The organism is Planococcus rifietoensis, assembly GCF_001465795.2.
GTDB lineage: Bacteria > Bacillota > Bacilli > Bacillales_A > Planococcaceae > Planococcus > Planococcus rifietoensis.
Window position 1 is genome coordinate 1911299 of the sequence record NZ_CP013659.2, and the last position, 230686, is coordinate 2141984.

The 230686-nt window shown below is 48.2% G+C and carries 223 protein-coding genes, 1 tRNA gene, 1 riboswitch and 1 other annotated feature (2 of these 226 cut by a window edge); of the genes, 56 read left to right on the forward strand and 168 right to left on the reverse strand.

All coding sequences use genetic code 11. The features are described 5' to 3' along the window. Together AUC31_RS09560 and AUC31_RS09565 are read right to left on the reverse strand one after the other, a co-directional pair. A protein-coding gene (locus tag AUC31_RS09560) for a UDP-N-acetylmuramoyl-L-alanyl-D-glutamate--2,6-diaminopimelate ligase (RefSeq protein ID WP_058383427.1) crosses the window boundary here: on the reverse strand, window positions 1–1395 show its 5' portion. 69 nt of this gene lie to the left of the window's left edge; only the first 1395 of its 1464 coding nucleotides appear in the window; it begins with the start codon at window positions 1393–1395; the stop codon falls past the left edge of the window. A gap of 17 nt (window positions 1396–1412) precedes the next feature. Continuing rightward, entirely contained in the window at window positions 1413–2462 is a 1050-nt protein-coding gene (locus AUC31_RS09565; protein WP_058383426.1) for a M42 family metallopeptidase, read from the reverse strand. A 103-nt stretch (window positions 2463–2565) separates the two neighbouring features. Between AUC31_RS09565 and AUC31_RS09570 the strand changes: the two genes are divergently transcribed. Continuing rightward, window positions 2566–4137 (forward strand): ATP-binding protein, encoded by a 1572-nt coding sequence (locus tag AUC31_RS09570; RefSeq protein ID WP_058383425.1) that lies wholly within the window; start codon window positions 2566–2568, stop codon window positions 4135–4137. Between the two features lie 56 nt (window positions 4138–4193). Here AUC31_RS09570 and AUC31_RS09575 read toward each other — a convergent pair whose 3' ends face one another. The 6 genes from AUC31_RS09575 to AUC31_RS09600 all read right to left on the reverse strand — a co-directional run bounded on the left by AUC31_RS09575 (window position 4194) and on the right by AUC31_RS09600 (window position 10031). Beyond that, entirely contained in the window at window positions 4194–4679 is a 486-nt protein-coding gene (locus tag AUC31_RS09575) for a PepSY domain-containing protein (RefSeq protein ID WP_058383424.1), read from the reverse strand. 192 nt (window positions 4680–4871) lie between these two features. Next, on the reverse strand, window positions 4872–5588 hold the full coding sequence (locus tag AUC31_RS09580; RefSeq protein ID WP_058383423.1) for a PepSY domain-containing protein: 717 nt from the start codon (window positions 5586–5588) through the stop codon (window positions 4872–4874). 2 nt (window positions 5589–5590) lie between these two features. Then, window positions 5591–6958, reverse strand: coding sequence for a sensor histidine kinase (locus AUC31_RS09585; protein ID WP_058383422.1), 1368 nt, complete (start codon window positions 6956–6958; stop codon window positions 5591–5593). Then, window positions 6942–7637, reverse strand: coding sequence for a response regulator transcription factor (locus AUC31_RS09590; protein ID WP_058383421.1), 696 nt, complete (start codon window positions 7635–7637; stop codon window positions 6942–6944). Before AUC31_RS09590 ends, AUC31_RS09585 begins: the two co-directional genes overlap by 17 nt. A 65-nt stretch (window positions 7638–7702) precedes the next feature. Then, complete coding sequence (locus tag AUC31_RS09595) at window positions 7703–9091, reverse strand: aldehyde dehydrogenase (protein WP_058383420.1); 1389 nt, start codon at window positions 9089–9091, stop codon at window positions 7703–7705. A 19-nt stretch (window positions 9092–9110) separates the two neighbouring features. Continuing rightward, window positions 9111–10031: a Gfo/Idh/MocA family protein gene (locus AUC31_RS09600; RefSeq protein WP_058383419.1), complete on the reverse strand. Its 921-nt coding sequence runs from the start codon at window positions 10029–10031 to the stop codon at window positions 9111–9113. A gap of 98 nt (window positions 10032–10129) precedes the next feature. Between AUC31_RS09600 and AUC31_RS17860 the strand changes: the two genes are divergently transcribed. From AUC31_RS17860 to AUC31_RS09615, 4 genes are all read left to right on the forward strand, one after another. Further along, window positions 10130–10267 (forward strand): hypothetical protein, encoded by a 138-nt coding sequence (locus tag AUC31_RS17860; protein ID WP_167549935.1) that lies wholly within the window; start codon window positions 10130–10132, stop codon window positions 10265–10267. 141 nt (window positions 10268–10408) lie between these two features. Next, window positions 10409–11125, forward strand: a complete 717-nt coding sequence (locus tag AUC31_RS09605; RefSeq protein WP_058383418.1) for a thermonuclease family protein — start codon at window positions 10409–10411, stop codon at window positions 11123–11125. A 17-nt stretch (window positions 11126–11142) separates the two neighbouring features. Beyond that, window positions 11143–11649, forward strand: coding sequence for a hypothetical protein (locus AUC31_RS09610; protein WP_058383417.1), 507 nt, complete (start codon window positions 11143–11145; stop codon window positions 11647–11649). A 97-nt stretch (window positions 11650–11746) separates the two neighbouring features. Beyond that, window positions 11747–11819: transfer RNA gene (locus AUC31_RS09615), tRNA-Val, on the forward strand. Window positions 11820–11931: 112 nt separating this feature from the next. On the opposite strand, the gene AUC31_RS09620 is transcribed toward AUC31_RS09615, so the two are convergent. The 4 genes from AUC31_RS09620 to AUC31_RS09635 form a co-directional block, all read right to left on the reverse strand. Then, entirely contained in the window at window positions 11932–13965 is a 2034-nt protein-coding gene (locus AUC31_RS09620) for a TRAP transporter permease (RefSeq protein WP_058383416.1), read from the reverse strand. Beyond that, window positions 13958–14479 carry a DUF1850 domain-containing protein gene (locus AUC31_RS09625; RefSeq protein WP_058383415.1) on the reverse strand — a complete coding sequence of 174 codons (522 nt, stop codon included), beginning with the start codon at window positions 14477–14479 and terminating at the stop codon, window positions 13958–13960. The genes AUC31_RS09620 and AUC31_RS09625 overlap by 8 nt, the downstream gene beginning before the upstream one ends. A gap of 76 nt (window positions 14480–14555) precedes the next feature. Then, the gene (locus AUC31_RS09630; RefSeq protein WP_058383414.1) at window positions 14556–15533 is read right to left on the reverse strand and encodes a TAXI family TRAP transporter solute-binding subunit; all 978 of its coding nucleotides are present in this window, start codon (window positions 15531–15533) and stop codon (window positions 14556–14558) included. A 129-nt stretch (window positions 15534–15662) separates the two neighbouring features. After that, window positions 15663–16247, reverse strand: a complete 585-nt coding sequence (locus AUC31_RS09635) for a phosphatidylglycerophosphatase A family protein (RefSeq protein ID WP_058383413.1) — start codon at window positions 16245–16247, stop codon at window positions 15663–15665. A gap of 106 nt (window positions 16248–16353) precedes the next feature. Here AUC31_RS09635 and AUC31_RS09640 point away from each other — a divergent pair, with 106 nt between their 5' ends. The 3 genes from AUC31_RS09640 (at window position 16354) to AUC31_RS09650 (ending at window position 18099) form a co-directional block, all read left to right on the forward strand. Then, window positions 16354–17076, forward strand: coding sequence for an alpha/beta hydrolase (locus AUC31_RS09640; RefSeq protein WP_058383412.1), 723 nt, complete (start codon window positions 16354–16356; stop codon window positions 17074–17076). 75 nt (window positions 17077–17151) lie between these two features. Further along, window positions 17152–17670: a YjcG family protein gene (locus AUC31_RS09645; protein WP_058383411.1), complete on the forward strand. Its 519-nt coding sequence runs from the start codon at window positions 17152–17154 to the stop codon at window positions 17668–17670. Then, the gene (locus tag AUC31_RS09650) at window positions 17671–18099 is read left to right on the forward strand and encodes a GNAT family N-acetyltransferase (protein WP_058383410.1); all 429 of its coding nucleotides are present in this window, start codon (window positions 17671–17673) and stop codon (window positions 18097–18099) included. 44 nt (window positions 18100–18143) lie between these two features. Here AUC31_RS09650 and fabI read toward each other — a convergent pair whose 3' ends face one another. Both fabI and mgtE read right to left on the reverse strand, forming a co-directional pair. Continuing rightward, complete coding sequence (fabI, locus tag AUC31_RS09655; protein WP_058383409.1) at window positions 18144–18914, reverse strand: enoyl-ACP reductase FabI; 771 nt, start codon at window positions 18912–18914, stop codon at window positions 18144–18146. Between the two features lie 104 nt (window positions 18915–19018). Then, window positions 19019–20389, reverse strand: coding sequence for a magnesium transporter (gene mgtE / locus AUC31_RS09660; protein ID WP_058383408.1), 1371 nt, complete (start codon window positions 20387–20389; stop codon window positions 19019–19021). Window positions 20390–20476: 87 nt separating this feature from the next. Here mgtE and prpE point away from each other — a divergent pair, with 87 nt between their 5' ends. Next, window positions 20477–21214 carry a bis(5'-nucleosyl)-tetraphosphatase PrpE gene (gene prpE / locus AUC31_RS09665; RefSeq protein WP_058383407.1) on the forward strand — a complete coding sequence of 246 codons (738 nt, stop codon included), beginning with the start codon at window positions 20477–20479 and terminating at the stop codon, window positions 21212–21214. Here prpE and AUC31_RS09670 read toward each other — a convergent pair. The 3 genes from AUC31_RS09670 to yjbM are packed head-to-tail and all read right to left on the reverse strand — an operon-like array spanning window position 21211 to window position 23574. Next, window positions 21211–22086, reverse strand: a complete 876-nt coding sequence (locus tag AUC31_RS09670) for an RluA family pseudouridine synthase (RefSeq protein ID WP_058383406.1) — start codon at window positions 22084–22086, stop codon at window positions 21211–21213. The genes prpE and AUC31_RS09670 overlap by 4 nt on opposite strands. A 4-nt stretch (window positions 22087–22090) precedes the next feature. Continuing rightward, window positions 22091–22900 carry an NAD kinase gene (locus AUC31_RS09675; RefSeq protein WP_058383405.1) on the reverse strand — a complete coding sequence of 270 codons (810 nt, stop codon included), beginning with the start codon at window positions 22898–22900 and terminating at the stop codon, window positions 22091–22093. Then, entirely contained in the window at window positions 22897–23574 is a 678-nt protein-coding gene (gene yjbM, locus AUC31_RS09680; RefSeq protein WP_058383404.1) for a GTP diphosphokinase, read from the reverse strand. Before yjbM ends, AUC31_RS09675 begins: the two co-directional genes overlap by 4 nt. 272 nt (window positions 23575–23846) lie before the next feature. Between yjbM and AUC31_RS09685 the strand changes: the two genes are divergently transcribed. The 3 genes from AUC31_RS09685 to AUC31_RS09695 all read left to right on the forward strand — a co-directional run bounded on the left by AUC31_RS09685 (window position 23847) and on the right by AUC31_RS09695 (window position 25705). Then, complete coding sequence (locus AUC31_RS09685; protein WP_058383403.1) at window positions 23847–24416, forward strand: CYTH domain-containing protein; 570 nt, start codon at window positions 23847–23849, stop codon at window positions 24414–24416. A 96-nt stretch (window positions 24417–24512) separates the two neighbouring features. After that, on the forward strand, window positions 24513–24911 hold the full coding sequence (locus AUC31_RS09690; RefSeq protein WP_058383402.1) for a globin domain-containing protein: 399 nt from the start codon (window positions 24513–24515) through the stop codon (window positions 24909–24911). Then, window positions 24908–25705: a ClpXP adapter SpxH family protein gene (locus tag AUC31_RS09695; protein ID WP_058383401.1), complete on the forward strand. Its 798-nt coding sequence runs from the start codon at window positions 24908–24910 to the stop codon at window positions 25703–25705. The genes AUC31_RS09690 and AUC31_RS09695 overlap by 4 nt, the downstream gene beginning before the upstream one ends. 472 nt (window positions 25706–26177) lie before the next feature. On the opposite strand, the gene pepF is transcribed toward AUC31_RS09695, so the two are convergent. From pepF to AUC31_RS09745, 10 genes are all read right to left on the reverse strand, one after another. Continuing rightward, a complete protein-coding gene (pepF, locus tag AUC31_RS09700) occupies window positions 26178–27986 on the reverse strand; it encodes an oligoendopeptidase F (protein WP_058383400.1) in 1809 nt (602 codons plus the stop codon). 52 nt (window positions 27987–28038) lie between these two features. Further along, window positions 28039–29193, reverse strand: coding sequence for a competence protein CoiA (locus AUC31_RS09705; RefSeq protein WP_157073483.1), 1155 nt, complete (start codon window positions 29191–29193; stop codon window positions 28039–28041). Window positions 29194–29253: 60 nt separating this feature from the next. Next, window positions 29254–29910, reverse strand: coding sequence for an adaptor protein MecA (mecA, locus tag AUC31_RS09710; protein ID WP_058383398.1), 657 nt, complete (start codon window positions 29908–29910; stop codon window positions 29254–29256). A gap of 298 nt (window positions 29911–30208) precedes the next feature. After that, the gene (spxA, locus tag AUC31_RS09715; RefSeq protein WP_008429739.1) at window positions 30209–30604 is read right to left on the reverse strand and encodes a transcriptional regulator SpxA; all 396 of its coding nucleotides are present in this window, start codon (window positions 30602–30604) and stop codon (window positions 30209–30211) included. A 404-nt stretch (window positions 30605–31008) separates the two neighbouring features. Beyond that, window positions 31009–32214: a putative glycoside hydrolase gene (locus AUC31_RS09720; RefSeq protein ID WP_058383397.1), complete on the reverse strand. Its 1206-nt coding sequence runs from the start codon at window positions 32212–32214 to the stop codon at window positions 31009–31011. Between the two features lie 171 nt (window positions 32215–32385). Beyond that, window positions 32386–33327, reverse strand: a complete 942-nt coding sequence (locus tag AUC31_RS09725; RefSeq protein WP_058383396.1) for an ABC transporter ATP-binding protein — start codon at window positions 33325–33327, stop codon at window positions 32386–32388. Then, window positions 33327–34382, reverse strand: coding sequence for an ABC transporter ATP-binding protein (locus tag AUC31_RS09730; RefSeq protein WP_058383395.1), 1056 nt, complete (start codon window positions 34380–34382; stop codon window positions 33327–33329). The genes AUC31_RS09725 and AUC31_RS09730 overlap by 1 nt, the downstream gene beginning before the upstream one ends. A gap of 15 nt (window positions 34383–34397) precedes the next feature. Next, window positions 34398–35417, reverse strand: coding sequence for an oligopeptide ABC transporter permease (gene opp3C, locus AUC31_RS09735; RefSeq protein ID WP_058383394.1), 1020 nt, complete (start codon window positions 35415–35417; stop codon window positions 34398–34400). After that, a complete protein-coding gene (gene opp3b, locus AUC31_RS09740; RefSeq protein WP_058383393.1) occupies window positions 35417–36352 on the reverse strand; it encodes an oligopeptide ABC transporter permease in 936 nt (311 codons plus the stop codon). Before opp3b ends, opp3C begins: the two co-directional genes overlap by 1 nt. A gap of 183 nt (window positions 36353–36535) precedes the next feature. After that, a complete protein-coding gene (locus AUC31_RS09745) occupies window positions 36536–38257 on the reverse strand; it encodes a peptide ABC transporter substrate-binding protein (protein WP_058383392.1) in 1722 nt (573 codons plus the stop codon). A gap of 242 nt (window positions 38258–38499) precedes the next feature. Between AUC31_RS09745 and AUC31_RS09750 the strand changes: the two genes are divergently transcribed. Next, window positions 38500–38841, forward strand: coding sequence for a DUF3899 domain-containing protein (locus tag AUC31_RS09750; RefSeq protein WP_058383391.1), 342 nt, complete (start codon window positions 38500–38502; stop codon window positions 38839–38841). A gap of 51 nt (window positions 38842–38892) precedes the next feature. Beyond that, window positions 38893–39106 (forward strand) — a binding site (T-box leader). 68 nt (window positions 39107–39174) lie between these two features. After that, entirely contained in the window at window positions 39175–40167 is a 993-nt protein-coding gene (gene trpS, locus AUC31_RS09755) for a tryptophan--tRNA ligase (protein ID WP_058383390.1), read from the forward strand. Window positions 40168–40231: 64 nt separating this feature from the next. Here trpS and opp4C read toward each other — a convergent pair whose 3' ends face one another. The 7 genes from opp4C to AUC31_RS09790 all read right to left on the reverse strand — a co-directional run bounded on the left by opp4C (window position 40232) and on the right by AUC31_RS09790 (window position 48526). Next, window positions 40232–41149: an oligopeptide ABC transporter permease gene (gene opp4C / locus AUC31_RS09760; protein ID WP_058383389.1), complete on the reverse strand. Its 918-nt coding sequence runs from the start codon at window positions 41147–41149 to the stop codon at window positions 40232–40234. Between the two features lie 15 nt (window positions 41150–41164). Continuing rightward, on the reverse strand, window positions 41165–42130 hold the full coding sequence (gene opp4B, locus AUC31_RS09765) for an oligopeptide ABC transporter permease (RefSeq protein ID WP_058383388.1): 966 nt from the start codon (window positions 42128–42130) through the stop codon (window positions 41165–41167). A 148-nt stretch (window positions 42131–42278) separates the two neighbouring features. Then, entirely contained in the window at window positions 42279–44003 is a 1725-nt protein-coding gene (gene opp4A / locus AUC31_RS09770) for an oligopeptide ABC transporter substrate-binding protein (protein ID WP_058383387.1), read from the reverse strand. Window positions 44004–44031: 28 nt separating this feature from the next. Next, window positions 44032–45042, reverse strand: coding sequence for an ABC transporter ATP-binding protein (locus tag AUC31_RS09775; RefSeq protein ID WP_058383386.1), 1011 nt, complete (start codon window positions 45040–45042; stop codon window positions 44032–44034). After that, entirely contained in the window at window positions 45039–46085 is a 1047-nt protein-coding gene (locus tag AUC31_RS09780) for an ABC transporter ATP-binding protein (RefSeq protein ID WP_058383385.1), read from the reverse strand. The genes AUC31_RS09775 and AUC31_RS09780 overlap by 4 nt, the downstream gene beginning before the upstream one ends. Before the next feature lie 245 nt (window positions 46086–46330). Then, window positions 46331–47566: a beta-ketoacyl-ACP synthase II gene (gene fabF / locus AUC31_RS09785; protein WP_058383384.1), complete on the reverse strand. Its 1236-nt coding sequence runs from the start codon at window positions 47564–47566 to the stop codon at window positions 46331–46333. Between the two features lie 27 nt (window positions 47567–47593). Continuing rightward, the gene (locus tag AUC31_RS09790; RefSeq protein ID WP_058383383.1) at window positions 47594–48526 is read right to left on the reverse strand and encodes a beta-ketoacyl-ACP synthase III; all 933 of its coding nucleotides are present in this window, start codon (window positions 48524–48526) and stop codon (window positions 47594–47596) included. A 190-nt stretch (window positions 48527–48716) separates the two neighbouring features. On the opposite strand from AUC31_RS09790, the gene AUC31_RS09795 reads away from it, so the two are divergent. Next, window positions 48717–48899, forward strand: coding sequence for a YjzD family protein (locus tag AUC31_RS09795; RefSeq protein ID WP_058383382.1), 183 nt, complete (start codon window positions 48717–48719; stop codon window positions 48897–48899). A gap of 100 nt (window positions 48900–48999) precedes the next feature. Here AUC31_RS09795 and AUC31_RS09800 read toward each other — a convergent pair whose 3' ends face one another. The 3 genes from AUC31_RS09800 to AUC31_RS09810 all read right to left on the reverse strand — a co-directional run bounded on the left by AUC31_RS09800 (window position 49000) and on the right by AUC31_RS09810 (window position 52418). Then, complete coding sequence (locus AUC31_RS09800) at window positions 49000–51135, reverse strand: ATP-dependent Clp protease ATP-binding subunit (RefSeq protein ID WP_083509156.1); 2136 nt, start codon at window positions 51133–51135, stop codon at window positions 49000–49002. Between the two features lie 138 nt (window positions 51136–51273). Then, entirely contained in the window at window positions 51274–51582 is a 309-nt protein-coding gene (locus AUC31_RS09805; protein ID WP_058383381.1) for a metal-sulfur cluster assembly factor, read from the reverse strand. A 68-nt stretch (window positions 51583–51650) separates the two neighbouring features. Continuing rightward, window positions 51651–52418: an alpha/beta fold hydrolase gene (locus AUC31_RS09810; protein WP_058383380.1), complete on the reverse strand. Its 768-nt coding sequence runs from the start codon at window positions 52416–52418 to the stop codon at window positions 51651–51653. A 136-nt stretch (window positions 52419–52554) separates the two neighbouring features. On the opposite strand from AUC31_RS09810, the gene AUC31_RS09815 reads away from it, so the two are divergent. Genes AUC31_RS09815 through AUC31_RS09825 form a run of 3 tightly spaced genes read left to right on the forward strand, consistent with a single transcriptional unit; the run spans window position 52555 to window position 55578 of the window. Then, entirely contained in the window at window positions 52555–53367 is an 813-nt protein-coding gene (locus AUC31_RS09815) for a Cof-type HAD-IIB family hydrolase (RefSeq protein WP_058383379.1), read from the forward strand. A 13-nt stretch (window positions 53368–53380) separates the two neighbouring features. Beyond that, window positions 53381–54232, forward strand: a complete 852-nt coding sequence (locus AUC31_RS09820; protein WP_058383378.1) for a DegV family protein — start codon at window positions 53381–53383, stop codon at window positions 54230–54232. A 14-nt stretch (window positions 54233–54246) separates the two neighbouring features. Next, the gene (locus tag AUC31_RS09825) at window positions 54247–55578 is read left to right on the forward strand and encodes a CoA-disulfide reductase (RefSeq protein WP_058383377.1); all 1332 of its coding nucleotides are present in this window, start codon (window positions 54247–54249) and stop codon (window positions 55576–55578) included. A gap of 87 nt (window positions 55579–55665) precedes the next feature. Here the strand turns inward: AUC31_RS09825 and AUC31_RS09830 are convergent, their stop codons facing one another. The 7 genes from AUC31_RS09830 to AUC31_RS09860 all read right to left on the reverse strand — a co-directional run bounded on the left by AUC31_RS09830 (window position 55666) and on the right by AUC31_RS09860 (window position 67706). Continuing rightward, a complete protein-coding gene (locus AUC31_RS09830; protein WP_058383376.1) occupies window positions 55666–57117 on the reverse strand; it encodes an alpha-amylase family glycosyl hydrolase in 1452 nt (483 codons plus the stop codon). Window positions 57118–57366: 249 nt separating this feature from the next. Then, window positions 57367–57741 (reverse strand): YisL family protein, encoded by a 375-nt coding sequence (locus AUC31_RS09835; RefSeq protein ID WP_058383375.1) that lies wholly within the window; start codon window positions 57739–57741, stop codon window positions 57367–57369. A 68-nt stretch (window positions 57742–57809) separates the two neighbouring features. Beyond that, window positions 57810–58709: a fumarylacetoacetate hydrolase family protein gene (locus AUC31_RS09840; protein WP_058383374.1), complete on the reverse strand. Its 900-nt coding sequence runs from the start codon at window positions 58707–58709 to the stop codon at window positions 57810–57812. 43 nt (window positions 58710–58752) lie between these two features. Beyond that, a complete protein-coding gene (locus AUC31_RS09845) occupies window positions 58753–59931 on the reverse strand; it encodes a DUF418 domain-containing protein (RefSeq protein ID WP_058383815.1) in 1179 nt (392 codons plus the stop codon). A gap of 10 nt (window positions 59932–59941) precedes the next feature. Then, complete coding sequence (addA, locus tag AUC31_RS09850; RefSeq protein ID WP_058383373.1) at window positions 59942–63547, reverse strand: helicase-exonuclease AddAB subunit AddA; 3606 nt, start codon at window positions 63545–63547, stop codon at window positions 59942–59944. After that, a complete protein-coding gene (gene addB / locus AUC31_RS09855) occupies window positions 63525–67001 on the reverse strand; it encodes a helicase-exonuclease AddAB subunit AddB (RefSeq protein ID WP_058383372.1) in 3477 nt (1158 codons plus the stop codon). Before addB ends, addA begins: the two co-directional genes overlap by 23 nt. A gap of 72 nt (window positions 67002–67073) precedes the next feature. Continuing rightward, window positions 67074–67706 carry a TVP38/TMEM64 family protein gene (locus AUC31_RS09860; protein ID WP_058383371.1) on the reverse strand — a complete coding sequence of 211 codons (633 nt, stop codon included), beginning with the start codon at window positions 67704–67706 and terminating at the stop codon, window positions 67074–67076. Between the two features lie 142 nt (window positions 67707–67848). Between AUC31_RS09860 and AUC31_RS09865 the strand changes: the two genes are divergently transcribed. Continuing rightward, the gene (locus AUC31_RS09865) at window positions 67849–68541 is read left to right on the forward strand and encodes an AzlC family ABC transporter permease (protein WP_058383370.1); all 693 of its coding nucleotides are present in this window, start codon (window positions 67849–67851) and stop codon (window positions 68539–68541) included. Then, complete coding sequence (locus AUC31_RS09870) at window positions 68541–68849, forward strand: AzlD domain-containing protein (RefSeq protein ID WP_058383369.1); 309 nt, start codon at window positions 68541–68543, stop codon at window positions 68847–68849. Before AUC31_RS09865 ends, AUC31_RS09870 begins: the two co-directional genes overlap by 1 nt. Before the next feature lie 12 nt (window positions 68850–68861). On the opposite strand, the gene AUC31_RS09875 is transcribed toward AUC31_RS09870, so the two are convergent. The 13 genes from AUC31_RS09875 to hpf all read right to left on the reverse strand — a co-directional run bounded on the left by AUC31_RS09875 (window position 68862) and on the right by hpf (window position 83026). Further along, window positions 68862–69119 carry a CsbA family protein gene (locus AUC31_RS09875; protein ID WP_058383368.1) on the reverse strand — a complete coding sequence of 86 codons (258 nt, stop codon included), beginning with the start codon at window positions 69117–69119 and terminating at the stop codon, window positions 68862–68864. Window positions 69120–69131: 12 nt separating this feature from the next. Then, window positions 69132–70289, reverse strand: coding sequence for a PDZ domain-containing protein (locus tag AUC31_RS09880; protein ID WP_237150586.1), 1158 nt, complete (start codon window positions 70287–70289; stop codon window positions 69132–69134). Between the two features lie 81 nt (window positions 70290–70370). After that, entirely contained in the window at window positions 70371–71477 is a 1107-nt protein-coding gene (locus AUC31_RS09885; protein ID WP_058383367.1) for a trans-sulfuration enzyme family protein, read from the reverse strand. Continuing rightward, entirely contained in the window at window positions 71477–72064 is a 588-nt protein-coding gene (locus AUC31_RS09890; RefSeq protein ID WP_058383366.1) for a redoxin domain-containing protein, read from the reverse strand. The genes AUC31_RS09885 and AUC31_RS09890 overlap by 1 nt, the downstream gene beginning before the upstream one ends. Window positions 72065–72234: 170 nt before the next feature. Then, window positions 72235–73761 carry a murein hydrolase activator EnvC family protein gene (locus AUC31_RS09895; protein WP_058383365.1) on the reverse strand — a complete coding sequence of 509 codons (1527 nt, stop codon included), beginning with the start codon at window positions 73759–73761 and terminating at the stop codon, window positions 72235–72237. Window positions 73762–73872: 111 nt separating this feature from the next. Beyond that, window positions 73873–74757, reverse strand: a complete 885-nt coding sequence (gene ftsX / locus AUC31_RS09900; RefSeq protein WP_058383364.1) for a permease-like cell division protein FtsX — start codon at window positions 74755–74757, stop codon at window positions 73873–73875. After that, entirely contained in the window at window positions 74747–75433 is a 687-nt protein-coding gene (ftsE, locus tag AUC31_RS09905; RefSeq protein ID WP_058383363.1) for a cell division ATP-binding protein FtsE, read from the reverse strand. Before ftsE ends, ftsX begins: the two co-directional genes overlap by 11 nt. 267 nt (window positions 75434–75700) lie before the next feature. Further along, window positions 75701–76048, reverse strand: a complete 348-nt coding sequence (gene cccB / locus AUC31_RS09910) for a cytochrome c551 (RefSeq protein ID WP_058383362.1) — start codon at window positions 76046–76048, stop codon at window positions 75701–75703. 54 nt (window positions 76049–76102) lie between these two features. Continuing rightward, entirely contained in the window at window positions 76103–76918 is an 816-nt protein-coding gene (locus tag AUC31_RS09915; RefSeq protein WP_407951589.1) for a YitT family protein, read from the reverse strand. A gap of 221 nt (window positions 76919–77139) precedes the next feature. Beyond that, window positions 77140–78339: a cation:proton antiporter gene (locus tag AUC31_RS09920; protein WP_058383360.1), complete on the reverse strand. Its 1200-nt coding sequence runs from the start codon at window positions 78337–78339 to the stop codon at window positions 77140–77142. Window positions 78340–78481: 142 nt separating this feature from the next. Continuing rightward, window positions 78482–79583, reverse strand: a protein-coding gene (gene prfB / locus AUC31_RS09925) for a peptide chain release factor 2 (RefSeq protein WP_157073534.1) whose coding sequence is annotated in 2 segments (ribosomal slippage) — window positions 78482–79510 and window positions 79512–79583 — 1101 coding nt in all. Because the reading frame shifts where the segments join, the coding sequence is not laid out codon by codon here. Between the two features lie 63 nt (window positions 79584–79646). Beyond that, window positions 79647–82163 carry a preprotein translocase subunit SecA gene (secA, locus tag AUC31_RS09930; RefSeq protein ID WP_058383358.1) on the reverse strand — a complete coding sequence of 839 codons (2517 nt, stop codon included), beginning with the start codon at window positions 82161–82163 and terminating at the stop codon, window positions 79647–79649. Between the two features lie 293 nt (window positions 82164–82456). Then, on the reverse strand, window positions 82457–83026 hold the full coding sequence (gene hpf / locus AUC31_RS09935) for a ribosome hibernation-promoting factor, HPF/YfiA family (RefSeq protein WP_058383357.1): 570 nt from the start codon (window positions 83024–83026) through the stop codon (window positions 82457–82459). Window positions 83027–83152: 126 nt separating this feature from the next. On the opposite strand from hpf, the gene AUC31_RS09940 reads away from it, so the two are divergent. Further along, window positions 83153–83860, forward strand: a complete 708-nt coding sequence (locus AUC31_RS09940; RefSeq protein WP_058383356.1) for an SDR family NAD(P)-dependent oxidoreductase — start codon at window positions 83153–83155, stop codon at window positions 83858–83860. Between the two features lie 58 nt (window positions 83861–83918). Here AUC31_RS09940 and AUC31_RS17945 read toward each other — a convergent pair whose 3' ends face one another. The 4 genes from AUC31_RS17945 to AUC31_RS09960 all read right to left on the reverse strand — a co-directional run bounded on the left by AUC31_RS17945 (window position 83919) and on the right by AUC31_RS09960 (window position 87508). Next, window positions 83919–84578: a ComF family protein gene (locus AUC31_RS17945; protein WP_237150588.1), complete on the reverse strand. Its 660-nt coding sequence runs from the start codon at window positions 84576–84578 to the stop codon at window positions 83919–83921. After that, a complete protein-coding gene (locus tag AUC31_RS09950; protein WP_058383355.1) occupies window positions 84575–85903 on the reverse strand; it encodes an ATP-dependent helicase ComFA in 1329 nt (442 codons plus the stop codon). Before AUC31_RS09950 ends, AUC31_RS17945 begins: the two co-directional genes overlap by 4 nt. A 39-nt stretch (window positions 85904–85942) precedes the next feature. Then, window positions 85943–86773 (reverse strand): DegV family protein, encoded by an 831-nt coding sequence (locus AUC31_RS09955; RefSeq protein ID WP_058383354.1) that lies wholly within the window; start codon window positions 86771–86773, stop codon window positions 85943–85945. Between the two features lie 174 nt (window positions 86774–86947). Continuing rightward, the gene (locus tag AUC31_RS09960) at window positions 86948–87508 is read right to left on the reverse strand and encodes a DUF4440 domain-containing protein (RefSeq protein WP_058383353.1); all 561 of its coding nucleotides are present in this window, start codon (window positions 87506–87508) and stop codon (window positions 86948–86950) included. Between the two features lie 131 nt (window positions 87509–87639). Between AUC31_RS09960 and AUC31_RS09965 the strand changes: the two genes are divergently transcribed. After that, window positions 87640–88248 (forward strand): 3'-5' exonuclease, encoded by a 609-nt coding sequence (locus AUC31_RS09965; RefSeq protein WP_058383352.1) that lies wholly within the window; start codon window positions 87640–87642, stop codon window positions 88246–88248. A 75-nt stretch (window positions 88249–88323) separates the two neighbouring features. Here AUC31_RS09965 and AUC31_RS09970 read toward each other — a convergent pair whose 3' ends face one another. After that, entirely contained in the window at window positions 88324–88998 is a 675-nt protein-coding gene (locus tag AUC31_RS09970) for a response regulator transcription factor (protein ID WP_058383351.1), read from the reverse strand. Window positions 88999–89026: 28 nt separating this feature from the next. Then, on the reverse strand, window positions 89027–90172 hold the full coding sequence (locus tag AUC31_RS09975; protein WP_058383350.1) for a sensor histidine kinase: 1146 nt from the start codon (window positions 90170–90172) through the stop codon (window positions 89027–89029). A gap of 153 nt (window positions 90173–90325) precedes the next feature. Between AUC31_RS09975 and AUC31_RS09980 the strand changes: the two genes are divergently transcribed. Further along, a complete protein-coding gene (locus AUC31_RS09980) occupies window positions 90326–90961 on the forward strand; it encodes a YigZ family protein (RefSeq protein ID WP_058383349.1) in 636 nt (211 codons plus the stop codon). Window positions 90962–91125: 164 nt separating this feature from the next. After that, a complete protein-coding gene (locus AUC31_RS09985) occupies window positions 91126–92184 on the forward strand; it encodes an LCP family protein (protein ID WP_058383348.1) in 1059 nt (352 codons plus the stop codon). A gap of 85 nt (window positions 92185–92269) precedes the next feature. On the opposite strand, the gene AUC31_RS09990 is transcribed toward AUC31_RS09985, so the two are convergent. Continuing rightward, complete coding sequence (locus AUC31_RS09990) at window positions 92270–93346, reverse strand: glycosyltransferase family 4 protein (RefSeq protein ID WP_058383347.1); 1077 nt, start codon at window positions 93344–93346, stop codon at window positions 92270–92272. A 317-nt stretch (window positions 93347–93663) separates the two neighbouring features. Between AUC31_RS09990 and AUC31_RS09995 the strand changes: the two genes are divergently transcribed. The 3 genes from AUC31_RS09995 to brnQ all read left to right on the forward strand — a co-directional run bounded on the left by AUC31_RS09995 (window position 93664) and on the right by brnQ (window position 95697). After that, complete coding sequence (locus tag AUC31_RS09995; RefSeq protein WP_058383346.1) at window positions 93664–93954, forward strand: hypothetical protein; 291 nt, start codon at window positions 93664–93666, stop codon at window positions 93952–93954. A gap of 106 nt (window positions 93955–94060) precedes the next feature. Then, the gene (locus AUC31_RS10000) at window positions 94061–94252 is read left to right on the forward strand and encodes a CsbD family protein (RefSeq protein ID WP_058383345.1); all 192 of its coding nucleotides are present in this window, start codon (window positions 94061–94063) and stop codon (window positions 94250–94252) included. Between the two features lie 122 nt (window positions 94253–94374). Further along, window positions 94375–95697 (forward strand): branched-chain amino acid transport system II carrier protein, encoded by a 1323-nt coding sequence (brnQ, locus tag AUC31_RS10005; protein WP_058383344.1) that lies wholly within the window; start codon window positions 94375–94377, stop codon window positions 95695–95697. A 55-nt stretch (window positions 95698–95752) separates the two neighbouring features. Here brnQ and AUC31_RS10010 read toward each other — a convergent pair whose 3' ends face one another. Together AUC31_RS10010 and AUC31_RS10015 are read right to left on the reverse strand one after the other, a co-directional pair. Then, a complete protein-coding gene (locus AUC31_RS10010) occupies window positions 95753–96697 on the reverse strand; it encodes a YflT domain-containing protein (RefSeq protein WP_058383343.1) in 945 nt (314 codons plus the stop codon). Window positions 96698–96858: 161 nt separating this feature from the next. After that, window positions 96859–97452 (reverse strand): general stress protein, encoded by a 594-nt coding sequence (locus AUC31_RS10015; RefSeq protein WP_058383342.1) that lies wholly within the window; start codon window positions 97450–97452, stop codon window positions 96859–96861. Window positions 97453–97853: 401 nt separating this feature from the next. On the opposite strand from AUC31_RS10015, the gene AUC31_RS10020 reads away from it, so the two are divergent. Together AUC31_RS10020 and AUC31_RS10025 are read left to right on the forward strand one after the other, a co-directional pair. Beyond that, window positions 97854–99143, forward strand: coding sequence for a tetratricopeptide repeat protein (locus tag AUC31_RS10020; protein WP_058383341.1), 1290 nt, complete (start codon window positions 97854–97856; stop codon window positions 99141–99143). Between the two features lie 12 nt (window positions 99144–99155). Next, window positions 99156–99488 carry a hypothetical protein gene (locus tag AUC31_RS10025; RefSeq protein ID WP_058383340.1) on the forward strand — a complete coding sequence of 111 codons (333 nt, stop codon included), beginning with the start codon at window positions 99156–99158 and terminating at the stop codon, window positions 99486–99488. 97 nt (window positions 99489–99585) lie between these two features. Here the strand turns inward: AUC31_RS10025 and AUC31_RS10030 are convergent, their stop codons facing one another. The 9 genes from AUC31_RS10030 to AUC31_RS10070 form a co-directional block, all read right to left on the reverse strand. Then, window positions 99586–100320 (reverse strand): gamma-glutamyl-gamma-aminobutyrate hydrolase family protein, encoded by a 735-nt coding sequence (locus AUC31_RS10030; protein WP_058383339.1) that lies wholly within the window; start codon window positions 100318–100320, stop codon window positions 99586–99588. Window positions 100321–100406: 86 nt separating this feature from the next. Continuing rightward, entirely contained in the window at window positions 100407–100718 is a 312-nt protein-coding gene (locus tag AUC31_RS10035) for an MGMT family protein (RefSeq protein WP_058383338.1), read from the reverse strand. An 11-nt stretch (window positions 100719–100729) separates the two neighbouring features. After that, window positions 100730–101215 carry a hypothetical protein gene (locus tag AUC31_RS10040; protein WP_058383337.1) on the reverse strand — a complete coding sequence of 162 codons (486 nt, stop codon included), beginning with the start codon at window positions 101213–101215 and terminating at the stop codon, window positions 100730–100732. Between the two features lie 33 nt (window positions 101216–101248). Beyond that, complete coding sequence (locus AUC31_RS10045) at window positions 101249–102232, reverse strand: GNAT family N-acetyltransferase (protein WP_058383336.1); 984 nt, start codon at window positions 102230–102232, stop codon at window positions 101249–101251. 26 nt (window positions 102233–102258) lie between these two features. Continuing rightward, entirely contained in the window at window positions 102259–102918 is a 660-nt protein-coding gene (locus tag AUC31_RS10050; protein WP_058383335.1) for a YveK family protein, read from the reverse strand. Window positions 102919–103244: 326 nt separating this feature from the next. Then, window positions 103245–103544 carry a MarR family transcriptional regulator gene (locus tag AUC31_RS10055; protein WP_058383334.1) on the reverse strand — a complete coding sequence of 100 codons (300 nt, stop codon included), beginning with the start codon at window positions 103542–103544 and terminating at the stop codon, window positions 103245–103247. A gap of 188 nt (window positions 103545–103732) precedes the next feature. Then, window positions 103733–105028, reverse strand: a complete 1296-nt coding sequence (locus AUC31_RS10060; RefSeq protein ID WP_058383333.1) for a Zn-dependent hydrolase — start codon at window positions 105026–105028, stop codon at window positions 103733–103735. Between the two features lie 20 nt (window positions 105029–105048). Next, window positions 105049–106227 carry an amidohydrolase gene (locus tag AUC31_RS10065; RefSeq protein WP_058383332.1) on the reverse strand — a complete coding sequence of 393 codons (1179 nt, stop codon included), beginning with the start codon at window positions 106225–106227 and terminating at the stop codon, window positions 105049–105051. Window positions 106228–106250: 23 nt separating this feature from the next. Further along, window positions 106251–107447: a hypothetical protein gene (locus AUC31_RS10070; RefSeq protein ID WP_058383331.1), complete on the reverse strand. Its 1197-nt coding sequence runs from the start codon at window positions 107445–107447 to the stop codon at window positions 106251–106253. A 330-nt stretch (window positions 107448–107777) separates the two neighbouring features. Here AUC31_RS10070 and AUC31_RS10075 point away from each other — a divergent pair, with 330 nt between their 5' ends. Next, window positions 107778–109202 carry an NAD-dependent succinate-semialdehyde dehydrogenase gene (locus tag AUC31_RS10075; RefSeq protein ID WP_058383330.1) on the forward strand — a complete coding sequence of 475 codons (1425 nt, stop codon included), beginning with the start codon at window positions 107778–107780 and terminating at the stop codon, window positions 109200–109202. Window positions 109203–109258: 56 nt separating this feature from the next. Here the strand turns inward: AUC31_RS10075 and thrB are convergent, their stop codons facing one another. From thrB to AUC31_RS10090, 3 genes are read right to left on the reverse strand one after another with little or no spacing between them, the layout of a single operon-like run. Further along, a complete protein-coding gene (thrB, locus tag AUC31_RS10080; protein ID WP_058383329.1) occupies window positions 109259–110164 on the reverse strand; it encodes a homoserine kinase in 906 nt (301 codons plus the stop codon). After that, the gene (gene thrC, locus AUC31_RS10085; RefSeq protein WP_058383328.1) at window positions 110161–111222 is read right to left on the reverse strand and encodes a threonine synthase; all 1062 of its coding nucleotides are present in this window, start codon (window positions 111220–111222) and stop codon (window positions 110161–110163) included. Before thrC ends, thrB begins: the two co-directional genes overlap by 4 nt. Continuing rightward, window positions 111219–112517, reverse strand: coding sequence for a homoserine dehydrogenase (locus tag AUC31_RS10090; protein ID WP_058383327.1), 1299 nt, complete (start codon window positions 112515–112517; stop codon window positions 111219–111221). Before AUC31_RS10090 ends, thrC begins: the two co-directional genes overlap by 4 nt. 128 nt (window positions 112518–112645) lie before the next feature. On the opposite strand from AUC31_RS10090, the gene AUC31_RS10095 reads away from it, so the two are divergent. After that, on the forward strand, window positions 112646–114013 hold the full coding sequence (locus AUC31_RS10095; protein ID WP_058383326.1) for an aspartate kinase: 1368 nt from the start codon (window positions 112646–112648) through the stop codon (window positions 114011–114013). A 64-nt stretch (window positions 114014–114077) separates the two neighbouring features. Here the strand turns inward: AUC31_RS10095 and AUC31_RS10100 are convergent, their stop codons facing one another. The 3 genes from AUC31_RS10100 to AUC31_RS10110 all read right to left on the reverse strand — a co-directional run bounded on the left by AUC31_RS10100 (window position 114078) and on the right by AUC31_RS10110 (window position 117595). After that, a complete protein-coding gene (locus AUC31_RS10100) occupies window positions 114078–114575 on the reverse strand; it encodes a cupin domain-containing protein (RefSeq protein ID WP_058383325.1) in 498 nt (165 codons plus the stop codon). 50 nt (window positions 114576–114625) lie between these two features. Beyond that, window positions 114626–116245, reverse strand: coding sequence for a M20/M25/M40 family metallo-hydrolase (locus AUC31_RS10105; protein ID WP_058383324.1), 1620 nt, complete (start codon window positions 116243–116245; stop codon window positions 114626–114628). A 183-nt stretch (window positions 116246–116428) separates the two neighbouring features. Beyond that, window positions 116429–117595, reverse strand: a complete 1167-nt coding sequence (locus tag AUC31_RS10110; protein ID WP_058383323.1) for an aminotransferase class I/II-fold pyridoxal phosphate-dependent enzyme — start codon at window positions 117593–117595, stop codon at window positions 116429–116431. Window positions 117596–118076: 481 nt separating this feature from the next. Between AUC31_RS10110 and AUC31_RS10115 the strand changes: the two genes are divergently transcribed. Then, entirely contained in the window at window positions 118077–119075 is a 999-nt protein-coding gene (locus tag AUC31_RS10115; RefSeq protein WP_058383322.1) for a TRM11 family SAM-dependent methyltransferase, read from the forward strand. Between the two features lie 84 nt (window positions 119076–119159). On the opposite strand, the gene AUC31_RS10120 is transcribed toward AUC31_RS10115, so the two are convergent. After that, on the reverse strand, window positions 119160–119870 hold the full coding sequence (locus AUC31_RS10120; RefSeq protein WP_068347036.1) for a LysM peptidoglycan-binding domain-containing protein: 711 nt from the start codon (window positions 119868–119870) through the stop codon (window positions 119160–119162). A gap of 602 nt (window positions 119871–120472) precedes the next feature. Here AUC31_RS10120 and AUC31_RS10125 point away from each other — a divergent pair. Next, a complete protein-coding gene (locus AUC31_RS10125) occupies window positions 120473–121039 on the forward strand; it encodes a hypothetical protein (protein WP_058383320.1) in 567 nt (188 codons plus the stop codon). A 58-nt stretch (window positions 121040–121097) separates the two neighbouring features. On the opposite strand, the gene AUC31_RS10130 is transcribed toward AUC31_RS10125, so the two are convergent. Together AUC31_RS10130 and AUC31_RS10135 are read right to left on the reverse strand one after the other, a co-directional pair. Then, window positions 121098–121403 carry a hypothetical protein gene (locus AUC31_RS10130; RefSeq protein ID WP_058383319.1) on the reverse strand — a complete coding sequence of 102 codons (306 nt, stop codon included), beginning with the start codon at window positions 121401–121403 and terminating at the stop codon, window positions 121098–121100. A gap of 90 nt (window positions 121404–121493) precedes the next feature. Continuing rightward, on the reverse strand, window positions 121494–122144 hold the full coding sequence (locus AUC31_RS10135; protein ID WP_058383318.1) for a LytTR family DNA-binding domain-containing protein: 651 nt from the start codon (window positions 122142–122144) through the stop codon (window positions 121494–121496). A gap of 180 nt (window positions 122145–122324) precedes the next feature. Here AUC31_RS10135 and aceA point away from each other — a divergent pair, with 180 nt between their 5' ends. The 3 genes from aceA to AUC31_RS17920 are packed head-to-tail and all read left to right on the forward strand — an operon-like array spanning window position 122325 to window position 125362. After that, window positions 122325–123617 (forward strand): isocitrate lyase, encoded by a 1293-nt coding sequence (aceA, locus tag AUC31_RS10140; RefSeq protein WP_058383317.1) that lies wholly within the window; start codon window positions 122325–122327, stop codon window positions 123615–123617. 53 nt (window positions 123618–123670) lie between these two features. Continuing rightward, complete coding sequence (gene aceB, locus AUC31_RS10145) at window positions 123671–125215, forward strand: malate synthase A (RefSeq protein ID WP_058383812.1); 1545 nt, start codon at window positions 123671–123673, stop codon at window positions 125213–125215. Window positions 125216–125233: 18 nt separating this feature from the next. Continuing rightward, entirely contained in the window at window positions 125234–125362 is a 129-nt protein-coding gene (locus tag AUC31_RS17920; RefSeq protein ID WP_194098862.1) for a YhfH family protein, read from the forward strand. A 46-nt stretch (window positions 125363–125408) separates the two neighbouring features. On the opposite strand, the gene AUC31_RS10150 is transcribed toward AUC31_RS17920, so the two are convergent. Further along, a complete protein-coding gene (locus tag AUC31_RS10150; RefSeq protein ID WP_058383316.1) occupies window positions 125409–125702 on the reverse strand; it encodes a hypothetical protein in 294 nt (97 codons plus the stop codon). Between the two features lie 127 nt (window positions 125703–125829). Between AUC31_RS10150 and AUC31_RS10155 the strand changes: the two genes are divergently transcribed. Beyond that, on the forward strand, window positions 125830–126489 hold the full coding sequence (locus AUC31_RS10155; RefSeq protein ID WP_058383315.1) for an HAD family hydrolase: 660 nt from the start codon (window positions 125830–125832) through the stop codon (window positions 126487–126489). Window positions 126490–126520: 31 nt separating this feature from the next. On the opposite strand, the gene AUC31_RS10160 is transcribed toward AUC31_RS10155, so the two are convergent. From AUC31_RS10160 to pcp, 4 genes are all read right to left on the reverse strand, one after another. Next, complete coding sequence (locus tag AUC31_RS10160; RefSeq protein WP_058383314.1) at window positions 126521–127624, reverse strand: ABC transporter permease; 1104 nt, start codon at window positions 127622–127624, stop codon at window positions 126521–126523. Next, the gene (locus tag AUC31_RS10165; RefSeq protein ID WP_058383313.1) at window positions 127621–128880 is read right to left on the reverse strand and encodes an ABC transporter permease; all 1260 of its coding nucleotides are present in this window, start codon (window positions 128878–128880) and stop codon (window positions 127621–127623) included. Before AUC31_RS10165 ends, AUC31_RS10160 begins: the two co-directional genes overlap by 4 nt. 13 nt (window positions 128881–128893) lie before the next feature. Then, window positions 128894–129826, reverse strand: coding sequence for an ABC transporter ATP-binding protein (locus tag AUC31_RS10170; RefSeq protein WP_058383312.1), 933 nt, complete (start codon window positions 129824–129826; stop codon window positions 128894–128896). Window positions 129827–129996: 170 nt separating this feature from the next. After that, complete coding sequence (pcp, locus tag AUC31_RS10175) at window positions 129997–130608, reverse strand: pyroglutamyl-peptidase I (RefSeq protein ID WP_058383311.1); 612 nt, start codon at window positions 130606–130608, stop codon at window positions 129997–129999. Window positions 130609–130741: 133 nt separating this feature from the next. Here pcp and AUC31_RS10180 point away from each other — a divergent pair, with 133 nt between their 5' ends. The 4 genes from AUC31_RS10180 (at window position 130742) to AUC31_RS10195 (ending at window position 133890) form a co-directional block, all read left to right on the forward strand. Next, window positions 130742–131512, forward strand: coding sequence for a transporter substrate-binding domain-containing protein (locus AUC31_RS10180; RefSeq protein WP_157073484.1), 771 nt, complete (start codon window positions 130742–130744; stop codon window positions 131510–131512). Between the two features lie 31 nt (window positions 131513–131543). Beyond that, the gene (locus AUC31_RS10185) at window positions 131544–132203 is read left to right on the forward strand and encodes an amino acid ABC transporter permease (RefSeq protein ID WP_058383310.1); all 660 of its coding nucleotides are present in this window, start codon (window positions 131544–131546) and stop codon (window positions 132201–132203) included. Beyond that, window positions 132196–132918, forward strand: a complete 723-nt coding sequence (locus AUC31_RS10190) for an amino acid ABC transporter ATP-binding protein (RefSeq protein WP_058383309.1) — start codon at window positions 132196–132198, stop codon at window positions 132916–132918. Before AUC31_RS10185 ends, AUC31_RS10190 begins: the two co-directional genes overlap by 8 nt. Window positions 132919–133020: 102 nt before the next feature. Further along, window positions 133021–133890, forward strand: a complete 870-nt coding sequence (locus AUC31_RS10195) for a hypothetical protein (RefSeq protein WP_058383308.1) — start codon at window positions 133021–133023, stop codon at window positions 133888–133890. A 50-nt stretch (window positions 133891–133940) separates the two neighbouring features. On the opposite strand, the gene AUC31_RS10200 is transcribed toward AUC31_RS10195, so the two are convergent. Then, a complete protein-coding gene (locus tag AUC31_RS10200) occupies window positions 133941–134708 on the reverse strand; it encodes a serine hydrolase (protein WP_157073485.1) in 768 nt (255 codons plus the stop codon). Between the two features lie 159 nt (window positions 134709–134867). Here AUC31_RS10200 and AUC31_RS10205 point away from each other — a divergent pair, with 159 nt between their 5' ends. Next, window positions 134868–135140 carry a hypothetical protein gene (locus tag AUC31_RS10205; protein ID WP_058383306.1) on the forward strand — a complete coding sequence of 91 codons (273 nt, stop codon included), beginning with the start codon at window positions 134868–134870 and terminating at the stop codon, window positions 135138–135140. Between the two features lie 70 nt (window positions 135141–135210). Here the strand turns inward: AUC31_RS10205 and AUC31_RS10210 are convergent, their stop codons facing one another. The 13 genes from AUC31_RS10210 to AUC31_RS10275 all read right to left on the reverse strand — a co-directional run bounded on the left by AUC31_RS10210 (window position 135211) and on the right by AUC31_RS10275 (window position 146696). After that, window positions 135211–136218 (reverse strand): LLM class flavin-dependent oxidoreductase, encoded by a 1008-nt coding sequence (locus AUC31_RS10210; protein ID WP_121299466.1) that lies wholly within the window; start codon window positions 136216–136218, stop codon window positions 135211–135213. Between the two features lie 971 nt (window positions 136219–137189). Next, window positions 137190–137735, reverse strand: a complete 546-nt coding sequence (locus AUC31_RS10215; RefSeq protein WP_335339088.1) for an HAD family hydrolase — start codon at window positions 137733–137735, stop codon at window positions 137190–137192. Window positions 137736–137750: 15 nt separating this feature from the next. Further along, complete coding sequence (locus AUC31_RS10220; RefSeq protein ID WP_058383304.1) at window positions 137751–138299, reverse strand: histidine phosphatase family protein; 549 nt, start codon at window positions 138297–138299, stop codon at window positions 137751–137753. A 21-nt stretch (window positions 138300–138320) separates the two neighbouring features. Continuing rightward, window positions 138321–138512, reverse strand: a complete 192-nt coding sequence (locus tag AUC31_RS10225; RefSeq protein WP_058383303.1) for a hypothetical protein — start codon at window positions 138510–138512, stop codon at window positions 138321–138323. A gap of 161 nt (window positions 138513–138673) precedes the next feature. After that, on the reverse strand, window positions 138674–140347 hold the full coding sequence (locus AUC31_RS10230; protein ID WP_058383302.1) for an acyl-CoA dehydrogenase family protein: 1674 nt from the start codon (window positions 140345–140347) through the stop codon (window positions 138674–138676). After that, window positions 140348–141850 (reverse strand): class I adenylate-forming enzyme family protein, encoded by a 1503-nt coding sequence (locus tag AUC31_RS10235; RefSeq protein WP_058383301.1) that lies wholly within the window; start codon window positions 141848–141850, stop codon window positions 140348–140350. After that, entirely contained in the window at window positions 141847–142230 is a 384-nt protein-coding gene (locus tag AUC31_RS10240) for a MerR family transcriptional regulator (protein WP_058383300.1), read from the reverse strand. Before AUC31_RS10240 ends, AUC31_RS10235 begins: the two co-directional genes overlap by 4 nt. Before the next feature lie 132 nt (window positions 142231–142362). Next, complete coding sequence (locus AUC31_RS10245) at window positions 142363–143118, reverse strand: amidohydrolase family protein (RefSeq protein WP_058383299.1); 756 nt, start codon at window positions 143116–143118, stop codon at window positions 142363–142365. Beyond that, window positions 143115–143600, reverse strand: coding sequence for an HIT family protein (locus AUC31_RS10250; protein WP_058383298.1), 486 nt, complete (start codon window positions 143598–143600; stop codon window positions 143115–143117). Before AUC31_RS10250 ends, AUC31_RS10245 begins: the two co-directional genes overlap by 4 nt. Before the next feature lies 1 nt (window position 143601). After that, on the reverse strand, window positions 143602–143841 hold the full coding sequence (locus tag AUC31_RS10255; protein WP_058383297.1) for a hypothetical protein: 240 nt from the start codon (window positions 143839–143841) through the stop codon (window positions 143602–143604). Between the two features lie 53 nt (window positions 143842–143894). Beyond that, the gene (locus AUC31_RS10260) at window positions 143895–144428 is read right to left on the reverse strand and encodes an NUDIX hydrolase (protein ID WP_058383296.1); all 534 of its coding nucleotides are present in this window, start codon (window positions 144426–144428) and stop codon (window positions 143895–143897) included. 403 nt (window positions 144429–144831) lie between these two features. After that, complete coding sequence (locus tag AUC31_RS10270) at window positions 144832–146196, reverse strand: NAD(P)-binding domain-containing protein (protein WP_058383294.1); 1365 nt, start codon at window positions 146194–146196, stop codon at window positions 144832–144834. Window positions 146197–146249: 53 nt separating this feature from the next. After that, complete coding sequence (locus AUC31_RS10275; protein ID WP_058383293.1) at window positions 146250–146696, reverse strand: MarR family winged helix-turn-helix transcriptional regulator; 447 nt, start codon at window positions 146694–146696, stop codon at window positions 146250–146252. A 96-nt stretch (window positions 146697–146792) separates the two neighbouring features. On the opposite strand from AUC31_RS10275, the gene AUC31_RS10280 reads away from it, so the two are divergent. After that, a complete protein-coding gene (locus AUC31_RS10280) occupies window positions 146793–147290 on the forward strand; it encodes a GNAT family N-acetyltransferase (RefSeq protein ID WP_058383292.1) in 498 nt (165 codons plus the stop codon). A 441-nt stretch (window positions 147291–147731) separates the two neighbouring features. Here AUC31_RS10280 and AUC31_RS10285 read toward each other — a convergent pair whose 3' ends face one another. The 11 genes from AUC31_RS10285 to AUC31_RS10335 all read right to left on the reverse strand — a co-directional run bounded on the left by AUC31_RS10285 (window position 147732) and on the right by AUC31_RS10335 (window position 155123). After that, window positions 147732–148010, reverse strand: a complete 279-nt coding sequence (locus tag AUC31_RS10285) for a HesB/IscA family protein (protein ID WP_058383291.1) — start codon at window positions 148008–148010, stop codon at window positions 147732–147734. Between the two features lie 49 nt (window positions 148011–148059). Next, on the reverse strand, window positions 148060–148488 hold the full coding sequence (locus AUC31_RS10290) for a protein-tyrosine phosphatase family protein (protein ID WP_058383290.1): 429 nt from the start codon (window positions 148486–148488) through the stop codon (window positions 148060–148062). Between the two features lie 42 nt (window positions 148489–148530). Beyond that, entirely contained in the window at window positions 148531–150300 is a 1770-nt protein-coding gene (gene arsA / locus AUC31_RS10295) for an arsenical pump-driving ATPase (protein WP_058383289.1), read from the reverse strand. Window positions 150301–150312: 12 nt separating this feature from the next. After that, window positions 150313–150672: an arsenite efflux transporter metallochaperone ArsD gene (arsD, locus tag AUC31_RS10300; RefSeq protein ID WP_058383288.1), complete on the reverse strand. Its 360-nt coding sequence runs from the start codon at window positions 150670–150672 to the stop codon at window positions 150313–150315. A gap of 265 nt (window positions 150673–150937) precedes the next feature. Then, a complete protein-coding gene (gene arsC / locus AUC31_RS10305) occupies window positions 150938–151357 on the reverse strand; it encodes an arsenate reductase (thioredoxin) (protein WP_058383287.1) in 420 nt (139 codons plus the stop codon). Window positions 151358–151437: 80 nt separating this feature from the next. After that, window positions 151438–151788 carry an ArsR/SmtB family transcription factor gene (locus tag AUC31_RS10310; RefSeq protein ID WP_058383286.1) on the reverse strand — a complete coding sequence of 117 codons (351 nt, stop codon included), beginning with the start codon at window positions 151786–151788 and terminating at the stop codon, window positions 151438–151440. A 179-nt stretch (window positions 151789–151967) separates the two neighbouring features. Next, window positions 151968–152912: a cation diffusion facilitator family transporter gene (locus tag AUC31_RS10315; RefSeq protein WP_058383285.1), complete on the reverse strand. Its 945-nt coding sequence runs from the start codon at window positions 152910–152912 to the stop codon at window positions 151968–151970. A 146-nt stretch (window positions 152913–153058) separates the two neighbouring features. Then, entirely contained in the window at window positions 153059–153820 is a 762-nt protein-coding gene (locus AUC31_RS10320; RefSeq protein WP_058383284.1) for an STAS domain-containing protein, read from the reverse strand. Beyond that, window positions 153798–154448 carry a cobalamin B12-binding domain-containing protein gene (locus tag AUC31_RS10325; protein ID WP_058383283.1) on the reverse strand — a complete coding sequence of 217 codons (651 nt, stop codon included), beginning with the start codon at window positions 154446–154448 and terminating at the stop codon, window positions 153798–153800. The genes AUC31_RS10320 and AUC31_RS10325 overlap by 23 nt, the downstream gene beginning before the upstream one ends. Window positions 154449–154452: 4 nt before the next feature. Then, window positions 154453–154821: a hypothetical protein gene (locus tag AUC31_RS17870; RefSeq protein ID WP_058383282.1), complete on the reverse strand. Its 369-nt coding sequence runs from the start codon at window positions 154819–154821 to the stop codon at window positions 154453–154455. Next, the gene (locus AUC31_RS10335) at window positions 154818–155123 is read right to left on the reverse strand and encodes an antibiotic biosynthesis monooxygenase family protein (RefSeq protein ID WP_058383281.1); all 306 of its coding nucleotides are present in this window, start codon (window positions 155121–155123) and stop codon (window positions 154818–154820) included. The genes AUC31_RS17870 and AUC31_RS10335 overlap by 4 nt, the downstream gene beginning before the upstream one ends. 197 nt (window positions 155124–155320) lie before the next feature. Next, window positions 155321–155423: riboswitch (SAM riboswitch) on the forward strand. A 76-nt stretch (window positions 155424–155499) separates the two neighbouring features. Between AUC31_RS10335 and AUC31_RS10340 the strand changes: the two genes are divergently transcribed. Both AUC31_RS10340 and AUC31_RS10345 read left to right on the forward strand, forming a co-directional pair. After that, window positions 155500–156624 (forward strand): methionine biosynthesis PLP-dependent protein, encoded by a 1125-nt coding sequence (locus AUC31_RS10340; protein WP_058383280.1) that lies wholly within the window; start codon window positions 155500–155502, stop codon window positions 156622–156624. Beyond that, on the forward strand, window positions 156617–157789 hold the full coding sequence (locus AUC31_RS10345) for an aminotransferase class I/II-fold pyridoxal phosphate-dependent enzyme (RefSeq protein ID WP_058383279.1): 1173 nt from the start codon (window positions 156617–156619) through the stop codon (window positions 157787–157789). Before AUC31_RS10340 ends, AUC31_RS10345 begins: the two co-directional genes overlap by 8 nt. Before the next feature lie 142 nt (window positions 157790–157931). On the opposite strand, the gene ystJ is transcribed toward AUC31_RS10345, so the two are convergent. From ystJ to AUC31_RS10415, 14 genes are all read right to left on the reverse strand, one after another. Continuing rightward, window positions 157932–159143: an NADP-dependent malic enzyme gene (ystJ, locus tag AUC31_RS10350; RefSeq protein WP_058383278.1), complete on the reverse strand. Its 1212-nt coding sequence runs from the start codon at window positions 159141–159143 to the stop codon at window positions 157932–157934. Window positions 159144–159266: 123 nt separating this feature from the next. After that, a complete protein-coding gene (locus AUC31_RS10355; protein WP_058383277.1) occupies window positions 159267–160202 on the reverse strand; it encodes a 3-hydroxyacyl-CoA dehydrogenase family protein in 936 nt (311 codons plus the stop codon). A gap of 91 nt (window positions 160203–160293) precedes the next feature. Next, window positions 160294–161019, reverse strand: coding sequence for a hypothetical protein (locus tag AUC31_RS10360; RefSeq protein ID WP_058383276.1), 726 nt, complete (start codon window positions 161017–161019; stop codon window positions 160294–160296). A 103-nt stretch (window positions 161020–161122) separates the two neighbouring features. Beyond that, the gene (locus AUC31_RS10365) at window positions 161123–161452 is read right to left on the reverse strand and encodes a hypothetical protein (protein ID WP_058383275.1); all 330 of its coding nucleotides are present in this window, start codon (window positions 161450–161452) and stop codon (window positions 161123–161125) included. Between the two features lie 122 nt (window positions 161453–161574). Then, window positions 161575–162717, reverse strand: coding sequence for a YeiH family protein (locus AUC31_RS10370; RefSeq protein ID WP_083509162.1), 1143 nt, complete (start codon window positions 162715–162717; stop codon window positions 161575–161577). Window positions 162718–162793: 76 nt separating this feature from the next. Then, entirely contained in the window at window positions 162794–163906 is a 1113-nt protein-coding gene (locus AUC31_RS10375; protein ID WP_058383810.1) for an aminotransferase class I/II-fold pyridoxal phosphate-dependent enzyme, read from the reverse strand. 125 nt (window positions 163907–164031) lie between these two features. Further along, window positions 164032–165420, reverse strand: coding sequence for a hypothetical protein (locus AUC31_RS10380; RefSeq protein WP_058383273.1), 1389 nt, complete (start codon window positions 165418–165420; stop codon window positions 164032–164034). Between the two features lie 37 nt (window positions 165421–165457). Further along, complete coding sequence (locus tag AUC31_RS10385) at window positions 165458–167317, reverse strand: polysaccharide biosynthesis protein (protein ID WP_058383272.1); 1860 nt, start codon at window positions 167315–167317, stop codon at window positions 165458–165460. A gap of 36 nt (window positions 167318–167353) precedes the next feature. Beyond that, on the reverse strand, window positions 167354–168046 hold the full coding sequence (locus AUC31_RS10390) for a CpsD/CapB family tyrosine-protein kinase (protein ID WP_335339089.1): 693 nt from the start codon (window positions 168044–168046) through the stop codon (window positions 167354–167356). Next, window positions 167988–168776 (reverse strand): YveK family protein, encoded by a 789-nt coding sequence (locus AUC31_RS10395; protein ID WP_058383270.1) that lies wholly within the window; start codon window positions 168774–168776, stop codon window positions 167988–167990. The genes AUC31_RS10390 and AUC31_RS10395 overlap by 59 nt, the downstream gene beginning before the upstream one ends. Window positions 168777–168818: 42 nt before the next feature. Then, window positions 168819–169241, reverse strand: a complete 423-nt coding sequence (locus AUC31_RS10400) for a DUF4870 domain-containing protein (protein ID WP_068347039.1) — start codon at window positions 169239–169241, stop codon at window positions 168819–168821. A gap of 224 nt (window positions 169242–169465) precedes the next feature. Further along, window positions 169466–170158 (reverse strand): response regulator transcription factor, encoded by a 693-nt coding sequence (locus AUC31_RS10405; protein WP_058383269.1) that lies wholly within the window; start codon window positions 170156–170158, stop codon window positions 169466–169468. 18 nt (window positions 170159–170176) lie between these two features. Then, window positions 170177–173437 (reverse strand): ATP-binding protein, encoded by a 3261-nt coding sequence (locus AUC31_RS10410; RefSeq protein ID WP_058383268.1) that lies wholly within the window; start codon window positions 173435–173437, stop codon window positions 170177–170179. Between the two features lie 304 nt (window positions 173438–173741). Then, window positions 173742–175412 carry a diguanylate cyclase domain-containing protein gene (locus AUC31_RS10415; protein ID WP_083509163.1) on the reverse strand — a complete coding sequence of 557 codons (1671 nt, stop codon included), beginning with the start codon at window positions 175410–175412 and terminating at the stop codon, window positions 173742–173744. A gap of 270 nt (window positions 175413–175682) precedes the next feature. Between AUC31_RS10415 and AUC31_RS10420 the strand changes: the two genes are divergently transcribed. Then, window positions 175683–176441 carry an NRDE family protein gene (locus AUC31_RS10420; RefSeq protein WP_058383266.1) on the forward strand — a complete coding sequence of 253 codons (759 nt, stop codon included), beginning with the start codon at window positions 175683–175685 and terminating at the stop codon, window positions 176439–176441. A 138-nt stretch (window positions 176442–176579) separates the two neighbouring features. Here AUC31_RS10420 and AUC31_RS10425 read toward each other — a convergent pair whose 3' ends face one another. Continuing rightward, a complete protein-coding gene (locus AUC31_RS10425; protein WP_058383265.1) occupies window positions 176580–177065 on the reverse strand; it encodes an SRPBCC domain-containing protein in 486 nt (161 codons plus the stop codon). A gap of 98 nt (window positions 177066–177163) precedes the next feature. On the opposite strand from AUC31_RS10425, the gene uvsE reads away from it, so the two are divergent. Further along, on the forward strand, window positions 177164–178036 hold the full coding sequence (gene uvsE, locus AUC31_RS10430) for a UV DNA damage repair endonuclease UvsE (protein WP_058383264.1): 873 nt from the start codon (window positions 177164–177166) through the stop codon (window positions 178034–178036). 46 nt (window positions 178037–178082) lie between these two features. On the opposite strand, the gene AUC31_RS10435 is transcribed toward uvsE, so the two are convergent. Both AUC31_RS10435 and AUC31_RS10440 read right to left on the reverse strand, forming a co-directional pair. Continuing rightward, window positions 178083–179351 carry a sensor histidine kinase gene (locus AUC31_RS10435; RefSeq protein ID WP_058383263.1) on the reverse strand — a complete coding sequence of 423 codons (1269 nt, stop codon included), beginning with the start codon at window positions 179349–179351 and terminating at the stop codon, window positions 178083–178085. Between the two features lie 69 nt (window positions 179352–179420). Next, window positions 179421–179909 carry a sigma-70 family RNA polymerase sigma factor gene (locus AUC31_RS10440; protein ID WP_058383262.1) on the reverse strand — a complete coding sequence of 163 codons (489 nt, stop codon included), beginning with the start codon at window positions 179907–179909 and terminating at the stop codon, window positions 179421–179423. Window positions 179910–180148: 239 nt separating this feature from the next. Here AUC31_RS10440 and AUC31_RS10445 point away from each other — a divergent pair, with 239 nt between their 5' ends. After that, a complete protein-coding gene (locus tag AUC31_RS10445; RefSeq protein WP_058383261.1) occupies window positions 180149–180586 on the forward strand; it encodes a competence protein ComK in 438 nt (145 codons plus the stop codon). Between the two features lie 79 nt (window positions 180587–180665). On the opposite strand, the gene AUC31_RS10450 is transcribed toward AUC31_RS10445, so the two are convergent. Then, complete coding sequence (locus tag AUC31_RS10450; protein WP_058383260.1) at window positions 180666–181175, reverse strand: GyrI-like domain-containing protein; 510 nt, start codon at window positions 181173–181175, stop codon at window positions 180666–180668. A gap of 322 nt (window positions 181176–181497) precedes the next feature. On the opposite strand from AUC31_RS10450, the gene AUC31_RS10455 reads away from it, so the two are divergent. Then, on the forward strand, window positions 181498–182691 hold the full coding sequence (locus tag AUC31_RS10455; protein ID WP_058383259.1) for a LysM peptidoglycan-binding domain-containing protein: 1194 nt from the start codon (window positions 181498–181500) through the stop codon (window positions 182689–182691). A gap of 80 nt (window positions 182692–182771) precedes the next feature. On the opposite strand, the gene AUC31_RS10460 is transcribed toward AUC31_RS10455, so the two are convergent. From AUC31_RS10460 to AUC31_RS10515, 12 genes are all read right to left on the reverse strand, one after another. Beyond that, window positions 182772–183329 (reverse strand): DUF4126 domain-containing protein, encoded by a 558-nt coding sequence (locus tag AUC31_RS10460; protein WP_058383258.1) that lies wholly within the window; start codon window positions 183327–183329, stop codon window positions 182772–182774. Window positions 183330–183475: 146 nt separating this feature from the next. Then, window positions 183476–184378 carry a hypothetical protein gene (locus AUC31_RS10465; RefSeq protein WP_058383257.1) on the reverse strand — a complete coding sequence of 301 codons (903 nt, stop codon included), beginning with the start codon at window positions 184376–184378 and terminating at the stop codon, window positions 183476–183478. Between the two features lie 68 nt (window positions 184379–184446). After that, window positions 184447–185157, reverse strand: a complete 711-nt coding sequence (locus AUC31_RS10470; RefSeq protein WP_157073487.1) for a hypothetical protein — start codon at window positions 185155–185157, stop codon at window positions 184447–184449. A 142-nt stretch (window positions 185158–185299) separates the two neighbouring features. Continuing rightward, window positions 185300–186985 (reverse strand): polysaccharide deacetylase family protein, encoded by a 1686-nt coding sequence (locus AUC31_RS10475; RefSeq protein ID WP_058383255.1) that lies wholly within the window; start codon window positions 186983–186985, stop codon window positions 185300–185302. A 17-nt stretch (window positions 186986–187002) separates the two neighbouring features. Next, a complete protein-coding gene (locus tag AUC31_RS10480; RefSeq protein WP_058383254.1) occupies window positions 187003–188019 on the reverse strand; it encodes a hypothetical protein in 1017 nt (338 codons plus the stop codon). Continuing rightward, a complete protein-coding gene (locus AUC31_RS10485) occupies window positions 188016–189248 on the reverse strand; it encodes a glycosyltransferase family 2 protein (protein WP_058383253.1) in 1233 nt (410 codons plus the stop codon). The genes AUC31_RS10480 and AUC31_RS10485 overlap by 4 nt, the downstream gene beginning before the upstream one ends. Next, on the reverse strand, window positions 189245–190006 hold the full coding sequence (locus tag AUC31_RS10490) for a hypothetical protein (protein ID WP_058383252.1): 762 nt from the start codon (window positions 190004–190006) through the stop codon (window positions 189245–189247). The genes AUC31_RS10485 and AUC31_RS10490 overlap by 4 nt, the downstream gene beginning before the upstream one ends. Before the next feature lie 349 nt (window positions 190007–190355). Next, window positions 190356–190871 (reverse strand): hypothetical protein, encoded by a 516-nt coding sequence (locus AUC31_RS10495; RefSeq protein ID WP_058383251.1) that lies wholly within the window; start codon window positions 190869–190871, stop codon window positions 190356–190358. Between the two features lie 86 nt (window positions 190872–190957). After that, entirely contained in the window at window positions 190958–191836 is an 879-nt protein-coding gene (galU, locus tag AUC31_RS10500) for a UTP--glucose-1-phosphate uridylyltransferase GalU (RefSeq protein WP_058383250.1), read from the reverse strand. Between the two features lie 95 nt (window positions 191837–191931). Continuing rightward, a complete protein-coding gene (locus tag AUC31_RS10505; RefSeq protein WP_058383249.1) occupies window positions 191932–193296 on the reverse strand; it encodes a YjiH family protein in 1365 nt (454 codons plus the stop codon). Window positions 193297–193332: 36 nt separating this feature from the next. Then, on the reverse strand, window positions 193333–194643 hold the full coding sequence (locus AUC31_RS10510; RefSeq protein ID WP_058383248.1) for an aspartate aminotransferase family protein: 1311 nt from the start codon (window positions 194641–194643) through the stop codon (window positions 193333–193335). Beyond that, a complete protein-coding gene (locus AUC31_RS10515; protein WP_058383247.1) occupies window positions 194640–195965 on the reverse strand; it encodes a sigma 54-interacting transcriptional regulator in 1326 nt (441 codons plus the stop codon). The genes AUC31_RS10510 and AUC31_RS10515 overlap by 4 nt, the downstream gene beginning before the upstream one ends. 217 nt (window positions 195966–196182) lie before the next feature. On the opposite strand from AUC31_RS10515, the gene AUC31_RS10520 reads away from it, so the two are divergent. Both AUC31_RS10520 and AUC31_RS10525 read left to right on the forward strand, forming a co-directional pair. Continuing rightward, window positions 196183–197361: a processed acidic surface protein gene (locus AUC31_RS10520; RefSeq protein ID WP_058383246.1), complete on the forward strand. Its 1179-nt coding sequence runs from the start codon at window positions 196183–196185 to the stop codon at window positions 197359–197361. Further along, window positions 197358–198062, forward strand: coding sequence for a class D sortase (locus AUC31_RS10525; protein ID WP_058383245.1), 705 nt, complete (start codon window positions 197358–197360; stop codon window positions 198060–198062). The genes AUC31_RS10520 and AUC31_RS10525 overlap by 4 nt, the downstream gene beginning before the upstream one ends. A gap of 85 nt (window positions 198063–198147) precedes the next feature. Here AUC31_RS10525 and AUC31_RS10530 read toward each other — a convergent pair whose 3' ends face one another. From AUC31_RS10530 to AUC31_RS10565, 8 genes are all read right to left on the reverse strand, one after another. Then, the gene (locus tag AUC31_RS10530; RefSeq protein ID WP_058383244.1) at window positions 198148–199611 is read right to left on the reverse strand and encodes a trypsin-like peptidase domain-containing protein; all 1464 of its coding nucleotides are present in this window, start codon (window positions 199609–199611) and stop codon (window positions 198148–198150) included. Window positions 199612–199977: 366 nt separating this feature from the next. After that, entirely contained in the window at window positions 199978–200346 is a 369-nt protein-coding gene (locus tag AUC31_RS10535; RefSeq protein WP_058383243.1) for a hypothetical protein, read from the reverse strand. 158 nt (window positions 200347–200504) lie between these two features. Further along, the gene (locus AUC31_RS10540) at window positions 200505–201038 is read right to left on the reverse strand and encodes a divergent PAP2 family protein (RefSeq protein ID WP_058383242.1); all 534 of its coding nucleotides are present in this window, start codon (window positions 201036–201038) and stop codon (window positions 200505–200507) included. 133 nt (window positions 201039–201171) lie between these two features. Then, complete coding sequence (locus AUC31_RS10545; RefSeq protein WP_058383241.1) at window positions 201172–203202, reverse strand: cell wall-binding repeat-containing protein; 2031 nt, start codon at window positions 203200–203202, stop codon at window positions 201172–201174. A 261-nt stretch (window positions 203203–203463) separates the two neighbouring features. After that, entirely contained in the window at window positions 203464–205137 is a 1674-nt protein-coding gene (locus AUC31_RS10550) for a glycerol-3-phosphate dehydrogenase/oxidase (RefSeq protein WP_058383240.1), read from the reverse strand. Between the two features lie 137 nt (window positions 205138–205274). Further along, the gene (gene glpK, locus AUC31_RS10555; protein WP_058383239.1) at window positions 205275–206777 is read right to left on the reverse strand and encodes a glycerol kinase GlpK; all 1503 of its coding nucleotides are present in this window, start codon (window positions 206775–206777) and stop codon (window positions 205275–205277) included. 19 nt (window positions 206778–206796) lie between these two features. Then, window positions 206797–207630 carry an MIP/aquaporin family protein gene (locus tag AUC31_RS10560; RefSeq protein ID WP_058383238.1) on the reverse strand — a complete coding sequence of 278 codons (834 nt, stop codon included), beginning with the start codon at window positions 207628–207630 and terminating at the stop codon, window positions 206797–206799. Between the two features lie 318 nt (window positions 207631–207948). Continuing rightward, the gene (locus tag AUC31_RS10565) at window positions 207949–208494 is read right to left on the reverse strand and encodes a glycerol-3-phosphate responsive antiterminator (protein ID WP_058383237.1); all 546 of its coding nucleotides are present in this window, start codon (window positions 208492–208494) and stop codon (window positions 207949–207951) included. 141 nt (window positions 208495–208635) lie between these two features. Between AUC31_RS10565 and AUC31_RS10570 the strand changes: the two genes are divergently transcribed. Continuing rightward, window positions 208636–209346, forward strand: coding sequence for an MBL fold metallo-hydrolase (locus AUC31_RS10570; RefSeq protein ID WP_058383236.1), 711 nt, complete (start codon window positions 208636–208638; stop codon window positions 209344–209346). A gap of 276 nt (window positions 209347–209622) precedes the next feature. On the opposite strand, the gene AUC31_RS10575 is transcribed toward AUC31_RS10570, so the two are convergent. The 3 genes from AUC31_RS10575 to AUC31_RS10585 are packed head-to-tail and all read right to left on the reverse strand — an operon-like array spanning window position 209623 to window position 211153. Then, a complete protein-coding gene (locus tag AUC31_RS10575; RefSeq protein WP_058383235.1) occupies window positions 209623–210180 on the reverse strand; it encodes a GNAT family N-acetyltransferase in 558 nt (185 codons plus the stop codon). A gap of 25 nt (window positions 210181–210205) precedes the next feature. Beyond that, the gene (locus tag AUC31_RS10580) at window positions 210206–210847 is read right to left on the reverse strand and encodes a flavin reductase family protein (RefSeq protein WP_058383234.1); all 642 of its coding nucleotides are present in this window, start codon (window positions 210845–210847) and stop codon (window positions 210206–210208) included. An 18-nt stretch (window positions 210848–210865) separates the two neighbouring features. Then, the gene (locus AUC31_RS10585) at window positions 210866–211153 is read right to left on the reverse strand and encodes a hypothetical protein (RefSeq protein ID WP_157073488.1); all 288 of its coding nucleotides are present in this window, start codon (window positions 211151–211153) and stop codon (window positions 210866–210868) included. Between the two features lie 292 nt (window positions 211154–211445). On the opposite strand from AUC31_RS10585, the gene AUC31_RS10590 reads away from it, so the two are divergent. Beyond that, window positions 211446–212618: a DUF2157 domain-containing protein gene (locus AUC31_RS10590; protein ID WP_058383232.1), complete on the forward strand. Its 1173-nt coding sequence runs from the start codon at window positions 211446–211448 to the stop codon at window positions 212616–212618. Next, a complete protein-coding gene (locus AUC31_RS10595; RefSeq protein ID WP_058383231.1) occupies window positions 212615–213061 on the forward strand; it encodes a GDYXXLXY domain-containing protein in 447 nt (148 codons plus the stop codon). The genes AUC31_RS10590 and AUC31_RS10595 overlap by 4 nt, the downstream gene beginning before the upstream one ends. 93 nt (window positions 213062–213154) lie before the next feature. On the opposite strand, the gene AUC31_RS10600 is transcribed toward AUC31_RS10595, so the two are convergent. The 10 genes from AUC31_RS10600 to AUC31_RS10645 all read right to left on the reverse strand — a co-directional run bounded on the left by AUC31_RS10600 (window position 213155) and on the right by AUC31_RS10645 (window position 225570). Further along, window positions 213155–214333, reverse strand: a complete 1179-nt coding sequence (locus AUC31_RS10600) for a glycosyltransferase family 4 protein (protein ID WP_058383230.1) — start codon at window positions 214331–214333, stop codon at window positions 213155–213157. 16 nt (window positions 214334–214349) lie between these two features. Next, complete coding sequence (locus AUC31_RS10605) at window positions 214350–215426, reverse strand: hypothetical protein (RefSeq protein ID WP_058383229.1); 1077 nt, start codon at window positions 215424–215426, stop codon at window positions 214350–214352. Window positions 215427–215473: 47 nt separating this feature from the next. Further along, window positions 215474–216652 carry a glycosyltransferase family 4 protein gene (locus AUC31_RS10610; RefSeq protein ID WP_058383228.1) on the reverse strand — a complete coding sequence of 393 codons (1179 nt, stop codon included), beginning with the start codon at window positions 216650–216652 and terminating at the stop codon, window positions 215474–215476. Between the two features lie 15 nt (window positions 216653–216667). After that, entirely contained in the window at window positions 216668–217288 is a 621-nt protein-coding gene (locus tag AUC31_RS10615) for a sugar transferase (RefSeq protein ID WP_058383227.1), read from the reverse strand. Window positions 217289–217302: 14 nt separating this feature from the next. Then, on the reverse strand, window positions 217303–218481 hold the full coding sequence (locus tag AUC31_RS10620) for a UDP binding domain-containing protein (RefSeq protein WP_058383226.1): 1179 nt from the start codon (window positions 218479–218481) through the stop codon (window positions 217303–217305). After that, window positions 218481–219764, reverse strand: a complete 1284-nt coding sequence (locus tag AUC31_RS10625) for a hypothetical protein (protein ID WP_058383225.1) — start codon at window positions 219762–219764, stop codon at window positions 218481–218483. Before AUC31_RS10625 ends, AUC31_RS10620 begins: the two co-directional genes overlap by 1 nt. A gap of 18 nt (window positions 219765–219782) precedes the next feature. Further along, window positions 219783–221297: a murein biosynthesis integral membrane protein MurJ gene (gene murJ, locus AUC31_RS10630; protein WP_058383224.1), complete on the reverse strand. Its 1515-nt coding sequence runs from the start codon at window positions 221295–221297 to the stop codon at window positions 219783–219785. 1091 nt (window positions 221298–222388) lie between these two features. Beyond that, window positions 222389–223396, reverse strand: a complete 1008-nt coding sequence (locus tag AUC31_RS10635) for a GNAT family N-acetyltransferase (protein WP_058383223.1) — start codon at window positions 223394–223396, stop codon at window positions 222389–222391. 29 nt (window positions 223397–223425) lie between these two features. Then, the gene (locus tag AUC31_RS10640) at window positions 223426–224433 is read right to left on the reverse strand and encodes a GNAT family N-acetyltransferase (protein ID WP_058383222.1); all 1008 of its coding nucleotides are present in this window, start codon (window positions 224431–224433) and stop codon (window positions 223426–223428) included. A 60-nt stretch (window positions 224434–224493) separates the two neighbouring features. After that, a complete protein-coding gene (locus tag AUC31_RS10645) occupies window positions 224494–225570 on the reverse strand; it encodes a GNAT family N-acetyltransferase (RefSeq protein ID WP_237150592.1) in 1077 nt (358 codons plus the stop codon). A 204-nt stretch (window positions 225571–225774) separates the two neighbouring features. Here AUC31_RS10645 and AUC31_RS10650 point away from each other — a divergent pair, with 204 nt between their 5' ends. Further along, window positions 225775–226257 carry an antibiotic biosynthesis monooxygenase family protein gene (locus AUC31_RS10650; RefSeq protein WP_058383221.1) on the forward strand — a complete coding sequence of 161 codons (483 nt, stop codon included), beginning with the start codon at window positions 225775–225777 and terminating at the stop codon, window positions 226255–226257. Window positions 226258–226610: 353 nt separating this feature from the next. Here the strand turns inward: AUC31_RS10650 and AUC31_RS10655 are convergent, their stop codons facing one another. Continuing rightward, window positions 226611–227864: an ATP-binding protein gene (locus AUC31_RS10655; protein ID WP_058383220.1), complete on the reverse strand. Its 1254-nt coding sequence runs from the start codon at window positions 227862–227864 to the stop codon at window positions 226611–226613. 243 nt (window positions 227865–228107) lie between these two features. Between AUC31_RS10655 and AUC31_RS10660 the strand changes: the two genes are divergently transcribed. Then, window positions 228108–229097: a GNAT family N-acetyltransferase gene (locus tag AUC31_RS10660; protein WP_058383219.1), complete on the forward strand. Its 990-nt coding sequence runs from the start codon at window positions 228108–228110 to the stop codon at window positions 229095–229097. A gap of 101 nt (window positions 229098–229198) precedes the next feature. Here AUC31_RS10660 and AUC31_RS10665 read toward each other — a convergent pair whose 3' ends face one another. After that, window positions 229199–230467, reverse strand: a complete 1269-nt coding sequence (locus AUC31_RS10665) for an ATP-binding protein (protein ID WP_058383218.1) — start codon at window positions 230465–230467, stop codon at window positions 229199–229201. Window positions 230468–230615: 148 nt separating this feature from the next. Then, window positions 230616–230686, reverse strand: the 3' portion of a protein-coding gene (locus AUC31_RS10670) for a right-handed parallel beta-helix repeat-containing protein (RefSeq protein ID WP_058383217.1). The gene runs 1453 nt beyond the window's last position; 71 of the gene's 1524 nt are visible here — the last part of the coding sequence; its start codon lies off the right edge, out of view — the gene reads right to left on this strand; the stop codon is at window positions 230616–230618.

The following is a 230686-nucleotide window of genomic DNA, read 5'->3' on the forward strand; positions in this document are numbered from 1 at the left end:
TTCGATAATCTGGTAATCTTCATGCCCTTTGCCGGCCAAAATGATGATATCGCCTGCTTGCGCTTGCTGCACTGCGTGGCGCACCGCTTGTTCACGGTCGCCGATGCACGCGTATTGGTCGTGCTGCATGCCAGCTGCCAAGTCATTTAGAATGCTGTCATATGGTTCATAGCGCGGATCGTCTGTCGTCAACACGACGTAGTCTGCAACCGAAGCTTTTTCTGCCATGATCGGCCGCTTCGTCTTGTCGCGGTTGCCACCTGTACCGACCAGAAAAATAAGGCGGCCGGTCTTGAAATCTTCAACAGCGGCAATTGCTTTTTCTATGGCATCCGGCGTGTGTGCATAATCGATGAAGACCGACACTGGGGCATCGATTTCCGCTTTTTGCATGCGGCCTTCGACAGGCGAAATGGCTTCGAGTGCGGCAATGACCTGCGCAATCGGATAGCCTTCTGCAGACAACGCGGCAATGGCCGCCAGTGCGTTATAGACATTGAAATGGCCAAGTAATTTCATCTCAACTGGAAATTCACCCTCGGGGCAAAGTAATGTAAAGGACGTCCCTCTTGCTTCCAGGCGGATGTCGGCTGCGCGGAACATCGCTTCATTTTCCAAGCCATAGGTATAGACGGGAAAAGGCGTCATGGCTGCAAACTTCTCGGACCACTCATCGTCTGCATTTAGCACCGCCCGTTTGTTCTGTGTCAAATCTTGGCCAAGCTGTGAGAACAGCAGCCCTTTGGCGTGGCCATATTCTTCCATCGTTCCATGGAAATCCAGATGGTCATGGGTTAAGTTCGTGAAAATCGCCGTATCGAATTCGACACCAGCCAAGCGCCCCAATACGAGGCCATGAGAAGAAACTTCCATCGTCATATGGGAACTTCCCGCTTCTAAAGCACGCCTGATCATTTGCTGAGTGGTCAGTGCATCGCTTGTCGTATTCGCCGACGGGTGCAATTCCCCGTTTAAATTAAAGCCGATCGTACCGGTTAAAGCCGAGGTTTTACCAAGCTCCATGAGCATCGCGTGCAGCATGCCGGCGACGCTGGTCTTTCCATTCGTCCCCGTCACGCCGATCATATTCAATTTTTTGGAAGGATGCCCGTAAAAACGTGCCGCCAACATTCCGAGCGCACGGCTCGTATCGGCTACCGTAACGACCGCAGCCCCATTTATTGCCAGCGGTTTTTCCGCCAATATGACCGATGCACCCTGCATTACCGCTTGTTCAGCGAAGTCGTGCCCGTCAACGGTATAGCCTTTAATGCAGACAAAAAGAGAGCCTTGGACAATGTCCCGCGAATCCATTGTCATATGAGAAATGGATTGCGGCAATTCTCCTTTTATGGATGAAATTGGAATATTTAAAAATAGTTGCTTGCTGTCCATCTGAAATCCTCCTAATATTATGACCCGAGCGGTGAGTTGATATACGCATGAAGAAGCGCTGCTGTCGCTTTCAATGAATCGGTATGCGTTCTTTCATACGCATGGGACGCTTCGATTCCAGGACCGAACAAGGCGTGTTTGACATCAGCACCTGCCCCGATTGCTGCCGAAGCATCGGATCCATAATACGGATAAATATCCACTTTGTAATCGATCTTCTGCTCTTTTGCTAATGCGATCAATTGGCGTGTCAGCCCGTAATGATAAGGACCGCTTGAATCTTTTGCGCAAATGGAGACCGTAAATTCATCCGAAGCCTGCCCATCGCCAATCGCTCCCATATCGACAGCAATGTATTCTTCTGTCTCCAACGGAATATTGGAATTGCCGCCGTAGCCGATTTCTTCATTATTGGAGATGTAGAAATGGGTGGTTTGGGGCAAAAGATCACCGGTTGCCGCTTGCTTTGCCAATTCCAGCAATAGTGCCGTACTCGCCTTATCATCCAGATGGCGTGATTTGATAAATCCACTTTCCGTTTTCGTGAAGCGCGGGTCAAATGAGACGAAGTCGCCCACTTCGATGCCCTGCTTACGGACATCCTCTGCGGAATTGCATTTGATATCCAAGCGCACTTCCATATTGTCTGCCGAACGCTCTGCTGTCCCGGAATCTCGGTACACATGGACAGTTGTCTGATGAAGCAGAATCGTGCCGGTGATCGTTTCGCCGCCAGCTGTATGGATCAGGCAATTCTCGCCTTCGATGGCATTGAATTTAAATCCGCCGACAAGCGATAACTTCAAGCGCCCCGAAGGTTTGATTTCCTTCACCATCGCACCGAGCGTATCGACATGTGCCGTGAGCAAGCGATGGCGCTGATCGTCTTGCCCTTTAATCGTGGCGATGACGCCGCCTTTATTGCTGATTATGTATGGAATAGTTGCCTGGTCGAAAAAATCCGTGACGAAGTCCATTACTTCCATCGTGTAGCCGGAGGGGCTTGGAATGTTCACAAGTTTCTCCAAGGTGCTGATCGTTTCTTGTTCTTTCCAATTAAAAGCCAATTTAATCACTCCCTGATTTTTTAATCATATCAAAAACTGCCATTTTCGCACAGTCCCGACTATAGTAAGATGAATAAGACTCTTAGCATGATGAGGTGCAATTATGGAACGCTCACTGACAACCCGCAAGCGCAATCAATTATTTATCCACCTGTTCGGCTTCGGCAGCCTGTCCCATTTGATTCTGAATTATTTCGTCGACTTCAACGCTTCCATTATAGCGCCGATCTTCGGCATGCTCGCTTACTCGGTGCTATTCACTCTACTATATACGAAATTACCCCCTTCTCGGTTGCGTTTTGCCATATTGTTTGCGTTAAATGCCTATATTTTAATTCTTCAATTCGAATCGCTGTCGTTTGTCACGGCCATTTACTTCATTATCCCAATCGTAGCGGCCTCGCTTTATAATGATACCCGCTCCATTATTGCCCTGTCGCTCTTAACCATCATCGAAGTGGTTCTTTTAACATTTGTCTTCGACCGCTTTCAAACGAGCGGCTCCTTGGAGTATATCCATGTTTCGATGGTGATGTTTTTCGGCCTGCTCATGCTATTGACGATTCTGCATAGCTTTTATTTCAGCAATTATTGGCGGCAGCTGGAACTGCGCAATGCGTCGATGGAAAAAGCGCTCACTTCAAAAGAAGGCTATCTGGACTTGTTCTTCCAAGCTGCTAAAGATGCAATCGCCGTATTCGATTTCGAAGGGCGCATCATTGCAATCAATCCTGCCTTTGTTCAGTTATACGGCTGGACAGCAGAAGAATGCCTCGGAAAAGTGCTTGCGCTTTATCCGCCGGAACATGCTGAAGCGGCGGAATTGCGTGCTGAACAAGTCCGGCAAGGCGAAAGTTTCACGCTTGAAACGGACGATGTCAAAAAAGACGGCACCCGTTTTCCAGCACAAATTACGCTCTCCCCAATTTTCGATTCACGTGGGCAAGTCATCGCGACTTCAGTCATTTCACGCGATATCAGTTATCGGAAGGAAACCGAACGGATGCTTTTGCAAACGGAAAAACTGAAGATGGCAGGTGAAATTGCTGCCGGGGTCGCACATGAAATCCGCAACCCGATGACGGTCATTTCAGGCTTTGTCCAAATGATGCATAATGACCCGAACCACCGCTATCCAAGTTATACTTCATTGATGCAATCGGAACTCGACCGCATCAATCTGATCATCAGCGAATTTCTAATCCTTGCAAAACCTCAAGCGCCTCAAAAGAAACAACTCGATATCGGGAAAATTCTCGACGAATGTATTTTCCTGTTCGGGCCGGAATTCGTGCTCCATGACATTTCGGTCAAAGCGGAAGTCTCAGGGCCGTTTGTGGCGGAAGGTGAAGAACATCACTTAAAACAAGTGTTCATTAACTTATTGAAGAATGCAATTGAAGCGATGGAAGAGGGCGGCACTTTGAGAATCATCGCCGTTCGCGATGCGGACAAGCTGAAGATCCATTTCAAAGACGACGGCCCCGGCATTCCACCGCAACTGGCGGAACGCGTATTCGAACCGTTCTACACGACAAAAGCTACAGGAACTGGCCTTGGCTTATTGATTTCCCAAAAGATCACCCAAGAGCATGGTGGCAATTTAGCGATCGACAGCACGGCAGAACAAGGAGCCTGCGTCATCGTCACTTTGCCGCTATTGCCGGAACAATGAAAACCTAAAAACCTCCCGCCCTAAAAATTAGGCGAGAGGTTTTTTTAGGTCTTACATCAATCATCATCGTCATTGTCATTGTCGTCGTCATCTTCGTCATCATCTTTATCGTAGCGGTCATCATCATCATCTTTGTCGTCGTCATCGGACTCTACTGACACTACAGTCCCATCCGCTGCATCCACAATGACATCATAATCGGTTTTGCCGTCTTCTAGCTCCACTTCATAAAATACCCAACCGTCTTCGTTTTCACGCTCGATGTCCTCTACTTGTCCTGGAGCTGCGCTTTGTGCTGCTTCGATCGCTTGCTGCTCCCCGATAAACTGTTTCACTGATTGCTCTTTCGCACTAGATTCTGCTGTTGCACCACCAGTTGCCGATAGATTGTTCGAGCTATCAGTTGGAGCATCATTCGATAGCTGTTGACCTTGCACATTTTGCGTCTCCAATTTCACTCCAACATCATCCGAATCCGCGAGAACAATCCCGCCGAACGCTAAAAGGCCTGCCGCTGCTGAAACATAGATCAATTTTTTCATCTTAATCTCCTCCTGTTCTGTTGTTACTTTGAATATAACCAGCAAAGCTTAAACTGTGCTTAAACTAAGATGAGAAATTCATGAGAACAGGCAGATTCAGCAACATCCATAAAAAAAACCGTTTTCAGCTCGAATTGCAGCTGGTTTGTCGTCAGCCCCAATTGCATGAAAACGGTTTTCATTCAACTCTTTCTAATCATCCCATTCCACTGTCATCGTCTCTCCACGAATCGCATGGATTTGGATCGTCGCTTCCCGGTCGGATACGTCATCATCCATTTCAACCAAATAATAGCCGCCGTCTGTGGTCTGGACAAATTCGACTTCATCAACGGTTCCATTTAAGGTCTCTTTTGCAATAGCGATTGCCCCATCCTGGCTGATGATCCGTTCCGGTTCTGATTGCGTAGGCGCTGAATCCGGTTCAGGCTCAGCAGGGGTTTCCAGCGCTTCTGTCTGGACATCCAGCACATCCCCGGTTTCTGCGGAAATGGCCAAAAATTTCCGTTCCGTCTCGCTGTGGATTTCCACTTTGTAGCGATTATCCGATTCTATATATTGGATTTCTTTTATTTCACCTGGCTCTGCTGCTGCGGCTGCTTCTCTTGCTTGTTCCTCAGAAAGAGCTTTAGCAGGGCCGATTTTCTCCAGCAATTCGAGTGATTCAACCTGACCATCAGCACGGTTGATGGCCGCTAAATACGTTCCATCGTCCCGCTTGAATTCGATCTGGTAAAACTCTTCCGTTTCAGTAGCATTTTCAATCGCGCCGCCATAAAGCTGTTCAATCGATTGTGCCGCCTCATCCAGCGTCACGGAATCAGCAGCCGTTCTCGGAAACAGGAAAAAGGCCAGTGCAGCGATGGAGAATACGATGACGATTATACCGATGGCCCACCATTTTCGCATGATCATCCCTCCTGCCCTGATTGTAACTCTTCAACATTAAAATTCCCTGAGAAAACGATTGTTACCGTCGTTCCCAATTGTTCAATGCTGTCGATCTCGAGGCGAAGATGAAGTGAATCAGCCAATTCCTTGGCGAGCGAAAGGCCCAGCCCAAATCCGCCAGTCTCGCGGCTTCTCGCCTTGTCGACGCGGTAAAAGCGTTCAAACACATGAGGCAGTGATTCCTTCGGGATGCCGACTCCGTAATCGCGGATTTTGATGTATACTGCACCGTTATTCCCGGCTTCCATATCAATGCTATCTTCGCTATACTTGCGGGCATTGTCGAGCAAGATATAAAGTAATTGCTTGAGTTGCTGGACATCCGTTTCGACAATCAGCGGCTGCTGTAACTGCAGGCGGAAATCCCTGTCATAGGATGCGTTCATTGCCGTCATGACTTGCTTGAGCACCGGCTCCAAGTCGGTTTTTTGCCAATCCATTTGGGCTTGGCTGCGCCTTGCGATGTGCAATAATTGTTCAATCAATTGGCGCATTCGCTCTGTTTCGGTGCGTATCGCCGTCAAGGCTTCTTCCTGCAACGCCGGGTCCTGTGCACCCCTGCGCTGCAATAAATCGGCATAGCTCGAAATGACCGTCAGCGGCGTTTTCAATTCATGAGAGGCATTTGAAACGAATTCTTCCTGTTTGCGGTAGTTTTCTTCCAATAACCCAATCATCTCATTAAAAGTAACGCCCATTTGGCTTAGTTCATCCCGCGATTCTCTGGCGACGGGCAGCTTCTCGAAAGAGCCGTCGCGCTGGATGCGCCGCATCGTCCCGGTAAGCCCTTCAATCGGGCGGGTCAACACGCGCCCTAGCAAGGCACTCGATAAGAAAATCGGGATCATCGACAGCATCGTTACGGAAATGAGCACTAAGCGCAAAGTCGCGAGGTTTGCGGTCACTTCCCTGAGCGATTGGGCAACGATCAATTCCACCACTTCACCACCCGGCCAGATCACAGGCGCCGTAACATAGGCAAATTGCTCTCCTTCAACGGCCATATGTCCGGATGTGCCTGCCACATCGTTCGGAAATTCTACATCGACTGAGGGCCGCTGGATCGTGCTCAACAAATTGCTGCTTTGGTTTTTCTCTTTGATTAAGCCGTCGACGGGCACATAGGCACGCAAAATATTGTCTGGCGATTCTTCGCTACTGTTGGCATTAAATGTCGCGACCATCACTTCCACTTCAGCTTCTAGCCGTTCGACTTCCGTTTCATAAGCCAGGCTGCTGAAGGAGTAATAAATGACAACCGCCAGAATCAGCAGCACAAAGAACATCAATAAAGTCGAGGACAGGTGAATCTTATGCTTGAGCTTCATGTGGCTGCTCCTTCAAGACATATCCGACGCCCCGCACGGTCTGCAGGTATGTGGCATCTTCCCCGAAGTCGATCTTTTTGCGCAAATAACGGATATAGACATCGATGACATTCGTGTCGCCATAATAATCATAGCCCCACACCGCATTCAGCAATTGTTCGCGGCCCAGCACTTGTTTCGGATGGCGCATCAGATACAATAGCAGATCGAATTCACGAGGTGTCAATTCGATCTGCCGCCCCGCTCTTACGACTTCCCTCGTGCTTTCATTGAGGGTGAGCTCTTCAAAACGGTGTAAATTATCATCCACTGGATTTTTCACCCTTAAGTTGGCGCGGATTCTGGCAAGCAGCTCCTCGATTTCAAACGGTTTCGTCACGTAGTCATTGGCGCCAAGGTCAAGCCCAGCCACTTTGTCTTTGACATCATTTTTGGCGGTCAACAGAATGACCGGCAACTTGGCATCAGATGCACGGATCCGTTTCAGGACATCAAGCCCATGGATTTCCGGCAGCATCAAATCGAGCAGCACCAAATCCCAGTCCTGTTCCCTGAAATGAATCAGCGCCTCAGAGCCTGTCAAAGCGACCGCGGTCTCATAACCTTCGAATTTCAATTCCAGCTCCAGGACGCGGGCGATGCTTTTTTCATCTTCCACAATCAATATGCGCTCCGTCATCTGCGCACCCCCTTTTCTTAATCATAGCAGGTTCAAAAAGAAAAAAGCGACCTCAAGGCCGCTTTCTACTTCAATACTGTCCGGATCCATTTCGCCCGGTTTTTATAAGGGGGATATGTCAAATTGGTCGATAGTTTTGTGGACTTCTTGACGATCGATTTGGCATGCGTAAAGGTTTCAAAACTTGCTTTGCCGTGATAGGAGTTCATGCCAGATGGCCCGACGCCACCGAACGGCAAGTAATGGCTGCCGACGTGCGAGACGGTATCGTTGATGCACCCTCCGCCGAATGGCAATTGGTCCAGGAAGAACCGGACGGCCCGGTCATTTTCTGAGAACAGGTAGGCAGAAAGCGGCTTAGGTAAACGCCGGATGTCTCGGAGCAATTGCGGCAAATCGTTATAGGTGATGACCGGCAAAACCGGTCCGAACAATTCGTCTTCCATCGATGGGCTATCCCATTGTATGCCATCCAGTAAGGTCGGCTCGATGTATCGGTCGGCCCGGTCGGAGTCGCCGCCATAAACGATATGGTTTTTTTCTTTTCCGATGATTTCCGTCAGCCTATCATGATGTTTTTCGTTCACGATGCGGCCATAGTCAGGGCTGTCCTGTGCATTGTCTCCGTAAAACTTGCGGATCGTCTGGATAAAGATTTTCATAAAGTCTTCCTTCACCGACTCGTGAACGCAAAGATAATCCGGCGCCACGCAAGTTTGTCCGGTATTCATGAATTTGCCCCAGGCAATACGCTTTGCTGCAAGCTCCAAGTTAGCGGTCTGATCGACGATTGCCGGGCTCTTGCCGCCGAGCTCCAAAGTAATCGGGGTAAGCCGCTCGGATGCCGCTTTCATGACCACTTTCCCGACCGGCACGCTGCCGGTGAAGAAAATATAATCAAACGAAGCATGGATCAGTGCCGTCACTTCCTCGCGCTCCCCTTCAACCACTTTGACGTAATGGGGCTGAAAGCTATCCTCTAAAACAGTGCGGATAACGCGTGCCACGTTTGGCGTCGCTTCAGATGGTTTGACGATGGCGCAATTGCCTGATGCCAAGGCGCCGACAAGCGGTTCCATGACCAATTGGAACGGGTAATTGAACGGTCCAATGACCAGCACTGAGCCGTAGGGTTCACGGATGATGAAGCTTTTTGCCGGCTGCAAATGGATCGGCGTTTTAACTTGTTCAGGCTTCATCCAATCTTCAAGATGCTTTGTCATATGACCGATGCTATCGAGCACAAAGCCCACTTCTGTGGCATATCCTTCAAACTCGCTTTTTCCAAGGTCCAATTGCAACGCTTCGATAATATCGTCTTCATGGGCTTGAATCGCAGACTTTAGGCGCTGCAGCTGTGCAATGCGGAAATCCGTCGATTTCGTCACGCCTGTAAAATAATAGCCTCGCTGATCGGCTATCATATCTTCTACATCATTGGCTGTAAAATTCACTATTAAAACCTCCTGTGGGTCATTGCAATAATTGGTCAATATAGCGCTGGACAACCAGTCCTTCGTCAAATCCGACGAGGAAGGTCGATTGTTCTTTCATTTCATCGAATAAGGAAGGCACGGTTTTTTCCGTTTGCACTTCTACACGTGTTTTCCCTCGTTCTTCGCGGTACAAACGCGACCAGTTTTCAAGCGTTAGCACTCCCTCATCACCATACACTTTAAATTGCAACAGTTCGTTCTGCCCTGCCCCGCTCATACCGGACAATAAAAAAGGCGAACCTTGCTGCGTCTTGCCGTGGGCAATGATCCCGGTTTCACATTTTTCAACGTCTTCCGGAAAATCCACTTGGTGTGCGGAAATCTCCAAGGTGCCAAACAAGCGGTGCATTAATTGCAAATAATGAGGAAAGACTTCCCGCACAAATCCTCCTTGGTCTCTCGAGGCAATCCATGGATTTTGCTGCCATGCCCGCGGCCACTCTGGAAATACTGTGTGCAACTCGATGCGGCAGACTTTTCCGATATCCCCGCTTTTGATGCGAATTGCCATATCGCGGACGATCGGCGAATACATCAACGGGAAATGCATGGCGGTGTGGATGCGGTTGTTCGTCGCCGACTCTGCCATTGCCTGTGCTGCCTGAGCGTCATGGGCGAGCGGCTTTTCGCACAATACATGCAAGCCCCTTCTTGCCGCCGTTTCTGCAAGCTCCGCATGGCTGTTTGGCGGCGTGCCGATGTATACCCAATCGATGTCGGCTTGGAACAACTCATCCAAGGAATCAGTGACGGCTACGCCGTAATGCTCTTCGATATAATTCAGCCGATTCTTGTCCGTGTCATAAACCGCTTCGACTTGTGCAGAATCGTCTTGTTGAATTTGCTTGATGATGCGTTCGCCGACAATTCCCGCCCCAATAATTCCAATCGCTATCAAAACCATCGCCCCTTTTTTTGTTTCATTGTTTATAAGTGTAACCTTCCGGGGTATAGAATAGTCAAACAATTACATTCGGCAGAATAGGAGGAAACAACATGAATGAACAGAAAAACTGGTGGGAGCCAATTTTTACGGGAACATTGGAAATGGGTGTCGATAAAGAAAAGCTGGAAACGATCAATGAAGATAGCCTATTATACTTCGGGGAAACCACGAGTACACTGGAGCAATGAAAGAGACCTATAACCTTGCAAGTACATAGCAGCGCTTGATCCGGACTGATGCGGAGCAAGCGTTTTTTTATGGGATCCGGGCCTTTAATTGTCGACTTCATTTGTTTTCGCTATAATTCGATATAGAAAGCAGGGAATGCCATGAAACCATTCATCTTATTACTCAGCCTGCTGTTGTTGTCGGGGTGTACTTGGCCTGACCCCACGGATACCGGCGGTACTGCCGGCAAGACGGCTGTAGAAGTCACCGAGGTCATCGATGGAGACACGGTAAAAATCATCTATGAAGGTAAAGAAACCACCGTCCGTTATTTATTGGTCGATACCCCGGAAACGAACCATCCAAGATTCGGCGAGCAGCCATTCGGTCCTGAAGCGACACAGCGCAACCGCGAACTGATTGAACAGGCGCAGCAAATCGAAATCGAATTCGATGTCGGCGACCGTTTCGACGACTACGACCGGCTGCTCGCGTATTTCTACGCTGACGGGGAGAGCATACAGGAACAATTACTTGAAGAAGGCTTTGCACGCGTTGCCTATATCTTCCCGCCGAATACCCGCTATGTCGATGAATTTCGCGACGCCGAATCTGACGCGAAAAATGCCGAAATCGGTATATGGGAATATGAAAATTATTCGACGGACCGCGGATTTAATGCTGAGGCTTACGGTCAAACTGCAACAGAAAGTACCGGTACCGATGATGACTGCCGCATCAAGGGCAATATCAACCGGAGCGGCAATAAAATTTATCATTTACCCGGCTCCCCTTCCTATGATGAGACCAATCCTGAGCAATGGTTCTGCACCGAACAGCAAGCCAGAAACGCTGGTTTCCGCAGTTCCGGCCAGTAAAACAGAGGAGGAATACGATGCAATTGCTTGTCTTGCGCCTTGATTACCGCAGCTCCATAATGATCGAAAACCTTCAAAGACAGCTTCGCCAGCCGAATTCCAAACTGGCCTTGCAATTGCCGCATATCCCTTTGCTGGCATATGAAAATACGGCCCCGCTTCAACTGAAGACAACGTTAGAACCGATTGCGCAGAGAACTGCTGCTCTTTCTTTACAGTCAAGCGATATCGGATTCTCCAAAGACGGCGAACGATTTTATCTGCAAGTCCATCCGACTGAAGCACTCGCTGAATTCTACAATTCGCTGAAAATAGCGGGACAGGGATTTTCTGTGGGTGCCGATGTACAGTGGCAGCCTCAAATTCCGCTCATCGGCAATATTCCCGCTCCATTTTGGGGCCCTTTATTTGCAAGACTAGCGCTGGAATTCAATCCACTCAGCGGAACGGGCGCTGCGTTGGAATGCTGGTCTGTGATCAGCAACCGCACAACAATTGAATGGAGCTTATTCTTGGAAAGCTGAGAAATACTGCCGGTTTAAAAAAGCTGAAAGTTTTTTCACAAAAGCTATTGTCTTTTTTCAAACTGGCATATATAATAATAAATGTCCTTGAGATTGCGATTCCTTAGCTCAGCTGGGAGAGCGCTACCTTGACAGGGTAGAGGTCGCTGGTTCGAGCCCAGTAGGAATCATCATATGCATGCTACGCGCTGCACAAAACACCAGCCGGTTTTCCGGCTGGTGTTTTTTTATTATTACTGATGCAACAAAAAAAGATGGAAGCCCAAGGGCTCCCATCTTTTTTTATGCAGTTTGAGGCTTGGTGTTTTCTTTGTCTCTCGACATCCATTGCAGTGCAAGTAGCACGATAAATACCGCAGCACCAATCAAATCACTAAAGCCTTCCGGATATATCAGTGCAAGCCCTGTAGCTACAGCAACGATTCTTTCCCACCATCTGAGCTTTCGGTACCAATATCCTATTGCACCGGCACCGATGGCAATCATACCTGTAATAGCGGTGATCAACACCCAAATGACTTGTGTCCATGTGGTATCAATCATCAATAATTCTGGTGACAGAACAAACATATACGGGATGATAAATGCTGCAATTGCAAGTTTGGCAGCATTAATACCTGTCCGTATCGGTTCACCGCCCGAGATACCAGATGCAGCAAACGCAGCCAGCGCCACAGGAGGCGTGATATCTGCAATGATCCCGAAATAGAAAACGAATAGATGGGCAGACAATGCCACGACTACCGGTACGGCTGCTCCAGCCGGTTCATCAATCATCAATAAGGTAATGATTGCAGGGGCTGCAATTGTAGAGGTAATTACATAGTTTGCTGTAGTTGGTGATCCCATCCCCAATACGATAGCTGCCAACATGGTAAAGAATAGTGTCAATAGGACGTTACCGCCTGAGGCAGAAACCAATCCGTTCGCCAATGACAGACCCAATCCCGTTTTGACAACTACTCCGACTATAATTCCTGCCGCGGCTGTAGCTGCCGCGACTGCGAGAGCCGTTCGAGCTCCGTCCACTAGTGCATGAATGATATCCATAAAGCCAAGTCTTGTTTCTTTATTGAATGCACTTACGAAAATGGTCAGCAAAATACCATATAACGCTGCCTGCATGGTCGGTATTCCTGACAATAAGAACAAGATGATGGCAATAATCGGCGTCAGTAAATAAATCTTTTTCAATACTTCTTTCCGATTCGGCAGCTCATCTTTAGGCAAGCCTTTTAGCCCAATCCGTTTTGCTTCAAAGTGAGTCATGATCCAAATACCTGTAAAGTACAGCAAAGCTGGAATGGCCGCTGCTTTAGCAATTTCCCAATAAGTGATTCCTCCGATAAACTCTACCATCAAGAATGCCGCAGCACCCATGATCGGAGGCATGAGCTGCCCGCCTGTAGAAGCAGCTGCTTCCACGCCGCCTGCAAACTCTTTCTTGTATCCTAGCTTTTTCATCATCGGGATCGTGTAAGACCCTGATGTAACAACGTTTGCGACCGAGCTTCCTGAAATCGTTCCTTGCAGGGCACTGGAGAAAATCGCCACTTTTGCAGGGCCGCCTGTCAATCCACCCGCTAAGGAAACTGCAAGATCGTTGAAATATTGGCCGACCCCGGTTTTGACCAAAAATGCACCGAAGAGCAAGAATGTAAAAATGAATGTAGCAGATACACTCAACGGTGTTCCTAAAATGCCATCAGTGGTAAAGAACATCAATTGAATCATTGAATCTAAATCTTGACCGCGGTGGCGCAAGAATCCTGGAAAGTATGGACCGAAGAAGCCATAAGCCAGAAATAGACCTGCAATTACGGTAATTGGCATCCCTACTGCTCGACGCGTTGCTTCTAAGGTAAGCAGGACTGCCAATATCCCGACAATCAAATCAAGCTCTGTTACACGCCCAATACGAAAGACCAAATCGTCGTACATAATCGGCCAATATGCCCCCACTCCCACTGCCAATAGCGCTAAAATATAGTCGTACCAGGCTACCTTATGGCGTGCTCCTTTACGGCGTCGCAAAGGGAATAATAGAAAAATAAGTGATAGCGCGAACCCTAAGTGGACGGAGCGCTGGATGTACGCTGTGTATTGACCAAAAATAGCCGTATATAATTGAAACAATGAAAAGGCCAAAAGCCCGAAAAACACGACATGTTTGATTATGCCCGACAAATCACGGGTGTTCGACTCCGGATCGTACTTCTGGAGAATCTCTTTTTGCTTTTCTTCTGAGATATGGCTTTCGTCTTCCGGCGGAAGTTTTTTCTCTTCTCTTTCTTCTGGCGATAATTTATCACTCATAGATGTTCACTCCTTCTAATTGCTGATAAATGGATAGGCGCTGGGCACGGAATGTATAGATCTTGCCTCTTTCCAAACTCTTCTTCAAATCGAGTTCTTTTCCTGCGAATAGGAAAGCGAGCTCCGCGTCCACGTCCCCGATTAGCAACCGGAATTCGGGCAGCTTCCGCTTCATATCCTCAATAAAGTATTTCCCGTCTTTTTCGACAAAGCGCTCCCCTTCTCCTGCATTCGACGGCATGCCGATATTGAAATCTTCGTACTCAAGTTCCGTCATCACCAGTTGCCCCTCATCATCAAGGCGGTAACTTTCGATCACATCCGACAGATGGATCGAATGGGTATAGCGGATCTTGAAGCGGTCTTCTATCACTGGAACACGCGCTGCAATCTCGTTTGTTTCCGAATCGATGAAGACGAAGTGTTTCTGATATGGGATAAAGAAAATTGCGGAGCAAATAAGTATGAGGATGGTTAGTATAAGAAGGACTTTGAGAATTCTGTTATTCCGCAAGATGATCCCCCTAGCGACAAAAAATAAATAACGACGATAAAGCTTGCGCTTTATCGCCTGTTATTCTGATCCATTCTTATTGATTTACTTCATCGAAGTAACGCTGAGCGCCAGGATGAATGTCGATCCCGATGCCATCAAGAGCTGTTTCTGCTTTGATGAATTCAGCTTTCGCGTGCTGGATTTGATCTGTGTTTTCATAGATTGCTTTTGTGATGTCATAGACCGTGTCTTCAGAAATGTCATTCTGTACAACAAGCATGGCAAGAACAGAAACTGTCGGGACTTCTTCAGTCAATCCGTATGTGCCGGATGGAACTACATCCTCTGCATAGTACGGGTATTTCTCGATCAGTTCAGCTGCTTTATCTGCTGCTACAGGCACAATATTGACATCAGAAGTTGCGCTCAAGCTTTCAACTGCGCCAGTCGGCGTTCCAGCTGTGATGAATGCTGCATCGATTTGTCCGGATTGCAAGCTTTCCTGCGACTCGCCAAAGTCCAAGTTCTGTGCATCGATATCGTCCATCGTCATGCCGTGGATTTCAAGCAATTGTTCAGCGTTGATATACGTACCTGAACCAGGTGCGCCGACTGATACCGATTTGCCGGCCAAGTCTTCAAACGCAGTGATGCCAGATCCTTCAGTCGTTACGATCTGGATTGTTTCTGGGTAAAGAGCACCGATTGCGGATACGCTGTCGATAACTTCCCCTTCGAACATGTTCGAACCTTCAGATGCGTAGAAAGCCGTGTCTGTCTGCACAAAAGCGATTTCGCCCGTGCCATCAGCGAGTGATGTCATGTTGGCTGCAGATGCTTGGGACACTTCGGCAGTCGTATCGATGCCTGTCTCATTCTCGATGATCGTCGCCATCGCTCCACCCAGCGGATAATAAGTGCCTGTTGTTCCACCAGTCAACACACTGATGAATTCCGGCTCAGCTGCTCCGCCGCCTTCTCCTTCATTTGCTGCATCGTCTCCACAGCCTGCTAGGAATACGGATCCGGCCAAAGCGACAGTCGCGTAGAATCCAAACTTTTTGTTTAACATAAATCGGCCTCCCTTTATCTATAGTTTCTTTCATCCTTCATAATACCATGACTTTCTGTCCATCTGTCAATTTAATTTTTTCAAATGGAATCGGTTTCAAACCAAATTTCTGGCAATAAAACCCTTTTTTTATATTTCTGCTCCAGGCACATGAGTTTCCGGTGTCGTCTCTTCAGGAGTGAGGTCTTCGAAGCTTCTGCCTTCCTCTTCCAGATCGCGTGTGCGGTGTGCAATGCGGGCCGAGGCACACGCCGCGATGCTCGCTACAAGATCATCGAGGAATGTGTGGACATGCGCGCCGTATTTCGTATCGAGTTTATGGATGATGCCGGTCTTGTTTTTATCCAAATGGCCAAACGTCGTCACAGCGATGCTGCCATACGTGAGCACCGCGCCGAGGCCGATCATTTCATCGACTCCGAACAAGCCTTCATCCGAACCGACAATCTGCTGAAGCGGTTGGGACAACTTCCCTTGTTCAGCCAGCTCATCGAGTTCAATGCCAACCAACAGGGCATGCTGCATTTCCCGTTTGCGCAAGACGCTCTCGACCGACTCAACGCAATGGGCCAACGTCAATCCTTCATTAAATGGCAATTGCATTTCCAACACGATTTTCGCGATATCTTCTTTCGTGACGCCCCTTCTTTCCAAAGCTTCATGCGTCGCTTTGTTCACTTCTTCTGAATGTACACGGAAATGTCCTCCATCCATGGTGCCATCCCCTCTCTCTATTTGGATTTGTCTTCCTGTCCATTATACCTTGCATAGTGGAATATGTTACAATTTTTGTACAATAGAATTAGAAGGAGGCAACATCATGAACAAAGGAAGCGTAGAAGATTTCACGCTTTACAGCGATGCCTTGGGAGAAGATATGCAAGTGCTCGTCCACTTGCCCGCAAATTATTCTCCCCTCTATAAATACAGCCTTGTCATCGCATCGGATGGCAAGGATTATTTCCAGCTCGGCCGTGTTCCGCGGGTCGTCGACGAATTACTTGAAAATCAGGAGATTGAAAACATCATCTTCGTTGGCATCCCTTATAAAAGCGTAGAAGACCGCAACCGGAAATACGAACCGACCGGTGAACAGCATGGCGCTTACTTGCGTTTTTTGGCCCATGAGCTGGCACCATACCTAGACGAAAAATACCCGACCTACCAAGTCGGCATGGGCCGGACATTGATCGGCGATTCGCTCGCAGCCACGGTTTCACTGATGGCTGCACTGAAATACCCGAATATTTTCGGGCGCGTCATTCTCCAGTCGCCGAAAGTCGGGCCGGAAATGATGGAAGCTGTCGAGAAGTTTTCGATGAACAATTCGTTTACGGTCTATCATGTCATCGGCTCGGAAGAAACCGAAGTCAAGCTGACTAACGGGGAAACCGCCGACTTTCTCGCGCCGAACCGCGAGTTGAATGAGTTGATGAAAAATAAAGGGTTTTCGCTCTTTTACGAAGAATTCAAAGGAGACCATACATGGAAATACTGGCAGCCGGACTTGAAAAGGGCGCTGTTGATGAATTTCGGCATGTAGGCCTTAAGGAAACAAACTGAACAATTTGATACAATTGAAGAGTAAGCATTTATTAGATGAGGAGGTCTATTGATTATGAAATATGGCATTGCAGCATTTCCATCCAAAAAACTACAAGACCTGGCGAATTCCTACCGGAAACGCTATGACCCGCATTACGAATTGATCACGCCCCATATTACATTGAAAGGGCCTTTTGAAGCGGATGACTCAGAAGTCAAAGCGATGGCGGAGGAGCTCGGCAATATCGCTAAGCGCCAAAAGCCTTTCCGCATCCATGCAACGCGCGTCAGCACGTTCACTCCGGTGACGAACGCTTTGTACTTCAAGATTGAGCCTTCAAAAGAGCTGATGGATCTTCACGAAGACCTCCACTCCGATTTTCTAGGCGGCATGCCCGATCATCCTTTTGTGCCCCACATCACCATTGCACAGAAACTTTCAGATTCGGAGCATGCTGATGTGTACGGCCAATTGAAAATGGCTGGCATCGACCACGAAGAGACGATCGACCGCGTTCACCTGCTCTACCAATTGGAAGATGGATCGTGGACTGTATACGACACATTCCGGTTGTCAGGAGATGAAGCTTAATTGCAGAAAGTGAAAATCGTTGAAACCGAACTCGAAAAAGAACAGGCTTTTGAAATCCGCCGGAAAGTTTTCGTCGATGAGCAAGGCGTCGCACTTCATGTGGAAATGGATGAACATGACGACAGCGCCACTCATTTTATCGGATATGAACTCGAACAGCCGATTGCCGCTGCCCGAATCCGCGAGTACGAACAAGGCGTCGGCAAAGTCGAACGCGTTTGCGTATTGCCTGAATACCGTGGGCATCATTTTGGCGCGGAGATGATGGAACAGCTCGAGGAATATGCCCGCTCGATCGGCTATTTCCGCTTGCAGCTCAACTCCCAAAGCCATGCCATCCCGTTTTACGAACGGCTTGGCTATGACGTCGTCTCTCCAGAATTCATGGACGCTGGCATTCCACATCGCCAAATGGAAAAAACCTTATAATAAAAAACCCTTCCGGAATTCCGGAAGGGTTTTTTTCATGAATATTATAATACGTGATAGCCGCTGTCGACATGCAAAACTTCGCCCGTGATGCCGCGGGACATATTGCTGAACAAGAAGACGGCCGTGTCGCCTACTTCTTCCGGCGTGGTGTTGCGGCGAAGCGGTGCTTTCTCTTCGATTTCGCGCAAGATCGAGTTGAAGTCGCTGACGCCTTTAGAAGACAATGTACGGATTGGGCCGGATGAAATCGCATTGACGCGGATATCGTGCTTGCCAAGATCCGCTGCCAAATAACGGACAGACATTTCAAGTGATGCTTTGGCAACACCCATGACATTATAGTTCGGCATGACGCGCTCTCCGCCGATGTATGTCAAGGCCACGATGCTGCCGCCTTCTGTCATCAACGGTTTTGCGTATTTCGAAACGATTGTCAATGAGTACGAGCTGATGTTATGCGCGAGCAAAAAGCCGTCGCGGGATGTATCCGAAAAGTCGCCTGACAATTCTTCGGTTTTCGCGAACGCGATGCAATGCGCAAGGCCGTCAATTTTACCAGCGCTTTCTTTGATTGTGTTGAAGCATTTCTCCACATCTTCGTCACTTGTGACATCGCATGGCAAAATCTGCTCGTGGTTGCCATCGAGTGTCGCGACCAAATCACGCACCGACTTTTCAAAGCGCTCCCCTGCATATGTAAAGATCAAGTTTGCTCCAGCTGCGTCCAACGAACGCGCAATTCCCCATGCAATGCTGCGCTTATTGGCAACACCCATGATGACGTATGTTTTATCTTTTAATGAAATTGACATATATATACCTCCTAATATTATTACCTGGTACTAATATTACCCCATAAAAAAAGAAAGTGCAATTGCACTTTCTGGGATCTTGCTTTAATTAGCCAGTTGCCGGCTTACAAATTCGTCAGGAAGGTCGTCGCCAAGCCTAAATAAATGAGGATGGAAATGATATCGTTCAAAGTCGTTATGAACGGCCCAGACGCGACGGCAGGGTCAATCTTCATCCGGTGGATCAATAACGGGATAAACGAGCCGGCCAAGGTTGCGACAAAAATCGAACTGGCGACCGCAGTGCCGACCAACATCCCGATCAGCAACTCAGACTTCCAAAAATAAACGAGCCCCACGACCACGATGCCGCAAATGACCCCTGTAATCAAGCCTGTGCCTGCTTCTCGGAACAACAGCTTGAGTTTGCTTTCTTCTTCGATGTCTCCCGTCGCAATACCACGAACGGCAACCGCCAGCGCCTGCGTGCCGCTATTCCCTGCCATTCCAGCAATCAGTGGAATAAACACGGCGAGCAGCGCGACCTGGTCGAGCGTCGCTTCAAACATGCCCATCAAGTTCGCTGTCAGCATGCCGAGGAATGTCAGCAAGATGAGCCATGGCAAGCGTTTTTTCGCTGCTGTGAGCGGGCCGCGGTCAAAGGTATCCATATCGGATACGGCAGCCAATTTGGAGTAGTCATCAGATGCCTCTTCATCCAACACATCGATGATGTCATCAACCGTGATGATGCCGAGCAGATGATCCTGGAAATCCACGACCGGGAGTGCGAGAAAGTCATAGTCTTTGATCATGCGCGCGACTTCTTCCTGGTCTTCGCTTACCTGGACACTGACGACGCGATCGTTCATGATCGCTTCGATCAAAGTGTCTTCATCCGCAACGATCAAATCTCGCAATGTTACGATGCCAGACAACTTACGGTCTTCATCGATGACGAAAACATAATAGATCGTTTCGGCGTTCGGTGCAGCATTGCGCAGGATGTTCATCGCCGAACGCACCGTCGAATTTTTCGGGATTGCAACAAACTCCGTTGTCATGATCGAACCTGCCGTATACTCTTCGTAATGCAGCAAGTCTTTAATTTGCTGGGCGGAGTCTTTGTCCATGATCGTCAAATAACTGGCGACCTGGTCTTTATTCAGTTCATTCAGCACATCGACTGCGTCATCGGTGTACATATAGGACAGGATATCCGCAGCATAGCGTGTATCCATTTCCTTGAACAGGTCTTCGTATTCGTCATCATCCACTTCGATGGCTTCAAAAATATCCGCCATTTCTTTCGGAGAGAGATACTGATAGAGCAATTGCCTCGTTTCCCCGTCCGCTTTCTCGTAAAAGCTTGCCTGGTCGTATGGATGGTGGGACAAAAATTCTTCTCGGAATGCTTCGACATCCCCTTTTTTCAGCAGTTCGTGCAATAACTCTTCGTTCAGTTCCTCGTCACGGATCTTCGTTTCGTCCATCATGTATACTCCCTCCTTTCAATCATTTCAGCTTTTTTCCCGATATGCGTTACACTGAAATCAGTATATAGCCTTTAGGAGCTGAAGAATATGAATTATGATGTCATTGGCGATATCCACGGCTGTTTTGATGAGCTGGTCGAATTGATCAAACAGCTTGGATACCACTTCAAAAATGGCCTTCCCGTGCATCCCGAAGGCCGTAAGCTAGCTTTTGTCGGCGATGCCATGGACCGCGGCCCAAAATCCCTCGACGTCTTGCAGCTGTTATTCGCCATGCAGGATGCGGGCATTCTCTATTATGCCCCTGGCAATCATTGCAATAAACTCTACCGTTTTTTCAAAGGAAATCCAGTTGAGCTCCTGCACGGCTTGGAAATGACCGTAACGGAATGGCACCAGCTTGAAAAACACGCGCAGAAACGGTTCAAGAACCGGTTTATCCGGTTTTATGAAGAGCTCCCGCTTTATCATCGATTGCACAATGAATTGATTGTCGTCCATGCCGGATTGCGCGAGGATATGATCGGACAGGCACTGAGCCGCCGCATCATCACGTTTGCATTATACGGCGAAATCACCGGCAAATACCATTCCGATGGCCGGCCGGTGCGCGGGAATTGGGCGAAAACCTATCAAGGCAAACCATGGATCGTTTACGGCCATACGCCAGTCGCAACCCCTTACTTCAAAAACAATACCGTCAATATTGACACCGGCTGTGTATTTGGCGGGGCTTTGACCGCATTGCGTTTTCCTGAAATGGAAATTTACCAGGTTCCCTCAATGCAAGCCTTTCAGCCAGACCGCTTTCATCAGTATGATTAACTCAATGCCTGCATATCATCGGCAAGCGCGGATGTAAATGCCAGCCGTTTCCCGGAGACGGGATGATCGAGCTGCAATTCCGTGCAATGCAGCGCTTGCCTTTCGATTAACTTGAGTCCACCGCCGTATAAATCGTCCCCAAGCAGCGGATGCCCGATATGGGCTAGATGAACGCGTATTTGGTGGGTCCTGCCTGTATTTAACTTCAGCCGGACATGGCTCATCCCGCCGCCCGACTGGATTAATTCCAGCTCCGTCTCGGCAAACTTGCCCTCTTCCCTCACTTCGCGTTCGATGATGCTGGTGCCTTTTCTGGCGATTGGGGCGGTGATTACCATTTTTCCAGCAGTCACTTCACCGTGCACAAACGCTTCATAGCGCCGGTTCATGCGCTTTTCCTGTTGCTGGACGGATAGCAGATGATGGATATGGCGGTTTTTGGCGATGCATACTAGCCCCGATGTATCTTTATCAAGGCGAGTCGCAATATGCAATGTGGACGGGATAGCATGACGTTCGAAATGCCCTGCGACAATATTCGCCAAACTGCCGAACGGCTGTTCACGCGATGGGATGGTATTTTGCCCTGGCGGCTTTTCGACAATCAACAACGCGTCGTCTTCATAGACGATGGCAAGCGGCCCATTTTCTGCCGTTAAGCCTTTGCCTTGTGTTTCTTTCGGAAAAATAACGGTCACAGCATCCCCAATTTCGAGCGGATGCCTGACCGTCACTTCCGAACCGTTGACCAGCAAATAGCCCCCGCTATACTTCACAGAAGCCAAGGTCCTTTTGGAAATGCCATAGTTTTGCAGCGCTTCCCGTAACAGGCCGCGCTTTTTTGCAGTGAATTCAACTTGAAATGCTTTCATATCTTCAATCCTCCGACAGTTCGCTGTCGATGAATGAGTCATGGACGCGACGCCAAAACGGGAATGCACGGAAACGGGCGAAGCGTACTTTTTCTTTCGCCACCCGATATTCGATCGATTCGACGTCTTTGTGCAGCAATTGAAAATGGTCGATCGTCACCATGAAATCGGGTGCCTTCACCGGCAGCAAAGTGCAGCGGTGATGGGACGGCAACACAAGCGGCGATCCGACAGTCCGGAACACCCGGTTGTTAATCGAAGCCATCTCGGTCAATTGCATCGCCGGCAAGGATGGATGGATAATCGCCCCGCCGAGCGCTTTATTATACGCCGTGCTTCCTGAAGGCGTCGACATGCACAACCCGTCCCCGCGGAACCGTTCAAAATGGCTGTCGTTCAAAAAGACATCCATCACGAGCGTAACATCAGGGGATTTCACGGTCGATTCGTTTAACGCCAAATAGGTGGACGATTCCTGGTCGCTCCGGTAATGCACCGTCACTTCCAGCAAAGGATATTCAATGACTTCAAATTCCTTTTTCGCGATCGCCAAGACGAGCTTCTCGATCTCGATCGGCTTCCAGTCCGCATAAAATCCTAAGTGGCCCGTATGGATTCCGACGAATGCGACAGCATCCAAACGGTCGCTGTACTTATGGAATGCATGGAGCAAAGTGCCGTCCCCGCCAATCGATAAGACGATCTGCGGGGATTCCTCGTTCCATTCCATGCCGAAATCCTCTAGATATTCACGGGCCTCTTCCATCAATCGGTTGGACAGATCATCACTTCTCGATATGATATAAAATTTCATGTATCCTTTCGACCTCCTTCCGCATCCGCCGGAAATCGTGTTCCCGGAGATTCTTTGTATTCGCTGAAATATGCTTGCGCTTCCTGGATTTCATCCCTGATCTGCGTCATTTCCTCGTCGAGCTGGAATGCCGCTTCCGCCGCACGCTGCAGCCGGAGCTTAATCTCCTCGGGGAATACGCCTTTGTATTTGTAGTTCAAGGAATGCTCAATCGACGCCCAGAAATTCATCGCCAAAGTACGGATTTGGATTTCTGCGAGGATCAACTGCTCGCCGTCTATGGTTTGTACCGGATACTCGACAATGACATGATACGAACGATAGCCACTTTGCTTTTCATGCGAAATATAATCCTTTTCTTCGACAATGCGTAAATCGTTGCGTTGACGCAACAGCTCCACGACGGTTTCGATATCTCCAACGAATTGGCACATCATCCGCAACCCGGCGATGTCCTGCAAATTACGGGCCAATTCTTCCGATGGTTCAAACAACAACCCTTTTTCCAAGGTCTTATCATAAATGCTCGCTAGCGGCTTCACACGCCCGGTAACGAACTCAATCGGTGAATTCGTGTTATTTGTTTCAAATTGCTTGCGCATGCCTTTGAATTTCACTTTCATCTCGTCGACCGCCTGTTTGTACGGCGCCAAAAAACGATTCCATTGCCCCATGTCTGGCCCTCCTCACTGCTTTGCCCATTTCACTATTCATTAAGCCCAGCACAGGGCTGATTCTTCATAACGCTATTTTACCACAGCAATGCTCTGCGTTGCAGATTGCACCCAACTATCCGATAATGAAATTAACGGCTATCCCAAGAGCAATCGGCACGAGCATGAGATTCCCGCTCCTCACCGGTTGACCAACCCTATTTTGGCCATGCTGCTTGTTTCCAAGAGCAAAGCGAACAGCATCGCAAAAGCAGGAGTAATGAGGTGAACAGATGACAAAAGAACTCGAAATCGAATTCAAGAACATGCTGACAAAAGAAGAGTATAGCAAATTATTGGCGGAGCAAAACACCTCCCCGATCAGCCAGACCAATCATTATTTCGACACGTCCGATTTCCAGCTGCGCGATCAAAAGGCAGCCCTGCGTCTGCGCAGCATCGGCAGCCATTTTGAATGCACACTTAAAACACCGGCCGCTTCCGGAAATTACGAAACAACCGACAGCTTGGACGAACAACAGGCGTCAGCTATCCTGGACTTCGGGCAGTTCGATGCGCCGGAAGTTTCCGCTGAGCTCGAACGGCTTGGTGTCTCTCCGTCCGATTTGGTGCTTATCGGTTCCCTAACGACCCATCGTGTTGAATCTGCTTACGAAGGCGGGCTTCTCGTTCTGGACCATTCAGAATACTTAGGGGTGGAAGATTACGAACTGGAATACGAAGTTACAGACGAGGCTGCCGGCAAGCGGAGTTTCCTCTCTTTGCTCGAAGAGAAGTGTATACCTGTGCGCCCTGCAGACAAGAAAATCGCGCGTTTTATGAAGGCGGCTTCCAAGCACTAAAGGCAGCACAGCCGTTCGGTGGCATGCGATTTGTTTGAGATATTTACCAGGCGTTGATAGAATGGATTTACAGCAAACACAAAGGGGACAAGACTGATGACTGGAAAACCGCTTATTCCGTACGATGAAATCGGTGCGGAAACTTTATCAAACCTGGTGGACGCCTTTTATGCACGCGTCTCAGCACATCCGCAACTTGCACCCATTTTCCCTGATGACCTGACCGAAACAGCGAGAAAACAAAAACAGTTCTTAACACAATACTTAGGCGGCCCAAATATTTATTCAGCAGAACACGGGCATCCACGCCTGAAAGCACGCCATCATCCTTTCCCCATCACTCCTGACCGAGCGCAAGCCTGGCTTGAGTGCATGAGTGAAGCGATGGATGAAGTGGGGCTCAGCGGCCAATTCCGCGAGACATTTTTTAACCGTCTCGTATTGACCGCCCACCATATGGTGAATGATTACGACAGTGAGGAGGAGTTGGAGTGAGCAACCTGGATCTGGCAGAGGAAATCCTCGAACACCAAGTTTCCTGTAAACCAATGGAATTATACGTGTTCATGGATCCGATGAATCCCGCATGCTGGGAACTTCAATCCATCATCCGCAAATTGCAAATCGAGTATGGCCATTACTTTTCAATGCGGATGATCTTGAGCACACAATTATCCGCCCTGAACATGAGCGTGAAAAATGCTGATATGACCGGCGACGAGCTTGAACATCCCGCACTTCCATCTGTCGCCATCAAAGCGGCAGAGCTCCAGGGCAAACGTGCAGGCAATCGATTCCTGTATAAACTGCAAGAACATCTTTTTCTTCAATCAAGAAACGTCACATCTTACGGTGTACTGCTTGAAATCGCGGCAGAAGCGGAATTGGACCAAGACGAATTCAAGGACGATTTTCACTCGGTCCACAGCGCAAAAGCTTTCCAATGCGATCTTCGCATCACACGGGAAATGGAAATTTCCGAAGTGCCAAGCATTGTCTTTTTCAATGAATGCATCGAAGACGAAGGCGTCAAAGTTTCAGGCCTTTATTCATACGACGTCTATTTGACCATCCTACAGGAAATGCTGGGAAAAGACCGGCTCAATCGGCAATCCCCGCCTTCTCTCGATGACTTGTTCATAAAATACCCGACGATGGCGACCCACGAAGTGGCGAGCATCTATAATATCAGCGAACAAACCGCAGAACGTGAACTGAAAAAGCAAGTCCTGCAACAAAAACTAGAACGCATTCCAATGCAAGACGAGACCTTGTGGAAAGTAAAATAAGCTAAGCTCCTAACAGGAGCTTAGCTTATTTTTTTCTTCTATATAATAGCGAAAGGCGCCTTCCACGTCCGGAAGGCGCCTTTCTTATCTTACACAAAGGGGATGGGAGAAATGTTCACGCTCAAACAAAGGGGTGTATGTTTGTATGTGATTAATTTCACAACCTAATAATATCACGCCATAATAGTTAATGCAATAAATCACAAACATTTTCACAAATCTGTCATAATATCAAACGCTTACATCTATACCTCCTCTGATTTAATTATTTCAAGATAACTAATTCACTTTCTGTATCTTATCCTACTTGATGTACGAAATTCCTTTTTTCATTGTGGAATAATAATCATAAAAACTCGATATAGTTTCCCTTACTCCACTGAACCGAAAGTTCGACATGTGCAATTTAAAAAGAACCATAAAAAACCTCTGCAGCGTTTGAGCTGCAGAGGCTTGGCGTGATGCTCTCTCTCTATTTCTTCAACAACAAGGCTTCAAGTTCTTCAAGCTTCTGCCCAAAGACTTTGCACGCCTCTTCGACCGGCTCGGACGAGGTCATGTCCACACCGGCTTTTTTCAATACTTCAATCGGGTAATCGGAGCTGCCCGCTTTCAGGAATTCGTTAATATAACGATCTACAGCGGGCTGCCCTTCTTCAAGGATCTTTTTGCTCAATGCCGTAGCGGCACTGAAGCCTGTCGCATACTGGAATACATAATAATTATAATAGAAATGTGGGATGCGCGCCCATTCGAGGCCGATTTCCTCATCTACCGCCATCTCTTCGCCGAAATATTTTTTGTTCAATTCATAATACACTTCCGTCAAACGGTCAGCCGTCAATGCTTCACCGTTCTGGTCCATCTGATGGATCGTGTGCTCGAATTCAGCAAACATTGTCTGGCGGAAAACTGTCCCGCGGAAACCATCCAGCCAGTGGTTAAGCAAGTAAATGCGTTCTTGCTCATCTTCTGTCGTATTGACCAAATGTTCGTTCAACAAGGCTTCATTCGTCGTCGATGCAACTTCCGCCACGAAGATGGAATAATCGCCGTAGACGAACGGTTGGCTTTCTCTTGTGTAATGGCTATGGACACTATGCCCGAATTCGTGCGCCAAGGTGAATAAGTTGTCTACATTGTCCTGCCAGTTCATCAGGATGTAAGGGTTCGTGCCATAAGCGCCGGAAGAATAGGCACCGCTGCGTTTGCCCTTGTTCTCTTTTACGTCGACCCAGCGGTTATCGATCCCGGATTTGACGATGCCAACGTATTCTTCACCGAGCGCATGCAAGCCTTCGAGCATCATGCCTGTCGCCTTGTCGTAAGGGATCTCCATTTTGACTTCCTTTACGAGCGGCGTATACATGTCATACATATGGACCTGATCAAGGCCCAATACTTCCTTGCGAAGCGCTACGTAGCGCTGCAGAAGATGAAGATTGTTGTTGACGGTTTCGACCAATTGATCGTAGACAGCTTCCGGAATATGGTCATCCGACAGCGCTGCTTCGCGAGCCGATGAATAGTTACGGATTCTCGCGTGGACATTATCCCGTTTAACATTTCCAGACAAAGTGGATGCAAAGGTGTTACGGAATTTTCCATATGTCGCATAAACGGCCTTGAATGCGTCTTCACGCACGCGGCGGTCTTTGCTTTCCATGAAACGGATGTAATTGCCATGTGTAATCTGCACTTTTTCGCCGTTTTCATTTTCGATTTCCGGAAACTCCAAATCGGCATTATTAAGCATGCCAAAGGTTTCAGAAGATGCCCCGACCACTTCCGATAATTGCGCAAGAAGGGCTTCTTGCTCTGCTTTCAGTACGTGCGGACGCATCTTATTAAGTTCTTCAAGAGCATGCTTGTATAGTTTCAATCTTTCTTGTTCATCTACATAGCGGTTCAATTCTGCTTCATCCAAAGACAGGATTTCAGGTGTCATGAAAGACAATCCTGCTGCTGTTTTGGCGAAAAGCGATTTGATGCGGCTGTCCATCGCCTGGTATATTGAATTCGTCGTATCTTGGTCATAGCGCATATGGGCATATGCGTAGAGCTTGCGCAGGCGCTCCGACAATTCATCTTTATAGCTTAGCGCGTCGTACAAAGCGTCCGCGCCTCCTGATAGAGTACCTTCATATTGTCCAGCTTTCTCAGCCAGCGCTGAGACGGCTTTGAATTCCTCTTCCCATTGTGAATCTGTAGCAAAAATATCTTCCAAGCGCCACGTTAGTTCTGCAGGCACTTGATCTCTGGTCAATAATTTTTCCGTCATTTGGCTGCCTCCTCTTTCCCTTGTTTCGGGAAACGAATTACACCTTATTTTCTCAATTTTCCCACGCTTTTGCAAGCAGATGATAGGAAATATCCACCACTTCCGAAAAACACGCGGAACGGCTATTTCGATAAAGGGTTTCATACGCCGAAAGCACCTGCAAAGGCAAGGCCATATCTATGCCACAAGGCGCAGTCTTGACCAGCTGGTCAGCCAGCAAAGTTTCCACAGGCTTTCCTGATTCGATCATGAGGGCCGTTTTTAACTGCCAAATAAGAGGATGTTCCAGAAATAAGTGCCCGCCAGCGAAGGGCAATCCAAAAATCGGCGGAATGGCTTCCTTATCCAGTCGGAGTTCGTAGCTCAATCGCCAGAACGGGTTTCTCATCCGGTTTTTCGCTAATAACTGGGAACGGATGTATTTATTTTTTTCTATTCGCATGAGCGATATTGCCTGCCTGTACTCTTCCATTGTTATTATTTTCGGCACCGCAAAAGGAAAAACTTGTTCCGCCAATGGCAAAAGCGATACTTTTCCGATCCAACGGTTGGCGTGTATATAAAAAAGGTTGGAGTAGTAAACGAAGAGAGATTGTTTGGGGTTGAATTGCAGGAGGTGGGGATAAAGCGGCGCGCTGCGGAACATCGCTTTTTCGAACGGGCGGATCTGGACAATGCCTAATCCTTTATCCGGTACTGTCTCTATTCCGCGGATCCAGATGGCGTGAAGGCCCATCTTGGTATACCCTTGGCTGCGCTTTACAACCTGTTCGGCGGGCAGGGGGCTGCATTGGATTTCAATTGCCGTTTTTTTAACCAACAGGTCCGGTCGCTGTTTGATCGGCGACAAGTATTGTTCAACATGAACCGGGATGGTGTTGTCGTTAAAAAAAGAGGCTAGACTGGATTTGCCAAGCAGATGAAGCGCCGTTTCCGGTTCACCGCCTGGCGTACAGGAAAATTGCTGGAGATGGGCGAAATGGGGGATTTTAGTCGTGCCGACTTTCAAGAGGACTGGGGATTTACAGGCGGGGCATTGAAAGCTTCGGTCCTTTCTTAGTTGAACCAGTTGTTGCCTTGTATGATAAGCCTGCAGCGTAAATAAACGGCCTTGATCGAGTGCTGTCAGTATATGAATCACCCTCCTTTTTTTCAGTTTACTCGGAAGGTCCATTGCGCGCAATACGAAAAATACTGCCGGCTTCAAGAAAACCACCTTTGCTTTCACTCCATAAGCGCAAAAAAAAACCTCCTATAAAGGAGGTTTTTATCCAAAATAATGCAGCACGTTCGGAAGCGCTTCTTCTTTAAAGATCGGCTTGCCATACTCTTCAAGACGATGAATCGTCATTGGAGTTTGCTGCAAGTATTCGGTGATGACGCTTAATTGATCTTTGACATCTTTTTCGGAATGAAGGATTTCATCGAACTTCACGTGCATATAGTACTTTCCGTCAAAGTGGTACAATGCCGTGTCGACCGGCATATACATGAGGCGCTTCGCAATCGGAAGCAATTCTTCCACTTCAGATAGAACAAACGAGTATTCAAGTTTCTTCGTATCGCCCTCGTCGTAAACCGGTTCGAATTCATCAAATTCCTGTGAACCAGCTTCTTCTCCTGAAAACATCTTGCGGCGTTCTTCTATATCATCCGGCAAATCAAGTTTTTGCCCGTCTTTCGTCAATTGCGCACGAGTGACAGTGACTTCAAGTCCTTTGTCCATGGCTTGCACTTGGATCCACAGCGGCCCTTCCATAACGAAATCGGCTTCTTCATTGACTTCATCCATCATTTCCCAGAAAAGCTCTTCGCTTTTGTCTCTGTTAAACCAAATTTCGTCACGGCTGAACCCTCGCTCTTCAACATCAAGATAGGAAATGTAAAATTTCACTGTGTTGTCGTTAATGCGTTCTATTTCCATTTTACACCTCTCCTTTTCGGATCGGATTAAGAGGAAGTTCCTCAAAAGCCGTGATTTATTACTACCTTCATTATACCTTTCCTGAAGGCTTAAAAACATTTTTCTGCCTATAGGCGGCACCAGAAGATAATTATCTTAGAGTCTAATCGAATCGACAGACTTTTGCAACTAATTAAGATGACCAACACACTTCCAGCTGAAAGACTTTGCTGAACGATTCGTTGAATAGATAAAGAAAAGCCGTCCCATGATCCCTTATGAAATGCCATAAAGACCGGACAGCTTTTTCTCCTTATTCTCAGTTGACCATGCGCTGAGCTTCCAGCAATTGATATGCGCGCACTTTACGTGGCAGGAATCGGCGGATCTCATCTTCGTTGTAACCGACTTGCAGGCGTTTTTCATCCATGATAATCGGGCGTCTCAATAAGCCCGGATGTTCTTGGATCAGTTCATAGAGGCGTTGCAATGGCAAGCTTTCTACGTCTACATTCAGTTTTTGGAAGATCTTCGAACGAGTCGAAATGATTTCATCCGTTCCGTCCTCTGTCATACGTAGTATTTCTTTGATTTCACTTATAGTCAAAGGTTCAGAGAAGATATTGCGTTCTGTATATGGAATATCATGTTCTTCCAGCCACGCTTTCGCCTTACGGCAAGACGTACAGCTTGGAGAAGTGAATAATGTAACCATCATAATGGAGCACTTCCTTTCGGATTCATAGATGTTGAGAGATTTCATTCTTAAATTAGAATCACTATCGTTTAGAAGCTCTACAATCATTATACAACATTGGGCTTCAGTAATATATAGCTGACAGCGAGAATTTTAAAAAAACATTGATTCTGTCACAGTCTCGCTACATTTTCTGAGAGTTTGTAAAACTTATACATTAGAAATTTACCCGCTTCTATTATCAATTAAACTTCAATAAGAAAAATTTATTCTCATTTACGAATTTCTTTTGAAAATAATTCTTCTATTATATAGTACGTCTCGTTGCTTAAAAGGTTTCATTTTATTGCCCAATTTAATTGATTTCCATAAGCTCAAAAATACCCCTGCTAATCGTCTTTGCGACAACAGGGGCATTTTGTTTATTCAGGTGTATAGTCAACGCCAGGCGAATAGCTGTTTCCTGCATTCCAGAGAAGGAATTCTTCGATTCCCTGGTCATTCAACGCACGGATCTGGGCTTCCACTTCTGCTTTGCCATAACGCTTGTAATTTCCAGCGCCTAAGTAGCTGGCAGTGAAATCCTGCAGCCAAGGCCGTGAAACAGGCGCATCTTCTAATTTGGAAAGCACTTCGTTTTCCACTTTTGCATATTCAGCTACCAACTTATATGGTTCCAAATCAGGCTTTGCAATTCCGAAATACGATGTCCAGTGGCTAGGGTATATCATCGAAGAGATGACGTCGACATTCTCTGAGATTTTCGAAAAGTTCTGCCCAATGCCAGGTGCTTCCGGCAATGTTGCTGCGTAGCCAAAGATATCAACCGACACTTCTACGCCATAGGGCTCGAGTTTTTCTTTCGCATAGGCGACAAAATCAGTCACAGCTTCTACACGGCGCTGAACAGGGTCTAAATTGGATTCTGAGTAATCGCCCATCGAGTAGTCCAACTGCTCGCCAAGCCGCTCAAACCCTTCAGGAAAACGCACATAATCGAATTGAATTTCCTTGAATCCCAATTTTGCCGCTTCAATCGCCACTTCCACATTATAGTCCCAGACTTCTTTCATGAACGGATTGACGAATGCCTCTCCCCGGTTATTAGTCCAAACTTGCCCTCCTGTTGTAAAGGAAAGTTCCGGCTGCTGTTCTGCAAGCACCGTGTCCTTGAATACGACCACACGCGCAATCGGGTAAATCTGCTGCTGTTCCATGTGCTCAAGCATTGCGCGCGGGCCTTTGATCAACGAAGTTCCAATGCCTTTACCGTGCAGTGGGGAATCTTCTTCCGGCGTATAAGTTAAATGCCCCATGTCTTCCTTGACGTCAATGACCATCGCGTTTAAATCGCTGTTTCCGACGAGATCAACTAATGAAGAAAATCGCGCTCCTCCAGCTGAGTTGCCAGTGACGAATATTCCCCGGACTGCATCAGGATATTTGAAATTTAATCCTGAATCGAAGCCAAAACGTTCCGATGTCCCAAGCAGCCCTGAGTCGATGTTCACTATTTCATATGTACGGGTCGAAAAATCTTCCGTAGCGGTCTCAGCCGCCTGCACAGTGCTGGCGCTCCCCAGTAAAAATAAAGACGCAGCAAGCCATTTCAAGGATTTCACACACATTCACACACCTTTTCCACTTTTCTTCAGTCTACCACTTTCAAGCCCTTTAAACAGGATAATTTAGTAAATTTAGAGAAACTCAGACATTTATTTGTTATAACCAGATATTTCCAGTATTTTTCCAATTTAAAAAAGCACGCACCTATAAATAGGCGCGTGCTTTTTCGGGTTTTATTCTTTAACTGCAAGACACTCTTGCAATTCAGCAAATTCTTTCTCAGAACAGTCTACAAAATGGTTCGGTGAAACTTCACGCATTTTCACATCTTCCCCATCTGTGTAGTTATGGACTGCCGGGTCATATGCTTTACGCGTACGGTTGCGCTCATAGTTCGGATCCGGAAGCGGAATGGCCGAAAGCAATGATTGTGTGTAAGGATGCATCGGGTTGGCGTATAATTCATCGGCTGGCGCTAATTCTACCAATTTCCCGAAGTACATCACACCGATACGGTCGGAGATATATTTAACCATCGACAAATCATGCGCGATGAATAAATACGTCAAGCCTTTCTCTTCCTGCAATTCTTTCAGCAAGTTGACGACCTGCGCCTGGATGGAAACGTCGAGTGCAGAGATTGGCTCATCCGCAATGATGAAGTCCGGGTCTACTGCCAAGGCACGCGCAATGCCTAAACGCTGGCGCTGCCCACCGGAAAATTCATGCGGATAGCGGTTGGCGTGCTCTTTGTTCAAGCCAACCGTTTCCAGTAGGTCATAGACCATCTTTTTACGGTCGCTAGCATCTTTTGCCAAGCCGTGGATATCGATGCCTTCAGCAATAATATCCATGACTTTCATACGCTGATTCAAGGAAGCGTAAGGATCCTGAAAAATCATCTGCATCTTGCGATTAAATTTCTTCAAGTCTTTCTTGTTTTTCTTGCCGTGCACACTTTCTCCTTCATAAAGCACTTGGCCATCCGTCGCATCGTACAAGCGAATGATCGAGCGGCCGGTTGTGGATTTACCGCAACCCGACTCGCCTACAAGGCCGAGTGTTTCACCTTTATAAATATCGAATGTGATTCCATCAACAGCTTTGACTTCGTTTGCTTTACCAACATTGAAATGCTGTTTCAGGTTTTTGATTTCAACTAATTTTTCAGCCATTAGTTCGCGCTCCCTTCATAATAGCGGCTGCCAGGGAACTTTTTCATCCGTTCGATGACCATTTCAGGCGGTTCGACTGTAGGCGCTTCGGGATGAAGAAGCCATGTGGCCGCCATGTGCGTATCGCTGACTTTAAAGAACGGAGGCGGCTGTTCCATATCGATCTTCATGGCGTATTCACTGCGCAGCGCGAAAGCATCGCCTTTTGGCGGATCAAGAAGATCCGGTGGCGTGCCAGGAATTGCATACAGTTTTGCATCTTCTGCATCCATTGAAGGCATTGAACTGAGAAGGCCCCATGTATATGGATGCTGTGGGTTGTAGAAAATTTCATCGACTGTGCCGATTTCTACAATTTTCCCGCCGTACATGACAGCTACACGGTCTGCCACGTTAGCCACTACCCCTAGGTCGTGGGTGATAAAAATAATCGACGTATCGATTTTCTTCTGCAAGTCTTTCATCAATTCCAGGATTTGCGCTTGGATCGTCACATCGAGAGCAGTTGTCGGCTCATCGGCAATTAGGATCTGCGGGTTGCACGCTAGAGCGATGGCAATAACGATCCGCTGGCGCTGTCCACCCGAGAATTGGTGAGGGTATTGTTTCATGCGAAGTTCCGGTTTAGGCATACCGACCAGACGCAGCAAGTCGATCGCCACTTTTTTCGCTTCATCTTTGCTGATTTTTTGGTGCTTCAAGATCGGCTCTGTAATCTGTCGGCCGATTGGCATCGTCGGATTGAGCGATGTCATAGGATCCTGGAAAATCATCGAGATGTCTTTTCCTCGGATCTTCTGCATTTCCTTATCGCTCAACTTCGTTAAGTCACGCCCACCGAACAGGATCTCTCCGCTTTTAAATTCAGCACTTTCTTCAGGCAATAAACGCATAATCGATTTGGTGGTAACGGATTTACCGGAACCGGATTCTCCTACGATTGCCAATGTTTCACCTTTATATAGATCAAAGTTGACGCCTCGGATTGCCTTTACTTCGCCACCATATGTGTTGAAGGAAAGTTCGAGGTCTTTTACTTGAAGTATTTTTTCCATCTAAGGCTTTCCTCCTTAATCTTTCATCTTCGGATCGAGCGCATCACGCAAGCCGTCACCAATTAAGTTAAATGCGATCATGATCAAACTCAGCACTACTGCCGGGAACAGAAGAATATGCGGCTGATACTGAATCAGTTTATACCCATCATTGATCAATGTCCCAAGAGACGCATCCGGAGCCTGGAGCCCCAGCCCGATAAAGCTTAAGAAAGCTTCGAAGAAAATTGCGCCTGGGATCGTAAACATCGTGTTGATGATGATGACACCAAGAACGTTCGGCATCAAATGCTTCCAGATGATACGGCTATCACTCGCACCGAGTGTACGGGCTGCAAGGACGAATTCCTGGCTCTTATATTTAAGAACCTGCCCACGCACTACCCGCGACATGCCGGTCCAACCGGTTATCGTCAGGGCGATGATGATCGCGAGTATCCCAGGGTCCATGATGAGGATAAAGAGGATAACGACGACCAGGTTTGGAATACCTGTCAAAATCTCAACGATCCGCTGCATAACATCATCCACACGGCCTCCAAAATAGCCGGAAACCCCGCCGTAGATAACGCCGATCAACATATCGATCGCTGCTGCCACGAATGCAATGAACAAGGAAACTTGTGTCCCTTTCCATACACGTGAGAACATATCACGGCCGAGGCCGTCTGTCCCAAACCAGTAATTCTGTTCGACATTCTTCATTTCGTATAAGTCAACTTCACGCCCGCCAAGTGTACCTACCCCATCCATAATGCCCAGGTTTTCAATAACAGGTATTTTCGGTGGCAAGTTGGCATGTGTGATAGTTTGGTCATTTGGTTCGTACGGGCTGATCATCGGCCCGACGAATGACATGATGAGAATCAAGCCAAATAGTACTAAACTGATGATCGCACCTTTGTTTTTCTTCAGGCTGCGCCAAGCATCCTGCCAAAAACTGACACTTGGTTTTGAGATTTTCTCTGCCTCTTGTGTATCTCTAGGGATGCGTGTAAACGCATCTTGAGGTAGCTTTTCATAATTCTGTGTCATTAACTCTTACCTCCTGAAAGACGAATACGAGGATCGATGACGCCATACAAAATATCGACGATCAAAATGACAACGATTAAGAATACAGAGAAGAAAATTGTCGTACCCATGATAATCGAGAAGTCATTGACCATGATTGATTTTACGAACTGCTCACCGATTCCAGGAATCGCAAAAATCTGTTCGACTACTAGCGAGCCTGTCAAGATGCTGACTGCCATTGGTCCAAGAACCGTGATCAATGGAATCAAAGCATTACGGAATGCGTGTTTGAAAGCGATTTCTGATCCGCTTGCCCCTTTAGCTTTTGCTAAAGTGATATAGTCAGACCCAAGAACTTCGATCATTTCTGTACGGATAAACCGTGCAGCCGTTGCCAGTGGGAACATCGCCAATGCTATTGACGGCAGTACGCTGGACATGAATCCATCTTTCCATAGCGCCACTGGGAACAGGTCCCATTTTAAACCGAACCAGTATTGTAGCATGGATGCAAAAACAAACGAGGGAATGGATATGCCGATGATCGCCACGATCGTACTTCCATAATCCACCCATGTATTTTGCCTGAGCGCCGCGACCATCCCGAATAAAATCCCGAGTACCGTTCCAAGAAGCATTCCTTGGAATCCGATCTGTGCTGACGGCCCCATGCGGCTTAAAATAACATCCGTTACGTTTGCGCCTTTGAATTGGTTAATCGAAATACCCAAATCACCTTTAAGCAAACCAAACATATAATCGAAATATTGAACAGGAAGGGGTTGGTCCAGTCCGTACCGTGCCTCTACGACTGCCCGTTGTTCAGGAGATAACTTATCTGCGGAAGCAATTGGGGAACCTGGTAATATTTTCATCAAGAAAAATGTAAACGTGGCAATAAGCGCTAAAGTGATGAACATATAAATTAATCTTTTTCCAATATAGCGTGCCATGGTGCACCTCCAAATAAAATCGCTCTATTAAATCAAGTATCAAATGACACTTGTATTTTTCTGATTAAGCAGAATACCGTTAATTTTCGGTGAATTTATTCACAGTAGAAAAGAGAGTATATCAATCCCTTGATATACTCTCTTTCTATTATGTTTTCCTAAAGTACATTCAGTTGGGAATTTTTATTCCTTACCGGAAATATAAGCCCATTTGTAGCTGTAATCTCCACCGAATGGGTGACTGATAATGTTGTTAACATATGGCTTTTGAAGGGACATTAGACCGCGTTGATAGATCGGTGCGATCGCAGCGTCTTCTTCAATCAAGATTTTTTCAGCTTGAGCCATTGCTTCCCAGCGTCCTTCAGCATCCTGTGCCAATTCGCCTTTAGCTTGCTCTACCAAGTTGTCGAACTCTTCGTTAGAGTAAGACATCAAGTTGTGAGATGCGCCAGTTACGAATAGGTCGATGAATGTCATCGGATCCTGGAAGTCAGGGCCCCATCCAGAGTTTTGGATATCGTAGTCTTGTGCTTCATCAAGCTCAAGGCGTACGCCGAATGGAACAGCTTTCAAGTTAACTGTCAAACCTTCAAGATTTGTTTCAAGTTGCTCTTTCAAATAAGCATCCATTTTACCTGCAAGCTCAGAGTCGCCGCCGAGAAGTTCCATAGTAACTTCAGTTTCGCCGATTTCCTCTAGGCCTTTTTCCCAATAAGTTTTCGCTTCTTCAGCGTTGAATGGCAGCATGTCTCCGTTAATATCACGGAAGTCTTCGCCAGCTTCGTTGAAAGTGAACTCAGTTGGTACAAGGTAGTTAGCTGGAAGAGATCCGTTCGCTAGAACTACATCTACAAGGTCTTGCTTGTTGAAGCCAGTAGCAATCGCTTTACGGATGTTTTCGTTAGCTAGTGGAGTTTCTTCTCCGTTGCGTTCTTGGTTAAATTTCAAGTAGAACAAAGTTGGTTCAAGTTCTTTTACAACTTCTGGGTCTTCAGCGTATTGCATTGCGAATTCACCAGAAAGTGCTACACGATCTTTTTCACCAGATTGATAAAGGTTAACTGCAGTTGAAGTTTCTTTAACTACGTCAACGTTAATTGTTTCAAGTTGAACAGTTTCAGCATCCCAATACTCTGGGTTTTTCTCCATCGTCCAAGTCAGGCCAGTGCCATCCCAGTTCGTTAGAGTGAAAGGTCCGTTGTAAAGGATGGTATCTGAGTTAGAAGCGTAGTTGTCGCCTTGCTCAGTTACGAATTCTTCGTTCAGTGGATAGAAAGTACCAAAAGCCATTAATGACATGAAGTAAGGAGTCGGGCGCTCAAGTTCTACGACAAGAGTTTTGTCGTCTTCAGCTGTGATTCCTAGTTCAGAGACTTCCATGTCTCCTTCAGAAACTTCTGTAGCGTTTTTGATTGTTCCAGCCATCATATACGGCCCGTAAGGTGAACCAGTGTCTGGATCAATCGCGCGCTGCCAAGCATAGACGAAATCGTTAGCTGTGATCGGTGTACCGTCCGACCAGTTAGCATCACGTAATTTGAACGTGTACGTCAAGCCATCTTCACTGACCTCAGGCTCGCCATCAGCAAGAGCAGGTTCAGCAATGTTTTCTTGGTTCAAACGGAACAAGCCTTCGTTTACGTTGTTAAGGATGTTGAATGCTACTGCATCCTCAGCAATCGAAGAATCCATTGATGGGATTTCTGCACTTTCAAGCAAGTTTAGTTCTTGTACAGAGTCAGGTTCGCCGCCATTGCCTTCTGCGCCTTCTGCCCCTTCTGTCTCTTCTGTGTCTGTGTTTTCTGTCCCAGTATCAGTGTCATCTCCGCCGCCGCAAGCAGCTAGGAAAGCACTAAGTACCAAAACCAGGCCAAGTAGCCATAAAATCTTGCTGTTTTTCACTGATTTTGCCCCCTTAAATTTTCTGAAAACTTGGTACATGATTAATTATACATAAATATTTTTTGTTGTACAGCGTTTTTTTTGGAATATTTTACACTTACACCATTAATCATGCTGTTCAAAATATCACCAATAGGCTGAAAAGCGCGTCATGTAAGCGTTTTCTTATCAATTAAATTTCGAACAACTTTTTGATTTTTTTTGTTATTTCTTCTACAATAAGAACGAATAGGGGTGCCAAAATGAAAAAAATAATTATCGGAATTGCTGCTGTGCAACTAATTATCGTGTTGACGATGCTTGTGCGAAGCGAACCGTTTTCACTGCTGTCATATATCAATAACTCCTTTATCTACGGGGGAATCCTTGTATTTTTCGGTGCCTGGGTATTCGTCGTCCGAACTGGGGTTTTCGATGTATTTACGATGAGCATGCGCAAGGTGTTCAAAAGCAAGTCCACGCTCGAAGACGACGAGATGCGCCTCCCATCGGAAGTGTTGGCATTCTCAAGTTCCCCGCTCTTGATCGTAGGCGGTGCGACATTGGCTGCCATGGCGATCTCCCTGGCGTTCTATCAATCGTAGAATTGCGTATTGCGGCCTTAATCTCTTTTGTATTATAATAAATCCAATACAAAATGAGCGTTGACAAAGAGTAGTAGATGCAGTTCCTTCTATAATAAGAGAGCTTGTGGTTGGTGAGAACAAGCAGAAGACTGCATTGAATGGACTTTCGAGCTAAAGCGGTGAAACAAGTAGCCGCTTTCGTATTCTCCACGTTACGGAGGCAAGAGGCCGCTTTGCGGCAACCAGGGTGGTACCGCGGAACCGCACATCATTCGTCCCTTTAGTTCTAGGGACGGAGATGTGCTTTTTTATATCCATTTTTAGGATTATCTACTTAGAGGAGGAATTGCATTGAAAAAAATCTTTTCAGGCGTACAGCCAACCGGCACGGTCACTCTCGGCAATTACATCGGGGCGTTCAAGCAGTTTACTGAACTGCAGGAAGAATACGATTGCATCTTCTGCATCGTCGACCAGCACGCTATTACCATGCCCCAGGATCGTCTCGAACTAAGAAAAAATATCAAATCGCTTGCCGCACTTTATCTTGCTGTCGGCATCGATCCGGAAAAAGTCACACTGTTCATCCAATCGGAAGTTCCAGCCCACGCCCAGGCCGGCTGGATGCTGCAATGCGTATCGACCATCGGTGAACTCGAGCGCATGACACAATTCAAAGATAAATCGGCCAAAGCGGCTTCCATCTCTGCCGGTTTGCTCACTTACCCACCTTTAATGGCTGCTGACATTCTTTTGTATCAAACAGATATCGTCCCTGTTGGCGATGACCAGAAACAGCATATCGAATTGACACGCGACTTGGCGGAGCGTTTCAACAGAAAATACAATGACATCTTCACGATCCCGGACATTCGCATTCCAAAACACGGTGCACGCGTCATGTCTTTGCAGGATCCAGCGAAAAAGATGAGCAAGTCCGATTCAAATAAAAAGTCGATCATCACGTTGCTTGACGATTTGAAGACAATCGAAAAGAAAGTGAAAAGCGCTGTAACGGATTCGGAAGGAATCGTCAAATACGATCCCGAGAACAAACCAGGCGTTTCGAATCTCCTATCGATCGAAGCTGCCTTGACGGGAGCCTCCATCGATGAACTGGTCGCTAAATACGAAGGCAGCGGCTATGGCGATTTCAAAGCAGGTGTTGCCAAGGCGATCACTGACCACTTAGCGCCGATTCAAGAGCGCTACTATAAATTGCTCGACTCCGAGGAGCTCGATACGATCCTTGACGAAGGGGCAGAAAAAGCCAATTTCATTGCCAATAAAACATTGAAGAAAATGGAGAACGCAATGGGCTTAGGCCGCAAACGCAAACGTTAATGCATGAACATAAAAAGGATGGGCGCGTGGCATGCCACGCGCCCATCCTTTTTGTTTGGTTTAATTAGCGCAATGATTTTGGATTCAACGCATCCTTCAACCCTTCTCCGATAAAGTTAATCGACAGGATCGTCAAAGTAATAATGATGGCTGGAGGCATCCAGATCCATGGCTTGCCCTGCAAGACATCCGGCTCGTTGGCAGATGACAGCATATTGCCCCAGCTCGGTGTCGCTTGCGGGACGCCAAAGCCTAAATAGCTAAGTGCTGATTCGATGACGATCATCGTTGCAAAAATCAAAGTTCCTTGAACGATGATGGTTGAGATGACATTCGGCAATAGGTGTTTTGTAATGACTTTGAACGGAGAACAGCCGATCGATAAAGCGGCCAGGATATACTCATTCTCTTTTTCCGCCAACACTTTGCTGCGCACCAAGCGGGCGACGCCGCCCCAACTGAGCGCACCTATGACCATAATCAAGACCCATAAGCCATCCACAATGCCGTAAAGGATCGTGTTCAAGACAATAACAAATACAAGGAACGGAAAATTCAAGACGAAATCCGTGAAGCGCATCAAGATGCTATCGATAAAGCCCCCGAAAAATCCGGCAAGCGCCCCGATCACTGTTCCAAAAGTAATAACGATGAGCGTCGCGCTAAAGCCGACCAATAACGAGATCCGCCCGCCATAGAACAGGCGCGTCAAGACATCGCGCCCGCTTTTATCCGTGCCGAGAAGATGTTCGCCGTTCGGCTCGATATTCATCGCACCGATATTCACTTTTGAAATATCCGGAAGCGGCGACAATACGGGTGCGAGAAACGGTGCCGATAGTGACATTAAAGTGACCAGCAAAATGAAAAAGGAACTGATCATCGCCAATTTATTGCGCACGAACTTTCTTCTGGCAATCTGCCAAGGAGACAAGCTTCTTTCCGGCTTCTTTTGTTGGGTAATGGTAGTTGATGATGCCATTTTACTGCTTCCTCCTCAATCCAGGCGAATTCGTGGATCCACGACGCCGTATAGAATATCTGCCAATAAATTACCAAATAATGTAAGGAACGACAAAAGCATAGTCAAAGCCATTAAAGTCGGATAATCACGGCTTGTCACGGATTCCAAAAATAGCTGGCCAATGCCCGGATAAGTAAAAATCGTCTCTGTAATGATGGCTCCCCCGATCAATGCGGCAAAATCGAATCCTAGGAATGTGACTAATGGAATGATCGAATTACGCAGGATATGGACATTATAGATTTTTTTCATCGGTGTGCCTTTCGCGCGCGCTGTCCGGACAAAATCCTTGCGGGAGTTCTCAATGATATCGTTGCGTAAAAACTGCGTATAGCTCGCTGTGCTCATCGCCCCGAGGACAATCGCCGGCAGCAATACGTGGTGCATGCGGCTCACGTAGTATTCAAAGCTGCCCTCTTCCACCAAAATATCCACCGACCCGGCAAACGGAAACCAGTTTAACTGGAACGCAAAAATATAAATCGCGAAAACAGCAGCGACAAAAGATGGAATAGCTAGCATGATGTAGTTGAATCCTGCAATAGCGTTATCGCCTAAAGTATAGGGCCGCCTTCCTGAATACATCCCCATAATGAACGCCATAATATAGGTAATGACGAGAGCTGTCACACCCAATAATAAAGTATTTGGCACTTTTTCCATGATCAAATCGAATACCGGAATTTGAAAGCGTGTAGATTTGCCAAAATCCCCTTGTACGAATCCAGTGATCCAATTAAAATATTGGACCGGCAAAGGGTCATTGTAGCCGAGCTTTTCACGCATTTCCGCTATGTATTCCGGGCTGGTGTTGAGCGGGTCGATTTCCCCGCTGAGTGAATCGCCCGGCATCAGTTTGGCGAGGCTGAAGACCACGATGGAAATCAAGATCAGCATCGGAATCATTCCAAGCAACCGTCTAATCGAATATTTAAGCATAGGTACTCTCCTTGTCTGATAGGTTCTCGGCTGTGCTCTCGTGCACGGTAAGGATTATTTTTTGAAACAGCCCTTACCGTGCATAAGAGCTTCATATAAAGATACAACGATGGGCGGGTCGCCCATCGTTGAAGGTTTGTTGCTGATTTTATTCTGTTACGAACCATTCAGCAGGGCTGTTTTGACCGGAAACGTCATATTCAACTCCACCGACACGTGTGTTCAATGCCTTAATTTCCTCTAGTTCTGCGATGTAAAGCATCGGAAGGTCTTCGTTGACGATCTTCTGCCATTCTACATACAATTCTTTGCGTTTTTCTTGATCAGTGCCGACGATTTCAATATCAAGTGCGTCGTCTAGCAATTGATCTGCTTCAGGATTGTTGTAGCGCGGGTAGTTCCAAAGCTGGTCTGCTTTCCATAGTCCAGATGGATCCGGGTCAGTTCCTGTGCCCCAGCCGCCGAAGAATGTTTCAATGGAAGCATCATCTTTTTCGACCATATCGTAGTAAAGGTTTACTTCGACCATTTCCACTTCAGAACGCAGTCCGACCGCTTCGAAATACTGGGCAATTGCTTGTGCACGGGATTCGAAAGTCGGGTTGCCTGTTGCATAATGCGAGAATTTCACGACGAACTCGTCGCCATTTGGATCTTCGCGGAATCCGTCATCGTTCGTATCGACGTATCCTGCTTCATCCAACATTTGCTTCGATTTTTCAGGATCGTATTCATATTGAATCAATTCGCTGTCGTCTGCTGAATTCCAGTGGGCAGACGGTACTGGCTTATTAACAACATCCGCATAGCCGAAGAAGAATGCATCCACCCACTCTTGGCGGTTTAGTGCATACATCATCGCCTGACGAAGCTCTTTGCTTTGGTATTTCGGCAGTTCTTCTGTAATCGTTTGAGATTCGTTATCGAATTTACCGAGTTTGAAGCCTACATAATAATAAGTCAATCCAGGGTAAGTAACGATTTCCACATTTTCGAGAGGTTCTACTTCAGGCCCGGATACCGGCTGAAGGGAGATCATGTCGATATCGTTGTTCTGCAATGCGCCGACAACTGAAGAGTTATCGATAACGCGCAGGACGATTTTATCCAAGTTGACATCGCCGTTCCAGTACTCATCGAATTTCGAGAATTCGACCGACTCGCCAGGAACGATTTTGTCTACTTTGAATGGCCCGATTCCGATTGGAGTTGAACGTACCCATTCAGATGCTGACATTTCGGCAACCGGTACGTCGCCGAGAACAGACTCAGGAAGCGGATATGCCCATAGGTTGGTTAAGTTGTTTACGCGGGCTTCATCGAAAGTGATGTTGATTTCATAGTCGCTGACCACTTCGATCCCAGAAATGGAATCGGCGTCGCCGCTGCGGTATGCTTCAGCGCCTTCAATTGTTTGCACGTTTGCGTAGCGGGGGCCGTCATAATCAGGATCTGCAATTGTTTCAAGAGCAAATACCCAGTCGTTGACAGTCAACTCTTCACCGTTATGCCATTTCACGCCTTCTTCAAATGTGAAGTTGAAGACTTTATTGTCCTCGGTCTCCCAAGAAGCGACGTTCGGTTCAGGCTCCAAGTTTTCGTTGTAGCTGATCAATGCTTCATCAAATAGTTCGATGACTTCGAAATCAGTTGCAATGCCGTAAAATGCGGAAGAGTATAAACCTTCCGGTGGAGCGTCAAGGCCGTAAACAAGCGTTCCGCCTTTTTGCGGTTCGCCCTCTGCTGCACCTTCAGAACCTTCGCCTTCTGAGCCTGACTCATTGGCATCATCACTGCCTCCGCCGCACGCCGCTAGGAACGCGGATAGGATAAGCACAAGCGCGAAGAGCCAGAGCAAGGATTTTTTCTTCATCTCTTTTCCCCCTAAAAAGTTTTTTTGATCAATACAAATGGCACGCAACTTGATGGCCTGGCCTTACTTCTGCCAACGCTGGTTTCTCTTGTGAGCAGATTTCCATCGCCACCGGGCAGCGCGTATGGAACGGGCAGCCGGTAGGCGGGTTTTGTGGGCTTGGCACATCTCCTCTTAAGACAATCCGCTCTTTCCGCTTCGCCGGATTTGGTTCTGGAATCGCGGAAATGAGTGCCTGCGTATAAGGATGCAGCGGTTCTTTGTACAAATCTTTATTTGAAGCAAGCTCTACGAGGTTGCCCAAATACATCACTCCGATTCGATCACTCATATGCTTTACGACGCTCAGGTCATGTGCAATAAAGAGATAAGTCAGATCGAATTCGATTTGCAGTTCTTTCAACAAGTTCAACACTTGCGATTGCACGGACACATCGAGTGCGGATACCGGTTCATCCGCGACAATCAGCTTAGGGTGCAATGCCAGCGCCCGGGCGATTCCGATGCGCTGTCTTTGGCCGCCGGAAAATTCATGGGCGTATTTATAATAAGCCTCTTCAGGCAAACCAACTCGTTTCAGGAGTGTTTTAATTTCCTGTTCTAACTCTTTTTTATTGCGCTTTTCATAATTCAGGATCGGTTCGGCAATGATATCGCCGACCATCTGCGTCGGATTCAGCGATGCATAGGGATCTTGGAACACCATTTGAAAATCCCGCCGTGCTTTTTGCAATTTGGATCCCGCTAATCGAGTGATGTCTTTCCCTTCAAAAAGGATTTCGCCTCCCGTTGGTTTCATCAGCCTCAAAATAGTCCGTCCTGCGGTTGATTTGCCGCAGCCCGATTCGCCGACCAGCCCAAGCGTTTCACCTTTTCGGATGACGAACGACACATCGTCCACTGCTTTAACATTTCCGATGGTCCGCTTGAAAAATCCGCCTGTTACCGGATAGTATTTTTTTAGGTTGCGAATTTCGAGGAGATTTTCACGCTTATCTAAATAATCAATGCGGTCCTGGATGAAATCTCTAGTAGTCATAATGCGGCGACTCCTTCTCGTTCTCTTTTTCCGTCCGTTGGCCAACTTTCTTCATATAATAGGCACGCAGCTTCATGCCGATCGGCCACTTCCGCAAGCTGCGGAGTTACCATCAAGCATTCCGCCATTGCTTTCGGGCAGCGGTTCGCGAAACGGCAGCCCACTTGCGGCATATTGATGACGGACGGCACGAGCCCTTCAATCGTCGCGAGCTCTTCGACATCTTCATCCATTTTCGGGATTGCTTTCATTAATAATTCGGTGTACGGATGCTTTGGATCGCGGAACAAGTCATCGACATATGCGCGTTCTACGATTTTTCCCGCATACATGACCAGTACTTCGTCGCAAATTTCAGCGACTACGCCTAAATCATGTGTAATGAGAATGATCGACATATCATTTGCTTCCTGTATGCCTTTCAACAATTCGAGAATTTGCGCTTGAACTGTGACATCAAGTGCAGTTGTCGGTTCATCAGCGATCAATAGTTTCGGTTGACAAGCAATGGCCATGGCAATCATGACCCGCTGGCGCATCCCCCCGGATAATTGGTGGGGGTACTCCGTGACGATTTGCTCAGCACGCGGAATTCCCACTTGTTTCAATAAAGCGACCGACCGCAGCCGCGCTTCTTTTTTCGTCAGCTTTTCGTGGTTCAAGATTACTTCTTCTATTTGATAGCCGATGGTAAAGACCGGATTGAGCGAAGTCATCGGCTCCTGGAAAATCATTGAGATATCTTTTCCACGGATGCCGTTCATCTGCTTATCTGAATATGTAGAAATGTCCTGGCCTTCGAATTCGATTCCGCCGCCCCGAATCTTTCCGATGCCATTTGGCAGCAGCTGCATAATGGACAATGACATAACACTTTTACCGCAGCCTGATTCTCCTACCACGCCGACGATTTGCTTCGGAAGGACATCAAAACTGACGCCTTCAACTGCGTTGTAATAATCCCCGTCTATTTTGAAGCCTGTCTGGAGGTTTTTGACCCGCAAGAGCGGTGTATTCTCTTTAGATCCGTACATAGCTGTCATGAAAACACCTCAAAATTCTATTTTTTCTGTCAATTCTAACTAGTTTTAAGCATATTACAAAAGTATTACATGCGCAATATAATTTTTGTATTTTAAGCAAAGATTACCAAAATAGATAATCATTTCTCTATTCAAACCATTGCTATCACAGTATTTCAGCTCTTATTCATTAACTGCATATTTTTTATCATTATAAGAAATGGATAATAAAAAAGCTCCCGGCATCGGGAGCTTTTCAATCAGGTTTACACTTTTTTCAATACGAGCGAAGCGTTATGTCCACCAAAACCAAGCGAATTACTCATCGCATACGAGAATTCGGCAGTTCTTGCTTCATTTGCTACATAATCTAAATCCAATTCTTCATCCGGCGTTTCATAGTTGATCGTCGGCGGCATGATGCCTTCTTTCAAAGCCAAGGCTGTAAAGATTGCTTCAATTCCGCCAGCTGCGCCAAGCAAATGGCCTGTCATTGACTTCGTCGAGCTTACACCCATTTTGTAGGCATGGTCTCCAAAGACGGTTTTGACTGCCATTGTTTCGAACAAATCGTTGTACGGAGTACTCGTTCCATGCGCATTGATATAACCGACATCCGTTTTTTCAATGCCTGCATCTTCGATGGCTTGCTGCATCGCACGTGCCGCCCCTTCGCCTCCTGGGGCTGGAGCTGTAATATGGTGGGCATCGCCCGTCGAACCGTAGCCGACGAGTTCCGCATAAATTTTTGCGCCGCGTGCTTTTGCGTGTTCGTATTCTTCTAGAATGACGATCCCGGCCCCTTCACCGATGACAAAGCCATCACGGTTTTTGTCAAACGGGCGTGACGCAGTCGTTGCATCATTATTGGTCGTCAATGCAGTGTTTGCTGTAAATCCAGCAACAGACAAACGCGTGATTGGTGCTTCCGCGCCGCCAGAAATCATGACATCGGCATCGCCGCGCTGAATAACTTTAAAGGCATCGCCGATCGAGTTCGTTCCAGATGCACAAGCTGTTACCGAGCAGGAGTTGATCGCTTTTGCGCCAAAATGGATCGACACCTGGCCAGATGCCATGTCCGGAATGATCATTGGCACAAAGAATGGGCTAATGCGGCGAACGCCGCGGGAGTTCAATACGTCCATCTGGTTTTCAATCGTTTCCATTCCGCCGATTCCTGATCCGATCCATACACCTGTACGAAGAGCTGTCTTTTCATCCAGCTCAAGCGCTGCATCTTTCATTGCCATAATGGAAGATGCGAGTGCGTAATGAGTGAAGCGGTCCATCTTGCGCGCTTCTTTACGCTCGATATACTCTTCAATCGAAAAATCCTTCAATTCAGCGGCAACTTTCGCGGGATACTGATCCGCATCGATGCGCGTTAACGGGCCGACGCCTGAGCGTCCTGCCTTCACCGCTTCCCACGTAGATTCTGCGCTGTTTCCAAGCGGTGTTACGGCACCGATACCTGTAATGACTACACGACGATTATCCATTTCTTTTACTTCCTTTCGCATATCCGATTATTTCCCCCACTTCATAGCAATTGCGCCCCAAGTCAATCCGCCGCCAAAGCCGACCATAACGACGACATCATCATCTTTAATACGACCTTCCTCTAAATCTTCCACAAGGGAAATCGGAATCGACGCTGCTGAAGTGTTTCCGTATTTTTGTATGGTCTTCGACATTTTCTCTACCGGCAAGTCAAGACGAGCCCGGGACGATTCCATAATGCGGATATTCGCCTGATGCGGTATAAGAAAGTCGACATCTTCTTTATCCAATCCTGCTTTTTCGATGACGTTGATGGCGGATTCGCCCATTTGGCGCACCGCAAATTTGAATACTTCACGGCCATTCATCACCAAATGTTTGTCTTGATACAAGTGTTCCCCGCCAGAGCCATCCGCTCCGAGTTCAAACGATAAAATTCCGCGGCCTTCCGATACTTTGCCGATCACGGCCGCGCCGGCTCCGTCGCCGAATAAGACAGCTGTATTGCGGTCTTCCCAGTTGGTGATTTTCGATAGTTTCTCAACACCAACTACTAGGACGTAACGATACGTATCCGATTCGATAAATTGTTTTGCTGTAATAACGCCGTACATGAATCCAGCACATGCTGCAGAGATATCCATGGCGGCCGCGTTCAGAGCGCCGATCTGTTGCTGGATATCGCACGCGACAGACGGAAACGGACGGTCTGGCGTAACTGTCGCTACCAGAATCAACCCGATGTCCGCTGGGTCGATGCCGGCATCGGCAATTGCCTTTTGCGCCGCAACCCGCGCCATATCCGATGTATCTTGTTCATCGTTTGCAATCCGGCGTTCTTCAATCCCGGTCATGGTCCGGATCCATTCATCCGAGGTATCCATGCGCTGCTCTAAATCAAAATTGGTCAATTTATCTTCCGGCAGGCATCTGCCGGTACCGATGATTCCAGCATTCATATCTATGTCCCTCTTTTCGATTAACATCAATTATTAGTACCTGGTGTTAATGATACGCCCTTTTTCTTTTGATTTCAAGTTGCCGACATATTTCTGACAAAAACTTTCGAAAGGCACGAATCTTTCTTTCTGAAAAGGCTTCCTTATGCTATGATAAAACTAGTTATTCTATATATAGAGGTGAAAACAGATGCATTATATCGGAACACTTTTCTGGTCTGTCCTTATAATTTCAATGTTGAACTATGTCGTAAGTGCCGTGCAAAACGTGCCATTCGACTTCATGATCGGTATCTTCATGGCAGTGGCAGTTACTGTATTGATCATTGTGATGGATGCTATCATCCCGAAAGAAGCGGCGAAAGAATATTAATGACGATAAAAAAGGAAGCCCCAGTGGCTTCCTTTTTTATTTGGCTGAATCTGACGGTTTAGATAGCAAAAAGCCGCATTTCATTGAAATGCGGCTTTACTTATACAGTGATAAGCAATTGTTTATTGGCGTCCATCGATACCTTCAATGTCGAACCTGGAGTGACCTCTCCTTTAATCAATTCCTTAGCGATTCGAGTCTCGATTTCACGCTGGATAAAGCGTTTCAGCGGGCGCGCCCCAAAGACCGGGTCCGTTCCTGCTTCAATGATATAATCGATGACCGAATCCTCGACTTCCAAGGAAATTTGCTGCTGTTTCATTCTTGCCGCCAGTTCGCCGATCATTTTCTTGGCGATGCCATAGAAATGCTCATTCGACAAGGAATGGAAAATGACGATATCGTCAATGCGGTTCAACAGTTCCGGCCGGAAATGCTTGCGCAGTTCCATCATGACGATGTCTTCTGTATCGTGTTCGTCACTGCTTGCGCTGATATGTTGGGAACCGATATTCGATGTCATGATGACGACGGTATTGGAGAAGTTCACAAGCCGCCCTTGGCTGTCGGTGATACGCCCGTCGTCGAGGATTTGCAAAAGGATGTTCGCGACATCAGGATGGGCTTTCTCGATTTCATCGAGCAGCACCACGGAGTACGGATTGCGGCGGACCGCTTCTGTCAATTGGCCGCCTTCTTCATAGCCGATATATCCAGGAGGCGCCCCGACAAGACGTGATACGCTATGCTTTTCCATGTACTCGGACATGTCGATGCGGATGAAATGGTCTTCTGAGTCGAATAAGTTTGCTGCCAACGATTTCGCAAGCTCCGTTTTCCCGACACCGGTCGGCCCAAGGAAAATGAACGAGCCGATCGGCTTTTGTTCATCTTTGATGCCGGCACGTGCACGCCATACGGCTTCTGTCACCAGTTCGACGGCTCGGTCTTGTCCGATGACGCGCTCTTTCAGCGTATCTCCGAGGCGCAATAGCTTTTCGCGCTCGCCTTCGACCAGTTTCGTTACCGGAATACCCGTCCATCGTGCGACAATGCCAGCGATTTCCTCTTCGGTCACTTCTTCCCGAAGCAATCGCTCCCCGCCGTCTCCGGCAAGTTCAACTTCCATCGCGCTCAGTTCTTTTTCAAGCTCTGGAATTTTTCCGTGGCGCAGCATCGCCGCGGTATTTAAATCATATTTGTTTTCCGCATCTTCCAATTGGCGGCGGTATTGATCCAATTGTTCGCGCTTGGCCTGGATTTTCTGAAGCGATTGCTTTTCTTCGTTCCATTGCTGCTGCATGCCTTCAGAAGACGACTTCAGTTCATCAATTTCTTCGCGCAGCGCAGCGAGGCGTGCTTTGCTCGCTTCGTCTTTTTCTTTCCGCAGCGCCTGCTCTTCAATCTCTAGCTGCATGAGGCGCCGCGTCACTTCATCAAGCTCTTGCGGCATGGAGTCGATCTCTGTCCGGATCATTGCACACGCTTCATCGATCAAGTCAATTGCCTTGTCCGGAAGGAAACGCTCCGTGATGTACCGGTCCGACATTGTAGCAGCTGCAACAATCGCCCGGTCATGGATGCGCACGCCGTGGTGGAGTTCGAAACGCTCTTTCAATCCACGGAGAATCGATACCGCATCTTCAACAGAAGGCTCGCGCACCATCACCTGCTGGAAGCGCCGCTCAAGTGCCGCATCTTTCTCGATGTGCATTCGGTATTCATCCAGAGTGGTGGCTCCGATGCAGTACAGCTCTCCGCGCGCAAGCATCGGTTTGAGCATATTTCCGGCGTCCATCGCGCCTTCCGTTTTACCGGCGCCGACGATGGTGTGGATCTCGTCGATAAACAGGATGATCTGCCCTTCACTGTCTTTCACTTGCTTCAATACGCTTTTCAGCCGTTCCTCGAATTCCCCCCGGTATTTTGCGCCTGCAATCAGTGCACTCATATCGAGTTCATAAATGACACGGTCCTTCAAGCCTTCCGGCACATCGTTGCGGACAATGCGCTGTGCCAGTCCTTCGACGATTGCGGTTTTCCCGACGCCTGGTTCACCGATCAATACCGGATTATTCTTTGTCTTTCTGGAAAGAATCCGGATGACATTGCGGATTTCCTGATCGCGCCCGATGACCGGATCCATCTTTCCAGACTGTGCTTGTTCAACCAAATTGCGGCCGAACTGTTCCAATGGCGACTTTTGCTCTTCATTTGGATTTTGGAATTGAACCAATCAAATCACGCTCCTCTGATTAATTTGACCATCTTTGACTAATTAAATTATATGATTGCCGTGCCCCTTTTGCAACGGAAATGCTCATCAAAAAAAAGCCGCAAGGAATTTCTTCCCTGCGGCTTTCTGCTATTTCTTTTATCGAACGCCGAGCGCCATTTTGGCATAGCGCGACATATGGTCTTTGCTCCAGACAGGCTGCCAGACGATTTTTACATCGACTTCTTCAACTTCCGGCAATTCATACAAGGATGTTTTTACCATCTGGACGATTTGCGGCCCCATTGGGCATCCCATAGAAGTGAGTGTCATCGTGACCACACAGAAACCATCTTCGGATAATTCTACATCATATACAAGGCCCAAATTGACGATATCAACACCTAGTTCTGGGTCGATGACATTTTCCAATGCGCCTAATAGATAATCTTTTGTTTCTTGATCCATTCGGAATCCCTCCTTTTCCTGTTACTGCTTATCTTACCAAACATCACTGCGAAATGAAATCGACTTGCTTATTCGCTTAATCGGTCGGCAATCCAAGCCGTTGCAGAAAGCATTCCTTTGCGGCTGACCGCGTGCGCAGCTTCGGTTTCTTTCATGAATGCCAGCCGTTCAGGATAGGCGGCATAATCCTGCTGCAATGCATGGAAAAGCCGGTTGGTCGGTTCAAAAGGAACAGTCGGGTCTTTTACACCATGCCAGAAAAAGACTGGGCGTCCGCCAAAGGATTGACGGTTCAAACTGATATCAAAACGGGACAGGGCCTGAAGCATGCCTTCGCGTTCCTCATCTGTGAGCGGCAAGTCAAAACCGCGCGACTCGTATTGGCGCATTTGCGCTTTCGCAAGCTCCACGTAATTTCCGGAACCCATCATGACAGCCGCCGCTTTGATCCACGGATGGGCCGTCAATGCACCGAGCGTGGTGATGCCGCCCATCGATGTTCCTCCGACAGCCGGTTCTCCACTAATTAGCTGACGCTTGTGCAATTCGTTATGCAAAAAGCCCAGTTCTTCGATAGACGTCAAAACGATTTCCCAAAAGCGCAGGCTGATCTGGACCTCATCAAGCGATTGATCCCGCTCCCCGTGAAGCAATGCATCCGGCAAGATGACACGGACCCCTTTTTTAGCCCATTGCCAGGCATAATGCAAATTATGTTCCTTTGCACTCGTATGCCCGTGCAAAAAAATAACGGTCGGCAACGGACCACCTTCGTGGCCTTCAGGTGTTATATGTAAGATCGGGATATTCCCCCATAATTCGTTCGCTACTTTCATGCGCTTCACTCCTCACCCTAAATCCTACCAATTTTTTTCTGTTCCCGCAAATTCCGGCATTGCCGTCAGGTTTTTTTGACGGATAGCCTCTATTATCGCTAAACTGAAGGTAGATAGAAGGGAGCCGGATTTTTATATGAAACAACATTTAATCGTACTCGACTTGGACGGAACATTATTGACCGACCAAAAAGTCATTTCACCTAAAACCAAGACTATTTTGAATCAAGCTCAACTAGCAGGCCACCAGGTCATGATTGCGACTGGGCGCCCATACCGCGCAAGCGAAATCTATTACCGCGAACTTGGCCTCAACACGCCGATTGTCAATTTCAATGGAGCTTTTGTCCATCACCCGAATGACGAACGCTGGGGGCTCCACCATACGCCGATCGGCTTGGATGTCGTACACGAAGTCGTCGAATCGATGCACGCTTTCGATTTCCACAACATCGTCGCGGAAGTATTGGATGATGTGTATGTCCACCACCATGATGAGAAACTGATGGACATTTTCAGTTTCGGTGACCCTAGCATCACCACGGGAGATTTGCGCAATTATTTAAAGACTGATCCGACGTCGATGCTTATCCACGCACCTTACGAAAAAGTCCACGCCATCCACGACCACCTTTCGGAAGTGCATGCGGAAGTCATTGACCATCGCCGCTGGGGCGCACCGTGGCACGTTATTGAAATTGTCCGCTCTGGCATGAACAAAGCTGTCGGCATCGACCGTGTCTCAAAATCATTGGGCATCGCGAAAGAGCATATCATCGCATTTGGCGATGAAGACAACGATCTGGAAATGATCGACTTTGCGGGAGTCGGTGTTGCCATGGGCAATGCCATTTCCCCTCTGAAAAATATCGCCAACGAGATCACCCTGACGAATAATGAAGACGGCATCGCTGAATTGCTGATGGACCGCTTGAAATTGAAACTTTAAAGGAGGAAGATCCATGAGATTATTCGCAGATAGCGCATCTGATTTACCGAAAGCTTTTTTCGAACAGGAACACGTCGTCCTGTTCCCTTTGCGCGTCCATATCGGAGACGCTGAGTACGAAGACATTCGGACCATCGATTCCATGAAAGTCTATGATGCCATCCGCTCCGGCGTCCATCCGAAAACATCTCAAGCCTCTCCAGAAGAAATGCTTAAGGCATTCGAACAATTGGCGAAAGATAAAGAAGACGGATTCTACATCGCCTTTTCCTCGGAATTGTCCGGAACCTATGCGACAGCCGTCATGGTGGCAGACCAAGTACGAGAAGAATACCCGGACTTGAACTTGACGATTGTCGATTCCAAAGCAGCTTCACTCGGCTACGGACTGCTCGTCAAAGAAGCCGTAAAATTGCGCAATGCCGGTGAAAACCATGATGCGATCATCCAAAAAGTGCGTTTCAAGGCCGACCATCTCGAAAGCTTGTTCACGGTTGAAGATCTGGATTACATGGCGAAAGGCGGCCGCATTTCAAAAGGCAGCGCATTCGTCGGCGGCTTATTGAATATCAAGCCTTTGCTTCATGTTGAAGACGGCAAGCTCGTACCGATCGAAAAATTGCGTGGCCGCAAAAAAGTCCTCAAGCGGATGATCGAGCTGATGAAAGAACGCGGCAGTAATTTGGATCAGCAAGTGATTGCCATCAGCCATGCCGATGACTTGGAGTTTGCGAACGCACTGAAAGATGAAATCGAAGCTGCCTACAACCCGAAAGAAATCGAAGTTCACATGGTCGGTTCCGTGATCGGCGCCCATACTGGACCTGGCACGCTCGCCTTGTTCTTCTTTAATAAAACCGATTGAGGAGTGGACTATTGATGAAAAAAGTGATTATAGTCGGTGCGGTAGGCGGCGGTGCAACTGCAGCGGGTCAACTACGTTTCTATGACAAGGACATGAGCATCACGGTATACGACCGGGATTCGACAATGTCCTATGCTGCTTGTGGAACACCGTATGTCATTGGCGAGGTCATTGAAGATGAGACTTCGATCCTGATGGCCGACCCGGAACAGTTCCAGCAAAAACGCAATATCGATGTCAGGCTCGAACACGAAGTTGTGGAAATTCTCCGGCCGGAGAAAAAAATTCGCGTCCGCAACTTAAAGACTGGCGACGAATTCCACGATTCCTATGACGCGTTGATTTTGTCTCCGGGCGGCAGCGCCATCATGCCGGATATTGAAGGCTCACAGAACAGCCATGTATTTACGCTGCGCAGCTATGGCGATATGCAAGCCATCCATTCCTATATCCAAAGCGAAAAGCCCTCCCATTGCGTCGTTTCGGGTGCCGGATTCATCGGGCTTGAAATGGCTGAGAACCTTAAACATCTGGGGCTGGAAGTTGATATCGTCCATAAGTCGAGCGCCATTCTATCGATTTTGGATGAGGATCTATCACAGCTTCTGCATGCGGAACTGGAGAAAAATGGCGTTGAAGTCCATACCGAAACCGTCATTGAAAAAATCGATGATCGAAGCGTTCAGTTGTCCGATGGTAAGAATCTGGAAACCGACTTTATCATCATGAGCATCGGCTTGAAACCGAATACCGCACTCGCTGAAAATGCCGGCCTCAGCATCGGTGAAACCGGGGGCATTTGTACCAACGACTTTATGCAGACCGATGATGAATCGATTTATGCCATCGGGGATGCATCGGAGAATTTCGACCTGATCACCGGAGACCCGAAACGTGTCCCGCTCGCTGTGCCTGCTCACCGCCAAGCTTTTCTTGTCGCACAGCATATCACCGGAAATCCCATTCCTAAAAAAGGGCTGCTCGGTACTTCCGCATTGAAAGTTTTCGGCTTGGATGCAGCGATGACTGGACTGACAGAAACAGCGATCAAAGAAAAAGGGCTTACCGCCAAAACGGTCAGCCATACCGGAAACTCGAACGCGGGCTATTACCCGGATCATGAAAAACTGACCTTAAAAGTCCATTATAACCCTGAAACCAGACAAATTTTGGGTGCACAATGCGTCGGAGGCAAGGGAGTCGACAAGCGCATCGATGTAATAGCAACTGCGATTTATGGAGGATTGACCGTCGATGATTTGCAGGCACTCGAACTATGCTACGCTCCTCCATTCTCTTCGCCGAAAGATCCAGTCAATATGATCGGCTATAAAGCATTTGACTGACTGTTCATTGAAAGTGCCTGGAAACGGGCGCTTTTTTTCTTGCAAAAAAGGCTGTGGACAGGTAACTACCTGCTCACAGCCTGTTGATTATTTATTTTGTTTTGCTGCTTCATCAGCTTTTCGCTGCTTGCCCTTTTTCCAAACAATCCATAAAAAGCCCATGAAAATCAAGTACATTAGCCCAAGCGTGACGATATACGCCGTATTCAGCCCTCGTTTTTCAGTAATATGGTAGGTTTCTACCAATTCGCGGTCCAAGGTGAGGCGGTACTGCCCGTCTTCATCCGGACGAACGATATCGCTTTCGAACAGCCCTCGCATTTCCATTCCTTCACCCACAACCTCTGGTGCCAAACTTAAACTTTTCGTTTCAGAAGAGTTATTAATGGCAATGACCCACGACTCTTCTTCATTTGAACGCTTATACACCATCCAGCCCTCTTCTTCATAAAGCAGTTCCAATTCACCTGTACGCAATGCTTCAGATGAATTGCGCAATGAATTTAGATTGGTGATGTAGTCGATCAATTCCTTTTCGACCGCCATGTCCAAAATTTGGTGCGATTCCGGCAACGCTTCGCCGTTCATCGCTGTTTCAGAACCATATTGGACGACCGGAATGCCCGGCATCGTCAATAATTGCGCAAATAGCATGCGCCAGCGTGTCGGTGGATAGCCTCTTGACTCGACGATGTCTGATGTAAAGCGTGAACCGTCAAGTGAATCGACACGGATCAATTTGCCTTCTGTTTGTTGCATCAATTCAGGGATATCGGCCAAGGACTGGTCAAAATTGCGGTAGCTGTCGCGGAGCGTCTGTTCTACGCCTTGTTGCACGACCGCATCAAATCCAGCCTGGTTCTCCATTTCTGCATCTGCCAATACGTAAAACCCTTCTTGCTGCTTCATGGCAGTGGAGAAGCTTTCTACAAATGAGGGGTCCAATTCCTCTGAATCTTGCAAACGAACTCCGTCTAATCCATATGTATCGCGAAAGTCACCGAACATTTCGATCAGGGCTTGTTGGACTTCTTCATTAGCTGTATCAAGCGCTAGCGTTTGGTCATCGTTTTCAGTAAACCAATCAGGATTTTCCTGTGCCCACTCATGATCCACGCTTACTTCTTGCGTCGGCAAGTCGACGATGACTTTCATGTCGCCTTCGTGCACTTCATCGACGAGCGACTGTAATTCTTCCGCCGTTCCGAAATGGCGTTCCAACTTACTATAATCCAGCACTTGCCGCCCATCATAGCTTGCGGTCTGGAAGACTGGCCCAACTGACAGCACCGTAAAGCCCATATCCCGGACGTGCGCTAGTTCACTTTCCATCCCTGAGAAATCACCGCCGCTGAACGATGCCGGATCGGTGGAATCCACTTCATAATCGTTCTGGATCTGTTTATTGAAATAGCGGTCTACGAGCACGTCATAGATGCTTTCGTCTTCAATTGTGCGGGTTTCTTCAGCTGCCACACTGGCTGTTGTCGGCAATAGCAATGCTGCTGCCAAAGCCCAAATTATCGTTTTTCTCTTCAATTCCGTACTCCTCCTTCAATGAGGCCAAGATGATGCTCACCCGGTCTATTTTATCAAACTCGCCTGTTTGCCGCTATGTCATCTTCGTGAAAGCGCAGCTGTTTATGCCTAGTTTCGTCCAAACTGTGAAATCCCTATGTGTAATGGCACAATTTTTTCTATTTCGATGACAATACAAAAAACTGCACGTCATTTGTCAGTAAAAACCAACAAAGAACGTGCAGCTTTCAATTGGATGCAACGGCCATTTTAAGCCATGAAGTTAAAGCCGACCGGCAATTTGAAGCCGAGGAATAAAGTCACGAGCAAGAATACTGCAAACAGTACCCAGAACAAGGTTACAGGCTTTTGCTTCTTGCCACGCACGAGCACCATTTCCATCATGCCGATGGTCAATAGTCCGAATAGGAATTTCAAGCCGTAAAGCATGGCGTCGTATGACGAATGCTCGATGAACAATGTCAGCCCGGTGATGATGATCAAAACGTAGATCAGTCTCGTGATCATGTGGACGATTTTGCGCCCCTTGCTGTCGCGGTGCATAAATGCAGCCACGAGGAAAAGCACGATGCCCACTACCCACATGGTAATGTGTAAATGTGTTGTATCAGTTAAAAATCCCAAAAGCTCACCTCATTTAATATAGTCCCCTCAAGTTTACCACATGCAGGACAATTGGAAGTGATTGTTCCTTATGACAAATGTGTAACGAGTGTACCGATTGACTGGATGGATACTTTGATCGTATCGCCCGCTTTCAAAAACTTCGGCGGATTAAATCCTTTGCCGACGCCAGCCGGTGTTCCGGTCAAGATGACATCGCCCGGTTCAAGTGCCACCGATTTGGAAATCTCTGCGATCAACTCATCCACGCGGCGGATCATGTTTTCCGTATTGCCATTTTGGCGCACTTCGTCGTTCACTTTCGTCACGAGGGACAGGTTCTGAGATTGCGGAATCTCATCCTTGGTTACCAAATATGGTCCCATTGGACAAGAGCCTGGCAAGCTTTTCCCTAGGAAATATTGCTGGTGTTTTTCCTGAAGGTCGCGAGCAGTCAAATCGAGCGCGATGGTATACCCGAATACATGATCATAAGCCAGTTGTTTCGGGATCTTATGCCCTGCCTTGCCGATTACGACAGCTAGTTCGCCTTCATAGTCATACGAATCGGTGAGATCTGCATGAACAGGAACTGTTTCTTCATCAGCAGCGACGGTATTCGGGGCTTTTGTGAAAACGACCATATCCGTCGGTGCCTGCCCGCCCATTTCTTCTGCATGGTCAGCGTAGTTCTTCCCGATGCAGATAAAGTTTTTCGGAGGTCTCGGGACAGGTGCCTGCCATTCGATTTCCGAAAAAGAGTGTTTGAATTGCTCAGGGGTTTCCGATTGGACAGCCGCCTCCGTCAATTTGCGGATCTGTTCCACAAACTCCATTCCTTGCGACACTCCATCAATCAGCTTATCCGGAAATTCCGGCAGTACTTCCAGCTGCTCCTGGATGGCGAGGACATCCCACACGGCTTCTTCTTTTTTTACCTTTGGTCCAAAACGTTCTTCTCCTTGAAAGCGAAACGATAGAAGTTTCATTCGTCAAACACTCCTTTTCTGTGATTGCATTCATTATACACATTCAGCGTTTTGAATTGTTGCTTTTTTCAAAATTATTTCCGTACGTCCAGCGACGCCAGATCATTTCGATCGGTCCCCGATCGAATTTGCTGAACCAAAGTTCTGCAAAGATCAATTGAACAACGAATATACCGACCGCAATCAAAGTCCCTGTCAACAGATCCACTTGGCCGTATAAGCCCAGGCCATAGGAATAGAAAATGCTCGTCGCGATAATCGATTGCGTAATGTAGATTGTCATCGACATCCTGCCCGCTTTGACTAGCGGTGATAAAGCCTTCAAGAACGTCATATTCAGCGACAATAACGCGATAATTCCCGCATAGCCTACCGCCACCAATGGGCCTCCAAACATTTCCTGGACATATTGGAAAGCATAATTGGTGTCGAATAGATAAGGAGTCGATTTCAGCAACAAGCCTATTGCCAGCGAACTAAAGGTCAATATCAGCCACGTCTTTTTCTTATTGGCTACTTGTTCAATCATCTGCCACTTAGCCGCTGCTGCGCCCACCATCATTAATGGCAAGATGGTGACTACATAAATGATAAAACTGAATGGATTGTTGCCATAATACCAATCCGTCAGTCTCCTGCTGAAGATTTCAGCGAAATTCCCTGAGCCATATGCTGCAATGGACTGCTCGGCTTCCTGATAACCAATATAAATATTCGGATCTGCCATGACCGAAATAAACATAATGGCGGTGAACATCAAATGAGGCAATGTGTAGATCAGTAGGCCAAGTCCCAGAAGCCAGTTTGCCGGCAAACTGAGCATGCCGAGCAACAATAAGCCCATAAGTGCATAGGTAATTAAAATATCTCCATACCAAATAAAAAATGCATGAATAATCCCAAATCCCAATAAAATTAATAGCCGCTTGATGGCTACCGGTAAAAATGGCTGCCCTTTTTCTTGAGCCCGCAAGAATTGCATCATCAAGCCATATCCGAACAACATTGCGAATAAAGGATAAAAACTGGCCTGGACAAAAATATCCAAGCCCGTGAAAATGGTTTGATCCATATTTCCGCTGAACCATTTATACGGGTCGATATAAGATAAAGGCGTGTGGAAGGCCAGCATATTGATGAGCAGGATCCCGAGTAACGAAAATCCCCTCATCAAATCGATGGCGTCCACCCGTTCACGTAAAGAAATTGGTTGTAATTTCAACATAATCCCCCTAAACTTCCACTTCTTCATTAGTAGAGAACAAATACAGGACTCGCTGTTTGATCGGAATGCGCAAAATCGCTTCTACCGCTTCTTGATAGACCGACAACTGAAGCGAGTAGCGCTCTTTCATGGCCGATTGAACATTGCCCATCCCGCGCGTTTGATCGGTTTTATAATCGAGCAAGATCCATTCATCGTTTTCCTTGAACAGGCAATCAACGATACCTTGGACGATTTGATGGTCGCCATCTTCATCAGCGCGTGCATACGTAAAAGGCACTTCCCTTCTGACATCCTTTGCATTCATCAAGCGCTGTGCAATCGTACTGTGGAAAAACGCTTCAACTTGCTCAGGTTTTACAGCTTGCGCTTCTTCCTTCGTAAGAATTTCACGTCCTGTCAACTCATCCAGGAACTGCCGGATTTCATCTAGATCCAGCTGCCGCTCAAGCGGCAAATGCTGCATGACGGTGTGGACTGCCGTACCGATATCTGCAGCTGACAGTTTGCGGTCCATCAGGAAATCCGGGCGATGCGGCGCTTTCTTTTGCGCCTTCGGCTGATAGTTTTGGATGAACGATTCCGGCTCATCCGAACGCTGCAATAGCTGAAGCCTCTTCATTTCCGTCACCGATTGCTTAGAACGTTTTTCGACAGCTGCCTGATGGGGATAAGCGAAGTCGAATCGGCTGCGGATCAATGCTGCATCCGCTTCGGCTTCCGGCCGGTCTTGTTGCGCTTCGAGCAAAGGCTGCGGCTCTTCCAAGGAAACGGTCTCGACAATGTCGATGTGAAAGCGCGAATGATGATCGAGCACTTCGCCGCCTACATGCAGCGCCTCTGCATCGGGATGCCTTGAAACAGCAAGGCCGATCCAATCCAAATAAGATTTTGCGCGCGATCGTTTAAAATCAGGCAAGAGCACGTCGCCCGAGGAAGTTTTCCACTTCTCGAGTAAACGGTCAATGTCTTTTACCGAAGCGGTCAAGTAGAGCTTTTCTTTCGCACGGGTCATGGCCACATACAACACCCGCATCTCTTCAGCCTTCATCTGCAATTGTTTCATTTCTTTAACGGCAAGATAAGGCAGCGAAGTGTATTCAATGCGTGTATCGGGATTGACGGCCTTGACCGCAAGGCCGTATTGCTGGTCGAATAAATACGGTTTGTGGAAATCCATTTCATTGAACGGCCTTCCGGTTCCCGCAAAAAAGACGACCGGAAATTCAAGGCCTTTCGATTTATGGACGGTCATGAGCCGCACGACATTTTCCTTTTCGCTCAATGACTTTGCAGTTCCAAGGTCGTCTCCCCGCTCCCGCATGCGGTCGATGAAGCGCAGGAATCGGAACAATCCGCGAAAAGCAGTTTTCTCGTATTCAAGTGCTCGGTCATGAAGGGCACGCAGATTCGCTTGGCGCTGCTTGCCGTTCGACATAGCACCCGTCATTTCGTAGTAATTCGTATCCAGGTACACTTTCCAAATCAATTCCGACAACGAGCCCCTGCGCGCCAAATCCCGCCAAGTACGGAGGCTGTTCGTAAAGCGGGCCAGTTTAAGTCGAGTCGCTTCATCCATCGTACCGATGCGGATAAACGCTTTCAATGCATCATAAAAAGTTCCTTTTGCATCGGCAAGCCGGATCGCTGCCAACTCATTTTCCTGTAGGCCGAAAAACGGCGCGCGCAAAACGGCGGCAAGCGGAATATCCTGGTACGGGTTATCGATGACGCGCAATGTATTGAGCATGATCATGACTTCAAGAGCATCGAAATACCCGCCGCTCAACTCTGCGTAAAGAGGGACGCCAGCCATTTTGAATTCGTCGGAAAAGTCACCTGACCAAGTCATTGAACGCATCAATACGACAATGTCGCGGTATTCAAGCGGGCGCTCTTTTCCGCTCCATGGATCGTGTACGAGCGTTCCCGCATCCATCATATGGCGAATCTTTTGCGCAATCCAACGCGCTTCCCATTGCGACTTGTCCATATCGACAGGCACTTCTTCCTCTTCTTCCGTTTCCGGTTCATGGATAAGCGTCAAGTGAATCGGCACATCTTCTTCGGGATAAGGCGCTTTCGGCTTTAATGCCGCATCTTCGTCATAGCTGATTTCACCGACGCGCTCGCCCATGATCTGCGAAAAGATATAATTGGTGCCATCGAGCACTTCTTTGCGGCTTCTGAAATTGGCATTTAAATCAATTCGCAACCCTGTCTCGTCCGCTTCCCGGCTAAAGCGGGAATACTTGCCTAAGAAGAGCATCGGCTCCGCCAGTCGAAAACGGTAGATGGACTGTTTAACATCCCCTACCATGAATAAATTGCCGTCTTGTTCCGATCCCGATTTCACAAGGCCGAGTATCGTTTCCTGCAGCATATTCGTATCCTGGTATTCATCAACCAAAACTTCTTTGAAGCGTGTGCGGTAATCCTGAGCGATCGCAGAAGGTTCTCCCCCATCGCTCAGGATTTCCAGCGCGTAATGCTCCAAATCCGAGAAATCCACCAAACCGCGGTCAATTTTAAGGGCCTTGTATTCTTCCGCAAAACGCTTCGTCAAATCGACCAATGTCCGCATAAGCGGTGCCATTTCGCGCATTTCCGCAAGCAGGCGCTCAGGGGCGCGGGTGAAATACCCCTCTTTTACATCATTGAACAGTTTTTTCGCTTCATTTCTCCGTGCTTTGGCTTCTTCCGCCAGCTGCGGGTCGCAGGAATCCTTTTTCACGGATGCTAAACGCTCCCATTTAATGTTTCGTGCATAAGCATGAAGTGATGCCCAAGATTCATCCAGTGCATCGATTGCGGCACGGATCAGCGTAGCATCCATCCGAAAGTTCTCTTCCAATACGGCAGGGCCTTCCGGACGGGTGGCTAGCTCCCAACCTTCATCGAGCAAGGCAAGCGCCGCTTCAAAACTATGACGTATCGTCATTTTCAAATCTTCCATAAACGGCAGATCGTCGATCGTGGCATGTCCCGGCACATCGTATAGCGTTGGCAGTTGTTCGAGCCAAGCTTCCGGTTCAGGATGCACACGTGAATAATCGTATAATTTGCCCAGCAGGATCTCCATTGCCTGGTCGCTGCGGTCAGAAGTAAAACTGTCTGCGAGCCTGTAAACCTTCTCACGCCCTTCGCCTTCATAGGCGGATTCAAGCACCGCTTCCATGATATCATCGCGCAGCAATGCCGCTTCCGTATCCCCCGCAATGCGGAAGCCGGGATCGATTTCCAACAAATAAGCATATTGCTTCACGACTTGCAGGCAAAACGAATGCAAAGTCGAAATCTGTGCTTTATTGATCAGCCTCAGCTGCTTTTTCAAGTGAACGGATTCCGGCTGTGCCGTGACTGCCTGCTCTAAAGCTGCAGACATGCGATGGCGCATTTCCGCTGCGGAAGCGTTCGTAAAGGTGACGACCAAAAGCTCATCGACTGATATCGGATCATGTTCATCGAGCACTTTTTCGATCATCCGGTTGATCAGGACAGCCGTTTTCCCGGAACCTGCCGCAGCCGATACGAGCATATCCTGTCCTTTCGCCCATATCGCCTGCCATTGTTCATCCGTCCATGTGGCATCATTCGGTTTTTCCGGTATCATCAGCGCTCAACTCCTTGCGTATTTTCTCCACTGCCTGGTCAGAGCTCAATACCGGCAATTTTCGGTAGCTTTGCTCGGGGTCACTCGGATCGAATTGGCACACCGCGCGGAAATTACAGAATTGGCAAGGCGTGTCATCTTTTAAGCGGTACGGTGAAACGGCTGTATTGCCGTCAAGAATGCCATTGCCTGCCCCTTGGTGTTTTTTTCGGACAAATTTGCGGATCGTTTCCATATCATCTTTTTCCACTGTTTTCGATGAGCCCTTCGAGACCGAACCATTTTTATTGAGACGCACTGGAATGACATTTGAATAGCCGTCAATCTGCGCGTCCATCGCCTGTATGACTTCCGGATCTTCGACAACCAAACCATTCATCTTGAATGACTTCGCAAGTTCTTCTTCCAGTTCTTCAGCGGTCAGTAATTTCGTCATTTTCAACATAGGGTTGTGCATATGGAAATACAACACCCCTGCCGGTTCCGCCTGCTCCCCAAGCCAGCGCTTCGAATGGGTCAGCGCCACATCCAAATAGGTGAAGGTTTGAAGTGCCAGCCCGTGGTAGACTTCGCCCAAATCCAGGCCTTGCTTGGAGGATTTATAATCGACGACACGCAAATACGGCTTACCGCCGATATCGGTCGAATCGATGCGGTCAATGCGTCCCCTGACATTCATCTTGCGCCCGCGTTCGAGCGGAATATCAAGCGGCGGAATCGCTTCTTTCGTCCCGAAGCCCACTTCAAGCGCGATCGGCACGAAACCGGATACTTGTGCATGCTTGCTCAACATGAAAGCCGTTTGGCGGATGATGCCTTCAAGCTTGTATTGGATATACCGGTAGCGATGCGAACTCAACAAGATCTGGTTGACGAAATAAGGCGATAATTGTTCGATCGCACGCTTAGCAAGATCTGCGCATTGTTCTTTGCTTAACGATGACCAGGAAACGCCAAGTTGCATCACTTCATCGGAAATCCATTTGATTGCTGCATGGAACAAATCTCCCATTGCCGGCGCTGCCAGACGATATTGGCTGCGCTCTTCGAGTTTTAAGCCATAAGCTGCATAGTGGGCAAATTGGCAGCTGTGGTACGTCTCGATTCGGGAAACACTCGAGGCAATCGGTGCACCGTAAAGCGATTCAGCGATCTCTTCCGATAACTTTTCAGCTTTCCCATGGCTCAAAGGCTTGAACACTTGATGGATAATCGACGACCACAACGGGTCTTCCCGGTAATAATCGAGGACAGCCTGCCACTGCCCGGTAAGCTCGCCGCTCCTGATTTGGGCAGCCAGATGCGAAAGCGTTGCGCGCGGATGGCTAATGTATTCCAATGCATCCGGCTCATGAAGCTCTTCCGGGCCGATCGCTGCCAATTTTGGCTCCAGCTGAAGCAAATCGGCAATTTTCCTGATATATAAAGAAGGCAATAAGGCCTTTCCTTCTTCGTCTGCAATCGGGTAAGAGACGCTAAGCCGATCGGAAGCGGAAGAGAACGAGCGATAGGCCATATAAGTTTCGTCCATCAAACGCATACGGGAGCTTGGTGCGAGTTCGATGCCAATCTTTTGGAACCACTCGCGCTCTGCATCTGTCAATAGCCCTTCGTGTTCGATGCGCTGCGGCAAGACGCCATCGTTTGCACCGATGATGAAGACCGAACGGATGTCCATCAAGCGCGCCAGGTCCATTTTGGCGATGGTCACCTGATCGAGCGACGGCGGTATGCGGGAGAACTCCAGAGTTTCAAAGCCTTCGTCAAGGATCCGCGCTGCACTTTGGAGGTCCAGTTCTTTGTCTCCGAACATCAGGACGAATTGGTCGAGCACGCCGACCCATTGATTCCACGCCTGCTCGTGTTCTGTCGCGGCGAGCAGTTGATGCTCCGCCTCTTCGCGGTCTTTCAGCAATTGGATTTTCGAATAGACATCGAGCTCTTCAATAAACTGAAACAGCGCTGTGGCAAAATCGCGGCCTGTCACGCAGTCACTGAGCCGTGTTTTCAAGCGCTCAAGCGGGTCGCGCACCACATCCCGGACAGTTTGCAATTCCATCTGGAGCGCCAATTCTTCGTCTGTCTGGATGCCGGAATGAAATTCGAGCCCGCGGTATTTTTTATAGATCCAGCGCTTGTCATCAAACCAGCGCTCTCCGTAGATGCCATTGGCAAGAACGAAATTCTCCAGTTGGTCTCCCCGTTCCCGCCATTTGCTGACATTGCCTTCAGGAAAGAACAAGTCAGTCTTCAATGCCCGGAACATCGGTTCATACGTATAATTGCCGATGACAGCTTCGAGTGCGGATCGGCTGAATTCGATCAGCGGGTGATGAAGCATTGACTTTTTCTGGCTGATAAAATAAGGGATTTCGTATTGCGGGAAAATGGTGTTGATCAATTCGTCGTATACTTCTGGCTGGCGGTACAGCACGGCAATATCGTTATAGCGGCAGCCATCCATCACCTGCTGTCGAATCGACCGCGCCAGCTCATGGATTTCAGCGCGACGGTTGGACGCTTCAACCAACTCGACAGCCCCTTGCCCTTTAATGGAAGGGGCAGGAAAGGTTTCGATGAAACGTTCGACATGCCTAAGTTCTTCGTTCATGAAGCGTTTAGGCTGTTGCAGGTATACTTCCGGTTCCAGCTCGATTCCTTCTGTTGCGGCGAGATCCGTCAGGCGGCTTGCCGTGAGGGCAGACTGGTAGAATAATGATTGCTCGTCTTCTATGCTGCTCGTGTCATCCATCGGCAAGACAATCGTCACCGATTTGGCATGCTTCAGAAGCTCTTCAATAATCTGGAACTCCCGCGCTGTAAAGCTAACGAACCCGTCGATATAAATAGCCGAATGCTTGACCGTTTCCGAGTGGCGGATCTTCTCGCTCAACAACCCAAGATGCCCTTCAGAATCCACGAACACTTTGCCAAGCCTGCGGTCGATTTCCAGCAGGATGAGCTCTAAATCTGCTGCCTTGTCCTGCAGCGTCCTAGGTGCTCCAGCTGTTTCGAGAGATGAACGGATGGTGCCGAGTTCATCGCAATCGATGCAATAACGCGAAAACTCTTTGATCAATTGCTCGATTTGATCAGTGAAGCCCCGTTTGCCTGCGGCTCTTCTAAATAAGTTAAATTCATCCTTATGTTCTTCAAGCAGGCTGCGAATCAGCATGCGATAGCCGAATGTATCGATTTCCTTGCGGCTGATCCCGCCGACTTCCTGCAAGACGCGCCAGGCAAGGCGCTTGAAAGTCACGGCCTGAGCTCGGATCATGCCGTTCATGCCATAGGCAGCAGACAAACGATATTCTGTGGAAAATGACATCTGGTCCGGGACGATAAGGAATATCGGATCACCATCCGCCTGGTCTTTCAAACTATCAGCGATTTCTTCTTGGATAAAACGGGTTTTTCCGGTTCCGGCACGCCCATAGACAATTCGTAAAGACATTTAATGCACCCCTTTCAACAAGAACGTTTGTTCTTATTATACAATAAACAATCGAAAAGAACGACTTTCCGGTTAAGATAGCCGTTCTTTTTCACGTTCTTCTTTCGCCTTCTTGAAGTCGGCTTCCACTTTTTTATTGAGCCGCTTCTCTAATATTTTACCGATGACATAGAGCAGCACGATAACGGCAATGACGATGCCTGTCCGGATCGGCTGGGTAAACAATGCACGAATATCATAGCCAACATAAGAAATCGTCAAGACCATAACAAATTTACCCGCCATCAAGGTCAATAAATAATAATGGCGGCTAATATTCGATAGCCCGGCCACCAAATTGACTAATGCAGATGGGGTGAAAGGAAAACACAACAGCAAGAACAAAGGGCCGAAGCCGTTGCGCTCCACCCAATGGATGAGCCTTTCGACTTTCTGGTGGCGCGTCATGAAATTCATGAATCGCGCTTGCCCGAACTTGCGGATCAGCAGGAATACGGTATAGGAACCCGCGACTGCCCCGCCCCATGACAGAAGGAAGCCAAGCCACAATCCATAGGCTGTCGCATTGGCGAAGACAAAGACAAAAAGCGGCAAGAACGGCAAAAACGATTCAATGAACGGCAGCAAAAATCCGATAAACGGGCCGAATGCCCGATAAGATTGCGTTAACTCGACAATGTTTTCCATGGTGAAAAAATCCGACATAAGCTCATTCCTTTTAAATTGCGCGATTTTTCAATAATGAATCTTAAAACAGGAGAAAATATGCTATGCTATTATAATTACTTTACACTCTTTCTCCCGTTTTGGAAAAGAGAAATACTTGCGGCAAAAGGAGCGGAACAAATTGCAAGAACACGGATTCTCTTCGGGTTTGAAAGCAGGCGCCAGCATCGCCATCGGCTATTTCCCGGTCGCGTTGACTTTTGGGCTGCTGGCCAAAACGACCGGTTTATCGCTCATCGAAGCGACTGCCATGAGCATTTTCGTTTTTGCCGGCGCTGCCCAGTACATATCACTTTCCCTTATCACAGCCGGTGTACTCCCGGCGCTTATTGTCGTCAATACATTCATCGTCAACATCCGCCACTTCTTGATGACCGCGGCATTGAATGAAAAGATGGAACCGGATGCCCGCTGGAAAAAAGCACTGTACGCATTCGGCATAACCGATGAAACGTTTACTGTACTCGCTACGCAGCCGCGCGACAAGATCCGTACGTCGTTTGCGGCGGGTGTCATCGTTATTTCCTACGGAAGCTGGGTGGCATTCACTTCGCTTGGCCATTTGATCGGCGCCAGCCTCCCAGGCTTCCTGCAGGCGTCCATGTCGATCGCACTGTATGCGATGTTCGTCGGCTTGCTCGTGCCGTCCATGAAAGGCAACCGGAAAGTTGTCAGCTTGGCGTTGATCGCCGCACTTTTCAACTCACTGTTCTATTTCACCGGCTGGCTGTCCACTGGCTGGGCGATCATGGTGTCGACGCTTGCTTCAGCGATCATCATTGAACTGATTTCACGGAAAGGAGTTGCCGCCTGATGGATGCCTGGTTTTGGTGGATGATTTTTGGAATGGCCGTTGTTACTTATATTCCACGCGCAATACCGTTAACCTTTTTGGAAGGCTGTGAATTACCGGAAGCTGTACAGAATGTTTTGCGAAATATTCCTTATGCCGTGCTCGGCGCATTGATTTTCCCGGCCGTGTTCTTCATACAGGAAAACGTCTGGTTCGGCGTGATCGGGGCCGCATCCGCATTTGCCATCGCGTTTACCGGGGCGAACGTTATCCTCGTCGTGCTCGGGACCATTGCCATTCTCTCCGTATATGGACTTTGGTTCGGATAAGAAAAAAAGCCGTCACTCATTTTCATGAGCTTCGGCTTTTTTTCTTTTATTATACATATTGCTCGCATACCAGAAACCAGCTGTTAACGAAGCGGCGTTGACGATAAACAATAGCCACGTATGTGTGAAGCCGGCATAAACGGCCGCGGCAATCAATGCCACGGTCAATATGAGGCCGACATAATGGTTGAACGTCACGCGCGTAAACAGGATAACCAGAAGCCCGGGCACAAACAGCGATAGGAAAAACTTAGTCACCATTGACTCCATATTCTTCTCTCCTTACTCGACAATCAAGAGACCCAGGCGGTGATGGTCATGGCGGAAGACGACATGCTGCCGCAAACGCATTTCAAGGTTGTGATCGATTACTTCCAGGCGGCAATGCGCTGCATTGAGCTGGATTGCTTCGTATAGTTCTGTTTCATTCGTAACGGTCGTGCCGTTTACTTTGCGGATGATTTCCCCGCGCACAAGCCCCATTTTCTCTGCAGGAGATCCTGGAAGAACGTCGATGATCATGACGCCTTGCGCTTGTGGTGTCACGGTGTAATTTCCGCTGCGCTCTTTCTGTGCATAATACAAGCTAATTCCCAAACGGAACAATGCTCCGACGGTAAGCGCGATGATCGCCATCGGCTGCCAAAGGAAACCGAATAAGGCAAGGACGATCGTCAACACAGCTGACCAAGCGATCGATTTCGCGATCTTCGGATATAAATAGACAGGCAGCGTCCGTTTGCTGCGCCCTTGGAACCCAAATACCAGCGGGAACAAAATGAATGAAAATGCCGATTCCCCGATCGGCAGCTGTGGCCAGTATGGTGCGTATTCGGAAATCATTTCTCCAGGAACGACCAGAACGGCCGGTATCAGCCATAGGCGGCGGGAAATATAGGCAGCGGCACGCAATCCGCGAGCCGATTTATGCAAACGCGGCGAAGCGGCAGCAGCAGCTGACTTTTCGACCATGCGGCTTTCGATGAATAGCAAAAGCCCTGCAATCAACGCGACTGAAATGAGCCAGCCATCCGCAAGCCCTCTGCCCGTCATTTCAGCGAACCCTAGATTCAACACCCAATCATTGGCTTCGAACAACCAGACGACCAGTGCAGCCGCTCCCGCCAAATAGACGAAAGAAGCCAAGTGGTAAAAACCTGTCAGCATGACGATAATGCTCACGACGCTGAGTGCAATCAACCATTCCATCGGCACTGCCAAACCGGCAGCAGCGACGATGACCGATAAGATTAACGCATACAACCAGCCATCTTTCAGCAAGCGTTTAAATTCTGTTCCGCCATACACGATCCGCGTGCGGAAAATGCGGCGTTCTTTTTTAACGCGGAAATATCCAAGCATCGTCGCAGCAAATAATGCGACATAAAAAACAGGGTTAAGAAAAAACATGGCGATCGCCATCAAAAAATCCGTTAACACTCCACTGACACCATCCTTAAGCTAAATGAACTTATCTTCCATTGTACCAAAGATGCAGGGATAGCCCTACATCTTTTTCAATCAGTTAAACGCCTGCTCTAGCTGCCCAAGGATATCTTCAATGCCTTCGATTCCGGCTGAAAGCCTGACGACCCGCTCAGTTACACCAATCCGCGCTTTTTCTTCTGCGGATAATGCGCGGTGAGACGTGCCAAATGGATAAGAGACGGTCGTTTCGACACCAGCCAAAGTCGGAACGATTTTGATCCAGCCGAGTGAAGAAAAGAAGGCTGAGACGTCGGCAGTTTCAGGAAGTTCAAATGAAACAATCGCGCCTTTCCCCGGATACCACACCCGTGCCTTATCTTGCAGGAAATCGGCAATCGCCTGTGCATTGGCGTTTTGCTTTTCCATCCGAAGCGCCAATGTTTTGATGCCGCGTATCGTTAGCCATGCTTCAAAAGGACTTAAGTTCATGCCGAGGTTCACGACACGTTTTGTGGCTTCTTCGATTAAAACCGGATCGCCTACCAATACGCCTGATGTGACATCACTATGCCCGCCAAGGTACTTGGTGGCGCTATGTACGACCAAATCCACGCCTTGTGTATAAGGTGTAAACGTATAAGGCGTCGCGAATGTATTATCGATCATTACTTTAACTCCGTATTGATTTTTCAATTGAACGAGCCCTTCGATGTCTTCAATCCGCAAAAATGGATTGGTAATCGATTCGCTCACCATCAATTTCACTTCAGGGAAATCGACCAAAATCTGCTCAATCGTTTCGCTTTCCGAGAAATCAGCGAAATGGACCGTAATGCCAAGCCTTCTCAATTCTTCCTTCAGCAAATGGAAAGTTCCACCGTATACATCCTCTGCGGCGAGGATATGGTCTCCCGCTTCTGCAACTGACAGGATACCCGCGAGTATCGCGGACATGCCTGAAGACGCAGCAACGCCTTTCGGTGCACCTTCTAGCTGTGCGACTGTCTGGCCGAGTGCATCCGTGTTCGGGTTAGCTGTCCGCGTGTAGAGATAAGTTCCGTTTCCTTCGTAATAGCCTTCCAATTCTTCTAAAGAAGAAAAAGAAAAAGCGGATGTTTGATAGATCGGCATGACTTTCGGGCGGATCGTCCGCTCTTCCATGCCTGCTGTGTGTACAGATTTCGTATCGACTGATGTCATTATGATTCCCCCTCATTGATTTCTTCGATAAATCCATTCATCATTTCTTCATCCATCGGGCCGACAATTTTATGCAGGACACGGCCCTCTCTGTCTATGATATAGGAAGTTGGAATGGAAAACGCTTGATAGAGTGCGCCAATATCTCCATCCACATCCATCGGAATCGGAAAGCTCAAGCCAAACTCTTCAACAAAGTTTTCGATTTCCGTCATGCCACGGTCTTCTGTCGTCAAATTGACTGCTACCACTTCGACATCTTTATCCTGTTGGTTCTCATAGAAAGTTTGCATATGCGGCATTTCTGCTCGGCAAGGCGGACACCAAGTCGCCCAAAAATTAAGGATGACCGCTTTGCCGCGGTAATCCGACAAGCGCATTTCCTCGCCTTTCAACGTCGTCAATTCGAAGTCGGGAGCGAGTTCGCCTTTTGCCAGCCCTTCATCGGTCGGCAAAAAATCGACAGTGCTGCCAAGGGCCATTTTATTCAGTGCGCGGTCTTCTTTATGACTGTCAAAGACGGCCCATACCGCGAGAACAATGACCAGAATGGCGGCTATCAGGAGCCCGATCATTTTTTTCGACATTCTTTTCACTCCATTCCGTTACCATCATACGATAAACGAACTGTCCGTAGCCAGTAAATTCGCCGGAATTGTTCCGCAACAAATTGTGTCAACGAAAAAAGCCGCCCAAGCCACTTTCCGAAACTTCACCAGTCGTGAAGCGGAAAGAATGGCCTAGGCGGCTTTTAGGATTAATAAGAGAGATAATTGGCTGGGTTCACAGCATTGCTGCGCGCACCATTCCAAGATCCCACGTGGATTTCGAAATGCAAATGAGAACCTGTCGAACGGCCGGTATTGCCCATGCCGCCGATAAACTGGCGCTGTTCTACTTTCTGGCCCACTGATACGCCAATCGAACTTAAGTGAGCGTATGCAGTCGCATACGGTTGCCCGTTAATTGAATGGTTGATGATAATGACATTCCCGTAACCACCCATTGATCCAGCAAACGACACATATCCCGCAGCTGATGCCACGATAGGCGTTCCTGGGCTATTGGCGATGTCGTAGCCAAGATGCGTCTCCGCACCGTCTCCGATATCACGTCCGCCAAATCCTGATGTATGGCGCCCTGATGCCGGCATCACGAAGTTTGCTGACGGTTTGACGACAGGAGCCGGTGCTGGTGCTGGTGCTGGTGCTGGTGCTGGCGTTGGTGCCGGTGCCGGGCTTGCAGTGCTGGCAGTTGCAGATGAAGATTTAGCTGCTGCTTTTTCTGCTGCTGCTTTGTCAGCTGCCGCTTTTTCTGCTGCTGCCCGTTCCGCTGCTGCTTTCTCTGCTGCAGCACGCTCAGCTGCCGCCTTTTCAGCAGCTGCTTTTTCCGCTGCTGCTTTGCGTTCAGCTTCTGCAATACGCGTGCGTTCAGCTTCTTCTTGCTGAGCTAGTTTTGCCATGCGGGATTGCTGGCCCATAATTTGCTTTTCAACTGCAGCGCTGACTTCCAGCGCTTCTTCATGCTGTGCTTCCAAATTATTTTTCTCTGAAGCCAAACGCTCTTGTTCTGCTTCCATTTGGTTTTTCAAGCCTGCTTGTTCTTTTTTCTGGCTATCTAAAGAGGCTTTCAATGAAACAAGTTCAGTGCGGCGCTCTTCTTGATTGGCAAGAATCGTTTCAACTGCTTCTTTTTTCGCAGCCAATTCTTTTTTGTCGGCCGCTTGTTCACGCATGATTTCACGGTCAGCCTCAATCAAGGTATTGACCGCTGAAAAACGGTCGATAAAATCGATAAAGCTATTGGCACCCAATAGAACATCTATGTATTCGACAGATCCGCCGCTCATCTGGATGGCGCGCGCACGTTCTTTCAATAGTTCGGTACGTTCGTCGATTTTACGCTCGAGTTCTTTGATCGCTTCTTTCAATTCATCGATTTCTTCTTTAGTTTGGTCGATTTCAGCTTGTACTGTATCGATTTTCGACTGTGTTTCCTGCATTTTCTTATCCAATTGCTGGATTTCCGAAACGATGCGGTCGAGTTTTGAAGACGTTTCTTGGATCTCGCCTTCTTTCTTTTGAATGCCTGAGCTCAGGTCTTCTTCTTTTTCTTCCAATTCCTTACGTTCTTTTTCCAATTTCTGCTGTTCTTTTTGGACTTGCTGTTGCTCCTGTTCCAATTCATCAAGCTTACTGCTGTTTGCATGTGCAGTAGGCATTAGCAAAGACAATGCGAGAATTGATGAAACGCCGGACAACATCCATTTAGACTTCGAATTCAAGTTCGTTTTCCCCCTTTGGATTTACGTTCTTTTTCTATGTCTGTATTTTATTTCCTAATTTATGTAAGTTTTAGACCTATGGTTAATATGCGACCATAGGCCTTGAATTGATTATACACGTAAAAACTTGCGAATGGACATAAAACTTCCCCATATCCCGATAAAGACACCCATCGCCAAGATCAATGCACTCACTTGGTAGATGAAAGGTGAAAACTCAAGTAGTTGGAAGAGTTCTCCGCTGAGCCGGGGTTGTACAAATTCCGTAATCCTTTGGTAAAGCAGTACGACTAGGCCAATCGGTATGATCGAACCGAGAATCCCGAGCCACATGCCTTCTAGAATGAATGGAACACGGACAAACCAATTGGTTGCCCCGACGAGTTTCATGATCTCGATTTCGGTACGGCGCGCCACAATAGTGATGCGGATCGTATTCGAAATCAAGAACATCGCTGTAAACAATAATGCCAAAATGAGGACCAGGCCAACATTGCGCCCTGCGTTAAGGAAATTGAAAAGCTTCTCAATTTTCCCTTCCCCATACTCTACGTCTTCGATATATTCAAGTGCAGCAATTTCTTTCGCTACTGTTTCTGTCTGTTGAGGTTCTGTCGCTTTTACGTAGAACACATCAAACAATGGATTACTTTGCTCGAACAAGCTGAGCTCTTCGCCAAAGTCGAGTACAAGATCCGTCAACTCTTCTTCTTTCGTTGAAAAATCGGCCGATTCGACGCCATCCAGACCCGATATTTCTTCTTCGAGCTCTGTGATGTCTTCTTCCTCTGCGTCAAGCGAGACAAAGACTTTGATCTCGACATCGTTCTCCAGATCATCAGCGACTTTGTTGAGGTTCATCATAATCATGACGAATACCCCGACTAGCAGCAACGTAACCGTGACGGCACTGACAGATGCAAATGTCATCCAGCCATTCCGGCCAAGGCTCTTGAGGCTTTCTTTGATGTGACGGCCAAATGTTCTAATCTTCATAGCCGTAATCACCTCCGGCTGCGTCGCGCACAATCAGCCCGCCTTCGATGGCAATGACGCGATGTCTTAACTTATTGACGATTTCCCGGTTATGGGTCGCCATGATGATCGTCGTTCCCGTCGAGTTGATCTGCTCGAAAAGATTCATGATGTCCCACGACGTGTCCGGGTCAAGATTTCCTGTCGGTTCATCGGCAATCATCACTTTCGGCGTGTTGACGATGGAACGGGCAATGGACACACGCTGCTGCTCGCCGCCGGACAATTCACGGGGGAACATTTTCGCTTTGTGCTTCAATCCGACCATATCGAGCACTTCCATCACGCGCTCTTTGATGACTTGCGGTTTTTCCTCGATAACTTCAAGTGCAAACGCAACATTTTCATAAACGTTCAAGCGAGGCAATAGTTTGAAATCCTGGAACACTACGCCGATGTCACGGCGAAGAAAAGGAACTTTCCGGTTCTTCAATTTTGCGATATCTTTTCCATCGACAAGCATTTGCCCTGAAGACGGGCGCTCTTCACGGTACATCATTTTGATGAACGTGGATTTTCCAGCTCCGCTCGGGCCGACGATGTATACAAATTCGCCCTGGGCAATCTCAACATTCAATCCATTGAGTGCCACAATGCCGTTCGGATATTTTTTGTAGACATTTTTCATTTGTATCATTAAATAAACCACCTATATCATTCGGCATTCCGCCAAATTTTATTTCCCAAGTACATAGCAAATTTTGCAGCACGGTTATTATAACACTCCTAAACCCCTTTTTTGTTACAGTTACATTTCAATTCAGACTCAGTCTCGATACAAACAATTATCTGAAATTTTAATAACATGAGGTCTTAACTCATTATTATTTTCCTTATTTTTACCATATATCTATAGTAATGCCTTGTTTTATGGCAAAAAAAATAAACCGGGCAAAATGCCGGTTTATTGTTGGTTCGCAAGATATTCTGCTACGGCTTGCGCTTCTTCGCCTTCGATGATGTTCGGAGGCATTGCACCTTGGCCATTTTCAATGACGGAAAGGATTTCTTCTTGTGACAAGCGCGATCCTACATCGTTCAATGCTGGGAAATTGCCTTGACCTTCTAAGTTTTCACCGTGACATGAAATACAGTTTTGCTGAATGACTGCTTCTGCATCCACTGTCGTTGTTTCAGTTTCTGTATCGCCGCCTGTATCAGCTGGTTCTTCAGGAGATGTTTCTTCCCCGCCGCCGCATGCACCAAGTACAAGAACTGAACCGAACAATACGGTCATCAATTGCTTTTTCATGGAAATCCTCCTCTTTGTCTTGCTTTTTTTACCTTCTATAGGAGTATACCAAATTTAGGCACGTTTGAAACCTTCCCCGAGCACTTCGGAGGCATCGGACACAATCACAAAAGCTTGCGGGTCGATCAATTTAACCAATTGTTTCAACCTTGTAAATTCTGTCTGCGGAATCACGACCATTAAAATCGGTTTTTCGTTTCCTGAGTAGCCGCCGGTTGCTGTCAATTCCGTTACCCCTCTATCGACTTCATCGTAAATGGCATCCCGGATTTCTACTTGCTTGTTCGTGATGATGTATACCATCTTCGAACGGCTGAATCCGACCTGCACCAAATCGATGGTTTTGGTCGTCAGATACAACCCGATCAATGCATACAATCCTTTTTCGATATCAAAAACGATGGCAGCTGCCAACACGATCATGCCGTCGATGATCGCAACGCTTGTCCCGAGAGTGAGGCCGGTGTATTTGGTGATGATCTGGGCTGCAAGATCGGTTCCGCCAGTCGATGCTTTCCCGCGGAACACGATTCCTAGCCCGAGACCGACCATGATGCCGCCAAACAACGAGCCGAGCAGCGGATCTCTCGTCCAAGCTTCCCAATCTTCAGTCATGAACACGACGAGCGGCAGAAATACCGTGCCGACCGCCGTCTTGATGCCAAAATTTTTCCCGAGCAAAATGACGCCCGAGATGAACAGCGGAATATTGAATGCCCATTGGACGAATGCTGGCTTCCATTCGAACAAGCCGAATAGAATCGTACTGATGCCACTGACTCCGCCCGACGCCACTTCGTTCGGCAATAGGAACACATTGAATGAAATGGCGACGATCGCCGCTCCTGCCAGGACGGAGATATAATCCATCACGCTCGTCAAAACCGGATGTGGATCTTTTGATTTTCGTATATTTCGTTTGCCCATAAGCTGTTATTCCTCTTCCTTCTATATTCACTTGAACCCTGTCAGAGTATAGCAGACCCCCCGTTTTTTGTGAACTTCATCTGGATAAAGCAATAACCATTCCACAACGGAACAAACTTTTGCTTCAATCGGCCAAAATTTCACGTTTTGCTGCGCTGGTTCCTTTATTGAAGATTTTTTAGTACTTTCGATAATGGATAAATGCCAATGCTCTGAATGGCGAGCGACAGCAAAATCACCGCAAATGCCAGGGAAATCAGCACCTGGTCTTGCCCAGAAGCCGTTTCTTCGAGCCATAGCAACAGTGCGACGGACATGGCGCCTTTGATTCCTGACCAAGCAGTTAAGGTAATCGTCGAAAAATCATTATTGAATTCATGCCGCCATTTAGGAACTCCGTAAATGAACAGCGCGATGACGAGGAAGCGGACGATGATGGCCAATAGGAAAATGACGATTGCAAACCACCAGCCTGAAAAAGCCAGATACTCTGCACCGCGTATGCCGATCAGCAAAAACAGCACCGCCAATAAAATCGGGGTGACGATATCCCAGAAACCGTCCAATGACTGAGGGAGTGTATCTTCCTTGATATCCTTGCCCATTTCATAAGCGACGAATATTCCGGCTGCCACTGTCGCAAGCACGCCCGATACCCCGATGGCTTCGCCGATATAAAAAGCGCCGTAAGCTCCAATGACGCTCAGCATGACATGATATTTTTTATCCTGGGTGAAACGGATCGTCTTGCTCATCAACCAGCCGATAGCGATTCCGAGCATAACTCCGCCTAGCGAAACAAGCAGCAATTCCGAGACAAATTTGCCCAATGAAAACCCGTTCCCGGTTTGATACATTGTCAGGAAAATCGTGAAAAAGACGATGCTTGTCCCGTCGTTGATCATCGACTCCCCTTCAACCACATCGGCAATCTGTTCTGCACCGCTGCTTTCTTTCAAAATAGCGGTTACCGACACCGGATCGGTCGGCGTCAGGATTGCCGCCAGCAAAAAAGCCGACGTGAGGGTCAAGCTGGTAAATAGCCCGCCTGCGAAATAGATGGACAAGCCGAGCAGAACAACTGTGAGGATGAGACCAATCGTGCTCAAACTGACGATGATGCCGATGTTTTGCTTTAACTGCTTCAAAGGAAATTGATAAGCCGAGGTAAACAGCATTGCCGGCAAGAAGACATTGAAGATGATGTCTTTTGAAATATTGAATTCATCGAAATACGGAATAAATGAAAGCCCTAAACCGATTGCCACCAATACGACGGGAACTGGGAAAAAGTTCTTTTTAATGTCGATCGTGTAGACGATGTAGCCGATGATCAGCAAGATCAGTAATTGATGGGTCATCATATTCAGAACCTCCTTGGCAAATATAAGCTTCTTGTTCTTCTATTGCCTTTTTACGCGTAAAAAAACCCCCAAACGCCACCGCTCTATGGAGCAATCGCTTTTGGGAGTCGTATTTACGATGATTGGCGCAGGGTTTTTTAGCTTATTGCATTTTCGAACGCAGCATGGCGTGGATAAATCCATCCAGATCGCCATCCATGACGGCCTGCAGATTCCCAGTCTCGTAGTTCGTCCGGTGGTCTTTAACCATGGAATACGGGTGGAAAACGTAAGAGCGGATTTGACTGCCCCAGCCGATTTCTTTTTGCTCGCCGCGAATTTCGAGCAATTCCTGCTCCTGCTCTTCGATTTTCAATGCGTAGAGCTTCGCTTTTAGCATTTGCATCGCTTTCTCACGGTTTTTAATCTGTGAACGTTCCTGTTGGCAAGTCACTACAGCACCGGTCGGCAAGTGGGTGATCCGGACAGCGGAGTCTGTCGTATTGATATGCTGTCCACCGGCACCGCTTGCACGGTAAGTATCGACTTTCAGATCTTCGGTGCGGATATCGATTTCGATTTCGCCCGTGAACTCCGGCATCACTTCACACGATACAAAAGATGTATGGCGGCGTCCTGAGGAATCGAACGGCGAAATGCGGACCAAGCGATGAACGCCTTTTTCAGCTTTCAAATAGCCGTAAGCATTATGCCCTTTGATGCCGAGTGTCACTGATTTGACGCCGGCTTCATCTCCTGCCAGGTAATCCAAAGTTTCCACTTTGAAACCGCGTTTCTCCGCCCAGCGCGTATACATGCGTAAGAGCATCGAGCACCAATCCTGGGATTCCGTTCCGCCAGCGCCTGGATGCAGTTCCAATATGGCATTGTTTTTATCGTATTCTTCACTCAATAGAAGCTCCAGCTCAAACGCGTTCAAGTCTTTAAGAAACTGCTTCAGTTCCCCACTCAACTCTTCATGAAGTTCCTCGTCTGGTTCTTCGCGCAACAATTCGAGCGTCATTTCCATATTCTCTTGCTCTTCTTCGAACTTCCGGTAGCGATTGACTGTATCTTTCAATGCATTCACTTCCGAAATGACCACTTGCGCTTCTTCTTGGTTATTCCAGAAATTCGGGTCGATCATTCGTTCGTCCAATTCCTGGATACGTGCCTCTTTGTTTTCTAAGTCAAAGAGACCCCCTGAAGTCCGCCAATTTTTCGGCTGTTTTGTCGAGCTCGTTGCGAATATCCGCTAATTCCATCATATAAAGTTCCTCCTCATAATAATGCCGAAGAGCTTTTGCTCTTCGGCCATAAACACTCGTTTACGAAGCTGCCCCATGGCAGTTCTTGAATTTTTTACCGCTGCCGCATGGGCATAAGTCATTGCGCCCGACTTCCATCTCGCGGCGTGCCGGCTCTTTTCTCTTGCGTGGTGCATCTCCGCCTTCTTTCGGGTTGACAGCTTGGCCTTTTGCCACTTCTTCACGCTCGAGGTTATTCTTGATTTCCGCTTTCATGGCGTATTTCGCCACGTCGTCTTCAATCGCCTCGATCATCGCTTCGAACATGGCAAAGCCTTCGTTCTGGTACTCACGAAGCGGATCGTTCTGGCCGTATGCACGCAAGTGAATCCCTTGTCTCAGCTGGTCCATCGCATCGATATGGTCGATCCATTTCGTATCGATTGAACGCAACAGGACGACTTTCTCGAATTCACGCATGCGGTCAGGCGTCATTTCAACTTCTTTTTCATCATAATGCGCTGTTACTTTACTGCGCACGAATTCGATGATCTGGTCTTGCCTTTTGCCTTCCAGATCTTGTTCAGTGATAGTATCTTCCGGCAGGAGATTGGCAGAAATCACTTCCGTCAACGACTTCAAGTGCCACTCTTCCGGCTTCTCTGCTGTTGTATAACTTGCGACCATGCGGCCGATCGAGCTATCGATCATATTGTCGACAAGTTCGCGCATATTATCGGTCTCGAGCACTTCCATACGCTCTTTATAGATGATTTCACGTTGTTCACGCAACACATCATCATATTGCAAAAGACGTTTACGTGCATCGAAGTTATTGCCTTCCACCCGTTTTTGGGCAGATTCGACAGAACGCGTCACCATGCGTGATTGCAGCGGCTGGGAATCGTCCATCCCCAGTTTGCCCATCATATTGCGCATGGAGTCCGAACCGAAGCGGCGCATCAAATCATCTTCAAGCGAAAGATAGAATTGCGTCACGCCGGGATCTCCCTGGCGTCCAGAACGACCGCGCAGCTGGTTATCGATGCGGCGGGATTCGTGGCGTTCCGTACCGATGACAGCGAGTCCGCCCGCTTCGATGACGCCTTCACCCAATTTGATATCCGTTCCGCGGCCTGCCATATTCGTGGCAATCGTGACGGCACCTTTTTGGCCGGCATCTAGGATGATTTCAGCTTCATGTGCGTGATTTTTCGCGTTCAAGACCGAATGCTTGATGCCTTTTTTGGTCAAATACGCGGAAATGATTTCGGACGTTTCGATCGCTACGGTACCGACAAGAACCGGTTGCCCTTTTTTATGGCGCTCGATAATGTCTTCAGATACCGCTTTGTACTTGCCTTCTGTTGTCGCATAAATTAAATCGACACGGTCATCACGGATGATCGGTTTGTTCGTCGGAATGGAGATGACGTTCATGTTGTAAATATTGCGGAACTCTTCTTCTTCCGTTTTTGCCGTACCGGTCATACCTGACAATTTCTCGTATTTGCGGAAGTAGTTCTGGAACGTGATTGTGGCCATGGTCATCGATTCGTTCTGGACTTCGAGGCCTTCTTTTGCTTCGATCGCCTGGTGAAGACCGTCTGAATAGCGGCGGCCTTTCATGAGTCGGCCGGTGAATTGGTCAACAATGACCACTTCGCCATCCTGAACAACGTAGTCGACGTCTTTTTGCATCGTGACATGCGCTTTTAGCGATTGGTTGATCGCGTGGTTCAAGCGCACATGGGTTAAATCGAATAAGTTGTCAACGCTGAAAGCTTTCTCGACTTTCTCGATGCCTTCTTCCGTCAGCACGACGCCTTTTGTCGTTTCATCGTAAGCATAATCAGAGTCCTTTTGCAGCAGCCGGCCGAACGCATTCGCCTGCATGTATAGCTGTGCGGATTTTGCCGCCTGGCCTGAAATGATCAATGGCGTCCGCGCTTCGTCGATCAAGATTGAATCGACTTCATCGATTACGGCAAAATGAAGCGGGCGCTGAACCATGTCTTCTTTATAAAGGACCATATTGTCGCGCAAGTAATCAAAGCCAAGCTCATTATTCGTGCTATAGGTGATATCTGCTTGGTAAGCTTCGCGTTTTTGTTCTTTCGTCAAGCTGTTGACGTTGAGCCCAATCGTCAGGCCGAGCCAATTGTAGAGCTGGCCCATCTCTTCAGCATCGCGGCTCGCCAAGTATTCGTTGACGGTCACGACATGGACGCCTTTTTTCGTGATGGCATTCAAATAGACAGCCATCGTCGAAGTCAGAGTTTTACCTTCACCAGTCTTCATCTCGGAAATATTCCCTTGATGAAGCGATGCAGCACCCATGATCTGGACGCGGAATGGATACATCCCCAGTACGCGCTTTGATGCCTCGCGCACAGTCGCAAATGCTTCAGGCAGCATGTCGTCGAGCGACTCGCCTTGTTCGAAACGTGCTGTAAATTCGGCTGTTTTTGCTTTTAAGGCTTCGTCTGTCTTGGCCGTATACTCATCGGCCAGCGCTTCCACCTGGTCTGACACTTTTTCCAATCGTTTTAAATCCCGTTTGTTCGGGTCAAATACTTTATTCAATACTCCAAGCATGTTTAACCGCTCCCTGCATGGCGATTCCAGCTGAAGACAGCGTAGAAACCGCTATTGCTCATATTTTCATTCTTTGGGTTTATCTTAATCATATGCAGCATTTTCAAAAAAAATCTCACCATTCATTTTAACACTGCACTATAAAGCGTGCAAACAATGCATTTTTCGCCACTCCACAAAATCATGCCAAAAACAACCGGTTATTGATACAGCTCCGTACAAGTGAAGATTCTGTAAGTGCGCATATAAATCACTGCATAACAAAAGCCTCCCGTTACAGGAGGCTTTTAATGTTATGAAGTTGTTTCGATCAATCCGTAAGAACCGTCTTTTCGTTTGTAGACAATGTTCGTGCCGTTTGACTCAGCATCTGTGAAGACGAAGAAACTATGCCCGAGCATGTTCATCTGAAGAACCGCTTCTTCCTCATCCATCGGTTTCAAATCGAATTGTTTTGTACGGACGATTTTCAAGTCTTCCTCATCATCCGATTCCGAAGAACCATTATTCTGCGCTTCGCTTTCAGCTATAGCAAACGCGAGACCCATTCCTTCGCGGTCACGGAATTTGCGGTTGACTTTCGTTTTATATTTGCGGATTTGACGCTCCAGTTTTGAAACGATCAAATCGATCGCTGCATAGAGATCATCGTGCCGTTCTTCAGCACGTAGTGTTAGGTTTTTCATCGGAATTGTAACTTCCACTTTTGTTTGGTTATGGTTATACGTTTTCAAATTGACCATCGCTGTTGCATTCGCTCCATCGGTGAAGTAGCGTTCGATTTTCTCTACCTTCTTCTCGATGTGTTCGCGTATTGCGGGAGTTACCTCAATATTCTCGCCTCTGATGTTGAATTGCAGCATGTGAACTCCTCCTTCTGTTTTGCTATCTATCTATTTCTAGTTGTTCCCTACGGAATCCTTCTTGAAACGTAAAAAGTTTCAGCGCTGTAGTAAAAAGGTAAACAATATGACAAGGAGATGAAGTCCATGTTTACAAATAAAACGATTGTAGTGACAGGTGCCGCACAAGGCATCGGGAAAACCGTAGCACAATATTTCCAAAAAGAAGGCGCAAACGTCATCGGCTTGGATATTGAAGAAGTCGAAATCGACGGAGTGGAATACCGCCGGTGTGACGTAGGAAGTTTTTCGGAAGTCGAACGCGTCTTTTCCGACATTCATAACGCGCACGGCAGTATCCATGTGCTGGTCAACAATGCCGGCATTTCGGAATTCACGCCGCTTTGGGAGTTGACGGAAGAAGATTGGGACCGCGTGCTCAACACGAATTTGAAGAGTGTGTTTATCTGCAGCCGAGAAGCTGCCCGTTATATGAACGAAGACATCCGCTCAATCGTCAATATGTCATCGACAAGAGCGTTCATGTCCGAACAAGGGACAGAAAGCTACTCCGCTTCCAAAGGCGGGATTTTCGCCCTCAGCCATTCACTCGCAGCAAGCCTCCATACAAAAGGCATCCGGGTAAACTCTATTGCCCCTGGCTGGATACATACCGGCGACCGGGAAGAGCTCCGCAAAGTCGACCATGAGCAGCATTGGAGCGGACGCGTCGGCACTACGGACGACATTGCTAGAGCATGCCTGTTCTTGTCGAATCCGGACAATTCTTTCATCACTGGGGAGTGTTTGACGATTGACGGCGGCATGACACGCAAAATGATTTATGAACATTAACACAAACGGCTGCTACGCAGCTGTTTTTTTATTGCCTAAGAGTCAATTGGCTATTCCATTACGCGCGAATCAAAGTGAGTATGCGGATTGACTCTGCGCCCGCTTCTTGCAAAGTTTTTGCAGCCTGCCGCATGGTGGTGCCTGTCGTATAAAGATCATCCACCAGCACCAGCTGTTTCGGGACCGCTTCCCCGTTCAGTCGAAACAATTGTTTTGTCGCCATCCGTTCCTGACGTGTTTTCTCCCCCAAAGTTTCGCCGCATTTCTCGAGCAAATGCCGGTACGGAACACCTGCCGCTAGCAGCAATTGATCCACTTGCGAAAAGCTCCGTTCGTGGAGCTTTTCTTCATTCAGTGGAATCGGCACGACCACTGCCCGCTCATTCTTCAAAGCTTCCCGGAAATTTTTGGCAAACACTTGAGCCAATAAGACATCCTTCAAAAACTTGTACTGGTGGAACCAGTCTTTCATGGCCTCGTTGTAGCGGTAAAGGGCTTTTCCTGAGCGAATGAGATCGCGGTAGCCATGCTCTTCCCAATAAGAACAGTCGCTGCATATCGCTTCGCCTTCTTTGCCGCAAAATTTGCAGACTTGCCCGATGATTTTCGAAAATTCATTTCGGCACAGCTGGCACACCAATTCTGGAGGTTCGTACAAAAAAATGCCGCGCCACGAGGGAACAAAGCGCAATGCTTGGTCGCATAGACAGCAGTTCATGCTTTTCCCTCCTTGTTATAGAAGCGAATCGCTTCCCTTGCCGCGTCCATTTGCCTGGTGATGCCATTATGGAAAAAGATGACGTCTCCAGTAGGGTCTGTCGCGCTTCGCCCGACCCGCCCGGCAATTTGAATGAGCGCTGCCCGGTCGAATACCCGGTGATCGGCTCCGATGACGGCGACTTGCAACCGGGGTATGGTGATGCCGCGTTCTAAAATGGTGGAGGTGGCAAGACCGGATAAGCCGCCTTCCCTCAATTGCATCACTTTTTCTTTGCGCTGTGGATCTTTCGAGTGGACAGCATCAATTGTGCAATCGATTTTGTTCAGCAGCGGGCTTGCTAGTTCGATCAACTGGATGGACGGAAAAAATAAAAGGAACGGCTGCTTTTTCTGAAGCTTGTCTTCTATCCAGTATTTTAATGGGAGAGGAAGCTTGCCTTTTCGGATACAGCGTTCATAATTCCACATCGCCCGGTAAGCGGGAACTGGCAGTGGCGCGCCATGATAGCGCCTGAATATGGTGGAGTGTTCGGCAATTTGTTTTTGGAGTGTTTTCGATGGGGTGGCGGAAATGTAGATAACGGGAGCGGACGGCTTGGCGGCTTTTTTCACAGCCCGTTCAAGCGATGGGTCAAGCGAATACGGGAAAGCATCCGCTTCGTCGACGAATAGTAAATCGAAAGCTTCCTGGAATCGATACAATTGGTGGGTGGTGGCCAGGATGATTTCGCCGTAGCCGGTTTGTTCGGGGCTATCGCCGTAGAGTGTGTGGACGGTGGCATTGGGGAATGCCTGCTTGAACCTGGGTGAGAGTTCGAGGATAACATCGGTACGCGGTGCAGCCACACAAATGCGCAATCCTTTTTGCAGCGCTTCATAGATCGGGGAAAATAGAATTTCTGTTTTTCCGGCACCACATACCGCATACAAGAGGTGATCTTCTTGCTTTCGGATGCTTTCGGAGATGGCTTTTGATGCATTTGCCTGCTGGGGCGTCAGGCTGCCGGCCCACCCGAAGGCACGTGGGGCGGATTTTGGAAGTGCTGGAGATGTCCACAAAACCAATTCTGTGCAGCTGCTGATGCGCCCCATCTTGATGCATGTCCGGCAATAGCGGCAAACTTCGCCGCACGTTGCGCATTGGAATGGAATCACATAATCGGGCGACGTCTCCAGACATCTTGTACACTGGCCGTCAGCCGATATACCGCTGACTACGCGTACACTTCCTTTATCGATTGCTTCCTGTGTGACTTCTTCCGGGAACGGAATGAATTGCTTTATCCATATCCTTCCTGTTAAAAATGCTTCGATTGCTTGCATGGATTTCCTCCTTTTTTATAGCCGAAAGGCCTTGGCCGGTCATTTCTTTGCCCAGCCAAGGCCCATCGCGCCTTCTCCTAAATGCGTGCCGATGACCGGACCGAAATGAGAAATCGTGAACTCCACATCCGGGCAGGCCAGTTCAAGCTCCGCTTTCCATCTTTCCGCTTCTTCGAGCCGGTTGGCGTGGATGACCGTCGCTTGAAGCGGTTCTTTGCCGCAGTCTTTCTTCAATTCTTCCGCAATGCGGTTCATCGCCTTTTTTCGTGTGCGGATCTTTTCATACGGAACGATCAGCTTGTCCTGGAAATGCAGCAGCGGTTTGATCTGAAGCATGCTGCCGACCAACGCTTGCGCTCCTGACAAACGCCCGCCGCGCTGTAAATGGCGAAGGTCTTCCACCATGAAATAAGCACGCAAGGTTTTTTTCATTTCCTCAAGTTCTGCCAAAATTCCTTTGGCATCCATGCCTTGCTCCGCCAGTTCCGCTGCTTTTAGCGCATAGAACCCTTGAACGGCACAAGCGATTTCAGAATCGAACACGTGGACATCCACGCCTTCGGTCATCTCCCCCGCCTGCTTCGATCCAGCCATTGTTCCGCTGATGCCGCTGGACAGGTGAATGGCTACCACTTCCTCGTGTTGCCCTGAAAGTTGCTCGTATAATGAAATAAACTCCCCGATTGGCGGCTGAGAGGTTTTCGGGAGCTCTTCACGCGCTTTTTCGTAAAATTCCACAGCATCCAATTCAGTTTCCGCATAGGACTCATTGCCGAATGTAATCTGAAGAGGCACCACATGTATGCCTTTATCTTTTGCCTGCTGCTGCGGAATATATGCTGTACTATCTGTCACAATTGCTGTTTTCATTTTCAATCAGCCTCCACTGCTATCTTACCAAAACTTGCCTGCTAATAGACAGAAAATCCTGTCCATTGAAAGGTCTATTTCCAACATTAATTAGCGTGGCGCGAATCCAAAAAAGCTTTTCCGGCTACAAGCATCCATTTGCCTGCCAGGAAAAGCCCTTCGTTTAGTTTTTCATTATTGATTTCCGATGAAATGCAGGCTTGTCACTTTCCATTCGTCCTGCTCTTTCTTGAAAACGACCACTTGGCGGCCGGATTGCTGCATTCCTTGCTCCGTGCCGGCTTCATTCATTTCCACATTGATGGTGGCAAACACTTCCGCCCGGTCCTCTTCGTATTTGACGATTGTTTCGTCGCTCGTCGTGTATGTCGTGTCGTAGTTTTCAAAGGCTTCGCTCAATGCCTGCTGGTCTTCTTCACGGTCAAAGCCATCCGGATTTTCAGCGATGATCGCCATATAGCGGTCCATGTCTTCAGCATTAAAAGCCGCGATGTATTCCTCATACGCGCCAAGGAGTTCCTGCTTTTCAGCTTCTGGAACATCCGCAGCGACGACGTCTCCCTCATCGTCCAATGTAAACCCTACTTCTTGGTCTGTGATCCCGTGTTCAACCGCATTATTTTCATTGGTGGCATTGCCGTCTTCTGCAGTATTGCCATTGACCGACGAATCGTCTTCGTCCGAACAACCTGCGAGCGCCAATATGAGCCCAGTTGCAACTATCCATTTTTTCATGATGCATTCCTCCTGCGCTCATTTTGCCATAGCCTCACACGGAATACAATGAAGAAACGGTGTCAATATGCGACAGGACAATTCCTTCCACTGTCATGTACAATGGAAGGAAACCGAAAGGAGACGATCATTTGGAAAAATGGGAGGCAGAGCGCTTGCTCAACCAGAAGATGAATGACACACGCACATATCCGAAAAGAAGAACCGCTGCACGAGCGAAAAAATACAATTTGACGATGGAACCGGCAGACGACTATATCGTGTTGGATTTTGAAACGACTGGCTTGCGTGCCGGCGATGATAAGATCATCCAAATCGGTGCCGTTAAATATATCGGGCATCAACAACAAGATACGATGTACCTGCTGATCAATCCGGAACGGCCGATTTCCAGCACGATCACCCGCATCACCGGCATCCGCAACGGAGACGTCCAAGATGCGCCAGTCATCGAGGAAATTGCTCCCCAACTGATCGACTTTATCGGCGATTTGCCGATTGTCGCCCACAACGCCCCATTTGATATGGGCTTCCTTTATGCTCTTGAGCACATCACGCCGGTGCCGCCTTACCAAGTCATTGATACGGTCAGGCTGGCACGTAAATTCATCACCGAAACACCGAACCACAAATTGACGACATTATCCGCCTATCTTGAGCTCGAACACAACGCCCATGATGCGCTCGGGGACTGCTTAGTCACTGCATCGATCTATCAGTTCTGCATCGGACGCATGTAAAAAAGCGCCGGAAGCTTTGGCTTCCAGCGCTTTTTTAATTTTCGGCATCGGAATCCGCTGCCGCCAAATGTTTTTTTAACGTACTTCTACCCAACCGTTTTTAATAGCTGTGACGACTGCCTGAGTACGGTCATTGACCTGCATTTTTTGCAGAATGCTCGAGACGTGGTTTTTGACTGTTTTTTCTGAGATGAACAGGGTTTCACCGATTACGCGGTTGCTCTGTCCGTCCGTCAATAGCTGCAAAACTTCGCTTTCGCGTTTTGTCAGTAAATGGTAAGGGCGACGGATCTCTGTTTGATGGAAAGACCCTTTGTTTTCACGTTCGCTCAAACGGCGGAATTCCATCACCAAATTACGGGTCACTTTCGGATGCAAGTAAGAGCCGCCTTTTGCGACCACTTTGATCGCCTGGATGATGGCGTCTGCATCCATTTCTTTCAGCATATAGCCGAGTGCGCCTGTTTTAAGGGCATGCGTCACATACGATTCATCATCGTGAATGGACAGCATAATGACTTTGGCGTCCGGGAATCTCTCAATTAGTTCACCCGTTGCTTCGACGCCATTTTTTTGCGGCATGTTGATATCCATCAACACAACATCCGGCTGATGCTCTTCGTATAGCTTGATGACTTCCTCGCCGTCTCCGCCTTCTGCGACCACTTCAAATGATTCTTCAAAGTCCAGAATGCGCTTAACGCCTTCCCGGAACAATTGGTGGTCATCAATAATAATAATTTTTGTCATTATGTCGTCCTCCTCAAAATACCATATCTTACATACCCGCCTTCAGCGGGATATGAAACATTAACACCGTTCCTTCGCCGAGCGTGGAGTTGATGAAGAATTCTCCGCCGATCAATTCGATCCGCTCTCTCATGCCGGTCAAGCCGAATGACTGGTCTTTGACAATTTCCTGGTCAAAGCCAGATCCGTTGTCTTTGATGATGATGGACACCTGCTCAGTGAGCCATTCCATCTTGACTTCGATATCTGTCGATTTGCCGTGGCGAATCGCATTCGAGACCGCTTCTTGCACGAGCCGGAAAATGGAAGTTTCAAAATTATTCGGGAGCCGGACCTCATTTCCATTGGAATGGAAAAACAGCCGGACGCCGCGATTGTATTCTTCAATCGTCTCCAGATATTTTTTCAATGTCGGGACCAGCCCGAGATCATCGAGCGCCATTGGACGCAAGTCATAGATGATGCGCCTGACTTCCGTAAGCGCTTGCCTCACCATATCCTTTAACGAAGAAATTTCCTTGAAGGCCTTATCCGCACCTTTTTCGCGGTAGGTTTTTTCGATTAAGTCCGAACGCAGCAGGACGTTCGCCATCATCTGGGCCGGTCCGTCGTGAATTTCACGCGATAGCCTCTTGCGCTCTTCTTCTTGAGCTTCGATAATCCTTAAGCTGTAATCCTGCTTACTCTTCGACTTGTCGACCGCATCCCCGAAATCTTCCAGATCCGACGATAAATAATTGGTGGCCACATTGATTTGATTGACTAGCCGCTCTGCACGTTCGATTGTCTGAAGCAGTTTCTGGAGCTTACGCTGCAGGCGGTCCCGCTTTTGCCGAAACTTTTTTTCCTCGGCGCGGTTCAAGGATAATTGCACTTGCAATTCGTTGGCCAGCTCAAAAGCTTCACGAACCTGGCTTTCAGTGAAAGATTCGAATGAACCCGATAATTCTGCGAGTCGCCGGCGTGCCGAGCGGGTCCGCTCTTCAAGTGCGTCACCTTCCGCAATGATGCGGCTGATGTTCGCCCTGACATTCTCCAATTCGTCCTTCATCTCTTCATAGCTGCGGCGACTTTCTTCGCTAATGGCGAAAATATCCTGTTTCGACTGGTCCATCTTTGCGACCAGCTCGTCAAAGATGGAATCTAATGAAGTTCCATCGTTTTTCTTTGCCATTCTAAAACCGCCTTAGCTATACTTACTGTAACCATCCGTCTCTTTGCTTCTTTCGCCTTACGGGCTTTAACAAGTATATCACTATATACGCAACAGCATATTAAGAATACATTACAAATTATCTGATTTCATTTTACAACAGGGGGAATAAAAATGCGAGAAAATTACATAACAGTAGGTTCTTCTGCCAATGCAGAAATACTCATAAACAAATCTCGCTTCATCGGCCATGCAGCAAGGGCCGAAACGGAGGCGGAAGCAATCGCTTTCATCGATTCCATCAAATTGAAACACCGCCAAGCTACCCATAATTGTTCAGCGTACATCATCGGTGAACACGATTCCATCCAAAAAGCGAACGACGACGGGGAACCCAGCGGGACTGCAGGCGTTCCTATGCTGGAAGTACTGAAGAAACAGGGATTGAAAGATACTGTGCTGGTGGTGACGCGCTACTACGGCGGCATCAAATTGGGCGGCGGCGGGCTGATCCGCGCTTATGGAAAATCCGCCTCGGAAGCGATTGCTGCTTCCGGTGTAGTGGAACGCCGTTTGCATCATTTAATGAAAGTGTCCATCGATTATACATGGCTCGGCAAAATCGAAAACGAAATCCGCCAGTCGGATTATCCATTGGCAGGAATCGATTATTCCGATGCCGTGGTGCTATCCATCCATGTGCCAGTCGAAAAAGAACAGCAGTTTATCGACTGGGTCAATGAACTGACGAATGGGCAAGCTGAAATCGAGTCAGCGTACAGCGAATTCCTCGAATTTCCCCACGCTTAGTTTCTTTTCATTTACGCGCAGAAAAAATCACTGTATAATATCCACAGCACAAAAAAATGAAAATTCGTAAATTCACTATGTCCATCAGATTAGTGAAAAGTCACATTCATGTGCTTGGCTACTACCAAAGCCGCACATAATCCCCCTTTAGAGGAGCAACTATAATGAGTAGAAAAATGCAGCGGGAGGTCAAGTCCAGCCGCCGGCGGAAAATCATTAAGATCTCTGCCATTCTGGCCGTCTCCCTGTTGATCAGTTTATCCGCATTTGGAATTTGGCTAGTAAAGAAAGCCGAGTTTGCCGCGAACAACGCCTATGAATCTGCAGATGGACGCGACAAATCAGATCTTCGTGAAGAACAAGTTGAACCGCTGAACGACAATATCTCGATTTTGTTCATCGGAATCGACGATAGCGCTGCACGTGACCAAAGCAGCGATAACATCCGTTCAGATGCCTTAGTGTTGGCGACCTTGAACAATGAAGACAAATCAGTGAAGCTGGTCAGTATTCCGCGTGATACGTACACTTTCATTCCTGACTCAGGCTATGAAGACAAAATCACTCACGCTTATGCACTGAACGGCCCTCGTTCGACAATCGAAAGTGTCGAAGGCCTGCTCGATGTGCCGGTTGATTATTACATGACGATGAATTTCGATGCTTTTGTCGATGTCGTTGATGCACTCGGCGGAATCACAGCAGAAGTGCCGTATGATTTGAAAGAAAAAGATGAAACCGATTCACACAATGCGATTGAACTCGAAGAAGGAATCCAGCAGCTTAACGGAAGTGAAGCTTTGGCCTTAGCGAGAACCCGTTATTATGACAATGATATTGAACGAGGAAAGCGCCAGCAGATGATTCTTGAATCGATCATGGATAAAGCCTTATCCGCGGGATCCATCAGTAAATACGGCAATGTCATTGATGCAGTCGGGGATAACATGAAAACCAATTTGAGTTTCCGCGATATGCAGGCATTCTTCGAATATGCGAAAAACGGCAAGCCGGATGTAGAATCGATGAGCGTCCAAGGATACGATGATATGTCGACTGGCATTTACTATTACATGCCCGATGAAGAGTCGCTTGAGGAATTGAAAGATATTCTCCAAAGCCATCTTGGCCTAAAACCAGACACGTCCAATCTGTCCTTGAATGAAGAAGACCTTACCGAACAGGCTTTTCCAGCCACCGGATCAGATCAGGAAGAAGAATAAAAAACCTGGCAACCACTACGGTTGTTAGGTTTTTTTTGCGTCTTTAATCATTTTGGCAAAATAAAAAAGCGGCCGCAGCCGCTTTTTACTTTCCTATCATTCTCACTAAATTGATCAATGGGCGGTAATTCTTCCCTGCCAAACCGACCACTTCCACAAACAATTCGATTGCCAGAAGCATAACGCCGATTAGCAGGATGCCTCCCCATAATGTCGCTTGGGAGAATAGCAAAGCTGCAAGCCCGAACAACGCGGAAATACCATAAATGATCAGAACGGTTTGGCTATGCGAAAACCCGATGTTCAGCAAGCAGTGATGCAAATGCGATTTGTCTGCTTCTGAGATTGATTTTTTCTCGCGTACGCGGCGCACAATGGCAAAGAACGTATCCGAAATTGGCACGCCGAGCATGATGATCGGGATAATCAAGGCAACGACTGTCACGTTTTTGAAACCCATCAAAGCGAGGACGGAAATCATGAAGCCAAGGAACAAGGCCCCTGTGTCCCCCATGAAGATCTTTGCGGGGTGGAAATTATAAAACAGGAAGCCGATGGAGCTTGCGGCAAGTATGGCAGCTGTCGACATAACGAAAATATCGCCCATGATGAAGGCCATCGCCGTCAGTGTCAAAAGCGCAACAGTTGAAACGCCTGCAGCCAAACCATCCAGCCCGTCGATTAAGTTAATGGCATTGGTAATGCCGACGATCCAAATGATCGTCAACGGAATGCTGAAGTAGCCGAAATCCAAAACGCCCCCGAACGGCAAGTTAATGAATGAAATTTCGAGCCCGCCGCCAATGACCACGACGCCGGCTGCAGCCAGCTGGCCAAGCATTTTGGCCTTCGCTGTAATTTCGAGCATATCATCCAAGACGCCCGTCACGATGATCAAAAACGCACCGATAATGATTGCTGTTTCAATCGGGATCAGCGAAGACTCAAATGCAGCTGAAACCGGATCCTTTGGTTGAAGGAATAGATAAGCGATCAAAAATGATCCGAATATGGCTAATCCGCCTAACCGCGGCATGATCCTTGCGTGTACTTTTCGGTAATTGGGCCGATCCACTGCCCCGATGCGAAATGCGAATCTCTTCACAAGGGGTGTCAGGAGAATCGAAGCGATGAATGCCACAACCAGTGTCAGGTATAGCATGTCCTTCCTCCTTAAAAAACTCTCATTTTACATACATATCCATCATTATTATAGCATGGACGATAAAAAAAGGAAGTGATATATGCTGCCATTCTTTATCTTTCATATAGTTATAGACGGTCTCCATTGAAGAAAAGTTTCCGGCTCCCTCCTATTTTGATGAAATAAATTGCATGCATGATTCTTTTGGACTGGAAAATGAATTTTTTTGCTAATTTTCAGAATTGATAGGCACTTTTATAGTATTATATCCATATTATGCTATAATAAACCCATGGATCACGAATATCATACTAATTTGAGCGGGAGTGCGGAATATGGACAGCAATCTTCTATTTTATGCATCAAAGAAAGAATGGTCTCCTTATGATGAAGCAGCTGTATTGAAAATGGATTACCTTAAACGGGCTGAGCTCGCACGTTCCATTAATTGCGAAGGGCTCCTCGTTGACTTGTCACTCGATCAGCATCCCGAAGTCCGCAAAGGCGTCGCCGCTAACGCAGCCACGCCATTGACCACCTTAAAACGGTTGGCAGAACAGGATCTGTGCATTTCGGTACAGGAAAAAGCAAAAGAAACGCTCAACGAACAACCCTTAAAATCATAAACTGGCGCTTCCCTTTTGCAGGGAAGCTTTTTAATTTCCAGCGGAGGTTTATAAATTTAAAAACAGGCTATATATTCAATAAGAAAATTCCAAAGGAGGCATTCAAATGGCTGATAAAGAAGGATTCTCAGATAAACTGAAAGGCGCCGTCAGCAAAGGCAAAGGCGAATTGAAAGACCAGGTGGGCAACGCGACCAATAACCCGGACTTGCAAGCTGAAGGCAAATCAGATAAAACCAAAGGCAAGGTGCAAGATACGGTCGGCAAGTTTAAAGAAGGCTTTAACAAAGATAAATAAGCACATGAAACCCAGCAGAATTGCTGGGTTTTTTTATTTCCAAATTTTAATTTTCATAACTGCGTGAATTCAGTTATAATAAGTCCTTGTGCGACTATGTTTAATGTAGAAGGAGAACTCCCATGGATAAGAAAACGCTTACAAACTCTGAAACTTTAACGATTGGCCTTATGCTTTTCGCGCTGTTCCTCGGTGCCGGAAATTTAATCTTCCCTCCCTACCTCGGCCAATTAGCAGGCGAACAATTGCTTCCCGCCATCATTGGCTTTCTGCTGACAGGTGTCGGTTTGCCGCTATTAGGCATACTCGCCATCGCAAAAGCTGGAGGAGACCTGCAGTCGATTGCTGGGCGGGTCCATCCGGTATTCGGTATCGTTTTCACGATGATCGTCTATTTGGCAATTGGGCCATTCTTCGGAATTCCCCGAACAGCCACTGTCGCCTTTGAAATTGGCACTGCACCTTTTTTGTCCGCTGACTTGGCGTCATCGTTCTGGTCCTTATTCCTGTTTACCATCATTTTCTTTGTCATCACGGTGCTGTTTGCGTTGAACCCGACCAAGCTTGTCGATCGCATCGGCAAAATCCTGACACCTATCCTCATCGTCGTCATTAGCTTTTTAGCTATCAAAAGCTTTCTGACGCCTATGGGGCCAATCGGCGCACCTGTCGGGAATTATGACACCGAAGCGTTTTTTGAAAGCTTTCTTCAAGGCTATTTGACAATGGATGCAATTGCCGCGCTCGTGTTCGGGATTGTCATCATCCAATCAATTCGCGCAAAAGGCGTCGAGGACAAGAACGCCATCCTGAAAACGACCGCCTACGCCGGATTCATCGCGGCAGCCGGATTGTCGCTCGTTTACCTGTCCTTAAGCTATATCGGGGCCACTAGTGTAGAAGCCATCGGCATGCAGGACAATGGTGGAGAAGTCATCGCACTCGCTTCACGCGTACTGTACGGCGAAATCGGCGGCATTATTTTGGCTGCGGCCATCACATTCGCTTGCCTGACGACTTCTATCGGACTTGTGTCAGCTACAGCCCAGTTTTTCAATAAAGTCTTTCCGCAATTGCCGTATGTTGCCTATGTGTTCATTTTTGCCGGATTTTCTACCATTATTGCCAATGTCGGCTTGACTCAATTGATCGCTATTTCCTTGCCGGTGTTATTGGCCATCTATCCACTGGCGATTGTCCTTGTCATCCTATCATTTATCGATCATTCCTTTTACCAAAAATCGTATGTGTATATCATCCCGCTTGTGCTTACAGGTATCGTTAGCGTCTTTGATGCATTGAAGAGTTCCGGTTTTGAATTCAATGCAATTACACAGATTTTCTCTTACTTGCCATTTTATGAACAAGGAATCGGCTGGCTTGTTCCTGCAATCATCGGAACGCTTATAGGCATCATCATTGCGCGCAGTACCCATAAAAAATAAATGCAGACAATAAAAAGGACGGAGAAATGTAACATTTCTCCGTCCTTTTTATTTTTTAGAATAGACGCGGCGTCGGTGGCGTACCGGTTTTCTTCTCTACATTTTTATGGAAATCGTCAACATCTCTAGGATTTTTCGTTGATTCAAAATCGTCACGGCGCTCTGTATCAGCCAGATGTTCTTCTTCTGAATCACGGCCGAATGGCGCAGGCCCAAGGTTCGGATCCACTCCCGGTGAAGGTTCGTCTTGCCGGCGATTCACGCCGTCTTCACGGTTCAGTTCCTTCTCCCCGTCTTGGTCGCCAAGTTTCGGTTCATGCTCCATGCGTTTTTCGGATGGCTTTTCCGCTTCCGATGGGTTGACACGGTCGCTTGTCGGGTGAATTTCATCGCCTTTCAAACGGGAATCTTGTGATTTACTATGCAATTGGGATTTATTCGTCTGCTCACGCGTGGCATCGGTTGTGTAGATGCCGTCAACTCCCGTATCATGACGACCTTCGTGTTTTTGGATATCTTTATCGATGAGCTTTTCGTCATCATGCATTCTGCCGTCCCGCTCAACATCGCGGCCAAACGGCGCAAATGCTGTATTGCGTTCCCCTGCATCCATGTCCATAGGACGGTTGTCGTCAGAATGGGAGGAGAAATGTTCACTCTCAGCATTTCCATTTGGAGCACCATCCGTATATAAAAGGACAGCTCCTCGTTCAATCTCACGTTCATAATGATCGGCCGTGTCACGATCGACGCCGAATTCATCCAGCTTAGCACGGGCTTTGTCCTCTCCTGTCAACAAAGTTTTGATGCGGTTGCCGAAAGAGTTCGCTTTGTTAGCGTCTACTCCATAGCGGTCGTGGGCTTCATTCACTAAGTTTTTATCATTTGCCAGCACATGGATGTCTTCATTCCGATAACCTTTAGAAATAAGAGCCTCCAAGGCGCGTTCCATTTCTTCCTGCGTATAAACGATTTCAAATTGACGGTTTGTCTGTGCCATTCATAAAACCTCCTGATTTAACTTGTCTTGCTATTTGTTTACCCGCACTTTATCGTTCCTAAAACATTTCGTTTCTTCTATATAATGATTTCAATCCTGATATGCTTTAATTTGATGCACAACAGAAAAAACCCCGATCTTTTTGAGATCGGGGCGAAATATCATCTGTATTTTCTATCGGTCTTGCTTTGCGCTTCGGTTTTACTGGTCCCGCCTCTGGCTTTTTCGACTTCAGGTTTTTCTTGCGTCGTAAACGAAACATGGCGCTCGTCTTTCACCAGTGTCGGATCTTGCAAAAAAGTCTCTCCGCGGGCAAAACGGTCTTCCTGTTCGTCGTAATTATTATCGACGGATTGGATATACTGACGGCGTTCTGCATCAGTCGGTTCATGTTCCGGTGCCCCTTCAGATTCTTTCACTGCATCGATAATGCCTTTTCTTTCGCCTTCCACATATAGAAGAATTCCGCCTTTAGCGACATCTTCTGTATAGCGCTGCGATTCTGCTTCCGATAAGCCCAGTGAGTCAATCGATTCCTTAACTGCGCTTTTTCCTGTGACGAAACTCTTCATCTTATCGCCGACAGACCCCGCTTTTTCTACTTCCACTTGATGGCTGTTTAGTTGATCCGCGTTTTCAGCCACCGCATGGATTTCACTTGCAGAATATCCTTGTTCATTGAGTTGGGTCAATTTACGATCGAAATCTTCCTGAGAATACACAATTCCAAGTACTTTTTTATTTGATGAGTTCATTATAATACCCCCGTTTTGATTGATTTGGCTGCTGCATTATTCTTCCTTACCCTTCATTGTACTTTATCTAAACTTTCACGAAATTATCGCGATAGAACAAAAGGACTAGTAGTAAGTCCAAATACTGTAATGATTTGGCTATTATTTTAGCTGTTAGGCACTTTTTACCTTTTTTCTCAAAACCAGAGTAATAGAAATAAAAAAGCAGTTTATTTTGAAAATTGATGATATCATAGATTTAATATATGTAATTAAAGTAAAATGTGGATGTGGAGGCGGTAATTATCGTACTAAACAATCTCTCGGATATACGCTTGTCAGGGCCGCCTGGCCAAGCGGAGGTAAACTCTCCTACATGGATGATTGAAGTACTGCCCATGCAAACGGAAAGGAGAGCGGACATGGACACAGGAATGCGACTGAAATATCATCGGCTGAAAAAACGTTTCAGCATGGAAGAAACTGCATCAGGCATTTTCTCTCCAAAAGATTTAAAAAAAATTGAAGCCGGGTTAAAAGAGCCCGCATTGAAAGATTTGGAAGCATTATGCAAAAAACTTGAAATCCCGCTAGCTGCTAAAGACAATCCAATTGGCAAAGTGCTAGTGAAAAACTTTAAAAATTCATTGCTCCATCCCCAAAATAAAGGCAAGATCATGGAGCATTACGCAGACATTTGCAACCACCCTCTTTTGCGCGCTGATGAAGACGTCGAACTTGAATTCGATATCCAACAAATCCGCTACTTCATCATTACGGGCGATTTAGAAAGTGCAGAAAAGAAAATCAAAGAGATGGACCGTTTCAAAGAGTTTATGAATCAAGAACAGTATTATCTGTATCACAAATACAATGGCAACTATAATTATATTTTGAATGATTATGAGAATGCATTAAAAACTTATTTGATTGCTGAGAGAATCGTTCCAAATACAATTTCTGCCGCGGAACTGGCAGACCTTTATTATTCGATTGGAATTTCTAGCACTCAAGTGAGAGAAACTGAACTTGCTTATAAATATTCAGAGATGGCATTAAAAATTTATCAACAAGAATTTGTACCTAAAAGAATTGTTGAATGCCACATTAATATTGCCATAAGCCATGAAAACTTCGGCAATTATAAGCTTTCATTGGAACATTATAAAAATGCTTTAACCATTGGCAGCAAGCTAGATATAGACATTTTGAAATTCACTACCGAATTTAACTTAGGGTATTCTTATTTTATCTATCAGAACTATGAAGACGCCATAATGCACTTAACCAATTCCTTAAAGTTCATTCCTGATGAATATTTTGCAGATAGTATATTAACATACTGCATACTCATTAAAAGTTATTTAGAATTGGACAACGAAGAAAAGGCTAGAGATATAATAAAAATGGGATTAGAAAGAATAAAAAACAAAGATTTACGATTAGACTCACCCACAAACGCAGCATTTCGAGAAGCTTATGTAGAGTTCATATGTTTAGTTCATTTATTAGATGACGAAGAGCAGCAATTTGAGAAACTGGTTCTTGCTAAATTAGTTCCCAGCTTAGAGGATTCCGAAAATTACAACGAATTAGGATATTATTACGGACATTTGGGTAGTATATATTTTAGGCAGGAAAAGTTTAAAGAATCTGCTGAATTTATGACAAAAGCCAAAAATGCTTATATGAAAGTCACGAATATTAGATAGGGAGTGGAAAATATGAAAAAAGGCTTGGCTATTTTATTTATATCTGCAATCGCCTTAAGCTCGTTACCGGCATTTTCAACTTCAACTAATACTGAAGAGGTTGCAGTAAAAGCTCGTGTACCTGAACCTTGGTCCGTCCAAGATCAAATGGCCGTGAAAGCTCGTGTGCCTGAGCCTTGGTCTGTCCAAGATCAAGTGGCTGTGAAAGCCCGCGTACCTGAGCCTTGGTCTGTCCAAGATCAAGTGGCTGTGAAAGCTCGTGTACCTGAACCTTGGTCTGTCCAAGATCAAGTGGCTGTGAAAGCTCGTGTACCTGAGCCTTGGTCCGTTAACCCGAAAGCATAATTTATTAATTGCATTGCTAACCCGCCCTTCCAATACGGAGGGCGGGTTTTTGATTATTACAAAAGAAAAACGCAGGGGCAGCCCCTGCGTTTTTTTCTTATTGATTTTGTTTTTTGTCGATCAAGCATTCTTTGACGAAGTACGAGAAGATATTGCGAGAAGCTTCATCGCCTTGCAGCGCAAATTCTTCAGGATGCCATTGGATGCCCATCGCAAATTGATGATTTGGGCTCTGCAATGCTTCGACAAGTCCATCTGCCGCACGAGCTGCTACTTCTAAGCCCTCTGCGACATCTTTAACACCTTGGTGATGGAAAGAATTCACGTGGAATTCCTTTTCTTTCATGATTTCATATAATAAGCTGTCTTCTTCCAATTTTACGGAATGCGTGCGGTGTGTCCGCATTGCCATTTGTTTGTGCTGGTAAAGTGTGCCTTCATATTGAGCTTCAAGGTCCTGATACACGGTACCACCGAAAGCCACGTTGAACATTTGCATGCCCCGGCACATTCCGATAAACGGTTTATCTAGTTTAAGGAAATTCAAGATAAGTTCTGCTTCATATTTATCACTGCCTGGATAAACGGCGCCCAAACGGACATGAGGCTCTTCCCCATAAATATTCGGGTTGATGTCCCCTCCGCCTGTTACGATCAATCCATCCAATCGTTCACAAAGAAGTGGAATATCTTCTTCGTCCACAATCGGGACAATCAAAGGCAATCCACCTGCCTGTAAGATGGCATTGGCGTAGACAGGATCCAAAGAATACATTTGGTCTTCTTCTACGCGGGCCGTAATACCAATTACCGGTTTATTTTCTGTAGCCACTATAATTCCCCATTTCTGCACAAAAAAATTTGTCGATGCAGGTTTATACCCTTTTTTAAGCCTGTGGTAAACTTACATTTTCTTGCTTACAGTACGGGAAAGTGTTGATAGCGACTTAAAGAGACTTTTCCATCCTCTTCAAAGCAAAGCCCCTCTTCTTCCAATAACAGTTTTTGGGTGTATCTCCCTTCCCCGTCTTTGAGGGCGATTTCACCTTTTGCATTGACGATTCTGTGCCAGGGGATATTGTGTTTTTCACTCATGCTGTGAAGAATCCTCGCGACTTGGCGTGCAGAACGCGGGCTCCCGGCTGCATGAGCCACTTGTCCGTATGACATTACTTTTCCTTGCGGTATGTTTCTCATGACTTCGATCGCTTTCTTTGTAAATGGCTGCATTTTTTTCGGAACTACCCCTTTTCAGCATTTAGTGAATTCTTCATTATTTCTTCAAGCAACTCGCCAGCCTCGTAGCGCTGAAGGAGTTCTTCAACGAATTCATATAATGGCAGGTTGGACGCTTCGACGGCCAACCCTTTGCTTTCAGCATGTACTTCGCGATAATAAGCAGCCATTTGCTCCACTTGCTCTCTGAACCCTTCCAAACTGGACTCATCGGTATGATGAAGCGGTTCCGTAACAGTTGGCTTCTTCCCTTCATTTACGTAAAGAAAGTGCATTTTGTCAAGCTCCTGTACTTTTTGGTCGAATAGACGCTGATGGTCATCGTATCTGTAAAAATTGCGCCAGTATTCAAAGATGGTTTTTGCAACGCCAAGACGCAACGCCCCATTAACCGAATCCAACCCCTCAACAACGCATAATTCGTACATGATTTTGCGCAGCGACTTCTTATACTCCCGTTCCACTACCCCTTTATATTGTGTATATCTCATTTAGTATACCTCCCTGTATTTGCTGAATTCGGTTCATATATTGCGGTAGCGCCGGATAATGTCTTCGTCGTCCAGAGAAATGAATCGATCATACAGCTGTTGTTCGTGAATGCATTTACCGATGAAAAAAGTGGATGGCGACATATTGGCAATCTCCCGTTTCGCATCGCCCAAATCACTGTCTAGGCTTCCTCCCAAATGAAACTCTTCGTAATAATTTTCCACGCCCCATTCAGCTACTTTAGCCAGCAGTTCACGATCCGCTTGATGGGTGTGTCCTTCCGGCAAATTGCCTTCCAGGTGGAAATGTATGGTCTTGCCCATCGCAAGTACATAGCAGGCGGAAACTAATTTCTCTTCTATATACGCCCCGAACAGATGGAGATTGGGGCCAAGTGTACTGACTAAGGCTTCGAAGTAATCGTTGGTGAAAAAATAATAGCTATCAGCTTCTTCCCGTCTCCGGGCATTCGAATAATAAAGGACCAGGAATTCGAACATATGGCGGACGGTCCCTAACTTCCGGAAATCCACTTCAGATGAAGAGTTGTTCTCCATCACGGAAAGGCTATGCCATTTTTTCAAATTAATCGAATATGTCTCGTATAAGGGCAATAACTGCATGGAGCCTTTAAAGAATTCTGCATTCTGACGGGAAGGATGAAAGCGGATGAATTCAGCGATGATCTGTTCTTTCCTGCAGAACTCGGTGAACTCTTTCCTGAATTTCTCTACGAGCGATGCGCTATCGGAACGGATATTCAAGACCGGGCCGCCATACCCAAAGGGCGTTGCTATATCGAAACAATGCGGCATCGCTTCGTTGACTGTTCGTTTGATGAAAGGATACGCCACTTCACCGTCTGCACATTGAAAATAAAAGAGGTAAGCTTCTCCAGGATCCAATTTAAGGGCACTCAAAAAGTATTGGGTCGTGTAGTAAATATCCTGTATGTCTAAGGCATCTAGTATTTCCTGCCATTTGAGATGCTCTTGAATGGAAACCAGCTTGTACATAATCTCACCCCTGCTTTAACTGCTGCTTATTTGAAGACGGTTTGTAAATGAGCGCTTTTCTTTCTGCTAAATTGAATATAGCGTCTTACAATACCCAATAACTCGAATGTCACGCTCAGTAAAATTCCAGCGACTAGCCCGGCAACAGCTGCAAGAGACAATAGGACACTCAGACTGCCGTTTTCTTCAAGCGCGCCGTGGGACGTGCCGGCCTTTAAGATGACGCTCACATTATCGACTTTCAACAAATGTGTTACTTCTTCTTGCAAGCTGAAAGCAATGGCGTTCGCTATGGTAGCAGCTTCATTCTTATTTCCTGCAGAGACAACAATATTCAGGACTTGGGAGTTTTCCGGCCGGTTGATCGCAATACGATCATGCAGCTCGGCCATTGAATAAGGGCTGGCTGTGTTTTCAAGAACTTGGGATAGGACAGCAGGACTTTTCGCTAATACCTGATAAGCTTCCAGCGTTTGATAGTCAGATGCGGCTAAAGCCTCTCCATGAATTGTCTCGGATGTTAGCGGTTCGACAAATACTTGGCTTGTAGCCATGTATTCCGGCTCATAGATAAAGACCGATACCAGCCATACGGCAAAGACTGTGGATACCGTCGTGCCAGCTACCAATACAAAATTCCGGCTGATGCACGCCAGAAGCCGGCGACCAATTAATTGTTTCACCATTTCACATCCTCCTCACTTCTACCTTATCGATCTTCCTATCTAAAAATTCAGATTATTCTAGTACCTTTATATCACACTTCCTTGGTTCATTCTACACTTTTAAGCGGATTTTCATAAAAAATATTAATAAATATAAGCAAATAGACTGTATACGACATTCTATTTAAATTAACTAAAATTAATATAGTTATATGTATCTATTAAAAGGATGTCATTCTCTCTTTGAATCCCGGTTCCCTTACACTCTGAAGCTAAAATTGGCATGAGAAAAAGACCGACGGAATATCCGCCAGTCTTCGCTAAGCTGATTCTTCAGATCGCTCAATTTATTCCTGCCACAAACCGATGATGCCGTTTCTTCTATAGATAATCTCTTCTTCCTCGAGCCGTTTGAGTACTTTGGTCAAGGTTTGGTGAGAAATATTCAAGTCGTGTGTAATTTCTTTAATCGTCTTGAAAAGCACGCCTTCAGACGAGGCATTTCTGATGAAATATTCCATAAATCTTTCAGCGATTTCTGCTGTTCGAGCAGTTTCCGATGAAAAATAATGGCGGCATTCCTTCAGGATTTTTTCTTCAGAAAATGGGCGCGCATTATTGGAAGCATTGTTCTCAACTGCTTTCACGTTCATCACCTCCGTACTGGTTTTAGTATTATAGCTTATTTTCTATATACCCGATTTACCGGTAAATATACACTCTATATCAATTTAACCTGATAATTCCATAATAAGGATCTCTTCATCCATATATTTCAAGTCTATTTACACAAAAAAAAGACAGAGGCAGCTCCTCTGTCTTCCAATAGAATGACTTATGCTTTTGACATTCTCGATTCGATGAACGCTTTCAAAGCATGAACCCCATGTACACAATCCGCTAAGGACGACCATTCTTTTGGATTGTGGCTAATGCCGTCTTTGCTGCGCACAAACAGCATCGCAACGGGAATATGGCGCCCGACAATCATGGCGTCATGGCCTGCACCACTAGGGATTCGCACCGGCTCGATTCCTTGTTCTTTCAGTATTCCCGAAATTTCCTGCTGCAGTTCCTCTGCGATTGGCACAGGCGTGATGCTCGTATTTTGCTGGAGTGAAACAGTAACCCCGTGCTTGTCAGCTACTTCTTCTGCCAGGCTCCGAATGCGCTCCACGAGTTGGTCGCGCGGTTCTTTATAGATGTCACGCGCATCGACATGCAACACGACTTGCTCAGGAATAACATTAATGCCATTTGGCGATACGTCCAGCTTGCCGACCGTCGCCACCGCCGTCTCACTGATCGCTCGGGGAAGTTCAGGCAAGCGGCTGACAAATTCGCCAGCTGCGACCAAACTATCCGTTCTGCCGATCATCGGCGTATTGCCGGCATGTCCTGCCTGACCTGAAAATTTCACTTCCATCCAGGCCGGGCCAGCGATTCCGCTGACGATGCCAACCGGCTGATTTTCTTGCTCCAGTTTTTTGCCTTGCTCAATATGCACTTCTGCGAACAATTCCAGCTCCGATAAATCCCTAACCGACTTGCGGAATCCATCCAGAGAGCTGCCGTAAGAATTTAGAACTTGTTCCAAGCCTTCCCCGTTGTAATCCCGCAACTGCTTCATCTCTTGTTCAGAAATGTCCCCCGTCATCGCGCGGCTCCCGGTCAGGCCGCTATTGAATCTCGAGCCTTCCTCATCGGTGAAAATTACTACTTCATAGGGTTTTTCAGGAACAAAGCCGACTGACTTCCAAGCTTCAACCACTTCAAGCGCAGATAGCACGCCGAGCGGCCCGTCAAAATTGCCGCCATTCGGTACGCTATCGACATGGGACCCCGACGCGATAACAGGGCCATCCGACTGCCCCGGTAAAGAACCGAAAACATTTCCGGCACCGTCTTCTCTCACGCTAAGCCCAGCCTCTTGCATCCAGGATTTGACCAATTGCTTGGCTTGTTTTTCTTCACCGGATAACCCCGGCCGTTTGATTCCGCCTGGTTCGGTATAGCCGATTTCCGACAAGGCATGCAAGCGTTTTGCGAGGCGTTCCCCGCTGACTCCTGAATGGTCCAATTGTTTATCGTATCCCTTGATCAAGTCTTCGTATAATGTGCTATTTCCCATAAGCCCCTCCATCGATTCAATTATTTTTTATTCAAGTATGAATAAGCGTATTGTGCATACAATTCCGCACCGGTTGAAAGTGCCTCTTCATCGATATTGAAACGCCCGTGATGATGCGCCCACTCCGTATCTTTTTCTGGATTCCCCGCTCCGACCAATGCGAAACAGCCTGGTGCTTCGTCCAAAAAGAATGAGAAATCTTCTCCGCCCATCGTCGGCTCTTCATGGTACAAAGCATCTTCCCCGAAAGCTTCCGCTGCAACTGCACGGGCCAACTGTGCGCTTTCAGCTTCATTGACGACCGCCTGCGTGCCCCGGATGTATTCGAGTTCAGCAGTTCCCCCATAGAGCTCGGCAGTGTTTCTGGCATATACTTCGAGCTGCTTTTCGATATGATCGCGCACTGTCGGGTCGAAACAGCGGACCGTGCCTTCAATAAGCGCATTTTCTGCGATGACGTTAAAGCGTGTGCCGACCGTCATTTTGCCAACCGTGACAACGGCCGGCTGCTGCGGGTCTATTGTTCTTGAGACAATTGACTGGACATTCATGACAAACGAAGACGCCATGACCGACGCATCGATGCACGCTTGCGGCATGGCGCCATGCCCGCCGCGCCCAGTGAAGCGGATATTGAAAATATCAGCAGACGCGAATGATGGCCCTGCTGTACAAGATACCATCCCGGTCGGGCTTTGTGACCAAATGTGCATGCCAAATACATTATCGACGCCTTCCATCGCGCCTTGTTGGACCATGGCCCGTGCGCCTGTTGCGACTTCTTCTGCTGGCTGGAACAAAAACCTGACCGTACCCTCGAGCTGGTCTTTGACCGAAACGAGCGCTTTTGCGGCAATTAACAACATCGCTGTATGGGCATCATGCCCACAAGCGTGCATTTTCCCTTGTTCTTTGGAACGGTACGGCAAATCCGAAGTGAGCTCTTCGACAGACAAAGCATCCATGTCTGCCCGCAGCGCCACCGTCTTTCCGGGTTTTGCGCCAACTAACTCTCCAATGACACCGGTCGGCTCGGTTTTACGGCATCCAATACCAAGTTCAGTCAAATAGTTAAAAACGTACTCCGTAGTCCCATACTCTTCCCAAGATAGTTCTGGTTCGCTATGCAATTTTCTTCGGATATCAACCAGTTCCCCGGCATGATTTATTATTTCTTTTTTGATCGCTTCAAGAATCACTGCAAAACCCTCCTAAATGTTGTTTACAGGAAACCGACGAAGATTCCTGCCAAGATTACCGAGACGATGGTGACCGTGATGAATCCGGCGACGAGCATCGGCGGCAGCATGCGGCTAGTCAGCATCTCGCGTTCTTTTTCGTCCTGCGTCAATGCATTGATCACTTCAACCGTGATGATGTAATCTGCGGGAAATCCATAAAGCGCAGTCAACGAGCAAGCGAAGGCCATTTCTTTACTGACTTTGAGGATCTTCCCGATGATGAATGAAAAGATATACATCCCGACGAGTCCGATAATGATGCAACCAATCAACGGATAAAGAATTTCCAGCATCATCTGAGGCGTCGCCGTTTTCAAACCGTCAAAGATGAATAGCAGCAAAGCCATAATCGCAAAGCCGAAGCCATTTGCCTTTTGCAGCGGGTGGCGCTCCAAGAATCCAATCGAACGCGCTAATACCCCGAACAATAAACACAATACATATGGGCTGATTTCCACAATCGGCGCTGCCAATGTGGAAGCAAGATACGCAGCATACCCGACTAAAGCAAGCCGGAAGAACTTGAAGAAATCGGTATTGTATTTCTCAGGCAACGCAGCAAACAACTTTGGTTTTTCGTCCTGGACTTTTTCTTCAGCCGTTCCTGTTGCCAAAGGGGCGTAATCCGTCAATTCGTTATTGCGGTATTTCTGCAGCAAGTTGCGCCCTTCTCTTTTTAGCATGACAGAAGTCAGCGGATAGCCCGCAAACCCTTGGATGACGTAAATGACGATGGCGAACACCGCGAGCGTCGGAAGCCCTGCAGCCGTTGCCCCTTCCGACATGATTAGTGCTGATACCAATCCACCCACAAGAGGCGGGATGGCGACGATGACGGTCTGGAAATCAAATAACAGTGTCCCGATCGCAAGCAAGAAGACGACAATCCCCAAGATGCCGGACAAGGCAATCAAAATGGTGCGCCACTGCTTTTTCAGTTCATCCAGCGACAATAAGGTCCCCATATTCGTGATCAGCAAATAAATCAGTAAAGTGGCAACGACCGGCGGGATACCCCCGATGGTCACGATATCTTCCGGAAAGAATGTCCAATAACCGATTAAAAACAATACCCCACTGACGAAAATCGAGGGAATCCAAGCTTTAGTGCGAATGGAGATGAGTTCTCCGATAAACAGGATGAAAGCCATAATGGCCAAGGCCAACATTTGGGGCATATTGTTCATTCCTCTCTCAGCTTCAAAACATTATACGAGAACAGGTTTTTTCTGAAGCTTATTAGTTTTAAGCAATAGTAGCACAGAATTTCGAGTTCGGAAATATAATTTATAGACTATTTCGAAATAACTTTAAATTGAATAAACGTTCATTTTAATGTAAGCGTAACCAATAGCGATATATTGCGTATTTCTCAGGGCGTGAACTTTTTGAGTCCATTATTTATTTTTTATTGAATTTTTCAAGTGCCAGCCATCCCCCTGCGCAAGTTTAGAGATTTTCCAGGTGAGGTATTGACTACAAGAAGCATAATTTAAGGAGGAGTTTAAATGAACGGCAAACATTATATAAATGGCGAGTGGACGGATAAAGGCAACGATTCAATCAATGTCATGAATCCTGCAACCGGCGAACAAGTCGGCACAGTCCCCAATGGCGGCGAATCGGAAGCGACTGAAGCAGTCGAAGCTGCAGCTGCGGCATTTCCTTCCTGGTCGAAGACGACCGCCTATGAACGCGCAGAATTATTAATGAAATGGCATGATCTCCTATTGGAACATAAAAAAGAAGTCGGGGAAATCCTGACGAAGGAAATGGGCAAGCCGCTAAAAGAAGCGATCGGTGAAGTGGAATATTCCGCATCGTTCATTTCCTGGTTCGCGGAAGAAGGCAAACGCGTTTATGGCCGGACCATCCCTGCGAGTAAAGACGGCAAACGCATCCAAATCAACAAGCAGCCAGTAGGCGTTGTCGCGTCCATTACCCCTTGGAATTTCCCTGCAGCCATGATGGCACGAAAAATGGCGCCTGCCCTCGCAGCCGGCTGTACCTTCGTCTCGAAACCGGCGAAGATGACCCCGCTCACAGCCGTCCGCATGTTTGAGCTGGCTGAGGAAGCTGGATTCCCGAAAGGCGTCGTCAACCTGGTGACCGGCAGCGCCTCACAAATCGGCAAAGTGTTTACGAGCCATCCATCAGTCCGCAAATTAACTTTCACTGGCTCGACTGAAATCGGCAAGGAATTGATGAAACAAGGTGCTGATACGATGTTGAACCTGTCATTGGAACTTGGCGGACACGCGCCGATCATCGTGCTCGATGATGCAGATATCGACAAAGCGGTCGAAGGCGTCATGGCATCAAAATTCCGCAACGCTGGGCAAACTTGCGTATGCGGCAACCGCATTTACGTCCAAGAAGGAATCGTCGATGAATTTTCCGAGAAATTGAAGCAAGCAGCCGGCCAATTGAAAGTCGGCAATGGCCTCGAAGACGGAGTGGATATCGGCCCGCTCGTCGACAAAGATGGATATGAAAAAGTTGAGCGCCACGTAAAAGACGCCGTCGATAAAGGCGCAAAAGTATTGGTTGGGGGTGATGGCCAGACGGAAAACGATGCTTACTTCTACAACCCGACCGTTCTCGTTGATGCTACAGAAGATATGCTCGTCATGAACGAAGAAACCTTCGGGCCCGTTGCGCCGATCATGAGCTTTAAAACCGATGAAGAAGCGGTTAAGCTCGCAAACGACACACGCTTCGGCTTGGCTTCTTATTTCTTTACTGAAAGCATGTCGCGCGGAACGTTTGTCGCCGAGAACCTGGAATACGGCATTGTCGGCTGGAATGATGGCCTGCCTTCGACTGCACAAGCCCCATTCGGCGGAATGAAAGAAAGCGGCGTTGGGCGTGAAGGCGGACAGGAAGGCCTCGATGCATTCCTTGAAACCAAATACATCTCCATCAAATTGTGAATAACTTGCATACTATGCAAAAAAAGCTCCGGATCCAAGGATCCGGAGCTTTTTTCTTATGCTACTGTTTCATGTGATTTGGTGCCGCTACGAGCCGGCTTCATTGCCATGCTTTCATAATGCGGGAATAGCTGGCCGAGCGCTTGTGCGATGCGTTGTTCATCGCCTGCGCGGACCGGGATGAAAAGGGACGGGCCCGCTCCACTGATTGCGTATCCGTAAGCGCCGAGCTTCTGGCACGCTTCACCGATTTCCTTAAAATCCGGGAAGCGATTTTGACGATACGGCTGATGGAACGTATCTTTGCTCATGAGCTTGCCGGCTTTTTCCCAATCGCCGCCCACCATCGCTGCAGAAAGCACATTGGCCGCGGCACTTCCACGCACACTTTCAGCATGTTGAAGCTGTTCGGGTAACAGGCTTCTGGACTCTTCTGTCAGGAAAATCTCCTGGGGGATCAATAGCACGACCCCGATATCGACTTGTTCAACGTGCACAGTTTCAATCTGCTCTTCGTCATAATAGGAAATTGTCAGCCCTCCGAGCAGTGAAGCGGAGATATTATCCGGATGGCCTTCCATTTCGGTACCGATTTGCACTTTTTCCTGGTCGGACATACGCAAATCGAGCAAACGATTGGCCAATTCAATGCCTGCTGCAATAGCTGAAGCGCTGCTGCCGAGCCCCCGCCCGAGCGGGATATCCGTATCGATTTCTAATTTGGCTGCCGGCAACTCTTTACCATATGCGGCAGCTGTGCGTTCAGCCGCCTGCAGGATCAAATTATCTTCAACACCGGACAAATGGGCGTACTCCGGTGTTTTATAAACAAGCTGCCAGGAATCTGCAGGCGACACATGAATATTCAAATGGAGGTCCAGGGCAAGGCCGATGGAATCGAATCCGGGGCCTAAATTGGCAGTGGATGCGGGCACTGCGATCGAAAACTCTTTACCGATCATACTTTGACCTCCTTTTTTAACTCCTCCCAAAACTGTTCCATGTTTGCGGCTTCGAGCATGCCGTCTTGTTTGCTGACTTCGATTGCTGTCGCCGGATCTTTCAGGCCATTTCCTGTCAGTACACAGACGACGGTTGATCCTTTTTTGATTTGGCCGTCTTCGACTTGTTTTTTGAGGCCCGCGATTGATGCGCAGGATGCCGGTTCCGCAAAGACGCCTTCTGTCTTAGCGAGCAACTGGTAAGCTTCGAGGATTTTATCATCACTTCTCGCCAAGATCGTACCTTTTGATTCGTCGAGTGCGTTCAGTGCCAATTGCCAGCTTGCCGGGTTGCCGATGCGGATTGCCGTCGCGACAGTTTCAGGCTGTTCCACCACTTTGTTCTGGACGATCGGCGAAGCGCCTTCCGCCTGGACACCGAGCAGTTCAGGCCGTTTTTCGCCAGTACGTTCGGCGTATTCAGTGAAGCCTTTCCAAGCGGCTGAAATATTACCGGCATTGCCAACAGGAAGCGCGAATAGGTCCGGCACTTTCCCGAGTTGCTCGATCACTTCGAAAGCGATTGTCTTCTGGCCCTCGAGGCGATACGGGTTAACTGAGTTGACGAGTGCGATGCCTGGGGATTTGCCGATTTCACGGACCATTTCCAGCGCTTCGTCAAAATTGCCTTTGATCTCCAAAATTTCTGCACCGTACATTTTTGCCTGAGCCAACTTGCCAAGCGCGATGCGGCCTTCCGGAATGACGACAATTGTCCGCATGCCCGCTCTTGCGCCGTATGCAGCGGCCGATGCCGATGTGTTTCCTGTGGATGCACAAACGAGGACGCTCTTGCCTTCTTCCTTCGCTTTAGCGACTGCCATGACCATGCCGCGATCTTTAAAAGAACCGGTAGGATTGGCGCCTTCGATTTTGGCGTAAACCTCGATGCCCCAATCAGCAGATAGCTTTTCGAGATGGATCAGCGGTGTATTGCCTTCTTGCAAAGTTAGTTGAGGCGTAGCTTCCGTCACCGGCAGCCACTCTTTGTATTGTTCGATCAGTCCAGGCCATCTCATGCTGCATCCTCCCCTTCAATGCGGTAATGGCTGATCAGGCTTGCCATTCCTTCAAGTTCTTTCAAGACATCCAAATGCTGCTGGCGTGAGATTTCATGTGTTTTTAAAATGAGCTCCGCTTTTCCTTCGGTTTCATTTGTTCCTGGATTCTGTACGATCGATTGGATACTTGCTCCGTGGTTGCTGTAGATGGCGCTCACTTTAGACAATACACCGACGACATCATCCACCAGCAAACGATGGAAGTATTTTGAACAGCTTTTATCTGCAGGTTTGATCACCCGTTCGTGCTGTGCAGCGTGTTCACGCTTTCCGTTTACGCCGAGAAGTAAGTTTCTGCATGCTGCGATGATATCGGATACGACGGATGTCGCTGTCGGCAATGAACCTGCTCCTGGGCCATAAAGCATCGTTTCCCCAACTGCATCCCCGTAGATATAAACGGCGTTGAATTCGTTATTGACCGAAGCTAGAGGATGGCTGTTCGCCAGGAAAATCGGTTCAACCGAAACGTCGATGCCGTCTTCATCTTTTGTCGAAGAGCCGACCATTTTCATCGTATAGCCCAAGCTCTCGCCCATCTCCACGTCGCCATCCTTGATGGTATCCATGCCGCGGATATTGACATCATCCAATTTCACTTCTGTCGAATAGGCAAGCGATGATAAAATGACCATTTTGCGTGCTGCATCGAGCCCACCGACATCCGCTGTCGGGTCAGCTTCCGCAAAGCCGAGTTCAGTTGCTTCCGCAAGTGCATCTTCGTAACTTTTCTTTTCCTGCTTCATTTTCGTTAAGATGAAGTTCGTTGTTCCGTTGACGATGCCCATCATGCTTGAGATGCGGTCGGAAGCCAGCCCATCTTCTAGCGTACGGATGATCGGGATGCCCCCGGCTACACTCGCCTCATAGAAGAGATCACATTTCTCGGCATCTGCCAGTTTCAATAAATCATGCCCATATTCTGCCATGACGTCCTTATTGGCAGTGACAACTTGCTTGCCTGACTTCAGCGCTTGTTCCATTGCCGCTCTGGCGCCTTCGATGCCGCCCATCACTTCTACAATTATGTCGAGGGAAGAATCATTCAAGATTTCTTCAATGTCTGTCGTGAAGACATTCGGATCGAGGTCCGATATCCGGTCTTTCCCGGCATCACGCACCAACACTTTCCGGATCGCGACTTTTGCGCCGAGTTTGTGCTGCAGATCTTCCTGGTGTTGCTGGATGATCTTCGCCACGCCGCTCCCTACTGTCCCGAAACCTAATAATCCGATTGAAATTTCATTTTTCATTGACGATTCCTCCCATGGTGTGTACACTGTGAAAAAACAGCTGTTTTTGTCATAGAGACATTATAGTATTATATTTTAGTGAAAACAACCCTTTTCACAGACTATTAAAAAAGATGGGACTTGATAGGATGAAAGTATGCAAATTCGGTGGAACTTCAGTCGCTAGCGCGCAGCAAATCAGAAAAGTCGCAAGCATCATCAAAGCGGACCCGGCACGCCGGATTGTGGTCGTCTCAGCTCCTGGCAAACGCCATAGTGGAGATGTAAAAGTGACCGACCTGCTCATCCGTCTCGCATCCGCCGCATTAATGGGCGAATCCATCCAGCAGCCCTTGCAGGCAGTCATCGACCGTTACACGGAAATCGCAGATGAACTCGGTCTCGACCGGGATATCATCGACATCATCCGTGCCGATCTCTCAGACCGCCTCCGTGCAGACAGCGGCCAGCATGATTTGTATATCGACTCGATTAAAGCGGCAGGGGAAGACAATTCAGCGAAACTGATCGCTGCTTATTTCACTTCCATCGGAATGCAAGCGGAATACGTCAATCCACATACAGCCGGCTTATTCGTCAATGATCCGCCAGAACGCGCACAAGCTTTGCCGGAATCTTACAGCCAGCTTGCCGCTTTAAGCGACAAGCCGTCAATTACCGTGTTCCCAGGATTTTTTGCTTACACAAAAGCTGGCGTGCTCCGGACATTTGACCGCGGAGGCTCCGACATTACGGGATCGATCCTCGCAGCTGCAGTCAAGGCTGAGCTTTATGAGAACTTTACCGACGTTGACTGTGTGTTTGCCGCCAATCCCCAAGTCGTGGATAACCCAGTGGAAATCGAGCAAATGACTTACCGTGAAATGCGCGAGCTGTCCTACGCTGGATTTGCCGTTCTTCATGATGAAGCCTTGATGCCTGCATACCGGGCGTCCGTGCCGCTGTGCATCCGCAACACCAACAATCCATCTGCGCCAGGTACGATGATCGTCGCGGAACGCGCCGACTCCCCGCGCCCTGTTACCGGGATTTCCGCAGACAGCGGCTTCTCCACTTTGTATGTCGGCAAGTATTTGATGAACCGTGAAGTCGGATTCGGCCGAAAACTACTGCAAATCCTGGAAGAAGAAGAAATCTCCTATGAACACATCCCATCCGGTATCGATAATCTATCAGTTATCCTCAGAAGCCATCAGCTCGATGACGAAAAAGAACAGCGCATCATCGAACGGGTGAAAAATGAACTCCAAGCAGATGATGTCCACATCCGCAATGATTTCTCGATGATTGTCTTGGTGGGCGAAGGCATGAACAATAATAAAGGCCTGACTGCCCGAGCAGCCGCTGCATTTGCGCGCACCAATGTCAATATTGAAATGATTAACCAGGGATCTTCCGAAGTCAGCTTGGTATTCGGCATCCTGAAAGAAGACGAAGGAAAAATCCTTAATGAACTATACAAGGAATTTTTCGCACCGGCGCTTGTCGGCCAGTAAATTCCTAAACAAAAAAGACGAAGCGCAAGGTCATCACCTTGCGCTTCGTCTTTTTTTGCTTGCCTTAAGCTTTCCACTCCGAAAGCAATGGCCCTTCGTCGCCGTAAACAGGATCGGTCTTCGGAAGCGGCGTATTGTGGATATCTTCCAGTACGTACGGGCGATCATCAGGCTCCCCGGTTTTCAGGTTGTATTCCACACCCCCGGGATATGCGCCGACGATGCGAAAATCATCGCTTGCCGATAGGCGTTTATGGCCTGTCCCCGCCGGCAAAACGCAGACATCCCCTGCTTCCACTGCCACTTCTTCACCGTGTTCGCCACCCAACTGCAAACGAGCAGATCCGCTTACCACGCCAAGCGCTTCGTGCGTATTGCTATGGTAATGATGAAAATCAAATACGCCCCCTTGCCACGTATTGCCCCAGCCATGCTGCTGAAAAGCCTGTTCGATTCGCTCTGTCTTTCCGCTGAATACAGCGGGATAGAAAACTACTGGAAGTCCGGGATTATTCGGGATGGTGCCATCATCTTCAAAGTGAAAAAACTGTGCTTCTTTCATTCCGATCAGCTCCTTTTGCCCTTCTTTACCCCGCGTGCTTCCAGTTATGCTTATTTATTCGACAATACCGGCGTGAACTGAGTCAATAGCAAATCTTCCAACAGGACAGGAAGTTCCTCAAATGCACTCTTGCGGTTCAAACGCTCTGTGCGCTGATGCGCATCCCGCCCGAATGGCCCGACATTCAATACAGGCGCCTGAAGCTTTTTCATCGCATCAAACGGGACGCTGTAGCTTCTGCCGTAAACAGGTGTGTTTTGTTCATAAGTCTGCCAACCTTCGTTCTGGTCTTGGAAATTGACGTAACTCAAATCGGAAATGCCGTTGAAATAATGGCCTTGCTTCACTTCCAGGCCAAACCGCTCTAACGCCGTTTCTTGTACTTGCTGAATGCATTTCTGGACAAGCTTGGAATTGCTTGAATTGACTGGCGGATAATAGGGCGGCGCAAACAGCAAGATGACCGCAGGCGTCAGTTCATGACATTGAATCAACAATTGATCGGTGATGGCATGGGATTGCTCCCGCACATCGTGGTCCACATCCTCAGTCACATTCGACATGATTTGCTCAACCGTTTTTTGGCCCAGTTTTTCAAGCGCGTATTCCTTCAGCTCTTCAAAGCGGAAAACTTTCACTTCGTTGACCGGCTCGATTCCTTCACGCATGCACATCTCGACGTAATCACGGCTCATTTTAGCCAACGCTTCACGAGCCGTTTCTTCAAACAATTGCATCGTTTCTTCTGCATTGCGTTCGAGCAGAAAAACATTGTACATAGATACTGCGCGATACGGCGTCTGCGCAGAGTATTCCATTTTCACATCGCGCTGCAAGACAGTGACCGGAAGCGGCGATGTTTCACCGTAAAGCGTTTCACGGAATTTCGGGTTCCAGCTCATTTCCTGGGTCAAATACGAAGCCATATAATTCGAAGTCAGCCCGCTGAGCGGTTCGCCGACATGTGTTTCTTTCCCGTAAAATAAGGCGCTCGGCATGATTTTTCCGATACTTCCGCTGTAGACTTTAAAATCGCTTTCTTTTGGGTCCTGGGCAAATACCGGTTCGCCGTTCAAGAATAAAGAATAATCAAGCTGATGCGTTTCGGCCAGTTCCAGTAGAAACGGGACGGCATGGCGCATGCCATTGGAATTGACTTCCTCATCCGGCACCGTCAACAGCAATAGATTGATTGGCCATTGTTCCGTCGATGCCTTTTCGAGCAAGGCCATGTGCAAAGCGAGCCCCGCTTTCATATCCATCGTGCCGCGGCCAAACAAATAATTGCCTGATTCCAAATCAGCCAAAGCCTCTTCAGTGAGCATTTCCTTCCGGTCATGGAGCGCGCGCGTCAACAGGCGCGGGTTTGAAGCCAGCGGGCGCAACACCCCATAATCTTCGGTGGACACCGTATCGAAATGGCTGATCAAAACGACCGTATCCACAGCGTCTTCGTGTTTATAAAGCGCCGTCAAAAACGTCCGTCCCCAGTTGACTTCGCCGAGCTCCAAGTGGTCTGGATGCTGTTTGAAATACTCCAATTCACCCAATAACCCTTTTAATTTTACCGGGAATTCCGCTTCTCCTTGCGTCAGGTAAATACTTTCCCAGCTGACCAGCTCGCACAGCAAATCCTCCATTTTCTCCGGTGTGTCCCAGAAACGCTCCATGTAGACCAATCCTTTCATTTTCCATATACTTGAAATTAAACAAAAATTCAGTTCATTTATTCCATATTGAGCTAATGAAATTTTGGCTCCTGTACAAAAGGCACAGAATTGCCAAGTGAATTCAATAGCTGAGTCTCTAAACAGCCCATTCCTTATTACGCTGTGGGCTGGCTGATATCGTTGCTATGCCTGCAATTTGAGTGTGGAAATGAAATTTTCCAAACGGTCCATTCCTTGCTTTAAGACCGGCATGCTATAGGCATACGAAATGCGCAGAAACCCTTCTCCATATTCGGTGAATGCTGACCCCGGCACTGCTGCCACACCGCCTTCTTTCAATAAACGGATGGCAAAATCATATGAAGATAAGCCGAATTTTTTCACAGACGGGAAAATGTAAAATGCACCTGTCGGCATGACCACATCAATCCCCATCTCTGTCAGCCGTTTGTAAACAAAATCACGCCGCTCGATATAAGCTTTGTTCATTTCAGCCGGCACATGGCGCTGATTTACCAACGCCTCCATCGCTGCATATTGCGAAGGGGTCGAAGCACATATGGCGTTGTATTGATGCACTTTCAACACATGCTGCATCACTTCCACCGGCCCTAAAATAAAGCCGATGCGCCACCCTGTCATCGAATGGGATTTTGATAAACCGTGCACAAGAATGGTCTTCTTCCGCAAGCTCTCGAAACACGCAAATGTACAGTGAGCACCGCCGAATGTGTTTTCACTATAGATTTCATCAGCTACAATAAACAGATCGTGACGTTCGAACACGGTTTTCAAAGCGTCCAACTCTTTCATCTCCATCGTGACGCCTGTGGGATTCGATGGAAAGTTCATCAAAACCGCTTTCGTACGCTCAGTGATCAGTTCTTCGAGCGCTTGAGGATCTGGTTTAAAGCCAGTTTCTGATGTATCCAAGTAGACGACTTTGGCACCGCATAGTTGCACGAGCGGCTCGTAGCCCGGATAAGTCGGCGCTGGCAGGATCACTTCATCGCCTTCTTCCAGAATTGTCCGGAATACCGAATCGAGCCCTTCGCTTGCACCGTTTGTGACAATGATTTCATCTTCTGCACGGTACGACAAACCGTAGCTGTCTTTGAAAAATGACTGTACAGCCTGGCGCAGTTCCATCGCACCTGCATTGTGGGTGTAGCTCGTCTGATCATTGCGGATAGCTTCGGTCCCTGCCTGTTTAACCGCTTCAGGGGTAGGAAAATCCGGCTGGCCGATCGTCAAATTGACCGCTCCGGGAGTAGACGGTATTTGATTGGCGAATTGGCGGATTCCGGAAATCTGAATCGCCTCAACTCGTTTGTTTAGTTTCATGCTCATTACGAATCAACCTTTCTGCAACTAGCAACTACTTTTTTAATCATCCATTATTACTGTGAACGCTGTACGCCAAACAACTTTCTAACTTGATAACAAGCGATTGCGTTTTTTAACGCGAGCCCTTGTCTCAATACATTTCGTTAACTTGTCCACTACGTGCAATAATACATGAATTGAGAGTTAAATGACGAGTGGATTGTACCAGATTCAGAGAAATCTTACCTTTGTTTATCGGGGTGGATTAATTGTTGCTACTTGAGTCCAGTATTGTTCGTTTTTTCAAAAACAAACCCTATCCTCCAGCACGCTCTGGATTTAGTATTCGCAATGAGCCAGAAAATGTATTGATGGTTATTACAAAATAAGGTTTCGACGAATTTACTTCGCTTTTTGATGTTGCAGGTGACTTATTCTACTGTTGGTATTGGTATACTTGGCATATGTAAATTTAAAAAGAGCGCATTAAGAAGGACGGGATGAATTGAAACCATTATCGCCAACAGGCGGATTTATATATACCTATGCATATCATCAAGACGAGAAGGATTTATGCCAATTGGAAATGCGCGCATTTTTCGGTGAAGACACTGGTGGAAAAGTCATCAAAAGCAACCGTGCCATCGCTCCAGGCCGGAGCCCATTCATCAAGGAACGAATCGAGCTCTTGTTTGAAGAAGCCGAGTTCGCGGATATTGTAAAACGGTCTGGTGGATTGGACATGGAGGATTCTACATTTAAAGTGATCTTTCCGAAAATCAACGGCTTGGACGCGGCTGAGCAAGTGGATTTTGACGAAAAGCGTGACATGGAGCGTCAAATCGGCTTTGTCATTAAAGGAAAAGCCGATGTCCACAACCCCGACATCATATTCGGGTTGATTCCATATGATGGCCGCTGGCACTTCGGAATCTATCAATTGAGCGAATCCGTCTGGTTCAAGCACCAGCAAAAACCGCGTGAATACTCAACTGCGCTCAGCACGAAAACCGCTCGCGCCATCGCGAATATTGCCGTGCCGGATCCGAAGGGAGTTAAAGCGATCGACCCTTGCTGCGGCATCGGGACGGTGCTCGTTGAAGCTTTATCAATGGGGATCGACATCGTCGGCCGGGACATCAATCCACTCGTCGTTGACGGTTCGCGGGAAAACATTGCGCATTTCGGCTTGTCGGGGTCGGTCGACTTGGGCGCGATTGCAGACATTACAGAGCAATATGACGTCGCCATCATCGACATGCCCTATAACCTGTACACTCACGCAACGCCCGATGAACAACAGGAGATCTTAAAACATGCTTTGCCGGTCACTAAAAAATTGCTCGTTGTCACCATCGAACCGATTGACCATATGATCGAACAAGCAGGGTTTACGATAATCGACCGCTGCATCGCAAAAAAATCACTGTTTTTACGTGAAATTCTCGTTTGTGAGAAAATGGAGATGCCGCTTTTTTCTGGTCATGAACTCCAGCAAGCGTAAATAAACACAATATGACAAAAATCACCCGGACCAACTAGGCCCGGGTGATTTTTTCTTTAGCCGTTTAAACGCAGGCTCCCTATTTTATTCCAACTCTTGCACCGCATAGGAAACCATTTCATAACGTTCGCCGACCCGAACGACTGTAAATGTCAGCCTTAGATCATTGCGATCTGCCAGATGCTGAATAGGCTCGTTTCCTTGGTACAGGTTGACCGCATAGTAATCATTGCCGACTTTCACTTCAATCACTCGGCCATCCGCCAGTCCGAAAGGTTCTTCGGTGGTGAGTTCAAGAACTTTTCCCGTGATTTTAAGCGGCTGAAGCACCTGCAATTCTCCGCTTGGCAAAGTAATCGCGTTGCCGAATTTGTTGCGCAAGGTGTATTTCGTATCGCCTGACTTCACGTAGTACGTAGCGGAAGTCCGCTCAATTACCCCGACATCTGGGTACAGCGTCAAGACTTGGCCGATCATGATCAGGTCGGAAGTCAAATTGTTCAGCCTCTTGATGCTGTCGATCGAAACACCGGTACGTTTGGAGATGGAGTACAAAGTATCACCTTTGACCACTTGATAATTTCTTGCATTCAAATCTTCCTGGTTTCCAGACCATTGTTGAGTTTTATGCGGGATGGCAAGTTTTTGCCCCACGATGATTTTGGTGCTGGTCGTAAAGTTCGCTGCCATCAGCTGCTCTACTACCAAGCCATACTTTTTCGCAATGCTGTAAAACGTGTCTCCCTTTTGCACAATGTAATAACTGGCCACTTCAGTAGCTGCACTGGGTGACATAACAGGGCCTACTGCTGCTGCGGACGAGACTAGCGCAAATGATAAGAGAACTTTGGATAACCGTTTTCTTCCTTTCGGCGGTCGAGACTCTTTCATGTTGGCTGGAGGGACAGGCGTCAAATGAAATTCAGTCATTTTACCTCCCTACTTTCCTGTTTTATTTTTGTTTCCATCACTACTTAAGTACCCTTTTAACGAGAATAACAATCATTTTCTTGTTATTATTACATTATTTTTACAACACATTATATAGAAAACCAAGATTCCTTTTCCTCGCTTCTATACACGATCCAATCACTGGCTTGCTATTTGAACCTTTGTTACGAGGTATTGGATATTTTGACATGGTCTAGCTCAATGGCTATCATAAAACCATGGAATTGATTTTTCACCATTACGGCACATGGCCATTTTTATGCAAGACTGACGCCCTTTTCCCAAAAATTGATTGCATCTATTTGAATAATTCGGTTGAGTGAGCCAGACGATTGAGCTGGAGTAACGCCAAGAGAGTGCAAGCTTCTTTTTGGTGTTTTTATTTTGCACAATAATCCTATTTTTATACTTTTTGTTTTTTTACTTAAGACAGAAAGGAGAATTCGATGTTCGGCTTATCCGATTTTATTTCACTCGTTATTTCCGCTTTTATCATATTGCCGCTGACAATTTTGCTTAGAGAAGCTGGTTACCTGATTGCCAGTGAAATCGTCGGGGTTGAAAACCCAAGGCTTACGATCGGTTCCGGCCCGCGTGTCTTTAAGCTCTGGATTGTGGATGTGCGCAAGTATTACCAATTGTATAGCTGGTTTTCTTACGATTCCTTGAAAAGGGATAGCAAGATCGCATATATCTTTCTGTACGCCAGCCCTATTTTGATGACGCTTTCGCTCGCCTTGACCATAAACGTCTTGCTCGCCAATGGCATCATCCAATCCTTTATCACTTTTTGGGACCGCTTTGTTTTCTATGCATTTTTCTACCTACTGTTCGACGCAGTGCCCATGAAGACACAAGGCGGGATGCCCAATAACGGCATGATCATCTACGAAATGCTGCGTTATGGGAAACGGATGGATTTCAACGAAAATCCCTTCATTCCATCCACATCAGATGCCGATAAGGAACAGGAAGAAGCACATGAGAAAATGAAGCAATATCAAAAAGAATAAAATGAATTACCAAAAGCCGTTGAGCGATTACTCAACGGCTTTTTTATATAGAAGAAACTTATACCCACCAGCTCCACGAAACGACGAGCGCGATGATGGAGACGACAACCGAAGCAATGACTGCCATGGAACGTTCTCTCCGGATCAACATAGAAGCAATGCCAGAGAACAGTGCAATGATAAATGATGCAAGGGACATCAGCAGCAAAAACGTCAAAAGCAAGTTATCGGACATCTCCCCTTCAAACGCCAGCGGCAACTCCTGGAATGCGCCGGCAAGGGCGATGACCAGCGCCAACAATAACGGGACAACCGTGAAGACAACAGAAATATTGCCGAGCTTGGATTTAGGCCAGATTGTCATATCCGCCTCCACCTTTCCCCTCGTTTTATGTTCTGCATAGAGAATTCCACTTACACGCCCCATTTCCTGCCGAACCAATTGTAAAGATTATTAAAATCCGAGGCGGCTGCGCACATCGGCTGTGTAGTTTTGGCTGACAGGAATTGTCGAGCCGTCACGCAAAGTCAGCACATAATTCGATGCGACGTCTTTTGCGATTTCTTCTATATAATGCACATTAACGATAAATGAACGATGGACAGTCAAGAAATAATCAGGCAATTGTTCTTTCAGGTTCTTCAGCGTATGGCTCGAACAATAAGGATCTTCGTCTGCATAGAACCAGGTTTTCTTTTGGCTGCTTTCTATATGGGATACTTTCTCCACGGGAATCGGCCGCCAACTGTCATCTTGCTTGCCGGTCAAAAAGGCGAGCGGCTTTTTTCTCCCTACTACATAATCGGGTGGCAAAGTGATCACCAGCACGGCATCCCGGTTATCGATGGTAATCGGATAGCCGATGCCGTAATAAGCAGATCCGAGAACAGCTTCTTCGACATACATTTCGACTTTGCTGCCTTCTTTAGCGACACGGGCTGCAATGGTGCCGGATGATACTAGCTGCCCCTCCTTAATGGAAAGATCATGGACACCCGCTTTGTAGTAGATATACCGATTATTAGCCGCAACAGCGATTGATGCCTCTTTCGGAATCCAGTCTCCGATGATGAATCCTACCTGTTCCAATACAGTGTTTGCCATAGCCATTTCCCCTTTCAAGTCCATTCATCCGAATATTCCGTCTCTTGTCCGCTCATACTGGCTTTCGTCATTTTTTCAGGACAGGCTGAATATTCTGTTATATATTAATATACATCAAAACAAACTGTATTAATACAGTTGATATTAAAAATATTTTCACTTCGGAAAGGGATGGTTGGAATGGTAAACAAACAACAGCAAATCGAGGAACTGAACAAAGCATGGCAGGAAGATAAACGCTGGGAGAACATCGAGCGTCCATATACAGCGGAAGATGTCGTCAAACTCCGCGGGTCGGTGATGATCGAGCACACGCTCGCAAAACGCGGCGCAGATCGCCTCTACCGCCAGATTAACGAAATGCCTTTCGTCAACGCTCTCGGCGCACTTACCGGTAACCAGGCAGTGCAACAAGTGAAAGCTGGACTTCAAGCCATTTACTTGAGCGGCTGGCAAGTAGCAGCGGACGCAAACTCCGCAGGCCAGATGTATCCTGACCAAAGCTTGTACCCGGTTAACTCGGTTCCCGATGTTGTCCGTAAAATCAATCGTGCATTGCAGCGTGCAGACCAAATCGACAGCGTTGAAAACACGGAAGGCTTTGACTGGTTCGCACCGATCGTCGCGGACGCTGAAGCTGGATTTGGCGGCCCCCTTAACGTATACGAATTGATGAAGTCGATGATCGAAGCTGGCGCAGCTGGCGTTCACTTTGAAGATCAACTCGCTTCCGAGAAAAAATGCGGACACTTGGGCGGTAAAGTATTGCTGCCGACTCAAAACGCAGTGAAAAACCTTGTCTCCGCAAGGCTCGCAGCTGATGTCATGGGCGTTCCGACACTCATCATCGCCCGTACGGATGCAGATGCAGCAGACTTGATCACAAGCGATATCGATGAGCGCGACCACCAGTTCATCACCGGCGAACGTACACCGGAAGGCTTCTACCGCACAAACCCAGGCATCGACCAGGCAATCGCCCGCGGCCTTGCTTACGCACCATACGCTGACTTGATCTGGTGCGAAACGTCCCACCCGAACTTGGAAGAAGCACAGCAATTCGCTGATGCCATCCATGCACAGTTCCCGGGCAAGATGCTTGCGTACAACTGCTCGCCTTCATTCAACTGGGCTGCGAAGCTTGACGAGGAAACCATCGCGAAATACCAAGTTGAACTTGGCAAGATGGGTTATAAATTCCAATTCGTTACACTTGCAGGATTCCATGCGCTCAACCACAGCATGTTCGAATTGGCTTACGACTACAAAGACAACGGCATGGCTGCTTACTCGAAATTGCAGCAAGCTGAATTTGCTTCAGAATCGAAAGGCTACACAGCAACTCGTCATCAGCGCGAAGTGGGCACAAGCTACTTCGATGAGATCTCACAAATCGTTTCCGGCGGAACTAGCTCAACGACGGCGATGAAAGGCTCTACTGAAACCGAACAATTCCAGACAGTGAAAGGGTGATCCGTGTGCTGACGAAATCGAATGTACAGATTACAGGTGAAGCGGTTCCAGGCATGGAGGAGATTCTGACGCCAGAAGCGCTGGAGTTCATTGAAAAACTGCACACTCGTTTCGACAAGCGTCGGATCGAACTTCTGGAAAAACGCCAGGTGCGACAACAAGAACTCGATAGCGGCAAAAAGCTCGATTTCCTTCCTGAAACGAAAGCTATCCGCGAAGGGGACTGGAAGGTCGCTCCCCTTCCGGAAGATATGAAAGACCGCCGCGTGGAAATCACCGGCCCGACCAACCGCAAAATGCTCATCAACGCGCTAAACTCCGGCGCGAAGATGTTCATGGCTGACCTCGAAGATGCAACAGCGCCAAGCTGGTTCAACGTCATCGATGGACAGGTCAATCTACGGGACGCGGTTCGCCGGCAAATCGATTTTGAAATCCCTGAAACCGGCAAGAAATATGCACTCAATGAAAAAACGGCAGTCTTAATGGTGCGCCCGCGTGGCTGGCACCTGCCGGAGAAAAACCTTCTCATCGATGGAAAGCCGACTTCCGGCAGCCTTGTCGATTTCGGACTTTACTTTTTCCATAATGCGAAAGAACTGATTGACCGCGGCACTGGCCCTTACTTCTATTTGCCGAAGCTTGAGAGCCACCTGGAAGCCCGACTTTGGAACGACGTGTTCATCTTTGCACAAGATGAGCTCGGCATTCCGCAAGGCACGATCCGGGCGACGGTGTTGATTGAGACGATCATGGCAGCATTCGAAATGGACGAAATCCTTTACGAACTGCGCGACCATTCTGCGGGACTCAACTGCGGCCGCTGGGATTACATCTTCTCTGTCATCAAGCGGATGCGCAACAATCCGGAATACATTTTCCCGGACCGCTCCCAAGTAACGATGACGGTTCCATTCATGAAAGCCTATACCTCGCTGTGCATCAAAACCTGCCACCGAAGAGGCGCTCCGGCGATGGGTGGCATGGCTGCACAAATCCCGGTCAAGGGCGATGACCAAGCAAACACGGCCGCTTTCAACAAAGTTGCCGAAGACAAACGCCGTGAAGTGACGGATGGACATGATGGCACGTGGGTCGCCCATCCAGGCATGGTCCAGACGGCGATGGAGCAATTCGACAAATACATGCCAACGCCGAACCAAATCGACAAACAGCGCGACGATGTCCACGTGACCGCAGAGCAGCTGGTCGAAGTTCCGGAAGGCTCGATCACTGAACAAGGCCTCCGCTCCAATATCTCGGTCGGCATCCAGTACATCGCCTCTTGGCTCTCCGGAAACGGGGCTGCACCGATCAATAATTTGATGGAAGATGCGGCGACAGCGGAAATTTCCCGCTCCCAAGTGTGGCAATGGATTCGCCATCCGAAAGGCGTACTGGATGATGGCCGCAACGTCGACGTCAGCTTGTTCCACGAAATCATCGAACAAGAAGATGCGTTGATCAAACAAACGGTCGGCGAAGAACGCTATAACACCGGACACTACGCGGAAGCCCGCGAGTTGTTTACAAGTCTCACGTTGCAAAGTGATTTTGCTGAATTCTTGACGCTGCCAGGGTACGAAAAACTAACCTAATAACTGGAGGAGATCACTATGAAAAACATGCAAACATTTGAGACGCGTACACGTAAAGAATGCCGGGAATGCGGTTGTGAAATCAAGGAACGCCGCGAATCGATCATCTACGAATGCGAACGCTGCATCGCGAATAAAGACGAATAGACAATAAAGAAGGGAGATCCATAATCGGATCTCCCTTTTCTATCGTTCATTCCTGGTTTGATGCTTCAATGCGGTAGCTTTCATCAGCCTCGATAGCGTTGAAAATATTGATATAACGCATGCCTTGCTGCGCAGGTTCTTCCGGTGCTTCCTCTTCATCGAGCACTTCCTTGAGCGGTTGCTTGACCGGCTCTTCGACAGTCGCATCGTAGTCTTCCATCAAACTTTGGAGTTCTCCGTATGAGTCGATGCCTCTCGATTCTTTCACTTTTTCAAACAGGCGGTCCGATTCGTCTTGCGTCAATTCCACATATCCGACCGTGATTCGTTGCTTTGCCATGTCTACCCCTCCAGCTTCATCGTTTCTTTTCCATACCCTCGTGAAGAAAAGGGCTAAACATACTTGGTGAAAACTGGAGGTTTCCGCTATGATGGAAACAGCAGGAAAATGAAAGTGGAGGGATTCTATGCGCGTCGCCATATTCGATTTCGATGGCACTTTATATGCAAAAGAGACATTTCAATTGATGATGAACCATTTAAAGAACCACCCGATCCACAGCCGCAGATACCGTAAATTTTACCGTGCCATCATGCCGCCATATATCGGCCATAAACTGAAAATCTACCCGGAAGCGAAAATGAGGGCTCGTTCCGTCCAGGCCTACCTCGCCGCACTCGAGACTTTTTCCAAACAAGAACTGGAAGAATACTTCGGCGAAATCGCCGAACTCATGCACGATGATTTCAACCACGAAGTCGTCGAGCGCCTAAAGCAGCACGTCTCCAACGAAGACTATTGCATGCTCGTCTCCGGCGCATTTACGCCGCTCTTGCATGCCGTAACGAAGGAATTGCCGATTGAGAAAATCATCGGTACAGAAGTTCCTTATGAAGCAGATATTCTTGCACACAGAACACCTGTTATCCATATCCAGGGGCCGCTCAAAACCGAAAAGATCTTGGAAGCACTTGGCGATCAAGCAATCGATTGGAAAAACAGCTATGCCTACGGCGACAGCCTGTCAGATGTACCTGTACTGGAACTTGTCGGCAATCCCGTCGCTGTTCGTCCCGAACCGCGACTGCGAACACTCGCCTCTGAACGTAATTGGGAAATTATTTAAAAAAGAATCGCACATAGCGATTCTTTTTTTATTATGAAGCGCTGCGCCATTCCATCAAACGGATGGCAATCGCCATGCAGATGCTGCCGAAACCAAGCAGCAGCAATAACGGCATCGCGACCGCCTTCAGGCCGTTTCCGTAGACGGCGACACTCGTTAACGCCTGCAAACCGTACGTGATGGGCAATGCTTTCGAGACCGCGAGCAGGATTTCATTGGTCACCAGCTCAATCGGCCAGAACGCCCCGCCCACCATCGCCATTCCCGTCGCGACAATCGGAATGACGGCACCAAGCTGCTGCGGTTTGGTGATGAGCGAGATAATCAACAGCCCGAGTGCGACGATGGAAAATGTGTAGCATGCCGCAATGGCGATCAATAGCCAGAATCGATCCCCTAGCTCAAAGCCGAACGCAAAGCGGAACAATAGGAAAATAAGCGTAATCTGGGAAAAACCGATCAAAAAACTATAGCCCAGATGGCCAAGATACATCTGCCATTTGCGGACCGGCGAAATGATCATCCGGCTCCAGGTCCCTGTCCTCTTTTCATCCACGATGCGTACCAGGCTGAACATGATCGTATAGATGACAAAGAACAAGGTCATGCCAAACAATAGCTGAAGCTGCCCATTGTATTGAAAACTGTCTTCCTCGCCTTGCAGCGATTCAACTGATAGCGTTAACGCCGGTTCAGACAAGGCCGACTCCATTTCCGACCTGATTCCTGGTGTCGTTTGCTCCGCATTTTCGAGACGCAATTCTTCTGAATAGATGCGTCTCAGGAACGAATCCAAGGCAAAACGCGCCGGATCTTCCCTGCCGACAAGCAAACGGTAATCAGCTTCAAGCAAATTGACGGCTTGGGAGACGTCTCCTTCCGCTACATATGAACGGGCTTCGGATTCGGACATTAATTCAAACTGGAATTGTTCTCCGCCGTTCAAACGTTCAATCCAAGTTTGTGCTTGCTGATTGTTCATTGATTTATCCGCATAGACGGGAATCATTTGCGGCCCGCTTTGCCCGCCTGCCGCTGTAACAGAGACGAAAATGACGGTAAGCCCGAACATCGCCAACACGAGCAGGGGTTTTCGGTAAAAACGGCGCCATTGCAGTAAGAATACAGCTTTCATGCCGCTCCCCCCTTTCTCGGAAATATGGCGAGTGCCAATAGCAAGAAGATTACTGCTACGACCGCAATCCGCAAGAGCGGACCTGTCAATTGGCCGAGCTCAGGTTCTAACAGCCAGGAAAAATAGGCGGACAGCGCCGCTCCGTTCGGGGTCCAATTGCCGATCGCCCGAAGCATTTCGGGCATGCCGTCAAGCGGCATAAAACTGCCGCCGACAAACGCCATTAGGGAAATGACACCGCCTGAGAAAATCGCTGGCACGGCATCGCTTTCAAGTCTCAAGGTTATAGCAACCATCAGAGCTGCGAGGCAACCGACCGATAATGCCAGTACGATGGAAATGATGGCGATCCCCGACCAAAAAGCCCAAGAATCCGCTGCAAATGTCTGGAACAACAACGCCGACAAGCCGAACAATAAAGTAAGCTGCACCGAGACAATTGCCGCTGCAGCGATGGCCTTGCTGCTCAAATACAGCAGCGGCGGCCGGTTCGACAAACGGATCCGGTCGAAAACCATCTGCTTTTGTTCAAGATTCGCCTGTCCGGCAATCGTGGACCCGACAAACAACACAAACATGACGGCCATGCCGATCGTATAGTATTGAAACGAAGTGATCGGCTGACGTGCAGTGATCGTTTCAATGCCGCCAGACACTTCCGTTGCCGATTGTTGTCCCGACAGCCTGGAAATCGATGCTTCAAAATTTACGGTGCGCACAAATTCGTTGAGGATGGACTTGAGAACATCTGTTTGCGGAGATGATAAATCCGCTACCAGCAATTCCAGTTCGCCGCTTTTGCTTTCGCCAAACAGCATATTTCTCAGGGAATCTTCTGTAAACCCTTGCGGCAAGGTAATGACCGCATCCACCGTTTCTTCATCCAGGCTTTCTTGCGCCTCTGCCCGGCCCATCCGTTCAATCGTTATTAATTCACTCAAACTCTCATCTTCCAGAAGGGAGACAAGCATCGTTTGCGGACTGGCCGATTCAGCCGCCTGTTTCAGCGCTTGTGTTTCTTCCGGTGGCAGCCCCATTTCCTCGATATCACTTTGAAGCGACGCCACTGCCTGCGCTTCGTCCTCTTGTGACACAAGCGCTATGTCCATTTCCAAAGCTTCCAAATCCCCTGAAAAAATGCCGCGCAGTGAAAAGCCGAGAATCGCGATGAGTAAAAAAGGCATCGCTAAAAGTATCAATAGTTCGGAACGGTCGCGGAGCAATAACATGATGTCTTTTATCAAAAAAGCGCCCATAAAGCTCCCCTCCTCAGTCCCTTAATTTGCGACCAGTCAGCCGCAGGAATACGTCTTCAAGGGTCGGCGTCTGGACATTGACGTTGACCACTTGGGCCCCGTAGCGTTCCGCTTCGTGGAACAAAGCCGCAAGCAATCTTGTTCCTTTCGGGATGATCAGCTTCAAGCTATGCTCCTCAGCTGTCGCCTGCTGCACCCCTTCTATTTCGCTGAGTTTTGTAAAGAGTTCCGGATAACTTTGGTCGAAATCGATCAACACCGTTTCCTGATCCGACAAAATCGCTTTGAGCTCTTCTTTCGTTCCTTCCGCGATGACTTTTCCGTGGTCCATGATGTAGACGCGGTCACAGAGCTTTTCCACTTCTTCCATGTAATGGCTCGTATAGAGGACCGTCATTCCTTCGTCCTGGTTGAGCTTGCGGATTGTCTCTAACAGGTGGTTGCGCGATTGCGGGTCGATGCCGACTGTCGGTTCGTCCATGATCAGCACTTCCGGTTCATGCATCATCGCTGCTGCCAAATTGACCCTCCGCTGCATGCCTCCAGAATAATTTTTGACCAGCTCTTTTTTCCGGTCTGCCAAACCGACGAGTTCCAGCACATAATCGATGCGCTGTTCGAGCTCGTTTCCCGACAATCCGTAAAGCCGGCCAAAGAACTTCAAGTTCTCATAAGCGCTCAACTCTTCGTATAAGGCTATTTTTTGCGGCACGACGCCAAGCACACGGCGCATTTCACCAGGCTTTTTCAACACGCTCTTGCCGTTAAGCTTCACATCTCCCGAGCTCGGCTTCATCAACGTGGAAATCATGGCAATCGCCGTGGACTTGCCAGCCCCGTTCGGCCCCAATAGCCCAACCGATTCCCCTTGCCTAAGCACCAAACTCACATCATCGACCGCAATGGTATCTTTGAATTTTTTTGTCAGCTGCTCCGTTTCAAGCATAAGGCACCTCCATTCCTAAAACTCTTGTTAAATCTATCCTACTGCAATTCACAAAAAATGCCATTATATTCTATAAAGAATATTCACTCTTTTGCTGTGAATTTCTCTCCCATCTATTTCTGCTCACAATAAAAAGACAGAGCTCCAAGGCTCTGTCTTTTTAAGTTTCATTATCTTTCATCAGCCATCGTTTCCAAACAAATCCGCACGCCGCGCAATAAGTCTTCATGGGACCAGCTCGGCAGCTTTCCGTGTTCAATTGCCAATTGGTGATCCGCCGGTATATGGATAAAGCCCGACAGCATTTCCGGCTTGTTCGTAGCTGCGTAATGAAGTCCCTCATACATAATATTATTGCATAGATATGCACCAGCTGTATTGGAAATCTCCGCTGGAAGCCCTGCCTGAATCAAAGATTGTGTCATCTTGCGCACCGGCAAAGTCGATAAATAAGCGGCGGGCCCTTGTGCAGAAATCGGTTCATCGACCGGCTGGTAGCCTTCATTATCGGCATCACCATCTTTGACATTAAGTGCGACACGCTCGGGCGTAATCTTGTAGCGGCCAGCTGCAAGCCCCAAAGAAACGACTGCATCAGGCTTCAACTCATCGATCCATTGCACTATCAGTTCACCTGAATGATTAAAATCGACCGGCAAGATACGGCTGATGATGCGGTATCCGCCAATCTGTTCGCCGTCCAATTTCTCCGCAATTCTCATCGTTGGGTTGACCGTGTATTCCAAAAAAGGTTCGAATCCTGTCAAAAGCAAAGTTTCCATCTTTTCACACTCCAATTTTCTGAACTATTTGAATTAATAATTATTCATTAATATGTATAAAAACTCTTTTACTTGTTGTGTCGTCGTGTTAAGATTCATTTTATCGAATAAACATACAACGGAGGGAATTATTATGAAGAAATCATATTTACTTGCAGGCGGCGTTGCTGCACTGCTATTGACAGCTTGCGGCCAAGAAGACACAGCGACTGGAGCTGCCGAGCAAAAAGAAGTATTGGAAATGGGTACATCCGCTGAGTTCGCGCCTTTTGAATCGCGCAACCCACAAGGCGACATCGTCGGGTTTGATATCGACCTTGCTAATTATATCGCAGATGAACTTGGGGTTGAACTGAAAATCACCGACATGAAATTCGACGGTTTGATCGGCGCTTTGCAAAATGACCGTGTCGACCTGGTATTGGCTGGCATGTCAGCGACGGATGCCCGTAAGGAAAACGTCGACTTCTCCACGGAATACAACCATTCTGGTGAAATGTTCGTCTCCCAAAAAGGCTCAGGCCTCGAAACGCTTGAAGACCTGGAAGGATTGACGGTTGGCGTCCAACTCGGAACGATCCAGGAAGAAGGCGCCAAGAGCATCATCGAGGAAGAAGCGATCGATTTCGAACTGAAGGCGCTCGATGATTCCGGCGCGTTGATCCAGGAAATCCTTTCCGGACGCATTGATGCTGCCTACATGGATAAGCAAGTCGCGCTCGGCTATATCGAAGCACAGGGGCTTGACGCATTTGACGATCCGACGACGGCTTCTCCTGGCATGGCTGTTGCCTTCCCGAAAGGCAGTGACTTGGTGGATGATGTCAACGCCGTCCTCGCTGAAATGGAAGAGAGCGGCAAACTCGATGAACTAAAAGACAAATGGCTCACAGACGAGCAGTAAAATTCGCCCTTAGAAAAGAGTTGGAACTGTTATGAATCTAGATTTTTCACAAATCGTCCCGTATATTCCCTTCATGCTCGAAGGGATTTGGGTGACTTTAAAATTCGTCTTTTTCGCGATCATTCTCGGCTCCATTCTCGGGACCGTGCTGGCACTGTTTAAAATCGGTTCAGCAAAGCCGATGAGATGGTTCGCCGATGCTTATACGTCGATTTTTCGTGGAACGCCGCTTATCTTGCAGCTGATGATCATTTATTATTCGATCCCCCAATTGACCGGCTATGATATCTCGCCATTTCTATCCGCAATTCTCGCATTCGGCTTGAACTCCTCCGCTTATATTTCGGAAATCATCCGTGCCGGCATCCAGGCAGTCGACAAAGGCCAGCTGGAAGCGGCGCAAGCTCTCGGCGTCCCGTATGGCGCGATGATGAAAGACATTATCTTACCGCAAGCGCTGAAGAACATCTTGCCTGCCTTGATGAATGAATTCATCACCTTAACGAAAGAATCCGCCATCGTCTCGACGATCGGCTATCTGGACTTGATGCGCCGCGCCCAAGTGGTCGGGGCAGACTTGTTCCGCAACTTTGAGCCGCTATTGTTTGTCGGCCTGATCTATTGGTGCCTGGTCATGGGCTTAACGGTAATCGGGCGCATGGTCGAAAGGAGATTGAAGCTTAGTGATTGATGTACAAGCCTTATCGAAAAAATTCGGGGACAACCTCGTATTGAGCGATATTACAACCAGTATCCAAAAAGGCGAAGTCGTCGCGATCATCGGCCCGTCCGGATCCGGTAAATCAACCTTTCTGCGCTGCTTGAATTTACTGGAGACACCGAGCTCGGGAAGCATCGAAATCAATGGCAAGAACTTGACCGCCTCCAAAAAAGAAATTCACAAAATCCGCCAGCAAATCGGCATGGTGTTTCAGCATTTCCACCTTTTTCCCCACATGACGGTGCTGGAGAATTTAATGTATGCCCCGATGAAAGCGAAAGGCATCAAAAAGTACGACGCTGAAGGAAAGGCACGCCAATTGCTTGAGCGCGTCGGCTTAGCACAAAAAGCCGATGCCTACCCGAATAGCTTATCCGGCGGCCAGAAGCAACGTGTCGCGATTGCACGCGCACTTGCCATGGAACCGGAACTCATGCTGTTCGATGAGCCGACTTCGGCACTCGACCCGGAAATGGTCAAGGAAGTATTAGAGGTCATGAAAGATCTTGCAAAATCCGGCATGACGATGGTTGTCGTCACCCATGAGATGGGCTTTGCGAGAGAAGTCGCAGACCGCGTGTTGTTTTTGGACCACGGCGCCCTTGTCGAAGAAGGCGAGCCTGAAAGCTTTTTCAAACATCCGGCGAGCGAACGCGCACGCGATTTCCTGGATAAAGTACTGTAACGGAAAACGTTCATGTGATGCTCAAAACTCTCGCCCATTTTCGGGTTTCCCTCGTGCTATAATCGGTAGTGCAGGAAATACCCGAAATTTGAGGTGGAAATTTTGTTCAGAAAGATTGTCATATTGATCATTACTTTGTTTTTCATGGCACTGATCATTTTTACAGCAGTCATGTTTTTGAAAAATGAAGAAACTCTTTATACCCACGAAGACGTTGAGCTCAGCATCGACAAGCCGACCTTCATCACACTCGGCGAAGCACAGACAGAAACAGATGGAAATGTCACCACTGACACCTATCCCTTGACCTTCCTGACCTTGTCGATCGGTTCGCTGGCCATTACGGAAGAAACTTTGCCGAACGGCGATATCCTCCTCTTCGACAAAGTCGAAAACACCAGCTGGATGCCGTTTACGTTTTCGATGAACCGCAGCGGCGTGGAAGATGCCATGATTACACGTTGGAATGAAGATACGATGCTGCAGCAAGAGGAAGAAACATACGGCACTGATGCCACGCGCAATCCCTTTGGCGTCATTCGCAGTGCAGACACCGAAACGCTGCAAGGCAATATTTATGTGTCCCGCGGCTTGTCGCTTGGAAACGGTGAACGCGTACAGGAACTACGCCATGAGATCTACGATTTCCCTGTCGAAGAAGGCGTGATGGAAAAGAGCTTATGGCTCCCGCCGAAGCACCAAAGCGAAAGCTGGATGCTCATTTCAAGCGAAGCACTGTTCGACTCACCTGAAACCGAGACCAATTGGGTCCAATTCGCCAACGACAACCGCCGCGCGCAATTCAATTGGCTGACGTCGGATGGCCCGCGCCAAAAGATGGCCTTGACGGATGATTTGCGGACCGAGCTTGCCTATACCATTCCAGAAGATCCGGAATCGGCGTACTCTGAATGGTTCGAGCAGACATCTTCACGCTTTTTTGAATCGATGCAACAGTATTTAGCTGAATAAGCCCAAATCCCCCTCGCCTAAAAATTGGCCAGGGGGATTTTTAAAATTCCTTAAGTGACCGATTTCATCTGTTGATGGATTAAGAACCCGATATTCGCAATCAAATGATAGGCTTCCAGTGGATTACCCGCCCCTTCCACAAAAACCGCAGCGATGGCGACATTTTCTCCTTCCCCAAAAACCCCGACATCTGCCTGCAGGCCAGCCAGTTCACCAGATTTTCCGTAAAACTGCACTTCATCTTCCTCGATGGCTCCTGTCAGTTTACGGCTTTGCTGATTGCCCAATATTTCCATGGCCCGTTTTCGCTCCCGCTCCGGCAATACGCCTGGCATGGCGAACGCTTCCATTAAGCGAATCATATCGCTTGCACTGGTTCGGTTATCGAGCCCTTTTTCAGCCGCTTCGAAATCCATGAAGTGCCGCTCGATTTTCGTGTTGTTCAAACCAAGATCGCTGCACGCCTTATTGACGGTTTCTTTCCCAAGCAACTCCAGCACCGCATTCGAGGCGGCATTATCGGAAACGATAATCATCAAAGTCAATACATCCCATAAGGCTAATTCTTTAAGTGATGGCAGATGGTCCAGCACGCCTGCTCCTCCGGTCGGTTTGCCCCCGAAAGCAATTTTCTGGCCGCCCGACAGCGTGCCATTTGCGATTTGCCGGCACGCTTCGAATAAAAGGGCCAATTTGATTGTACTGGCTGCACGCATCGTGTCACCGCTATTGATATACACTCGGCTTGACCGGAATTTAACTGCCACACTGACATGGCCTGAAGATTCGCCAATCAGTTCATTTATCGTCTTTTCCACCGCTGCCACACACCTTTCCTTGATGGTTCAATTCGGCAAAAATCATTCCAATCCTTTAAGTCAAATTAATATTAAAAAGACAGAATAATCTGTATAATAAAAGATGAATATAGAGATGGTCCGTCGTTCTTGCGATTTTAACAGGAGGAGGATATCGTCATGGAACGCAAATGGGTAGAACGGAAAGAAGTCGAATTGCGGCTCGATGAAGAGTTCAATGCGATTTTGAACATGATCGGCGAAGGCGGCCCGGACTATGCAAGAATCGACGAAGACATGGAACCGAAGGAATTGAGGGATTGGCTTGCTGAAGAATTCGATTCGATCTTGAACATGATCGGCGAAGGTGGCCCAGACTATGCAAGGAACGATGAAGATATCGAAATGCAAATCATGAAGCACGACGAAGCCAAATCCCGAGACCTTCATTGATTGCTCCCCCTTCTTAACCGGAGGGGGATTTTCTATTGAAAAAAGCACCAGCTCAGGGCTGGTGCTCAAATTATTCCATCATTTCCGCAAGCAACGAATACGAATGCAGGCGGTCTTCCTGATAGAAAATCGGTGAATTGACGATGACTTCGTTGGCACGGGTTTTCGAGACAAATGCTTCAAGCTTCTCGCGCACCACTTCTGGCGTGCCGACAATCATCGATTCGGATTTCAGTTTATCCCGGAACATGACAATTTCACGCGGCGTCCATACCGAGCCAAGATCATCAATCGGCGGTTGGAAAGTCGTCGGTTCGCCTTTCATCAACGCAAACATCTGCTGCTGCGAAGACGTGGCGAGCCATTCCGCGCGTTCCTGCGTATCGGCGACGATAAGTGACACACCGACCATCGCATACGGGCTATCAAGCGCCGCTGATGGCTTGAAATTCTGGTGGTACAACTGCAGCGCCTGCATCGTGAAGTCCGGCGCAAAATGGCTGGCGAATGAGAACGGCAAGCCTTTTTGCGCGGCGAGTTGAGCACTGAATCCACTCGATCCAAGCAGCCAGATTGGAATGTCCATGCCTGTTCCGGGGTACGCTTTGACTCGGCCGACCGGTTTATCGGAGAAATAATTCTCCAATTCCATCACTTGCTGCGGGAATTCGTCTCCCGTACTGTGTAGCGTACGGCGCAAAGCATAAGCAGTCGCCTGGTCACTGCCAGGTGCACGGCCAAGGCCGAGGTCGATGCGGTCCGGATACAATGACGCGAGCGTCCCGAATTGCTCCGCAATGACCAAAGGTGCGTGGTTTGGCAGCATGACGCCGCCTGAACCGACGCGGATCGAGTTGGTTTTTCCGGCAATATGCCCGATCAATACGGACGTTGCCGAACTGCCGATGCCTGGCATATTGTGATGCTCCGCCAGCCAGTAGCGGTTAAAACCAAGTTTCTCTACATGCTGCGCAAGTTCTACGCTATTTGCAAATGATTCCGTTGCGTTGCTGCCTTCATTGACCGGCGCCAAGTCGAGCACAGCCACGGGAATCTGCTGAAATGTTTTTTGTGTCATATCTTTAAGCACTCCTTTACCCCTCCTATTGTAACGCTCAAATTTCGGAAGGCGTAAGAAAATGCTCAGAGATCGAATTCCATTTTTTCCCTGAAGCTAAACTGCCAAGTGCATGCACATCCACGTACTGCAGAAAATGCTTATCCAAAGCGCGAGGTTAATCAATAAAATGACGGGGTAGGAAACCGATTCTGCTTTCTTCTTATAGAAATAGATCACGACGAGAATGGCCTCGACTACCCATAGCGGGATCATCCAGAGAAATTCAGGTGCAACAAAGCGCTTGTCCGTTTAGTTCTCCGCGATGGCCCCTTCTGCAAAAAACATGGAAATCGAAATGGCCATAAAGCCGCTGAACAATAAATTGCCCCATAATAAGACTGCTTTCATGCACCGCCACTCCCTATGTAAGTTTGGTGAAAACTTGCCTAAACACAATTTAATCAGAGTGTTGAAGAAGCCTATAATCATCTATAAATGAAAAGAGTGTGACACTATTCCACAATTTAAAAATCAACGAATTATCTCAGTATTTGGAGAAGCGTTCGTTCGACTCCTGTGGGAGCAGCGAAGCGACGGGTTTGAGAGACCCCGCAGACAATGAATGAGCGAAGCTGTGCTGAGAACATTCATTTGCGACGCATCTGCTTGCAATATTTTTTGCGATGCATTTGCTTGCAAATGTGAGAGCAGATGTGGGAGCAGATGTGGGAGCAAGCGGGTTTTCTGCGATGCTCGAACGTAGTGAGAGTTGAGCACAAGGGTCTTCGATAGCGGGTGAGGAGGCTCGATTCCCGCCCCACGGAAAGCGAGCGATAAGCTTCGGAAAATACGGCTTTTTAACTTTCTCGACAGCCTGATTTAATTTTATGCATTTAACTCTTGGACGATCCTATTCACTTCGTCCAACTCATCTATAGCGTAATCCGCCGCAGCTTCATTCCACCCAGCATCTTTCTTCCATACCCCGATCATGCCGGCATTTTAGCGGCCTCTACATCCGTCGTTGGATGATCCCCGACAAACAAACTGTGGGAAGGCAAGACATTCAAGCTGGCCATCGCTCTTTCAAAAATCCGCGGATCGGGCTTTCTTAAATTCTCGCTTTCAGAAATCAAGATCACATCAAACCACTTCTCGATTCCCAAGGCTTTAATATTATCCAACTGGAACTTTTCTTTGCCATTCGAGATAATTCCTAGCTTCACGCCTTGTTGTTTCAAGCTCTCCAGCATTGCTTGAAGGCCATCGAAAGGATGGCAATGGAAACGAAAATGGGCGAGATAATCTTCCAATAAAAGTTCCACCGTTGTCTGTTCGATTTCAAATTCCTGGATCAATTGTGCATAGACCCGGTCTTTCCAGACATAGCCGCGACTATCCAATTCAATAAAGCGGCCGACGTACAACTCTTTCGGAATATGCCCGAGAGATCCATGCATCCGTTCGTATTGATCGTCCGTCGATAAACGACACCACTGAAGCATCCCGATTGAGCAAGGTCCCGTCCAAATCAAACAGCACCGCTTGAATCATCGAGAGTCCTCATTCCACAATCGTTCCCCGCTCTTTCCATCTGGCGCATCAGTTAAAACAAACACATCCGGATTGCTTAAAGCACGCCATCCTTCAAACCCGAAGCCCTCTACATAACGCGACAGAAGCAAGGCCATAATATTGCCATGGGTAACGATTGCTGCTGTTTGGCCACTTTTTTCAAGCTCGCCTGCGACTTGTGAAATACGGTCCAGCGCCTGTCTGCTGGATTCGCCGCCTTCAAGCACAAGATCGTGGTCATCGAATGTGCTCTTCAAGCGCTCGAACCAATCCGTAAGATTTCCTGAACTCAAGATCCGTTCTTTCAAACGCTCGTCGGTTTCGATTTCTACAGCCAACGCTTCTGCTAACGGTGCGATCGATTGAACGGCTCGGGTATACGGGCTCGAGACAATCCGCTCGATCCCCAGCTCACTCAAAAAGCCGCTTAATTCTACAGCTTGTGCCATCCCGGTTTCCGTAAGCTCTGCCCCCGGCTCCTGTCCAGAAGCGGCACAATGCCGGATGATGTAAATCTTCGTCACTTGAAATCACTCCATTTTCGTTTATAAACCAAGCAAATCCGCCATGATTTCTGCGCTGCCTGGCGAGAACATGAATAGGGAAAAGCCGATGCATAGAGCACCGCCAACGAGCAAGCCGATTTTCACAACGAGCGGAAATCCTCTTTTCGGCAAAATCCCTGCGAAAAATAAACAAATTCCGATGAATAACAACAGCATATACCAGAAGCCCATCTGCCCACCCCTTTTCAATATGTTAATAACTGGACGCTTCTTGAATGAAAAGGTTCTGCTGTAATATGTCTATTGTCACTCCTGAATTCAGCTTACCATATGCCTGACTGCTTACTAGACAGAAAATCACCCGCTGCAAAAAATCGCAGCGGGTGATTTTTTTACTTATCCATCACTTCTTTAAAATAGTTCACGGTCTTCATTTTTCCTCCTATTGTTCTTGTATTCCATGTCACTTCAGTGAAAATTTCCGCAAGCGGCGCATACATGCCGCCATGTTTTTCAGCCCATTCAAGCGCGACAGTGTTCTCGAAAAGCTGCGCCATTTTCTTCATCAGGCTCTTCGCCTCGAAGCTTTGCAGCGCCGCATCGAATCCGGCAAACGCCGTCAGCTCCTCACCAAGCTCTTTCGTTTTCTCTTTCAGCAATTCCACATCAGCGCTCGCCTGCAGCTTTGCCAAGCGTTTTTGGATATAGTCGATGAATATTTCATGCGCTGACAATTTATTAACGAGGCGGATTAGCTCGAGCCCGAGAATATTCGCCGTACCTTCCCAAACGGTGAGCACTTGTGCATCGCGCAATAGGCGCGGCGTGACGAAATCCTCGATATAGCCGTTGCCGCCGTGCATCTCGATCGCTTCGTGCGAGAAATGGATCGCCTGTTCAGCTGATTCTTTCTTTAAAATCGCGATGAGTAAGCGGTTCAGCACTTGTTCTTCTTGTGTCGCGCTTCCGGAAGTGACGTGGTCGTACAAGCCAATCAAATCGAAGATCGCCGCCGTTTCAAACTCCTGCTTGGCACGCAGCTTCATCAGGCTGTCCTGCACCATCGGAAAAGCGGTGAGCTTTTGGCCAAATGCATTGCGGCGTTCTGCGTATTCCGCTGCTTCATCAAGCGCGCGCTTCATGATGCCAATCGATGCGACCGCGTTGCAGATGCGCGACAAGTTCAACGCTTCCATCATATACTTAAGGCCATTTTTCGGGTCGCCGACGATATATGCTTTCGCGCCGTCGAACTCGACTTCGCCGGACGGCACCGCCCGGACACCGAGCTTGTCTTTCAAGCGGCGGATCTTGATGCCGTTCAGTTCGCCGTCCACTTTCCACGGCACCGCGAACAATGTCAGCCCCTTCGATCCTTCCGCTGCCCCTGGCATGCGGGCGAGTACCATCGCGACGCCCGCCATGCCGGCATTCGACGCGAAATATTTTTCCCCGTACAAGCGGTAACCGTCATCGGTCTCAAGGGCCTGCACGACATTTGCCCCGACATCCGAACCGCCTTGGCGCTCAGTCAGGAAAGTCGCTCCTTCAAATAATTCCATGTCCCCTGTCGCACAGACATGCGGCATGAACTTTCTCTTCAGTGCTTCATCTGCATAATGGTCAAGTAAATAAGCTGTCGCCATCGTCAACGTCACTGGACAATAAAAGCCGGGTTCCGATTGCGATAATAAATAACCTTGCGCAAAGCTGTAAACGTAATTGCCTTTTCTTCCAAGCTCCGGAATCTCCTTGTGGACATAGCCGACAATACCGGTTCTGTAAGTTTCATCGACCGTCTTTCTATAGCCTTCATTGACCCAGACGTGTGAAATATCTTCGCCGAGACGGTTGTATTTCTCTAGCTTCGGTGCGCCTTCCCGGTCGGTATAGCGTGCGCGTTCGTCGATATCGCCCGCAGCCAGTTTGCCGAATGATTTCAGCTCACGTTGGGCATAGCGGAGAAAATCCTCCGGCAATTGTTGTGCCAATATTTTCTTCAAGGTCTCGTCATTTTCATAGAAATTGCGTTCGCCGCTCGGTGTGGCACCTTTCAAGACGACCATTTAAACACGCCCTTCCCGCAACGGCTGCTTGAGGATCTTGCCGGATGCGTTGCGTGGCAATGCTTCGACTTGTTCTATGAGCTTCGGCACTTTATAGCTTGCCAGTTCATTTCCTGCGAATGCTTTAATTTCTTCTGCACTCAATTCACGTGATGCGGCGAAATATGCTTTTACCGTTTCTCCCCATTCCGCATGCGGCACCCCGATTACTGCGGTTTCATGAATATCGGGATGCGTAATGAGCACTTCTTCGATTTCCTTGGGGTAAATATTGACGCCGCCTGAAATGATCAAATCCTTCTTGCGGTCGACAACCCAAATAAATCCGTCTTCATCGAATTTCGCCAAGTCGCCTGTTTTCAGCCAATCGCCGATAAAGGTTTCTTTCGTCGCTTCCTCGTTCTTGTAATAGCCGAGCATATTGCCTTCGCCCCGGAGCAGGATCTCCCCGACTTCGCCGGGCGCAACGTCCTGCCCGTCCAGATCCACAATGCGGATTTCGGTATGGAGCGCGGCGCGTTTGCCGATGCTCCCCGCTTTTTCCGCATGTTCCGGCCCCGTCATCAAGGTTCCGCTCGGCCCTGCTTCTGTCAGGCCATACACGCAGACCAAATTATCGGTACGGAATGATTCCTGGACGAATTTCACTTCTCCCGCAGACAGCGGTGCACTTCCGTAAATCCACCATTTCATCGAAGACAAATCGCGCTGGCCGACCTCTGGATGTTTGGCGGTCATGAGATAAGCGACCGGCGCACCGAAGAAATGGGTCGTCCGTTCCCCTTCGACCGTATCAAGCAACAAGTCCGGCGTGAACGTCGGGACGAGCACATGCTTCGCGCCGACGATCATTCCGGCCACCAAAAACAAGTGGAGCGGTGCAGAATGGCTGAGCGGCATCATATGGAGCAGGCGGCTATCCGGTTTCATCTCCATTTCGACACAGATCATCTGCGCAACCGTCAGCACATTGCGATGGCTGAACAGGACGCCTTTCGGTTTGCCGGTCGTTCCGGACGTGTAAAGGATTGTCGATGGCTCGTCGTCCTGTGCATGGGAAGTTAATATTTCTTCCGTTTCCGTTCTTATCAAGTCGGAGAATGCTTCCCAGCCAGGTACTGCTTGCCCGGACTTGACCAAAAGCAATCCATTCGTTTCCAGAGACTTTACAGCATCAAATATCAGTTCATGAACGAAAAGCGCTTTGGCATCTGAATGTTCCAAGATATAGCCGATTTCTTTTGGCCCGAGTTTTGCACTGATCGGCACGATGATCGCGTTGATACGCTGCACAGCAAAATAGCTTACAACGAATTCCGGTACATTCGGCATGAACAAGACGATTTTGTCCCCTTTGCTGATACCCCGTTTCATCAACGAGTGCGCCAAGTTATTCGCAATTTTGTCCACTTCACGGAACGTTAAACGCTGCCCCATCCCCACCAGCGCCTCTTGTTCCGGATATTTCCGTGCATTCCGCTCCAGCAATTGTGAAATATTCATTTTGCCATCCCCTTCAGTTTCGATAATTTTTCATTAAACTCCCCTAGCAAAGACTCCATCTCTTGTTTCGTCTTTTCAAGTTCTTCGATGCGGCGCTCCATTTCCTCTATCTGCTTTTTGCCGTACTCGATTGTGCGTTCGAGCTGTTTCTTGCCCGAGCGGTCAGCATTGAACAGCAGCACCATTTCTTTGATTTCCTCTAGTGTGAAACCGTATTTTTTGCCTCGATCGATGAGCTTGAGTTTCGCGATTTCGGCATTCGAAAACAGCCGCTTATTGGAATCTGTTCGTTCTGGCTTCAGCATGCCTAGTTCCTCGTAATAGCGGATCGTCCGCGTGGTCACCCCGAATTCCTCTGCGGCTTCGCGTATCGTTTTCATCTCCCATCCCCTTTGTCTGATTTTTTTGATAGTTAAAGCTTACCATTGACGTTAACGTAAAGCACAAGAGCTTTCTAAATATAAAAAGCCAGCAGCCTGCCGAATGGACAGGATGCTGGCTCGAGATAGACCTTATTCAATTCCATACCATTTCAATGCATTACCATAGAGAACTTTCTCTGCTTCGATGTCACCCAAAGTTTCTTGAATAACTGTGACATCACTCGCTTGAAATGGTTTTTTTGCTCGAGTCGACGGCAGGTCGGTGCCGAAGAGCAGCGCTTCAGGATTGAGTTCATGGATGGCTCTTATTGCTTGCGACGGGTCGAAGTCAATCCGCCCGAATCCGGTCGCTTTCACTTTGACGCCTTGTTCCACCAGCTTCAACAGTTCGGGGAATCCTTGTTTCGATAAGCCGAGATGATCGATGGACACGGCAGGCAAGCGGCTGATTACGTCTTTCAGTTCCACGAGATCTTCCGAATCGATGTACAGCTCTGCGTGCCACCCGGCGATGTCATGGACGCGCCTTGTGAAATGATCGAGCCGCTCGATCGCTTCCGAACCGCCGCGCTTCACATTAAACCGCACGGCACGTACGCCTTTTCCATGCAAATTGAGGATGTCTTCGTCCAATGTGTCCGCCGGCAATTGCGTCACGCCGACAAACCGGTCACCGAGCGTATCAAGTGCATCCACTAAATACGATTGGTCAAAGCCTTGGAACGAGCCCGACACGATGGCGCCTCCGGTTACTTCGAAGTTTTCTACAGCGGCCACATAATTCGAAGCGGTGAATGCAGGCGGCAAATAGCCTTGATTTTCGGTCAACGGAAATCGCGGGTCGATAATATGTAAATGGGCATCGAAGATTTTTACTTTCTTCATCGCTTCAGTTCTTCCGTCAATGCCGAAATCGCTTGCCTGACACTCTTTAGATTCGCTTCATCGTTCATCTCATTTCGCGCATGCAAAAGCACCGGCCGCACCGACTCGACGGAACGCCCCAATTCGTACATCCATTCATAGCGCGGCACCATCCACGTATGGAAATGATGCGTCGTATCTTCATTATAGAAATAATAGACCGATTCGATGCCAAGAACGTCGCGCTGTGCTTTGCGAATTTCCGACAGGATCGTGATGTAATCGAGCCGCTCCGCTTCGGTCAATTCGTCCAAGCTTTTCAAATGGCGCTTTGAGGCGAGGATGATCAAGCCGGGGATGGGATAAGCCACATCTTGATGGGCGTGGAAATGCGCCGTCTCCACTACGACTCCGCCTTCAGGTTCGATCAAGCCATCCACCAACGCGCAGCTCAGGCATTCCACTTCGACGGTTTCGCCATTTGCCAAGGTGATCGTTCTCATTTCAATCGCCCTCCCCGCTAGTTTCTTTGTTAAAAACTTCTGAAGCGGAAAATACCACGAGCCCGATCATCAAAATCACAAACCAGTTGTCGATCAATGCGTTTCCAATAAAATATTCAGATATGCCATTCGCCAACAGAATCAATCCCCACGCTGCGAAAACCATAAAGTATCCATCTTTGCCGCCGTCTTGTTTATCGGTGTCTTCTACAAAAAATAAACTGAGCAATTTTTTCATCATCCTATCGCCCCTTTTGCATTTTAGCTTTCTGCAAATTTATGTATTGCCTCCAACTACCTGAATGAACCATCCCATGCATAAGTCGAAAAAGAGGCCAATTTCTCGAAATAATGCTCCATGCGCTGATAGACCGAAGGCACGATCAAGCGCTCCCGGTTCATTTGCTGGAACTCAATCCAATTGACCAGCTGCGCGGCGCACACTTCGCCAGGTTGAAGCTGAAGCGCATCCAGGTCGATGCTCTCTTTGCATCTCCAGACATAGCTGTCCAAAAAATAATTACCGCCTTTCATTTTGCCTAGGAAGCGAAGTTCTTCAGGCCTGGCGAGCAATCCTGTTTCTTCTTCCAATTCGCGAAGCGCACCCATCAAACTGCTTTCCCCCGCCACTACAGAGCCACCCGTCGTTTCCCAAAGCATCGGAAGCGGTTTTGCCGGATCTCGTTGCGTCATAAAAATTCTTCCATCTGCATTGAGCGTAATCACTTCCACAACAATATGGAACTCGCCAGGCTGCAATTTATTGCCTCTAATATGTTTCTTTCCAAGCGGGTTCCGCTCCCCGTCATACAAATCCCAAACTTCCATTCTCTTGCTCCCACCCTATCATCTCTAATTTTTCGCTGAACTTTCTTACTATTTAAGCCCTGTATATACTTTAATGAATATTCCCATTAATTAACAGACTTTTTTTATTCATTTTAGATTTTTATTTTCCATCTAAAAAAGTGGCGGAGACAGACGCCCCCGCCACTCGATTTATTTCTTTGGATTGCTGTCAACCGCGCATGGAATTGACTGCTTCTTTAAAACTATTACTACTTTCCCGCCCATACAATTCGGGGTTTCCACGGAAAAATGTGTTAATCGTATATTCTTTTGCACAATCTAGGCTGCACTCGCGTGAAGACATGATGAGCGTAAGATAGGACTTGAAGTATGCAGGCTGCAGACGGCCTCCGTGATTGACTGTCATCACAATCCACTCCTTTCAGCAGCAGCCGCCGATAGCAATCGGCTGACGTCCATTTTTGGAAACACCGGAACTGCAGACGCCCGTTTCCGGCAACTCCAGTTCCACTTTCTCGGAAGCTTCAATGTTTCCATTGATATAAGCGACGATGGAGCGGACTTGTTCATAGCCGGTCGCCATCAAGAAGGTTGGCGCGCGTCCGTAGCTTTTCATGCCGGCGATGTAGAATCCTTGTTCCGGCTGACGCAATTCCTTTTCGCCGTGCGGCCGGACCGTTCCGCAGCTATGGACGTTCGGGTCGATCAGCGGAGCGAGTGCTTCGATGCTTTCCGTTGCATTATCGATCTTCAAACGGAGTTCCTTCAAGAAAGAGAAATCAGGGCGGCTGCCCGTATTGACGATGATTTCATCGATTGCTTCAATCGAATGGCTTTTTCCTTGCCAATCACCCATTAAGGAAAGCTTTCCATCTTTTCGAGAAACCTGCTCTATCCGAAACGGCGTAAAGATTTCCACACGCCCCGAATCCACCAATTCATGGACACGCGCACCTAATTCACCTCTTGCCTCGAGCGCATCATCTGCTTCGCCGCCGTAGACATCCTCAATTTTCGGCTTGCGCAGGATCCAGGAGATTTTCACTTGATGTCCAGCATCCTCAAGTGCGGCAAGATCCAATAAAGTGTTGATGGCAGAATGGCCTCCACCTATGACGGCTACCTGTTTTCCGGCAAACCGCTCGCGGTCTTTGCCATGTAGGTCCGGGATGCCGTAAAAAATGCGCTCTTGTTGGCTGCGCTCGCTCTGCGTCCATACCCCGTCGGCTTGAAGCGGATTTGGCTGGCCCCAAGTGCCTGTGGCATCGATGACAGCTTTCGCTTCAATCCGCTCCATTTCCGCATCCTCAGTCTCTACATAGATCACAAAAGGCTGATGCTCGCGATTCGCCGTCTTCATCTTGTCTTGATGTTTTCGGCTGATGGCACTGACACGTGCATTGAGGCGGATGTATGGTTCGATTTCGGGTACGGCGGCCAGCTTCATCAAATAATTTTCCACCAGCTCGTCTCCTGTCGGTAACTGATTCTCCGCTGGGGCATTCCAGCCAGAGCGGTCCAATAAGGCTCGCGCGGCTTTATCGATATTGTATTGCCAAGGAGAGAACAAACGGACATGTCCCCATTGCAGCACGTGATGGCCGATTCGGCCGCCAGCTTCGAGCACCAAAAATTTTTCACCTGCCAGCGATAAATGGGCGGCAGCAGCCAAACCGATTGGCCCTGCCCCGATGATAACGACCGGCAATTCCGGCGTTGGCTTTTTTATTCTTTCGATTTGGATGGGTTTTGGAGTGGTTGAACAACAATTTGTTTGAGTGTTCATGTCTTGGCCTCCTAATTGTCAAAAACTTGATTATTGCAAGTATTAATTCGAACTTAATACATCGGTTTACAGCAGACAGATGATTTTGCCATCGCCTCGTTCAGCAATTTGATCGATTGCAGCACCATGTCCTGTTCAAATTCGGTCATATGCGAGAAGATTTCCTCGAGATGTGCCTCCATGTCTCGCTGGATGGCAAGCGCTACTTTCTGGCCTTCTTCTGTCAAACCCAGCACCGAGATCCGTTTATCCGCAGAAGATGGCACTTTCGTGATCAAGCCTATCTTCATCAAGCTTTGCACTTGCCGGCTGAAAGTTGACAGGTCGGTCGCCAGTGCATCCGCCACTTGTTGCATGGATGGCCATTCCCGGCGGTCGATCTCATAAAGAATATGGCTTTGCACCAAGCTGATTTCCACATCGTCAACTGTACAGCAATTTTTATTCAACAAGCCAAAGCGTTTAACCATGCTTTGAAAAAGTTCACGTTTGTTTTCCATCTTCAACACCTCTAGTGATAGCATACAAAATAAACTTGCAAATTGCAAGTATTTATTTTAATATTTAATCTAATAATAAGAATCGGAGTGATGCATATGGAATACACCATCAGGCCGGCGGTGGAGTCGGATTGGCCGGAAATCAAGCAGATCTATAAAGCGGGCATGGCCAGCGGGCTCGCTACCTTCGAAACCAAAGCGCCTAGTTATGAACTCTGGAGCGATAGCGAAACAAGCCATTGCCGTTTGGTTATTGAATCAGCAACGCAAATACGTGGCTTTTGCAAGCTTTCACTTGTATCGAAACGCACGGTTTACTCGGGTGTCGGGGAAGTGAGCATCTATGTCGACCCTATATATTCGGGCGAAGGCATCGGCCACAAGCTTATGCAAGCCCTTATTCAGGCTTCAGAACAGCAAGGTTTTTGGACCTTGGAAGCAAAAATCTTCCCTGAAAACGAAGCAAGCATCCGGCTTCATAAGAAAAATGGCTTCAGGGAAGTCGGCATCCGCGAACGCATCGGAAAGCGCAACGGCGTCTGGCGCGACAATGTCCTGCTCGAACGCAGAAGCAAAGTAAACGGAACCCATTAAAAAAAGAGCTCACGGATGAGCTCTTTTTCCAGAGTGTTGGAGAAGTCTATAATCCGCTATGAATATAAAAGGAAATCACCATTTCTACATTCAAAAATCAATGTGCTATCTGAGTATTTGGAGAAACGTTTGCTCGTAAAATCTTCTGCTCAATAATGCTGCGCATTACTTCGCAAAGACAATGTCTCCCGTAGGTCGACCTTATCTTTCCTGTGGGACTAGCGGGTTTGAGAGACCCCGCCAGGCAATGAATGAGCGAAGCTGTGCTGAGCACATTCATTTGCGATGCTCGAACGTAGTGAGAGTTGAGCAACGTTTTTAGTGACGAGGAGGCTCGATTCCCGCCCCACGGAAAGCGAGCGATAAGCTTCGGAAAATACGGTTTCCTTAGTTTCTCGACAGCCATTAAAAAAAGAGCTCACGGATGAGCTCTTTTTTTATTCAACAGCCAGTCGGCGCACCGATCATGACCAGGCCGCCTTGCTCGCCTTGTGTATCAAAATCCAAGGCGAGCTCCTCTGCCATTTCTTTTGCGTCCGGCGCGACCGCTACACGGATGCCGTTCACATCGATGAGTTCATCCGTTTGTTCGGGTGCATCGAGCGACAAGCCGATTTGCGGGCCGCAGCAGCCGGCGACTGCATAAAGGCGCAAGTTTTCTGTTTGCTGTTCTTCCAGAATGGACTGGATATAGTTCTTAGCTTCATCGGTAATCATCATAAACTCCATCTCCCCTGTTCTTTTCAATTATTCTTCACTTTAACATGGACTAGGCTTGCGGAAAAATGCGGTGCAGCGATTCTTTCAATTCCGGCTTCACGCTGATGATCGGCCGTACGTTCGTCGCCATTTGTTCGGCTTCTTCAACCGTCTTCGCTTCACCTAATGCAAGCAAAGTGCCGATTGCGACAGTACCAGTGCGATTGCTGCCCCCTGCGCAGTGGAAAAAGACTTTCTTGCCTTCTTCGTACGCAGTGACAACCCCGTCCACCGCTTCTTGTATCGACTCATCCTGATGTTCTTTAGAATCGTCGACAATCGGTGCATGGATGCGTGTATAGCTTTCATCGTTGTCTCCTGCTTCTGCGCGCAAATCGAAGACGACGTCGATGCCTTCATTTTCAACTGCTGTTTTCGCATCTGCTGCGCCGCCGATGAAAATGCGGTCTTTCACTAATTGCTGGTATGCTTCACTCATCGTTTGCCTCATCCCTTCCAAACTAATTTGATGTCCCTATTATTATAAAATGAATTCTTTCAATTGGTCATATCCAATTTTCTCTTCTTCGAGCCAAGGAATGATGGCGCATTTCTCGGCCAGTTCTGCGTCAACTTTGCGAATCCACTTTTTCTCGGAGATCGCGCGTCCCCTCAATACAGCATCTGCTGTATTTGTAGCATAAAGGCTTTGGTTAATGACCCACCATTTCGGCTCAATCCCGGCACGCTTTAAGTCTTCTTCGAGACGCGCCGCTTCCAACACCGGCGTCGCTTCCGCCAAGGTGACGATGACGACGCCTGTTTCTTTTGGATTGCGCAGGCGCGGCAATAGTTTTTTCACACTGTCCGGCACATCACCGGTCGAGCGGCTCATTTCCTTATGATAGGCTTCTGTCGAATCGAGCAGCAATAAAGTATGACCCGTCGGCGCAGTATCGATAACGACGATTTCGTTCTCGGATTTCTCCACTACTTTGGCGAAGGCTTGGAACAACGCGATTTCTTCGGTGCACGGCGATTCCAGGTCTTCTTTCAAATAAGCGAGCTCTTCCTCGGTCATCCCGCCGCCTGCCTGTTCAATGACGGTTTCTTTATAACGCGCCACTTCGATGTCTGGATTGATGCTGCTGATGGACAAATTGTCGCGTATGCCGCTTCCTTCAAACGTATACGCCAAGTGAGCTGCTGGGTCGGTCGTCGTCAAATGGACTTTATAGCCTTTTTCGGATAAGCCGACTGCGATGGCGGATGCAACGGAAGTTTTGCCGACGCCGCCTTTGCCCATCGTGAAAATGACGCGCGTATTGTGTTCGGAAAAGTCATCGATGACGCTGTTCAATCCCGGCAAGTCGAGCGGATCTCCCCCTTCTTCCGTTTCGAACGAAGTGATTGAGTATGAACTGAACAGATGGCGCAAGTTTTCGACACCCGTAAGCGAATAAGAAACGTATGGCAACGAATAAGCCATCACTTGCTTCAACGCTTCAGGTGTCTGTTCAATCGCCGCACGTTGCCGCTTGTAGAATGCCGTAGAGACCGCGTCTTCCGGCTGATGCGTCTGAAGCAGCCCGTTGACGATGAGCCATTGGTTTTTAATGCCGATTTCTTTTAATTCAAATGATGCACGGTCTGCCTCGAGCAAAGAGGAATTGTCGGGGCGCGCAACCAAAATCAAGGTCGTTTTATCGCCATCGGACAGCGAATCCACCGCTTTTTTGTACAGCGCCTTTTTGCCTTCTAGCCCAGCGAGCGGGCCGAGACATGATGCGCCGTGTGTGCTATCTTCCAAAAAGCCGCTCCACGCCGTCGGCAATTGCAAAAGACGCAGCGTATGGCCGGTCGGTGCCGTATCGAACAGCACATGGTCGTATTGCGCTAAAATCTCTTCATCTGCCAGCAAATGCGAAAACTCATCGAACGCCGCGATTTCCACCGTGCAAGCTCCGGATAATTGCTCTTCCATCGTTGCGAGCACCGCATCCGGCAATTTGCCGCGATAAGGGCCGATGACACTCTCTTTATAAGCTTTGGCCGCTTGTTCCGGGTCGATATTGCAGGCGGACAAATTCGCGACGGACGGAATGGATTTCGGATCATTTGTCAGTTGGACTTCCAGCACGTCTTGCAAATTAGAAGCAGGATCGGTGCTGACGAGTAATACCTTCTTGCCCTGATCAGCTAAGGCGACAGCTGTGGCACACGCAGTCGAAGTTTTTCCGACACCGCCTTTACCGGTGAAAAACAGAAACGGAGTGACGGCCATTTGATTCGGATTGAACAATGAATACATAGGAATGCTCCTTTAGTTGTTGATGTTCAGTGACACGCGCACGCGCGGCTTTTCCTGCAATTCAGACGGTGCGGTCTCGAACCACTCTGCCAATTCTTCTGTTGTCGGGTATTCGGCAATCTTTACGACTTCTCCGTTGACCAGCACGACCGGCAACGCGTCCGGCCCTTTATCGACCAGCACTTGATTGACTTGTCTATTGTCCACAAACGCACCAGGATCATCCGTCAAATTATGGCGTGAAATCGCAAAGCCCTTTTTCTCGAGTGAATACACAGCCGACGCGATGCGCGTCAGTTCCGGGTCCACAGTAGGGCCGCAAACACCCGTCGAACAGCACATCGCCGGATCGAAAATTTCTACCTTTTTCATATTCAGCTCTCCTTCAACCTGTGTAGTTTGGTTCTATTAAATAAGATTAGAGTCATCGTACATATGCTTACTCTATTCAAAACTTCGAACAGCTAGATTTGAAAGATTTAACATTCTAATATTGGAGATGAAGCGGAAGGCCTTGACTCCTGGGGGACCCCCGGGCAGCCGATATCGCGACGTCCTGTCGCATCGCCTGCATGACCCACATCCTGTGGCCCTAAAGCAAGGCCTGGAGCGCAATCTCCCCCTCCCGAAACTTCACTTACTCACCAGTTGCAGCGAAATGGCGGATGCGCGCTTCGATGTCATCGCGTACCGATTGGAACACTTTCCATTTCTCTTCTTCGGTACCTTGCGCTTTCGCCGGATCCGTAAAGCCCCAGTGGTCGCGTTTTACATGAGGCGGCGTCATTGGGCATTTATCTGCCGCATCGCCGCAAAGCGTCACCACAAAATCCGCATTGTTTAAAATTTCAGTGTCGATGACATCAGATGTTTGATTCGAAATATCGATATTCACTTCATTCATCGCTTTTACGGCGTTCGGGTTCAAGCCATGCGCTTCGATTCCGGCACTCAATACTTGCCACTCATCGCCCAAAATTTCTTTCCCCCAGCCTTCCGCCATTTGGCTGCGGCATGAATTGCCCGTGCATAAAAAGTACAATGTTTTTTTCGTCATATTGATTAGCTCCCTTGTTCCATGAATGGTTTTTAGTATCTCTATGTTTATTCAACTTCTTGCGTTTTTCGTATCAACAATTACTCACAACGAATGCGCAGTCCCTGCTCCACCAATCTCTCGATGCGCTCATCCTGGCTTGGAATGAATGCCAAGACTTGTATGAGCATGTCGTATAATTCACTGTCCTGGTTCAATGAATAGAAAATCCATTGCCCCTTGCGTTTTTCTTTCACCAACCCAAGATCCCGTAATTTACGCAAGTGCTGGCTGATCGCCGACTGGCTGACGTTGAAGATTTCCACAAATTCACAGACGCAGCAATCGTTTTTTTCGAGCAATTTGACCATCGACAATCTCGTCTTATCGCCCAATAGCTTCAGCACCATGCTCGCTTTGTCAATTTCTATTTCGCGCGCTTTCACTTCCATCGGATGATTCCCCCCGCTTCTATACTTAGGTCTGGTTAAATACTGTAATGCCAAATACAGCATATCAGCATATACTTATATGTTCAAGCAGTGATCTGGATGATAAAACATATGCAACACGTATTTCCATAGAAAAAAGGAGCGGCATGTTCCCGCTCCTTAGTGGCCGATTCTTTTCTTCAGTGATGATGATGCCCTGCCGCTTCAGCCTCTTCTTGCCCTTGGCAGCGAATCGAGTCGTCATGTGGGTGGTCTTCATTTTCCAATTGGACGGTGACATGGCCGATTTTCAGCTCCAACAGCGCATGTTCAATATCCCTAAGCACTTGCTGGCTGTCTTTGAACGAGATATGTTCTTTGACGACTACATGTCCCGACATGGCATTTTTTCCGCTCGTGATGCTCCATACATGCAAGTCATGAATGCTTTTCACCGCAGGCAACGCTTCGATTGTCTGCGCTACTTGCTCCAGGTCGACATTTTTTGGTGTCCCTTCCATCAAGACATGCACCGCTTCTTTCGTCACGCGCCAACCGCTGATCAAGACGAGGATAGCGACAACCACACTCGCCAGCGGATCTGCCCATGCCCACCCGAAGAAAATGATCAAAAGGGCTGCCGTAATCGCGCCGACCGAGCCAAGCAAATCACTTAAGACATGCAAAAAAGCGGCACGGAGATTCAAGTTTTCTTTCGTATCTCCGCCGCGCATCAAAATCCACGCGACGAGGATATTGACGAGCAAGCCGATGACCGCGATAGCCAACATTCCTGAAGTAGCAATTTCCGGTGGATCTGAAAACCGGTGGTAGGCTTCATAGAAAATATAAAGTGAAATCAAGACGAGCGTCACTCCGTTAAAGACTGCCGCTAAAATTTCAAAACGTTTATAGCCGTAAGTCTTCATTTGGTCGGCTGCTTTTTCGCCAATGGAAAAAGCCAGGTAGCCAACACCCAGCGAAATGGAATCGCTCAGCATATGGCCGGCATCAGCCAGCAGCGCTAGGCTGTTCGTCAAATATCCGCCGACCGCCTCGACCACCATATAACTGGTGATGATCAAAAAGGCGATCAGCAATGTTTTTTTATTGCGGCTATGCGAATGATCATGTGATGATCCCATCGCCAACACCTCCACTGCAGCTTTTAATAATCCTTTTCTCTAAATGTATTCCCGAAAAATCACCAGATATCCTATGGAAAACGAAACAAACATCCAGTCACCAGGCTTCCTAACCATAAAAAAACCGGCTCCCATGGCCGGTTTCATCACTGATTTTCTGAGGCTGTTGTCAGGACGGATTCCAGTGATGCTTCAAAACGCAAATTCATTTCCCGTTTCAACAGATGCAATTTTTGGGCATGGTCCGGCTTTACGCCGGTGATGACCGCATCGATTCCCATGACGCCCAAGGTCTGCACGAGCGATTCCAGATAACTGACGCCTTCTTGCGTCACCGAACCCATCGCCGTCAAATCGATCACGACCGTTTCGGCTTCGTATTCATAGATGCGCGTGACAATATACGGGCGGATCGCTTCAACTTTTTTCGCATCCAAATTACCGAACAACGGAATGAGCACATAGCCTCCGCCGATTGCGATGCACGGGGCGGAAAGTTCACGCACTTTATCCAGCAGCGCATCCGACCGTTCTTTTTCCTTGAGCAATTCATAATCCGTTTCTTTCAAGCGGCCCCGCAAGCGAATCAATTGAGCCGTGATGGCAGCCATTTGGTCATCTTTTGGCACCAGTACAAGATTCAGTGAAAAGTCGCTATCCCAGCGGTAATAGACGTCCGCCAAGAAGAAGCCAGCTGCTGTGGTGAAATTCAATTCGATAGGTTTTTTGCTGCCGCGTGTTTTCAGCAAGCGTTCCGCTTTGGCGTGGCTGCCTTCATCGAGTAATTCAAAAAATCTTTTTGGTTTTCCGAAAAGCTGTTCTGCCTCTTGGGAATAATCGACGACCGCAAAGCTATTGTTTAATTGAAAAGCCGGAAGCGGCCATTCAGCCAGTGGAGAGCGTGTCATCGTTCGACCCCTTTCCAGTGCGGATCCATTCCCTGAGCGCACCAAGTTCCCGGACGACGACCGCTCCTTTTATACGCAAATCAGCAAAGCTCGACAAAGTGACGGCCCTGCCGCCAATCAGGACGGCTGGATTTGAGTCCACCTTAGAGAAAGCTTCGGCGTAGGTTTTCAAAACCGGCAAGCGGTGTGCAAGTGCACCCGACAATGCAACAACATCGGGCTGCCATTCACCGGCCAATTCGAGTGCTGAATCGAGCGGCAAATTCGGTCCCATATAGCGGACATCATAGCCCTCTTCACGGAACATCGCCGCGACCATCTTAAGTCCGATATAATGCTCTTCGCCTTCTGGGCCAAAGATCATCGCTTTTTTACGGCCATCCTTATCTTTATTGCGCAGCTCCGTAGCGGACAAGACAAAATCGCAAACAGCGGTTGCCAAGTGCTCTTCCGCTACCGATATTTCATTTTGTTCCCATAATTCCCCGATGCGGTACATCGCCGGCGTCAGAAGTTCGCCGTAGAGCTGTTCATGTGAATGGCTTTCCAGGAAAGCCTGGACATATTTTAAAGCTTCCTCTTCCTGCCCCTGCAGGAAAAGATCCGAAAGCTGTGTTGACTCGTTCATTTGATCAGCCCCTTTTATGTGGAGGGAGCTCCAATAACCGGACTGCGCGATCGAGGCAGCCCCGCATGAAATCTCCTTGCGTTGTTTCGGTATAGCGCGGCACAATTTCGATAAGCCGCTGAAAATTATCGATGATGAGCGCAGTTTCGACATTGCGGCTCACGAGCACCGTCTCGAGCCAGAGTGCATAGTCTAGAAAGGATTGCTCGCTTTGCAGCTCCCACGCGGTTTCGAGGTAATCCAAGTGGTGATGATTGTCTTTGACGGTATGTTCATATCCCTTATCGCCGAAACGTTCCCATAAATTCGGGTACGCTTCGTATATACCGTCTGCCGTGTCGGTCGCGATTTGCTGTTTTTGTTTCTGGTTCATTCGGCCACCACTTCGTATTGATGGACTTTCGGGACGATGCCCGCGAGTTCCTGGTCTGGATAATTCTTCTCCAAATCATGGATTTCCTTGAACTCCTGGCTCTTGACCCAGTTCATGTAGGCTTGTTTGGATTGCCATTCCAAGTGGACGGTCAATTCATGGCGCTTTTTCGTGTTTTGGATCAGCCGGAATGAAGTGAAGCCTTCCGCCTGGTCTACACGGCGCGATCGTTTTTGGTATATTTCTATGACGTCTTGCACTTTATCTTCAGGCACAATGACGGTCGATGTGACGATGTACATAATTCAGAACCCCTTTGCAACTAGCTTTGTATAAGCTGGGCAGGATAAAAGTATACCTCAGCATACCATTTCAGCTTCCGGAATAAAAGCGAGCGACTCTGGGACATTTATAAGACTATTTTCAATATTCCGCTTGTGTTTCGAAAGTAATTGCCGTATGATGGAAAACATCAACCAACCACAACTATATAAAATGATTCTTATCGAGAGAGATGGAGGGATTTGGCCCTGTGAAGTCTCAGCAACCGGACGTGTTTGTCACGGTGCTAATTCCAATAGGTGAAGCCTAGTAGATGAGAAGATAGCATATACGGCAGGGGCTTTCTTCTTATCATAGAAGAAAGCCCCTGCTTTTTGATTTGAAAGGATGAGGATCATGACACAACATAGCTTAGAAACACGCCTGGTACAACTCGGCAACCGCAGCGACCAACGCACCGGGGCGGTCAATCCCCCGATTTATCTTTCTACCGCCTACGAACACGAAGGCCTTGGCAAATCCACAGGCTATGATTATACACGGACGAAAAATCCGACACGCCAGCTTCTCGAAGAAGGGATCGCGAATTTAGAAGGCGGCGACGCAGGCTTTGCCTGCAGTTCTGGAATGGCCGCGATCCAGCTGGTCCTCTCCCTGTTCCGTCCGAACGATGAAATTTTGCTTCCTGAAGATATTTATGGCGGCACCTACCGCCTGCTGGAACAATATGAAGAGAAATACCATATCCGCCCCGTTTACGATTCCTTCATCGATCCGAAAACAGCTGAAGCGAAAATCACTGACAAGACAAAAGCGATTTTCATTGAAACCCCAACCAACCCATTGATGCAGGAGATCGATTTGGAATTGTATGCACAATTGGCGAAACGCCACAAGCTTTTGCTGATCGTCGACAATACCTTTTTGACGCCCTTTCTCCAGCAGCCGCTCGCAATCGGCGCCGATATCGTGCTCCATAGCGCCACCAAATACATCGGCGGCCATAACGATGTGCTTGCTGGGCTAGTCGCCGCAAAAGGCGAGGATTTATGCGAGCAGCTTTTCAACGCCCATAACTCAGCCGGCGCAGTGCTGTCGCCGCTCGATTCCTGGCTGTTGATCCGCGGCTTGAAAACCTTGCCGCTGCGCATGCGCCAGCACGAAGCGAACGCTAAAGAACTCGCCCGTTTTCTGGAAACTCAAGAGACCGTGACAGACGTACTATACCCTGGAAAAGGCGGCATGCTGTCGTTCCGCCTGCGCGAAGAACAATGGGTCGGGACATTTCTCGAGAACCTGTCGCTCATCACATTCGCCGAGAGTCTCGGCGGTGTGGAAAGTTTCATCACGTATCCCGCGACGCAGACCCACGCCGATATGCCGGTCGCAGAACGCACGGCACGCGGCGTCTGTAACCGCCTGCTCCGCTTCTCTGTAGGCGTCGAGCAGGCAGAAGATTTGATCGCTGATTTGTCACAAGCCTTGGCCAAACTGGAAAAGGAGGTCGTTTCCCATGAGTGAACGACGCGAGACGAAATTGATCCATTCAGCAGGCATTGATCCATTAACGGGCGCAGTCAATGTGCCGATTTATTTATCATCGACTTTCCATCAGGAAAGCATCGATTCGTTCGGTCCGTTTGATTACAGCCGCTCCGGCAACCCAACGCGCAAATCGCTTGAAGAAACGATCGCCAAACTTGAAGGCGGTGCGCGGGGCTTGGCCTTTTCTTCCGGCATGGCAGCCATCTCATCGGCCTTCATGCTGTTGAAAGCCGGTGATCATGTGCTGGTCTCGGAAGATGTTTACGGCGGCACTTATCGCTTCATTACGGAAGTGCTGGAAAAATTCAAAGTCGATTACACGTTCGTCGACATGACCGACCTTGGCGAAGTAGCCGCAGCGTTCCAGCCGAACACGAAAGTGGTATACATTGAAACGCCTTCCAATCCCGTCATGAAAATTACCGATATCGAAATGGCTGCGAAACTAGCCAAAGCAAACGATGCCATGACTTTCGTCGACAACACGTTCATGACACCGCTATATCAGAATCCGCTCGAACTCGGTGCGGATATCGTGCTCCACAGCGCGACGAAGTTCCTCTCCGGTCATAGCGACATCACCGCTGGCCTTGCGGTAACAAAAGATGCTGGGCTTGGGGAACAATTGGCATTCATCCAAAATACATTCGGATCTGTGCTCGGCGCACAGGATTCCTATACATTGATCCAAGGCATCAAAACGCTCGGCGCCCGCACAAAACAATCCGGCGAGACGACCGCACGCATTGCCGAGTATCTGCATAGGCACCCGCTTGTCGAAGAAGTCTATTATCCCGGCTTCTCGTTCCATCCCGGAAACCCGATCCATAAGCGTCAGGCTAGCCACGCAGGCTGTGTGCTGTCATTCCGCCTAGCAGATAAGGACGCCGCCCGCATTCTCGTAGATGCTTTGGAAATTCCTGTGTTCGCCGTCAGCCTTGGCGCTGTCGAATCGATCCTGTCCTACCCGGCTACAATGTCCCATGCCGCAATGCCGCCCGCTGAACGCGAAAAGCGCGGCATCACCGATGGGGTTCTGCGCTTTTCCGCAGGACTCGAGCATCCCGATGACTTGATCAACGATTTCAGCCAAGCACTCGAAAAAATCGCGATCGCTAAAGGACTGAGTGTCGCTGATTGATCGTGCTCATTCAAAAAGACCGTCCGGCTCGTTATCGAATTGACGAAACCGGACAGTCTTTTTTTCATGCCTTTGTACTTGCCGCTAAACCTAAGAAAGCCTGAATTCCAGGGGGAGGGGAATTCAGGCTTTCTTCTATTTATCATAAGACAATCTGCTGGGCAGGCTCTTTGAGCGATACTTTGGCAACGCCCGTTTCTTCGGCAGCCCTAGAGACTGCTTCGGCGACCGCCTGTGCTACACGCGGGTCGAACGGCTTCGGTATCACATAATCTTCGTGAAGTTCATGGGTGGCGATCAAGGCGGCGATCGCTTCAACCGCTGCGATTTTCATTGCGTCATTGATATCGCTTGCCTGTACATCAAGGGCGCCGCGGAACAACCCGGGAAACGCCAGCACATTATTGACCTGGTTAGCAAAATCGGAACGCCCTGTTCCGATGACCCGCGCACCGGCTGATTTCGCGGCATGCGGCAAGATTTCCGGATTCGGGTTCGCCATCGCGAAGATGACCGGATCTTCATTCATCGAACGCACCATGCTTTCCGTCAATGCGCCTTCTGCCGATACGCCGACAAAAACGTCAGCACCGACAATGACATCCGCCAACTGCCCTTGTTCCATCTGATAATTGCTCATTTCCGCAACTTCCGCCTTGAAGGGATTCATGCCATTCGGGCGTCCGTTGTATATCGCGCCTTTTGTGTCGCACATGACGATATGGCCAAACCCGAATTTCGCCAGTAATTTGACGATGGCGATGCCTGCCGCACCGGCGCCATTCACGACCACTTTCACGTCTTCGATTTCCTTTTCGACCAATTTCAATGAGTTGATCAGTCCGGCAAGCGTAACAATGGCAGTGCCATGCTGGTCATCATGGAATACCGGGATGTTCATTTCCTGTTTCAGGCGCTGCTCCACGATGAAGCAAGTCGGGGCGGCAATGTCTTCCAGATTGACGCCGCCAAAGCCAGGTTCGAGCAATTTGACGGTTCGGATGATTTCTTCGGCATCTGTCGTATCCAGGCAGATTGGGAATGCATCCACACCGGCAAATTCCTTGAACAATAAAGCTTTTCCTTCCATGACCGGAAGCGCTGCTTGCGGGCCGATATTGCCGAGCCCAAGCACCGCTGTGCCGTCTGTAATGACCGCTACCGTATTGCCCTTCATCGTGTATTCATGCACTTTGCTTGGATCGGCATGAATTTCGCGACACGGTGCGGCTACGCCAGGAGAGTAGGCGAGGCTTAAATCCCTCTCGTTTTCCACAGCCACTTTTGAACGAATCTCCAATTTCCCTTGATGTCTTCTATGCAAGTTCAGCGAATCGGTTTTCAGATCGGTCATTTGCCTCATCTCCCTTTTGATTATAATTGTTTATTATATCGACTCCTCATTAAATTGAAAGACTTTTCTTATAATTCTGATTAATTTCAGACTTTAGGCTGATAGAGAAATAGTGAGGTTCCATTACTCTTTTTCCATATCCTGTTTAAGAAAGTGGATCAATGCTTCCTCCCGCTTCGCTTGCACAGCTTTCGATTGCACTTCCGGCCAGTCGTAAAAGCCACTTCCTGTCTTGGCGCCAAGTTCGCCGTTTCCAGCTAACGCGCTCAGTGTGCGGCCCGGTTTGCGATCTGTCGATAGGTCTTCGAACAGATAATCTGAAATCGCATAAAAAATGTCCAAACCGCCGAGATCTGCTGTCTGCAGCGGCCCGGTCACCGGCAAGCGCCTGCCGATGCTGTATGTGACGGCTGCATCGATATCTTCTTTCGACGCCACCCCCGCATCCAGTAAAGCTTGCGCTTCACGGAATAAGGCAAACTGAAGTCGGTTTCCGATAAAGCCCGGCAGCTCTTTTTTCAACAGTACAGCTTGCTTGTTCATCTGCTCAATCAGTGCTTTCGTTTGCTGCAAAGTTTGTTCATCAGTCTTCTCGCCGCCGACGATTTCCACGAGTGGGATTAAATGTGCCGGATTCCAGAAATGCGTCAACACGAACCGTTCCGGATGCTTCATCTCTTCGGCAAGCGCAGTCGGCATCAGCCCTGAGCTATTGCTCGCAATGATTATATCGGTGGCCACAAGTTCCTCTAGCTGCCGGTAGATTTGATGCTTCAGTACCATGTTTTCTGGCACGGCTTCGATGATGAATTCCGCTTCTTTCACGGCTTCTTCCAAGGAAACTGTAAAGGCAACACGTTCCGTTATCTCTTTTTCCTGCTCTTTGCTGATCAGTTCATTGTCTGTCATAAGGTGTAATTTAACTTCGAATCCTTTTGATGCCTTTTCCACATCCCGAACGTCCACACCGTATATTTTTACCGATAATCCGCTCCATGCCGCTGATAATGCAATCGAATGACCCATGGTCCCTGCTCCGATAATTGCGATATTCTCCATCTCTACCCTCTCCTTTATTTAACAATAACATGTCTTTCATGCAGCCAAAAAAGCCCGCTGCATAAGCGGGCTTTTCAGCGTATCCATCTGCTCACTTGATTGGTTCGCCAAGTTCGATAGATGCAAGTGTAGAAGTGACCGCCATGTCATCGGGATCGTCGACATTTCCGCGGAATTCACGTTTTACTTCCCCGTAGCCTTCCACAAAATAATTCCGGTTGACCGCGCCGTCTTCTCCCTCAAACGATTCAAGCATGAATACGTCATCGAAATTTTGGTATGGCGTCTCTAAGCTAGTACCGGTTTCGACAACAGTCGCATCACCGATTTCCTGTCCTTCTTCGATCGGGAATTCAAGATAAGTCGAAATCACGTCCAAAGCTTCCAATTCCTCAAAGCTCGCTGTGTACTCATCATAAAACTCACCTTCCTGTTTGACGAGTTCGATACGGTCATCATGCAAACGATAGACTCTCAACACGACGGTGCCGCCATTTTCTTCATAAGTCGCGACATGATTCGCCTCCATATAATCGGTTCTCAACGTAAATTCGGCAAATTCGTTGCCGTAACCTTCGAACCTTGCAGTCGATCCATCTTCAAGGAAATAATCATACGGATCGACAGTGGCCTCTTCACTGTCATGGCTGTCTCCGCTGGTGCTTTCCACCTGCGTTTCTTCCGGTGCCGCGTCTTCTTCAACAGCTTCTTCCTGCACCGCTTCCTCTTCAGGTTCCTCTGTTACAGTCTCTTGCGTCCCACAGCCAGCTACGGTAAGCACAAGTGCCAGCCCTCCTAAACCAAAGCGATATTTCATCAATTCTCCTCCTTTTCAACTAATCGGTGCTACAACAATTTTACCGAATATTCAGTCATTAATAAATAGACAAAACTACATTTTTCTTAGTCTTTCAGACTGGTCAAAGATGAAGTGAATTATGATAAATCGGCTTCAGGTGGATGTCGTATTCTTTCCGCACTTCGTTTAAATCATAAATATGCCCTCGAAATTCCGGGTCTTCGAGTTTTTCGATCTGTTCATGCACAAGATCTGCAAAATAGACGCCGACGGCTACGCCTTTTGGATATTTACGCTTCACTTCTGCCACAAAATCGTCTGTCAGCTCTTGATTGAAAGCATGATAAAGCGCCGCATTCACCACAGTCAAGGAATCTTTCGTGGCATAGGAAACAACATAATAATTGCCATATTCGTCTTTCAGAAGATCGCGTTCGGCTTCTATGTCCATTCTCTTCTCCTCCTTTTAACACTATTACTTTTCCATACCCTCAGTGAGCTGGGGGAAAACAGATTTCTGAGTCCATAAAAAATCACCTGTACGCCTCATGAAGGCACACAGGTGATTTCCAATCAATACGCCAGTTGCACCAAATCGCCAAACAGCGAAATGAGCAATAAACTGACCGCCCCGACAGAGATGGCTGCAATCAAACCAATGTAAAACGGCTTCAATCCCATCCCGCGGAAGATTTTCAAGTTGGTCGATAATCCGACGCCTGCCATCGCAAGGCCGAGCATATACGTCGATCCGAATGAACTCCAAAAGCTGTAGAACTGTTCCCAGCCCGACGCACCGAAAACGCCGAACGCCTGGCCGCCTGAAGCGAGCGTAGCATCTCCGACCGTGCGTAGAAGCGACAACAGAAGAAACCCAAGAATGAAGAACGGAAACAGTTTATACCATTTCGGCATCGTGCCCCCATCTTGGCCTTCGCTGCGGAAAAATAAATACGCGATAAGCGGGATTACGGCGATGATGAACAGATTGCGCGTCAATTTCGTGATGGTCGCTACATCAAGTGCCAATGTCGAGTCGTACATTTGCTCGTACATCAAGGCAGCGCCAGTCACTTGCGCCGTGTCATGTATGGCTGTTCCGAGAAACAGGCCGGCTTTGATCGGCTCATCTGCAAAAAAGAAATGAGCAAGATATGGATAGAACAACATGCCTAACAGTCCGAACACCGTAATGTTCGCGATAGCATACGAAATTTCGTTCTCTTTTGCGCGAATCACCGGCGCTGTCGCCATAATGGCGGTCACACCGCATATGCCTGTCCCATTCGCAATCAATGCGCCGAGCCGGTTGGATTGGCCGAAAAGTTTCGTGAAAAACAAAGTGACGCTAATCCCGACCGTGATGCATGCCACGATAAGCGGCATGCCCCAGGCGCCGAGCGTCAAGGCTTCCGTCAAGCTCAAGCGCAGGCCAAGGAGGATAATCCCCAAACGCAATGCATATTTAACGGCAAAACCGATGCCGCTAATGAAGATTTCCGGTAAGCCCACTGTATTGCGGATAATGATGCCGATGAGAATCGCCACGAAAATTCCCGACACTGGGCTTTTTCCGCCTTCCGGCAACAGCCCCATCGTTCCGAGTGCCGCCCCGATCACATCCGCTCCATAAATTCCTGCCCATATAACCAACAAACAAAGGGCCAGGCCCGGAAGCAGCCTGACCATTCGCTGATTTTTCGTGTTTTCTCTCACACTCATCTGCTCCTTGCGAACCGTCTTTTGATTTCGTACTTATCGTACCACAAAATGCGGCTTCGTCTAAGGGCGGTTAAGCTAAGATTTCTTCTAGCAGCCCGATGATGCGTTGTTGCTGCTCCGGTTGCAAGTCAGATCCCGAAGGCAAGCAAAGCCCTTCCGTAAATAATTTTTCGCTGACAGCCGTCTTGCCATGCGGATTATGGGAATAGAATTTGCAGCCCGCAAACAATGGCTGTAGATGAAGCGGCTTCCAGACACGGCGCGTTTCGATATTTTCCGTTTCCAGCCATTCTCGGATAGCATCAGGCGACCGGTCCGTTCGGGCTGGATCGAGCAGCAGGACAGTCAGCCAGCGATTCGACCGGGTGCCTTCTAGTTCAGGCTGGAATTTCACCGCTTCGTGCTTGCCAAGCGCTGAAAAATAGCGGTTGAAGACAGCTCGGCGGGCCGAAACACGCAGTTCAATCGCTTCGAGCTGCGCACGCCCAATGCCGGCCAGCACATTGCTCATCCGGTAATTATAGCCGACGCGGCTATGTTCATAAAACGGCGCATCGTCTTTTGCCTGGGAAGCGAGAAATCTCGCTTGCGCTATGCCTTTTCTATCGTTCGACACCAGCATGCCGCCTCCTGACGTCGTGATGATCTTGTTGCCGTTGAATGAATAAATGCCGTATGCCCCGAGACTGCCGGTTTTTTTCCCTTTATATGTGGATCCAAGCGATTCCGCTGCATCTTCGATGACAGGTACCCCGTAATGATCGCAAAGGGCAATGAGCTCATCCATACGGGCGCTTTGTCCATAAATATGTACAATAATCACCGCTTTGGGAAGTTTGCCCTCTTGTTCTGCAGCTGCGAATGCTTTTTGCAGTGCCCACGGAGACATATTCCACGTTTCTTCTTCCGAATCGATAAAAACCGGCTCGGCTCCGCCGTAGAGAATCGGATTGGCACTGGCCACAAACGTCAAACTGGAACAAAACACTCGGTCTCCTTTGCCGATTCCCAGCAACTGCAACGCCAGATGGATCGCAGCTGTCCCCGATGATAAAGCCGCTGCTGCCTGTGTCGTGGCATAAGCAGCCATTTCCGCTTCGAATTGATTGACGTTCGCCCCCATCGGCGCAATCCAATTAGACTCGAACGCCTCGCTGATATACCTCTGCTCATTTCCTGTCATATGCGGGGCAGAAAGAAAAATCCTATCGCCTGTTTCTTTAACCGGTACCGGAAACGGCACAACCGATGCTCCTGTCTCCTGTCGAATGTTCATGTACAACAGCCTCCTCTTATTCATCGGCATGTTCAGTCCATGCCGTATTCAGTTGGGCAAGTCCGTGGCACTTGCAGGTTATTGATAATCAAGCCGGCTGCCCCAATTTCTTCCGACGGGCTACCTGAGCGCCCTTTCACCATAAAGCGCATGTCTTCGCCGAATATGCCGGCCATTTCCTGTACAATGTCTTGCTCAAGTTCTTTAGGGACAAGGTCGATTCCGCTGAGCCAGATTTCGATTGCATCTACTGAATTTTGGACGAATTGCATCGAAGGCGCCGCTTGCTGGAATTTTTCCTGGACGGTCGCCAAATACAAACTGGTCACCCGCCCCCTGCTTCTGGATTGCAAAAAACTGGATATCGGCTGAAGCGGTTTACGGACCACCGGGTGCACGCTGCCGCATGGACAAGGGCAATGCACCGGCATCCATTGGTCTTTGATCTTCAGCCGAATCACCGGCGTCCCTTTTGTATGGAAGCGGGTCAAGAGCACTTCGCCTTTCTCGGTAAACTCCATTACACCTGTCCGCGTATTGAAATGCAGATTTCCGACTGCGCATTCCGAAAGAAATGGTGAACGCTCGGTTTTCATGCTCCACCTGCGAACAGAACAGCCGAACGCACTCTCGATTTCCAGTCGCTCATTGTCCGGCAATATGTCCGTTTCAACAAAAACGGCAATGGCTTGAAAATCCAGCACAAGGCGATGATCGTTGATGAAGCGGGAAAGCGCTAGAATCGCTTCCGATAAACCATCAACAAAATCAGGACGGAAATCACTCAGGTTGCGCACCACTGCCGAGAGATACGGCTCCGTGCAATGATGGGCTGAATACAGGCGTTGGTTGAGATAGTAGATATCACGCCAGAATGCCCCTTCCTTTTGGCCGTGCGGAACAAAATCCCCGTTGTAAAATGTCGCGCGTTTCATCTCCAGATTGATCGCGCCATGCTGCTTTTTAAAATAGTCAACGGCCGCCGTTTGTTTTTGCAGATCCAAATTGGTCAGCCATAAATGCGGCGATTGCCCGTCCCCTAAAGCTTCGGATTCTCTTTTTTTCCTCCGGGTAACTTGCATGCGGATTTCATCGATCCGTTTATCGAAAACCTCCTCTTCGATAAACGGAAGCTGCCGCAATTCACTGGCAAATCGGATATCAGCTAAATCGCTTCCATACATATCCCGATAAAAGACGCTATGCTCTGCGGCATGGCGCAGCAGCGAACGCAGTTCCAGATCCTGGTAACGTTCTTCTGACTGCCGGTCATTCTCGTCCATGCCCGAAAGTTGGTGAAGAAAGCGGTAATAGCCCATGCCGTAGCGTTTTCGTGAGTTGGCGTATTCCCGGAAACTGAGCAGTAGATTTTGGAGATAAATAGGAGAATTTCCATACAGTTCCGTTGATAGCAGCTTCACTTGGCATCCCCCCTGCGCTTGTAGGCAGAAACTGTAATCAGGCCAATCCCCCTTCGATTTTCCACTCTTCTTGCCATGCGGGTTCTTTCACTTTTTCTTCTTTCGGGCGGTTCGCAAGCTTCAACAAGGTATCGCGGATTTCCTGTTCCTCCATTTCAGGCAGCTTCTTCAAAATCCGGCTGATTTCGACCTGGCTGATTGGAGTGGCTTTTCCAATATGGATTTTCGCAAACACTTTTTCCGATTGGATTTCACTCGGATCCAGCAATTCCTCATAGAGTTTTTCACCTGGCCGCATGCCCGTGTACTTGATTTGGATTTCATCCTCTTCAAACCCGGACAAGCGGATCATATTGCGTGCCAAGTCGACGATTTTCACCGGCTCTCCCATATCCAATACGAACACTTCACCGCCTGATGCAAGCATGCCAGCCTGGATCACCAGACGGGAGGCTTCTGGAATCGTCATGAAATAGCGGGTCATTTTCGGATCGGTGATGGTGACTGGTCCGCCTTTTGCAATTTGTTCACGGAATAGCGGCACGACACTGCCTCTCGATCCAAGGACATTGCCGAAACGCACTGCAGCGAATGTCGTATCGGAAGACACCGCTAAGTTTTGGACAATCATCTCCGCAAACCGTTTGGAGGCTCCCATGATGTTCGGCGGGTTAACAGCTTTGTCGGTGGAAATCATGACGAAGTTGCCGACGCCGTGGCGATCTGCCGCTTCTGCGACATTTTTCGTCCCGAAAATATTGTTTTTCACCGCTTCAAGCGGATTTGCTTCCATTAATGGCACGTGTTTATGGGCAGCGGCGTGGTAAATGATATCCGGCTTGAATTTGCCGACCATTTCGAAGATCCGTTCGCGGTCCTGGATATCAGCAATGATCGGGACGATGTCAATTTCTTTCGGTACTTTCGAACGCAACTCACGATCGACCGTGTAAATCGAGTTTTCACCGTGGCCTAACAAGAGGAGGCGGGCAGGCTTGAAAACACTGATTTGGCGGCAGATTTCCGAACCGATCGACCCACCGGCTCCTGTGACCATAATGCTTTTGCCTTCAATTTTTTCTGTTAAAGCTTCCATATCCAAGCGCACCTCTTCGCGGCCGAGAAGGTCCTCAATTTTCACATCCCGGATATCGCTGACTTTGACTTTTCCAACCATCAAATCTTCAATTCGCGGAATGGTCTGTACTTTCAGGCCGGTTTCAATGCACAGTTTTGTGACTTCTGCCATTTCCCTCTTCGACAGTGATGGAATGGCAATGACGATCTGGTCAATCTCGTTGTGGGCAGCCAGTCGCGGAATTTCCGAAATGGGCCCTGCCACGCCTAATCCAAAAATTTCCAGACCCCATTTAGTGCGGTCATCATCGATAAAAAGAATCGGCTTTCTTCCCCACTGCGGATTCTGCTTCATCTGCCGGACGATCATGCGCCCCGCTTCCCCAGCACCGACAACGATCGTGCGGCTCAATTGGCCTTCACTCTTGCGCGGCTCGCGTTCATGGTAAAGGCGGAATGAAAAACGCGATGCGCCTAGAAACAGAATGAGAAACATCCATGTCAGCGCCAGGATTCGGACAAACACTCCGCCCGTCTGGATATATTGCATGACCGTCGCCACAAACATCGTTAACGTGACTGCTTTGACGATCGACTTCAACTCATGAACTGAAGCGTAAGCCCATACTTTCCGGTAAAGCCCGTAATGCCAGGCAAAGGAATGATGGGCGATGAACAAAGTGACCGTCATGAGCACCAGCAGCCGGTTCGACATGATGTTATCGAATGGCAGCAAAAACAAATAACAGAGATACGTTGCTGAGAGGATGATCAGCGAGTCGATCAAGAACAATGAAGTATAGCGTCTAGTAATCGTCATGTCATTAGCTCCTTCACCTCGCGCAGGTACCGCTTATTAATTGTATTCATGGCTGTAATAATGGTCCTTGCTGAGTTTGTAATTATTCATCACGACTCCGACGATATAGGCTCTTGAAGTCGCTAAACTGTCCCGCGCCTTGATTGCGCTTTGCTTTTCGGTTTTTCCGGTATTGACTACAAGCACTGTGCCGTCGCATTTATTCGCAAGAATTTTGGAATCCGTCACCGACAAGATCGGCGGTGAATCGAAGATGATCAAATCGTAGCGTTCCTTCATCTCGGCGACCAATTGATCCAGCACCGGGGAATCCAGCAGTTCTGCCGGGTTGTGTGGCACCTGACCTGATGTCAACAGCTCCAGGCCACGGATGCCGCTATCGCGCACACTTTGCTCAAGCTCCCCTTTGCCGACCAATAAATTCGACAAACCGATATGATTGTTCAAATTGAAGGTGTGATGCAAAGTCGGTTTCCGCATATCCGCATCGACCAGCAGCACTTTTTTTCCGGATTCTGCAAATACAACGGCCATATTGGCTGAAGTCGTCGATTTGCCTTCTTCTTTCGAAGCGGAAGTGAACAATAAAGTTTTCATTTCATTGCCAGGCAAGGAAAAATTGATCGTTGTACGGATCGTGCGGTATTGTTCGCTGATCACCGAGTTCGGTTTAATACGTGCTACCAACTTTCGGGCGAGCGGCCGTTTTGACGCTGTCTGGTTCAACATTCTCATCCAACTCCATTCTGTCAGTATGTTTCGATGGTTTATCCGTTCTGTCCAAGTCGCCGACCGGACTCACCACGCCGAGCACTTGCAGCCCGAGCAATTCATCGATATCTTCTTCCGTGCGTACCGTCGTGTTCAATTGATCCAGGACAATCGCAAGGCCAGTCCCGAGCATGAAGCCGATGATTGCGCCAACTGCCATATTGAACAGCGGATCCGGCTTAACCGGCTCAGGGCTTGCAGGCATCGTGGCAGGGGCGAGTATGCTGACATTGTCGACACGCATCAAATTGCGGATTTCCTGCTCAAACACTTTGGCGGTCGTATTGGCGATCAACACCGCCTGCTGCATTGACCCGTCTTCGACTTCGAGTGTCACGACTTGTGAATCCTCGATGCTGGAGACTTCGATTCGCTCGTTCAGTGATTGCACGGTTTCGTTCAGCCCGAGTTCGTTGATGACTTCCGTCAAAATCGCTGGACTCTTGATGATGACGTTATAGGTGCTGATCAGCTGGAGGTTGGTATCAATATCCTGCATGCTGAATTCCTGGGCATTTGCCGGGGCTTTATTGACGAGAATCTGCGTCGATGCCTGATAGACAGGTTTCATCCATAAATAACTGACAGCTGCCGCGACAGCGACAAAAGCGACTGTCATCGCGATGATGAGCGGCAGGCGTTTCTTCAGGTTTTTGAAAAACTCTTTCATATTGAATGTACTTTCCATGTCTTCACCTCATATCCCCATGTACGGGGTGATTTTGCTTGTTCAGTGGAGCTGTTTTTCTGCAAAGCGGCCGATGATCCATAAGCGAAGCGCCTTCCCGTTATGCGCATTCAACATAAGGATGATCCACAATACCAAGCCGATCGGCATCAACAGCACTTCGGCCACCCATCCCGTCATCGGCATCATGCCGGCTGCTGTAAACAGTGTAAAAAAAAGAATCGAGACGTATACGGACTGGAAAGCGTGGTAGCGGACGAAACGATTTTCCCGTTCAACCATCAGCAGGATGAACCCCGAGAAAAATCCGAGCAAATACGCAAGCGATCCTGCAACATTTTCCGAAAGGCCAAGCCCAGTGATGGAAGGCTGTGTACTCGGGGCTTCCCGGCTCTGCTTGAAGACGGTCTGCTGCTCGAAACTGACAGGCGGTTCATTCGTCATCTTGATTTTGTTTTCAATCATTTGCTTTTCCTCCTTGAGATCTGTCTTCCTATCGGTTAAAACCCATACTAAAGAGAGCAGGTTAAAACAAAGTTAAATAGTTTCACTAGTTTTATTTATCTAAAAAATTTATTCCTCGTGGCGCTTTTGTCATGTTTGCACGCAAAAAGTTTCATGGAATTTCGGCAAATAAAAAAAAGCTGACCGCTTTTGCCTGTTTGGCAAAAACGATCAGCCTTCCCATATCAATTCATAAACTTATAGCCGAATCCCCGAACGGTCTGGATGTAACGCGGGGTGGCTGGATCGTTCTCCACTTTCCGGCGCAGATTGCTGATGTGGACCTTGACGGTTTGGACATCGCCTTCTGAATAATAGCCCCACACTTGGTCGTATAATTGTTCGGCTGTCCAGACACGGTTCGGCGTCTGGGCCATCAAGAGCAATAATTGAAATTCTTTATGGTAGAGTTTTACGGGCTTGCCCTTCACATAGAGCTCGCGTGAATCAACATGGATATGAAGATCACCGAATTTCAGGATCGACAGCTTGTCCTCTTCCCCACTCTTCCAGCCGTTGCGGCGGAGGATTGCTTTGACGCGCGCTTCGAGTTCGGTAAAATCGAAGGGCTTGGTGATATAATCATCTCCCCCTACTTCCAGCCCTTGAATTTTATAAGCCAGTTCTTTGCGGTAGCTGACAAAAAGGATCGGCGTCTTGGTGCGTATGCGGATCTTTTCGCATAATTCCAAGCCGCTCATCCCCGGCATTTCGATATCCAGCAAGATCAAATCCGGATTTTCTTTCGACAATACATCCATCGCTTCATAGCCGTCTTCGGCCTCGATGATTTTATAGCCTTTCTTCACCAAGAACAAACGCATCAATTCGCGGATGCCGTCTTCGTCTTCGACAATCAATACAGTCGCACTGTTCATGAAGATCCCTCCCATGGGTTAGTATCTCAAGGGCAGGGCAATGATGAATGTGCTGCCTGCGCCTTCTTCGCTTTCCGCCCAAATTTCGCCTTTATGTGATTGAATAATTTCTTTGGCAATCGCGAGCCCAAGCCCGCTTCCTTTATAATGGATCGATTCATCGATTTTGAAGAACCGGTCGAATATATGCGGCAATGCTTCTTTTTGGATGCCGCATCCATTATCTTCTACACGGATGATCAACTCGCCATCCGCTTCTGTTTCATCCAGCATGTTCGCACTTGCCCGGATGCTTGCCGACAAAGTGATGCGCCCTTCTTCCGGCGACGTGTGCTTGACCGCATTCCACAATAAATTCGAAAAGACTTGATCGACGCGGTCCACATCGACCAAAAGCCGCCAATCCGCTGGTTGTTCTTTTCCACTTGGCTTTTCGAATCGGAAGCGCCTGCCGCTTTGCGCAAGATCCGCTTCCATGGAGGCCGCAATCCTCTCCAGCCACTCATCCAACTTCAGTTCTCCGAAACGCAGCGTCATATTGCCGGATTTGTATTTCGACAGCTCCACCAAGTCTTCTGTCAAACGCTCCAGCAATAAGAGTTTTTTATGGATCATATCCAAATAGCGCGGATTGTTTTCTTCTATCAAGCTTTCCTTCACTGCCTGGATATAGCTGTGGATCAGGGTGATCGGCGTGCCCAATTCATGTGAAATTGCCGAGAGCATCTCATTGCGCGATTTTTCAACTTCCTGGATTTCGTCATTAACCGTCAACAAGTTCATATTGGTGATTTCCAAAGCCATCGTCCGCTCTTTGACATTTCGTTCAAGGAAGAAATTCAAATTGGTGATTTCCTGTGTCATGCTGCGCAGTGTAGCGAGCGTTTCCACTCTCATGAGAAACTCTTCGACATCGCATGGTTTCACGAGGTAATCGTTGGCCCCTGCACTGAAGGCATTTGTTTTCTCTTTGACACTTTCTTTATCGGACAGCATCAAGATCGGCAATTCAGTCAAAGTCGCATTGACCCGGATGCGGCGGCATAATTCATCTCCTGCCATATCCGGAAGCTCGTCATCGAGAATGACCAAATCTGCTGGCCGATTCTCCAAATGCACGAGCGCTTCTTCGCCGCAGCTGACACCTTCCGCCTTATAGCCTTCTCCTTTAAGCTGATGGACCAGCATCAAGCGATTGACTTCTTCCGCTTCCACGACCAAGATGCGCAACCCCTTCTTGACGTTCTTTTCTTTGATCAGCGAATCTGCCAACTGCGAAGCCGTCAGTTCCCTGATTTCTGTTGGCGACACAGATTCCTGTTCCCGTTCTTCTTCTGTAAGCGGCAGCGTGAAGGTAAAAGAAGATCCTTTGCCGATGGCCGACTCTGCTTTCAGCCAGCCACCCTGCATTTCCACCAGCCTTTTTGTGATTTTCAGCCCCATCCCGATGCCGAGATGAGGGGTCGTTGAAGTGCCTATAGGGTCAAACAAGCTTTCCAATTGCTGTTCTTCCATTCCGCTTCCTGTATCTTTGATCGTAATGGCGACTTGTTTTTTGATAATTTTTGCGGAAATGGTAATTTCACCGCTTTCCGTATGCTCTACTGCATTGCCGACAAGGTTGTAGAGCACTTGACGCACCCGTTCGGGATCGGCAATCGCTTCCGGAAAATCAGCCGGAATTGTATGCTTTAGGCTAACTTCGTTCGATTTCAGCAAAGGGGTGCATAAGCGGATGACAGAATCTCCGATGGCTGGTAGTTTCACTTTTTCTAGATGCAACGACAGCATATGATGTTTCGGCCCTGAAAAATCCAGTGTTTCATTGATCATTCGCGCCAGCTTTTTACCGCTTTCAGAAATTGTCTCCAATTGCTGGATAACAGAATGCGGCATTTTGCTATAGGCCGATTCTTGAAGGGATTCTGCAATTCCGACCATTCCATACAGCGGCGTCCGCAAGCTATGCGAAGTAATGGCGAGCAATTCGTCCTTGCGTTCATTGGCTTGCCGGAGTCGTTCGATTTCAATTCGCTGCCGTTCTGTAGAATTTCGCTCACGCTGAAGCCTTTCCTGCTCCCTGATTTTCTCTTTGTCCCGCAGCGCTAATGCAGCAAACAGGACCGCAAAGATGCCTAAAAAGAAAATCAATCCCTGAGCTGCTATTGTGACCGGCAAGATTCCGGAGACATAAAAGGCATTCAAAGCAGCCGCAACTGAAAAGAAAATTAAAGAGACCGTGTAATAACGGGCATGCACCAATCCCCTTTTCATGCCGTAAGCTGCCAATAACAAGCTGACAGCCAGTGTGGAGCTGAGTGACAGTACGAGCAAGAGCCTCCCCCATTCGAGCGAAATGAATAAAGTAGTTAACACCACTGCATTGAATATGAGCAGTGATTTGATCATGCGGTCCGTTTCAGGCAAATGGCGTTTCGTATTCAATAAGCCTTCCGTCAGCAGCGTCACCGACAGTGCTGACAGCCCGACCATGAAGAACATACTATGCCCGTTCCACAAATCCAATTCTGGCCAGATCACATCCAAACTCAAACCGGCTGCAGAAGAAAAAAGGAAAAACGCCGTGATAGCATAAATGACGAAATACAAGTACGCGCGCTGACGAATTACAGTAAAACGATGAATATAATAGAGCAAAAACATTAACCCGAGCCCGCCAAGCACCCCGACAAACGCGACCTGTTCCCTGGTTTGGCTCTCGAATGCTTCCCGATTCCAAACGGTCACCGGCAATTGAATCGGCGCAGAAGATTCAACACGCATCCAGTAAACGATCGATTCGCCTGGAGGCGGCGCTATCGGAAAAACTGCCGTCCTGTGGATGATTTCCGCCTCAACTTCCTGGCCTGCCTGCTCCACCGTGAATCCGCCTTCGCCATCAGCTGTATAGAGGCTCACTTCGTCGACACTCGATGACCCTAGTTCGAGAAGCCATTCGGTGTCTGTTTGTGCCTTGTTTTCCACTTCAAGCATGAGCCAATGAACCGAGGAGCTAAACCCGATATTCAACGGGGTATTGCCAGCGGGCATGAAGTTCCAAACATATGGAGGTTGATCAATATCCGCGATTTGCAAACTGCCTGATTCGTCTTCAAATACAGAAAGCCGGCTGCCCGCTGCAATTTTTTCTATCCCCTCATCCAGCACAAGCTGGCGGCTGGACTCCGCTGAAATATTCATGCCGACACCGGAAAACACTAAACAGCATACGAGGAAAAAGAATAGAGCTGAGCTTATCTTCCCATCGAAATAACTCATGGCACTGCACCTCTTTTATCCGAATTATCAGATATCTATAGTTTTCGGAATCTCATTTATTGGACGGAGCGCAAAATAGCAGGAAATAATCGTTTGTCCTAAGGCAAAAGATTTACTTTTAGTTTTTTTAATCCATTTTATGTATATTAACTAGGTTTATTGATTTAACGAAATCATATCATTTATCACAGGAAAAGAAAACCATTTTAATTTCCGAATATTCAAATATATATTTTGCCCTATAATAAATAAAGCCGTTCTCACGCCTTAGTTCAAAAGAATCAAAAAAACCGTAAGCATCCGCTTACGGTTTTAGTAATTGAAATGCATCTGTTTCATTGCCTTTAACTTTATACATCGCTTCATCGGCCCGCCTTAATATGGAGGAAATGCTTTCTTCTGCCGAAGACGCTACAGCCGCTCCTAAACTGAAATTGACTGGGACGGTATTGCCATGGATGACCCAGTTGCCCGAAAGCAAACCATGGATGTGTTGTGCAGCTGCTTGAGCCGCGGAATCGGTCGCTACTCCTTCCAAAATGATAACGAATTCATCGCCGCCCATCCTGGCAGGAATATACCCTTGTTCTTCCAATTTGGATAAGCGCCCCGCAAACTCAACCAAAACCATATCTCCGAAATCATGGCCATATTCATCATTAATGTACTTGAAATCATCAAGGTCCAATACAGCCAAGGCTATTTTCCCGCCTGCCCGTTCCTGCTCTTGTTGCTTTTTCTGGCTGTATTCTTGGAAATAGCGGCGGTTCGGAAGGCCCGTCAAGGAATCATGGAATGCATAATATTCCAACTGGGCTTCGTAATCCTTTTGAACTGAAATGTCTCGGACGATCATGACCATATGTGAAAACACGCCTTCCCCATCGTAAACGGGAGTTCCGTTCATTTCCGCCCAGATCCATCCGCGTGCCGGGTGATCGAAGCGCAGCTGCAAGGAATATGGGCCTGCCTGTTGCATAGCTTCCTGAAACTGCTGAGCGACAAGCGCCAAGTCGTCGGGGTGTACGTTAAAGAACGGTTTTTGCGACGCCGCTTCTTCTGGGGCAATGCCGAAAATCTCCTGGCTCGAGGGGGATACATATAAATATTCCTTTTGCCTATTCATCAAGATCACAACGTCGTACACATTCTCGGCAATCACGCGAAAATTCTTCTCGCTCTCCAAATATTTGCTGACCAGCCTATCCAGCTCAGTCATGTTTTTCGCCATCAAATAATAGCCGGTGACTTTTCCGTAGACGCTAATCGGAATGAATTTCACTAAACAGCCGATAGCTTCCCCGTTCTCGGCTTTCAGGCTTAGCCGATGGTCTTTATAGAGGCCTGCCCTTGCCTCTTGAAAGATCTCGTACGATCTCATATGCTCGGCTGGTTCGACTACTTCGCAGAAATCCCTGCCTGCCAATTCGCTGATGGGACGCTGGATTAACGTCCGGGCCATCCGGTTCCCACCGTTGATTTGCCCGTTCAATGTCAAAGTGAATACCGCATCGCCGTTGCTTTCAAACAACGAACGATATTTGGCATTGCTTTCTTCCAGCCGGCTGAGCGCTTCTTCGCGTGAATGCTTGGCCAGCTTTTCTTCCGTCACATCATTGACCACGCTGACGATATGGCTGCACCGGCCGGAATCGTCGAACATCGGCGTCAAGCGCGACTTTGAATAACGCAGTTCACCGTTTGGGGCATAATAAGAATCCTCATAGAAAATGCTCGTCCCTGCCGTCAAAGCCTTCTCATAAAAATGGATCAGCTGTCGTGCTATTTCCGGTTCGTGCACTTCACGAAATGCCTTTCCGAGGGCGGAGTCATCCAATTGCGTATTGACTTTAACCGCCTCATTGATGAACTCGTAAACCCAAGCATCCTTTTCAACCCTGACAATGAAAATCATTTCTTCTATCCCTTCGAGCAATACACGCTCTAACGCCAATCGTTCAGGCCTTCTCCCCATCTTCAATCCCCCAATTCCCCATAATGCCACTGACTTGTTTTAACTTCTTTAACATCTTATCAGACTTTCCATTCATCAGGAACTTTACGCCTAGCTGTAACGTCTATCGACACATTTGTTACCGTCCATGCAATGGATTCCACTCGCCCAACTGCCAAGCACTCCATAAGCCAAGCTCATCTGTATCCGCTATAATGAAAGCAGATTCATGCAGCCAAACTGATTTTTTGCTTTCATTCCACCACTCGGGCGCAACTAGGAGGGACTATTATGTGCTTAATCAATCTGCAATTCCAGCAGCACCCCCGCTATAAATTAATCGTCGCCGCAAACCGGGATGAGTTTTACGGACGCCCCGCTGCGCCTGCCCATTTCTGGAAAGATTCACACGGAATTCTCGCCGGCCGCGATTTAAGCCAGATGGGCACTTGGCTCGGCGTCCATAAATCGGGGCGCTTCGCTGCACTGACCAATTACCGGGACCCCGAACATATGGCAGCCGGCGCCAAATCACGGGGCGAACTGGTCACGCAATTCCTCGATGGCCATATCGCTCCTGAAGATTATTTGCGGGAGATCGATGACCAGGAATATGCGGGATTCAATTTGATCGCAGGCGATGCCGACGGGCTGTATTATTACAATAATATTCACGGCGAACCGGTGAAAGTTCCGCCTGGCACGCACGGGTTAAGCAATCATTTCCTGAACACGCCTTGGCCGAAAGTCGAGCGCGGAAAAGAGAAGCTTGAGGCTTATGTATCGGTAAACGAACACTTGGAACTCGACCGCCTGTTTGAAATTCTAGCGGATGCTGAACAAGCGCCCGATCACTTGCTCCCGCAAACCGGCGTCGGCCTGGATCTGGAACGTGCGCTGTCGCCGATGTTCATCAAAATGCCCGATTATGGAACACGCTCAGCCACCGTATTGCTCATCGATCACGACGGGCTGGTTACTTTCGCTGAGCGAAGCTATGAAAATGGCGAGTTCCGTGAAGACCGCAAATACGAATTCCAGATTTCCTGAAGCAAGCGGCTTCCACCCTCTTTGGGTATTTCATCTAGTTTTTAGGAAGTGATTCCATACATCCAATGAAACGATTCCCTATTAAAAAGCCGATAAGAACCCCCAAGCGGATCGCCCGCTTGGGGGTTCTTCAACATTCTATGCAAAATCGACGCCCATGCTTTCGAACAAGCGCTTATATTCAGGATACCAGCGCTCCCATTCAGACGTGCGCTCAATTCCCCGGCCATCCAAAATCGCTTCCATAATATCCAGCGCTACGTGCCACCCCGCCACGTCTTTCGGGGTTTGATCTGTAATATTTGGTAAAGTTTCGACCATCTTCACTCTCGTTCCCTGGCCATCCGGGCCCAGTTCAAACCGCACATGGTCATCACCCCATTCAAAAGCTAGAAGTTCTCCAGTTTTATAGTCAGTGACGGGAAATTCTTTCTTTTTCCCATGTCCCATGTCCAATGTCAGATGGCCCGTTTCGCCTTCTTCCTCCATTTGAAGGCCTGAAAACCAGCGATGGATTTTGTGGTTGTCTGTCAGCATCGCCCATACTTGCTCCAGGGAATGCTCGAAGTATCTGTCGAATGTGGCGTTGTAGCCGGTAGGATTTTTGGTGATTTCTGCTGTCATTGAAATTCCTCCTCCACTCGTCTTTACTAAATAGTATACCCAAGTTCCGTGTGTTTTCGACGTAAATCGGGTATATTGTGCGGGAGGAGCTGAAAACGATGAGATTAGGATATGCATGCATGAACACCGAGCTGAAAACGGTTTTTCGCACCTTGCGTCTAGCCACAGCCGAAAAAGAAGGAATCGAAAAGATTAAAGAATTAACCATCCAAAATATGGAAACCACTTTAGAAGTCATTCGCTGGAATTTGGAACAAGGCATTCTTTTTTACCGCGCTTCGAGTTCCATTATCCCGTTGTCGACACATCCAATCAATGATTGGCGCTGGTGGGAAGATGAAGATTTCCTGGCGATTGCTGGCGAGATCCGCCGATTGGTAGATGAGCATGGAATACGCATTTCCGTTCATCCTGGCCAGTATACGGTGTTGAATTCACCTAAGCCTGAAGTAGTCCGGAAATCGATTGAAGACCTTGAATACCACGACAAATTGATTCAATTGCTCGGCGGCACAGACATCATCTTGCACACAGGCGGGGCATATGGCGATAAAGAAACTGCCAAACGGCGTTTTGCCGACAATTACTTGATGTTGTCCGCTAGCATCCGACAGCGATTGAGGCTTGAAAATGATGACAAAACTTTCACATTGCGCGATGTGCTTGATGTTCACGCCATGTGCCAAGTCCCGATTTGTTTCGACATACATCATCATAATTGCAATAACGACGGGGAGCCGGTCGATTTCTCGGAAATTCTGGCTACTTGGGAAGGATACGGGCGCCCAAAAATCCACATCAGCACAGGACGAGAAGGATTCACCGACCTGCGCCATCATGACCTCATCTCAGAAGAGGATTTTGCTGAATTGCTGAAGCTTGTCGAAGGTTATGAAGTCGATATCATGTTTGAAGCAAAACTGAAGGAACAAGCGGTGTTGCCGTTTCTCCACAAACTCCAAAACCAATAGCAAAAACCGCCTGGACAGCCGTTGCTCGGCTATCCAGGCGGTTTTTTTATCCATTCGGCAGTTTTGGAAATTCCAATGTGAATTTAGTCCCTTTGCCGACTTCCGATTCTACGGTAATATCTCCGCCCATTTGATTGAGTATGCTGTAAGTGACCATGAGACCAAGCCCTGTCCCTTTCGACTTATTGGAGAAATACGGTTCCCCGAGACGCTTGACTTGTTCTTTCGTCATGCCCACGCCTTCGTCTTGGATATGCACACAAACCGTATGGGCAGATGTCTCAAGCTCGACCTGCAGTTTTCCGCCATCCGTCATTGCTTCAATGCCGTTCCGGATGATATTCACCAAAGCCTGATGGAGTTTTTGCGAATCGCCTAGAATCGGGCTGGCAGCGTCAGAGCCCTGTACAAAAATTTCTACATTCCTGGCATTGGCATAAGGCGTCATGATTTTGATGACATGGGATAGTTCAGGTTCCACCTCGATGCGCTTCATTTCACCGTAAACCGGCTTTGCATAAATCAAGTAATCGTCGATCAAGTCTTCGGCTACTTTGATTTCCTCCAGAATGGTTTGCTGGAACTCCAGCTGTTTCGCCCGCGGGTATTCATATTCTTGAAGCAGCTGGACAAACCCTTTTACGCTTTGCAGCGGATTGCGCAGTTCATGGGATACAGCCGCCGCGAAATGGCTGACCGTCTCCATCTTTTCATGGCGCATGAGCGAATTATATAAATACTCCTGTTTTTGCAGATGCTCGATGAGCAAAGCAGTCAAGATGATGATGCCGCCTTGATTGAGCATGAGCATAAGCCAGATTCCAATCAAGTTGTGGATCGGGTCCCCAAAGAAGAAATAGCCCGCAAACATATTGAATAGCAGCGACACAATCGAAATAATGAAAACAAGCGCCGCTTTCCACCAGCGATTGACTTTCCGGTAAAGCGGACCAAGAAAAGGCACGCCTGCGGCCACCAACAGCTGATTCAAGATAGCGATATACATGCCATCCCCGCCTATGGCTATACGCCCGACAGCCGATACGATAAACAGCACCGCACTGACCAGGGGCCCGCCGTATAAAGCTCCGACAATCATCGGTACTTGCCGGAGATCGAATATATAATCTTCCGTAAGAAATTGGTACGGAAACACCATGCATAGGATGATGGAGATGGAAAACAAGATCGTCATGGTGATCCTGTGGCTAACGAAGAAGTTTCGCTGCCCGGCTGTCGCGAACATCTGATAGAGGATGATTGGAAAAATGATGAAGAAAATATTATTGATCATGCCGGTCATCATTGCTTCCATGGCTGCACCTCCCTTTCCCGTTTCAGATTACTATTATACCGATAACTTCCCCTCCCCTTCCAGCTATTTTTAACGATCTTTATAAGGATGGTCAATTGCCGCGCGTATCTTTGTCAAGGTCCTTTCCCTGCGCTTTTTCATGCCGGATAATGTGACGCCATAATGTTTTTGCAATTCTGTCAGGCTATAGCCATCTATATACATCTCCTGAAGCAGCCTTCTTTCTTTCGGGCTCAACAAAGCCGCATCCAGCCAGTCCGGCAATTGTTCGGCCACCCATTCCACCGCTTCTTCCTCTTCAAGAAATAAATCGGAATTCTTGACCTTTTTGCCTCCTTTTTGGCGCCTTGTCAATTCGTCTTTCATGGCGCCTTTGATGCTGCGATAGGCAAACGGCGCGAAATGGCCGATTTCCGGATCATGCTTTTCCCACGCTTGCCATAGCGCGATAAACCCAAGTTGGCGGAATGCATCGTAATCGGTGTAAATATTCAATTTGCGGATGAGCGATGAGATCATCGGCGCATACTGGTCTGCCACTTCTGTAAAAGCTTCCATCTTCTTTTCCTTCTGGACGTCCTGTTTATTCCCGGGTGAGTACAGCTTATGAAAGCTTCTTCTTTACGTCCAGAACGGAATATGAATATTAATACTTTATTATTTGGATAATAAATCCATTTAATGATACTTAGGATTTTATTAATTACCATAATAATTACAATTTTAAGCAAATACTATTGATTCATTAAATCATAAATGATACGATTTTCACACAATGCTAAAAGGAGCGGAACGGAATGAATAATTGCGGCGATTTGCAGGTCGATCGGGAGGTCTTATTTCTCGAATCATGGTATGAGACAGGAAGGCGTTCACGCATCACCACGACATACGGCATTTTCTATTCGCCCGATTCGCCGCTAACTTTGATCGATAAAGCATCCATGTTGCTTTCTTTTCCTAATGGCGAACGCAGAAAAGCCACACGTCATAATCTCAAGGCATATGAAGAAAATATTATTTTATTTTCACATTGCGGGTTCGCCGCCTTTCCGACTCACCCCCCCTCCCAACTTGGTTGTGTATGGATCTTCAAACATCCATATACATTGGAGGCAGTCTCTACTTTCAAGACACGCATCATTTACGAACGCTACGGAATCGCCAAGGAGGTCGACGCCTCTATCCATGCTTTGTCCAAACAGCGGAAACGGCTGCACGAAATAGTGTTTTAATGATCATGGTCCTGTCCACTGTTCCAAAAAGAAACCACGCCGTCTGCCGGCAGATCCCGGCAAATGGCGTGGCTTCTTTTTATGCGGCATGATCAGCAAGCAGCAAAACAAACAACTCAATCGCCCAGTCATCGTTCGACTTTTTTTCGAGCGGGTCGGTGACAAAAAAAGCCATGTGCCCGTCCCATATCTTTGTCTCAGCTTCGTAGCGCAGCGCTGCAGAAAGCCCTTCCCTTTCCAACCAGCCCACTAGCGCGTCCGCTGACACCCAAAATTGTTCCGGCGGCCCAATGTGAATGGCATGGGCAAAATCTCCCCCCGGCAAATACCCAGACAGGATGCGCTGATCTTCAGCAAGCAGTTTTTTGGTCGGTATGCCGACTTCGATCAGGCGCTGGTCATTGTCATCCAGGCACCAGAAGCGAATAAATGGCAGCCCAGCAGGCGATTCGTTACGCGCACTCAGCCATGACAACACTTCAGCCGCCAGGTCAGGCGCTTGTCCAATATGTCCTGAAATCCTGGCTGTAATGCCGACATATGGCTGTTCCCCCCTTGCTTCAATGGTCGGTTCATTCATATAATGCATGCACTAGCCCTCCCGTTCCATCATTTGCTTTTCCATACCCGCCGCGAGACCCTTTCAGACACTCGCGCTTTCATGCCCGCTCAATTGCAGCTTTTTGTTTCAAATGGAAGCCTTTATTGTCTAGGAAAGATTTCTTATAGCTTAAATAATATTAACTGAATTTTCAATCATAAAGATAGTTTTTGTATTAGAACGTGATATAATAAGACTATAAAAAGCCAGCCTTTAATAGAAATTAACCAAACTCTTGAGCCTTGAATCATACAATTTTATCCAACTACATAAGCCGTCTGTCGGCTAAATTAAATAAGGGGTGAGCAGAATGTTATCCAGATGGAGCAAATTGCTAGCTATCACGGGATTATTGCTCTTTTCACTGCTGTCGTTCACAGGTCAAGCCGATGCCGCGTCCTCTACCTATGTCACGAAGGGCAATACGACAAGTAAAGCGGTGGCCTTAACGTTCGATGATGGATCTGACGGAACGAATATCAATAAAATTCTCGGCACACTGAAAACCAATAACGTCAAAGCCACCTTCTTTCTGACAGGTTCCGGCATCAATCATCATCCGACCTGGATCCGCAACATCGCCAATGCGGGACATCAGGTCGGCAACCATTCCTACTCACATCCGGATTTCACGAAAATCAGCATTGCCGCTATGCAAAGTGAACTTGCCCGAACCGAAACCGCTTATAAAAATGTCACAGGCAAATCGACGAAACCTATTTTCCGAGCCCCATTCGGCGCCTCCAATGCAACCGTATTTAAAGGAGTCGGTGATGCAGGTTACACACATACTATCCAATGGAATATCGACACCATCGATTGGAAAGGCCTATCGTCCACGGAAATCACCAATAAAGTCGTCAACAATATTGTGCCAGGCTCCATCGTTTTGATGCATACCGGTGCCGGAGCTTCCGGAACCCCCGGTGCACTGCCTGGCATGATCAGCAAACTGAAAGCGAAAGGCTATAAATTCGTCACCGTTTCCGAGCTGTTGAAATTGCCTCCAACAGGTGGAGCGACTTACACAGTCAAAGCAGGTGACACGCTTTACAGCATCGCTAGAAAATACAATGTCACTGTTGCCGCTCTTGCAAAAGCTAATAACATCACCAATTATAATTTGATACGTGTCGGCCAAGTGTTGGTGATTCCGGGTACAACTGCCCCGACGCCGCCGCCATCCACAACCGTCAAATACACCGTTAAAGCCGGCGATACACTTTACAGCATCGCCAGCAAATACAACACAACCGTCGCAGCCATTGCATCCGCCAATAAAATCACCAATACCAACCTTATCAGCGTCGGCCAAGTCTTGATCATTCCAGTCAAACAAGCACCGCCGCCAGTGACGAGCGTCAAGTATACAGTGAAAGCCGGCGACACACTGTACAGTATCGCTAGAAAATACAATACGACCGTCACTGCGATCGCCAAAGCGAATAACATTACCAATGTCAATTCGCTTCGCGTCGGCCAAGTGCTGATCATTCCCCGCTGACATTGAAGGCATAAGAAAAAGCCATCCTCGGATGGCTTTTTTATATTTCGTGATTGATAAAATATTGATTCCACAGCAAATCAAGCCGGTCTTTTCCTGTATAGAAAACGTTTATACAAACGAAAAATAATAAACGCCATCCCGAGTAAAAAGACGATCGCCAGCACTGGCACAAAGAAAATCAAAATGGGGGCAATCGTGGCAGTGGCATCCTCTGCAACTGAGACAGCCGGTCCCATCAATGCTGTATCGCTGACCCCTTTCACTGCCGTCAAGCTTGCATGTGAAGCGGTAGCTACGCCGCCTCCACCGATAATCGCGATTGCCCATTCCAGAAATGGATTCATATCGCCGATAAACGATGCGGTCAGCAAAATTCCCGCAAGTGCCGCAACCGGCGTCGAAATCAATTTCATAAACGACCCGACCGCCGGAATATAGTTGACCAGAATTTCGAATATCGTGGCTGCACCGAATGCAATAAGCGCTGGCGTGCTGCCAACCCAACTGAAACCCTCAGATAAAGTGACCCAATCCACTCGTTCGAAAATCCCTGTTATTAATAATGGTGTGAAAATACGGAATCCGACCGTCGCGCTCAGCGCTAGGCCAATAAAAACCGCCATGACCATCTCCATTCAACCACCTCCACAAACTTTTCCTTACCGATTCCATACCCTTCTGAAAAATAAACTAACTATATGAGCTGAAAACACCCGCATCTTCTCCATTCAAAAAGGATGAAAAGGATTTCCCTTTTCACCCTTCCGCCGAAACAGCTCAATTATTGTTCGTCCATCATCATCTGATAATGGATAAAGTCAAAGAAATGCAGGTCGCCCGGCAATTCCTCTCCTGCGAGCGACTCCGCACGCTCAACTACCTGCTTCGCAAATTCCGCTTGCTCGATTCGTTCGAAATACTGCCATAAGTAATAATAGACTGCCAGGGACTCGTAATCGACAGTCGGTTTTCCAGTTTCCCGATCATACCTCCCGGCCAATTGGCCTTGATTAATCCACTCTTCGATCAACCAGCTCTCGAATTCAGTGGATTGGAGGCCTTGATCAAAGCGATTGACCGCAATTAATAATTGGTCGATCATATGGACTTCGCCGCTTTTCACATATTTTTTTTCATCAAAGTCATAGTACTCCGGAAAAAAAACTTCGCGCTCTCCCGTATCCAGCATAGCGAACGATTCCGGAAGCACGGTCATTTCGTCGATGAGGTAGCTGAGTGTAAGCCGGTTCCCCGCAATCCGATAGGACCAGTCATAATAATCAACAGCTGTCCCCTGCTGGTGTTGGCGGTCTTCAATTGCAGAAACAATCTGCTGTGAAAGTTCCAGATAAGCTGGTTCTGCAAACTGTTCCGCCGCACCTTCCAAAACCGATGCGATACGCACATCATCGATCAATGCATTCACATTCGCTTCTGCGTATAAGCGCCAAGGGATAAATACCTGCCCGCCTGTTTCGACCAAAAAACGGCCTTTTAATATCGCCGCTTGCTCAGCAAAACTTTCTTCATCTTCAACTTGAAGCAAATACTCCAAATACAAGCCGAGGCTTTCCGATAAATATTCAGACTCTCGATTGTCCGGATAGGCGTGGATGACGCCTTCATCATTCACATAATGGGAAGCGACCGTTTCCTGAACGGTCGTCCCTTGCCCGTTGACCATTCCGCATCCTCCTGTCACCAAACTCCCTAAAAACGCCAACATAAATAATTTACTTTTCTTTAATCGCTTCAACTGAGTAAACTCCCCATTTCACCGACTGTGGTAATCGCTGTTTTTTTGACTTCATATGTTGCCGCTTCACTCTTCGCATTCATTTTTTGCTCGATGCGTTTCAATAAAGGCTGTATCGAATCCCCTTCTGTTTCCTTGACCAAAACATAAACTGCGCCTTTTTGGCTTGTTACGAGATCCCGCTCCCGGACAATCGACTGCAATGCCGCCCGCTCCAATTCCGATGTCTGGACGGGGCAGTTGACAAAAGGCGTCACTTCCATCAACCAAGTGCGTTCTTCACGCTTGCTTGTTTTCAACATCCATAAAGCCTGTTCGACAAATTCCTGTAAATCCAGCGCACGAAGTTGCCCTTCTTTACGCAATAAGATTTGCCGTTGTTCTTTCAGGCGCTTTGTTTCTTCCCCCAGCAATTTCACCTGATCAGAAACAACCCAAAGCGAAAATTGAAATACCGACAACAGGCAATAAGTTCCGATCGATGTCAGTGAAGCTGCAGGCTGTTGAAATGCAGTCGCAATCGCCGCAAGCAAGACGAGAAACAGAAAGGACGGCAACCAGTTTCTCGGCAGCAATGAGATAAAAGGAACGGAAAGGAAAGCAGCCGCTACAGCATATTCATAGAAGGGCCAACGAAAATAAAGCAATGCGATTCCCGAAAGCAATGCTAAGCATATGAAAAAAGGTAAAAATTTCAATTTATTCATTTTATTATCTTCCTCGTAAAATAATTGGTAAAAACTCAAAAAGATATTGAATTCCATTACCAAAATTATCTTACACTAGCTTGCACAAAAAAACTATGGGACAGAGAAATTCCCTGCCCCACTTTTCTCTAATTGACTGCGTTCATTGCTTTTCCCAGAACTCGCTGTCCGTTTTGCGCCTGCGGAATTTCTGCGCAAGAGCGGCTGCAGCGATGATGACGAAAATGATTAACGGAACAGCAACCCACCAAAGATCTCTGGTCGTCTGCGCAACAAGGACACTCATTGGGCGCGAAACCTCGATATCACCATCTGCTGTCTCGACTATCATGCCGTCCACTTCCGTTTTGTGGTCCATGTCTTTCAAGTCAACCCATTCATATTGATCGTATTTCTCCAATTGGGTCATCAATTCATCGAACTTCTCGATCCCTAAGTAAGGGTGATAGAAGAACGCCAGGTAACTATCGCTGAATTGTGCAGCATAATCGGCATTTTCCATCATTTCATCGACCGCTTGTTTATTCTCTGGATCGATATAGCCCATTGTTTCCGGAATGACTTTCATGCCGTGAAGGCCTGCCGGAGTAGATTCGTACAATGGCGCGAATGTGCCGTCATAGGTCCGATCGGAAATTTGGATCTGGCCGATATATGTCGTGAAATACTTGGATAGCTCTTTATAGCCGGTTTGAGACATGGAGTAATGGGGCGCTTCAAAAGCGATTGGATACAATCCTTCTGCCGTCATTTCATAGACCCCGTTGACGACAGAATCATAAATATGAGTTTGTTCATAAGGCAAGCCGACATTCTGGACAAAATCTTGGTATTCCTCATCCGAAGCAAAATCTTCACGCAGTTTTACTTCAGCGGTATTCGACTGATAGATAGGCCGGTCGTGATCCACATCCCAATATTCAAAACCTTCACCGGTTTCATCTTCCCGATACTGGTGGAGATAGCCATGTTGAATCAAGCTGGCCCCATTTTTCTGCATCTCTTTCAATACATCCACCAATTCAATCGCTTGAGATAGATGGATTCGTTGGCCAGTATCAGGATTCGTATAGACGGGCACGACCGTCACCGCATATGGAATATTCCGCTCTGCCAAATAATCGCCAACTTGCTTGACCAAAACCGGGTCGCTTCTCGGATGAATGTCTTCCAGGCGGATCAATTTTTTTGGCTGGTTTTTTTCTTCATCGAAAAAATCGAAGAATGATTCACCGACAATATCGCTGAGCTTGCCAGTAATTGAGTTGGCAGCGACATAATATAAATTATCGTTCTTAAAGATCAGCGGATACGATCCGTCAGATGCCTGCCCTTCGTATAGAACATCCATCTGCTCAATGCCATTGATGAGCATCATATCCTTTTCTTCCTTTAAGTCGAAAAGTTTACCATCTCCGGCCACTGCGTCGATCGTCCGGTAATCATTGATGCGCAGGTCCGGCGCTTCCTTGAAATACTCAAAATAGTTTCCGATGAACATTTTCTTAATGTCATCGTATTGGTCGACAATGAATAATTCCTCTTCCGTCAATTGCCGTCTTCCAAGGCCAAAATAAATGACATGCGTATAATCGCCTTTGACATATTCAGCTGCAGCGTCCTCAATGGATTGTATGGTGATATCCGAACTAAAATGCCCGACCAGCATATCCAAAATAGGCACTTCTTCTTTTTGTGTGTCTTCTTCAGCATGATACAGGATCAATACTTTCCGTTCTTCGCCGGATGAGTCATCAGCTGCAGCGATTAGCCAAGGGTTTGCGGCCAGGAAGGTGAGCAGCAATAGGAAAGATATTATTTTCTTCATCAACAGCGCCCCCTTTCCTACTTCGTCTCGTCTTCCATCATCAGATGATAATGGATAAAGTCAAAGAAATGCGTTTCTCCGTCGGAATTCCCCTCTATCATTTCCGTTGCGCGGGCCTTCACTTCATCTGCCCGCTCTTGTTCACCGATTGCTATAAAATACTCATTCATATAGAAATACATCGCCAGAGATTCATATGTGACTGTTGGTTCTTGCGTCTCTCGATCATATCTGCCATACAGACGGTTTTCTTCTTCCCATTCAGTTTTCAACCATTCTTCGAAAACATCAGAAGACAAGCCGATACGTTCCCGATTGATCGCAATAAGCAATTGGTCAATCATATGGACGATTTCATTTTCGACATATTTTTCATCCGCCACATCAAAATACTCCGGGAAAAACACTTCGTCTGCATTGACATTTTCAAGTAATTGGTCGGCTTTCATGTCTTCAGGGACATCTGCAATCAAATAGCTGAGTGTCACGCGCTGCGCAGGGTAGTTCACTTCCCAGTCGTAATAATCAACGGTATATTCATTATTTGTCTGGACTCGTGAAATGGTTTCGATGATCCGGTCTGCGGTTTCTGAGTACTCTGGCTGGCCGAATAATTGATCTGCCTGCCTGAGCGCAGCCGCAATACGGATATCGTCAATTAACGCGTTGACGGTAGCATCCTCGAAAATCAGCCAATTAATGAAAAAGTCATCTCCCTCTTCCACCACAAATTCATCCATGAGGTTTTCGTATTGCTCTGCGAACTTTTCTTCATCTTCCATCATGACCAAGTATTCCATATACAAGCCGATGCTCTCGGACAAATATTGCGAATCGGGAGTTGATGGGTAGGCATGGATAAAATTATCTTCGTCGAAATACGCTTCCGCAAAATCCTCCGGCACTGCTTGTTGCTCCACCGGTTGTTCTTCTGGTGTCTGCTGTTCATCAGGTTGCGGCGACGGTTCGTTCGCTTCCTCGCTGCAGGCAGCGAGCATTGCCACAGTCATCACCGGCAAGAGCCATTTCCTCATGAATCCACTCTCCCTTTGAAGCGCTGGGTTTTGTCCCAGGCAATCGTTTTTTTGCGCAATTTGCTCCATGTATATGTTGCCACGCTGCGGATCAGCAGCAAGATGAACAGTTGGGCATACGTGAAGTACATGACCAGCACATACAGCACATTGGTCAATGAAACATTCCGATCGACGACGAGCGCACTCAAAAGCTGCGCGGTATAGACGATATAGGTCATAAACCAAAGCATCATGAGCGGCGCACCGATGTTCGGGATATCAACTCCGGAAATGCTTAGGATGAAAAAGATGTCCGAAATCAGCAACATCAACACAAAAATCAGGTATGTGAAGAGATGCTGCAAACTAAGCACGAAAGTTCTGCCTCTCCAGTGCGACCAATCCTTCATTGATTTTTCCAGCAAATACAAGTTGCCAGTCAGCCAGCGTGTCCGTTGCTTGATGAACGCTTTCAATGTTTCGGGCTCCTGTTCCCAAGTGCGGGAAGTCGGAATGACGGGCAAAACATAACCTGCAGCTGTCAGACGGACTGTCAGTTCGGCATCCTCTGCCAAGGCATACACATCATAGCCTCCGAGTTTCTCGATGACCGAACGGCGCAGAAGCATATTTGTACCGGCGAGAGACCCAAGTCTGAAAAGAGCCCAGCGGCCGCATTGCATGAGCAGTTGGAACACTTGGAATTCGAGTGCGATCATACGGGTCAACACATTCGTATCGACATTTTTCGTTTTGACATATCCGACAGCCCCTGCAGCGTTCGGCACCGTTTCTGCCGCCTGGACCAATTTCTCCAACGCATCCGGCTCGGGTTCGTTGTCGGCATCATAGACGACAAAATAATCCGAATCCGTGACACTCAAACCGTAGTTCAAGACCCGTGATTTACCCTTCGGATTGCCGGGCGGCACAGGAATGTAATGGATGCGCGAAAAGACTTCCGCAAATTCTTGAACGATAGCAGCTGTTCCATCCTTCGAGCTGTCATCCAAGATATATACATCCAGCTTGCCTTCATATTTCAGCCGCGCCATGGCGCGCAATGTATTTTCAATGACGATTTCCTCGTTATGTGCAGGGATCAACACGGCCACGCTCGGATAATGTTTGATCTTCGGCGGGTTTCGGAACCGCAGCCGGTACCAGACGCCCCCGATCGTCACCGCGGAATAGAACAGCAGCAAAATCCAAAACAGGACAACTGTGGCAGTGATGAGAATATTCATATGGCTCTACCCAAAGCACGCGACAATTCATTCAAATTGGACACCTGCTCCTTTCTGACTTCATACGGCGAATCCAGTAAATTCAATTCCTGCTTCACCTTGTCACGGTAGCGCTCCATCATGAGGCGCACCCCTTCTTCATCAATATCTTTGAGCAGCAAGTAAATCGATTGCCCGGTCGAAGTCGCCAAGTCAAACTTCTGGCGGATGGTCGACAAAGTCGCCCGCTCCAATGATTCTTTAATGTTCTGTTGAGTGCGCTTGTTTTTCGTATTGATTGTGATTTCGACGAACCACGCTTCTTCCTGACGGCGCTCAGTCGTCTTCAACACCCATTGCGCCTGTTCAGTGAACTCATTGACAGTCAGGATATCCGTTTCCCCGTGGTATTTCTGAAGAAGCTGCACTTGGCGCCGCAATTCGCTCGCCTCATAGCCGATCTGCTTGATCTGGTTCAGCAGCAACCAGAACGACAAGATGAAGCCGGTGAACAGCAAGTGGCTATAGACATACATGATTTCCAAATCCGGCCGCTGTGTGAAGAAAAAGGCAAATACGGTCAAGAAAACCCCATAGCTCAAAATGATGCTTATGCCATAGAGGAATACATACCGTTCATGAATTAATGTCATGAACAAGATGGATAGCCCCGCCACCAGCAGCATTTCGGTGGAAAAAGGCAGAACCAGCGAGAATAACGCCCAACCGAATCCAAGCACCATCAAAATCAGAATTCCGAGCTTTAAATTATTTTTCATTCCGCCCACCCCATCGCATAGGTTAAAATACCTGTTATTTATTCCAATATTATAAATATTGAAATATCATAAACCTATACTACTACATTAGATTAATTTAAACTAGTATAAAAAGTATTGTCAGTAATAATATCCTGTGATTTTTTAAATATATTAGGCACAAATGTCTATATAATTCTAATTTTCAGATATCATTATCGTTATGAAGAAAGGCATATTATGCTTAAGCTAAAGCATTTGAAAGCGGATACAAAAATTGCCATCAACTTTTAAAATTTATTTCGTTTTCCTTCCCACTCCTCTATAAAAATGAGCAAGAAAAAAAACTGCCGGATCGGCAGCTTCCTTGTCACAAGTATGTGTACATGACCGGATTTTCCATGTTTTTCTTTAAGCGCTTAAATCCATTCTTTTTATAATACGCCCTGATTTTTTTGTTGTATGCTTCGTCCTGCTTAGAGGTATTCGTATAATAGCCTGGGATAACGACCAGCAACTCTACATCCAAGAACCGAAGCTCCTCTAGCATTTTCTGGCCGAACGATTCCCCGATGCCTTTGTTCCGCTCCTCCTCAGTCACCTGCAAATCGTCAAAAACCGCGACCAAGCCAAAGACATCATCGATATCCGGAATATGCTTCAAGTCCCGATAAACATCTCCCAAGCCTTCGGAGATATGCTCTGCATACATGGCCAGCGACTCAAGCGAACTGCGCTGGGGATTGAACAGATAGAAATGCGCATCCCCGACTTGCGGCTGTTCTTCCTGCCCCTTCAACGTGCAATCAGCTTTACAGGCAAAGATTTCTGTACCGGGCCGCATCTCAATCCGGTAGTCGACATGGATATCATCTTCTGTAATCATCGGATCTCCTCCTTCACTATGTCCATTCGGTTGAAGATATATCAAGTATGTCATTTATTATCAGAAAATTCAATCACTATATCAAACTATTGTCCTGCCTTTTCCTCAGCCAATTTCTTTTCGAACAGGTCGAGCAACTGCGCTTTCAATTCAGGCCGCTGCAAGGCAAACTCAATCGTCGTTTCGATGAAACCGTATTTTTCGCCTACATCATAGCGTTTTCCTTCGAATGCAAATGCTTGGACAGGACGGATCGCATTCAACTTTTCGATGGCATCGGTCAATTGGATTTCCCCTCCTGCTCCAGGTTCCTGTTCGGCTAATAAGCGGAAAATTTCTGGCGTTAGGACGTACCTGCCCATGATGGCGAAATTTGAAGGTGCATGGCCTGGCTCTGGCTTTTCGACAAAATGGTCGACTTTCATGAGAGCACCGTCAATTTCGGACGGCGCAACGATTCCATAACGGTGCGTTTCACTATCGCTTACTTCCTTCACTCCGATGACCGGGCTCTCCGTTATCTCGAACTGCTCGATTAATTGGTGAAGCGCCGGTGGATCATTTTGGACAATATCATCCCCGAGCAGCACCGCGAACGGCTCATCTCCAATAAAATGCCTGGCCGACCAGATGGCATGGCCGAGGCCAAGCGGCTGTTTTTGGCGGATGTAATGGATTTCCACTTCTGATGTAGCAAGTACCGAGTCGAGCACATCGAGCTTCCCTTGCTCTTTCAGGAGATGTTCAAGTTCAAAGGCATGGTCGAAATGGTCTTCAATGGCACGCTTGCCTTTTCCTGTAACAATGATGATGCTGGTGATGCCTGAAGCAATCGCTTCTTCAACGATATATTGGATTGTCGGCTTATCGACAATTGGCAGCATTTCTTTCGGCATCGCTTTTGTCGCCGGCAAAAAACGGGTGCCGAGACCTGCTGCGGGGATGATTGCTTTTGTGATCTTCATGGACCTTCTCACCTTTCTTAATGCAGTCGTTTACTTGAGAGTATAGCATTGTTTCCAAAAAGCAAAAAAGCCTCCGCTATGGCGAAGGCTCCTGCTTATACGAAAAGATGTGCGAACAAGACGATGATCGGCAAAGTGATCGCTGTACGCAAGAGAAAAATGACCAACAGCTCCCAAAACTTCACCGGAATATTCGAGCGCAGGATCAAGATGCCGATTTCCGACATATAGATTAACTGCGTTAGCGACATGCCAGCGATGACGAATTTCGTCAAATCGCTTTCGATGCTGCTGCCGAGCACCGCCGGGAGGAACATATCCGCGAATCCGACCAGTAAAGTCGGTGCCGCTTGTGCCGCTTCTGGCAAGCCTAAAAGTGTCAGCAACGGAATGAGCGGATACGCGATGATGCGGAAGATCGGCGTGTATTCTGCGATGACCAGCGCGGCCGTGCCAAGAGCCATGACCAGCGGGATCAACCCGAGCCAGATATCCATAACGGTGCCGATGCCGGACTGTGCCAGCTTCTTGCCGCTCGCGGCTTGGCTCGCTTTCAAGCGTGCGGCTTCAAATCCCCATTTGACCAAAGAAACATTCTCTGGAACGCTGTCGTCGATTTGTTTCCCGACGCCTTCCCGGTATGTATCAGTTTTACGGGACAAAGGCGGAATGCGCGGCATGATGACCGCTGCGACTAAGCAAGCGACCGAAACCGCTAGATAAAATGGCAGGAACAGGTGGCCAATGCCGATGACGTTTGCGACGACTAAGCTGAACGCGACAGAAGCGATGGAGAAAGTCGTCGCGATAACGGCCGCTTCGCGTTTCGTGTAATAGCCTTCATCGTATTGTTTCATCGTCACCAAAACACCTACAGGCGCAGCGCCCATCCAGGAAGCCATCGCATCAATTGACGAACGCCCCGGCAATGTAAATACCGGACGCATGACTTTATTGAGCAAAGTCCCGACAAACTCCATCAAGCCGAACTCGACAAGCAACGGCAAGAGAATGCCGGCAAACAAGAACCAGGTCAACAACACCGGAGCCAAGTCGTAAAGCACGACGCCCCCTGTATTGCGTGAAGCAATCGCTTGCGGGCCTATTTCATAGAAGGCCATGATACCAACCGCAAATCCGATAAAGCGGATTGCCAAGCTAACTGGTCCGATGATGAAAATCGGACGAAGCATATCGGAATTTTGGATGAATCCAGGTTTCACGATACTCGCTGCCAATCCTGCGAATGCTGAGAAGCCAAGAAGAACCAAAATGAATCCAGGAATCCACTCCCCGAATGTCGACAGCAAGAATGAAGCAAGAATGCCGACCCCGATTGTAATTTGCCCGTCATAGGAGACAGGGACAAGGAATAGCAAAGCCCCGATTAATGATGGGATGATAAATTTCCATGTTGCAGATGGCGATAAGGCCTGTTTCTCTTTTGGTATGCTGGTCATGAACGTTTCCCCCTTATATATATTCCCCTTCATTTGTTACTGCAAATTCGTTAATGCCTTGTCCAGTATATTGATGCCTTCATCAATCTGTTCTTTTGTGACCGTCAGCGGCGGAATCATCCGGATAACTTCTCCTGAATTGCCGCATAAATAGAACAGCACCCCTTGCTTCAGGCAATCATCCAATACCGTCATGACCGCTTTCCCGTCCGGGCGTTCGGTTTCTGGATCCATCAATTCGATTCCGATCATGAGCCCGACGCCACGCACTTCGCGAATGGTTGGATGTTTTTGTTTCAGCTTGTCCAACTCTTCCAGGGCATAAGCACCGAGCGTCTGCGCATTTTCCAATAGCCGTTCTTCTTTCAGCACTTCGATCGATGCAAGCGCCGCAGAACAAGCAAGTGGATTGCCGCCGAATGTCGTGCCATGCGTGCCGAGCGGCCATTGATCCATCAATTCTTTCGATGCCACCGTCGCACTGAGCGGGAGTCCGGCGGCGATGCCTTTTGCGACAGCCATGATGTCCGGCGTGACTCCAAAAGTCTGTGCGGCGAACCAATTGCCAGTTCGGCCGAAACCGGTCTGTACTTCATCGAATATCAACAGGATGCCGTGGCGGTCGCAGATTTCGCGCACTTTCGCCAGCCATTCTTTTGGCGGGATGATATAGCCGCCTTCTCCGAGCACCGGTTCCAAGATGATGCAAGCGACTTCTTCCGGCGTCACTTGGTGATTGAAGAGCTTTTCCATATCACGCTCCAGTTTTTCAGGGAAGAACACTTTCGGATCCGCTCCTTCCGGCAAATCATCCGGATGGGCATATGGCAATTGATAGGTCAGCCAGGACGGCTGCATATGTTTGCGGTATTTGCTTTTCGAAGTCGACACGCTAAGCGCGCCCATCGAACGCCCGTGGAAACAGCCGGTGAACGACACGACGTATGGTCGTTTCGTGACGTATTTCGCAAGCTTGATGCCGCCTTCGATCGCTTCTGTCCCACTATTCGCGAAAAAGAAATTATCCAGTTTCCCCGGCATGATTTGCTGGAGCTCGTATGCCAGCTTCAAGATCGATTCATAGATGATGACGCCGGACGGCCCGTGGATCAGATGGTCGGCTCCGTCTTTGATTGCCTGGACGACTTTCGGATGGCGATGCCCAACATTCTCCACGGCGATGCCGGATGTGAAATCCAGATAGGTCCGGCCATCCGCCCCGTAGTAATAACAACCTTCCGCTTTGACGACCGGTAGATTGGGATGGTCTTTCGCCATGCTTGGTGCCAGCAGATTGCCGATGGAATTCGTCATTTCCATCCAGTCCTGTGTTTGTTTTGTTGTCATAAGTCTTCATCCTTTCCTGTTGCAATGGCATGCTTTTTCAGTTTGCGCACGACAGAAGGCTGGCTGATGCCAAGCCGTTCCGCCATTTCAGTCGTCGTACGGTAGCGTTTCTTGGCGTTTTCCAGCACTTTCTTCTCGACTGCGTCAAGCAAATGCGGCAAGGTGCGGCCTTCAAGCTCAATGCCGACTTGCTCATCTTTCGCCGGGCGGTAACTAGCAGGCAAATCTTCGAGGCGGATGTCATCGTGCTCGCTTTCGAGATAGCTTCGTTCGAGCACGTTGCGCACTTCTCGGAAGTTGCCGGGCCATTCCAACTGCAACAGATGAACATATGCCGGATCCGCTAGCTTTTTCGAATCGCCGTATTTATCCCCGAGTTCTTCAATTGTCTGCGACAAATAGGCTTCTAGGTCTTCCGGGCGTTCACGCAGACCTGAAAGCCTGATCAGTGAAACGTGCAATAGATAAAATAGCGCTTCCCGGAAACTGCCTTTTTGGGTGTGTTCTTCTAAGGAAGCTTCGCTGATGGCAATCAACCGGATGTCGCGTTTTTCCACCAGCAGCTTTTCCAGCATTGATTGCGCACGGCCTGAAAGCTGGTCAATTTCGTTCAATACAAGCGTTCCTCCTTGCGCCAGGCTGAAATAGCCACCTTCGCCTTCAAACGATTCATTGAAAATTGTTTCCGGAATCGCACCGCAATCAACTTCAATGAAAGCCTTGTCCATTCTTGCACTGTTCTGGTGTATGAGTTTGGCAAATAAGCTTTTGCCGGTACCACGCGGTCCTTCGATCACCATGGCAGCATCGTATTCAGCCAATTTCATCGCGCTGCGCAACGCACGTTCGGATTGGGCACTGTGAGCAATGATTCCGTTAACCGGCAATTGCCTGCCCCGCAAATACGCCAATTCGCCTTTAACTCGGTCCATTTCCGTTTCCAGCGATTCCAGATATTCTTTTATGACCATCAGTTCTGAAACTTCATAGGAATAGCTGATGACATACTCCACTTCACGCTGTTCATCAAAGACAGGCATTCCGGTAATAAGCATCTTTTTACCCGTAGCAGTTTCCTGGACGAGCACCAATTTTTTCTTCTGCTCGATAACTTGCGGTGTGACAGCTGGTGTAAAGACGCCTTCCTGTTCCAACTCATAGATCGAGCGGCCCAGCAGTGCGGCGGGCTCCAATCCATAATGCAAGCCGCTCATTTCCGTTACTTTAATGATGCGTCCTTCCCGATTCGTGATGATGATATCTTCATCGTGCATGGCCATGACTTCTTCGACAGCGTCCGGCACAAGTAAATGTCGGTGCATGCTTCCACCTCTTTTATTCATTATTGTATAGACTATACGATAATGAATAATTAAAAAGCAAGACAATTCGAACAATTAATTTATTTCATTACAAAAATTCTGTTTTCTCCCAGAAAAGAAGATTTACCTTATAATCTAATAGACCTATTCTAAAAGTCTCAATTCAAGACTATACTATTCTAGATATTCCATTTATTTCACATATAGGAGGATTCAAATGAAAGCTGCGTTAACACTTATCACATCCCTCTTGCTGGCTCTTGCGATCGGAACAGTTCCGGCATTCGCCATTTCAGAGGACGACCGCGGGTTTAACCGCTTATTGGCTGAAATCGGCTGGGAAAAAGCGGATTACATCGATTATCTAGACAGCAAGGGCTGGACGCTGGATGATTTTTATTCTTCCACCGATCTCGGCACACCGCTAACAGAAGACGGTATTGCACAAATTATGAATACATACGAATTGACACGTACTGAATTGAACAGCCTGTTAGAAGAGTTCGGCGATTTGGATGCAGGTGTAGATGTATTGGATGGGGATTTCATTATTTTTATGGAAGAACTGGAAGATTCACTCGACTTCTATTTAGATTTCGAGGAACAGTTAACACCGATCACCGAAGCGAACTTGGCCTTGTTGCTTGAGGATTTTGGATTCACTTCAAAAGATGAGCTCGAAGAATTCCTCAATTTGTTTGATGATTCACTCGCAGATTACGAGTTTATCGAAGACTTGGAGAGTTCTATTATGTTCTATCAGGAAGAGTGGCTTTTTGATCTGGACATGGAGGGTGTATTCGCTGAATTTGGTGTGACCGAACAAGAACTTGAGCGCCTCTCCCAACATTTTGAAACACTCGATTACACAAATCCGGAATTCGAAGAACGTTTGATGGAACTCAGCGAGCGCATGATGGCAATCGAGGAATTTTCCACCGTAACCGAATTATCCGCGGAGCAAATTGCAGAACTTCTATCGATTTACGACGAGTTCATGGAAATTTTTGAAATGGAAGCCAAGTATTATTTCGTCAAAGGCGATGAGAAAAAAGAGATGAGCGTCCAATCCCTTATTTCTTTAGAGTCGACAGATGGCTATGACCTGTTGATCGAGCTTTATAATCTAGAAGGTGATTTTTTGGCAGATATCCTGTTGACCGCTGATATGTTCGGGTCAGACCTCATCGTCGACACCGGAAAAGAATTGGAAAACAGCACGCCAACGGTTATCCCACCATCTAAACAACCAGCTGATAACACGAACCAAACCGTCAAAGGCGGAAAGCTGCCGAAAACTGCTAGTGATTTCGCACAAAATACGGCAATCGGCCTGGGCTTTATCGCATTCGGCGCTTTATTGTACAGACGTACACGGGTGAAACCTGCATCATGAACAAAAAGAGAATTTCCTGGTTGATGACCATTGCAGCAGTTGCCATGATCACTTTCGGCCTATGGTTCAGCGGCACACAAGCGGCAACTTTCGCGAAGGGCTATCTTCTATATAAAGCAGATTCAGTTGCTGCAGAGGATTTTGCACCTAAGTTGCAAACGACTAACGCCGAGGTTTCTTTACCGGAAGCTGAAGAGGCCGAATCCATCATGGACCCAGTTGAAGAACAAGAAAAGGGAGAAGAAGCGGCAGAAGAAATAGCCCAACTCCCGAAAGACATCGACTACCCATCAGATCCACAAATCGGCGATTTAATGGGCGAACTGATCATTCCGAAACTGGGCGCAAGCTTGCCGATTATCCATGGCACTGATGAAGACGAACTGGAACAAGGCGTCGGCCATTATGCCGGCAGCGTATTGCCCGGCCAATCCGATAATTCGGTCTTGTCTGGGCATCGCGATACAGTATTCCGGGAACTTGGAAAAGTCGGCAAAGGCGATGAGTTCATCGTCCATACCGCCGATGGCACGTTCACTTACCGCGTCCGCCAAGTGCGCATCGTTGATGAAGATGACCGCACCGTCATCGTCCCGAAACCACGGGCCACTTTGACCGTCTCCACGTGCTATCCTTTCGATTTCGTCGGCTACGCGCCTGAGCGCTATATTCTTGTAGCTGACCTCGTCTCGGGCAGCTAAACAAAAGACCGCAGCCTCCCAAAAGGAAGCTACGGTCTTTTTGCATTCATTTAAAAAGCCCTGAATTCTCATTCAGGGCTTTTCACTATTCTACATTGACGATATCGGAAATATAGAAGAATCCGTAATCATCCATGACAATCGTGTAAACTTTCGTGCGTTCTTGCAACGACCAGTTGCCCTCTGCGTCCTTAAACTCAAACGCTTCTTCTGTATAGACAAGTGCGTGGTCTTCTTTAATTTCAATATTGGTAATATCAAGCTTGTTGAAAATATGTTCCATGTTCTTGCCGGCGATTTGGTCGATATATTCAATCATGCTATTGTAGATATCGCTTTGATAGACGAGCAAGTTCTGAACATAGTAGAAGTCTTCTTCCTGCAATGCCAGTTCGTAAAACTCCTGATAGCTCACGACAAATTCCGTCAACGATTCTTCTGTAAATTCGTGCGTCGTGCTGTAGTCGAATTCGTAATCTTCATCTTCGTAGCTGCTGTCGAAGTCATCGTAGACAGGGAAAATCTCCGCAACCGCTTCACGGCTCATCGGGTTTTTCGCCCATGCATCTAGTTGATCATACATGGAATAGAGCGGAATGGAGAATCCGATTGAATCCCCTTCAGGGAACAGCAGTGAATTGATGCCGATCACTTTTCCAGTACCTGCGTCAAGCAGCGGACCGCCGCTTGAACCTGGCGCAAGGGCAGCATCGATTTGGTAAATATTTTCGTAAGTGAATTCCTGGTAGAAATCACGGTCGATGCCAGTCAAATAACCCATGGATGCGGTATTCTCAAAACCGGACGGGCTGCCAAGCGCGATGACTTCCGTTCCGACATCGGTTGCCGTCATTTCCACTTCCAATGGCTCGATTCCCGTCAAGTCGTTGACTTGGATCAAGGCAATATCGGATTCAGCGGAAATCCCGACGACGGTTCCTTCATGATCCTGGCCGTTGATATTGCGCACAATCACATCCGTGTACCCTGACACAACGTGGGCGTTCGTTACGACCATGCCCGTTTCCGTGAACAAGAATCCGGAACCTTGGCCGCCTTCTGTCAAAATGGTGTAGACGCGAGATTGTGCACCTTTAATGACGGCCGTCTTATCTTTCTTTTTCGGCTCGACTTTTTCTTCCTGGTCGGAAGGGTGCGTGATATTTTCTGCTTTCGTCACAGTTCCTTCAACCGGTTCTTCAGAAGATACTTGTGTTTCCGGCTCTTCCACCGGCATTTCTTCTTCCGCTGGCTCTTCTACCGGCTCTTCTTCCACCGGTTCTTCCTCAGGCAGCTCTTCAGGTACTTCTTCAGGTACTTCTTCCGACGCTTCGGTGTCTTCCTGAGGCAATGCCACTTCCGGTTCTTCCTCACCTATTAATTGCCCTAATCCAAATCCAAGACCCAATAACACGGCCAACAATACGAGCGCATACATGAATTTATTGCGCTTCGGTTTGCGTTGCTTTCTTGTGGCAAGCGGCGCTCCGCAATTGTCACAGAACTTTGCAGACTCATCATTCATCGTGCCACACTTTGTGCATTTCATAGCTGTACCTCCTGCCGGACATAATTCATCCCCGAATTTTCTTCATTATAAACCTTAGAACGCCAAACCTCCACCTTAGGTTGCCTTTGTAATATTTTGTCCTTATTTGGTAATAAATTTCAAAATTCAGAACATGTTTTTTAGGTCTTTATATTCATCTAAACTGTTTAAAGTGCCATTTTTCCTGACATTAGCAGAAATCGAATAAATTGACCGTCTCGTTCTTTTGGGAAATGCTTTTGGGATAATCGCATAGGAGATTAGAACTTGCCAGCTGCAACATCTTACTATAAAAAAATTTCCACAAAAAAAGCAATGCCTCAGCACCGCTTTCTGCACTTGCTTATATGGGAATTCTCGACAAGTTCAGCGAACGTCGATACCGGTAAGTGTCTCCTGTAGTTCCAGAACCTCGCCGAATAACTGTACATCCGCCTCCCCACTCGCTTTTGCTTGGTCGTTTACACGCTGCAGCAGTTCATCCAACTGGCCTTGAATCTCTTGATACTCCTCAATCGTCAACGTGCCTTTGCTGTCTACGTGACGTTCCAGCTGTTCCAATTCTTCTTCCACATCGTCTTGAGGACCCAGGCGTTCGATCACTTCACGGCCCGGCTCATACTTTTTGCCGTTCGGTAAATTCTCGCTTGCCAATGTTACAGGTTCGAAATGCGCCATGAATACCATGCCAAAAGCAAGTGCAGAAAGTGAAATGTTCAGAGCAGAAATCTTCAAACGATCTTCCTCCTTCGAATTGGTCTGCTTTCACTTCTAGGCTAACCGATTTCCCCGTTTCCGTAACCCCTTTCGCACCAGTCTTCATCAACACTTAACAAACTTTACATTCAGTTGTCAGCGCAAAGAAAAAAACCGCTGTATCAGCGGCTTTTTTATCATCTGTAATCTGCACGGGTCATTCGCCCATTGTATGGCAGCCTTTTTTGCTGCTCCAAATCACGTTCACGGTTCTCGATCTTAGCAGCAATGATGCCAAGCAAAGTTCCAAATGCAGCTCCTGCGGCTACTTCGATCGGCTGATGTCCGAGTAATTCCTTCAATTCTTTATCCCGTTCCACAAATTCAAAACTCGGGAATTCCCCGGAAATTTTTGTGAAGCTGTCCTCGAGGTCATTGACAAGACGTGCAATTTCGCCTGTGTGGCGGCGTATTCCTTGCGCATCATACATGACGATGGCACCGAATACGACAGCGAGGGCGGTTTCCGTGTGGCGTGCACCCTTATTGGAAGCAACGTATGCGGCGAGTGCCGAAACACCTGCTGAGTGGGAACTTGGCATGCCGCCTGTCGTAAACGCTTGCTGCCAATCCCATTTTCCTGCCACCACTTTATGCGTGACTATTTTCAATCCTTGTGCGATGCCGATCGCCCCGAGCGACGTGATCATTCCGCGGTTCATCTTTCTCATCTTTTCATCCTCCAATACAGTAGCTGCTGCGGCTTATGCCGCCTGATAACTCCCTTTACCCTGAAATCCCTAAAGATATGTAAAGGGAGGAAATATTTTTGGAGGAAAGCTTTATAAATAGGTCAAAGTGCCACTATTTTAATTGCAGGTCAATTTCAAATTTCACACCTGGTGTGACAGCGCCCTTGCTGCCGAAGATCGAATAGGCAGGATACGAAGAAAGCAAGCTTTTCGTTGGAGATGGAATCGAATTCGTCGCAGTCAACAAAATTGGCGCGTCTTTTTTAGCCGCAAGAACCGACCCAGCCAAAGCGTCAGGAAAATTTGTGCCGGTCGCGATAAAGGCTTTTTGTTTGCCCATCGGCAAGCCTTGGTTAATCAATTTGCCGGTCTCAAAGCGATTGGCCCCGCCGTAGCGTGTCGCTCCAGGCAATTGTCCCATGACTTCATTGCTGACAGCCCCTGTGCCTCCTGTGACGATCGTTGTGTTCTTACCAGACAAAGCCGTTTTAGTTTCTGCAGGCAGCGTAGCCGTCCGCGTCAGCAAAATCGGAATGCCATTTTTCGCTGCGTACGGCGAAACGGAAAGAACATCAGGAAAATTCTGGCCGTTGGAGACGACTGCCCGGTCACTTTCAATATCATTTGCGATCATGGCGGCCGTCTCGTAGCGTGTCTTGCCGCCGATTCGTTCTACAATGCTGACCAGCTGCTGCACTTGCGTTTTAACCGTCGCCGACAGCGCCCCATTGCTGCCGAGAAGAATGGCTTTATCAGGGTTCAAACGGCGGATTTCAGCGGCGGCGGCCGGGTGAAGGCTGTCGCCTTTCGTCAACAGGATCGGCGCATTTTCCTGATAGGCAAGCGGCCCGCCCGCCAATGCGTCAGGAAAATCATTTCCTGTCGCGATGACCACTGTGGAAGCCGAGCTCCAACCCGCTCTGGAGATTGCGACTGCTGTTTCATAGCGTGTCGCACCGGCCAAGCGATTCGACCAGTGGCTGGCATCCAAAGTCAACGCACGGTCGACATTCAAGCGGCCGTGTCCATAATATACATCTTTCCCGGCTGTCCCGAGATCTTTTGCCGTCAGCATCAAGCGACCTGCGATATCGCTGTTGCTGAGTTTCGGCTCATTTGCTTTCAATAAAGCTGCAGCTCCTGAAACGATTGGCGTAGCCATGGAAGTTCCGTCCAGCCCACCGAATGACTTATCGGGGAAAATGGAAAATACGCCAGTACCCGGTGCCGCGATGTCGATCGTTTTGCCGAAATTCGAAAAGTCGGAGCGCTCATCCCCAGCATCCGTCGAAGCAACCGACACCACATCTGGATAAGCAGCCGGGTAATAAGGGGAACTGATGTCATCGTTGCCTGCTGCCGCCACCACCAAAACATTTTTGGAATGCGCATATTCCACAGCCTCTCTTAAGACGTTCGTATCGGAATACGCAACCAAACTCATATTAATGATATCTGCCCCGCTGTCCACGGCGTAGTAAACGCCAGCCGCCACATCAGAGATAAAGCCGTCTTCGCCGTCAAACACATCGATTGGCATGATGCTCGTTGACGGTGCCACTCCTACACCGAACAATCCATTGCCCATATTTCCGGCGATCAGCCCTGCTACATGTGTGCCATGAACTTCTATACTGACATCGCCCGATTTCCCAGTAATCACGCTGTATGGGGAAACGATGCGCCCTTTCAAATCCGGATGCAGCAAATCGAATCCATCGTCAACGACCGCTACCAGCACATCCGCTTTGCCGGTCGTTTTATCCCAGGCAGATTCGGAACCGATGAGCTGGTGATGGTATTGATACCCTGCGTAAAACGGGTCGCTCGGTATCGCAGCCAGTTCCACACGCCGGTCAGGTTCAGCATATTCAATATTGCCTTGTCTAGAAAGCTCTGCGATGAACGATTCCACGCTCTGCCCATCTGGCACATCGAGCGTGACGATTTGCCCGCCGCCTGTTTCCGCTGTCGTGACTTTCTGTGCAATAACTGCGCCTTCAAACCTACCCTGTTCACGCATTTTCACTATGATGCGGTCTGCCGGTTTTTCTGATGCAGCCTGTACTTGCCCAGCCGTGCTGATGCCTATTAGAGAAAGGGCTAATGTCATAGCCGCCAATGCTGTAGTTGTCTGTTTCATGGTCATTCTCCTCACGCCCCCATAGTCTTTCCACTCTATATTTTCTGATAATTCAAATAGTTATTTACAAAAATTATACGACCTTTCCGAACAAATGCCTAGACAATGTAAAAATTCTTTTGAATTTAGATAAAAAATGGATATTAATCTCTACCCTTTGAAAGCCTTCTTTTAGCACTATAGGCGCAAGTTTTATTATTTTAATCAAAAAAACAGCCCCTTATCAAATGAATGATAAGGGGCTGTTGGAACTAGCAGAACTTATTTACTTAATTCGGATTGAGCTGTTGGAATGACCGCTTCATGGAGAAGGATCTCCAGCTCTTCCATATAGCGTGTTTTCTGCTGGGCTGTCCAATTGAATACGCCTGCCATATAATCTGCAGCGGCTTCTTTATGGGCGTGTACCCAGTGGATGTCGAAATACAGCGCGCCTGTACGGCGGATAAAGAAGTCGACCGGCTTGCACACAGCTTCCGATTCAATTCCATAGCGCAGCATTGCATAGACAAGCGGATCGAGATTATGCGATGCCGCATCAGCCAATCCGTCTGTATAATGGCGCAGCACATGGTCGACGTTCGCACCATAGCGGTTGACGAGCAATTCCATCGCATCTTCCGTGAGCCCAAACTCGGCCGCACGTTTCAAGCGATCGGCTTTGAATGTTTTAAAGCCTTTAGAACCGCCAACTTCCCCGCCGGACAGCGCCATTTTTTTCGTGGATACTTTCTTGAAAGCAGTACCGTATTCCTCTTGAAGTTGCTTAGTGACTAGGTCCATGATGCTTTCGCCCATTTTCCGGTAGCCAGTGAGCTTGCCCCCGGCGATTGAAATCAATCCGGAATCCGATACAAAGATTTCGTCTTTACGGGAAATCTCGGATGGGTCTTTGCCTTCTTCATGGATCAGCGGGCGCAATCCTGCCCAGCTTGACTCGATATCAGCCGCAGTAATCGCTACGTCCGGGAACATGAAGTTAACAGCTTCTAGAACATAGTCGCGGTCTTCCGTTGTCATCGTCGGGTGCGCGATATCTTGTTTGTACACCGTATCGGTCGTGCCGACATACACTTTGCCTTGGCGCGGGATGGCGAACGCCATGCGGCCGTCCGGCATATCGAAATAGATCGCCTGCTTAAGCGGGAAGCGGGACTGGTCAAACACCAAATGGATTCCTTTTGTCAGCTGTAAAGTCTTGCCTTTTTTCGATTTGTCTTCTTCGCGCAAAGTATCGACCCACGGGCCAGCCGCATTGACGATTCTCTTCGCAAAGATTTCGTGGATCGAGCCATCAAGCTGGTCTTCTGCTACCACGCCGACCACTTTGCCATTGTCGTAGAGGAACCCTTTTACTTTCACGTAGTTCAGTGCAAGCGTCCCTTTTTCGACAGCTTTTTTCATGACTTCCATCGTCAAGCGCGCATCGTCTGTCTTGTATTCGACATAATAGCCTGCGCCTTTCAACCCTTGTTGTTTCACAAGAGGCTCGCGGCGAATTGCTTCTTCGCGGGAGAACATTTGGCGGCGTTCGCTTCTTTTCACGCCTGCCAAGTAATCGTAGACGCGAAGGCCGACATTGGTGCTGAGCGGTCCGAATGTGCCGCCTTTGTGGAATGGCAGCATCATCCATTCAGGTGTCGTGACGTGCGGCCCGTTTTCGTAGACAATTTCACGTTCTTTGCCGACTTCTGCAACCATTTTCACTTCGAATTGCTTCAAGTAACGCAAACCGCCGTGTACGAGTTTCGTTGAACGGCTTGAAGTTCCTGCTGCGAAATCCTGCATTTCCAGGACCCCTGCACGGACGCCGCGTGCTGCAGCATCGAGCGCAATCCCCGCTCCTGTGATTCCGCCTCCGATGATCAATACATCCAGTGGCGCTTGTTTCATTTGTCCATAAGTTTCTGTGCGTTCTAGGCTTGAGAATTTCATTCTTAACCGACTCCTTTTCCAATATTTTCCATATTAAAAAGAGAGACCTGTACACAGCCGCAGATTTATATCTGCTGTACTGGCATGGTCTCTCCTCGTCTCCGGCCATTTATCTCTCGTGTGATTAACTTGTAAGTTTAGTTGACGGGCTTGAATGTACGAGTTGCGGCTACCGCATTTTGCCAGCCTGTATACAGTCGCTCGCTTGTTTCGTCGGACATTTCCGGCTCGTAAGTTTTGTCAAGCTGCCATTGTGCGGCAATCTCGTCTTTGTCTTTCCAGAATCCTGTTGCCAGGCCTGCCAAGTAAGCAGCCCCGAGCGCCGTTGTTTCTTGGATGCGCGGGCGTTCAACCGGTACGTGAAGCAAATCCGACTGGAATTGCATCAGCATATCGTTGCCGACTGCGCCGCCATCGACGCGCAAAGTCTTCAATTCGATCCCTGCATCTTCTATCATAACATCTACAACGTCTTTTGTCTGATATGCGAGCGCCTCGAGTGTCGCACGAATGAAATGTGCTTTCGTCGTGCCGCGTGTCAAGCCGAATACAGCGCCTCTCGCATCAGTATCCCAGTAGGGCGTACCGAGTCCGACAAATGCCGGTACCATGTAGACACCGTCAGTCGAATCCACTTGTTTTGCGAAATCTTCACTCTCAGGTGCCGTCTCGATAACCTGCAGCCCGTCGCGCAGCCATTGAATCGCAGAACCTGCTACGAAAATACTGCCTTCAAGCGCATATTCGACTTTGCCGTCGACGCCCCAAGCAAGTGTCGTCAATAAGCCATGTTCAGATTCAACAGCTTTTTCACCAGTGTTCATCAGCATGAAGCATCCAGTCCCGTAAGTGTTTTTCGCCATGCCTTTTTCGAAGCAGGCTTGACCGAACAATGCTGCCTGCTGATCGCCGGCAATCCCTGCGATCGGCACTTCATGGCCAAAGAAATGATAATTGATGGTATGCGCATAAATTTCTGATGACTGGCGCACTTCGGGCAGCATGCTCTTCGGCACGGTCAGGATGTCGAGTAGTTCATCGTCCCACTCAAGATCGTGGATATTGTACATGAGCGTACGGGATGCGTTGCTGTAATCCGTGATATGCGTCGAACCACCAGACAAACGGTAGACGAGCCATGTATCGATGGTACCGAACATCAAATCGCCATTGTCCGCTTTTTCTCTCGCGCCTTCGACATTGTCCAAGATCCATTTCACTTTCGTGCCGGAAAAGTACGCGTCGATCAAGAGGCCGGTCTTCTTGCGGAATGTATCGTTCAATCCCTGGTCTTTCAATTCATTGCAGATGCCGTCTGTTTGGCGCGATTGCCAAACAATCGCTTTATAGATCGGCTTGCCAGTATTGCGATCCCAGACGACGGTCGTCTCACGCTGGTTGGTGATGCCGATACCTGAAATTTCGGATGGGTCAACGTCTGTTTTACGCAATACTTCTGCAATGCACGCCAGGACCGAAGTCCAAATTTCATTGGCGTCGTGCTCGACCCAACCCGGTTTCGGGAAAAATTGCTGGAATTCCTGCTGGCCCGTACCGACAATCTCGCCGGCATGGTTCAACAGGACCGCCCGTGAACTGGTTGTTCCTTGGTCGATCGATAAAATATATTTTTTACTCACTGGAATCTCCTCCGCTAACTTATGAAATGGTTTTCTCTTTTAATTGCTTGGTCTTCGCTCGACCATTTTTCAATTCTACACTGGCTGTACCGATAAATACCAGGACAAGCACTAAACTTAATGCGAAGAATGGCAAACCGTAATCTCCCGTAAACAAGGCTTTGTAGAAAACTGCCCCGTAAATCCCCCCTAAAGCAGGGCCGACAATCGGTACCCAAGCATAGCTCCAGTCAGAGCGGCCTTTTCCTGGAATTGGCAGCAACGCGTGTGCGATACGTGGCCCCAAATCACGGGCAGGGTTGATCGCATACCCTGTTGTGCCGCCAAGCGACATGCCGATCGCGATGATGAGCGCGCCGACGATCAACGGGTTCAAGCCTTCCGTAAAATCATTGGCCCCGATGAACAATAAGCCCATGACCAACACAAAAGTCCCGACAATTTCACTGATCAAGTTGGAAAACGGACGTCGGATAGCCGGAATTGTCGCAAAAACGCCAAGCTTTGTTTCGGCTTCTTTCGTTCTTGCCCAGTGTGGAAGATAGTTGAAGAAGACGATGACGGCACCGATGATGGCACCCAAAATTTGTGCGGTAATATAAACCGGCACCTGTGACCACGGAAGTTCACCGATAGATGCAAAACCTAAAGTGACTGCCGGATTCAAATGCGCTCCCGAGAAATTCCCGACTGCATAAACGCCCATTGTTACCGCGAGTCCCCAAGCGATCGTGATGACGATCCATCCTCCGTTTTCCGCTTTTGAATCTTTTAATGTTACGCCTGCTACGACACCCGCACCAAAAATGATGAGGATCATTGTACCGATCAATTCTGCTAAAAATACTGTCATTTTCCATACACCCCTTTTTCAGATCCTCCGCTTATATCGAACCTGTCAAATGACAAGGCACGCTTTCCAGCAGAATTTCCATGTATAATCAAGAACTGGCCACAAAAAATCCGCACCGAACGAAGGCCCAATAAACTGGGCCTTGTCCGATGCGGATCTCTTTTCTCCTGCACGGTCCTTAACTTGTAAAATCAATTTAGCAGTTTTTGAAAACGCTGTCAACAATTATTTGGGGATTATCTGGGAGTGATGGAAATTGAAAAAAATCGGCACGCGCCCTTTCTGAAGAGCGATCGCCGATGAGTGAGCTTTACAAACTCAGGTATCCCACAGTTCTGCCTGGGATGTCGAGACGGCTTCCGCCCCGCCTTGGTATGCAAGTTCGATATCTTCCCTTGTGCGGATCAAGCCGCCTGCAATGATGGGGATGCCCGTCCGTTCGTGCACTTCTTTGATGATTGACGGGATGAGCCCCGGCAATAATTCAATGTAATCGGGTTTTACTTGATCGATCAAGCTTAAATTATGTTCGAGCGCATGGCTGTCGAGCAGGAACAATCGCTGGATCGTCGTCAATTTATTTTTCTTCGCAAGAGCGATGACATTGCTTCTTGTCGAGACGATGCCATCCGGTTTCACTTCCCGGACCAAATACTCAATGCCGTAAGCGTCCGTTTTCAGGCCTTGAATCAAATCGGCATGCAAAATCACTTTCTTGCCAGCCTTCTTCGCAGCCGCAACAAGCGGCTTGAGCTGGGCGAGCCGGACTTCCAGGAAAATGATGGTCTCCTGGTCACTGGCAAGCAGCCGTTCAAATTCCTTTAGGTTACGCATGACAGGCACTACGCCTTTTAACTTAACCAACAGATTTTCCTCCTCCGTTAAAAAACAATCTACGGACATTATGCGCCAGCTTTGTTTCCTGCACAACTATTTCCCCCCGGCTTCATTTCACCAGCCAATTGCGATAAAATGGAAGTAATCATCCAAAAGGAGTTGGCGGTCATGCGAGTCAAGAAAGTGCAGAATGTTTATCAACTGGCTTTTATGCCTACAGTGTTTCCGGTAAATTGTTATTTGGTCGAAGAACAGGAAGGCTTGACGCTCGTCGATTGCGCTTTGGGTTTCGCGGCTAGGGACATCGCTTTGGCGGCAAAAACCATCGGCAAACCGATTACAGAAATCGCGCTGACTCATGCACATATCGATCACGTCGGTGCACTCGACGCTTTGAAAAAACAGTTCCCTGCGGCGCAAGTTTCCGTCTCGGAAAGGGAAGCAAAAATCCTCGCTGGGGATAAGAGCGCTTCCCCGGAAGATGGGGGCAAACCCGTCAAAGGCGGAATCCCGAAAAATATCCAGACGACACCGGACCGCCTGCTGCAAGAAGGTGATCGCGTCGGCTCACTCGAAGTCTTCCTGTCCCCCGGGCATTCCCCCGGTTCGATTTCCTTTTTCGATAGACGTTCAGGCGTCCTCCTCGCAGGAGATGCCTTTCAGACACGCGGAGGCATTGCTGTTTCCGGAACCTTCAAGCCGCTGTTCCCGTTTCCGGCGATGGCGACATGGGACAAGCGTACAGCGCTCGACAGCGCCAAGAAATTGACCTTGCTGCAGCCAAGCTATCTCGCCGTCGGGCACGGCCGACTGCTTGACCATCCTGTGCGCTTCATGGAACAAGCAATACGCGATGCCGAACAAAAATTAAAACCCTAGCCACTTACGGCTAGGGTTTCCAGAGTGTTGAAGAAGTCTATAATCCGCTATGAGTGAAAAAGGAAATCACCATTTCTACATTCAAAAATCAATGTGCTATCTGAGTATTTGGAGAAGGGTTCGCTCGACTCCTGTGGGACTAGCGGGTTTGAGAGACCCCACAGGAACGCAGTGACGAGGAGGCTCGATTCCCGCCCCACGGAAAGCGAGCGATAAGCTTCGGAAAATACGGTTTCCTGAGTTCCTCGACAGCCTGAAAACCCTAGCCACTTACGGCTAGGGTTTCTTCTGTTTCAATTGCTGGCGACCGACGCGCATAAACCAAACCGGCCGCGTGATTTCCGATACTTCCTCCACACGCCGGACGATTTCAAACCCGACTTTTTCGTAGGCACGGATCGCCGGCTTGTTGCGGATATCCGGATCAGTAACGCAGCACGTCACCGAGCCGTCGCAAAACACCACTTCCTCTAAAAAGCGCCGGATGATCGCTTGGCCAAAACCTTTGCCGCGATAGGCGGGCGACCCGATAAGGATATCCAGGCCAGCTGCACGCTGTAATTCCTGAAACTGTTCACTGCCCGGATAATCGCTCCAGCGAAATGTCTGGATATAGCCAATTGGTTGCTCCAGATAATAGATAAGATACGGTTCAGTCGGATCCCGGCCTTTGATGCTCCCGACAAATTCGCGCACAAATTCCCCGTAAGTTCCATTATAGCTATATCCCCAAAACCGGTTGATCTGTGGCTCTTTCGTGATCCATTCGTAAAGTTGCGGCAAATGTTCCCGGCGCAAACGTTCGAATCTAAGATTTTCAACCTGTAAGGCCATGAAGCATCCCTCCCCGTAGGCGCGGCTATTTCCGGTCTTTATCTACCGGGGGCCGCAAATATTCTTCCAAATGCTCATTCGGTAATGAAAACATCGATTCTACAGGCGAATAATTCCCGGCAAGCCGACCGATCGGCGCGAGCTTTTTCGTATCGATTCTGCCCTTGTCATATAATTCATCCTGGATGTGATAGCGCAGCACCTGTCCAATTACAAGATGATCGTCGCCAAGCGGAATGACCTGCACCAACTCACATTCCATGCTGACAGGCGACTCTTTGACACGCGGTACCGAAACCACTTCCGACGAAGCAGGCGTCAAGCCTACATAAGCGAATTCATCAATCTCCGGTGCAACATGCTCCCCGGTTTTCGCCATTTCATTCGCAAGGGACGCCGAAACGATATTGACGACAAACTCGCCGCGCTCCCGGATATTCGTCAGCGTGTCTTTCACTGTGCCTGCCCGGGTCTCGACCCCTTCACCGATGGAAAAGATCAACATCGGCGGATTTCGCGAGGCGACCGTAAAGAAACTGAAAGGCGCCAAATTCAACTCGCCACCGGACGATACGGATGATACCCAGGCAATCGGCCGCGGCAACACGCTGCCGATCAGCAGTTTATAATTTTCCTTGCTCGTTTGTTGTGCAGGGTCGATAATCACGAATGTCCACTCCCTTTTCTATTCCTCCGAACCGTTCTGCTTTGCATGATCGATCGACTTCTGCAGCAAATAGCCGAATAGCGAAATTCCCGCCAAATACGGCAGGATCATCATGCCGAAGCCGGTCCCGAACTCTTCCATAGTTCCCATAACTTGAAGATACAGCCCCCAAGCTATGTACAGTACATACCCGACTGCCACAAAACCAAGCCAGATGTACCGCTTCAGCCACCAGGGCAATAATAGCGGCGCCAGCAAAAATACCCCCAATTGGATGTGGCCCATCCATTCATATACAAGCTCCACCGCTTTCACGCTCCAGCCATTACATAATTATCCAGCCAAATCTCCAGTGCCTTTCAGCCGTATTTCCCACCCGTTGATGTTAGTTTAACCTTTCGCCATCAAGCAGCTTGAACCCTTTTTCCGTGAGTTTTTCCCTACAAAAAATGCACATTTTCTTGCGTGGTCAGGCCATGGAGAACGCCATTATTACGCGCACCGAATTACTAAAATAGGCCTACAAAATAGTCATGTTTTCTGTCATTTCTGACAATATAGGTTTATAATACAGTTAATAATTAGGGAGGTGTCCTATATGGAATGGGAACGCAAGCTCGCCCAGTGGCGTGCTGAAGGGCTCATCGATCAAGAGACAGCTGAGCGTATCCAAGCGTTTGAAACCCGTCAGCCGAAAAAGCGTAAACTGCCTCTTTTGCTCATCATCGGTTTGATCTTTTTCGCGCTCGCCGTCTTCAGTTTTATTGCCGCCAACTGGCAAGCCATACCGGCAATCGCGAAAGTCGGCATGGTCGTATTGCTCATGTGGATTTTTTACGTACTTGCTCATTTCTCCGAGAAAAAACATTTTGGCCATCCCGTCATTTTCCGCATACTCGGCTATGTGATGTTCGGCGCAAGCCTAGTCGTGACTGGCCAAACCTTCCATCTCGGCACCGGTTCGAGTATCGTGCCATGGGCGTTGTTCATCGCTGCCATCGCACACTTCTTCATTTGGCGCCATGCCGCATTTACCGTATTGGCGTTCATTAGCGGGATCACCATCCTGACATCGGCAGCTCCTGGCATCGGCTTGATCGAATGGCTGCTGTTCATCGCCGTTACGCTCGCTTGGTTCTTCCTGAGTAAAGACGGGCCGACGATGATCTTCAGCTGGCTCCTGCTGCTCGGTTCCGGGTTTCTCGTATGGAGCATATGGGACATCGACAGCCCGCTCGTGCCGATCTGGACCTTGTTTGTGCTCACCTTGCTGTTGCTGCTGATCCCAAAAGACAAGCAGAAACTATTGAGCCCACTTTATTTAATCGTTGGGGGCATCCAGCTGATCGTCTTCCTGGCGATCCGCGGGGAAAGCGATATGGCTTTCGCCGAATTGACCATGCCCGAATCGATCGCTCTTGCAGCAGCGGGGGCTGCAGTGCTGGCACTTGCCTACTTCCGCGAACGCCATTTGATGTGGCTTGGCGTGCTTGGGCTCGTCGGTTTCATGCTCTTCGATGAAACGGCCATCGCCTTAGCCATCGTCGCGGAATTGACCGCGCTCGCCTATTTGATCATCGCCCAGCGTCAAGATCAGCCGCTCGCTTTGGGCTTCGTTTATTTCATCGTCGTCCAATTCGTCATCTATGTCATCTATGCGTGGGAACGGCTCGACATGTCGCTGTTCTTCCTGATCGGCGCCATCCTGCTGTTCGTGCTATCAGGCATCGCCTGGTGGCTTAACCGCAAGAAAGAAGGTGCAGTGACATGAAGAAATGGCTAATGCCTGTTCTGCAGACCGTCTTCGTCGCATTGCTCGTCGTCAGCTTTTACGCCACTTCCTGGTTCGGCGAGCAATACTTATTGCGTGCTGAACCCTACGATCCGTTCGATCCGTTCTACGGTGAATACGTCATGCTGCAGTATCCCGACCTTGACGCACCTGCTGGAATATCCGACGGCGCCGTCTACTTTACCTTAACGGCAGGCGAAGATGGCTACGCCGTCATCGACCGCATCGAGGAGCGCCCGTTCTTCGGCGCCATCAACGGCAGCAAATACGACCGCCGTGTTGTCGCGCCGCAGCTTGAAAACTTTTATGTCGAGCAAGGCCGCGGCCCTGAACTTGAAGAAGCGGTCGACCTCGAAGTCACCATCGACGTTGCGCCTTGGGGTTCCATACGCCCCGTCAGTATCGCTCCAAGAGAAGAATGATGGCATAAACAAAACCCGGCATGCAGCATGCCGGGTTTTTCGTTTGGCTTGAATCTATAAAGTGGCGGAAAAGATGATCGGTAAAGGCGCATTTCACTGCACTTCTCCGAGTACACTCGCCCGTTCTAGCAAGCAGCTCCGGTAATATTGATCCATCTCTTGCCACAGCGCTTCGTTGCTGAAATTCTGGCGCACCCATTCCGCTCCGGCAGCTCCTAAAGCCTCGCGCAGTTGAGCGTCGCTGATCAACGTTTCCAGTTTCGCCATGACGTCTTCGTGGTTATCAGGGTCGACCAAATAGCCAGTTTCTCCCTCGACCAAAGTATCGCGCGCACCCGTGACGTCCGCTGCAATGACCGGTATTCCCGTCAGCGCAGCTTCAGCCGACACATTGCCGAACCCTTCTCGTTTTGTCAGGAATAAAAACAGATCCATCAAATGATAAAACGGTACGGGGTCCAATTGGTAATCTTCGTGGACGATATGCGGGTGGGTGGTAATGGTCTCGCGCGTCCACTCGGAAACCGCATCCGCCGATTCGTAATCGCCGACGATGAGCAGCCGCAAATTCGGATACTGTGCATGCAGCTCAGTAAACGCACGCACCGTTTCGTCGATGCCTTTGTCTTTCGTGATCCGCCCCATCGACCCGAGTACAAGTTCTTCGCCGGTCCATCCATATGCTTGGCGTTTTTCCTCCACACGCCGTTTCATCTCGTCATCCAGCCCAAAACACTGCAGGTCAAAACCGTTGACGCTGCCATGACCGAGAATTTTAATTTTATCGGCTGGGGCGATGCCAAGCTCGACAATTTGGCGCTTCAGGCTCGGCGATACCGCCAGCATATGAGTTGAGGATGCTGCGGCGATTTTCTCTGCCATCAGCAGGATGTGCCTCTTGATGCCCCCGGTCGTCTCGAGGCGCAACCCCAGCACATTATAGATGCGCACCGGCACCCTGCAGAAATAAGCAGCAAGTGATACAATCAACCCCGCTTTTGGCGTTCCGGCATTGACGATATCCGGCTTTTCCGCACGGATGACGCGCATGCAGGCAAACAGCGACTCTAGATCTTTTTTCAGGGCAATTTCTCGCTCCATATTGACGTGCAGTACCTTCACGCCTTCTTCTTGTTCAAAGATTTCCGCATAGCTTCCTTGTGAACTCAACGCTGTCACTTCATAGCCGCGCGTTTCCAATGTCTTTAATTGCCCCTTCACCAACTGCAAGCTTTGGGCAATGGTCATGGCGTGCAACACTTTTGCTGTCATGATGGACCGCTCCCTTTCAGGCCCCTTGCACCGCTTGGGCAGGTGCGGCCGGGCTGCCGATTTGTTCGAGTAGTTCCTTCGCGTAATGGGTGGCGTTATTCTTTTTCACGGAAAACACTTTCTCGCTGCCGCGGATCAGTTTCGTCAAAACTTCACGTTCATTGGCAAGTGCCTGGTCAATTTTCAATTCCGGATTGAAGAATTCATATGCTGTAAGCAATGGTGAGCGTAAATAGTTGAATTCATAACGGTTCAAGTTCATCAATTTCTGGAGCGCTACAGCTTCCGTTTGTTCTGCGACATAATCATCCCCGCGCTCAAGAATGGCGACATGCGTTACCACTTGATGGTCGAGTATCGACTGTTCACCGACATATTCCGTAATCGGGTCGGGCTTTTTGAAGCTGATGTATTCCATCACCGGCAACAATTTATCGACGCGGTTCTTGATCTTCGCGCCCATTCCCTGCTCGACAGTGGAGTAATAGCGGAATGTGCTTGTCCATGGCACAGAATGGATGGTTTTGCCATCTGTGATCGCTAAGTCCTCTGCGATGAATTCCGCGCCATGTTCCATGCAAGCCGTCATGCTGCTCAAGGTTTTGCCGGTATCCGGCGGGGCAAACACCGTCAAAGTCGACTCATCTTTCTTGAATGCGGAACAATGAATCGGCGCATAGCCTTTTTTCAATAACAACAGTGTCGCAAGGTCAGTCATGATATAGCCAATGGAATGAAGATTCATGATCCGGTGGGTGATGAGTTTATAGTAGGCACGGTTGACGGTAATTTTCGGCTCCTCCGTCAAAAAGCCTTCCGCACGGATGCGCATGCGCCCTTTGCCGGCGTAATTTCGTGTGTAGTAGATTTTGTCTGCCCCTGGCGTACCGCTGAAATAATGATATTTGCCCATCGCTTCATGTTCCGCATCGTCATTGAATTCCTTCAACTCAACTTGCATGCGGACCACACAGCTTTCGTACTGTTCCCTCGTGCCTTCGGGAACGTTATGGCCATAAGACCAGCCGAAACTTTTGATATTCGTTTTGACACCCAGTACTCCAGCAGACGCAATATAATAATATGTTTTCAAATGAAACTCCCCTTTGGTTTAAAATTTTCCCCGCATGACCCGAACCCTTAGTTCAATTCGCCGGCTGGCACCAGCGATTCGCCGAGGCAGTTTTTATAAAAACTGTCCAGCTCTTTCCATAGCACCTCGTTGCTGAAATGAGTGCTTGCCCATTCCCGCCCGGCTTCCCCAAACCGTGCGCGCAAACTATCGGATGCTATCAGCCTGTGGATCGTTTTCGTGATTTCCTGGAGGTTTTCAGGATCTACCAGCAAACCGGTTTGTTCGTCGACGATCGTATTTCGCGCACCCGTGACGTCGGATGCAACAACCGGAAGCCCGCATAAGGCGGCTTCGATAGAGACATTGCCAAAACCCTCACGTTTTGTTAGGAAAACGAAAATGTCCATCAAATGGTAATATGCTACGGGATCCGGCAGAAACCCTGTTTTGGTGATTTTCGGATTGTTCTCAATTTCCCATTTCACGCTTTCTTCCACCGGGTCATCGTCTTCATAGTCGCCGACGATGAGCAAGCGCAGCTGCTCGTTGTCCAGGCTCAATAGCTTGAAAGCGGAGACCAGTTCATTAACGCCTTTGTCTTTTGTCAGCCTCCCGACAAATCCAAGAACGACATGATCTTTGCGGATTTTATAGCGCTCGCGAAGTTCATTTCCGGCTGCCTCAATTTCAGGGGTGGGTTGGAATCTCGCAACATCAAACCCGTCTCCGCTGCCTTTTCCGAGCACGCTGATTTTTTGTTCACCGGCGATGCCGAATTCAATCGCGCGCTCTCGCAAACTATCTGATACCGCCAAGCAATGCGTCGCAGAAGACGCGGCGACTTTTTCCATAGTCAATAACAAATTGCGCTTCCACCCCGCTGTCGTCTCCAGCCGCAAACCGCGCATCGTATAGATCCTAACAGGCACGCGGCATATCCTTGCAGCCACGGTGACAACAAGGCCGGCTTTTGGCGTGCTGGCATTGACGACCAATGGCTGCTCCCGGCGAAATAGCGCGATGCAACGGGCAAGCGATTGCAAATCGTGGAGCGGTGAGATGCCCCTGTCCATCGGCAATTCGAGCATTTCCACATGTTCGCTTGTGCGAAACTCCTCGAAACCCGGTCCCTTGGAACTCAACGCTTTCGGGTCGAATCCACGGTCTTTCAAGTAGCGCAATTGGCCATCCATAAAACTCAAACTTTCCGAAACAGTAACGGCGTGGATCAGTTTCGTTGTCATGGCATTACCCTCCGCTCAGCTTTTTTCATAAATTTCTTCTGTCCGGAAAATTTTGACGACTGTCTGCACTAAAATATACAAATCCAGCCGCAGACTTTTGCGATTGATGTAATCGATGTCGATGTCAATTTTTTCATCCCAGCTCAAACTATTGCGCCCGCTCACTTGTGCGAGGCCCGTCACTCCCGGTTTCACCATCAGCCGCTGCTTCTGGTAATCGTTGTAGTTGTCGGTCTGGTCGATGACAGTCGGGCGAGGGCCGATGAACGACATATCGCCTTTGACGATGTTGATCAGCTGAGGCAATTCATCGATGCTTGTTTTGCGGAGAATATTGCCGACTTTGGTAATGCTCGGGTCGCCGTCGAACGGATTGATGCGGTTGCGCCTTTTATCCCGCCCGTGCTCCATCGTCCGGAATTTGTAGATCGTAAAATGCCGCCCGTAAAGCCCTCCGCGTTGCTGCTTGAACATGGCGGGCCCTTTTGACTCGATGCGGATCAAGATGGCAACTGCTAGCAATAATGGCGATAAGACCAATAACATCAAAGCGGCGAGTACGACTTCCAGCAACCTTGCCGCCGCGTTCGAGCGCTTTGGCTTCTTTTTTTCCTCACTGAAATCTCCAACAATCATGGGCTTTCCCCTCCTCACATTCTCCATAAGGTCACCTTCTCCGGCTTATCATTCCGTTCCAATATGCTTTTGACATCAAAAACATAACCTTCTTTGCCTTCAAGCAAGCGCTCGAACAGTTTCCATCCCGCCTTCCGATAAACTTCATGCGGCACCGCGAGTATGACCGATACCGCCGGAAGCAGTTCCGCCTGACGCGTCAACAAAACGCCGCCCACACATTCCGCCTGCCCTTGTTCAAGCTGGGCATCTGCCACCTGAACTTCCACGCCGTATTCTTGCAACTCTGAAACAAGTTCCAGCACTCCGGATTCCGGCAAGCCGCTGGTTCCATCTTGTTTCACGATGCCGAGCACAGTGATGCGTGCTTCGTGGATGACGACTTCGTTCTGGATCAGCTTCTTGACGATCCGCTGCGCTACTTGCCGCCCTTTCTTCTCCCCTTTGCACCAGAATTGGTCCACGCTGTGCCATGAAACCGGATGGTCCCCGAGGAGATCTGGCTCGAATTTGATAAAGCCCCGCTTCGTATTGGCGGTTTCCAATACATCATGCGTGTCAATTCCTTGCTGATTCAAAGTCAGCGCCACTTCGTTCATCAATGCGATATTCACTTCTTTTTGGGCGATTTCGAGCAATTGGGCAGCTTCAGCGACACGAATCGACTTCGCTTTGTAAATGCCGCCGTCATGGATCGGCGCAAATAAATCGGCAAGGTAGTCAGTGACCGGCCCACTTTGTCCCGCAATCACCTTGCGCATTTTCGTCGCTTTTCCTTGCGGGTCGCTGCTATGCCATCTGGATGGTGCAAAACCGACGAAAAACTCTTTTCCGGCGGTAAATCCGGAATGCTGCTCGAGCAGGGGGATGCAAATTTCTTCCGTTGTGCCAGGGTAGACCGGAGCTTCGAAAATGAGCACCGAGCCTTTTTTCATATGCTTTCCAACGATGCGGCACAATTCCGAAAGCGCGTCCAATGTATAGACAGGGCGCTTTGAACCGGTCATCAGGAGGATGCCGGCATCAGCCAAGTCGCCGGCTTGGTCGGTAAAAGCAATGCCATTTCCCTCAAATCCGGCTTTTTTGGAGCGATCCAGATCGAATACGATGACCGGATAAACGGTGCCGAATGTCGTCGCCGCAAGCAAGCTTGTTTCGCCGGCTCCAACGATCGCGATTTTCAAGTTTTCCATCATGAGCCCACCTTCTCCCCCTTTTTCCCTGTCCATTTCGTCTTGGTGAATTCAAGCAATTGTTTGCTATTCGCTGCAGCGTACGACAGCAATAATAGCGGGATGATTTTATTGCGATGGCGCATAGCCGTCCCGGCACTTTGCGTTCCGTACGAATAGATGAAAACGGTCATCCCAATCACCAGCAGGATGAATATTTTCGTTCTAACCGGCATTTCGCTTCGGAACAGGCCGTACAGCGTAGCACCGATCAAAAACAGGTAGACGCTGGAATCAAACAGGAAGCTGACAATATCCCCAGCTCCCCGCCAGTCGAGCGGAAGCGGCGAAAACAGGAAGTAGAACATTTTGAGCGGTGCCACGAGCAGCGCTGCGACACCCGACAATCCACTGAAACTCGCCAGGTAGACTGAACCGCCTTCAGCAAAAATCTCATAGTCGACTGTCCCGCCTTCTTCTGTGACGAATTTACTCAAGAAAACATCTGAGTTCTGGAAAACAAGAAATGCGATGCCGCCAACAAACAACAAATAGATGAGGGGTGTCGAAATTTTCCTGCCCATCTTTCCACGCTCCAACCAGACAAACGATGCGATATACACGAGCAGCAAACCGATCATGCCGGTATGGAACATCATCGCCAGAATCGACAGCACGACAGCCCAGCCGAACTGGAGGAACGAACGCTCCCCGATCCAGCGCAGGAAATAATACAGCGACACCGTCGTAAAGAAGATGATCAACGCTTCCCGCAGCAGGATGCTCGACATGAAGATACTGTTCGGCATAAGCGTGAAGATGAGCAAAGCGATAAAACTCAGTTTCTTCTCGATCTGCAAATAGTTCAATGATTTAAAAAGGAATACGGCTGAGAACACCCAACACGCGATATTGAGGAATTGCGAGTAGGCCCGCTGTTCCCCAATCATGTAATAGAGCCCTGACAGAAACGGCACATATACCGTGGATGTTTGTTCGAGAGGATATTGGCCGTTTGCCACCAGCACGGAAACTTCATGGAAATATTCCGTATCCGTGCCACTCGAGAAGATCCCAATCGATGGCACGTACAGATCGATGAATAAAATGACCACCCGCACCGCGAAGCCGGCAAAAATGACGAACAGCCATTCATTTTTCAAGGTACGGTATAAATACAATGAAATGGCGACGATTCCGGTAAAGACGAGAAGCATCGCATAGCCATCACCCGGCGGAAGAAAATCTTTGATCAAAAATGTTGCGAGAATCTGTATCACAAAAAAACCAAGCACATAAATCATGAACCCCACCCCCTCTTTTCAACGTCTAGCTAATGCCATCAACCTGGCCTTGTAATAGGCGATATCGCTCAGTTGCAACATCGACAGCATCGCTGCATACACCAAAATCCCTGTTAACACACCGATGAACAAAGCCGGAATATCGCCCATCAGCAGCAAGGAAACTGAGAATGCTGTTCTTGCCGCGATGCCCATGACGATTGCGGCGAGTAGGCCTTTCGCCAAATCGACCATCAGCCGGCGACTGTCGAGTGAGCCAATTTTCCGGACCAGCGATGCATACAACAGCACCGTGCTGACAATCGCCGCGATGCTGGTCGCAAGTGCCAAGCCGTTCAGCCCCATGACACGTGATAACACCAGGTTCAATGCGACATTTAGAAACATAGCGCCGAATGCGTTAATCATCGGCGTGCGTGAATCTTCTAAGGAATAAAACACTTTCGACAACACTTCGCGCAGCCCGAATCCGAGTAAGCCCAGCGCGTAGAAGAACAACAAGCCCGTCGTCATTGCTATGGCACGTTCCTCGAATGCCCCGCGCCCGAAGAGCAGTTCCGTGATCTGACGGGAGAAAATCATCATGCCTACTGCAGCGGGTATGACAATCAACGAGACGGTCGTAATGATTTTTCCGACAACGGCTTTTAATTCTTCCATATTTTTCCTTACGGCCAATTTCGAGATTTTTGGGAACATCACCTTCACAACCGCCAGTACAAAAATCGCCTGGACGAAGAACACGATGCGGTGGGCATAGGTCAATGCGGAAATTCCGCCTTCCGCCAACTGCGAAGCGATCGTCCGGTCGACCAGGATATTGACTTGGTCAGCCGACACCCCGATAATGACCGGAATCGCGAGCATCATCATTTGTTTTAAATCTCGGTCTTTCAAGTTCAGCACCAATTGATGGCGATAGCCGCTTTTGCGTATAGCCGGTATCATGTACAAAAACTGCACAATGACCGCAATGACCGTTCCGATGGCAAGCATCATGATGTCCATTTTCGAACTGACCACAATCGTCGTGATCAACAATACGTTCAACGGCAAGCCACTCAGCACTGTCGGCAGGAAACGGTCTTTCACTTCTAAGTAACTGGTGAAGATGAAGATCAAGGCAGTGAAGTACAGCGTCAGCGAAATGATTCGCGTGAACAGCACCGCGACGCGCAACGTCTCCCCTTCAAACCCGTAGGCGAATAGTTTGACGATTGGCACCGGGAACACCAAGAGCAGGATGACGAGCACTGTCGACAGCAGCATGACTGCATTGGTGACGTTTGCCGTAAAGTGTTCCGCCGCTTCGCTGCCACGTTCTTCACGGATTTTCGTGTAGACCGGGATATAGCTTGCGGCGATGCCCATGCCGATAAACGCAAAGAACACCGTCGGGATATCGGTCGAGATCAAGTAGGCGTCGGTCAGTCCATCGGCACCGTAGAAAAACGATAGGAAGATATCCCGTGAAAAGCCGAGAACTTTCGTGATGATGACGACGAACATGATGGCGATGACTGTTTTTTCCATAGTTTCAACCTCTTTTGTGTTCATTCTGGAAGCCAAGATCCGCTCCCGAAGCAGTGATGCAGCTTATCAATCGATCCGGCCATCTGTTTGCAGCAGCGTCCCTCCTTAGATATTGGCGCGGACGGAATCCTGTTGTTGTTAATCCTATGGGGCAGAGGTTAAAAGAGGGTTAAACTGTTTAGGTGTTTTGAAAAAGCTTTGGATAATTCGAAATATTTTAATAGAGAAGATTACAATCGGAACTTTGTGGGGAGGAGATTGCGCTTCAAGGGGACGCTTTCCGGAGGGCTCGCATTGAGCCGCTTCGATCGCTGCGCGCTCTGCAGGGTCTCAATTGTCTCGCTAATCCTCCCGGAGTCGCCCCTTTCCGCTCCATCTCTAGTTTTAGAATGGACGGCATGCTTTCTTCCATTGGTATTTGCGTCAATAATTTTATGCATCCTTCCAAGAGAAAAGGTGAAAGTTATAACATCTTTATAATTGCTATATCCAAATAAGCGTCTCCCACTAGTGGATGAATATAAGAAAAAGATGCTTCATCACTCAAAAGCATCAATGAGATCTATTAGCCGAACCGCGCATATGGGCGAGCCGACGCCATAAGACAAGTGCCCTTCTTGACTTATGGCTAAAGGCAACCCCTAAGCGGGAGGCGGCTGCTTCGTGATGAAAAGATCGACAAACCATTCGTCTCACTCACAAGCCTAAATAAGCATCATCCACCAGCGGATGAACGCGAGAAAATAACATCCTTCGTCAATTACCAACTTCAGTGGAATGTAAAAGCCGAACCGCGCACACGGGCGAGCCGGAGTAATGAGACAAATGTTCTTCTTGGCTCATTGCGGGAGGCCAGCCCCAAGCGGGAGGCGGCTGCTTGATGATGCTAAAAATCAATGAACCATCCTTATCGCTCGCTTATCCACCTAAGCCTCATCAACCAGTTGATGAAATTGATGGATAGAGATATGCCATAATGCCATCTCGCTAGCTAGCACAGCTAACTTTCCCGTTACCCAAAGATCTTCAACAACATGGCAATAAAAAAGCCCGCCATAAACGCGGCGGGCGCTTGGTGATTTCATGAAGTTTCATACGCTGCTCAATTGCTTGCTGGCATTCGCACGGTACGCCGGGAAGAAGTGTTCGTCCGAATTGGCTCTGAACTTTTTGCACAGCTCTTCGTAGATCTCGGCGTTCCAGATTTTCCGGCCGGTATAGAAACGATAGCCGGTGTGCTGTCCGAATTTTTTCTTGAACTTGTACAAGGGATCATCCAAGTCGTTTGTCCGGCCGCCCCCTGCATGAATCAACTTAACGCCGTTTTCTTTGCCCCAACGCACCGCGCCGTATTGCAAGACGTAGATTGGCGACAGCTGATGGAAATCGTGGACGGTACCCGACAGATGTGTGTGCATGATGCCGTCATACAAAAAGTGCAGCTCTGCAGCGATCACTTGGCCATCGTAAATGGCTTCGGCCAAAATGATTTTGTCAGCGAATTTCAGCAGGCAGCTATCGAAATATGCATCATCAAAGAAATAATAGGAATCGGCGTGGACGCGGCTCATCGTTTCATAATAGATTTCCTTGAAACGGGCCAGGTCGCTTGGCGCCACGGTAATGCGGCACGTGACGCCCGCATTCAGTGAACGGCGTAAAGTTTTTCTGGCGGATTTCGAAAACTCGGAAGCAACCGGATCGTCGAAGCCATCGAGTGTCGTTCCGACCGTTTCACGCTGGAACGTGACGTCGTAGCAAGTGGAAAAATCGCGAGCGTTGTCGAATATCGGATGAAAGCGGACAAATTCGCTGACGATGCGTTGGTCTTTGCAGTACTTGCAAAACGCGTGCTCGAAAGCAGTGACCAAATCGGAATGGCAGCCTGTCGCACAGCGCGTGATCCGCGGGCCTCCGTATCCATAAGGGGTGATGGCGTCATACCACCTCTCCCCGTGGATCAGCATCGGGATTTCACGTTTGATAAACAGATGCCTAATTTCGCCGTATGCGCTTTGAAACACGTACTCTTCACATACTCCGTGCTCCATCCTTTCGTAGAGCTTGCCGTACGCCTCTTCAAAAAACAGGTCATTCAATGGGTCCACTTCCTTTCATCATGCGCCGCCTAGACGCGGCTCGCTTCCAAATGCTTTTTGCAGCGGTAGGCAGGGAAATAATCGGTCGCTGCATCCGCCGCGTTGAGTTCGCATAATTTCTTATAAACCGGCTTATTCCATATCTTCTTTCCGATGTAAAAGTCGAATCGGGTATTTTTCCCGAACTGCCTCTTGAACATCAGCAAACTATCATCGGGGTCGTTGGTCCTCCCGCCCCCGTCGTGGATTAACCGGTAGCCGTTCGCTTTCCCCCAGACTGTCAACGCATATTGCAGCACATAGGCAGGATACGCATGGTTGTAATCGCTCAAAGTTCCTGACAAATGCGTATGGATACGGTCTTCGTAAGTGAAGTTCAAGCCCATCCCTATAACTTGCCCGTCACAGATCGCTTTGGTCAATAAGATGCGGTCTGCAAAATATTTAAGGCATTCTGTGAAATAATCTTCTTCAAAATAATAATAAGCATCGGCATTATTGCGGCTCATCGTCTCATGATAGATATCCTTGAACTCGCCCAGGCTTTTGGGATTTTCAATGATCTCATATATGACGCCCGCCTCAAGCGCTTTGCGGATGTTTTTTCGTGTCGATTTGGAGAACTCGCGTTGGACCGGATCCTCGTATGCCGCCAGATTGGTTCCCACGGTCTCGCGCAGATACCGCACTTCATAGCATTCCTCAAAATCCAGCGCATTCCCCAGTACCGGGTGGAACCGGACGAATTCACTGATAATGCCATGCTCTGCGCAATATTCTCCAAAAGCTTGCTCAAATTCTTTGACCAATTGGGTTTTTCTTCCTTCTGCACATATTTTGATGACTGGCCCCCCGTAGCCATACGGAGTGACAATGTCGAAATACGGTCCACCTGTTGCGGTAATCGGAATCTCACGGCGGATAAACTGATGTCGCACACGGCCAAGTGGGTGGTCAAACTCGAACACTTCACACCGGCCATTTTCGATCACTTCGTATAACCGGCCGTAATTTTTTTCGAAATACAAATCCTTCACACGCTAAACCCCATTTCTTCTTTTGTTGTTTGTGTCTGTTCCCCCTCCGGATTCTCTCTCTTAAACCTCGCTCGTCTCTTTGGCTGGCCGTTTCCGGTAAGCCGGAAAAAACTCATCCGTAACGGCAGTGTTTGCTTCTTTGCAAAGCCTTCTGTAAATTTCTTCATTCCACACTTTTTGGCCGCTGTAGAATGAAAAGCTCGTATGGCGCGCGAATTGCTGTTTGAATCTCAATAGGTTATCGTCCGGGCTGTTGGTCCGCCCGCCTCCTCCGTGTATGAGGCTGATGCCATTTTCCTTAGCCCATAGGACCGTGGCATACTGCATGATATAAACCGGCGACAAGTGATGAAATGCCTCATATGTTCCGGACAAATGAGTATGGATCAAATCGTTGTAGACAAATTGCAGCTCCATGCCGATCACTTCGCCCTCATAAAGTGCTTCAACCAACAAGAGCCGCTCCCCGAACGACTCCAGCAATTGAGTGAAATACTGTTCATTAAAGTAATAGAACGAATCGGCTTGGTTGCGGTCCATTGTGGCAAAGTAAATCCGCTGAAAATCTTTTAGGTCCCTCGGCCCGAGCGTTACCCGGAATTCAACGCCATCCCGCAGCGCCTTGCGGATGTTCTTGCGCGCCGAAGAGCTGAACTCAGCTTCTACCGGATCGTCATAAGCTCCAATTGACGTTCCGACCGTATCGCGCAGATAACGCACTTCGTAGCTTTTCCCAAAATCCTGTGCATTGCCAAGCACCGGATGGAACCGGATAAACTCACTGACGACGCCTTCTGCTTCGCAATAAGCAGCAAATGCTTCTGCAAAGGCGGATGCCAGCTCTTCCCGATGTTCCGGCGGACAGCCCGTCATCAGCGGGCCTCCGTATCCATATGGCGTGACAATGTCAAAGTAGCGTTCAGATCCGAGCAATATCGGAATTTCGCGCTTGATAAACAGATGCCGTACGCGCCCGAGCGCGTGATTAAACTCAAAGACCTGGCACACGCCTTTCTCTATTTCTTCATATAATTTTCCATAGCGCTCATCGAAATAAAGATCCCCCATCATCTTTTCCTTCTTTCTCGTTGTAAGTTGCGAATACTTCCCCCCAATGCCTGGTGGAGTTCCTGCCATCGCATGCACTCCTTTCCAATTGAAATCCTTGATTAGCACCTATCCTAAAAGGCCCAGGTTAAAGATAGGTTAAACAAGCCCCTTTTTTATAAAATACGTATATATAGACAAAAGTGCCTGAAAAGGGGACAACATTCTTTGCGAAAATGAATTCATTTACTTAATATAGGAAATATAGAACTTTCAAAGAAGAGGTGCATACGGATGAAGCTATACAAATGGCTCGGTAAAGAACAAGAAACCGATACGCTGAAAGACCAGGGCTGGTTCGTTTTAACAAATGGCAGCGACGTGGCAGCCATCAATGAACAAGAAGTTCCGGCTGGCGACCAGATCGAAGCTTACGAAGTGCTTGACCAAAAAGGGCGTCTTGAAGAGGGGGCTTACGCCGTTTTCAATAATATTCCGGTTACTGAAGAAGGCCGCGAACTGTTTGAATCGCGCTTCCAGAACCGCGCCGGGCTCGTCGAAAAAGAACCGGGCTTTGCCGCGATCCGCATCTTGCGGCCGCTCGATTCCGATACGTATGTCATTCTCACCATGTGGGAAGACGAATCCGCCTTCACCACTTGGCAATCGTCCCAAGCTTACTCGCACGCACATAAAAAACGGGGCACGTCGGAAGGCATCGACAAACGCCCGAACATCTTCCCGCGTCCATCGTTCGTCACCACTTATTCCAAATAAAAAGAGGCTTCCAATTGGGAGCCTCTTTTTCTGTGGAGAAGTATATGTGTATCGATCTATTCGAATGAATTAGACAGGTGCGCAGCGGAATGCCTTTGGCCATTTCTTCGTAAGCTAGCTCTTGTACGCGGTTCGGCTGATCGATTTCACTATATTTTGCATACGAACAAGTGTCGCTGTTCATTATCTTCATCCGCTGATAGTTGGACTTGATAGCTGCGAAGATGTTTGGTGTTGATTCAGAGCTGTCCAAACTATTCATGCTAATTTCAATGACAGAGGAATCTCATTTCCATACTAAACTTAGAGCTGGAGCGGAAAAGAAAAAACCGCAGCAACTGCTGCGGTTTGGTTTAGGTCACTTTTTCTCCTGCCAGATAGCGGGCGAGCACCATGTCTTCGCCGGTTTCCGAGATGACTTCAAGCGACCGGTTGATGTCGCGGATCGTCCCGTTCAGCTCCTCCATTGTCTGGCAAACGATATTGAAGCGGCCTAGCATTTGTGAATAGGAGCCCGTCACTGTAATCTCATCGCCCACTTCTCGTGTCGGCACCCAGGAAATCACAGAGGGAAAATCTAGAATTTCCTCCAAACCCTTGATTTCACTAATGGTTCCGGGCCCTAGAAGCACCGATAGATTGCAGGATGGATAACGCATGAAACCGTCATCGAAATTGCTTAAATCGTATCTCGCAATGTCTTCCCCAACAGCAAAGTCAATCATCATTTCCAGCAAATTGACATCGGTCTGCCGTTTGACGATTTGATAATGCTGCTCTCCGCTCAGCCTGTAGCCCATCTCATAAATAAAGAACTCTCCATTGTCGTAAAGCGACTGAATCAGCACGAGCCCGTTCTTGAGCCCCATGCCTCTCAGCATCTCCCGGATATTGACATCGTGAAGCGCAATGAATTCAGCGAGATGGCTCGATGGGTAAATTGTGGCGACCGGCAGCGGTGGGCTTTGGCGCCCTTGATTATGGACGAAGCGATCTGTTACAGCGGATAAAATCACTTCCCCATTTTGCAAGGTGTAATACATTTCGACACCATGGTTTGTATCGATAAAGCGCTCGACAAGAACGCGGCCATGGCGCGAAAAGCGTCTGGCTTTTTCGACGGCATCGTATAATTCTGCTTCGTTTTGGCAGACAGTAATCCCTTTGCTGGCGTAGCTGTCGACCGGTTTGATAATGACCGGATACCGAACCGGCACCCCATCGCCTTTTTCGTATTGTTCGATGACCGGCACATTGAATCTTCGGCAAAATTCCTTGAACTGGTCTTTATTGGAACTAATTTCCAAATGCTCTTTTGTTGCATAAAACGGCAAACCAAGCCGGTCGGTCAGCAATTGGGCATTCCACGTGTTGATGTCGTCGAAAGCCGTCAGCACGCCATCGATTTGTTCGTGACGCGCCATGTCTTCCAGGGCGTCGATGTCAGCAGTGCTAATATGGTACGCTTTATCGGCATTTTTCTTTGCGGGCGATTCCTCGTTATTATCGGTGACAATTGTATACAGGCCCATGTTTTTAGCAGTTTCGACGACGTCGATCATATGCGTGATGCCGCCAAGGATAAGCAGCTTTTTCTGATTTTCCACGGGAAACACCCCCTTCAGTCTATTCGGGTATTATTGACTAGAGATTTTTCTGATTGCTCGAAATTATTTGTTTTCCTTCTTCGTTTGTAGAACAAATTTACCAACCGGGGTATTGTTTTGTCAATCTGAAAATCTGAAAAAAATAAAATTTCTTCCTATTTAAAAAGCTTTACCTCTTTTTAACCCCACAACCCTACTGTGAAAGTAGCAAGAACACCATTTATTTTAAGGAGGCAGTGAACCATGGCAGTTCCTACTAAACAAGCGGTTCCGGACATTTTCTTTACGCCCGAATGGAACGAAGCATACGCCGCACATGAAGGAGGGGAATTCCAGCAATTCGAATGGAAAAGTGAACTCGGGCACATCATCTATCCTTTCATCAAACGTCCGGTGCCGATGTTAGAAGGCTGGTTCGATACAATTACCGCATTCGGCCAAAGCGGCCCTGTCATTATCGATGCCAAAGAAGGGCAGCGGCGGGCTTTGGTCGATGAGTTTGATGCGGCATTCCAGGATTTCTGCGAACAGCAGTGCATCGTTTCCGAATACATCCGCTTCAGTTCATGGGTTAAGAATGCAGAAGATTTCTTCCCACTCTATGGCCTCGATATGCGTGGCATCGTCATGTATATCGATTTGACCGTCGACGATCCTTTCCGCTTTGAATTTTCATCTGCCGCCCGCCAGCAAGTGCGGCGCGCGCTGAAAAACGGCGTGACGCTCGAATATGATTTCACTGGGGACACATTGGATGATTTTTGCCGTTTGTATGACCTCACCGCAGACCGCAACGAATTTCCGGATCATTATTTATTCGCTCCGGAAATGCTGAAGGAATCCTTCAAGCATCTAGAAGGCAAGCAATTCCTGCTCAATGCGAAATACGACGGCAAGACCGTCTCTTCCGCATTGATCGTCCACCACGGTGATTATATGCATTATCATCTGGTCGCCAATGACCCCGATTATTTTCGCTGTGCCGGAAATTCATTGATCATGGCGGAAGCTTGCCGCTACGGCAAAGAACTCGGCTTTTCCCAATTCCATTTGGGCGGCGCTTCCACTGAAGCCCTCTACCGCTTTAAACGGCGGTTCACCAAAACAGAACCGCTTGAGATCTTGACCGGCAAACGCATCCGCAACAGCGATATGTATGGCAGGCTGACTGAACTAAAAAGGCTTCAATACGGCATCGAAAACACTGGCCACTTTCCTTTATACCGAGGATGAAAAAAGCGCTGGACCCAATTTTAGGGCCTGGCGCTTTTTTTGTGCCGATTGAAAACATAAAAAAACAGCGGGGAACATGCCTCACTGCTTTTAGCTTTATATTAAGAAGCATTTACTTTAGCCGGTTGGAACCGGGCCATGATCATATCACTGCCGTCTTCAGAGCGAATATCGAGCGTCCGGTAAATCTGTTCGATGGTTTCCAGCAGCGCCTGTTGTGAATTTGCGACCACATTAAAGCGGCCAAACATTTGTGAATACGAGCCTGTCCGCTCAATCGCCTCGCCTTCGAAACGATTGATGACGCAGGAAATCACTTCCGGCATCGCTTTCACTGCCTCCAAGCCGCGGACTTCCGTAATCGTCCCCGGACCTAGCAAAATTGGCAAATTAGCGGACGGGTACGGCATCGGGGCATGGTCGAATTGTTCGATCGGATGGTTAGCCGTGTCTTCGCCAACCGAGAAATCGAGCATCATCTCCAATAAATGGACGCCTGTTTGCTTGTGGATAATATGATAATGCTGCTCGCCGCTGAAACGGAAACCCATTTCGTATACATAGATTTTGCCGCCGTCATACATCGTCTGAATGAACACCAACCCGTTTTCGATGCCTATATTCCGAATCATTTTGCGCACCGCCGGATCGACTTCTTTGATATATTGCTGTTGGTGCTGCGAAGGAAACAACATCGCTACAGGCAGCGGCGGATGTTCTTTCGATTGCTTATGGGTGAAGCGGTCCGTAACGGCAGTCAGGACGAGATGGCCATCCCGCGCGGTATAGAATGCCTGGACGCCGATGTCCGACTCAACAAAGCGCTCGAGCATAATTTTCCCCGATTTCGATTCTCCGACTGCCTTTTGGACCCCCTTTGTAAGTTCCTCTTCCTTATAACACACCGTGATTCCTTTGCTTGCGTAGCTATCAACCGGCTTGACGATGACTGGAAATTCCACCACAGGGAGCTCAGGGTCCTGCACCGGGTCACATTCATATTCTTCAATGACCGGCACGCCGAATGTCCGGCAATACTCCTTGAAACGGTCTTTATGCGAAGTGATCTCGAGCTGTGCGGGGGTGGCATAAAACGGCAAGTGGAGCGTTTTACACAGCGCGACCGCATGCCATGTGTTGATATCGTCGAAAGCCGTAAACACGCCATCGATTCGCTCTCTCCTGCCGATTTCAGCAAGCTTCCGAATATCTGCAGTACTGATGTCATACGATTGGTCGGCAATTTTCTTCGCTGGCGAGCCGACCATATTGTCGGTGACGATCGTGTAGTAGCCCATGCGTTTGGCTGTCTCCACCACATTGACCATATGGAATGTGCCGCCAAGGATCAAAATTTTCTTTTTATCCATCCAAAACCCTCCACTTCGCAAATATCATGTACATATAGTATAAGTGCTAATTCAAAATAACTAAATAACTCGATAAGCGTAATACAAAAATACCAATTAAAAGCAGAACCGTCAATAAAAATCTGAAAATTCAGGTATAAACTCCTTTTCAACTTAAAGGCGTTGTATGTGAAACCATCCAACTCTTATCGCTTCTATTGTAATAAGCGGTGATTTTGT

Bases quoted from the DNA above. Each gene is read 5' to 3' on its own strand.
- AUC31_RS09570 (WP_058383425.1), top strand. From the start codon at position 2,566: ATGGAACGCTCACTGACAACCCGCAAGCGCAATCAATTATTTATCCAC.
- AUC31_RS09575 (WP_058383424.1), bottom strand. From the start codon at position 4,679: ATGAAAAAATTGATCTATGTTTCAGCAGCGGCAGGCCTTTTAGCGTTC.
- AUC31_RS09580 (WP_058383423.1), bottom strand. From the start codon at position 5,588: ATGCGAAAATGGTGGGCCATCGGTATAATCGTCATCGTATTCTCCATC.
- AUC31_RS09585 (WP_058383422.1), bottom strand. From the start codon at position 6,958: ATGAAGCTCAAGCATAAGATTCACCTGTCCTCGACTTTATTGATGTTC.
- AUC31_RS09590 (WP_058383421.1), bottom strand. From the start codon at position 7,637: ATGACGGAGCGCATATTGATTGTGGAAGATGAAAAAAGCATCGCCCGC.
- AUC31_RS17860 (WP_167549935.1), top strand. From the start codon at position 10,130: ATGAATGAACAGAAAAACTGGTGGGAGCCAATTTTTACGGGAACATTG.
- AUC31_RS09605 (WP_058383418.1), top strand. From the start codon at position 10,409: ATGAAACCATTCATCTTATTACTCAGCCTGCTGTTGTTGTCGGGGTGT.
- AUC31_RS09610 (WP_058383417.1), top strand. From the start codon at position 11,143: ATGCAATTGCTTGTCTTGCGCCTTGATTACCGCAGCTCCATAATGATC.
- AUC31_RS09620 (WP_058383416.1), bottom strand. From the start codon at position 13,965: ATGAGTGATAAATTATCGCCAGAAGAAAGAGAAGAGAAAAAACTTCCG.
- AUC31_RS09630 (WP_058383414.1), bottom strand. From the start codon at position 15,533: ATGTTAAACAAAAAGTTTGGATTCTACGCGACTGTCGCTTTGGCCGGA.
- AUC31_RS09635 (WP_058383413.1), bottom strand. From the start codon at position 16,247: ATGGATGGAGGACATTTCCGTGTACATTCAGAAGAAGTGAACAAAGCG.
- AUC31_RS09640 (WP_058383412.1), top strand. From the start codon at position 16,354: ATGAACAAAGGAAGCGTAGAAGATTTCACGCTTTACAGCGATGCCTTG.
- AUC31_RS09645 (WP_058383411.1), top strand. From the start codon at position 17,152: ATGAAATATGGCATTGCAGCATTTCCATCCAAAAAACTACAAGACCTG.
- fabI (WP_058383409.1), bottom strand. From the start codon at position 18,914: ATGTCAATTTCATTAAAAGATAAAACATACGTCATCATGGGTGTTGCC.
- mgtE (WP_058383408.1), bottom strand. From the start codon at position 20,389: ATGATGGACGAAACGAAGATCCGTGACGAGGAACTGAACGAAGAGTTA.
- prpE (WP_058383407.1), top strand. From the start codon at position 20,477: ATGAATTATGATGTCATTGGCGATATCCACGGCTGTTTTGATGAGCTG.
- AUC31_RS09670 (WP_058383406.1), bottom strand. From the start codon at position 22,086: ATGAAAGCATTTCAAGTTGAATTCACTGCAAAAAAGCGCGGCCTGTTA.
- AUC31_RS09675 (WP_058383405.1), bottom strand. From the start codon at position 22,900: ATGAAATTTTATATCATATCGAGAAGTGATGATCTGTCCAACCGATTG.
- yjbM (WP_058383404.1), bottom strand. From the start codon at position 23,574: ATGGGGCAATGGAATCGTTTTTTGGCGCCGTACAAACAGGCGGTCGAC.
- AUC31_RS09685 (WP_058383403.1), top strand. From the start codon at position 23,847: ATGACAAAAGAACTCGAAATCGAATTCAAGAACATGCTGACAAAAGAA.
- AUC31_RS09690 (WP_058383402.1), top strand. From the start codon at position 24,513: ATGACTGGAAAACCGCTTATTCCGTACGATGAAATCGGTGCGGAAACT.
- pepF (WP_058383400.1), bottom strand. From the start codon at position 27,986: ATGACGGAAAAATTATTGACCAGAGATCAAGTGCCTGCAGAACTAACG.
- mecA (WP_058383398.1), bottom strand. From the start codon at position 29,910: ATGGAAATAGAACGCATTAACGACAACACAGTGAAATTTTACATTTCC.
- spxA (WP_008429739.1), bottom strand. From the start codon at position 30,604: ATGGTTACATTATTCACTTCTCCAAGCTGTACGTCTTGCCGTAAGGCG.
- AUC31_RS09720 (WP_058383397.1), bottom strand. From the start codon at position 32,214: ATGTGTGTGAAATCCTTGAAATGGCTTGCTGCGTCTTTATTTTTACTG.
- AUC31_RS09725 (WP_058383396.1), bottom strand. From the start codon at position 33,327: ATGGCTGAAAAATTAGTTGAAATCAAAAACCTGAAACAGCATTTCAAT.
- AUC31_RS09730 (WP_058383395.1), bottom strand. From the start codon at position 34,382: ATGGAAAAAATACTTCAAGTAAAAGACCTCGAACTTTCCTTCAACACA.
- opp3C (WP_058383394.1), bottom strand. From the start codon at position 35,417: ATGACACAGAATTATGAAAAGCTACCTCAAGATGCGTTTACACGCATC.
- opp3b (WP_058383393.1), bottom strand. From the start codon at position 36,352: ATGGCACGCTATATTGGAAAAAGATTAATTTATATGTTCATCACTTTA.
- AUC31_RS09750 (WP_058383391.1), top strand. From the start codon at position 38,500: ATGAAAAAAATAATTATCGGAATTGCTGCTGTGCAACTAATTATCGTG.
- opp4C (WP_058383389.1), bottom strand. From the start codon at position 41,149: ATGGCATCATCAACTACCATTACCCAACAAAAGAAGCCGGAAAGAAGC.
- opp4B (WP_058383388.1), bottom strand. From the start codon at position 42,130: ATGCTTAAATATTCGATTAGACGGTTGCTTGGAATGATTCCGATGCTG.
- opp4A (WP_058383387.1), bottom strand. From the start codon at position 44,003: ATGAAGAAAAAATCCTTGCTCTGGCTCTTCGCGCTTGTGCTTATCCTA.
- AUC31_RS09775 (WP_058383386.1), bottom strand. From the start codon at position 45,042: ATGACTACTAGAGATTTCATCCAGGACCGCATTGATTATTTAGATAAG.
- AUC31_RS09780 (WP_058383385.1), bottom strand. From the start codon at position 46,085: ATGACAGCTATGTACGGATCTAAAGAGAATACACCGCTCTTGCGGGTC.
- fabF (WP_058383384.1), bottom strand. From the start codon at position 47,566: ATGGATAATCGTCGTGTAGTCATTACAGGTATCGGTGCCGTAACACCG.
- AUC31_RS09790 (WP_058383383.1), bottom strand. From the start codon at position 48,526: ATGAATGCTGGAATCATCGGTACCGGCAGATGCCTGCCGGAAGATAAA.
- AUC31_RS09795 (WP_058383382.1), top strand. From the start codon at position 48,717: ATGCATTATATCGGAACACTTTTCTGGTCTGTCCTTATAATTTCAATG.
- AUC31_RS09805 (WP_058383381.1), bottom strand. From the start codon at position 51,582: ATGGATCAAGAAACAAAAGATTATCTATTAGGCGCATTGGAAAATGTC.
- AUC31_RS09810 (WP_058383380.1), bottom strand. From the start codon at position 52,418: ATGAAAGTAGCGAACGAATTATGGGGGAATATCCCGATCTTACATATA.
- AUC31_RS09815 (WP_058383379.1), top strand. From the start codon at position 52,555: ATGAAACAACATTTAATCGTACTCGACTTGGACGGAACATTATTGACC.
- AUC31_RS09820 (WP_058383378.1), top strand. From the start codon at position 53,381: ATGAGATTATTCGCAGATAGCGCATCTGATTTACCGAAAGCTTTTTTC.
- AUC31_RS09825 (WP_058383377.1), top strand. From the start codon at position 54,247: ATGAAAAAAGTGATTATAGTCGGTGCGGTAGGCGGCGGTGCAACTGCA.
- AUC31_RS09840 (WP_058383374.1), bottom strand. From the start codon at position 58,709: ATGAAACTTCTATCGTTTCGCTTTCAAGGAGAAGAACGTTTTGGACCA.
- addA (WP_058383373.1), bottom strand. From the start codon at position 63,547: ATGATACCGGAAAAACCGAATGATGCCACATGGACGGATGAACAATGG.
- addB (WP_058383372.1), bottom strand. From the start codon at position 67,001: ATGTCTTTACGAATTGTCTATGGGCGTGCCGGAACCGGAAAAACCCGT.
- AUC31_RS09860 (WP_058383371.1), bottom strand. From the start codon at position 67,706: ATGTCGGATTTTTTCACCATGGAAAACATTGTCGAGTTAACGCAATCT.
- AUC31_RS09870 (WP_058383369.1), top strand. From the start codon at position 68,541: ATGGATGCCTGGTTTTGGTGGATGATTTTTGGAATGGCCGTTGTTACT.
- AUC31_RS09875 (WP_058383368.1), bottom strand. From the start codon at position 69,119: ATGGAGTCAATGGTGACTAAGTTTTTCCTATCGCTGTTTGTGCCCGGG.
- AUC31_RS09885 (WP_058383367.1), bottom strand. From the start codon at position 71,477: ATGACATCAGTCGATACGAAATCTGTACACACAGCAGGCATGGAAGAG.
- AUC31_RS09890 (WP_058383366.1), bottom strand. From the start codon at position 72,064: ATGTCGAAAAAAATGATCGGGCTCCTGATAGCCGCCATTCTGGTCATT.
- ftsX (WP_058383364.1), bottom strand. From the start codon at position 74,757: ATGAAGATTAGAACATTTGGCCGTCACATCAAAGAAAGCCTCAAGAGC.
- ftsE (WP_058383363.1), bottom strand. From the start codon at position 75,433: ATGATACAAATGAAAAATGTCTACAAAAAATATCCGAACGGCATTGTG.
- cccB (WP_058383362.1), bottom strand. From the start codon at position 76,048: ATGAAAAAGCAATTGATGACCGTATTGTTCGGTTCAGTTCTTGTACTT.
- AUC31_RS09915 (WP_407951589.1), bottom strand. From the start codon at position 76,918: ATGGATTATATCTCCGTCCTGGCAGGAGCGGCGATCGTCGCCATTTCA.
- AUC31_RS09920 (WP_058383360.1), bottom strand. From the start codon at position 78,339: ATGATGACCCATCAATTACTGATCTTGCTGATCATCGGCTACATCGTC.
- secA (WP_058383358.1), bottom strand. From the start codon at position 82,163: ATGCTTGGAGTATTGAATAAAGTATTTGACCCGAACAAACGGGATTTA.
- hpf (WP_058383357.1), bottom strand. From the start codon at position 83,026: ATGCTGCAATTCAACATCAGAGGCGAGAATATTGAGGTAACTCCCGCA.
- AUC31_RS09940 (WP_058383356.1), top strand. From the start codon at position 83,153: ATGTTTACAAATAAAACGATTGTAGTGACAGGTGCCGCACAAGGCATC.
- AUC31_RS17945 (WP_237150588.1), bottom strand. From the start codon at position 84,578: ATGAACTGCTGTCTATGCGACCAAGCATTGCGCTTTGTTCCCTCGTGG.
- AUC31_RS09950 (WP_058383355.1), bottom strand. From the start codon at position 85,903: ATGCAAGCAATCGAAGCATTTTTAACAGGAAGGATATGGATAAAGCAA.
- AUC31_RS09955 (WP_058383354.1), bottom strand. From the start codon at position 86,773: ATGAAAACAGCAATTGTGACAGATAGTACAGCATATATTCCGCAGCAG.
- AUC31_RS09960 (WP_058383353.1), bottom strand. From the start codon at position 87,508: ATGAAAAAATGGATAGTTGCAACTGGGCTCATATTGGCGCTCGCAGGT.
- AUC31_RS09970 (WP_058383351.1), bottom strand. From the start codon at position 88,998: ATGACAAAAATTATTATTATTGATGACCACCAATTGTTCCGGGAAGGC.
- AUC31_RS09975 (WP_058383350.1), bottom strand. From the start codon at position 90,172: ATGGCAAAGAAAAACGATGGAACTTCATTAGATTCCATCTTTGACGAG.
- AUC31_RS09980 (WP_058383349.1), top strand. From the start codon at position 90,326: ATGCGAGAAAATTACATAACAGTAGGTTCTTCTGCCAATGCAGAAATA.
- AUC31_RS09985 (WP_058383348.1), top strand. From the start codon at position 91,126: ATGAGTAGAAAAATGCAGCGGGAGGTCAAGTCCAGCCGCCGGCGGAAA.
- AUC31_RS09990 (WP_058383347.1), bottom strand. From the start codon at position 93,346: ATGCTATACCTGACACTGGTTGTGGCATTCATCGCTTCGATTCTCCTG.
- AUC31_RS09995 (WP_058383346.1), top strand. From the start codon at position 93,664: ATGGACAGCAATCTTCTATTTTATGCATCAAAGAAAGAATGGTCTCCT.
- AUC31_RS10000 (WP_058383345.1), top strand. From the start codon at position 94,061: ATGGCTGATAAAGAAGGATTCTCAGATAAACTGAAAGGCGCCGTCAGC.
- brnQ (WP_058383344.1), top strand. From the start codon at position 94,375: ATGGATAAGAAAACGCTTACAAACTCTGAAACTTTAACGATTGGCCTT.
- AUC31_RS10010 (WP_058383343.1), bottom strand. From the start codon at position 96,697: ATGGCACAGACAAACCGTCAATTTGAAATCGTTTATACGCAGGAAGAA.
- AUC31_RS10015 (WP_058383342.1), bottom strand. From the start codon at position 97,452: ATGAACTCATCAAATAAAAAAGTACTTGGAATTGTGTATTCTCAGGAA.
- AUC31_RS10020 (WP_058383341.1), top strand. From the start codon at position 97,854: ATGGACACAGGAATGCGACTGAAATATCATCGGCTGAAAAAACGTTTC.
- AUC31_RS10025 (WP_058383340.1), top strand. From the start codon at position 99,156: ATGAAAAAAGGCTTGGCTATTTTATTTATATCTGCAATCGCCTTAAGC.
- AUC31_RS10035 (WP_058383338.1), bottom strand. From the start codon at position 100,718: ATGCAGCCATTTACAAAGAAAGCGATCGAAGTCATGAGAAACATACCG.
- AUC31_RS10040 (WP_058383337.1), bottom strand. From the start codon at position 101,215: ATGAGATATACACAATATAAAGGGGTAGTGGAACGGGAGTATAAGAAG.
- AUC31_RS10045 (WP_058383336.1), bottom strand. From the start codon at position 102,232: ATGTACAAGCTGGTTTCCATTCAAGAGCATCTCAAATGGCAGGAAATA.
- AUC31_RS10050 (WP_058383335.1), bottom strand. From the start codon at position 102,918: ATGGTGAAACAATTAATTGGTCGCCGGCTTCTGGCGTGCATCAGCCGG.
- AUC31_RS10060 (WP_058383333.1), bottom strand. From the start codon at position 105,028: ATGGGAAATAGCACATTATACGAAGACTTGATCAAGGGATACGATAAA.
- AUC31_RS10070 (WP_058383331.1), bottom strand. From the start codon at position 107,447: ATGCCCCAAATGTTGGCCTTGGCCATTATGGCTTTCATCCTGTTTATC.
- AUC31_RS10075 (WP_058383330.1), top strand. From the start codon at position 107,778: ATGAACGGCAAACATTATATAAATGGCGAGTGGACGGATAAAGGCAAC.
- thrB (WP_058383329.1), bottom strand. From the start codon at position 110,164: ATGATCGGTAAAGAGTTTTCGATCGCAGTGCCCGCATCCACTGCCAAT.
- thrC (WP_058383328.1), bottom strand. From the start codon at position 111,222: ATGAGATGGCCTGGACTGATCGAACAATACAAAGAGTGGCTGCCGGTG.
- AUC31_RS10090 (WP_058383327.1), bottom strand. From the start codon at position 112,517: ATGAAAAATGAAATTTCAATCGGATTATTAGGTTTCGGGACAGTAGGG.
- AUC31_RS10095 (WP_058383326.1), top strand. From the start codon at position 112,646: ATGAAAGTATGCAAATTCGGTGGAACTTCAGTCGCTAGCGCGCAGCAA.
- AUC31_RS10100 (WP_058383325.1), bottom strand. From the start codon at position 114,575: ATGAAAGAAGCACAGTTTTTTCACTTTGAAGATGATGGCACCATCCCG.
- AUC31_RS10105 (WP_058383324.1), bottom strand. From the start codon at position 116,245: ATGGAGCGTTTCTGGGACACACCGGAGAAAATGGAGGATTTGCTGTGC.
- AUC31_RS10110 (WP_058383323.1), bottom strand. From the start codon at position 117,595: ATGAGCATGAAACTAAACAAACGAGTTGAGGCGATTCAGATTTCCGGA.
- AUC31_RS10120 (WP_068347036.1), bottom strand. From the start codon at position 119,870: ATGTCACCCAGTGCAGCTACTGAAGTGGCCAGTTATTACATTGTGCAA.
- AUC31_RS10125 (WP_058383320.1), top strand. From the start codon at position 120,473: ATGTTCGGCTTATCCGATTTTATTTCACTCGTTATTTCCGCTTTTATC.
- AUC31_RS10130 (WP_058383319.1), bottom strand. From the start codon at position 121,403: ATGACAATCTGGCCTAAATCCAAGCTCGGCAATATTTCTGTTGTCTTC.
- AUC31_RS10135 (WP_058383318.1), bottom strand. From the start codon at position 122,144: ATGGCAAACACTGTATTGGAACAGGTAGGATTCATCATCGGAGACTGG.
- aceA (WP_058383317.1), top strand. From the start codon at position 122,325: ATGGTAAACAAACAACAGCAAATCGAGGAACTGAACAAAGCATGGCAG.
- aceB (WP_058383812.1), top strand. From the start codon at position 123,671: ATGGAGGAGATTCTGACGCCAGAAGCGCTGGAGTTCATTGAAAAACTG.
- AUC31_RS17920 (WP_194098862.1), top strand. From the start codon at position 125,234: ATGAAAAACATGCAAACATTTGAGACGCGTACACGTAAAGAATGCCGG.
- AUC31_RS10150 (WP_058383316.1), bottom strand. From the start codon at position 125,702: ATGGCAAAGCAACGAATCACGGTCGGATATGTGGAATTGACGCAAGAC.
- AUC31_RS10155 (WP_058383315.1), top strand. From the start codon at position 125,830: ATGCGCGTCGCCATATTCGATTTCGATGGCACTTTATATGCAAAAGAG.
- AUC31_RS10160 (WP_058383314.1), bottom strand. From the start codon at position 127,624: ATGAAAGCTGTATTCTTACTGCAATGGCGCCGTTTTTACCGAAAACCC.
- AUC31_RS10165 (WP_058383313.1), bottom strand. From the start codon at position 128,880: ATGGGCGCTTTTTTGATAAAAGACATCATGTTATTGCTCCGCGACCGT.
- AUC31_RS10170 (WP_058383312.1), bottom strand. From the start codon at position 129,826: ATGCTTGAAACGGAGCAGCTGACAAAAAAATTCAAAGATACCATTGCG.
- pcp (WP_058383311.1), bottom strand. From the start codon at position 130,608: ATGGAAACTTTGCTTTTGACAGGATTCGAACCTTTTTTGGAATACACG.
- AUC31_RS10180 (WP_157073484.1), top strand. From the start codon at position 130,742: ATGAAGAAATCATATTTACTTGCAGGCGGCGTTGCTGCACTGCTATTG.
- AUC31_RS10185 (WP_058383310.1), top strand. From the start codon at position 131,544: ATGAATCTAGATTTTTCACAAATCGTCCCGTATATTCCCTTCATGCTC.
- AUC31_RS10205 (WP_058383306.1), top strand. From the start codon at position 134,868: ATGGAACGCAAATGGGTAGAACGGAAAGAAGTCGAATTGCGGCTCGAT.
- AUC31_RS10210 (WP_121299466.1), bottom strand. From the start codon at position 136,218: ATGACACAAAAAACATTTCAGCAGATTCCCGTGGCTGTGCTCGACTTG.
- AUC31_RS10225 (WP_058383303.1), bottom strand. From the start codon at position 138,512: ATGGGCTTCTGGTATATGCTGTTGTTATTCATCGGAATTTGTTTATTT.
- AUC31_RS10230 (WP_058383302.1), bottom strand. From the start codon at position 140,347: ATGGTCGTCTTGAAAGGTGCCACACCGAGCGGCGAACGCAATTTCTAT.
- AUC31_RS10235 (WP_058383301.1), bottom strand. From the start codon at position 141,850: ATGAATATTTCACAATTGCTGGAGCGGAATGCACGGAAATATCCGGAA.
- AUC31_RS10240 (WP_058383300.1), bottom strand. From the start codon at position 142,230: ATGAAAACGATACGCGAAGCCGCAGAGGAATTCGGGGTGACCACGCGG.
- AUC31_RS10245 (WP_058383299.1), bottom strand. From the start codon at position 143,118: ATGAAGAAAGTAAAAATCTTCGATGCCCATTTACATATTATCGACCCG.
- AUC31_RS10250 (WP_058383298.1), bottom strand. From the start codon at position 143,600: ATGAGAACGATCACCTTGGCAAATGGCGAAACCGTCGAAGTGGAATGC.
- AUC31_RS10255 (WP_058383297.1), bottom strand. From the start codon at position 143,841: ATGATGAAAAAATTGCTCAGTTTATTTTTTGTAGAAGACACCGATAAA.
- AUC31_RS10260 (WP_058383296.1), bottom strand. From the start codon at position 144,428: ATGGAAGTTTGGGATTTGTATGACGGGGAGCGGAACCCGCTTGGAAAG.
- AUC31_RS10270 (WP_058383294.1), bottom strand. From the start codon at position 146,196: ATGAACACTCAAACAAATTGTTGTTCAACCACTCCAAAACCCATCCAA.
- AUC31_RS10275 (WP_058383293.1), bottom strand. From the start codon at position 146,696: ATGGAAAACAAACGTGAACTTTTTCAAAGCATGGTTAAACGCTTTGGC.
- AUC31_RS10280 (WP_058383292.1), top strand. From the start codon at position 146,793: ATGGAATACACCATCAGGCCGGCGGTGGAGTCGGATTGGCCGGAAATC.
- AUC31_RS10285 (WP_058383291.1), bottom strand. From the start codon at position 148,010: ATGATGATTACCGATGAAGCTAAGAACTATATCCAGTCCATTCTGGAA.
- AUC31_RS10290 (WP_058383290.1), bottom strand. From the start codon at position 148,488: ATGAGTGAAGCATACCAGCAATTAGTGAAAGACCGCATTTTCATCGGC.
- arsA (WP_058383289.1), bottom strand. From the start codon at position 150,300: ATGTATTCATTGTTCAATCCGAATCAAATGGCCGTCACTCCGTTTCTG.
- arsD (WP_058383288.1), bottom strand. From the start codon at position 150,672: ATGAAAAAGGTAGAAATTTTCGATCCGGCGATGTGCTGTTCGACGGGT.
- arsC (WP_058383287.1), bottom strand. From the start codon at position 151,357: ATGACGAAAAAAACATTGTACTTTTTATGCACGGGCAATTCATGCCGC.
- AUC31_RS10310 (WP_058383286.1), bottom strand. From the start codon at position 151,788: ATGGAAGTGAAAGCGCGCGAAATAGAAATTGACAAAGCGAGCATGGTG.
- AUC31_RS10315 (WP_058383285.1), bottom strand. From the start codon at position 152,912: ATGGGATCATCACATGATCATTCGCATAGCCGCAATAAAAAAACATTG.
- AUC31_RS10320 (WP_058383284.1), bottom strand. From the start codon at position 153,820: ATGACACGCTCTCCACTGGCTGAATGGCCGCTTCCGGCTTTTCAATTA.
- AUC31_RS10325 (WP_058383283.1), bottom strand. From the start codon at position 154,448: ATGAACGAGTCAACACAGCTTTCGGATCTTTTCCTGCAGGGGCAGGAA.
- AUC31_RS17870 (WP_058383282.1), bottom strand. From the start codon at position 154,821: ATGAACCAGAAACAAAAACAGCAAATCGCGACCGACACGGCAGACGGT.
- AUC31_RS10335 (WP_058383281.1), bottom strand. From the start codon at position 155,123: ATGTACATCGTCACATCGACCGTCATTGTGCCTGAAGATAAAGTGCAA.
- AUC31_RS10340 (WP_058383280.1), top strand. From the start codon at position 155,500: ATGACACAACATAGCTTAGAAACACGCCTGGTACAACTCGGCAACCGC.
- AUC31_RS10345 (WP_058383279.1), top strand. From the start codon at position 156,617: ATGAGTGAACGACGCGAGACGAAATTGATCCATTCAGCAGGCATTGAT.
- ystJ (WP_058383278.1), bottom strand. From the start codon at position 159,143: ATGACCGATCTGAAAACCGATTCGCTGAACTTGCATAGAAGACATCAA.
- AUC31_RS10355 (WP_058383277.1), bottom strand. From the start codon at position 160,202: ATGGAGAATATCGCAATTATCGGAGCAGGGACCATGGGTCATTCGATT.
- AUC31_RS10360 (WP_058383276.1), bottom strand. From the start codon at position 161,019: ATGAAATATCGCTTTGGTTTAGGAGGGCTGGCACTTGTGCTTACCGTA.
- AUC31_RS10365 (WP_058383275.1), bottom strand. From the start codon at position 161,452: ATGGACATAGAAGCCGAACGCGATCTTCTGAAAGACGAATATGGCAAT.
- AUC31_RS10375 (WP_058383810.1), bottom strand. From the start codon at position 163,906: ATGACAGGAAATGAGCAGAGGTATATCAGCGAGGCGTTCGAGTCTAAT.
- AUC31_RS10385 (WP_058383272.1), bottom strand. From the start codon at position 167,317: ATGACGATTACTAGACGCTATACTTCATTGTTCTTGATCGACTCGCTG.
- AUC31_RS10390 (WP_335339089.1), bottom strand. From the start codon at position 168,046: ATGTTGAACCAGACAGCGTCAAAACGGCCGCTCGCCCGAAAGTTGGTA.
- AUC31_RS10395 (WP_058383270.1), bottom strand. From the start codon at position 168,776: ATGGAAAGTACATTCAATATGAAAGAGTTTTTCAAAAACCTGAAGAAA.
- AUC31_RS10400 (WP_068347039.1), bottom strand. From the start codon at position 169,241: ATGATTGAAAACAAAATCAAGATGACGAATGAACCGCCTGTCAGTTTC.
- AUC31_RS10405 (WP_058383269.1), bottom strand. From the start codon at position 170,158: ATGAACAGTGCGACTGTATTGATTGTCGAAGACGAAGACGGCATCCGC.
- AUC31_RS10410 (WP_058383268.1), bottom strand. From the start codon at position 173,437: ATGAGTTATTTCGATGGGAAGATAAGCTCAGCTCTATTCTTTTTCCTC.
- AUC31_RS10415 (WP_083509163.1), bottom strand. From the start codon at position 175,412: ATGGGGAGAAGGCCTGAACGATTGGCGTTAGAGCGTGTATTGCTCGAA.
- AUC31_RS10420 (WP_058383266.1), top strand. From the start codon at position 175,683: ATGTGCTTAATCAATCTGCAATTCCAGCAGCACCCCCGCTATAAATTA.
- AUC31_RS10425 (WP_058383265.1), bottom strand. From the start codon at position 177,065: ATGACAGCAGAAATCACCAAAAATCCTACCGGCTACAACGCCACATTC.
- uvsE (WP_058383264.1), top strand. From the start codon at position 177,164: ATGAGATTAGGATATGCATGCATGAACACCGAGCTGAAAACGGTTTTT.
- AUC31_RS10435 (WP_058383263.1), bottom strand. From the start codon at position 179,351: ATGGAAGCAATGATGACCGGCATGATCAATAATATTTTCTTCATCATT.
- AUC31_RS10440 (WP_058383262.1), bottom strand. From the start codon at position 179,909: ATGGAAGCTTTTACAGAAGTGGCAGACCAGTATGCGCCGATGATCTCA.
- AUC31_RS10445 (WP_058383261.1), top strand. From the start codon at position 180,149: ATGAATAATTGCGGCGATTTGCAGGTCGATCGGGAGGTCTTATTTCTC.
- AUC31_RS10450 (WP_058383260.1), bottom strand. From the start codon at position 181,175: ATGCATTATATGAATGAACCGACCATTGAAGCAAGGGGGGAACAGCCA.
- AUC31_RS10455 (WP_058383259.1), top strand. From the start codon at position 181,498: ATGTTATCCAGATGGAGCAAATTGCTAGCTATCACGGGATTATTGCTC.
- AUC31_RS10460 (WP_058383258.1), bottom strand. From the start codon at position 183,329: ATGGAGATGGTCATGGCGGTTTTTATTGGCCTAGCGCTGAGCGCGACG.
- AUC31_RS10465 (WP_058383257.1), bottom strand. From the start codon at position 184,378: ATGGTCAACGGGCAAGGGACGACCGTTCAGGAAACGGTCGCTTCCCAT.
- AUC31_RS10470 (WP_157073487.1), bottom strand. From the start codon at position 185,157: ATGAATAAATTGAAATTTTTACCTTTTTTCATATGCTTAGCATTGCTT.
- AUC31_RS10475 (WP_058383255.1), bottom strand. From the start codon at position 186,985: ATGAAGAAAATAATATCTTTCCTATTGCTGCTCACCTTCCTGGCCGCA.
- AUC31_RS10480 (WP_058383254.1), bottom strand. From the start codon at position 188,019: ATGAGGAAATGGCTCTTGCCGGTGATGACTGTGGCAATGCTCGCTGCC.
- AUC31_RS10485 (WP_058383253.1), bottom strand. From the start codon at position 189,248: ATGAATATTCTCATCACTGCCACAGTTGTCCTGTTTTGGATTTTGCTG.
- AUC31_RS10490 (WP_058383252.1), bottom strand. From the start codon at position 190,006: ATGAAAAATAATTTAAAGCTCGGAATTCTGATTTTGATGGTGCTTGGA.
- AUC31_RS10495 (WP_058383251.1), bottom strand. From the start codon at position 190,871: ATGATTACAGAAGATGATATCCATGTCGACTACCGGATTGAGATGCGG.
- galU (WP_058383250.1), bottom strand. From the start codon at position 191,836: ATGAAGATCACAAAAGCAATCATCCCCGCAGCAGGTCTCGGCACCCGT.
- AUC31_RS10505 (WP_058383249.1), bottom strand. From the start codon at position 193,296: ATGACCAGCATACCAAAAGAGAAACAGGCCTTATCGCCATCTGCAACA.
- AUC31_RS10510 (WP_058383248.1), bottom strand. From the start codon at position 194,643: ATGACAACAAAACAAACACAGGACTGGATGGAAATGACGAATTCCATC.
- AUC31_RS10515 (WP_058383247.1), bottom strand. From the start codon at position 195,965: ATGCACCGACATTTACTTGTGCCGGACGCTGTCGAAGAAGTCATGGCC.
- AUC31_RS10520 (WP_058383246.1), top strand. From the start codon at position 196,183: ATGAAAGCTGCGTTAACACTTATCACATCCCTCTTGCTGGCTCTTGCG.
- AUC31_RS10525 (WP_058383245.1), top strand. From the start codon at position 197,358: ATGAACAAAAAGAGAATTTCCTGGTTGATGACCATTGCAGCAGTTGCC.
- AUC31_RS10530 (WP_058383244.1), bottom strand. From the start codon at position 199,611: ATGAAATGCACAAAGTGTGGCACGATGAATGATGAGTCTGCAAAGTTC.
- AUC31_RS10540 (WP_058383242.1), bottom strand. From the start codon at position 201,038: ATGAGAAAGATGAACCGCGGAATGATCACGTCGCTCGGGGCGATCGGC.
- AUC31_RS10545 (WP_058383241.1), bottom strand. From the start codon at position 203,202: ATGAAACAGACAACTACAGCATTGGCGGCTATGACATTAGCCCTTTCT.
- AUC31_RS10550 (WP_058383240.1), bottom strand. From the start codon at position 205,137: ATGAAATTCTCAAGCCTAGAACGCACAGAAACTTATGGACAAATGAAA.
- AUC31_RS10560 (WP_058383238.1), bottom strand. From the start codon at position 207,630: ATGACAGTATTTTTAGCAGAATTGATCGGTACAATGATCCTCATCATT.
- AUC31_RS10570 (WP_058383236.1), top strand. From the start codon at position 208,636: ATGCGAGTCAAGAAAGTGCAGAATGTTTATCAACTGGCTTTTATGCCT.
- AUC31_RS10575 (WP_058383235.1), bottom strand. From the start codon at position 210,180: ATGGCCTTACAGGTTGAAAATCTTAGATTCGAACGTTTGCGCCGGGAA.
- AUC31_RS10590 (WP_058383232.1), top strand. From the start codon at position 211,446: ATGGAATGGGAACGCAAGCTCGCCCAGTGGCGTGCTGAAGGGCTCATC.
- AUC31_RS10595 (WP_058383231.1), top strand. From the start codon at position 212,615: ATGAAGAAATGGCTAATGCCTGTTCTGCAGACCGTCTTCGTCGCATTG.
- AUC31_RS10600 (WP_058383230.1), bottom strand. From the start codon at position 214,333: ATGACAGCAAAAGTGTTGCACGCCATGACCATTGCCCAAAGCTTGCAG.
- AUC31_RS10610 (WP_058383228.1), bottom strand. From the start codon at position 216,652: ATGACAACGAAACTGATCCACGCCGTTACTGTTTCGGAAAGTTTGAGT.
- AUC31_RS10615 (WP_058383227.1), bottom strand. From the start codon at position 217,288: ATGATTGTTGGAGATTTCAGTGAGGAAAAAAAGAAGCCAAAGCGCTCG.
- AUC31_RS10620 (WP_058383226.1), bottom strand. From the start codon at position 218,481: ATGGAAAACTTGAAAATCGCGATCGTTGGAGCCGGCGAAACAAGCTTG.
- AUC31_RS10625 (WP_058383225.1), bottom strand. From the start codon at position 219,764: ATGATTTATGTGCTTGGTTTTTTTGTGATACAGATTCTCGCAACATTT.
- murJ (WP_058383224.1), bottom strand. From the start codon at position 221,297: ATGGAAAAAACAGTCATCGCCATCATGTTCGTCGTCATCATCACGAAA.
- AUC31_RS10645 (WP_237150592.1), bottom strand. From the start codon at position 225,570: ATGGCAGGAACTCCACCAGGCATTGGGGGGAAGTATTCGCAACTTACA.
- AUC31_RS10650 (WP_058383221.1), top strand. From the start codon at position 225,775: ATGAAGCTATACAAATGGCTCGGTAAAGAACAAGAAACCGATACGCTG.
- AUC31_RS10660 (WP_058383219.1), top strand. From the start codon at position 228,108: ATGGCAGTTCCTACTAAACAAGCGGTTCCGGACATTTTCTTTACGCCC.
- AUC31_RS10665 (WP_058383218.1), bottom strand. From the start codon at position 230,467: ATGGATAAAAAGAAAATTTTGATCCTTGGCGGCACATTCCATATGGTC.